Origin of the sequence: Thalassotalea nanhaiensis (genome assembly GCF_031583575.1) — a bacterium.
Classification (GTDB): domain Bacteria; phylum Pseudomonadota; class Gammaproteobacteria; order Enterobacterales; family Alteromonadaceae; genus Thalassotalea_A; species Thalassotalea_A nanhaiensis.
On record NZ_CP134146.1, the window covers coordinates 1,326,444 to 1,557,129 of the forward strand.

Below are 230,686 nucleotides of genomic sequence, written 5' to 3' on the forward strand. Positions count from 1 at the left end.
ACCTTCGGTACTCCGAATACGCACCTTCGGCACTCCGAATACGTACCTTCGGTACTACGAATACGCTACGCTTCGATAGCTACTTCGTAATTCGGAATGAAATGTATTCGAAGGCGCAAAGCGCCGTATTCGAAATGAAATGTATTCGTTACGAGTATTTAAGGATGTAAGTTGAATATATCCCAACTGTTTTCATGCTTTTCAAAACATACTCTGTCGTGCAAGCGGTTAGCTCTGCCTTGCCAAAATTCGATATAGTGTGGCACTACGCGGTAGCCTCCCCAAAAATCCGGTAAAGGCACGTCTTTGCCAGCAAATTTTTCCGTATAGTATTTGTCTCGATCGATTAACTCTGTCGGCGTACTAAGTTTTGTACTTTGTTTTGATGCCCAAGCGCCAATTTGACTGCCACGATCTCTGCTGTGGAAATATTGTTCCGATTGTTCTACCGAGACTCTTTCTACAACGCCCTCAATGCGTATTTGGCGCTGTAAAACTCCCCAATGGAATAAGAGGGCTACTTTAGTATTATCGGTCAGTTCTTGGCTTTTACGGCTGCCATAGTTGGTATAAAACACAAACCCCTGCTCATCTACAGATTTTAGCAACACCATTCTAGACGACGGCTGACCATGTTCATCACAACTACTTACCGACATAGATTCAGGTAATAAAATACCTGATTTATTGGCATCTTCAATCCAACGATCAAATAGTTCAAATGGAGACTTGTTTTCTGGTATTTGAGGTAACGGTAAGGCAACACCTTGGCCGAACGTAAATAAGCATCGAAGTTTTTCAATAAGTGTCATGAGAGTTTGTTAGCCATTAATAATGAGCTAAATTGTATCAGCTTAACGAATCAGGAGAAATAGCTATAAAGCTTTGTAAGTCATATTAAAATCTTAGAACGTATACTATATTGATCTAAATCAGGGAGTGGTTCACATAGTTTCTAATATCGACGACTTTACTCATTCAGATATCGTTTATGGTTTACAGGGAGCAAAGTTAAAGCCCGACTTGATGTATTAGATTGAACAAAGCAGCTAATCGCATAAACATCGTCATCTATTGTTACAATTAAACACTCTTTGAAAGGCGATATTTTATGCAATCATGAACCTTGTGGCCATTATTGTCTTTTTTGCTTTAGTTAACTTATTTTTAATATAAACATGAAGTTAAGTATGGTTTTGGATGGCGATTTTAGTTTAAATTACAAATAAATAAAAATTAGATAAATAATTAATGAAAATTATTGTCTGTTGGATATACAGCTTTATTCAAATTCGCTATGGTTCGAGCAATTTTAGACTATGCTAATTAGCATTGTTTTCCAAAAAGCTCTGTATACGCTTACTGTCTTCTAAAACAAATTAAAAAACTTGAAGGTTAAATAATGAAATTTTTAAAACCAACTCTCCTTAGTCTCTCTGTATCTATTGCACTTGGGCTTTCTGGGTGTGCAACAAATGCTGATTCAACAACCAGCGCAACCGCTCAGAACGAGCAAGTTCAAAGCAGTCCGTTAACCTATGTTCGTACTGTTGAAGGCATTGAAGAATACACATTGGAAAATGGCTTGAAAGTTTTACTTTATCCTGATGCTTCACAGCCTAAAACATTAGTTAATGTTACTTACCGCGTTGGTTCTCTGCATGAAAATTATGGTGAAACCGGTATGGCCCATTTACTTGAACATATGCTGTTTAAAGGCTCAACAAATTATCAAAATATTGATAAAGAGTTTAAAAAGCGTGGCATGGGAAAAAATGCGTCGACCTGGTTAGACCGTACAAACTATTTCGAAACCTTTGATGCCAATGAAGACAGCCTCGAGTGGTCTATTGGTATGGAAGCTGATCGAATGGTCAATGCAACGTTTACTGAAGAGCAGCTAAAAAGTGAAATGACTGTTGTACGAAATGAAATGGAACGTGGTGAAACCAGTCCATTTAGAATGTTAATGGGCCGTATGTCTTCAATGGCATTTTTATGGCACAACTATGGAAAAAGTACCATTGGCGCCCGCTCTGATGTTGAAAACTTTCCATTTCCTCGATTACGTGAGTTTTACAAAAAGCATTACCGCCCAGATAATGCGGTATTAACCATTGCCGGTCGTTTTGATAAAGAAAAAACAATGGCACTTATCGAGCAAAAGTTTGGTTCGATTCAAAAGCCTGAGCAACCGATGCAAGCTTTGTATACGGTTGAGCCAACACAAGACGGTGAACGTTCAGTAAATATCCGTCGTGTAGGTGATTTACCGATTGTCGGTTTGTCTTATCATGCTCCAAGTGGTTTGCATCAAGATTCAGCAGCACTCACTTTGTTAACCGATATTTTAGGGGATAACACTCGAGGCCGATTACAAAAAGCGCTTGTAGAAACAGGTGTAGCGACAAGTGCAATGAACTTTATGTTCAATTTGAAAGATAGCTCTCAGTATCTGTTCTTTGTAGAAGGTAATAAAGATTCAGATATTAACGAATTAGAAACTAAGCTTTTAGCAATTACAGAAAGCTTAAAAGATAACCCAATTACTCAAGAAGAGCTTGATTTAGCGAAAGCAAAAAATGCTCGTCAAGCTGAGCAAACTATGCGTAATGTTACCGGCGTTGGAATGGCTTTATCTGAGTATATTGCTATGGGCGATTATCGTCATGTGTTTTATTCACGTGATCAAATTGCTGAAACCACACTTGAGCAAGTGCAAGCCGCCGCCGATGCTTATCTTATCCGAAGTAACCGCACAACAGGTCGTTTTATCCCAACAGAAAAACCTGTGCGTGCAGAAATACCTCAAGCACCAGATTTAACTGAATTATTGAAAGATTATAAAGGCAAGGAAGTGGTTGCTGCCGGTGAAGTGTTTGATAACACCGTACCTAATATTAAATCTCGTTTAGAAACGATTAAGTGGCAAGAGGGCACAGAAGTAAGTATTTACCCTAAAAAGCTACGTGGTGGGCAAGTTATCATTTCAATGCATTTCCCAAGTGGTACTGCTGATGCTCTTGCTGGAAACGCAACTGCCATCGGTTTTATAGGCGCAATGGTGCAAAAGGGTAACGAAAAATATTCAAAAGAAGACATTGCTAATAAACTTGATCAGTTAAAAAGCTCAATCTCAGTATCAACATCTGCAGGCTCAACAGACGTATCTATAAATACCGATGAAGAAAACTTGGATGAAACGATTAAATTCTTTGGTGAAATTATGGCCACGCCTACTTTCCCTGAAAAAGAACTTGAAGTAATGAAGCGAGGTTCAATTGCAAACATAGAGCAACAACGTAATGATCCAAGCTCAATTGCGGTTAACAGTTTCAAAAAATCATTGAATAATTACCCGAAAGGGCACCCATTGGCTTATTACACGCTGGATGAACGTATTGCCAATGTTAAAGCGGTTAGTAGCTCTGAGTTAGCGCCTTTATATAAAAGCTTTACTAATATTAACAATGGTCATGTCGCTGTTGTTGGTGATGTAAACGCTAAAGAAATTTCTCAGCAATTGCACGCTACATTAGTTAGCTTTTCTAATGATACTGAGTATGTTCGCATGGCGAAAACGATGAAACCTGAGCAGGGCTTAGTGGTCAGCACTGAAACGCCTGATAAAGCCAATGCATCACTTTATTTAATCAACCCAATTAATATGAAAGTTACTCACCCTGATTATTTAGCCTTAGCCATGGCAAGTAAAATATTTGGTGGTGATGCATTTACTTCACGTGTTGGTGCACGCATTCGCGTTAAAGAAGGGTATAGCTACAGTGTTGGCGCGGGTATTTCGGCAAATACGTTAGATGAGCAAGGGATGTTTTGGGGCATGGCTATTTCAGCACCAGAAAATATGGACAATGTTATTGCTGCATTTAAAGAAGAAATACAAAAGGTTGTTGATGATGGTTTTACTGCAGAAGAGCTAGAGCAAGCAGTGGAAGGTTATATTAGTGATAGAAATCGACAATGGGCAGCAAATAGTACAATTGCGAGTTTGTTGGTTAAAGCAACTAAAATTGACCAAGACCTATCATTTTATGATGAACAAATCGTTGCTCTTAAAAAGTTAACGTTAGAGCAAGTAAATGATGCATTTGTTAAATACATTGCGGCACAACAGTTAAATGTATTTAAAGCTGGTGATTTCGCCAAGGTGGCTGACCAGACATAAGGTTAACTTACTTAGTATCGAATCACGAATACGTTGCACTGCCAATCACCAAGTCGTTATCGTGGTGAAACGTATTCGAAACTATTAACTCTGCTTAACATTAATCTGAGCTAACGTTTGTTGTTCTAGTTTTAACGGTTGCTCTGTTATTTGAGGTAGACTGAATTTAGAACTGGATAACCATTGGGTAAATTCCACCGCAGGCAGTGGTCGGCTAATAAAATAGCCTTGAGCTTTCTCACAATGATGCTCTCTTAGCCAGTCTAACGTTTCCTGATCTTCAACACCTTCTGCGACTACAGATAAACCTAGTTGATGAGATAATTGAATTGTTGAGTTTACAATAAGTTTATCTTGAGGTTGTTGGATTAACTGTTGAATGAAACAGCGATCAATCTTTAATTCTTGTACCGGTAAGTTTTTCAATTGAGCTAAAGAAGAGTAACCGGTGCCGTAGTCATCAATAGATAAATAAATACCATTTTTACGTAATAATTTTATATTCTCTACCGCTTTAGAATTATGATCGACAAACGCATCTTCGGTAATTTCAAGGCATAGTGCATCCTGCAACTTTTTATCAGCGCATAGTTTTTCAATCAATTGATAACAAAAGTCATCATCGAGTAAATTCTCAGGCGAAATATTAATGGCAATTTTTATATCAAGGCCTTGCTTTTGCCAAGTGAAATATTGCTCTATGGCTTTATTCACTACCCAGTGGCTTAACGCCTGCATTTGACCTGTTTGATCCGCTATATGGATAAATGATTCAGGTGTTATTAAACCATTTACAGGGTGATTCCAGCGAACTAAAGCTTCAACTTCCTCGACAGTATTATTACTCAAATTTAATTTTGGTTGGTAGAAAAGCGTAAACTCGTCATGCTCAATAGCGCCTTTTAATCGGTTGACGAGTTGTAGCCGGTCTAGCGTATTTAGATCTATTTGGCGATCATACAATTGGTATAATAAGTTTTGTCGCTTGGCAATTTGCATTGCGGCATCTACTTCTTTCAATAATTGATTGGTTTGCGACCAACCGTCACTTGCGGTAACGCCAATGTTTACTTGCAGATGTATGGTGATATTTTGATAGATAAAGCTTGGCTCAATAACCCTGGTAATTGTCTGAATACAGTTTTTAATGTTTTCAACAGCTTCATCGTCAAAGCGTATTAGAAAACCGTTACCAGAGGTATGGAATAAAGGTTTTTTTAATTTCTGTAGTCGAATAGCGATTTCTTGGATAACTTCATCACCAACGTCATGACCTAAGGTGTCGTTTATTTCAGACAAACGTCGTACATTTACCTGGCACAATAAAAATGGTTTTGATAATCCATGCATATCCCGGTTAAATTGATTTCGATTCGGAAGGCCAGTAAGCGTATCTAAAAACGCTTGTTCGGTTATTTCATTTTCGCGAGATTTAATCGCATCAATCATCTTTCCAAATTGTTCTGCAAGCTGATTTAATTCGAGTGTGTTACCAACATGAGTATCTGGCTGGTAATTACCTTTAGCGATTGCTTTTGATATTTTAACTAATCGCCTCACTGGCTCAGTAACACTGCTGGCAATAAAATACGCTCCTAACAAAGACACTGCCAGTGTGATAAATATTAATATTAGGAAATTCCAGCCATCTTGTATTATTGCGGCAATAAGGTTTGAATGTAATTGAAAAATTGCCGCACTGAGCTGGAAATTTCCAACAGTACCTAACGGATAACTTTCAGCAACAACACTTTCTAAATAATGCGGTGATAAAGGCGATTCTGAATTTTTCACCGCAGCATGGTTTTCAATCGCACTGTTGAAAGAAATCCAATGAAAGTTTTGGGTGTTTTCTAAGGTAAAGCCAACATTGAACGATGTTACATTTGCAAGCTCATTCGCTAATTTACTGTTAAGCGAGTAGCCAAGTCCTATATGACCGATAACTTCCAGTTTATCGAGCACAGGCGTAAGGATAAGCTGATAAATTTCATCATTACTAGAATAGAACACACTATTAGGCTGGTCTGTTAACCATTCTGTATGCTCAAATGGCTGATTGATTTGGTTGCCGGTAAAAACCCTTTTTATGTCTTTGTTACTATCTCTGATCAACAACTGTCCTAAAATGATGCCGTCAATATCTATTGCCAAGGCAATATCGGCATCAATTCTTTTACGATGATTGTTAAGCGCAATAGAAAAGTTTGGATGTTGAACAAAGAACTCTTTTCTTAAGGCAATATCTGTTGCTGATATTTCAGTAAAAGCAGTTAAATAGTAATTTCGATTACTGATTTCGGCTTTTAATAGAGATTCCGCTTGGGACAAATGAGCTGCTAACTGCTGTTGTTCATTTCGTTTATTAGAATAAAACGAACTGATAAAAGAAACTGTTTGTACGGCAATAAGTAATAATATAAAAAAGAAAAATATTCTGCTTCTTAAGCTATTAAACTTATTAGTCATCATGAATGTTCCCGCTTATATTCGTCAATTTATATCAAGGCGATCTAGAACGAATATTTATTTATTGTTTTTATTGAAAATTTCATTGAATACCTACAATGACAAATATTGTCTATTAGAGCAATAATTATCTTTATAATGGCGTTAAATGCGAATGAAGCCTTGTGTATATCATGCTACGTTGCTGTTCACAGGGGAAATAACCCTTAGATTTTCAAGTTGACACTTTTCATTAATAGGCGTTTGTTGTAAAAATGTTAATCAGATGTAACTTGCTATATAATCAACCCGGCTAAAGGAATAATAAACGCCTATTGAAGGGCAAAAATATAAATAATACTTAAGCTGGACTTTGATATTGCACACTTCCGTTAAATTTTTAATCATAAACCTGACGATAATTTTAAGCTTTCTACCTTATTCGTATTTAGCTGCGCAAATTTCGGTATCTGCACACACTATAACTTGGGTTTCATTATTCATAATGCAGTTAATTAGTATTAGTGCTGTGGTTGCCAGTTATTTAAAAACCAGTTCACGCTCTTTTAAGCTTTTTTGGAAGTTTATTGCTTTGGCTTTGGTTGGGGCAATGTTTGCACAGGTTTTAATAACCAAAGAAAATCTTGTAACCACACACCTATTAAGTAATTTCTTTTCACTTTTCAGCTATTTTTTTATTATTTTAGCAATAGAAACAAACCCACACTTAAGTGATACCCCACTGAATAAATACATTAGCGGTAGAGTGCCTGCGGTATTTTTCATCGTGGTGTGTTTTAGTTACTTTGTGCTGTTACCAACAGAGTTCATCGGAGATGTTGAACAAAGTTATTTAGCGTCGATGTTTTTTCACATAGTAATCACGTTATTGATATTTACTCGGCTGGTTGTTTGCGCCATTAAAAGTAGGCATAAGTTCTGGTTATCTACATACAGCTTGCTATCAATGAGTGCTTTGGCTATTTTACTGGCAAAAATTAACCTTTACACTACCAGTAGCAATATGATGGTGCCCGCCTTAGGTTACTTTGAAACTGTGCTTAATTTTATTCCTTATTTGGGGGTGATTTTAGCGGCCAATGTTACTCTAAATAACACCACACCAGCTATAACAATTAAAAAGCACACTAACCCCGAGCTGTACATTTTATTGTTAGTTTTGTGTTTAGCACTCATGCACGTTTTGGGTCAGGAATTGCAACTCCCGTATAGCACAACGTCGTATTTACAATCCGTAGTAATCGCTTTTTGGTTAATAACCGCGTCAGTGTTAATTATGGTTATCACGCTGCAAAAACGTCGCTATATGAATAAGCTTAAGCAACAAATTCATCAGCTAGACATAGATAAAGCCAGTTACTTAAAAATAAATAAACAATTAAATAACTCACTTACCAACAGCGAAGATAAAGCGATAGTAAGTGTTTCAAATAACGCTATTTTAACCACAACAATGACAGGAGAAATACTTTCCGCGAACCCCGCGGCAGTACAAATGCTGCAATGTTTAGAAGATGAATTAGAAGGGGAATTGGTTAGCCATTTATTTTGTGAAGATGATCAAATGCATTATTTCTTTGATTTCCAAAGTAACGTCTATGCGCTGCAACGTAAGGATGATGGTATATCTGTTGAATGTAGAGTGATCAGAGCGGATGGCACAAAGTTTCCTGTGCAAGCAGAATTGCAGTGGGCCGAGCGAGAAGAGCAACCTTTGATTGTTCTTACATTTATTAATCTGACTGCGCGGAAATTGGCTGAAGCGAAAGCGCTGGAATTAAAAGATAAATTTATCGCCAATATATCCCATGAATTTCGAACACCGTTAACCATTATCAATGGTGTTCTGGATCGCTATCTGAAACAAAACGAATCAGGGGAAGAATTCAAAGAATTAACCACAGCGAAACGTAATGGTTTGCGCTTGGTACGCATGGTAGAACAATTACTTGAACTGTCACGGCTAGCAGATAATCCGAAATTATCGATTTCGACGTATCGACTGAGCACCATTATGGCAATGCCAAACGATTCTTTTTCTCGTTTAGCAAAACAAAATCAGCTGTCTTTTAGTTTCGATATCCCTGATAACCTTTGGCTTGAGTGCGATGCGCAAGCATTTGAAAAAATATTGTTTAACTTGCTGGCCAATGCCATTAAATATACGCCCCCGGGGGGCAGTGTTAAGGTTAGCGCTTACTGTGAAGATGACACCATTATTTTGGATGTTATTGATAACGGCATTGGCATCACCACAGCTTCGCAAAGTAAAATATTTGAACGTTTTCAACGGGCAGATGACTTAAAAAATCAATCGATATTTGGTGTAGGTATTGGCTTGTCGTTAGTCAATGAATTGGTAAAAGCTCATCAGTGGCGAATAAATTTAGTCAGTGAATATAATCACGGTAGTAAGTTTTCGTTATCTATTCCATTGGCATCGGCAAAAGATGTTGAATTGGAAACCCCGTTGAGTGTTTCTGAAAATGAGGTCAGCTCGTTATTAATCGAACAAGATAATCCGCTAAACCAGAACTCTTCTCATTCACAACAAGTGGTATTAGTAATTGAAGATAATGTTGATATGCAAAGCCATATCAAGCAAGTCATTGAACAACAGCACCATTGTATGTTGGCGATAAGCGGTGAGTTGGGGTTGTCGTTAGCACAGGAGTACATCCCAGATCTTATAGTTTGCGATATTATGCTTACCGGTATTGATGGCTTTGAAGTACTAAAACAGCTTAAAGACAATGAATTAACGGCTCATATACCAGTGATATTACTTACCGCGCGTTCTGATTTGGACTGTCGATTGCAAGGCTTAAATCTACGAGCTGATGAATATTTGAGTAAGCCGTTTAATCAGCAAGAGCTACTAACGCGCATTGACAACTTAATTGAAAACCGAAAGCAACTGCAACAAACATATATGCACAAGTTCGAACAAAAGCAAATTGCTAAGCGTAAGGAAAACAGTGTTCATAATGTGTCTTTGTTGACTGAAGAGGACAAGGAAAACCTCTCTGTCGATGATGTGTTTTTACAAAAACTAGAAGCAACAGTCGCAAAAATGTACATGGAAATTGATTTGGGGATAGATCAACTTGCCAATGAATTGGCGATGAGTGAACGACAATTGCAACGCAAAATTAAAGTGCTGTTAGGTACTACTCCGAACAATTTCATCAAAGAGTTTAGGTTGGCTAAAGCACAAGAACTGTTAAAAAATGGCACTCAAATAGGTATTGTTGCCCTCGATGTTGGCTTTTCATCACAAACGTATTTTGGCCGATGCTTTAAAGAGTCATTTAACTGCACGCCAAAGCAATACCAACAGTCAAATAGCTCTAATGGCAATAAATGTGGATAAACATAGCAGGTTTGTTAAACGAAGAGGGTTAACCTTGTTTACAAACAACATGTTGTTTAACAACGGCAAAGTTACTGTCTTTAACTACTTCTAAATAATCAAAAGGTTGAACTTTCGGCTTGCACAACCCTAGCCAGTTTATTGAATCATTGGTATTTACAATATTCAGTCCCATTTCTGTCATAACGCTAACTTGATCCCATGATAAATCTAGAGGTTGTTCGCGGTTAAATGGATAAAAAGAATAAGCCTGAGAAATCACTTGTTTCCCATCAAAAATACTGTCGTACCTATTGGCAAGTCGTGCGGCCAATTCTCCTGCATTGTTGTCTTTTTCATAACCAATTATCGCAAAAGTATCATCAGACCACCTGATCACTAAATCATCAGGGTTACGGCTATACAACAATAAATCGGTTAAGTTAATGAGTTGACTGCTCTTCACCGATTCAATGTTTGCAATTCTAATCATCAATAGATATAACCGAGGTAAAATGCTGCGCTGCACTGGTAATATATTTTGATGAATTTGATTCATCAATTGACTCGTTTGTTCAATATAAATATCAAGGTAGCGGCGACTTTTCACACCGGTTAGCTTGTCAACAGTTGCGGCTTTCTCTAACTGATTGTTTGCTTGTTCGAGTTCACTATTTTTTTGAGCATAATCTTGAGTTTTTTCAATAACTTGTTTTTTAAGCGAGATTTTCTGTTGTTGCTCAATAACTAATTTTCTATTCAAAATACGGGTATAACTTAATACCGATAGGGCAATAAATACCACATAAAGTAAATAAGCCCACCAGGTATTCCATGGCGCTGAATTTACCGAAATTTCAATTGCGTAACCTGGATCACTCCATACATTGTCACTATTTCCTGCGACAATCTGCAAGGTGTAATTTCCTGATGGTAAGTTGGTATACGTTGCCCGCTTTAACTTTCCTGCATCTATCCATTCATCATCAAAGCCAAGTAGACGGTATTTGTAGCGGGTGGATTCAGGGTCGCTATAGTTTAAGCCCACATATTCAAATGAAATTAGTTGATCACTATAGTCAAATGTTAACGACTTGACGTTAGACAGCCCTTGTTTAAACTCCATCGCTTCATTTAATTTAAATATATTGGTAAGCCTAACTTCTGGTGCAGGCTGTTCCGTTAGGATATTTTTTGGATCGACACTGGTAAAGCCCTTAGCACTACCAAAATATAAAGTGTCATCAGAGCCGCTAAATACTGCGCCATGATTGTATTCTAAATCGACCAGGCCATGACGAGTATCAAAGTGCTTAAAGCTGTTATGTTTGAGGGAATAGCGGGATATACCCTTATTAGAGCTAAACCATAGATTCCCGGCTGAATCTTGTGAAAAGCCATATACGGTTTGATCTTTCATACCATTTTTAATATCAAAATATTGAAACGAGTAGTTTTCTGCGAGGATATTATCATTGCTTAACAAGTTTAAACCTGCCGCCTGAGTACCTACCCATAAATTATTAGCTTGGTCAAAAAGCATTACCCAGGCAATATCACTACTTAAACTGTTCTTGATATTTTCGTCATGAGTAATGTGAGTGAATGTTTTACTATCCGGATTGAACCTATTGATGCCTCCGTCGTAGGTTGCTAGCCAAATATCGCCTTGTTTATCTTCAGCGATTTGTAAAATATGATTTGTGCTTGGACTGTTTTGGCTAAGCGGTTTTTTCGACTCGAAGCGTTCAAAAGTACCATTGCGATTTAATTTGTTTAAGCCCTTATGATAGGTTGATACCCAAAGCCGTGCTTTGCTGTCTTTAAATATATCAGTGATGCTGTTGGCCGATATAGAACGATGGTTGCTGCTATCAAAACGATAGTTTTTTGATTTGCCATTAACTAAATTAATTTCAAATAACCCTGACGATCTGGAGCCTAGCCAAAGCGTGTCGTTATCTACCAGCAAACTGGTAAAACGTAGCTTTTGATTGGAGATATTAAATTTGAATGGGGCGATAGTATTGTCTTCTATGGTAAGCACATACAGCCCGTTGGCATAGGTACTAAAAATAATATGATCTTTGTCAAGTTGAGCAAAATCCATGATTAAGCTACGTGCTACTTTAGGGTGGTTTTGATCATTATATTGTCTGAAAGTAGTCATGTTAGGATCCCACCTGCTTACTCCAGAGAACGTGCCGATCCAGATCATATTTTTGTTGTCTTCAAATATGGTTAATACAAAGTCATTGGTTAAACTTTGTGGATTCGTTACCGAGTGGTTAATACGACTGAAGTTGTTTAATTCTTCATTAAAAATCGCAATCCCTTTATCGCTTGCCACCCAAATTCGGTCAGAAGAGTCTTGGTATATAGACTCTATCGAGTTGCTCATTAATGAGTTTGTATCAAATTCATCAAACTGATATTGCACCACGTTATTGTCTTTAGAAGAAAATTTGAATAAGCCACTTTCACTGGTGCCAACCCAAATGTTGGACATATTATCTTGATAGAGTACTTTAATTAATTTTTCGGCAGAGCCCTGTTTTTGTTTTTTACGGATGTTAACGGATTGAATGAAGTTGCCTTGTTGATCAAATACCGAAATGCCACCACCACCAGTGCCCACCCATACTTGTCCGTTAGCTGTTTGTAGAATAGTTTCAACACTGTTGTATGACAAGCTGTTAGGGTTTCCTAACTCTTGTACTATGTGCTTTATTTGCCAATTATTTCCGTCACGAAACAGGATGTTCACGCCATTTTCAGTGCCAATCCAGAGGTTGCCAAGCTTATCCTCAATCAACGCATTGACGTTATCATTAGTTAAACTCAACGGTGACGTTTTCGAGGTTATACGTTGGAAATCTTGTGAGTTTTCACGAAATAAGTTTAGCCCACCACCTCGGGTTGCCACCCAAATTTGCTTTGAGCTGTCGATGAGAATTCGACTAATAACGTCAGAGCTTAATGAGGTTGGATCATTGGCATCATGGTGAAAGCTTAAAAATTGATGACCGTCGTACCGATGAACACCTTCTTGCGAGCCAAACCAGATAAAGCTCTCTTTATCTTGAGCAATGGTTCGTACTGCTTGATAAGAAAGAGGATGGTCTGCAGTGAAATTTTTAAATGTGTTGATGTTTTGAGAAAACGTCGGTTTACTTAATAAGGAGAGAAACAGTATAAGGGTTAATACGACTTTCATTATATTGTTTTCCTCCATGGGCCTTAAAAATAAAATAGGCTACTAAAATATTTAGTAGCCAACGTTTACTTATACTTGGTGTATAAACGAGCTAATACACGCTACATTAAGAAAAACTTAACGAGCGTTATATTACTGTTGTTCAACCCAATTATTCACTTTAATTTCTTCATTGTTATTAAAGTCGACATTGGTTTTCCAAATTAACCTATCAACTTCTAAGTTGGTTTTCCAAATTAACCTGTCAACTTCAAGGTTAGTTTTCCAAATTAGTCTGTCGACATTAAATCCGGTTTTCCAAATTAATCGATCAATTTCAACATCGTTTGTTGTTTCACTGTCGGTTACTGAGCCTGTTATGTCCCAAATGTATTCATCACCTAATCCTTCAATATAAAAATTGCCGTCATCGTTGATATTTGCCGGGCCGGAAAAATGCTGTTCGCCAGCTAAATCTTGAGTGATGTTTAAGTCGGTATTGGCGCAGTCAACGGCTGAACTGTTTAGGGCATCAGACACATTTACAACACCAGCGCCTTGCTGAAAGACACTATAAGCTAGTGAACCGCTTTCTGTTCTTGCTGTATGTGCACTGGCAATTAATCGACACTTTACTTGGTCAGGCGTTAATGTTGGGTTATCGGTTAGCATTAAGGCAACAACCCCTGATATAACACCCGCAGCTTGTGATGTTCCAGACATTTCAAAATATCTGCCACCATCATGATATTCAGGATGTTCAACCACAATTTGAGAGTCATAAGACATTAAACCTGATAAGTGTCCACCAGGCGCTAATATCTCTGGCTTAACAAACCCTTCATAAGTTGGACCTGCAGCACTGAATGTTGCTAATTTATCATCATAGGCATCAGTAGTAGTGAAATTATCTGTCATTGCGCCTACCGTAATTATGTAAGGCACATTGCCCGGAACACCTATTGTCATTGGATCTGGACCAGTATTACCAGCGGATGCAACAACAACAATACCAGCTTGCCATGCTTTCATAACCGCTAGATTTAGTGGATCATCCCAATAGTTTGAGCGCACTGGGCCACTGAATGACATATTAAGCACTTTCAGGTTTATTTGATCTTTAACTTGTAACGCCCAATCGATGCCACGGATCACATCGGCGTAAGTGGCTTGGCCATTAGCGTCAAACGCTTTTATGCCAACAATGGCAGCATTAGGAGCAACACCGTATATTTTGCCATAAACGTCATAATCACTATTCGCTGCAATACTGGCAACGTGCGTACCATGGCCGCTTGCTTCATCATCGTAATTACTTACCGAATTGTTAATGGCATCATAGGTTCCCCATGCTTTATCGCGGCCATACAAATCGTTGCCTAAACCACTTAATTGATCTAAACCGGTATCTAAAAAGCCAATGGTAACACCGCCACCAAAGTTATTTGCATGATGAGCCGAAGTGGCATCAATATAGTCTGGGACCATGGCTTTAGGTTGCCATTTTCGTTTACCCCATGCACGGCCACCGGCAAGTTTAACGCTATAGTTTTCGCTAAACTTAATCCTAACTTTCTTGCGTAGACTATTTAACTCAAACTCCGTTAAATTAACGGCAAAAGCATTGATTATTGGTAATTCGTGGCTTGGTTTAGCATTGAGTTCTTCTAACGCTGTTTGAAGCAATTGATAATTATTACTACTGATAATATACGATTGCGTGCTATCTGTAGGCTTAACCACAAAAACAGAATTGACAAGCCAAGCAGATAACCCAATAACACTTAGCATTGTGAATGGTTTTATTATTCTATTTATTGATTTGAAAGACATTTTCTTCCCCTGTATTCAACATACTTAAATTTCATTTAAAACATAAGGGGTTACACAATTAGGTTTATATCGTTTTATTTAATAAAAGATAAACCTACACCATTTGATATGTTAAAAAATTGTTATGAATAATAATTTTTTATGCAACATATCGATAAAACACCCTTTATGTCAACATTAACTTTGCTAATGTTTATTCTTAATTTGAAAATCTTTGTAGGGTTAAAACAACAATATCCAGCCGATAAAATCGGCCGGATATTTATAACATACTGATTATTGGTTAAAAGCTTACAGTTGAATCAGCAGAACAGTTGCTTGTTCCTTGATCACATACTGAATAAGTATATGTACCGTATGTTCTAAAGCTATCTGTATAAGCGCCATCATTTGATGTTGTAGCCATTAGGCTACCGTTTTTATAGATATCTACGCTTGAAGTAGAAGCTCCAGACCAAGAAAGATCAACCTTGTTTTTACCTTTTGAACGGTAACCATTTGTTGATAAAGATATGTCACCTACTGGAGGCTCAACCGGGCCACAACCATTAGCTGTTAGATAATCACTAGCAGCTTTAGCCTTAACAATACCTGCACCGAAATACACATCGTTACCAGCTGCGCCGCCATCTTCGGCAGTAGCTTTTAACGCTTCGCGAATGTCTGTACCAGTACAGCCATTATGATTTGACCAAACCAATGCCGCGATACCTGATACCGCCGGTGTTGCCATAGAAGTACCACTCATAAAGCCATAGTCAGACGTACCAATAGAAATATCTGCTGACGAAGCTGCAACTAATGCTGCGCGGTCTTCAAATGCTGCTCCCACTGCTGGAATTGAAGTAGCGTTTGTTTCACCTAGAGTACCGTATAACATACCGGCTTCATTGTTGATGATAATAGCGCCAACACCACCTGAATTTTCACAATTTTGAACTTTGTCATGGAAACTAATGTTGCCTCGGTCGATCACACAGATATTACCATTAGCACCGCCATCGGTAGCTTCTGCAGTGCCCATGTAAAAAGTGTTGCCACTTGCAGACCCTGAGTTTTCCATTGCCGAAGAAGCAAAAAATGCGCCATCGGCAGTCATCGCAGCGCTAGTTGCCATATCTGCTGGGTAAGTAGATAAGGTATCTACACCACCTGCTGTTACTTCAACACAAACTGTTTCATCAGTTACCGTAGTCGCATTTTTACCGCGGCCGGTTGTTATTTCACAGCTAGGAAATTGCGAGAAATCAGCAATGTCATTGTTTGCGTCATTTGCACCTATCATCATTACTGATGGGTAACCTGCTGGGTATGAACGTACGCTGTTGCCATCGTTACCGGCTGCTGCTAGAACTAAACCGCCGTCTTCGGTGAATGCTTTAAATGCATTTTCTTCAGTGCTGTTTGCACCACCGCCACCTAAACTCATGCTGATAATGTTTGCACCAGCAGTAGAACATTTGTCGGCTGCATGTGCTAAATCTGATGAGTAACCCCAACCATCAGCATTAAATACTTTGATAATATGTAAATCAACACCCGGTGCCATACCAACAACACCTACGTTGTTGTCAGCCGCTGCAATAGTACCTGCTACGTGAGTACCGTGAGGACCACCGTTTTCGTCCCAGTTACCTGTACCAGAGTCATTATCACCAGTAATGTTATTCCAAATAAAGTCAGAGTTTGAACGATCTAATCCAGAATCAATAACACAAACTTTCATGCCCGCGTTTGCATTAAAGGTAACCTGGTCAGCTTGTGATTGGTAAACCGCATAAGGAGTAACTTGAACTTTTGATGTATCACCCGCATCGTCATTGTATACAGATAAAGGCATGCGGCGTTGATCTTCTTCAATGGCTTGAATATGAGGGTTATTCATTAAGCCTTTTACTTGTTCTAAATTTTTTCCTGAAAATGAAGCAGCAATAAAGCCATTACCATCAACGTTCAGTTGTGCGCCTAACTTTTTAGCAAGGGCTTTAACCACGCCTTTATTATTGTTGTCTACTTTAAGAATGTAACGATCGTCAGCGGCTTGTGCGCTAAATACTGACGTTACCGCTAAGGCAACAATTGAGGTGGTAAATTTTGATATTTTCATGCGTATAAATTCTCTCTGTTATTTTTTATTTAGTCATTTATTCCGTTGTTTGCTATTGGCCATAAACAACTTCCTTGCTTTTTGGCATGACTAAATACTAGCAGCTGCCCAATTAGCACCTAGCAAATTCACGACGTTTTTTCGAACTGTAACGACACGCATTGGTTATATTTTTTAAAAACAAAGAGTTATATGTTTTTAGTGTTAGTTGCTTGTCGTGTTTTTAATAGTGATTGTCTGCTTTTTGCTAGTTACTTATTCGGTAAAACCTCATGCTGAAGTTGTTGAAAATAACAACAGATAATTAGGTTCATTACTCTAATGAACCCAACGAGTTACTATTAAAAAGAGACCTATAATGAAAAACAATAAATTAATGTTAACTACGGTTGCCTTGTCAATAATGGCCACAACAGGCATTGCACAAGCGGCTAAATTGGAAAAAGTTAACCAGGTTGAAGGATCACAAGAAAATCTCACGTTTGCTCAATGGCAAACCAAACAACAACAAGAAAAGTTAGATAAAACTGATCGCTTAATTATCAAGTTTAAAGATAAACATCAGGGTAAAACGATACCACCAGGCTTAGCGAAAAAAGCAGGCCTTGCATTAAAACATGAGAAGATTTTAAAAAATGGTCATCATGTAGTTTCGTTTGGTCAACAAAAAAACATCAAAGATGTTAAAGAGTTGGTTAATAAAATGAGCAAGCATAAATCGGTAGAATTTATTGAGCCTGATCACAAACGTTTTTTGATGGCGCAAAACCAGCCTTGGGGAATTGCTAACACTCAGTCTGATCAGCTTAACGATAACGATGCTGCGAATATGACCGTATGTATTATTGATTCAGGGTACCAGCAAGATAACCCCGATTTGAGCGCAAATAATGCGACAGGTACCAATAACTCAGGTACGGGTAACTGGTATGAAAACGGTGGTTCGCATGGTACTCACGTAGCAGGAACTATTGCGGCAGTAAACAACAGCGAAGGTGTTGTGGGAGTAATGCCTAATACCAATGTAAACTTGCATATTGTTAAAGTATTTAATGAGTCCGGATGGGGCTATACCGGTGAGCTTGTAGATGCGGTTGATACGTGTGTTAACAATGGCGCTAAAGTGATTAATATGAGCTTAGGTGGGGCAGGGTCAAGCAACACGGAAAAAAATGCGTTACAAGCAGCAGCTGATGCAGGCGTGTTGTTAGTAGCAGCGTCTGGTAATGATGGTAATTCAACCATGTCTTACCCAGCGTCATACGATGCTGTTATGGCAGTTGGGGCCGTTGATCAAAATGGTCAACACGCAGAGTTTTCGCAGTTTACCAGCCAAGTTGAAATAGCTGCACCAGGTGAAGCTGTTTTATCAACCGTTGCGGGTGATGGTCGACTGGGCTACATCACAATAAATGGCAGCACTTATGGTAATGATGAAGTTGTTCCACAAAGCCGTTATGTGCAAAGTGGCTCTAATTATGTAATCACGAACGTAAACGGTAGTGCGAGCGGCGTGTTAGCAAGCTGTACGATTAATGGTAGTAGCTACAGTTGTAGTAACGTTGCTGGCAATATATGTTTGGCCGAACGAAATGATAATCAAGTAGGTAGTAACTACCCAGAAATAAACCCTGCCAAGGCCTGTGCAGATGCCGGTGCTGCTGGTGTTATTGTTTTCAGTAATAGCGCACGCCCAGGTTTACAAAATCCATTTTTAGTTGATGGTACCAGTGCGGTAAGTGTTCCAACTGTATCTATCAATAGAACGTTGGGCCAGCAACTTCTGAGTCAATTAGGAAGTAATGTTGATTTAACTGTTAATGATGGGCAAAACTATGCTTATTATAACGGTACCTCTATGGCTACTCCGCACGTCGCTGGTGTTGCAGCATTGGCTTGGAGTCATAACCCAAATTGTGCAGCAAGTGATGTTCGTAGCGCATTAAAGTCTACTGCAATAGATTTAGAAACTGTCGGTCGTGATGACAAAACTGGTTATGGTTTAGTGCAAGCCAAAGCGGCTTCAGATTTATTGGCAACAGACTGTGGAAGCACTACGCCTCCTCCAACAGGATCAAATGTGTTGGAAAATGGTGTTGCGAAAACAAACCTTTCTGCAAGCACATCAGCTGAGTTGAGTTTTACCATTGATGTACCAGCTGGCGCGACAGATCTAAGCTTTGATATGTCTGGCGGCACTGGCGATGCGGACTTATACGTAAAATTTGGCTCTGCTCCTACAAGTAGCAGTTATGATTGTCGACCGTATAAAAGTGGTAACAGCGAGAGTTGTCCAATTACAACGGCACAAGCTGGTACATATTATGTTAAAGTTGTTGCTTACTCTAGTTTCTCAGGAGTTAACTTAACGGCTAGCTTTACCGAAGACTCTGGTGGCAATGGCGGTGGTGCAACTGGTGGCTCAGCTTCTGTTACTGATATTAGCGTATCACGCAGAGCATGGAAGTATTACACCATAGATGTACCTGCAGGTATGGCAACACTAGATTTTACCATGAGCGGTGGCACTGGTGATGCAGACATGTACATTAAGCGTGGTTCACAACCAAGCTCCTCAAGTTATGACTGTCGCCCTTATGAAAGTGGTAACAATGAAACCTGTTCGTTTAACAATCCAATCGCAGACACTTGGCATATCGGTATTTATGGCTACAGAGCCGCAAGCGGTGTGGATTTAAATGTAACTTACAACCCGTAAAAGTTTGCTTTCCAACCAATAAAGCAAGGGGACCAGTTCACGCTGACTCCCCATTTTTTCTAAGCTTTTAAGCCACTTTTTAGTGGCTTTTTTGGTTGAAAAATAGTCTTGAGTTATTTTGACTAAAGCCCTTTGTGATACTGGGTATTGGTCGATTCTGACACCATATCATTGAGCGTAGTTTGGGCGTTTAATTGAGTCGATTGGTCGTCACTTTGGGCACTTAATAATTGTTCAAATTGCTTGATCAGTGCTGTTTTATCTGGTGATTGTTTGTCACCAGCACCGATGTTGGTTAGGTCAATCATAAAGCCATCATACAGCTGTGCTAAATCGTTAATAATTTCCATATTTAAAAACTGATCTTTATTATAAATGCTTGGATAACCTGCTTTTTGCTTATCAATGGCAAAAGAAACGCCTTTTAGGTTGGTGATGCTGGTAGATTTATCACAAGAAAGCATACAACCGTTATCAATCCGCGGTTTTTCACAACCCACACTTTGTTGAAAGAAACATTGTCGACTGGTCATTAATAAAATAGGGTGATAAACGCTGTAGAACAATTTAAAGTTTTCAGGACGAGCAATGGTTTTCATTTGCAGGTGGTTGATTTCATTTGAAATAAAAGCACCTTCACAATTAAATTCTTCTTTCATTGCTAATAAGGCATAAGAATTTGTGGTATTTAAAAAAGGTCCTGCGATCCACTTAATACCAAGTTCAAAGGCGCGATTTGCGATACCAGTATTGTTAGTAACAATTAATTCTGGTTTCACCTGCTCTAAAATATTTAGCGCTACGTCATAATCTTTGCCAATTAATACGGAAGGAAACCAGGGGATAAGACGAGGGTTTTCTTTAAAGAAATCAACGTATTTAGTGCAGCCGCGTTTATAGGCATCAGGTAATTTAAAGTAAATGTCAGCGTCTGTTACTGTGGCAAGGTCCAAGTCTGAGTCATCACAAATTAATATTGACAGCTTTGCGTTTGTTTCTGCGTTCGGAACATCTTGCCTAATAGGTTTAGGATGGCGCACTAGCTTAGGCAATTTGACTTCAGGGTGAACCGCTGTGTTGCTATTAAGTAAAGCAGCTAGCTTATTCTTTATAGCACTTAGGTCTTTAAAAGGAATACTTACACCTTCTGGAATGCCATCAAGATCCAAGTCAGTTAAGTTATTCTGTGAGTTATTAAAGGTTTTAAATCGCTTTTCTATGGCATTTTTATCAATACAGTTTTTATCAGTTGCAACTAACACATTATTTGATTGAATAACGATGGTTTGTTGTTCAGTAGTTGTTTGGCCTTTAACGTAGTCTGTTACTACAACCGTTAGGGTTAATGGACTGCCTATTTTACCGCTAAACGTTAAGGATAACGGACGCTTTTCTATACTTAAGTGTTTAATTTTATCAAACACGCTTGCGTTGATTTGCTCTTTTTCATTGTTAAGATTTTCTTCAACGTCATGAATTTGTACCACAGAAATTGCATTACTTTTATCTATTGCATGATACTTTGAGTTATCGCGAGGGTTTTCGATAAACATGGATTGATTCAAATCGCCACGTAAGAAAGCATTGGTTAAATCGCGGTTAAATACTTTATAAAGTCGTTCACCATCTTCTAATAATTCACCGGTTTGAATGAAGCCATCAATTTGTTTACGAAAGCTATCAATCACGGTGTGCACATAACTTGCGCCTTTAATACGGCCTTCAACTTTAAATGAGTGTACGCCGGCGTCGATCAGTGCAGGCAAATCGAAAAACGCTGAATTGTCTTTAATGTTTAATGGAAAATTATTACCTGAAGGGGTTGTTTCATATTCTTCACGACAGGCTTGACTACAACGGCCACGGTTACCTGAATTACCAACACTTGCAGATGTTGAATAACATAAGCCTGAAAAAGCGACACACAATGAACCATGAACAAACACTTCACTTAGTACATTTTGCTCACGACCAACAGTTGTAATCGCGGTAATTTCCCTTAAATTCAACTCCCTTGATAAGTTAACCCTTGAAACGCCTAATTTTTTAAGGAAAGGAATTTGGCCAATGTTATGAGTTGTCATTTGCGTTGACGCGTGAACATCTAGAGTAGGAAAATGCTTTTTAAGAATATAAAGTAGGCCGATATCTTGAACAATAACGCCATCAAGCGTGGTATTTACCAACTTGCTTAATAATTTAGTAAGCGATTTAAATTCGCGCTCTAAAATAACTATATTTAGGGTTAGGAATATTTGGCATTCAAACTGATGCGCCAATCGTATAATTCCTACAAGTTCATCAAAAGAAATATTAGCGGCACGATTTCGCGCATTAAATGTGTCTAAGCCACAGTAAACTGCATCGGCACCTGCAATTATCGCGGCTTTTATCGCATCTATATCACCGCCAGGGGCTAATAATTCAATTTTAGGACTCATTTTTACAACTTTAGCCAATAATTTGGCAGTTAAATATCAAAGGATGGATTTTACTCATATATCTAACTGATGAATACAGTTAAAGTAGGTTATTTACCGTTATAATTATTGATGGCACTGGAAAACACATATCAATGAATGAAAGTATTAATAAAAGTAGAGCAAAAACTGACGCGCTCCCCATTCTTTATTCGTTAAGAAACTGCCCTTATGCAATGCGCGCAAGAGTCGCTATTTTTAAAGCAAAGCATACAGTGTTGCTGCGTGATTTAGTGCTGAGCAATAAACCAGAAGAAATGCTGATTGCATCGCCCAAAGCCACAGTGCCAGTGGTCGTACTAGAAAATGGTACAGTAATCGAAGAAAGCTTGGACGTTATGTTGTGGGCTTTAAACAAAAGTGACCCTGATGATTTATTGCGTAACAAAGTAAATAGCGGTGTTGATAATTCGCTCTCTGAAATGCTTAATTTAATTAACGAATTTGATAATGACTTTAAGGACAGTTTAGAGCAATACAAATGTGCTAAGCGTTATAAAGAAACTAACGTTGTTGAATGTAGAGAAAGGTGCGAACTATACATTAAGATGTTAGAGCAACGCTTAACGTCACATGCTTTTTTGATGTCGGATAAAGAAAGTCTGCTCGATATTGCACTTATGCCGTTTATTCGCCAGTTTGCCAGAGTAGAGCGCCAGTGGTACTTACAGTCGCCTTATCCAAAATTACGACAATGGTTGAACAACTATTTGCAAAGCCCTATGTTTACAAAAGTGATGGCAAAATATCCGTTGTGGAAAGACACACATGAAGATGTGTTGTTTGGTGCTTTATAGCTAAGGTAAATAGTGACCGTACTCAAATAAGCTGACTTTTCAGCAATTCGCTTTTATGACTTCTTTGGGCGTAAAACTGAATTAAACAGCGATTAAACTTCCGTTGTTAGTTTAATAGCTGTCATCTCAGTTTTATTTTAAAACCATTAATAACCAAACCTTATGGCTGTCTTTGTATTCTATTGGATGAAAGCTGGAAGGAGCCTTTCTGCCGTCAGCTGCATGGCATTATTTTCCATCGCATGAGCGGTAAATACGACCGCTAAGTCAAGCTCTTCGAATGTTAAAATGTATTGTTCACCACCACCCCAAGCAAATTTTGCATCATAGCTTTTTTCTGCGACTTTAAAATCCGTTTGATACCAATAGTAGCCATATGAAAAACTGTCGGGTATCCACTCCTCGGTGGGTTTAGTTATCTTATTGGTAGCAGCGTTTAAATAAGCTGCTGAAATAATTTGTTCGCCCTGCCATTTTCCATTGTTTTTAACCAGTGTAGCCACCTTGAGCATATCGCGTGAAGTTAAACTAGAGCCTACCTCTGCTATAGGTATACCATTGACATCATCCTTCCAGCCGTAAACAGTGATGCCTATTTTAGCGAGTACTTCATTCTTGATAAAATCTTTAGCAGAGCCCGGAACAACGCTGTTAAGGACTTGCATCACAATTCGTGGATCTGCATCTTGATATTTAAACGTTTGAGATTCAGGAGAAATAGCTTCACTATGTTGCAAAAATTCTTGAGTGATATTAGAGCCTTTTATTTTAGTAATGTTATCCATGATTAGTTTTTGCCTTTCAGCACTGACGCGGATCCCTGAACTCATAGTCATTGCCTGATGAAGCGTAATATTTTCTGTACCTTCCGCTACTTTTTCAAGGTCAAGATCTTCAATGAAGTTGACAATGGGTTTATTTAAATCTGCCATTGTCAGGTGCCCTAATTGAATTGCTCGCCCAATCGCTAACGATAGATAAGCCTTGGTAACAGAGGCTTGGAAGTGAGGTAAATCAATACGGCCTCTGGCGTAGTAAGACTCAAAGATCAGTTTATTTTTATGAGAAATAAGCATGCTATCGTATAGGCCATCTTTATTGTCTGCGATCTCCTGCGCCATCTTAACAATTATGTTTTTATTGCCGCCATCGATGCCTAATTCACCGACAGAAATATCGTCTTTTCTTTTACCTGGGGCAGTATCTATAAAGGCTTTATCAAGATAAGCCATATCCCAGAATGAGACCTTGGCGTCTTCGGCTGTAGCCTGTGGCGCGGAGCTGTCAATTTCTTTGACATTTTCTTCGGTGTATGCAGCAACAAGGCTGCTAAAACAGCTTAAAAGCGCAACCGCGATTAAGCTTTTTAAATTGATATTCATAACTTTTCCTATAGTTTATTTCACTACCTGTACTTAATTTGATTCGAAATAGTGCACTTTTATATCGGCTCTATATTTTCGACTTTTGTTCTCGTTATATGGTTAATTATTTGGCTCTGAGGACATCAATAATCTGTGCATCCACCCAGTAGATATCTATATTTCCCTCGTCGTCCATGCCTCTATTAAAGAGAATGTATTTACCGTCGGGGGTAACACTTGCATAAAATTCTGCTTTGTCAGAATTCACGTTGTCCCCCATATTAATAGCAGGTCCCCATGAACCATCTTTTTGTCGATAACTAATATAAATATCAGTATCACCAAACCCACCAGCACGTTCACTATCCCAAATCAGGTAGCTTTCGTCCGGCGCGATAAAAGGGTGAGCTGTCCATTTGCCAGTGTTGACCACGGAACTCATTTTTTTGGGCGCTTGTCGTTTTCCGTCTTTAACGGTTGATATCCGAATTACGTCATTGCTTTTATAATCGTCAAAAACATAGGTTTGTTCGACGGAGGTCGACAAGCGCATGATGCCCCAGTCTTTACGGTCAAACATCGGTCCAAGGCTTTTTTGCTCTGACCAGCCATCGCCTATGCGATCCTTATAGCCTTTTGCCATGTGCATACGCTTGCCGTCAGGGGAAAATACGATTTCACCAGTTCGCGGGAATTCAATGTACTTCTTCCAGACATTGTTTTCTTGGCGAAAGCCAGTAACGGTGGCGCTTTTGCGGTTTGAGGTGAAGTAAAACTCCTTCATGCCGGGGGCAAACACCCCCTCAAGCTCCCATCCTTCTTTGGATATGATGCCTGGTGCAAACGGCTCTGCTACCATGCCCGGTGGCTTTTGCCCCATGTAAGGCCCTTCCATAACCGGATATTCATCTTGAGCATAACTCTGACTAATCATCGTTAAGGCAGATAAAAGAGAGAGGAAAATAGTTAAACGTTTCATAATTGATCCCTATTTAAAGCTAATTTTAATTTTTCTTTAATGGCTTACTGTTTAGGTCTAAGCGTTTCAATAATCTGTGCATCGACCCAATACATCCCGGCATTTTCCTCACTCACGTATCTGTTAAAGAAAAGATACTTTCCGTCTGGCGTTACAATGGGTCCACCTTCATTACCATTTGTGTTTATTGTTTCCCCCAAATTAATAGCAGCCCCCCATGAGCCATCTTTCTGCCGAAAAGAAATGTATAAATCACTGCCACCATATCCATTGTTTCCTTGGTCATCCCAGAGCAAATAAGATTCATCGGGTGCAATGAAGGGATGCGCGTTCCAGTCTCCAAAATCAATGTTCACTGCTTTTGGTTTTTCATGTTTACCGTCGATTAATCGAGAATAACGGATAGGGCCAGATTCAGTTGCCTCATCAAAATAGTAAGTGCCATTGGATGAAGACATCAGACGCATAATACGGAAGTCTTCAAAAACAGGCCCATGGCTTTTTACCTCGGACCATCCATTCTCAGTGCGCTCCATAAAACGCTTGCCCAAATGCATCGTCTTGCCGTCAGGCGTAAGAATAGGGCGACCAACTCTGGGCCCAACCAAAGATTCATGCCATTGATTATTTTCTAATGTAAAGGTTATTAATGACCACTTGCCATCTTTGTGTCTTCTCGTAAAATAAAATTCTTTCATATCAGGTGAGAAGAAGCCGCTACCGTCACGATGTTCTTTGGAATGGCCTTTCGGAGCAAAAGCTTTAGGGGTGGAGCCCGGTGGATTTTGCCCAACATAAGGGCCTTCAAGAACAGGTTGCTTATCGTGTGCATAGCTTTTACTACTCATCGTTAGGGTAGTAAGCAACACAACCATATAAATACTGATTAGTTTCATTTTTTATCCTTTCTCTTTTGTTAAGCTTGATAACCATTTCACGCTACGAACGCCAACCATAGGAAACGAGTCACTATGGCCAGAAGATTTAATTACTACCTGCTTTATTGATGATAATGCTTGATAGTCTTTTTTCTTTAACTGAGCAATAAAATCTTCGACATGCACCGCCAATTCTTGCTCCAATTCTCCATAGGTAATAAACAAATTGATCTTTTGTTCTTTACTTTTTAATGCGGCATTTTCAAGGGAAAAAAGTAATGGAATATCTCGCCATAGCGATGGGCTACCTAAGATGTAGTTTTTAAAGGTGTCGGGATGTGTCATTAAGGCGTAAGTACCAAATAAGCCACCTAAGGAAAAGCCAAAATAAGTTCTATTACTCGGATCAGTTCGATAGTTGCTTTCGATAAACGTAATGACATCATTGCGAATAAACGTTAGATGAGTACTGGCTTGTCCAAATTGATATTTAGCCTGACGTTCAGGGTTGCTTGACTTGCTTATAGAATAATCTCGAGCTCTACTGTCATGTACCCCTGAAGCTTTATTAAGGTCTTTTTGATGGGAAATTCCAACCAAAATAACCTCTTCCATCAAGAATTCAGTACCCGATAATAGTTCGATGTGCGTATCTGCATCGGTAAAATAAATAACAGGATAGATTTTATCTTTATTTTTTGTATATCCCTCGGGCAACTTTACATAAAGCTCGTATTGCCTGTCAGCTTGAGTATCTTTAATAGGAACGACTTGTATTCTTGGCAATGTTAAATCTCTTGCTTCGCTCGCTTCAATTGTTAGAAAAGGCAAAAAAAACATAACAACTAAAGCTAAAATTTTCTTCATATTCATAAATTTATCCATTTTTATATTGCTGCATTGAATTTAATATTTTGGCTAGAGCTGAATTTATATGAATCGAAACTAAAATACCTGACGTGCTACTGAATTTTCGCTGATTTCTCGCTGACTACCAGGTTTACCTTTATTATCAAATAGATATAAAGTATGTTAAATGCAATTTGGGTTTGTGCTAGGATAAACCTTCCCTTTAAAACTCTCTTTTGAGTAACAACTTTAATTCTGGTAAGCGTTTATATGGCAGTACAATATTGGGTCGGTGACTTCTTTGTCGATTTATCTAGGAATCAAGTCACTCAGAAAGAGAAATCGCAAACGATTGCGCCTAAAGCTTTAGCTGTTTTAACCTACTTGGCTGAAAATCAGGGCCGAGTGGTTAGTTACGATGAATTGTTTACTAAAGTATGGCCGGACACTGTAGTAACACCTAATACATTACAAAGAAGCATCGCACAATTAAGAAAGGTATTAGGTCAAGACACTAACGTTCAATCCTATATTAAGACACATGCTAAACAAGGATATAGCCTGGAGTGTTATGTTAAATGGCATGATGAAACACAAACTCAACCAGAAACAGTAGGAGAAGCTGTAAAAGACCTAGCAATAGCTGCCAGTTCACCTGAAAATGAAACCAGCAATACTACTGTTAATACCGAAACTGAGGCAGCAGATAAAGAACAACCCCCAAGGTCATTTTTTAAACTGATGATTGCTGTTGTTGGTATTGTTATTTTGACTTTTATCAGTTTCAACTACCTAGCACCAACGCAATCATTAAGCTTATCTTTTGGCGAGTTACGGTTATTAACAGCCACTGACAACAAAGAGTATGCGGGCATTTATTCGCCTGATGGTGAATACATTGTTTTCAACCGCTATTCACAAGAAGTATGCGTTAATAGTAATCTCTGGGCAAAAAACATCAAAACCCAGAAAGAATCCCAACTAACAAAAAACTGGGGTCGCTATGGTAGCCACAGTTTCTCTAAAGACGGAAAGAAGCTGGTATTTATAGAATCAACAGATTGCACGCAACCTATGGTCCAGAAGGAATGTTATGAATTAAAGACCTTAGATTTTGAAAAAGCCCTTGCAGCACCTCAATCTCCGACTTTACTAATGGAGTGCAAAAACTCAAGAATAACCAAGGCTACATGGCTCAATAATAATGATATTGCTTTTTTTCAGGAGCTTTCTAATCGTTGGAAGTTAACCCGCTATTCTATAGCGGACAACAAAAGTAAGGTTATATACGAACTGGAAGAAGGTAACTTAGTTGACTATGACTATTCCGTTAAAGACAATCTCATCGCGTTAATCACTACCCACAATGATGGTAAGCACTACATTGAAATACTAAAGCCTGATGGCCAGCTTTTATCCAGTCATCAGATTGAATATCCTCCAGAGATAGCAAACTTTAAAAATATCTATCCAAACTTTACGCCAACAAGTGAACTACTTATTTTTAGCACTGGGAGACAACTCTTTACTCTAACTCATGACGGTAAGATTACTAATATTAGTCTGCCACTTGATGAACCAATGGGGTCACCAATATTTCACCCCAATGGCAAACGTGCGCTGGTGATTAAAGGAAATTGGGATAGTGATATCGCGACGATACCACTATCACAGATAATTGAGTCACAGATAGCAATGTCACAATTAAGCCAGACTCAAGTAGACCAATCTCTATCCACAGTGGGTAACAATGACTCAGTTCCTGTTCCGACAATACTGGAACGTTCAACACTGGCAGAAGACAACGCCATTTACCAACCTAATGGTGAGTTAATCGCTTTTAAATCAGCTCGCTTTGGCGATTATCAAATTTGGTTAACTGATGGCAATGGCGCACAGCAACTCTCCAATTTTAGGATGGATTCTTCTATTAACGGGATGAGCTGGGCCGCTGATGGTCAGAGTATTTTAGCCAATGTTAATAATAGTCTCACTCAGACATCTTTAGATTCAAGCCAAACATCCTTTCCATTCGACCACCGAATAGAACAACTTTATCAATGGAATAGTGAAGATAATACCGCTTTATTGCTTGTACGCATCAAAGGCGTATTAAAGTTTGGTGAGTTCAATCTGAATAACTCAGAGTTTAGCGTCATTACAGACAAGAAAGTCAACTGGGCGCTAAAAAGTGAAGATGGTCGATTAATTTACACCGATCAGTTGGATCGATTTTGGCAGCCAGGTCCCGCCGAAGACCAACTGATTGAATCATTAGGCAGCCAAGGAAGCGATAAAGGATTCATAATAAAAAACAATGTGATTTATGGTATTAATGAGGAATTTCAATTGTGGTCTTATGATCTTAACGAAGATACATTTGAGCTCCTAGGGAATATACCTACTAACGTTGATTTCATAACCGACATTAATCAGAGTGACATTCTTTTTACACTACGTATTACCGCAAAAAAAGAAGTTGCTGAACTGACTTTAAGGCAATAAAAAACCCGTAAAACAGTCAGGTTACTGTATTTACGGGCTTTAAAGGTTCATAAAGAACCTTGGTGTGGTGGAGCGGGGGGGATTTGAACCCCCGTCCGAAAAACCTACATCCTCGGTACTACATGCTTAGTCGCTCATTTATTTAACCAGTCAGACGCCAAGCGACAGGCTTCATTCTGGTGAGTCTGATACTGTTTCGCGGTTCACCGTCAGACACAGTTCCCTCGCTAACCTATTTGGGGTGACCATCGATCCTCTAAACAACAGGTGAATTTACGAGGGGATGGCTAGCCTTAAGCGGCTAGTGCGAACGTTTCGTCGTTAGCAATTATAGTTTTGCGGCTTTTTACCAGGCCAACCGCCCCTGGGCATGCACCTTGGGTTTCGTGAATCCCGTCGAATCCTGAATCCGCCCCAAAGGTTCTATCTGTTAACGAAATAACATAATAGATGGTTATTGTATCGCGTATTTAGTGAATAAACAACGCGAGTGATAAACGTACAACTATTGTATTAACATTAGACTTTTAATTGCAATTACGGTTAAAAACCTTATATTATTTATTATTCGCTACACTCATTAGACCAGTTCTGTTAACTTAAGTTCTGTTTTAGTTTATTACTTTTATGAAAGGGTTATACATGGCACAGCCTAAACTGTTAGAAATTTATAATAAATGGCACAAATATTCGTTTGGTAATCGCTTGTTCTCTTGGTTCTTTGCTCGTTGGGCTCCGTATTTTCAAACAATTAAACCGTATGTTGCTGAGCTTCGCCCTGGATATTGTGAAGTGTTAATTAAAAAGCGCAAGATTGTAGAGAATCATATCGGAACAGTGCATGTTATTGCTATATGTAATGGCTTAGAAATGGCGATGGGTGCTGTTTCTGAAGCATCAATTCCATCTCACCTGCGTTGGATCCCAAAAGGTATGAGCCTTGACTACACGGCAAAAGCGGCAACAGATATCCGCTGTGTAGCTGATTTAGCCGACTTAGTTTGGGAGGAAGGGGACTTTTTAGTACCCGTTACTGCTTATGACACAAATAATGTTGTTGTTGTTACCGGTACGATTAAATTATGGGTGAGTAAAAAGCCGGTAAAATAATAATGCTTGATTACATTCATTCATCCCTGAATGAAAAAACGCCAGTTTAAACAAGTTAAACTGGCGTTTATATAGATTCTTTGCAATGCAAATACTATTGAGATTTTTGCTTCATTAGTCGACCTTGATCAACTTTCCATTCTCTATCTTTAATGTCAGCACGTTTGTCATGAGTTTTCTTACCCTTACCAAGACAGAACTCGAGTTTTACCCAGTTCTTTTTCCAATACATTGCGGTTGCAATTAATGAATAGCCTTGACGATCAACTGCGCCAATTAAGCGGTCGAGTTCTCTGCGGTTTAATAGCAGTTTACGATCACGGGTTGGATCACACACTACATGCGATGAAGCAGATAATAACGGGTGAATTTCAGCACCAAGAAGGTACGCTTCTCGGTTTTTAATAAATACGTAACAGTCGGAAATATTCACTTTTCCTTGGCGAATACTTTTTAATTCCCAGCCTTGCAAACTCATGCCAGCTTCAAATTTATCCTCAAGGGCGTATTCATGCCTCGCTTTTTTGTTTAAAGCGATAGTGTTACTTGGTTGTTTAGATTTTTTCTTTGCCATAATGGCGCCTATTATACGTAAGAATTCATACATTGATACTCATAGATTTAAATTTTTCAGAAAAATAGATGAAAAATAATTGCTTGATATGGTGAGCTTTTATTTTGCCTTTGTTATTATAAACAAATCAATAATATCGATATAAATATCGGTATTAACAGGGGAAGTAAATGCCAGCAATAAATCGACACGCATTGGTTATGTACAGTGCTGCAGATATGTATAAATTAATTAATGATGTGGTTTCATACCCTAAATTTTTACCCGGATGTAGCGATTCAAAACTTATCTCACAAACCGATGATAAAATGACTGCATCGTTGTTAGTATCAAAAGGGGGGGTAAAAAAATGGTTTACCACCGAGAATACTTTAGAGCTGAACAAAAAAATCAATATGAATTTAAAAGATGGTCCATTCAAAACGCTATCTGGATATTGGTTATTAACGCCGTTAAGTGATGAAGCGTGTAAAGTTGAGCTCGTATTAGATTATGAATTTTCAAATAAACTGATAGAGATGGCTTTTGGACGTATATTTGATAGTCTAACCAACAACATGGTGTCAGCTTTTACCAATAGAGCTAAAGAGGTTTATTAGAATGTCAGTTGAACAAATTGCGATAGAGCTTGTATATGGCCTGCCTAAACAGCAAACATTGTTATCGTTACAGATCGATGCACAATCTACGGTAGAGCAAGCTATTGCAGAGTCAGGTATTTGTCAAAAGTATGAAGAAATCGATTTAGCCATTAACAAAGTTGGTATCTGGAATAGAGCTGTAAAGCTAGGTCAAATAGTTGAAGATGGCGATAGAATAGAGATATATCGTCCACTTATTGCTGATCCAAAAGAAGTTCGTAAACGTCGAGCTGAAAAAGCTAAAGAAGAAGGGCGCGCTGATTTGGTTACTGGTGGTAGGGTTAACCCTCAACGCTCAAAAACAAAAGATTAAATTGTTAATTGAATAACGGAATTAAAAAAATAGGTTAACAAGCCTAGTAGTTTTACATTCTTGATCTATATTTTCATTTTCATCTTGAGCAAATACACTATCTACCAGTGCCATGAAGTACTGAATTTTATCTTGAGCTCGCATAGCCATAGCAAAAACACTGTTTGATGTTTTTACTGGGTGTGAACTATATGCAGAAAAATTATCTACTACCACTAATTGCGCTAATGGTTTATTCATTATTGCGTCGTAAGCATTAAAGTAGCTGCCGGTAACTGTCTTTATAGTTACATGCATATCTTTAGTGAAGTTTACTTTACTGTCTTCAACGGCTTGAGCAGACATTGGTAATCCAATACCTATTAATGCCGCTAATAAAAAACTCTTAATGTTAATATTCGTCTTCATTGTTCCCACCCCATTTGAGTCACATCTGAATTAGAAAGGTAAAATATTTTTGCTAAGTGTAACTTATGTTAACTAAATGTTAAAAGATAGTGCTATTAGACAAATTGCTGTATTTATACGATGAATGGCTATTAATCATTATTTCTTGCTTTTTTATTTAACATTGCTTCGCAACGTCATCCACTAAGTGTCTGAACCATATATGGCTAGGCTCATGATGCAGTAATGGTGACCAAATCATTTTTAATTCAATATCGGGTATAGCAAATGGTGCATCTAAAATAGCATAACCTGCATTTTCGTTATGGATCATTGCTGCCTTTTTGGGCAAGGTAGCAATAATTTGATCGTCATGTGCTAATTGCATAGCCACATGATAATTACGAGTAAATATTTTTATGTCTCGTTGTTTGCCAATACTTGCAAGTGCTTCATCTACCCAGCCAAGTTTTTGTACATCTTTCGGGTTCATGCCCAAGCCAACTCCAAATCCTGTTTTAGAAACCCAAACGTGTTTGCTAGCCAGGTAACTGTTTAAATCAAAGTTTTCTAAAATGGGGTTTGAGCTTCTTGTTAAGCATGAAAAACCATCACGCCAAAGTACTTTTTGATGGAATGATTGTGGTAATTGATCAAATAAATTAATCGCCATATCTATTTTTCCATCTTCAACGTCATGAAACGTTACATCGCTGGGAGTCATGATATCTATAGTAATGTTTGGCGCTATTTTATTAATATGTTCTAACAGCTTTGGAAGTAGGGTAGATGCAGCATAGTCACTGGCCATTAACCTAAAAACCCGTCTACTACTTAATGGCTCAAAATCTTCAACCGTTTGTAATGCTTCCTTGGTTTCTAATAAAATTTTACGAATTTTAGGTGCTAAAGAGTTCGCTCTTTCGGTTGCAACCATACCATCGGATGTTCTAACTAAAACCGGGTCGCTTAATAAATTTCTGAGGCGCTTTAAGCTGTTGCTCATTGCTGGTTGGGTAATACCAAGGTGATTAGCTGCTTTAGTGACGTTCTTTTCACGTAGAAGCATATCGAAAGCGACGAGTAGATTTAGATCTATTTTTGTAATATTCATGAAATTAATACACAGATAAAAAGTATAAATTACATGAATTACTGCGTGTTTGCTAGAGGTGAACGTATTACTTGCTTAAAAAAGTGAGCTGTATATGCGGTATTAAGCCCGAATTCACGGGCTTTATTAGAAACTTTTAAATACTGTAAACCAACGTAAGTGAGGTTTCTGTACGAGTATTGGAAATGTCATCTTCAACTTCTGTATTGTGATCTACCGAAAAGGCAAACTTTAATGCTAACGATTCAATTAGTTTAGTTGTGATGGAACTTTCAGAGCGGTATTTACTATTCTCCCCTGATTTTGGGGTATATTCAGCAGAAAGTACCTGCTTGAACTGCATAGTATCAAAAAAACTACGCTCATAGGTTGCAGCTGCACGTATTATGATTGCTTTTTCAGTTTCATTGTTATGATCATCCGTCTCGGCTATTTCATCAACTTTAAAACCAGGACCCACCTCAGCATCAAAAAAGGCTGTATCAGATTCATACCAACGACGACCCCAACCTGCGGCAGTTGAAGCTTGATAGTCAAAACCGTTAAAGCGGTCTGTTTTATATGAGCCATAACCAAACAGGTAATTTTTTCCACCTTCTTCTAAGGTGTAGTTACTTTGTAGTGAACTACCCCATTTTTGATCTGTTGTTTCATAGCGTTTCTCACCATCTTCATCTTCAGATTCTGATTTACGACCAAAAAATTCCATTTTCCAATTAGTTCGCATCTTACCAACTTCATGGTTCAAATCAGACTTTACAATACCAATGGCATAATCGTTATCACCAGTATTGAAAAATGCGCCAACTTCTACAGCACCGCTTATCGACGACGGAGTGATATCACATTCAGGAAACCCGATAAATTCTTCAGGAGGCACTTCATCGGTGAAATGATAACAGTCGGGTTTATCTTCTTCATATAATGAAGAAACAATAGCGTCTATCGCTTCTGCGTTACTAGATTGAACAGAAGATTCATCTTGAGCAATAGCTGAAAATGTAACGCCAGTGAATAATGAGAGGAGCAGAATATTTTTCATTTTATAAATAGATAAAGTTTTTTAACTCTATTCTTTCTTTAAGTTATTTTTATATTAAAAGTTTTAGCCAGAGCATTATAACGAAGTTGACAAATCAGACCAGTAATTTTCAATAGAAAAGGCAATAAAAAAAGGACCCTTAGGCCCTTTTTAATAAAACAGACAGTTAACTAGCTGATTTATTTGATTAACGCGTTTAACTCGCCGTTAATGTATCGGTTATACATGGTGTCTAAAGACACACATTTAATTTTGCTTGCATTACCAGCAGTATTAAATGCTTCATAACGAGCTTTAACAATATCGTACATAGCGTCAGTAGTTACTTGTAAGAATTTACGAGGGTCAAATTCAGATGGGTTATGCGCTAAAAAGCGTCGCACAGCACCTGTAGAAGCAAGACGTAAGTCAGTATCTATGTTTACTTTACGAACACCGTTTTTGATGCCTTCTTGAATTTGTTCAACCGGCACACCATAAGTTTCAGGGATGTTACCGCCATATTCGTTAATTACAGCTAACCATTCTTGTGGAACAGAAGAAGAGCCATGCATTACTAAGTGAGTATTAGGAATACGTGCGTGGATAGCTTTAATACGATCAATAGATAAAATGTCACTTGTTGGTGGACGAGTAAACTTGTATGCACCGTGTGAAGTACCACAAGCGATAGCTAATGCATCTACTTGTGTTTTTTGAACGAAATCAGCCGCTTCTTCTGGATCTGTTAGCATTTGCTCAGCAGTTAATACGCCTTCTGCACCAATGCCATCTTCTTCACCCGCCATGCCGGTTTCTAATGAACCTAAACAGCCAAGTTCACCTTCAACACTAACACCACAAGCGTGAGCCATTTCAACTGTTCTGCGAGTTACGTCTACGTTATATTCATAAGATGAAGGTGTTTTACCGTCTTCACCTAGTGAGCCATCCATCATTACTGATGAAAAACCAAGCTGAATTGAACGCTGACATACTGCCGGCGATGTACCGTGATCTTGGTGCATAACAACTGGGATTTCTGGAAACTCTTCAGTAGCAGCAAGAATAAGGTGACGTAAAAAAGGTGCACCTGCATATTTGCGAGCACCAGCTGACGCTTGTAAAATTACCGGGCTGTCAGTATCGCGAGCGGCAAGCATGATAGCACGTACTTGCTCAAGGTTGTTTACGTTAAACGCAGGAATACCATAGTCAAACTCTGCTGCATGGTCTAGCATTTGACGCATCGAAATTAAAGCCATTACCAACACTCCTTTTGTGTGTAATATAAGCGGTTAACACCACTTTTAGTATAGATTAAAGTTAAAAAAATATATTTTATTCTGTTTAATAGAGCGCGTTTATTGAGCTGCACGTTCTTCTAAAATGGCAACTGCAGGTAATTTCTTACCTTCTAAAAACTCTAAGAAAGCTCCACCACCTGTTGAGATGTAAGAAACTTTGTCAGCAATATCGTATTTATCTACTGCCGCTAATGTATCACCGCCACCAGCAATCGAGAATGCACTTGAGTTAGCAATGGCTTGAGCGATGGCTTTAGTACCTTCACCAAACTGGTCAAACTCAAACACACCTACAGGGCCATTCCAAACGATAGTTCCGGCATTTTCAATAATTGTTGCCAGAGCTTTGGCAGAGTCAGGGCCGATATCAAAAATCATTTCGTCATCAGCAACTTCTGCAACTGGTTTTAATGTCGCAGTTGCACTTTCGGCAAACTCTTTGGCTACAACAACGTCAGTTGGCACCGGAATATCACCATTATTTGCTTTAGCGTCGGCGGTTAAGCGATTTGCTTCATCAATTAAGTCAGCTTCATATAATGATTTACCTACTTGATGGCCATGTGCTGCAATAAATGTGTTGGCAATACCACCGCCAACAACAAGTTGATCAACTACAGTCGCTAGAGATTCTAGTACGGTAAGTTTAGTCGAAACTTTTGAACCACCAACAATTGCCACTAATGGGCGAGCAGGGTTATCAAGTGCTTTACCTAATGCTTCTAATTCACCAGCAAGCAAAGGACCTGCACACGCTATTGGTGCAAACTTGGCAACGCCATGAGTACTTGCTTGTGCACGATGTGCTGTACCAAATGCATCCATTACATAAACATCACAAAGGGCAGCAAGCTTTTCTGATAACTGTTCACAGTTTTTCTTTTCGCCTTTATTAAAACGAATGTTTTCAAAAATCACTAATTCACCAGCCGCGACTTCTACACCGTCTAGGTATTCACTAACTAGCTTAACTGGTTGAGCAAGTGCTTCTGCTAAATAGTCAGCAACCACTTGCATCGAAAACTCACTATTAAACTCACCTTCAGTTGGTCTTCCTAAATGTGACATTACCATTACTTTAGCGCCGGCTTGTAAAGCTAGTTTTAATGTAGGTAATGCAGCTCTTAGGCGAGCATCTGAAGTGATTTTACCGTCTTTTACCGGTACGTTTAAATCTTCGCGTATTAAAACTCGTTTATTCGCAAGTTCAAGATCGGTCATTTTAATGACTGACATAGTAAGTCTCCGTTGGATAATATTTAATCGTTAAATTTTTTAAAGTAATGTTCATCTGCTCTATCTGAAACATGTTACGGCGCCTGATGCATGCTTAGAGCGGTATCTAGCATACGATTGGCAAATCCCCATTCGTTGTCACACCAAACTAACAGTTTTACTAAGCGCTTATGACTTACCCGTGTTGAATTGCCATCAACAATTGAAGAATGTGGGTCATGATTAAAGTCACTGGACACTAAAGGCTCAGTAGTAAAGCCTAATATTCCTGCCAAGTTACCCTGTTGGCCATTTACAATCGCGTCGTTTACAGAGTTTATGTCTACATCAGTATCCAGTGTTACACTCAGGTCCATAGCAGTCACATTAATTGTTGGTACGCGTACGGCAATTGCTTCGAACCGACCTGAAAATTTAGGTAATATTCGCTCAATACCGACGGATAATTTAGTATCCACCGGGATAATCGACTGGCTTGCAGCTCGCGACAGCCTTAAATCATCATGATACGCATCAATTACTTGTTGATCATGCATAGAAGAATGAATGGTTGTAATAGTGCCACTTTCAACGCCGAATGCCTGATCGAGTACTTGAATGACAGGTACAATACAGTTTGTTGTACATGAACCATTAGAAACAATAACGTCTGATGATGTTAATTGTTCATCGTTAATACCATAAATAATGGTTTTATCTACGTCTGTTAATGCTGGCTGCGAGTAGAGAACTTGTTTAGCACCTTGCTTAATGTGTTTTAAAGCATGCTCTTTACTGTGATAAATACCCGTACAATCTAAAACAATATCTACGTCTAGTTGTTGCCAAGGTAAATCATCAATTTCTTTATGATGGAATAATGCAATTTCATCACCCGCAACATTTAACTGGTTGTTTTCATAACTAACAGAATAAGCAAAGCGGCCATGATTGGTGTCATATTTTAATAAATGGGCAATTCCCTCAGGTTTTGCTAATTCATTAATGGCAACAATTTGAAACTGATCGTTGCGACCGGTTTCATAAAGCGCTCGTAAAATACTTCGGCCAATGCGGCCAAAGCCATTTATTGCTATTTTTATTGTCATGATAGTTAATTAATATGTTAAAAAGGCCGATTATAATACCGGCCTTTTTATCGTTATCCTAATAACTCTTTTGCAGTGTTAATTACGTTTTCTACGGTAAAGCCAAATAATTCAAATAGCTCATTTGCAGGAGCTGATTCACCAAACGTTTTCATACCGATAATACGACCATCAAAACCAACATATTTATGCCAGTAATCTTCAATACCAGCTTCTATGGCAATACGAGCTCTAACGTCATTTGGAAGTACAGATTGACGATACGCTTCATCTTGTGCTTCAAACGCTTCAGTACAAGGAATAGATACCACACGAATGTTTTTACCTGATAACTCTTTGCTTGCCGCCATTGCTAATTCAACTTCAGAGCCAGTAGCAATTAAGATCAAATCTGGTGTGCCGGCACAGTCTTTTAGAATATAACCACCACGAGCGATATTAGCTAACTGCTCAGTTGAGCGTTCTTGTTGTTGTAAATTTTGACGGGTAAAGGTTAATGTTGTTGGACCATCAACACGTTCAATTGCCATCTTCCAAGCAACTGCTGACTCAACTGCATCACATGGACGCCAGTTGTACAGGTTTGGTGTCATACGTAAGCTGGCAATTTGTTCTACTGGCTGATGCGTAGGGCCATCTTCACCTAACCCGATAGAGTCATGTGTATAAACAAAAATACTGCGTTGTTTCATTAATGCGGCCATACGAACAGCGTTACGCGCGTATTCAACAAACATTAAGAATGTTGCGCCGTAAGGGATGAAGCTGCCGTGTAAGGCAATACCGTTCATAATCGCAGACATACCAAATTCACGTACGCCGTAGAATAAGTAGTTACCGCTTGCGTCATCTGCTTCAATGCCTTTTGAGCCTGACCATAACGTAAGGTTAGAGCCAGCTAGATCGGCAGAGCCACCAATAAATTCAGGTAAAATAGGACCATAGCTATTTAAGCAGTTTTGGCTAGCTTTACGGGTAGCAACGTTTGCAGGGTTATTTTGTAAGTCTTGAATATAGTTGTTGGTATATTCTTGCCAGTTTTCAGGTAATTGGCCAGAAGATCTACGTTCAAATTCAGCAGCCAGCTCAGGGTGTGCGGCTTTGTAGCCAGCAAATAACTCATGCCATGCAGCTTCTGCACTTGCACCCTTTTCTTGACCATTCCATGCATCATTAATGTCTTGTGGAATAACAAAAGGAGCGTGTTCCCAGTTCAAGAACTCACGAGTTGCTTTAATTTCGTCATCGCCTAATGGAGCGCCGTGACAATCATGGCTACCACTTTTATTTGGTGAGCCATAACCGATAATAGTTTTACAACAAATTAATGTTGGTTTGTTTGATTCAGCTTTCGCTTCAACAATTGCAGCAAGAATTTCTTCAGGATTGTGACCATCTACTGAAAGAACTTGCCAGCCGTATGCTTTAAATCGTGCTGGAGTATCATCTGAAAACCAACCTTCAACTTCACCGTCAATTGAAATGCCATTGTCATCCCAAAATGCAATAAGTTTGCCTAATCCTAAAGTACCCGCTAAAGAACATGCTTCATGAGAGATACCTTCCATTAAACAACCATCACCCATAAAGGTATAAGTGTGGTGGTCAACAATTTCAAAGTTATCTTGGTTAAATTGTGCCGCTAATGTTTTCTCTGCGATTGCAAAGCCTACAGCGTTAGTAATACCTTGGCCTAATGGGCCGGTAGTTGTTTCAACACCAGGTGTGTAACCATATTCTGGGTGACCTGGAGTTTTTGAATGTAATTGACGGAAGTCTTTTAAGTCATCAATTGATACATCATAGCCAGTTAAGTGCAGTAATGAATATATAAGCATAGAGCCATGGCCGTTAGACAAAATGAAACGGTCACGATCAACCCAGTTAGGATTGTTAGGATTGTGCTTAAGGTGATCACACCATAAAGCTTGGGCAATATCTGCCATACCCATTGGGGCACCAGGGTGTCCAGATTTTGCTTTTTGGACAGCATCCATACTTAAAACTCGAATTGCATTGGCCTGATCTTGACGCGATGGCATAAGTGCTCCACTTAAATAAATTTTAGGTTAAAAAAAACACGCGTATTTTCGCCTACACAGAGCTTTGGTGCAATCAAAAATAGGGCTTTTTTATGTAAAGTTTACGATTAATGCTAAAAAGCAATAAAAGTTGTTTTTAAAGGGGGCTTATGTTTTTGTGGAAATGCTATAAAAATCAGCCCTTTAATTGGTTTTTGATAAGGAAGGGGAATATTTGTTCCTCCTCTGAAAACTTTCAGTTTCACTTCTATTTTTACGTGATGGTTTTAATTAAACTCTTTTTGAATTTATGTGCAATAAAAGTTCATAATTAAAAAAATTAAAAAAAATAAAATTGAATAAATATTTTGTAAGCTATTGTTTTTATATTGTTTAATTGTTTTTGTTTATGTTTTTAGTTAAAGCTTGAGAAAATTGAGTCTATATTTATGTAAAAACACCTTGTTTGTATTGTTTAAAACATATACATTATTTTGTATCAATTATGTAACACGATTGATAAACAACAATAATAATAACTACAAATATTCAGGCTAAAGTCATGAACAAAACGTCTATGAGGGAGGTAAAACTTAGTACTGTATTTATTGCGGTGTTAGTTTTAGGCATATCAGCTGGTTTTTCCAGTTCGAATGCAGCTCAAGACATGGAAGTTAGTGAAATTATAAAAGAAGAAAAATAATAAGTAATTATTACAGCTTCATTAAAAGCCTCGCCATGCGAGGTTTTTTTTTGCATCAAGGACGATGGAATGCCAACTTGCCATGAATGGCAGTTAAGTTGGATCAACCCATGAGTGTGCATCGTTAATTATTGAAATGGCGTCCCTGAGACGATTCGAACGTCCGACCTAGCGCTTAGGAGGCGCTTGCTCTATCCAGCTGAGCTACAGAGACACTTTTTTTGTGTTTACAACTCTTCCAAAATACATCATCTATTAAATGTCTGTAAATAGGCAAGTGGCAATAATCGGCAATTTTGTATCAAAATCACAAATTTAAGCGGCAATGCTATGCCGCTCAAAACACTTTCTGTATAAAAAAAGAACAGTATGTTTTTTAGTAGCTTTTTATATTCTGAAATAACTCAATTTATATTTTAATAAATATGCTTTTTAGCCAGCTAAAAAGTACTAATCAATCACTTTTGTATAAAAACTATGCAGCTAATTTTGTATTTGTTTTTAATTAATACAATCATGGCTTTGTGGCATAATTTTTGTATGAATTTTGATATACGTTTGCTTACTATTTAGCTTTGTGCCATTGTCGGAGAGTAGTTAGCGAAGTTATGGCTATTAAACTCTATATTGAGACTAATAATAATTGTCATTTTATGACGAGCTTGGAACTTTTTAGTGGAAGATAAACAAAGTGACCACATGGCAGGAAGCCAGAATTTGTTGAATAAAAGTCAGCAGAGTGATTCTGTAGCCAAACAGGCTACCATAGAGTTGCAGGACTTCTTCGCCAATATTATCCCTGAGCCAATCGATACTACCGTTAAGCACGACATGGATACTGATGAAGTATTCTCCCAGTTACTTGCATCATCAATTAGTCAAAGTATTGATGAGTATAACGATAAGCTGCACAGCAACCCACAAATTAATTCCTCAAGTAAAGCCTTACAAGCCAGCTCTCTGATAGGGCGAAGCGTTCTTGTTGAAGATGGTCATTTTTATATTGAGTATGGTGAATTTGCCACCGGACGTTTACAAATTAAATCCAAAGCCCATCATATTTTTGTTTATGTTGAAAACGAACAAGGCGATATTGTTCGTATAATTCCATTAGGTGACGATTTAATTGGTGATGTAAGTTTTACCTGGAACGGAATAACTCGTACAGGCTCTGTTGCCCCTGAGGGGGAATATCGTTTTATTGTTTCTTGCATCAGCAAAGGTAAGGTTGTTGAGCTTAAAGCGATGACATATAACAAAATAATTCGTGTTACCTTTGACCATACCAGTGATGACGTATGGTTATACTTTGAAAATGATCAAACGATGAATCTTGCTAATGTTGTTGAGATTTTAAAAGAATAAAAAATAGTTACATTATTGTTAAATAGCATAAAAAAATTAATGCTGTTGCTGACTAGAAAATTACCCTATGATGGATAGGTTAGCTAAGTTAGCGCAGGTTTATAAAGCAAACTGAATTAAGCGATAATACTTAATTCAAAAGGGAATGCTTTTTTTAAAAGATTAGATGCTTAGTTAAGTTGGAGAGGTAGAATATGAGCTTGACTCGTGGAGATAATAACAACGAATCCACATCGTCGACAGTCTCAGAGCATGCGGAGAAGAAGTTACTCACGGAAGCATTTTCGGGAGAGCTTGATTTGTTGCGTTTGCAATCTAACCAGCTAAATCAATTATTTGATGTAATGCCTGCTGGAGTGGTTATTATCGATGGTGACGGTATCGTCGTTAAAGCGAACAATGTTGCCAGCAGCTTATTAGGTGTTGAACTTCTAAAACAAGCCTGGATTGATATAATAAAACTTGCGTTTAAACCTAGAGCAGATGATGGTCACGAAGTATCATTAAATGATGGCCGACGCGTGAAACTTGATATTTCATCATTTGGCTCGCAAGCTGGTCAGCTTATCTTAATTACCGATTTAACCGAAACTCGTTTATTACAAGATAAATTAAGCCAAATGCAGCGCTTGTCTGCGTTAGGTCGTATGGTTTCAACACTTGCTCATCAAATTCGTACGCCTTTATCGGCAGCAATGCTGTATTGCTCTAACTTAAGTTCAAAAGCACTGTCTAGTGACAAACGTCAAAATTTTCAAGATAAATTAACATCAAGGCTGCAAGACTTAGAGCAACAAGTAAATGATATGCTGCTGTTTGCTAAAAGTGGTGGTAAACAAGTGGTTGCGGTTATTACTATTAAATCACTGTTAGACGATGCTATTGCAGGCGTAGAAGCACAAATTGATGAAGTGCATGCCGATTTGATTTTAACCATTGAAGATGAAAGCCTGCAAATAATAGCTAATAAAAGTGCCCTTGAAGGGGCAATACAAAATTTAATTCACAACTCATTACAAGTTATTGAAAGTAACGCAATTATAAAAGTTCGTGCCTATCAAAAAGATAACTTTTTGCATATTCATGTGCAAGATAATGGCCGTGGTATTGATGAAACCGAAGCTGAAAAAATATTCGAACCGTTTTATACTTCTAAAGTTCAAGGGACAGGATTAGGGTTAGCAGTAGTAAAATCTGTTGCTAAAGCTCACCATGGTGATGCATCATTAGTGAGTAAAACTGGAGAAGGGGCAGATTTTTGTATTAAATTGCCTCTTTTCAATACTGAAAAAGATAAAACTGAATAGCTAATAATAAATAAAGGGGCAGTAATGACCAGTAAAGTGGTCCTAGTCGTCGAAGATGATCCTGGTTTACGCGAAGCCGTAGTCGATACCTTACACCTTTCAGAATTTGACTGTATTGAAGCAGATTCTGGCGAGGCAGCATTGGTGCTGTTGAAACAACACAAGGTTGATATTGTTGTTTCAGACGTACAGATGGGGGCCATGAGTGGTCTTGCCCTGTTAAAAAATATTAAAACTGGTTGGCCAAACTTACCTGTACTGATCATGACGGCTTACGCAACTATTGATGATGCAGTGCAAGCAATGAAAGATGGTGCTTGTAATTATATTGCTAAACCTTTTGCGCCAGAAGTATTGATCAATATGATCAGCCAATATATGCCCGTTGAGAAAGTGGTTAGCTCTCGTCCAATCGCTGTCGATAAACAAAGCATTCAGTTGCTTGGTTTGGCTGAAAAAGTCGCCAGTACAGACGCTTCTGTGATGATCCTTGGCCCCAGCGGTTCAGGTAAAGAAGTTCTCTCTAAGTTTATTCATAACAACTCTAATCGAGCTGATAATACCTTTGTTGCTATTAATTGCGCTGCTATTCCTGAAAACATGCTTGAAGCTACTCTGTTTGGCTATGAGAAGGGCGCTTTTACCGGAGCTGTTAATGCTTGCCCAGGTAAGTTTGAGCAAGCTCAAGGCGGTACTATCTTATTAGATGAAATTACTGAGATGGATTTAGGTCTGCAAGCAAAAATCTTGCGAGTTATTCAAGAGCGAGAAGTAGAGCGTTTAGGCTCAAGAAAGGTAATTAACTTAGATGTGCGCGTACTTGCAACAAGTAACCGAGATTTAAAACAGGCCGTAAGCGAAGGTGTATTTCGAGAAGATTTATTTTATCGCTTAAATGTTTTCCCATTAACTTGGCCACCATTGTGTAAAAGACCTGAAGATATCCTACCGTTAGCTCATCATATACTTCAGCAATTTAGTCAAAATGAACAGGTAAGCCTAACAGCTGCTGCCGAAATTAAAATAGTAAGCCATCAATGGCCTGGTAATGTTCGAGAATTAGAGAACGTAATTCAGCGAGCCCTTATCATGAAAACTGGTGCCGATATTGATAGCGATGACTTACTTATTGAAGATTTTGTTGAAGCAAAAAGTGAAGATGTTTACATCGCTAGCCAAGAAGAAGAAAATCTTGAAAGTGAATTAAAACAGCAAGAGTTTCAAATTATTTTAGATGCGCTTCGAGCTTGCGATGGTTCACGTAAAGAAGTTGCTGAACGTTTAGGAATAAGCGCCAGAACATTACGTTATAAATTAGCAAAAATGCGCGAAAGCGGTATAGAGCTTCCTGTTTAGCCGTTAAAACAAATTGTTACATTTGAACATTGCAATTAATGCGTGGCAGAAGCTAAAACTCAGTTTATAATACTGGCTACATATACTAATAAAATTAAAACGTAACGATTAATAATATGCACATACATATTATACGCCGTTATGAAGGGACTTTCGTTTTATGCATTTCAAACCTTGGTTTGCTAATATTTTCATAATTTTATCTCTACTGCTGTTACCGGCTTGTTCAACCACTAATGAACAAGGCGACAGTTATTCAGATCCCCGAGATCCACTTGAGTCTATTAACCGCCCATTATGGACGTTTAATTGGGATTATGCTGACAAGTATGTATTTAAACCTGTATCCACTGCTTATGTCGAGTGGGTACCATCACCAGTTCGTTCGGGGGTATATAATGTTGCCCTAAACTTGAATGAACCATTTACCGTTATTAATAACCTTCTGCAGTTGAAATTTCAACGCGCAGGTAAAGCCACAGGCCGATTTGTTTTAAACTCTACCGTGGGATTATTAGGCTGGTTTGATATTGCTAAACACGCTGGTTTATTACGCGAAGAAGAAGAGTTTGGTGAAGTGCTAGGTACATACGGCGTAGGCGATGGACCTTACTTAATGTTACCGGTGCTAGGCCCTAGTTCAGTTAGAGACGAAGTAGGTGATTTGGTTGATGGTTATTATTGGCCATTAGCAATAATTGATTTTTGGCCTAATGTGGCACGTAGATTGGTTATTGCGTTAGAAACTCGTGGGCAACTTGCCGAGCAAGAAGCGTTATTAAATGACTCTTTAGACCCGTATGAGTTCGTTAAAAATGCTTATTTTCAAAATATTAATTACCGTTTGCACGATGGTAACCCGCCTATAGTAGTCGATCAGGAAGAAGAAGATGACCTTGACGACATGCTGGAAGAGTTTGAATAGAGCGGTTAGGTTTATATTCTTTTAAATAAAAAAGCTCAAATCTGAATGTCAGATTTGAGCTTTTTTTATTTGATTATTAAGGCGTATTTATTAGATGTTTGAATCTACGCTAACGTCTAAATCTTTCAAAATTCCATCTTTCAAATTATAAACAAATCCATGTACGCTAATTTCTTGGCCAGTATTCCAAGCATTGATCAACGTTGTTGTTTTTGAAACGTTTCCTACTTGTTCAACCACGTTCAACTCGCATAAGCGATTAGTTAAAGCTTCGCCGGTTAATTGCTTCAATTCTTCTTTATGGAAACGGTAAACATCGCTAATGTGACGTAACCAGTTATCAATCAAGCCATGTTGATTATCATCTAACGACGCAGCAACACCGCCACAGCCGTAGTGACCACAAACGATAATATGCTTTATTTTTAATACTTCTACCGCAAATTGAATTACCGACAAACAGTTTAAGTCGGTATGGATCACTTGGTTGGCAATATTACGGTGCACAAAGACTTCACCAGGTAACATGCCTAATAAATCATTAGCTGGTACACGTGAGTCAGAGCAACCAATCCATAAATACTCTGGAGATTGTTGCTTTGATAACTTGTCGAAAAAGTCAGGCTGTTCTTTACGAATTTGTTCAGCCCAATCTTTATTATTTTTAAATAAATGTGTTAAAGATGCCATAATTTCTCTAAATTAATTATTATTGTTCGTATTGTCTGAAAAACCTTGGATCTTGTAAAGTAGTTTTATTTTATTACTTATTTCTAATTATTTAACTCGCTATGCTAAAATCGGTTTTATTTAATCGAGAATTATTCATGGCCAGAGCAGCACATGCCCTTCATATATTGGTGAAACATAAAGAACAAGCAGAAGATATATTGAAGCAGTTACAAAAAGGCGCAAAATTTCAAACCCTTGCTAAAAAGTTTTCAAGTTGTCCGTCTGGTAAAAAAGGTGGTGACTTAGGGGAGTTTAAGAAAGGCCAAATGGTGGCGCAATTTGATAAGTTTATATTTAGTGGTGAAATTTTAACACCAACAATCGTAAAAACTCGCTTTGGTTATCACATTATAAAAACGCTTTACCGCACTTAACGATGTGCGGCATCATCTAGCCAAAGTTAATCCTGACTTTCCTCTTCATCAAGTTGGCGGTTACGTTGTTTAATTTTGTCGAGTTGTTCACTGGTTAAGTTAAATTTTTTAGCGCTTTTATAAATAAAATAAATGCCGCTGATAATAAACATTAATACCGCAAAGATGATCAACCAAAATGTCATTCAAACATCGTCCTATTAAAATTAAGTGATAAAAAATATAAAGGAGTGCTAACGATTACAGCGCTCCTTTTTAATTTGCTTTGTTAAGTAGCTGCTTTCATATCTCGAACAAATGTTGCTAAATCTACCAACATTTGTTTTTCGTCAGTTAAATTGGTTTCAATAATTTTAACTACCGCACTACCACTAATTGCACCTTTTGCACCATTAGCTAACGCTTCTTTTACATGCTCTGGTGTTGAGATTCCAAAGCCTAATACCGGCGCTGGTGCATCATATTGAGTTAAGGTATCAATTAATTCTTTACCCGGCATATTAGCCACAACCTCAGTGCCGGTAACACCAGCGCGGCTTAATACATAAGTATAGCCTTCGCCTAGTGCTGAAACCTTTTGCAGCGTTGTAGAACTTGCATTTGGCGGCGCGATAAAAATAGGAGCCACATTATTGGCAAGTGCGGCATTTCTAAATTGCTCACTCTCTCTAATTGGCACGTCGGCAATTAATACTGAATCAACACCGGCAGCGCTCATGTCAGCGTAAAAGTTTTCTACGCCACGAGCAAACACCAAGTTGGCGTACAATAATAATCCAATCGGAATGTCTGCATTGTAGGCTCGCACCTTTTTAAGTATTTCAATACAGGTGTCGGTATTAATATTGGCATCTAATGCACGCTTTGCAGCAAATTGAATGGTTAAGCCGTCAGCACTTGGGTCTGAAAATGGAATACCTAATTCTAGTGCATCAGCGCCATTGTCGATAAGTGTTTTAATGATTTCAAACGATTGATCCGCATGTGGGTCGCCAATCATTACAAATGGGATAAAAGCGCCTTGTTGTTTTTTGGCTAAGGCATCAAAACTTTGCTGATAACGAGCACCTGTCTGTGTTGTTGTGTTACTTGCTTGGCTCATTATTTGCTCTCCCGGTAATTTTCACCATTTAAAATACTGTTTACATGGGTTAAATCTTTGTCACCACGACCAGATAAATTCACCAATATTACTGTTTCGGTTGTTGCTGCATCGGCAATTTTTAATGCATGGGCTAAGGCATGTGATGACTCAAGTGCCGGAATTATACCTTCGTTTCTAGATAACTGTTGGAATGCATCCAAGGCTTCATCGTCGTTAATTGGCACATAAGTCGCACGACCAATTTCTTTCAATAACGAATGCTGTGGGCCTACACCAGGATAATCTAAGCCAGCCGATACTGAATATGATTCTTCAATTTGGCCATATTCATCTTGCATTATGTACGTATAGGCGCCGTGTAACATTCCTTTAGAGCCGGCAACTAATGTTGCTCCATGCTGTGATGTTTCAATGCCTTTACCTCCGGCTTCAACACCAACTAATTGCACGTCCTCTTCATCAATAAAATCATGGAACATGCCAATTGCATTCGAGCCACCGCCAACACAAGCAACGACATAATCAGGCAAACTACCTTGCTCTTCTAATATTTGCGCCTTGGCTTCTATGCCGATCATTTTTTGAAATTCACGAACCATAGTCGGGAACGGATGAGGACCAGCAGCTGTTCCTAATAAATAATGGGCATTATCATAGTTTGCAGACCAGTCACGCAGTGCTTCATTTACTGCATCTTTTAACGTACCAGAGCCAGCGGTAACAGGTATAACTGTTGCGCCCATTAGTTCCATTCTAAATACATTAGGCTGTTGTCTGTCACAATCGACTTTACCCATGTAAACACGACATTTTAGCCCTAACAAAGAACATGCTATCGCCGTTGCTACACCATGTTGGCCTGCACCGGTTTCGGCAATAATTTCAGTTTTACCCATTTTTTTAGCAAGCAGGGCTTGGCCTAATACCTGGTTAGTTTTATGGGCACCGCCATGAAGTAAGTCTTCACGTTTTAAATAAATTTTTGCTAGTGGGTTTTTCACTATGTTGCTACACAGCGTTAATGGAGTAGGGCGACCGGCAAACGAGGTTAACAGTTTATTAAATTCGGCTTGAAATTCTTCATCCGTTTGCGAATGAACAAACGCGGCTTCTAATTGTTCTAATGCGGGTACTAATAATTCGCTGACATACATGCCACCAAATTCGCCAAAATACGGGCTTATGTTTTTTAATATTGGATCAGTCATGTTAGTAATCTCTGATAAGCGCAAAGGCTTGTTTAATTTTGTTATGGTCTTTGATACCCGGTGCGGATTCTACACCTGAGTTAATATCAAGACCTGATAAATCTAGTTCGTTACACACTCTTTGTGCACTGGCAATGTTGTTAAGTGTTAGGCCGCCGGCAAGCATGGTATTGCTAAAGTCTTGCGCGCTATCCTCTAACAATTGCCAGTCAAACACCTCTCCGCTGCCACCTTGTTTAGCATCGAGTAAATAACGATCTGCATTTTGATTAAATGGAGGTAACTCATTAACCACAGATATCGCTTTTACAATCTCGCAATTGGCGGGTAAATGTGGTTTTAATTGCTCTATGTAAGCTGCGTCTTCTTTGCCATGCAGCTGTACTGCAGCTAAGTGCAAGTGGTTGGCTGCAGTGCTGACATCTTCAACGCTTTGATCTTTAAATACGCCAACAAATTTTATGCTTGGCAGTGATGACTCCAGTAATTCATCTTGAATACGTCTTGCTTGTTCAAAGCTGACAAAGCGTGGTGATTGTTCTGTTAAAATTAATCCCGCATAAACGGCCCCTGCATTGGTTACGGCATTAATATCGGCAACGGAAGTTAAGCCGCACACCTTGTTATAACCAAAAATTAACTCTCGACAGGCCAAGTCAATATCATCTTGAGCCATCACTGAACTGCCGACTAAAAAGCCATTTACTGCAGGCGCTAGTTCACGAACTTGCTTATTAGTGTATATACCAGATTCAGAAATAATTAATCTGTCATCTGGGATCATTGGGGCAAGTTCAAAAGTACGGGTAAGATCAGTCGAAAGATCGCGTAAATTACGGTTGTTAATACCAATCAGCTTTGCCCCTAGGGCAATTGCACGCTCTGTTTCTTCAACATTCGACACTTCAGTTAAAATTGCCATGTTATAGCTATTGGCAACTTTACTCAGTTCAATATATTCTTCATCGCTTAATACACTTAACATTAATAAGATAGCATCTGCGCCATATAAACGGCCTAAATGGATTTGATATTCATCAATGAAAAAGTCTTTGTTTAATACTGGGCAATCAACGCTGTCACTGACCAGTTTTAAATAGTCATGCTTGCCTTGAAAGTATTTCATGTCGGTTAAAACTGAAATTGCAGCCGCATAGTTATTATAAATACCAGCAATTTCTTCAACATCAAATTCAGGTCGAATTAATCCCTTTGAAGGTGAAGCTTTCTTACATTCTAAGATAAAACCTGCGTTATCAGCGCTCAATGCTTGATACATGTCTTTAGTTGTTGGCACCAAGCCATCAATAAAGGTTGCAAGCGGGCGTTCCTGTTTTAACTTTGCTACTTCAGCTCGTTTATCAATAACAATTTTTTCTAATATGTTGCTCTTAGCTGTATTAGATTCAGGGATACTAGCCATTACTTACCTCTACCATCGCGTTTAATGTACTGGCTGCTTTCCCAGATTTTAATACTTGCTGAACTATATTGGCGGCGCTGCTTAAGTTACTTGCCTGGCCCGTTAAGTATAGCAATGCCGCGGTATTAATTGTAACTGCATCAATATGGGCTTGCTCACCTTTGCCGGCTAAAATAGCCATACTATATTCAGCGTTTTGTTGCGGTAAGCCACCTTTAATACTTTCTAAACTGTGGTTAGTTAAACCAAAGTCACTTGGCTCTACTACTTTTTCAGTAAGTGTAGCGCCGTTAATTTCAATAATTTGTGTTGGACCATGAATCGCAACTTCATCCAAGCCACTGCCATGTACTACCCAAGCTCGTTCTACACCGGTTAGCTGTAATGCTTTTGCCATTGGCATAAGCAGCTCTGGTGTATATACGCCAAGCAACATTACTCTTGGGGCTGCCGGGTTAACGAGAGGTCCTAATATATTAAATAAAGTGCGTACACCCATTGCTGCTCTAACAGGTCCTGCGTGTTTAAAGCCACTGTGATAATTAGGAGCAAATAAAAAACAGGCGCCGCTTTGTTCTATCGATTTTTTGGCTGTTTCGGGCGTCATCATTAAGTTGATGCCAAATGCTTCAAGCAAATCGGCTGAGCCAGATTTACTCGATACACTGCGGTTGCCGTGTTTCGCAACTTTTAATCCACATGCCGCTGCGACTATCGCCGCCGTTGTCGAGATATTAATGGTACTATGGCCATCACCACCCGTGCCAACGCAATCGACTAATGGGTAGGGCATTTTAGGAAATGGTTTTGCAGCAGCTCTAATTGCAACCGCTGCTCCGGCTATTTCGCTAGGTGTTTCACCTTTAATCTTTAATGCGGTTAATACACTGGCTAGTAGCGCCGGTTCAATGTCACCTTGCACCACTTTGCCGAAAAACTCTTCTGCCTGTTGTTGGCTTAAATTTTTACCGCTGATAAGTTGTTCTAACAAAAGACTCATTTTAACTGTCCTTCCCTAATAAATATTCAAAGCTTTGCTTGATCAAAATACTGCCTTTTGAGGTTAACAATGACTCAGGATGAAACTGAAAGCCCAAAACCTTATCCTCTCGGTTAGCAATTGCCATGGGCAGTTGCTGATAATGAGCAATCATCTGTAAATTGTTGGGCATAATTGTTGCGATTAATGAGTGGTACCTTGCTACCGGTAATGGCGAGGGCAAACCGGTAAAGGGGCCTTTGCCATCATGAGTGATGTTTGACGCTTTACCATGAACAATTTCACCTGCTCTATCGACTTTACCACCGTAATGTTCTACCAAAGCTTGGTGTCCAAGACAGATGCCAAATATCGGGTAAGTACCAATACAAAGTTTGATTAACTCCATTAAACAACCTGCATTTGCAGGATCGCCCGGACCAGGTGATAACACTAGAATGACCGGCTCTGTTTCTTGCTGTATTTTTTGATAAATAAATTCTGCCGATACAGTATTGCGATAAATAATTGGCTCAAAACCTAAGGTTTTAAACTCATCAACTAAATTGTAGGTAAACGAATCCAGGTTATCGAGCATATAAAGTTTAGTCGTCATTATTCTGCTCCCATCATGGTGTTTGTATTGGCTTTCGAATGAGCATTTGCAATTTGTACTGCCTTGATCACGGCTTGTGCTTTTTGTCTGGTTTCATCGGCTTCAGCTTGTGGTTCAGAGTCGTAAACGACGCCAGCACCGGCTTGTACATAGGCAATGTTATTTTTGACAAAAGCAGAACGAATAACGATACAAGAATCCATGTCGCCGCCACCGTTAATGTAACCAACCGCACCGCCATAACTACCGCGGCGTTCGCCTTCTACAGTTCGGATTAATTCGGTTGCTTTTACTTTGGGAGCGCCGGAGAGGGTCCCCATATTCATACAAGCTTGATAGGCATGCAGAGCATCTAATTTGTCAGATAAAGTGCCTATTACTCGTGAAACCAAGTGCATCACATGAGAGTAACGGTCAACCTTAAGTAATTCAGCAACATGGCGAGTACCACCTTTAGATACTCTGGCAATGTCATTGCGAGCAAGGTCAACCAACATCAAATGTTCGGCTTTTTCTTTTTCGTCATTTCTAAGTTCAAGCTCAATGCGGCCATCTAAATCTGCGGAGTATTGTCCATTGGGCGTAAATCCTCTTGGACGGGTACCTGCTATAGGGTAAATCTCCACCTGTCTATTTTGCGCGGTAAACTTTAATGCAGATTCTGGTGATGCACCAAACAAAGCAAAATCATCATCTTTCAAGAAGAACATATATGGGCTTGGGTTTGTTTGCTTTAGTGCTTGATAAGCATTTAATGAATCAGTACAGCTTAATGAGAATGTGCGAGAGGGCACTACCTGAAAAATATCACCGGCTCTAATGTGTTCTTTTAAATCTTCGACTTGATTGCAAAACTGTTGATCAGAAATATTCACATCGACAGCGCTTTGACTTGCTTGGGTAAGATCAATTGCCTGGCTAGTCATAGGCGTTTTACAAATTTGTTTTAATTGTTCTAAACGTTGTTCTATTTGCTTTTGACAAACCGTTTGCTCTGAGCCGCTAAACACATTGCCAAGTAATTCAGTGGTTTGCTGTTGATGATCAATAATGATTAATGTTTCAGCTAAATAATATACATAATCAGGACAAGTATTCTTACTCGGTTCAACGCTTGGTAGCTGTTCGCTGATACAAATTAAATCAAAAGCAAAAGCACCACCAACAAATACTGAAAATGGATGCTGTTGTTGGCAACCAATACCTTGCAACTCTCGAAGTACTTGCATGGGATTATCAACTAATAAACGTGACAGCTCATCTTGCTCAGTAACGCTGGTAGAAAAATCAATATCTAGAGAATCGATTGAGGCGTGGTTAATTGTCACGCTTTGTTGGTAACTCGCTTGGGTAAATTGCTGATGTAAAAAGGCAATAATAGCTTGGCCATTAATCGATATTGCGTTGATTGTGACGTTGTTTGCATTGCAAACAATCTTAACGGCGGAGTCAATCAGTAGTAAGCTTTTAAGCGCGCGCTTATCTGAAATTTCGGCTGACTCTAATAACAGGGTATTGCTTTTATCCGCGGTTAAGCTGCGATATAGCATTAGCGGATCAGCTTGGTATTCGGCGTCAACTATGGTGCTGTTGACTAAGCCTAATTTTTGAGTATTTTGATCTGTATTGTTCATGGTTTACCTTACTTTAAATTGTCTTCCCTAAAGGGATTATTTTTGTCATCCGGCGTATAGTGGAAGCAGCCACCAGATAAACCATGTTTTAACGTTATTAATTAACATTTTATGCCTATTCTCTTTTAAGTTTAAGTGATTCTTGGTAATAAGAAATATTCTAAACGAATAAAACGAAAAAACCCGCTTATAAAAGCGGGTTTTTAAAATTTTGCCTACAGCAAAGCTCACAACCCACTATGAAAGGTTATGCCACCACCAAATATTTAATCCGGCTAATTGCTTTGCTTGTTGGAATATCATTTTATAAGTACCAATTTAGTTGGTTTGCACGTAAAATAATTGTATAGCCATAGAAGAACCCAAAACGTCAATGAAGTCAATAGTTAGCGGTCAAATAACCGGCAATAGTTACAAATCGATACGAGTAGACTTCCATAGTCATACAAATTGCTCTGACGGCCGCCTCACACCCAGTGAATTATTGGACAGAGCCAGTAACCATCAAATTGAACAATTTGCCATCACCGATCACGACACCATTGCTGCATACCCTGTTGCTAAACAGCACATTGAAGATAAAAATCTGAACATTAGGCTGATTTGTGGCATCGAAATTTCAACCATGTGGCAAAACCATGAAATACATGTAGTCGGATTAAATGTTGATGAAAACAATCAAGCATTACTCAAACTCATTGCTGAACAGCAACAAGCTCGAGAAACCAGGGCATTGTCAATGGCTGAGAAGCTTGCCAAAGCCGGGTTTGATGATTGTTATAATGATGCGAAAGAGTTAGCCCAAGGCGGTACGATTACTCGAGCCCATTTTGCCCGAGTGCTATTTAATCGTGGTATTGTCAGTACCATGCAAAAAGCGTTTGATAAATATATTGGTAAAGGCAATCGCGCCTATGTAAAACCGTTATGGTGCAGTATTGAACAGGCAATAGATGTTATTAAACAAGCGGGTGGTCAAAGCGTTATCGCTCATCCGATGAAATATGATTTATCAACAAAATGGATAAGACGGTTAATTATTGATTTTGTTGAAGCAAAGGGAGATGCTATGGAAGTAGCGTCGCCGCAGATGAACAACCAGCAAAAACAATTATCAGTTGAGCTGTGCAAACAATATGGATTAAAAGCATCTGTAGGCTCTGATTTTCATTTTCCCAGTCGTTGGACTGAATTAGGAAGAAACTTATCTGTGCCTGATGACCTTGACGTTGTTTGGCAACATTGGAATTAACGAAAGCGTAAAAACTACTAAGCGTAGAAAGGGAATAATATGAGTCAGTTTTTTTACATGCATCCAGATAATCCACAGCCAAGATTATTAAAACAAGCTGTGGCAATTATTCAGCAAGGTGGCGTCATTGTATACCCAACTGACTCTGGCTATGCACTAGGCTGTCATATTGGTGATAAAAAGGCACTCGATAGAATATGTCAAATTAGAGATATTGACAGAGAGCATAATTTTACCCTTATTTGTCGCGATTTATCTGAACTTGCTACTTACTCTAGAATGGATAATTCAAACTTTAGGTTACTTAAGAACAATACTCCCGGCGCGTATACCTTTATTTTTAAAGGGACAAAAGAAGTACCAAAACGCTTATTAAACCCAAAAAAGAAAACCATTGGCATTCGTATTCCCGATAATAAAATCACCATGGACTTACTCGCCGAACTTGGGGAGCCGTTAATGTCTACCACGTTAATTTTACCGGGCAATGATACTGCAGAATTTGATCCTGAAATCATTCGTGATAACTTAGAAAAGCAGGTCGACTTAATATTGAACGGCGGTTATCTAGGTGAAAAGCCAACCACCGTGATAGATTTTACTGAAGATTATCCACAAATCATTAGAGTTGGTGAAGGCGATCCTGAGCCATTCTCTTAATAGAAAATACAAAAATGAATAAAACTACAACAGCAAATACAATCGGCGAAATGGTGCAGCAGGTATTGCCACTTGCTGTCGTCCATGGAGAAGCTGTTGTCGAAAAACCGCAAGATTTATTCATTCCCCCTGATGCGCTAGAAATTATTCTTGAGGCATTTGAAGGTCCATTAGATCTACTCTTATATTTAATACGCAAACAAAAATTCGATATTGTTGATTTACCTATTGCCGAAATCACTAGGCAATATATGGATTATGTTGAGTTGATGAAAGATATAAAACTTGAACTTGCCGCAGAATATTTGGTGATGGCAGCAATTTTAGCTGAAATTAAATCACGTTTATTATTACCTAAAACAGATGTTGAAGATGATGAGCACGATCCTCGTGCAGAACTGATCAGGCGTTTGCAAGAATATGAAGTCATTAAAAAAGCCGCAGAGCAGCTTGAACAATTGCCACGGATGGAACGCGACACGTTTGAAGTATCGGCAAAATTGCCTGATAATTTTAAACCTCGTTTAGTACAGGCTGATGTTGACCTGCAAGAATTAGTGATGGCATTACAAGGTGTAATGAAACGGGTTGCAGCATTTGAACATCACCATATTGAACGTGAACATTTATCTACGCGAGAGCGGATGAGCAAAATTTTAACTCAGTTGAGTTCACAGCAGTATACTGAATTTAGTCAGTTGTTTGATGTAAGCGAAGGCAAACAAGGTGTTGTGGTTACGTTTTTAGCGGTACTTGAATTGCTAAAAGAATCTTTGATTGAGTGTATACAAGCCCAAGTATATGGCCAAATTCAGGTTAAGTTGTGTTGCTAACAATTAATAACAATAAAAAGAACAAAGCATGCCAATAAATACAAAACAAGATCAAGACCTTAAGTTACTTATTGAAGCGATGATATTCGTCTCGCAAGTGCCTTTATCTGTGAAAACTATTCAAGAAACGTTAAGCGAACAGGTAAAGTTAACAAAAAAACGCGTACTAGCTATTTTACATGAGCTGCAAAACGATTATGATGCGCGCGGAATAAGTTTAATTGAAGTAGCTTCTGGTTTTCGCTTTCAAGCAAAAGATCAATATAGCGACTATATTGCTTTATTATTTAAAGAAAAAGCGCCACGTTATTCTCGTGCGTTGCTTGAAACATTGTCATTAATTGCTTATCGCCAACCGATAACCCGCGGTGAAATAGAAGATATTCGCGGAGTCGCGGTAAGTAGTTATATAATTAGAACATTGCAGGAGCGTGATTGGATCCACGTTGTTGGCCATAAAGAAGTACCGGGTAAACCGGCATTGTTTGGCACAACAAAAGAATTCCTCGATTACTTCTCATTAAAATCATTGGCAGAATTGCCTGATTTAATGGAAGTTACTGAGCTCAAAATCGCCGCTGATGGCGAAAGAGCGCCCGTTGTTGAACAAACAACTTAATATAATGAGTTATTGAATGTCTGAAAAATTGCAGAAAGTGCTAGCACGTGCAGGTCAAGGATCTCGTCGTGAGATGGAAACAGTGATCAGTGCTGGCCGTGTAAGTGTCGATGGTAAAGTTGCCTACCTTGGCGATCGCGTAGAAGGTAATGAACAAATTCGCATCGATGGTCATCAAGTAAAAATTGCTGCTGTTGAAGAGCAAGCTTGTCGAGTATTGGTATACAACAAGCCTGAAGGTGAAATGTGTACCCGTAAAGATCCTGAAGGTCGTCCTACGGTATTCGATCGTTTACCACGAATTGATGGTAGCCGTTGGGTAGCTGTTGGCCGATTAGATATTAATACTTCAGGTATGCTGATTTTCACCAATGATGGTGAGTTAGCCAATCGTTTAATGCACCCATCACACGAAGTTGAACGCGAATATGCGGTGCGTGTGTTTGGTGAAATAAATGAAGCTATGCTGCAAACATTGCGCCACGGTGTAAAGCTTGAAGATGGCATGGCAAAATTTGATAAAATCACTTACAAAGGTGGTGAAGGCAGAAACCATTGGTTCCACGTTGTACTTAGTGAAGGTAGAAACCGCGAAGTACGTCGTTTGTGGGAAAGCCAGGACGTTCAAGTTTCGCGTTTGATCCGGGTACGTTATGGTGACTTAGCCATGGAACGCCGTTTACCACTGGGCGGTTGGGTTGAGCTTGGCTTAAAAGACGTTAACTATTATCGTAAACTCGTAAAACTACCTGTTGAGACTCAATCGAAAGTAAAAGTAGATGAGAAAAAAATCGATAATAACAAGAGTCGTAAAATACGCAAAAATGTGAAAAAACATCAGCAACGCATGACTCAAGGTGCACAACAAACACGCCGTAAAAAACGTTAGTATTCAGCAAATACTGTGATTATCTAAAGGGAGCTAATAGCTCCCTTTTTTACATCAGGGACGATGGAATGCCAACTTCTAGTCTGTATTGTTGTCCTAATTCATTAGGACGTAATCCCCGAAGGGCTAATTTATGCGGGCGTTATTTTGATGGATTCGATAAGCACTTTGAATAAACAACAAATGTGAGGCGTGACGTTTGTTTTGCTTATTTAAAAACCAGTCTTGGCTGATAATTTCACGTGCGACTGCAGCTTCAAATATTCTTACCGGGTATTGTTGATAAAAATAATATGCCGCCTGTTGATGACATTCATTATTCGGTAACTCAGCACTACGGTTTTCTTCAAGCTCTTCTGCAACTTTACTTAACAGTTGTGGTTTAATTTCATCATTAAGCCAATCTATAAATTTATTGTATTGTTTTGCCTGATATAAGCGCCACATCATCCAAACTAAAATAGAAATGGCCAAAACTACGATAATGTCGGTCATAAATATGCTTTATAGCAACTCCAGTAAGTAATTGGTCTATTCATTAATGGACTTGGTATTATTATAAAAAGAAGGTGAAGACTACACTTTAAAGTGCGCGCCTTCAAGCATCAATAACTTTGCTTTAATGCCCATGCCCCCAGCATAACCGGTAAGCTTTTTATCACGGCCGATAACCCGGTGGCAGGGGACAATAATGGCTATTTTATTTGCGCCATTTGCTGTACCCACCGCACGAACCGCTTTAGGATTGTTGATATTACTTGCTAGTTGGCCATAATTTATGGTTTTTCCAAACGGTATCTTGGTTAATGCTTGCCATACGTTATTTTGAAATATGGTGCCATGTTGTGATAGCGGCAAATCAAAGCTTTGTCTTGAGCCTGAAAAATATTCAGTTAATTGTTGTTTCGCTTGGGCTAAATGAACTGGTGCGTGTTCATCAGCTAATTGATAATCCTTAGTTATTTCTACAGCTACCTTACCTTGCTGGAATGCAACTTCAATGATGCCTTCGTTATTGGCAATTATGGCAATATCACCACAATCAGTAGTGAGTATGTCGTAGTATTTTTTCATTCTTTCATCTTCTTTTAGTTATTAGTCGCGGATAGTGACTGCCATAAATAAATCGCGGCATAGGCACGCCAAGGTCGCCATGATTCTGCGACTGTTAGTATTTGTTTGGCGCTCAGTTGTTTATCATCATCAATAGCTGTGATGAGCTTTAGTTCATTGCGCAGTTCTGGTTTATTTGAAAGTGCTTTGATTATGCCAAGGTCAGCGGCTGGAAATGCATCGGGTAAGCTTAAGCCGCGCATCGCCATATAGTTTGCTGTCCAGGGACCAATGCCTTTAAGTTCACACAGTGTTTTTTCAAAACGTTCGCTGTCATGTGGGTTATCAAACAATGTCTTGTTAGCAATAAAAAACGCTATCCAAGTATGTAATGTTTGTTGCCTGGTATTTGTTATACCAATATCATCAAAACTCGCGGTTGCCAGCGTTTCTGCGGGAGGGAATAAAATCGATAAACCTTGCGGAAAAGTTGCATCTGAATTTTCATCAGTTATTGGCTTTGAGAATTTTTCAGCAATTCTGCCGGCCAATGTTGTTGCGGCTTTTACTGATATTTGTTGACCTAATATCGCTCTAATAGAAAATTCAAATATATCCCAACAGCCTGGTAGTCTTAACCCCGGGTACGCATCAATAATTGGTTTAAGGGTTGGATGTTTTGCCAGCTGTTTTCTTATTGTGTTGAGGTTACAGTCAAGATCAAACATCTTCCTTACGCGGGTAATTATTTCGGCTAATCTTGAAAAGTCATTTATCCAAATGTCGACAGATAAATAGTTGCCATCATCCGGTTTACTCACTGCAATCCAACCCACGCAGTTATCGATATTAATGGTACGACAGTATGTATCGCTTACCGCCTCTACACCTGGAATTTGACGCGCTTTGAAAAAGCTCAGCATAAGCGGCCAATTGAGTTCGCCGGTGTAGGCTAACTGTAGTTTTAAGTGATTTACTTTTTCTTGTTTACTGCTTTGTCTGATCTGGCTTGGTGTTAATTTATATTGCTGCTTAATATGATCGTTAAAGCTGCGCAAACTACCAAAACCACTGATTAATGCGACATCAGCAAATGCTATTGTTGAGCTGATTAATAAATTACGGGCATTAATTTGCCGTTTTTGATTGATGAACGTATTGGGCGATACGCCTAAATTATCGTTAAAAAGGCGTTGCAATTGGCGTTCACTTAAATCGAGCCTCGTAGCTAAGTCGGCTACTTGTATTTGTGGCTCTATGGTAATTAACGTTAACGCCTGATCGATTGTTTTCGGTAATGGCTGGTTTGGAGATAGCTCGGGTTTACAGCGTTTACAAGGTTGATAACCGTTAAATTCTGCTTGTGCCGCGCTTTGATAATAGCTTACATTTTTTTCATGGGCAGGACCTGCAGGACACGTAGGGCGACAATAAATACCGGTGGTGATAACTGCCGTATAAAACTTACCATCAAAACGAGAGTCTCGAGAGAGTCTTGCTTGCATGCAAACTTGCGGATCTAATTTCATTTAAATGCCAGGTTTTTTAAATTATGGCGTTATCATAAAACAAAAATGTCGAACCTTCTCGCGAAAATCCGACATTATTATAGAAAATATAATAGTTGTTACCGGGGGGAGATCACCAACTGCGAACCCAGGCTGTATCTATATGAACAAAGCCCGAGTTGGGGTAGTAACCAACACCACCAAGCTTTAGTGACTTTGCTGTGTCACGTACAAGTTTTAAGTCAATACCTGGAATAGCAAAATCTATCGCCATACCTTTCATATGAAAACTTTTCTTTGCTACTTTAGTACTTTGGCCCGCTAACATTGCGTTGGTTTTTGGTGAACGATAACCAGAAATAATGTGTATTTCGTTATCAGTGCCTAGGCGCTGTTGAATTTGGTGAAGGAAATTAAATAACCTTCTGTCCATTGGGGCTGTTTCATTTTGACGATGATCGCGTAAGTTTTGATCGAATGCTTTTAACACATCATTTTGATATACACCATTAGCAGAAAAAACGCCTTGAGTTCGTTCACCTGTGTGGCGATTATAAAAAGCTAAGCGCTTTATCGGTTGATCAATATTTAACGAAGCATGCGCTGTTTTACTAAACATAGGGGCAGTTGCTCCAATGGCAACGATGCCGGTTACCTTTCGAAAAAACTGTCTACGATTACGACACACTAAGCTCATACAACCTCTCAGATCAATTACGGTAATAAATTACATGCTTTAAATAATATGAGGTTAGGTTAATAGTTTGTTATAACTATTGCAATAGTATGAATTTTGTACGATAGGGCTCTGCAGGTCAATGAAACCGCTAAGTTGTTATTGGCAAAAGAAATTTTAATTACAATAAAGGGCTAAATAAATTTGTTTTAATTTGTACAAATGAGGCTTTCAGCCTATAAAGCACCGCTTTCTTGCAAAAGTTCATGTATTCTTATCGCTAACTCAGTATATCCCTGCTTATTAAAGTGTACAGAGTCAGACTTTAATGAAGGGCTTCTTAACAGGTCGGCAATAATTTCATCTTCAAACACTAAATTGTATTGTTCAGCAAGTTCATGATAAATATCAGAACTCGATGAAAAAATTGATTTTTCGGGAACACCTATAAGCACAACTTCTATTTCATTTGCTTGAGCAAGTTCAATCATTTGGGCTAGGTTTGCTTTGGTTGTTACCAAATTTTTATTTTGGATAATGTCATTACCACCTTCCAGTAAAACCATTATATCGACAGCGTGTTCGGTTAACAGTTTCGGCAATCGTTTTAAGCCCGCACTGGTTAACTCGCCCGAAACCCCCGCATTAATAACGTCTAAATTGGATAGTTGAGATAAAACAGCAGGGTAAGCATATTGCTCAGTAACCCCTTTACCTGCAGTTAGGCTATCCCCAAACGCTAATATTTTAGCATCGTAGTGTAGTCTTGATAATTTAGCCTCACCACAACTGATTAGTAATAGTAACAGAGTGCTGGATAGTAAAATTTTAGCGATAGAGTTGTTCATGTAGTTTGTATTCCAGTTTGCTCTAATTGGTATTCAGTCCAAATAATGCTTTACATAATGTTAACATCAAGTGATTATATATTTAAGACAATGATTGTCTATCACTAAGAATAAAAGCTTCAGAACCAATGATAAAAATAAAAAATATACATTGGGGAAGAAAACGTGTCATTACAAATTATAAAGGAAAATTCGAGCGCTAATTTTCGAAAAAACCTAATCGCTCAGACTGTTGCCGCCGCACTAGCTGTAACCTCGTTCGCCAGTTTTTCGGCAGAAGAAACCTCTGTTGAAAAAGAAGATCTTGACGACATTATTGTCGTCACCGCGCAAAAACGTACTCAAAACGTCATGAAAGTGCCGGTAACAGTAGATAGCATCTCCGCCGAAACCATCAAACAAAGTGGCTCAATTATGTTGAGCGATATTGATAAGTTTATTCCAGGTTTTGAGTTCGGTGATGGTGATGTTACTCAGGCCGGCGTAACCATGCGTGGTATTTCCAGTCCTAACATTAGCGTTGGTGGTGACCCGTCTACTGCAACATTCTTCGACGGTGTATATATGCCTCGTGCCGCACAAAACGTATTGTTTTCTGATATGCAACGCGTTGAAGTGTTAAAAGGTCCACAAGGTACGCTTTTTGGTAAAAATGCCGCCATGGGTGTTGTTAGTATGATCCCTAATGCACCACATGCTGATTTTGAAGGCTTTATTAAAGGCACCGCTGGCACTGACAACTTACAACGTATTGAAGGTATGATTAACTTCGCTATTACCGATAATGTGTATGTTCGTATGAATGCATTAACCAATACTCAGGATGGGTTTGCAGATAACGTTGCCGATTCTCCACTTAATACCGGTGAAAAAGTTTGGGATGACAGTGAAAAAGATCATCAAGCCGCACGTATTGCCGTTAAATGGGACGTGAGTAGCAGAACCAATGTTCAACTTTCTTATGATTGGGATAAATTGGATCAAGGACCTCCAGGGGCAATTGGTTTAAGTGAATACGCTGAAAATCCAAGAGACCCGTTTGCAGATACATTTGCCAATGATGTGGTAAATGGTGGTGAAAGCCGAGATATGACCGCAACAACATTGAAAATTGAACACGAGTTTAATGATCAATGGTCAATGAAATTAATCTCAAGTTTTCGAGAATGGGAAACGAATAACCGTATTGATGAAGACGGTACTCAGGACATCTCGCGTTATTTAGATACTGATAACCATGAAGACTCAGATATTTTCTATAATGAGTTACAAATCAACTATAACACTGACTCATTTAACTATGTGGGCGGTGTAACTTACTCAAAAGAAAACGTTCATCAGACTACGTTTATTAATACCACAACCGATACCGTTACCCGTTTACTTTCTGATCAGTTTAATGCCGAGATTGAATCTGGTGTAAGAGATGAAATTTCTGGTTTGATTGGTATACCAGCAGACCAAATTCCTGATTCATTTGTTGACCAGGCAATGCAGGGCTTAGGTTTGCCATTAGAGCATACATGGAATGCAGATCAATGGGTTAGTGCTTTAGAAGTAATGGGCGAAGCTGATAATGTAATGGCTTATTTAGCCAGTTTAGGTATGGTCCCTCCGGGAACACCATTAACAGCTGATTTTGTTCGTGCTACAGGTGATGTTACTTACGATGTAGTTTCTGCCGGTATGGGAATTGCTGAAATATTTGGTCCTAGTTATAGCGGTATGATGTGGTCAGAGAACTTTATCAATAATGGTGAATTTACCAGTTACGGTATCTATTCTGATTTTGATTTTCAATTAACTGATCAATGGAATGTATTTTTTGGTCTGCGTTACTCTGAAGATGATAAAGACTTTTCATGGGAAGTAAGCGAAACCCAATTTGCTGAAGTTCGTCCAGGTGTAAGCAATGTATTATTCCCTGCACGTGATGAGTTATGGCAATCAAAATCTTGGAGTAAAACTACTGGCCGTGTAGGTACCGGTTATCAGATAAATGATGATCATATGGTATTTGCCTCGGTTGCAACTGGTTATAAAGCTGGTGGTTTTGATTCTTTAGCATCGCCTCATAGCGAAAGCGATGGCTCAATTATTATTGACCCAGAAACTGGTGAAGTAGTTGATGTTTCATTTGACCCTGAAGAATCAGTGAATATTGAACTTGGTTATAAAGGCGTGTTGTCAGATAGCTTGAGAACAACATTCTCGTTATTCCATAATATTCTTGATGATCAACAAACAAGTCGTAGTTCAAAACAACCTGACCAAGCGCAAGCATTACCAACTATTGTTAACCAAGATGTAGAAATTGATGGTTTTGAACTTGGTATGGATTGGCAAGTAACTGAAACATTTACTACAGGCTTTGTTACAGAAGTACGTTCAACTGATACAGAAACTGAAGAGTTTTATAACGATTCAGGTACATTGATCCCTGCAGGTAGCAGCAGTAGTGATACCAATACATCATATACCCTTAAAGCTGACTGGATCCCTGATCTTGGCTTTGGAACAACGATTATTCATGTCGATTATGTATTTAGAGAAAATGATCGTGGTGCAATTATTGGTGAAGATGATTGGGTTAATGATATTCCACACTACTTTGATGATACTGAGCTATTAAATGCCCGTATTTCTTGGATAAGCGATGGCGAAAGTATTGAAATTGGCCTATGGGGTAAAAACTTAATGGACAATCGTTACAGTGGTGGACCAGGTGGTCGTACTAAAGATATTTTAGGTACAGGCTATACAAGTGTAAATAGAGGTATGGAAGCTGGTATTGATGTTAAATACTCGTTCTAATTCGTAGCTTTAATAGTGTATTAATAAACCACCGATAGGTGGTTTATTTTTTTGAGCATTAGAAAAGACAAAGCCCTAATATTTTTCAATATCAGGGCTTGCTTAAATATGACCATCCTTGGTACTCACTATTTTAAAAGTCTTCAGAACTATAAATTCTGCTCCACCCAAAAGAAAATTTAAGTGGTAAGACCTTAATAATCTTTCAAATTAACAATCGGTTGTCAACCTATTAAACGATTATTTCAAATGGCTGTTTGAAAAATAGACTAAAAAAGTCGGCGGTTAACCTTTTGTTAACAAGTGCTGTTTAATAATTACTAGCGTGTCGATGATGGCGGTGATAATCTTAGCGACAATATAATAAATTCTAAAACTTGATGATAAATCTCTCTTTCTCTGGCCTAACTTTCTTTTTTGCTTTGTTTGCTTTTACGCAAATTATTATGGCATTTATGCTTTTGTTGCCTAAGGCAAAAGATAATGAACAAGTAAAATTGTATTGCGCTCTAATGCTATCCGCAGGCTTTTATTTACTGCCAAGTATTTTTAATGCCATTACACCCGTAAGCGTTATTTGGTGGTTAACATTTTTTGCCAGTAATTTGCTGCCAGGTGTTTTCTTTTTGGTTGGTTTAAGTGTGTTTAGCGATCATCATAATATTAAAACCAAACATTATGGCTTTGCTGTTACACCTGCGGTAATTCTTTTTATCGCCAAAATAATAGAAATGTCAGGTATTAGCCCGGCTGACTTGAGCATCACCGTAATGAAAAATACAGCTTTGATGGTTGATATGGCCTTAGTAGGATTTGCTTTATTATTCGCGATAAAATGCTGGCGAAATGACTTGGTAAAAGAGCGTCGTATTATTCGCGGTGCAGTAATTAGCTTAACCGCTAGCTACATTATTTTAGTCATTATATTAGGGCAAGTACTACAAATAAACTGGCCATGGTTAAATACCGTTGAAATGTTAATGTTGGCTGTATTAATCAGTGGTCTCAATTTTTATTTATTTACGCCAAGGTTAGCCAGTTTGTTTGAACCTCCTAAGCCTAACGCAATCGTTGAACCACCCGTTGAGTATAAAAAAGAACTGGCAAAACTTAATAGTGCCATGGCAGAAGAATGTTTATATCGACAAGAGGGCATTACAATTTCTAAACTGGCAAGCCATGTTGCCATTCAAGAATATAAGTTAAGAACAATCATTAACGGCGCATTGGGTTATCGAAATTTTAATGACTTTCTAAATCATTATCGAATCGCTGAGGTTAGTGAAAAATTGATCAGTGATACGCATAAATCGACACCAATTTTAACGTTGGCATTAGAAAGTGGCTTTCGTTCACTCAGTTCGTTTAATAAAGCATTTAAAATGACTCATAACGCTACACCTAGCGAATTTCGTAAGATTAACCATCCTAATCAATAAATTAATCAGCTTTTTTTAATAATCCGTCAGCTTTTTATAGAAATAAGTAAGCATCTTTGATGCAATTTATTATAAGGTAAGTTAACTGAGATTAAGTTCTTACCTAATTTATTAAAAGAGCGCTGCCAATGAAAAATTCTTCACAATCCTTAAGTAAATTTTTGTTCATTTTTATCGCGTTTATTTTCTCTTCTTACTCTGTTGCAAATGGAGATATAAAAAAAGGTGAGCAACTATACCAAGCTTGTATAAGTTGTCATGGTGATAAAGCCCAAGGAAACGACGAGTTAAATGCACCTACACTAGCCGGTCAATATCAGTGGTATTTGTCGGCACAATTACAAAATTTTAAAAATGGTAAACGCGGTGCTAAACAATCTGATCAGGCAGGACAACAAATGGTTGCCATGGCTAACCTGCTAACTGATGAAACAGCAATTGCAGATGTAAGTAGTTTTTTAGCATCTTTGGACAAAGTAAAAACGGCAGAAACGTTACCAGCAGATTTACGTAATGGCGATAATAAATACAATGCAGTTTGTGGTGCTTGTCATGGTAAAGATGCACAAGGTAATGAAAATCTAAAAGCCCCTAATTTAAGTATTTTGTCATCAAAATATTTAACCACTCAAATTAAAAACTACCGTACATCCAGTCGGGGCTATCACAACGATGACAAATATGGTCGTCAAATGAAAATGATGGCAGGTACAGTTCAAAATGATGCTGACCTTGCCGATATTGTTGCATTCATAAATACACTGCCAATTAAATAAATAATGATCATTTTTAATCCAACCCGTCTTGCTTTGCTGTTCAGCTTTGTTGTTTTTACATTGTCTTTTAATGTAAATGCCGAACCTGATTTAACGCATAATTCAGACTCTGCATTTAAGCTGAAACAAACCTGCCCAGCAAGCTTTGAATTGATGGAAAATGGTACTTGTGAATTAAGGAACATGTATCAATTTTACAATTCTGTGCAAGGCCGAGGCTTAGGTGGCACACAAACATCATTGCCTAAACATCGCGATGGCTTTACTCCTGCTCAGATTGATTTAGGTCGATACTTATTTTTTGATCCGGCACTCTCTAAAGATAACAGTATATCCTGTGCCAGTTGTCATCAGCCGGATAAAGGCTTTAGTGATGATTTAGATAGAAGCATAGGAATTACCGGTGAAAAGGTTGGCCGTAGTGCGCCAACATTGTGGAATGTCGCATTTTTAGATAAGTTTTTCTGGGATGCCCGTGCCGATACATTAGAAGAGCAAGCTGTTGGGCCTTTGTTCGATGCCAAAGAAATGGGAAACTCACCAGAGCACCTGTTAAAAACATTGAATGCAATTCCTCAATATTTAGCAATGTTTAACGTTGCTTTTCCTAATAGCGACGAGATAACGATCACTAACATCACCAAATCATTAGCGGCATTTCAAAGTACGCTAATTTCATTAAACTCGCGTTATGACAGGTATGCCCATGGTTATCATGAAGCGCTTAATGAAAATGAGATCAAGGGTTTAAATATTTTTCGCTCATTTGTAGCACGCTGCGCAGAATGCCATCAACCACCATTATTTACCAACAATCAAGTTGCCGTCATAGGTACACCAGAGGCAGAAGGTTTGCCATTTGATATTGGCGCAGAAAAAACTTTTAATAATAAAAAGAACCGTGGCGGCTTTAAAGTTCCAACGCTGCGCAATATTGCCAAAACAGCGCCGTACATGCACTCGGGAGCAATGAAAGATTTGCGGGAAGCTACAGAGTTTTATAATAAAGGCCGTGGTCACGCTATACCTGAAGGTGAAGATTTGCTGATCCATTGGCATATCTGGGAGCCTGACTTACAAGATAAAGAGCTTGATTTAATCGTCGAATTCTTACAAACCTTAACCGATGAAAGTTTAACGCCACAATTACCAAAAAGATTACCTTCTGGGTTACCGGTCATTGATGCTGATTATGCAATGCAGCAGGCAAAACATAACATACAACAAAAACAACAAAAACAACAAAGTATACACACAGAGAGTGGAGATGAAGATGAGTAAAGGCAAAATTTTAGGTGCCGTGTTAATCGCTGGCGCGTTTGCTGCGGGGAGTTATTGGGGCGGATTAAATAGCGCTGCAGTTATAACATCAAGTAGTGGCGGTGCAAGTTTTAGTGGCGGTTATGATGCATCTAAGGATGCTGAACTAGGCGCTGACACTGTAGTCATTGAAGAAATGAAAGGCGAAGTAAGAGTTGTTAATGATGGCGAATCTATCATGGCAGCAGTTAAGGCAGCTAATCCTGGTGATACCATTCAGGTAATGCCTGGTACTTATCATGAAACGGTATATGTTGATAAAGAAAATATTTCTATTGTTGGTGTGATAAAAGAAGGTGCTCGCGCAACAATGGATGGTAAAGGCGTACTTAATGATGCTGTACTTTACTCTGGAAATAATTTCTTGATTGAGAATATGAAAATTACTGGATACAAAGGTAATGGGATTATGGGGCAAGCGGGTAATAACTTTATTATTCGTAATAACTTAATTGTGGATACCGGCGTGTATGGTATTTTTCCGCAATTGGGTAAAAATGGTATTGTTGATCACAACATCATTTCTGGTATCGAAGATGCAGCAATTTATGTTGGTATGAGCGATAACATTCAAGTGTCATATAACGACGTATTTGAAAGTGTTGCCGGTATTGAAATTGAAAACTCTCGCCACGCCATTGTTGAAAGTAATTATGTGCACAATAACACTGGCGGTATTTTAGCCTTTGTAACGCCAGGTTTACCTATCAAAACAACCTATGATGTGATTATTCGTAATAACTTTGTGGTTGATAATAATCATAAAAACTTTGCCATCCCAGGCTCTACAGTAGGGATGATCCCGGCAGGCTCTGGTATTGTAATTTGGGCAGGGGATGATGTAATTGTTGAAGGTAATATTATTACTAACAACAAAACTGCAGGTATTCTTATTGCCGGTCATAATGATTTTGGTAAAGGATCAAACGATCCTGAGTCTGAGCCTAACTCAGATCGCACCATGATTTTAGACAACTTTATGATGAACAATGGTCACGATACTATTGATGAAGTAAAAGCATTATTACTTACTGAACTGAAAACCGGTAATGCCGACATTATTAATGCTGGTTCAGGAGTTGATAGTTGTATCATTAACCGACATCGTTATGTAACAGCAGGTATAAATGGTTGGAAAGAGTGTGATTTCACCAACACCAAAGATATCAAGACCTATCTTTTGGATAAACCTGTACCACCGCGTGTAATTGATAAATCAGAGTCAGGTAAAATTGCTTACTTAGGTGTTTGTACCGGTTGTCATACCTATACCGATCGAATGATTGGCCCTCCGGTAAATATTATCCAAGCATTGTATATGGATAACCCAGAAGGTATTGCGGAATATATCGCCAAACCAACTAAAAAACGTGAGGACTATCCTGAAATGCCACCACAAGATTACTTGGATGAAGAAACACGATTAGCGGTAGCTAAATATATGCTTTCTCGAAAGAACTAGATAACAAAACACTTAAAATAAGGCCGGTTGTTTGCTGAAACAATCGGCCTTATTATTTTAGAAACGAGAAACGAGAAACGAGAAACGAGAAACGAGACATATACCTGGAGTGACTCTGGTTGTTCCGAATTTATTCAGACGTTATTCACGATAAAACTAGTTAACGCACTTCGCCATAAACATAAGTATCATGCCAAACGTCTTTAATACGATACTCCTGTCGCATCAATCCTTCCCGTTGAAGTCCTATGGCTTCCATAACTTTCCAACTACCTGTATTGCCGGTATTGCAAAAAGCACATACTCTACGCATACCAATTTTATTGAATAAAAACTCTTTTACCGCCATTGCACCTTCACTGGCGTAACCTTTATTTTGATTTTCAGGGGATATTAAAAAACCAATTTCCGCATTCAAACTATGTTCATGAATAAACCTAAAAGAAAAGCAGCCAATTTGCTGTTTGCTTTTCTTATCAACTGCAATCAGCATTGTCCATTCCATATCTTTAGCTTGCCAAGGTGCTAACAGAGAGTTGAAAAATTGTTCTGCTTCCTCATCACTCAGTATTTCTTTCACGTGATACATAAGCTCTGGATCTTGTTCAAGGGGAATTATAAATTGTCTATCATCTTCCTGTGCAGGCCTAAGCTCCAGCCTTTCGGTGAACAAGGTTTCAACAGCATAAGTTGATTTTAATGTCGGTTTGTTATCCATGTTTGTTTGTATCTAAATTTAATATGTTAATAACTTATTACAAAATAGCTGTGATTTTAAGTTAAAGTTTAGACATACTTGCAGTTTACTAAGCCAACAATTTCATTTTAAGGATTGAAGATGTCTAAAACAGTAGTGATTACCGGCGCAAATCGCGGCATAGGTTTTGCTTTTGCAAACCTTTATAAATCTCGTGGTGAACATGTTATTGCGCTGTGTCGCAAAAGTTCTACTCAACTTGATGCTTTAGGTGTCAGGGTTGTTGAAGGTGTTGATGTAGCTACCAATCAAGGTCTTGATGTTATGGTGCAAGCATTAACTAACTTGAGCATTGATATCTTGATTAATAATGCAGGAATTTTACGTGATGAAACTTTGTCTGACTTTAACACTCAAACAATAACAGAGCAGTTTTTAGTCAATGCCATTGCACCAATTCACGTATGTCAAAAGTTGCAGGATAATTTGCACGCAGGCAGTAAAATTGGCTTAATCACCTCTAGGATGGGCTCAATAGCCGATAATACATCCGGTGGGCGCTATGGTTATAGAATGAGTAAAGCTGCATTAAATATTGCAGCTGTGTCATTGGCTAAAGACTTAACTGAAAAATCTATCGCCGTTGGAATTTACCATCCAGGATACGTACAAACAGATATGGTAAATCATGGAGGTGATATTTCTGCAGATGAAGCAGCACAGCGTTTAGTCGGCTTAATTGATAACCTGTCTATGGACAATTCTGGTGTGTTCTTCCATTCAAATGGCGAAGCATTACCATGGTAATTACAAAGGTAAGAAATATAAAAATGGCAAATAAACGTTTACACAACTATTTAATACAAGTTTTAATTCTAACCAGCATAGCGTTTGGCCCTAGCGCTTTTGCCAGAGATTTTTATGAATTTTCTCATTTTCAATTGAATGCACCATTTAATATAAGCCAAGAGCCCATTCGAGCTAACTTATTACCTAATACTGGCAAAGAAATCATTTTAATCGGTGAAAAGGATAAAACGCCACAGTTGGCAATATTTGCTTTTGTTGAACAGGATAAGCAATATAAACTTGTATTAAATGTCGAGTTATCAAAGTCTTATTTCGCTTTTGATGTTAGCGATGAAAACTCTACGGGTGAACAATCTCTTTATTTTCTTGCCACTGACAAAGTGGTTCATTTTAAGCCAGAGCTTAAGCAACCCTTTGTTGATTCAGTAAGTGTCAGTTCAATGTACGTTAACCAAGACGCTGATTATTTAAAACAGGCTAACTTTGTTACTGATTTAAATGATGATGGTTTAAGTGATGTTATTTTGTCAGGCTTTAGCAGCTTAAATATTTACTTAAACCTTGGTAATGACGAATTCCTTAAGCAAAGTTTACCTATTAATCCCACCGTTGAAATTTTTGATGGCAGCGTAAGTTATACTGAAAAACCTTACTATCTAATTGATACCAACTTCGATCAACATAAAGACATTGTTATCGGTGGAGATGGCGAGTTGTTAGCATTTACTCAAAATAACCTCGGTCACTTTTCAACTGAGTCAACATCAATCTCGGTTAATAAAGAAATCACCTCAACTAATTGGTGGGATTCTCGTGGTGCAGATGGAAAAAATTTAGATCAAAGCGACTTTTCACACCGAACCGTTGATACCCTTAAAGATATTAATAATGATGATATTCCCGATCTTATTGTTCGTTTTACCCAAAGCTCTGGGGTGTTAGATAAAAGTAATGACTATGAAGTGTACTTAGGTAAAAACAACGACGGTGCATTAATTTATGGTGACAAGGCAGATACGGCAATTCAGTCAGAAGGCACATTAGCACAGTTGGATTTTGTTGATTTGAACAGCGATGACCGACATGAAGTAATGGCCTCATCGTTTGATATTTCGGTATCACAAATTATTGGTGCGCTACTTACTGGTAGCGTAGATCAAGACGTTCTTATATTTGCGTTAGATTCAAAACAACGATATCAGCAACGTATTAGTGAACAAGTTGAAATGAAGTTTAGTTTAACGTCAGGTAAAAGCGGCGCTCCTGTTATCAAATTAGCTGATCTTGATGGCGATGGGGCGAAGGAGCTTATTTTATCTGATGGAGAAAATCAGTTAAAGATATTTCCAGGACTGAAAAAAGGCAATATATTACATAAACAGTCGCAAATGCTGGATATTCGCTTACCACAAAATGGTGTGCTGTTAACCAGTGATGATTTAAACCAGGATGGTAAAGCAGAGTTGATTGTGCGTTACGATAGCGAAGATGGCGCAGAAAGACGAAACCGTTTGCTGATCTTACAAGCTAAATAAAGGTACTGTGTGTCAAAAAGTTCGTCGTCAGTGATTAATCCTAATTATCAAAGAATATGGCAAACGGTTCTTTGTATCCCTAAGGGAAACGTTGCAAGTTACGGTCAAATTGCTGATTTGGCTGGTCTGCCAGGGAAAGCTCGGCTCGTGGGCCGTGCTCTAGGTTTTGCACCTAAAGAGCTAAATGTGCCGTGGCAGCGAGTAATTAACTCTCAAGGTAAAATTTCATTTCCAATTGGCAGCGAATACTTTGATAAACAAAAACAGTTACTGCAATCTGAGGAGGTTGTGGTGCTAAATGGTCGAATAAAGCTGAAAGAGTTTCAATGGCAGCCCGACTTAACTGAGCTGCTGTTTACCCTGCAATATTGATATCCTTCGACTATTCATACATAGAGCAGTAGCCTGGTTGTTGTTCTACCTGTTGAAGCCAATGTTGAATGTGTGGATAAGGTGACAAATCAATTCCTCCTTCATCGGCTACATGGGTATACGCATAGAGCGATATGTCGGCAATAGAATAGTTATTATTCACGAAAAACAAATTTTTAGATAAGTGCTCTTCCATAATATCCAATGCTTTATAACCCGCTATTTGTTTTTGCTTATACTCGCTGCGCCGTTCTTCAGGTAAGCCTAAATACTTTTCAATAAAGCGGGCCACAGCAATGTTAGGTTCGTGAGAGTATTGCTCAAAGAACTGCCATTGCAGCACTTTAGCTCGATTTAATGGCTCACTTGGGAGTAAGGCTGTATTGTCAGCTATGTAATTTAAAATAGCATTAGATTCGGTTAATACCTCTCCCGATGACAATTCAATAATTGGGATTTTTCCGTTAGGGTTTTTTGATAAAAAATCGCTTGTTTGTGTCTCTTTTTTAAGAATATCTAATTCAACCCAAGTGTAATCTAGACCTAAGTTGGTACAAACTAACTTTAACTTGTAGCAGTTCCCTGATTTGCTATCCCCATAAATTTTCATTATTCGCCCTTTAATGTACTCGCTATATCTCTAATTTACGTTTAAAGCGACTAAAAAACAATTATTCCTAACGGATGAAATGTTTATTAAATGAGCAAATGATTTGCTTGTTATTACTTGTTTACTAAAGAATTTGTACTAATGTTTAATCACCGCATTACTAAAGTTAATTTAGTAATCACACATAAGGTTGTAACTAGGAAGTAGGGAATGTTCTTGTGTGTAATGTAAAATGGAATAAATAAAATGTACAAAAAAATAGTTATAAGTGTAATAACAGCATCATTTCTAATGGCAAGTAACGTTAGTGTCGCAGAAGATGGCAAACGATATGATAAAAGTGTCACATGGAAAAATGTCGTAAGAGTAAACTATAAGCCTGGTAAGCGTGACGAAGCGTTAAAAATTATTAGCGATTACTATCGTCCTGCTACTGAAAAAGCAAAAACACCTGGGCCTGAAGTTGTAATGGAACTACAAACTGGTGATTATGATCTACTTGTAGTGTGGCATATGGAAGGTGGTGTAAATGATTTAACGTGGGAAAAAGGTCCTCATGGTAAAGCATGGCGAAGCGCGTTAAATGACATCGCTGGTGGTGAAGATAAAGCCCAAGCAATAATTGAAAAGTACATCAGTTACGTTGATAATGCTGATAATGATATTGCCCTAGTAAGGTAGTAGGCCAATAGCCGCTGATGCGCATACCGGCAATCCGTGTATTGCTCTAATCTACAACATCCATGTTGGAAATGCGCTCGCGGCATTCATTACATCTATAAATTCCAGCTTGAATAATGCTATTTACAAAATGCCTTATTACCAATTATTTTGAACGCTGGTGTGCCATTAACTAACGTGTCTCTAGCAAATATTGTTTCGCATTGTGGGCAAATACATGGCACCAACGTAAAGTCCTCAACGATGCGTTCTTTGAAACATTTAAGCAATGCACCTTTCCCACCTTTTTTATATTTGAATAGCTTAAATTTACAGTTGTTGCAGTAAATGTTCACGCTTTTACTGGGTAGTTTTTTATTAGGTTTTGCCATTTAATTCCCACTGAAATCCAGCACTTTGAATACTAAAGGGTATATAATAAGCGCTCTTAAAGGTGATTGGTACTAGTGTGTTGGATAGAGTAAAGCAAAAAGCAGGGATATTTGTTAAAGGGAATGTAGATGGTGACGCTGTTATTATGCTGCATAGCTCATTAAGCAGTAGTTTGCAGTGGCGAACACTTGAAACTAAATTAAGTGAAGACTACTTAACCATTAACATTGATTTACTAGGTTATGGCAGTGCACCAAAAGTGGAACAGCCTGAAGGCTATACGTTAGCAACAGAGTATAGTCGCATCATGAACGCAATAGAAAGTGTTATAGGTAACAAGCCTTTTCATTTGGTTGGCCATTCATTTGGCGGAGCTAATACTTTAAAAATAGCAGTACAAAACCCCGAAAGAATTTTAAGCCTAAGTATGTATGAGCCAGTAGCATTTCACCTACTCGAAGAAGGAACGCAAGCTAGAAAAGAAGTGCTTGAGTTTGCCCATATTGTTGCAACTTCATCTGATGAACAAGCCGCACGACACTTTACTGAAACTTGGAATCGAAAAGGTTTTTTTGACAACTTACCAACTAAAGTACAACAACTGATGGTTCGTGATATTGACAAGGTTAATTTAGACTTTATTGGTTTAATCTCTGAAAAATACACACTTGATGATTGTGCTAAAATTTTAGCCCCTGTGCTGTTAATGCATGGCTCACATAGCCAAGAAATCAGCGGAGAAGTGATCAAACGCTTATTAAAGGTTGTACCCAATGTGACTGAGTGTGAAATACAGGCTGGTCATATGGCGCCAATAAGTCATGCTGAAGAAGTTGCCGATATTATCATTAATACTATACGTGTTTAAATGGGTATTACTTATGACTTATAGCAAGCTATAAGCCGATCCTTACCCACTTTTGCCATTGTAAGTTCTCTTTTTTATACAAGCGCTTTAAGCTTCTATACAGCGCTTGAAACTCAACAGTGTCGACGATTAAAAACAAAATCCAGGCGACAGGAGAAATGATAAGTAAATTTCTATGGAAGTGTTTTTTAGAATCAAAGAAAATTTGCAATGTAATTATTGTTGTCATTAACGTTATCAAAAACACTAAAGGAAAATAATCATTACAAACAATGGTGTACGTGAAAAAGACAGCAAGCACGAAGACTTCAATAAGAAGAATAAACTCAGCATAAACAGCAATTGGTAATAGTAACCAGGTTAAATATTTACTGTGTTGTTTACTGCGACTAAAGAATAGATTTTGAAATTTAAACAAGGTTTGAAAGCGACCAAATTTCCAACGCAACCGTTGATCACACAAACAGCGCCAATTCGATGGACCTTCGGTATAGGTAACAGCATCCGCAGCATACCTAGTTTTGTAACCAGCCTCTAAAATACGAGTCGACATTTCAATATCTTCGGTGACAATATCAGTACAAAAATCACCGACTTCCAGTAATACATTTCGGCGATAGGCTGCAGCGGCCCCGCCAATGATAAACACAGAGTTAAAGACAGAGTCGGCACGTCTTAAGAAAAAACCACAAAGATATTCAAGTTGTTGAATTATTTCTATCGTTTTAGACTTGTTACCAACAATTACGTTACCCGCAACAGCAGCAACCTGTTCACAATCGAAACGTTTAACGGTATTGCTGATCGCTTTTTTATCCATTAAACAATCACCATCAATCGTCATGATGATGTCGTTAGTCGCCAATTTTAACGCCTTGTTAAGCGCTTTCGCTTTCCCACCATTTTCTAGTCTAAGATATTTAATTGTCGCTAGACAGTTGTCAGTTTCATCTTCAATAAATTCACTAACAAGTTTATGGGTATTATCGGTAGAGCCGTCATTTACAATGATGATTTCTAATTGCTCATAGTGAGTATTTATCACAGATTGCAATGTTTTAATAATGCCAACTTGTTCGTTATATGCAGGGATAATGACGGATACAGAAAGGGCAGAGGCGTTGTTAAGTTTGTTCTTTTTATGCTGAGCTTTTTCTCTAAAGCTATAAAAAGGCAATGCAATTAACTGAATGATGTATTTGCTTAATACTGGCAATAACAATATAAATACAAAAACTCTGGCTAGTGCTAAATCTTTATTATCTTGAGTAATATTTGTTGCCGCTAAATAAAATACCGCGATAGTAATAATATAAAGAATACTCAGCAGCAGCAGATTTTTCTTGCTCGGTGTATGACAATTTTTCATAAATTCTCTGTAAAACATGACCAGGACTGCAATCGTAAAAAAAATGTTAAATTGCTGTTACGTGCAAAAGTATGCCAGTTATTCACCGTATGTAAACATTTAATTTTATTGATGCTGATGCCTAGAGGCCGCAGTATTACTGAATTTGTGATACATTTGTGCAATTACGATTTGCAGTTGATTGATTAAAAAATTGGATAGTCGATAATCTGTTGAATTGCTTATGTCTATGTAAATTAGACATAAATTTATTTATAAACACAAAAAAGCCCAGCGTAAGCTGGGCAAAATGGTATAGGGAGATGTAGTGCCAATATTTACATTATTTGTAAATTTGGACTTTTTTGCGCGAGCAAGTCAGACCTTATTCAGAGTTACCTTCTAGAAGGCTTTTTCCATTAATAGCAATTTTACGTGGTTTTAATGCTTCAGGAATTTCTCTTTCTAAATCTATATGTAATAAACCGTTTTCCATGTGTGCTGAAATGACTTTAACGTGATCAGCAATTTGGAACTTTCTTTCAAAGTTACGCTCGGCAATACCTTGATAAAGGAATTTTCTAGTTGTATCTTCTTCACTAGAAACTTTGGTTCCGGTTACAACTAATGTATTGGCTTTCGATTCAATATCGAGTTCGCTTTCAACAAAGCCTGCCACTGCCATAGTGATTCGATATTTATCTTCGGCAATAGATTCTATGTTGTAAGGAGGATAAGCAGGTTGTTTTTCTGCTTTAGTGGCTTTGTCCATCATTGACGCTAAGTGCTCTGCACCAATAAGTGAACGGTAAAGTGGGCTGAAATCTTTAGTAATTGTACGCATAGTCATATCCTATTATTTAGCAATATGTTGATTATTAAATCTCTGCGATCTATATAAAATAGTGATTTAATAAATATAAAGTGCCTTTCATTAAGAACAGGCGGTTAATGTTACCAATTGAATATTTATCAACTTGGCTGTTGTAGACCCTTTACGGCGACTACAATAAATAGATGCGGACGGATGTTTTATTTTCAAGAGAAAATATAAATAAATTTAAAATAAATTTTCATTTTGAAGTTAAGTTTATGAAAAATAAGGAAATAAAAATGAGTGGAAATATCGATAAAGTTATCAACTTTTGGTTTGGCAATATAACTGATCAACTTTCCCCCGTTGAAAAACACAAACTTTGGTATCAATCAACGCCTGAAGATGATGAAAATATTCGTAGCCAGTTTGAGCATTTATATGAACAAGCATTTCATGGTTTGTTAGCAAACTGGCTTGAGTCGGCGAAAGGCACAATGGCATTAATTATTTTGCTCGACCAAATGCCCAGAAATATGTACCGAGGTACAGATAGGGCGTTTTTAAGCGATCATTTAGCTTTAGATTACTGCTTAAAAGGATTATCAAAAGGTTATGACCGACAGTTACAGTTGGTTGAGAGAGCGTTCTTTTATCATCCGCTAGAACATGCTGAAAACTTAAAAATGCAGCAGGTTTGTGTAATTGAGTTTCAACGTTTACAGCAGGTATATCAAGGAGATGCACAGCAAGAGTTTATTCGTGGCTCATTAAACTATGCTAAACAACATCTTGAAATTATCGAAAAGTTTGGACGTTTCCCGTATCGGAATAAAGTATTAGGACGAGAGTCTACAGCAGAAGAATTGGAGTTTTTGAAGCAGGGCATTAATTTTGGTCAAGCAGGTAATTAGATAAAACAACTAACTACCTGCTGGATAACAGCTTATTTAGTTAATAAGCTGTTTGCTTCCTTTACGGCATTTAGCGCAGCATCATAATCTGGGTGGGTAGAAATATCTGCAACTAACTCTTTGTAAGAGATTTTCCCGGTATTATCGATTACAAAAATAGCTCTGCTCAGTAGCCCCATATCTTTGATCATTAGGCCATATTTAGCGCCAAAATCACGCCAAACAGAGTCTGAAAGTACCTTTAAACTTTCTACACCTTCAGTTGAACAAAAGCGTTTTTGCGCGAACGGTAAGTCATTACTAATTGTTAATATAGCAACGTCTTCAGGTAGGTTTGCTACTTCTTCATTAAATCGCTTTGTTTGCAATGAACACACACCAGTATCCAAGCTTGGTACAACTGAAATTAATACCGTTTTATTAGCAAAGTCAGTTAAAGTTATCGGGGCGAAACGATCATTAACCACTTTGAAATCAGGCGCTTGTTCACCAACATATACTTGCTTACCGATTAATGTGATCGGTTTGCCGCCGGCAACCACTAAACCAACGGTTTCGTTTACAACCGGCTCTGCAGCCATCACTGAACAGGAAAGCGCAGTAGCTAAACATAGGGTCATTATTTTTTTCATAGTCATTCTTTTATGTAATCTAAGTAATTATTTAAATTTTAACGTTTATTAGTCACAGGTAGAAGTTAAAATTTAACTTCTTTGCCATTAACCCAAGTATTAAGTACCTTGGTTTTCCAAATATCTTTAGCGTCAATGCTGAAAATATCTTGATCGATTAAAATAAAATCAGCTTTTTTATTCGCTTCTATTGACCCTATTAACGTTTCTTGATGTCCCGAATAAGCGGCATCTATGGTGAAAGATTTAAATGCTTCACTAACCGTCATTCCTTCGTTGCCATACCAACCATCAGCCGGTTGATTGTTTCTGTCTTGACGAGTCACCGAGGCGTGTAACCCGAAAAATGGGTTAGGGTATTCCACGGGAAAGTCAGAGCCGGCAGCAATAACTGCTTTTGCTTTAATTAATGAGCGCCACGCATAAGCGCCCTTAATACGTTCGCTGCCTATTCTATCTTCTGCCATATTTTTATCGCTGGTAGCATGGGTTGCTTGCATTGAGGCGATAATACCTATGTCGGCAAACCTTGGGATATCTGATAATTGCAAAATTTGCGCATGTTCAACACGATGGCGTAAATGTTTAGTATTGGTTTCTTTGATCAATTGCTCATAATTATCAATCACCAGTTTGTTGGCGTTATCACCTATGGCGTGTGTATTTACTTGAAAACCAGCTTGCATTGACTGCTTCATTAGTTTGGTAAGTTCAGTTTCGCTGTGCAATAACAGGCCGCGGTGATGAGGCATATCTGAATAATCTTTAATTAATGCCGCTCCGCGACTTCCCAGTGCACCATCAGCTGAAATTTTAACTGAATTTATCGTTAACTTTTGATCGTTACTGGCAAAAGGGCCATTAGCAAAGTGTTGGTCAATATTTTTATCGTCTGCATAAATCATCGCGTTAATTCGGATGACCATCTCATCGTTTTTGCTTAATTGTTTGAATGCACTAATGTTATCTGAATCAATACCGGCATCATGTACACTGGTTAAGCCAACTGCTGCTAATGAATTCATCGCAAGTTTTAAAGCTGCCTGAGTTTGCTCTTGGGTAAGAGCCGGGATTTTAGCGAAAATCAGGTTCATCGCATTGTCGACTAATACGCCTGTAGGGTTACCATTACTATCACGAATGATCTGCCCACCATCGACTTCTTTAGTGTCTTTAGTAATGCCTGCGATTTCTAAAGCTTTACTATTAACCCAAACGGCATGACCATCAACTCTATTGAGCGCGACGGGTACATCTTTAAAGTGAGCATCTAAACTGGCAGCCGTAGGAAAGGTATTATTTGACCATTGAACCTGATTCCAACCACGGCCTTTTACCCAGCCCTTTTGAGGTGAGCTGTTTACAAAATCTGCAACTTGTTGTGCTGCATCTTGCTCAGATGATGTGTCATACAATTCAGCACTTTGTAAGCTAATGCCATAACTTAGTACATGACCGTGAGCATCGATTAAACCGGGTAGGAGGGTTTTGCCTTTACCGTCTATACGTTCAATGTCTGTTGAAGTAGGCAGTGTATCGTTAGCGAAAAATACTTTATCAATTTTATCATCAGTAAACTGCACGGCGCTGAACTGCTGTAATTGTTTACCATTATGGCTATAGCCTTGTACATTTTCGATAATGGTTGTTGCAGCAAAAGTGCTTGTCGATAATACGCAAGTGAATAATGCGCTGGTAATAATTGAGTTGTTAAGTGTATTTTTCATAGGAGTTCTTTTTTATTTATTGTATCAATATCTTATCAGTAATAAATACAACAGCAAGACTTTATAGCAAGCCCTTTAAATAATGGTTACCAAGACTAAAAAGCCTTAACAACGTTAATGTTGTTAAGGCTTTTTTAATATGAAAACTTGCTAATTGGGATTAACTACCAAATGAAGCGTCTGCGCTGGTATCTACTTGTATAGTTGCTGGTTGTGTTTCAATAAATGCGATTGGTTCAACGCCTTCAGGCAATGTTAATGAATCATCAGTTTGTAAAATCTCTGGCTGATCACTAGTATCACAAGTAATAGCAACCGTATAATCACCGACAGGAATAAATCCAATTTCATAGCTGTATACACCCGTTCCATCATCTGTAACCGTTGCACTTGCTAGCGGTGAAAATTCAGAATCATTTAAACTATTATCTTCGAGGCTTTCTATTGCTAGTTGCCCTGGGTATAAATAAACCGCTGCGAGTTGCATATCTGGGCCCGGTGATGAAATTTCGCATTCATTTAAAATAAAAGCGTCAGATACGGTTCCTGATAATGTACCCACTTTATTATTGTCGACCAACCTTACGCCACGAGGCTTAAGGAAGTACTCTTCTTTACCTACTGGGTTAGTCATTGATTTTCTTAAATCAAATTCTAAAGTAAATTCAACGCTGCCACCTTGAGCAACAGTAAAACCGTCAAACTTTAATTCATTAGAAGGTACTTCAATTGCAACTGTTTCTGTTGAGTCTTTATAAACACCATATGAACCATCGGTCATTATTAAACGCATTTGGCTGTATTCGCCAGCAGCTATTTCAATGTTTTCAACAAAAGGTATAGCTTCAGCACCAGTAAACTCAAATAAGTTTATACCCGCTGTATTTTTAGCTTCGCCACAAACGTTATTTTCAGACATTGCTTCTGGATGCTCACCAATAGTTATCATTGTTGATTCACCATTGCCTTTAAGCTCAACAGCATTAAAGCATAAGTATACTGCAGATAATTCATCAACAGGCGCATCACTTATACCTAATGAAAATGCAGCCGATTCATTGTCTGAACCAGAGCCACCACAACCGGTTAATAGTAGTGCAGGTATGATTACTGAGAGTAAGTTTTTTTTGTTTAACATAGTCAAATCCTAGTAGTTATTATAATTTTAATTGTTCTAGGAAAAGTCTGATGAAGCAAATACGAGTGTACTTACGTACTCAATAACATATTAATTATTGAGTTCATTGATAGACTTTTTCTTTAGAAAAAATGAAACTGAATTTAGGCTCAGCCTCACGATTGCCACTGGGCAATTTATCAATTACAAGTGTATATTAAATGATATTGTTAATGAAAACCATAGTAAATGTTAATATGGTGGAGATGATAGGAGGTGTAGAAGTCAATTCAGCAAGGGACATTGTTAAATTATCTTTTTGTTCATAATTAAAAGGATTATGACAAAAAGAAAGGGCAGTTAACTGCCCTTTATATTTGATTAAGCTGTTCTAGTCGCTGTTGCAGGCGAAATTAATGCTGCCTTTCTTGCCGGGTACAACACTGCAATTTGGCCGACGATGTAAAGAGCAATTACGCCGAATAAAACTAAATTCATATTAATTGGTGATAGCGCAAACGTATTCACCAGCCATATGTTTAAACCAATGGCTCCAGCAACACCTAAGATAACACCAAAGCTGGAAATCATAAGGTTTTCAATCATAAAGAAGCTCATGATCTGCCATTGAGTAGCCCCTAAAGCTCTGCGAGTACCTATTTGTTTGGTTCTGCGGTTAATGCTAAACATTGCAAGGCCGACAATACCAAAGCCGGTGATCAGCGTTAATACGATAATAACTGAAGACAGTATTTTGTTTACCGCATTATGACCTCGATAGCTACGCTCTCGGGTCTCATCCATAGTTGTAACGCGGCGAATAATACGACCTTTATTACTTTCACTTAACGCCTTTTCAATTATTGGCATTAATTCATCGCGTCGGCCAGGTTCTGTTCTGATCATGAAGCGGCTACCGCTAGACTCCATTTTATACGGTACTAGCATACTACGCTCAACGCCATCCCAACCATTCCAAGGTGCTTGTAATGATTTTACTATGCCAGTAATTTGCATAGGTTCATCATTATTAATGTAGGCCGTTTTACCAATGGCTGACTGCCAGTCATCAGGGAATAATGCTTCGGCCATCGCTTGACTGATTATAGTTTTTGCCGGCCAGGTACTTTTACCACTTGGTCGCCATTCAATGTCGGTAGGTGAAAAGTTTTCACCTGCAATCAACTCTAAACCAAGAGTATTGATTGCATGATCATCAACCATGTAAACGGCCACCCCTGTACTGCTGGTATCAACACCAGGCTCAGTTTTTAACCCCATAGACCAACCGCCACCACTGATAGGTATGGCATTTATTTGAATGGCATCAACCACGCCATCGGTTTGTCTCAATAAGGCTAAATCGTCTTCAAGGTTTACTTGTTGGTTATATTCTTGAGCAAATATAGTGTTGTTTAAATGAAACAGGTTAGCTTCATCTAAACCACTTGGACGTTGCATTTGAGTACTACGTTCTTGCATCATAAAAATGGCATTAACCATAATGGTTAGAGTTAGCGCTATTTGTAAGCTTATTAACAATGCACCAACTTTATTTCGCAACAGAGCGCGAAAAATTAATCCTAATTCTTGCATGATACTATCCTCTATTGGCTTTTTAATTGTTGTGACGGTTGTACATTACAAGCGCGCCAGGTTGGGTATAGGCCAGCCAGAATGCTGGTGATAATTGCTAACACAATAGCGCTAACTATCATGGTGGTATCTAAACCGGTTAAGCCTTTAAGCATGTCACCATATAAAGATTCAATTCCCTGTAACCCTAGCCACGCAAAGCCTAGCCCAAGAATTCCTCCGGCAATACCAATGCAACCAGACTCTATAATATATTGGGCAAACAGCGTTCGACGGCTTGCACCGAGTGCTTGGCGAAGACCAATTTCTGGCGCTTTTCCTAAAAACTTAGCGAGCAGTAAACCTACGGTATTTAATAAGCACACGACTAAAAACATAAATGACATCGTCATCATCATAACGGCATCATCAGAAACGATTTGCTGCTGTTCTAACCACTCCATTACGTTGTTTAAGCGATTATTTAACGGCCGTTCAAAGCGCCCTAGTGCTTTTTGCTCTTCAACATAGGCACTTAAAAAGCTCATATATTCTTCTCTAGCTTGCTCATTAGGTAGTTCTACCCAAAACTGCAACCACACACATTCAGAATTCAGAAATGCCTGAAAGCCGTCTCCTGGAGATTTCCAACAGTTTGTATTACCACTACGGTTCACCTTTTCTTCTGCAATAAGTGAGAAGGGTACAAATATTTCTTCTGAGTCATTAAATGCACCCGTCGAAATGTCATAAAATCTTGGGGTAGGGTTCCAATAATCAATAACTCCAACCACTTTAAAGTAATTACCACCAATTTTTATCGATTTACCAACTGAGTCTTCACCGCCGAAGACGCGTTGGTTAATGTCATTACTTAAGACAACAACTTGTTCTTTATTATCATCAGCACTTTGATCCCAGCCACTGCCATAAATAAATGGTAAGTCGAACATGGTAAAAAAATCGGCTGAGTTGGCTCGTGCTGACACCATAAAAGGTAACGCGCCATCACCTTCAGGTTCGATAACCGAATTAGCTTGGGCCTGTACATTTTGACGAAATGCTTTTTTAGCACTCATTAAGTACGTGGCATCTCTATAAGTGAGTTGAGTTGGAGGACTGCCATCATCATTTGCTGGCTCATTCACATCCCAACTGTCTAGTTGTACATTATAAAGAACCTTACTTTTGTGTGGGATGGGGTTGGCAGACATTAAATAGTTTACGGTTACTGTAGTCATTGATGCGCCGATACCCAGTCCAATCGCGGTGACCATAACCAGGCTTAAGCCCCAATGTTTTATAATGCTTATCCAAGCAAGGCGAAGATAGTAACTGAACATGATTATCTCCTATGCAATTGCTTGCGACGTAGTTTGAACGACGTCAAGCTCGCTAACTCGGCCATCTTTAATTTGGATTTTACGAGTTGCACGATTAGCCAGTTCAGCATCATGAGTCACCATGATGATGGTTGTTCCTTGCTTGTTAATTTCTTCTAACAGGCTCATTACACTTTGTGCCATTTGCGTATCTAGGTTACCCGTTGGTTCATCGGCCAATAAAAATCTTGGGTGTGTTGCTAGCGCTCGCGCAATAGCCACTCGTTGCTGCTGTCCACCAGATAATTGACTTGGTAAATGCTTCATTCTTGACCCTAACCCCACCATATCTAGGTAGTGGGTAATGCGCTTATTACGCTCTTTTTTATTTAAACCACGGTAGCGTAATGGCACATCAACATTGTCATATAAGTTTAAATCTGGAATTAAATTAAAACTTTGAAAAATAAATCCTATTTTTTCATTTCGAGTTTTTGAACGGCCACTGTCGTTCAGATTACTTATATCTTTATCATCAAGCATAAACGAACCGCTGGTGAAACTTTCTAGTAAACCGGCAATGTTTAAAAACGTTGTTTTACCTGAGCCAGAAGGACCGGTAACACTGACGAAATCGCCTTCGTTTACGGTTAAATTAAAGTCTCTTAAGGCGTGAGTTTGTACTTCATCGGTTTGAAATACCTTACTAATATTGCTCATGTTTAACATAGTGATCCCTTTTGCTGAATTTATTCATTGTTGTTTAATTTTAAATTTATTTAATTATTGAGTGAGCATTACTTGCTCAGCATTTTGAAAAATGTCGGTACCTGATATGACAATTTGTTGACCTGGTGATAGGCCTTTAATAATTTCGACACTGCTTAAACTGCGAGCCCCAGTATTAATTGACGTTTTTGTGGCGATGCCATCATTAACTACATAAGCAAATTTACCGTTAGAGCTATCTAAAAATTGCCCACGGCGAACTTGTAATACATCGGGTCTAGATTCGAGTAAAATGCGAGTATTTAATCGTTGGTTTTGACGTAATCCAGGTGGTGTGTTTTGTTCGAAGCGTACTCGTCCAGTCACCTGATTGTTCAGTATTTCGGGGGAAATTGTCACTAGACGAGCACTAAAGCCTTGTTGGTCAAAGTTAATTTCCACATCCATACCTATTGCTAAATCGTCGGCATAGCTCTCTGGAATATCAACTTCCACTTCAAATTTGCTTAAATCTACCACCATCAAAATGGCTTGGTTTTTAGCTAGGTAGGTTTTATTTTCTACGTTTAAATTACCGACAATACCATTTACCGGTGACACGACCGTTAGGGCACTCACTTGTCGCTGTAAGTCTTTTACTAATAATTTTTGGCGTTTTATTTGTAAATCTAAAGATTGTAAATCAAAGTCTAATGATTCTTTATCTAGACTGGCATCGGCAACGGCATGATCAAACTGCAACTTGGCATTAGCTAAATCATCTTGAGCTTTTTCAAAATCAATTTGGCTAATGGCATTTTTTTCATAAGCCTGGTCAGCTCGGCGTTTTTCACGACTGGCTGTCGTTAACGCTACTTGTGCGAGATCTACCGCTTTTTTGTCGATTAGCTCTTGTTTTTTAGCTTGAATAATTTGACGTTTATAGCCAGTTTGTAAATTTTCTAAACTGGATTTTTCTTGGTCAAATCGACTGGTTAACTCTGGGCTGTCAATTACCGCTAAGGTGGTACCTGCTTTGACTTCGCTACCTGCTTCAATGGTAAAGGTAATGGTACCTTCTGCAGGGCTATAAACGGTTGGGCTAACTGCTGCGACTACTCGGCCTTGTACCGAAATGTCACGAATAAAGTCACTACGATTAATAGTGGCAATACGCACGCGTTTTAATGGAATAGACAACTCAGCTTGGCTCCAACGACTTGCGGCTGGCGCGAATTGCCAAAATGTAATGCCAAGCATGGCGACAATCGCCACACTCCAAATAATGAGTTTTTGTTTTGGTTTGTTTTCTACAACCGTCACATCTTGTGAACTGGTGTCTGCAATTTTCATAAATTCCCCCGAATTCTGAACCTTAAAAATAGGTTTCAGATATATTAGTCGAGGTAAGTAAGAAAAAGGTTTAAATAAAGTAACAAAAAGTTAACAAGAGAGGTGGGGATATTCGCATTTATAGGTTAAGCGCTAAATTTAACTCGCACTAAGTATATGAAAAATAGAAGCATTGCTAATTTATCAAAGTAACGACCCCAAATACTAAACGGTGTCGTACCACGTACTAATTCAACCTGGGTTTGTAGTACTGATTCGGTAAATTGTGGAATGTCGGCAGTGATTAATCCTTGATGATCAATAACAGCCGTTAAGCCATTATTTGTTGCTCTTAGCATGGGTTTGCCAAACTCTAATGCACGCATTCTTGCTATTTCTAAATGTTGATCAGGTCCATGTGATGCACCAAACCAAGCATCGTTACTTACGGTTAAGATCATATCGGTATGTGAGCGAATGTTTGCTGCCAACTGTTGTGGAAAGGCAATTTCAAAACATATTAACGGTGCTAAATTAATGCCATTAGCAATAAGATTCGGCTGCACATAATCGCCCCGAGAAAACGATGACATTGGTAAATTAAAAAATGGTGCTATGGGCCTTAATAAATCTGCAAAGGGCACAAATTCGCCAATTGGCAACAAATGATGTTTATTGTAATGATTACTATTGCCGTAATAGTACGTGCCACTTAGGTTGTCTTGTTGTTTCTTTCCAAGAACGACTAAACGGTTAAAAAATTTACGACTGTCAGGATCATAATTGATCAAACCGGTGATCACACTCGAATTCTGCTCACCTGCTTGAATGTTTATTTCGGTTAAATAATCTTGAGCCAGTGGTTCAATTCTGGGAATTGCCGCTTCTGGCCAGATAACTAAATCGTTATGTTTGTATAAAGATTTAGAGCTATCGATATAACCATTAATAATGTTTTCTTCGGCTTCCTTATCCCAACGTAATTCTTGCTTTATGTTACCTTGTACTAAGGCAACATTAGTTGTTTCTCCTGTCTTTTCAACAAAGCTAAACAATGAGAACAACGGTATTAGAATAATGCTTACGACAATAATGGCACTATTTATTCGTTGCTGTCGTTGGTTAATAATTTGAGCTATTGCGACAGCCAATATCATGATAATAAATGATATTCCAACTTCACCAATTACCGGAGCGAAGGTGGATAATGGGCTATCTATTTGACTATAACCTAGTGAAAGCCAAGGAAATCCGGTGAGCATAATGCTGCGTAAGTATTCACTAAACAGCCATACAAATGGTAAGTAATATAAATTAACTTGTTTATCGCGACTTAGCTTTGCAGATAACCAAGCGGCGAGAGCGGGGTATAGGGCAAGGTAGGCACAAAGCAGTAACATTAATAATAATGAAGCGATTAATGGCATGCCGCCAAATTGCTCTATGGATACATGAACCCAGCTAATGCCTGCAGCAAAATAGCCGAAACCAAAACTTAAGCCGTGTTTAAATGCTTGAGAGGGGGACTTTCCGTTTAATTGGATAAGCCATAAGGTAACGGCAACAAATGTAATTGGCCAAATAGAAAACGGTGCAAAAGCAAAAACTAAAATAGCACCAGATAAAAAGCTGAACAACAGAGCTAACTTAGGATGTTCAATACTGAGAATATTAAAAGTTCGTCCGCTTAACTCTGTCATAGATATCTTTATTTTATTATTATTTTAGCCGAGTAAATTAACGCTCATCGGCAAGCTTGCCAAGGATTTCATGACCATCAGGTATGGTAACTTGCATTTGTTGGATCCGGCGCTTGTCTGCATTAACTATTTTAAATTCAAAACCATTAATCGTAGTGTTTTCACCACGCTTTGGCATGTGGCCAAATTTATGAATAACAATTCCACCGATAGTATCAGCTTCTTCTTCATCAAATGCAGAGGTGAAATACTCATTAAAGTCATCAAGATCGGTTAACGCTTTAACTTGATAAACATTACCGCTAAGGTGGCGAATTTCACGTTCAAGCATATCATCATGTTCATCTTCAATTTCACCAACGATAAGCTCAAGTATATCTTCAATGGTTACTAAGCCAGATACTCCGCCGTATTCATCAACCACTACTGCCATATGGTAACGCTCTTGGCGAAATTCTTTTAATAAAGGTTCAACACGCTTACTTTCTGGAATAATAATAGCCGGACGTAGAAGATCTTTTACGCAGAGTTGCTTAGCTGTATCACTAAATGCATGCGCTAATAGATCTTTTGCCAGCAATACGCCTTCAATATGATCGATATCATCATTTACAACAGGGAATCTTGAGTGAGCTGATTCAAGAACAATTGGGATAAATTCTTCCACTGTTTGTTCTATATCGATGGTAACCATATGTGAGCGAGGGATCATGATATCGCGTACACGCATATCACTAACTTCTAAGACACCTTCAAGCATTTGCTTGGTAGATGGTTTAATTAGGTCGCGGTCTTGTGCATCATTTAACACTTCAACCAATTCTTCTTTATTTTGCGGCTCTCCGGTAAACACTTGTACTATTTTTTCCATTAGTGTTTTTGGAGAACCGTTTCCAGAGTGGGGATTGTCTTCGCTCATAGAGCTTTTTGTATACCTTTATTAATTAATATTAAGAAGCAATGTAAGGATCGCTATAGCCTAATTGGGCCATTAATCCTATTTCAATTGTTTCCATTTCTGTCGCTTCATCTTGTGTTATATGATCATAACCTAACAAATGCAAGCATCCGTGAATGATCATATGAGCCCAATGAGCAAAAAGTTCTTTATTTTGATCTTTTGCTTCAAATTCAACGACATCTGCACACACAATTAAATCACCTAATAAATCCAATTCAATACCATCAGGTACTTCAAAGGGAAAAGATAATACATTTGTTGGCTTATCTTTATCGCGGTATTGGTGATTTAGTTGTTGTGACTCTGCGCTCTCAACTAAGCGAATTGTTAATTCAAAATTCTTGTTGTACGGCTTTAATGCAGTATCTGCCCAAAGTTGCAGTTGCTCAAGTGTAGGCAGCTGCTCATTATCACAAGCAACTTGCATATCTACAGTAATAATAGGAGCAATAGATGTGTTATTAGTCATTAACGAGCCGGAGCCTGGTTAGAGCTGTCATGTTTTTCATACGCTTCAATAATTCGACCAACGACAGGGTGGCGAACCACATCTTTCGCTTGAAAGTAATTAAAACTAACACCTTTAATGTCATCTAATACTTCTATGGCATGACGTAAACCAGATCGTTGACCACGCGGTAAATCTACCTGGGTAATGTCTCCGGTGATCACCGCTTTAGAGTTAAACCCTATACGAGTTAAAAACATTTTCATTTGTTCAACGGTAGTATTTTGGCTTTCATCTAAGATCACATACGCATCATTTAACGTGCGACCACGCATATAGGCAAGTGGCGCTACTTCGATAACATTTCGCTCGATTAACTTTTCAACTTTTTCAAAACCTAACATTTCAAATAAAGCGTCATAAAGTGGGCGTAAGTATGGATCAACTTTTTGTGACAGATCGCCAGGTAAGAAACCTAATTTCTCGCCAGCTTCAACAGCAGGACGAGTTAATAAAATGCGGCGAACTTCTTGACGTTCAAGAGCGTCTACCGCACAAGCTACGGCTAAATAAGTTTTACCTGTTCCCGCAACACCAACACCAAAACTAATATCGTTGGTTAAAATGTTTTGTACATACAAACTTTGATTTTCGTTGCGAGGCTTTATAATGCCGCGTTTGGTTTTTATAGTAACCATCTGGTCAAATTCAGCGGCGTTATCTGTTGGCTGTTCCAGAACATTTAATTCAGTCAGGGCTAAATGCAAGTTTTCGTGACTTATAGTACCCGCTTTACCTTTAACTGGAGCCGTTTCAACGTACAAGGATTTTAATAACTCGATAACCGCCTTACAGATAATATTCTTACCATGTACTTTAAATACATTGCCTCGATAACTAAGCTCTACACCTAAACGGCGTTCAATACGACGTAAGTTATCATCTAATGGTCCACATAAGTTAGCTATGCGATTATTATCAAGTGGCTCAAGGCTCACTTCATGGCTAATATTGTCTGTAGTCAATTGGCTCTCTATTTACTCTGGTTATGAAATTGCTATTAATTAAGGCGTAAACGTAGCGACACCTAAGTCATCAGTCTGTTCAGTCGCTTTTTGATGATGTTGATTCGCTAAAATATCTGCTGGAGAATGAGCGATACGTAGCCCCATTTCTTCCTCTGTGCGAATTAACTTACCACGTAACGAATTACTGTATACATCGGTCACTTCGATATCAACGAATTTACCGATAACGGTATGTGGTGCTTCAAAATTTACGATACGGTTGTTTTCAGTACGACCACGAAGTTCCATTGGGTTCTTCTTCGACGGACCTTCAACTAAAATACGTTGTTCAGTGCCAAGCATTTTACGAGCAATAGATAATGCCTGGTTATTGATACGCTCTTGCAGGATGTATAAGCGCTGCTTTTTCGTGTCTTCACTAACGTCGTCAATTGCATCTGCAGCAGGCGTACCTGGACGAGCACTGTAAATAAAACTAAAGCTTAAATCAAAATCTACCGCTTGAATTAGGTTCATTGTTGCTTCGAAATCTGCATCTGTTTCACCTGGGTAACCAATGATGAAATCAGAAGACATACAAATATCTGGACGAGCTTTTTTCAGAGCACGAACTTTTGATTTGTATTCAATTGCTGTGTGGCCACGTTTCATCATGTTTAAGATTCTGTCTGAACCACTTTGTACTGGTAAATGTAAATGACTTACCAGTTCAGGAATTTCTTTATACACTTCGATTAAATCATCGGTAAATTCAACAGGATGGGATGTGGTATAACGAATTCGGTCAATACCATCAATAGTAGCTACCAATGTTAATAATTCAGAGAAACGGCAAATACTACCATCGTGCATGTCACCACGGTATGCATTTACGTTTTGACCTAAAAGGTTAACTTCACGCACGCCTTGTTCGGCAAGTTGGGCGATTTCATAAAGAACATCATCTAGTGGACGACTTACTTCTTCGCCACGCGTGTAAGGTACAACACAGAAAGTACAGTACTTTGAACAACCTTCCATGATAGATACAAATGCTGTAGGGCCTTCAGCTTTTGGCTCTGGTAAACGATCAAACTTTTCAATTTCAGGGAAACTAACATCTACGACAGATGTGTGATCGCCATTTACTTGATTAATCATCTCTGGCAAACGGTGTAATGTTTGCGGACCAAATACAATATCTACAAACGGAGCGCGTTGACGAATAGCATCACCCTCTTGCGAGGCAACACAACCACCAACACCAATCACTAGATCAGGTTTGTCGTTTTTGAAATTTTTCCAACGACCTAATTGATGAAAAACTTTCTCTTGGGCTTTCTCACGAATAGAGCAGGTGTTTAATAACAGCACGTCTGCTTCTTCCGGCTCATGGACTTCAACGAAGCCGTGCGTAGAATCTAATAAATCTGCCATTTTCTGCGAGTCATACTCGTTCATTTGACAGCCCCAAGTTTTAATATAAAGCTTTTTACTCATTACTAGTTTGCCCAATAAATAATGTTTGTTTAACGTGATTGGCAATAACCATTAAAAGTTATTAACCAAAAGGGGACGTATTTTACTCTTTCTTCACATTCGGCGCTAGCATGCAGTGGGTATTAATTTGTAATTAATTGCTTTTAATCAAAGGTTGTAGGGCTATTTAACGCAAAAACCGACAATAATTGTCGGTTTTAGTGGTTTTTGATTGAGGACAGAATATTATTCTGCGGTTTCAACCTTCAGCTTAGTTGATTTTTGGCTTGCTACCAGTTCATTGCTTAAATGTAAGCGAGCACCAATATAGTCAATATTGTTTTTTGCTTGGTTGCGAATTTCAAGAGCTTGTTGATAGTTCAAATGTTGCAACGTATTGATTGTTTGCTTTGCAATAACATCATCATTTTCTACATAAAGTACCTCATAAACGGGCATAGTTTCTGTATTTGCAGAAGCGTAAACAGAGTTTGCTAAACACGTTGCTGGTGCTGAGATAATAGTTAATGCTAATAAAGTAGTTGTTAAAGTTTTCATAATGTTTTTCCTGAATGTTTGTAATACTGTAATTAAAAATAGTTGCTGTTTTTTTGTGCATAACCATAAGATACACGATGTTAAAAAAACGTTGCAAAGTCGTTGTAAGCAAGTGTTTCAAAATGGGCTAATTGAGTATTTTTGTTACATTCAAAATGGAAATTGCATCCTGTCGTTGAAAATATGTCATTCATCGAACGGAACAGGTTTTATGTTATTTCCCTTTTAAAATCAGTTGTTTGCGCTCTGTTTTGATGTTGTCTTAGTAATTTGGGTTTGTTATTGGTGTTGTAAGTAATCATTTAATCTTCTTGGTATTAATCGTTAGCTTAGTTAAAATCATTAATAAGTTGACGTCTTAAAAAATTTGGACTGTAAGTGTTAAAAGTAGATTGTTTAGTAATTGGTGGCGGTATGGTTGGTGCAGCAACGGCATTGTCGTTAGCTGACTTAGGGCTGAAAGTAGCGTTAGTAGAAGCGCATGCACCGCAGGAGTATTCACCAGAGCAAGACTTTGATTTACGAGTATCTGCTATATCTTTGGCGTCAGAACAACTTTTACAACAGTTAAATGCATGGCAACAAGTGCAAAACTGGCGCAGCTGCGTATATCAACGTTTAGGCGTTTGGGAAGATGATATTGCTTATGCTGAATTTAACGCTGAAGAAATTCAGCAGCCTCATTTAGGGCACATAATCGAAAATAGACTCATTCAACTAGCGCTTTGGCAACAGCTTGAACAAAAAACTAATGTCACTTTGTTGTGTCCGGAGCAGCTTGATACATTCAGCCAAAGCAGTAACAAGGTCATTGCGCAATTAACTCATAGCCAGGTGGAAGCCAATTTTATTATTGGTGCTGATGGAGCAAATTCGAAGGTAAGGCAAATTGCAGGCATAGGTATTACTGGTTGGGACTATCAGCAAAGTGCAATGTTGATCAATGTTAAAACTGATCAGGAGCAGCAAAACATTACCTGGCAAAAATTTGTACCTGGTGGGCCTTTAGCCTTTTTACCAATGCCGAACAACAATGCGTCATTAGTGTGGTATCAAGATAAAGCAGAGATTAAACGTTTATCTGCGTTGACTAATGAACAGCTGCAAACTGAAGTGCTAGAGAACTTTCCTAAACGTTTAGGCAATGTTGAAGTCATCGCGAAGGGAGCGTTTCCATTAACCAGGCGTCATGCCAATGATTACGTGAAAGGACGCGTAGTATTATTAGGGGATGCAGCTCATACCATTAACCCTTTAGCCGGGCAGGGCGTAAATCTTGGTTTTAAAGATGTTGCAGCACTACAAAATGTTATTGCCAAAGCGATAGGCTCTGGTGAGAACTATCATGATATATCGGTATTAAAACGTTATGAGCGCAGTAGACGTACTGACAATTTATTAATGATGACAGGAATGGACGCCATTTATACAACGTTCGCAAACCCATCTACACCAATCAAGCTGCTACGGAATATAGGTATATTCGCTGCTCATAGAGCGCCTGTTTTGAAAAAGAAAGCTTTGGCTTATGCTTGTGGTGTTAGTTAAATTACAGACATTACCGAACCTACAGCATCCATGTTGGTTCAGATTTTTTCATCCCTGAACGAAAAAAACTCCAAAAACAACTTATTATTTTAAGTTACTTTTGGAGTTTTTTTGTTTTCAAATGGTGCGGACGGAGAGACTTGAACTCTCACATCGCAAGATACTGGAACCTAAATCCAGCGCGTCTACCAATTCCGCCACGTCCGCAATCCGAGTCGAATTATAGAGATCGCTTACTAAAGCGCAAGCATTTTTTTTAAAATAACAATAAAACTTAACAAGCTGTATTAAAATTACTCAAAATTAATTGTTATTGCTAAGTGTAGTCATGACCAATTACTTTTAATTGGAATTCTAAATTAACTAAAGGCTTTTTACTGAACTTGTTTAAAGTGCTATTGAATGTGTCAAAAGTGTTATAGGCTGAAGTAGATAAATACCGTCATTCCCGCGAACGACTCCACTGATGGAGAAGGTAGAGCGAAGCAGGATGCCCGATCCGAGGCGGAAATCCATGGTTTCGGCTGTTTTGTTCCACAAACGGAAGTAGAGAAAATACTCCGTCATCCTCGAGGAGCTCAAGCGACATCGGGGACCTCATTAAGCGTATCGTGGCTATAAAAGTTTCTACTTCCTGAACTTGTTTCAGGATCTATTGAACGTCTCAAAAGTGCCATTCCGAGACGGTCACCGAATCACTTTTTCGTTGAGTCTTCTGTTAGCTTGGAATCAATATATTCCTGTACTTCAGGCTTTTTAATTAGAGGCTCAAAGCCAGTTAGCATGCTATCAATTTTATCTTTCTCAATATGCTTACTTTCTTTAGATGAGTAGTGCTTTAGGCCAGCAACAAATCTATCATTAGCTATCTTCATTATATCGCTAACAAGGTCTGTGTTTTGATAAATTGAAGTCACATCAAAACATGCTTCCATTGAAGTTCTCTTGATACCAGAGTCACTTACAAAGTTTTTTGCTTCAGTTGACCATTTAGTCCAGTCCACTTCCAAATCAGGAAATTTTGCAGCTAATTCACCATGTAGATGATTGTCAAAAATATTATTTAATATTAACGTAGCTGAACTAATCTTAACTTCATTAAAAGTATATGTAAGGCAGCTTTCGACTGGTGCATTTGCGGATGCTGAAAATGAGATTGCAGCAATAATACCTATATATTTCACCAATTATCCTTAAAAAATAATACAAGCTTGACTGGCTGTTGTTCGCTCTTAACAGACCTTAACCTTTTCAATGAGTTAAGGTCAAATTAGTAGTTAAAAAAAATTATCTCATTTGACGTAGAGTGTGTTTTCAATCCACTTATGAACCATTTGTTTTCAATTTTTACTAGTAGCACTTTAACTGATGTTATGTTGTTAGGAACCTTATTAAATGATGTTTTTAATATCAGTTCTCCAATATTCTCATTACATGTTTCAACGTAGCCAGTTGGAGTTTGGAGCAAAGCAAAAGGGTACGCTTGTTCATATTGGTAATTTTCATAAAACTCATCAAATGACCACAATATAGAATCTACTTGTGTCAACTTCTCTTCCTCAACGAGTCGAGTTTGCTCGGCCTTCAAGTAATCAAACCTTGCTTTAGCTTTTACTTTATCAATGTCGAAATAAGGAAGAATTGATTTTACGTAATGCTGTTCAGGTTCTTCTTGGTTTTTGTCTATTTTACTGCGATAAAAATCAATCAGTTTGCAGTTGTTAAACGCGTGAGCATTGATAGAGTATGATGTTAGAACGCCAAGCATCATTATTGTTAAACGCATTCTACAAAGTCCATATTAGTTTATTAAATCCGTCTCTTAATCGCTCTTTATAATCTTTTAGTCCTGAATTAAACCATACTTATTTAGTTCAGGTCATGTGCCTGCTTCATACGAATAACTCGCTCAGAACAACTTGTATGTTTACTCTTTTAGCTTCGATGTTGCAGGTACTACCAAGCTCTATAACGAATACTCAGGGCTCGCTTCAAACAGCTCATTATATTGATTTCGAAGAGCCTTGGTTCTCCTGACTTTACTATGAGGAGATAGCACATGACTACGAAACAAAAACCAATATTACACATTGGTATTGATTGGGCAACCAAGAAACACGATGTGTGTATTCAGCTACCCGATGGAAGTCGTTCATTCGTTGTTGTTGATAGTTCACCAGAATCTGTCGATGAATGGATTTTAAAGCTACATAAGCAATACAAAGGTAATATTCATGCGGCCGTAGAGCTATGTCGAGGACCGATTGTTTATGCATTACAGAAGTATGATTTCATCACCATATTTCCAATCAATCCTGCCATGCTTGCCAAGTACCGTTCAGCATTTTCGCCAAGTGGTGCTAAAGATGATCCCACGGATGCTGAAATTGCATTGGGTTTAATGATCAATTATCCAAAACTGATCACGCCGTTGAAATTGGAAAGTGAGGATATGCGTAAACTCGCATTCTTAGTCGAACAACGTCGTCGGTTTGTTGAAGATAGGCGGCGGTTTGCTAATCGATTAAATAACACGTTAAAACAGTATTACCCTCAACCACTTAGCTGGTTCAGTCATCGTGATACAAAATTATTTGCTGACTTCATATTACGATGGCCAAGTCTTCAAAAATTACGTCGAGCTCACGAATCAACTGTCCGACAGTTCTTCTTGGAGCACGGTGGTAACGCAGTAACATTGCTAGAAAAACGCATAGCCTCAATCAAAGAGTCAACTCAACTGACAGACGATAAAGCCGTCATTGATACTCATGAACTGCTTAGTTCGACGCTAGTTAAACAGCTTCATACCGTCATTAAATCTATTAAAGAATATGATGTTGAGATAGCACTTATTTTCAAAGAGATGCCCGATGCTGATTTGTTTAAATCGTTACCAGGAACAGGCATATGTTTAGCGCCCAGATTACTGGTCGCTATGGGAGAAAATCGATCTCGTTTTGACACAGCATCAGAGATTCAAATGTACGCAGGTATAGCCCCTGTAACAGAACGAAGTGGCAAAAAATGTTGGGTTCACTGGCGTTGGCAATGTTCAAAATTTCTCAGACAATCATTCATTGAATGGGCGGATAGATCTATATATCAGTCATTCTGGGCGAAACTGTATTACGACCAACAAAGAGCCAAAGGAGGCTCTCATCAAGCCGCTGTTCGGAGTTTAGCTTTCAAATGGGTACGTATATTATTTCGCTGTTGGAAGTCGAAAACGCCTTACTCAGAGAGTAGATATTTGCAGGCTTTGAAAGATAGAAACTCACCATTGATTGCGAATATTTAGTTGACTGAAGGACTCAGGGCGTGAAAGAGACCTTAACCTTTTCAATAAGTTGAGGTCAAATTTAAACAAATGCTAACTATTAATAATATTTAAACTTCTACCATTTCTACTAAATACTTAAATTTTTCAAGTGAAGTTGAACCATTATTGCTGGGATATTTCTCTCTTGAGCCTTCGATAGCTTTAATAACACGATTAATATACTTTTTATGATTTTTAAGTTCTTTGTTAATTATTCCAGATTGTATGGATAAAATTATCAAATTAATCTCACTATCAATTGTAAGGTCAATAGTCTCAATCAAAAGAAGTTGAGATTCATCATTAACGTTGAGTGAATCTCTTATAACACTTAGAAAATCCATCTCTTCCAGAGATTTTTCAAAAGTGAATTTAGGTTTAAGCAATAAATCTAGTTGACCGCTGTTTAATAAAGTATTTAATTTATCTTCGGTTACGCACTCTTCTTTGGTTAAAGCTGAGAAACTCAAAAGTATAGCTAGAAAAGTAAATATTTTAATCATTTGTTATTTATTCTTAATCATTAAATTAGTCTGCTGTTCGCTCTAAGCGGTCGGTCACGAACACTAAAAACTTGTGTTTAAACAATAACATCATGTATTGTTCATTAATATAATTTATTGACGTTTGCTTATGTGAATGTTGACCGAATATGAGATGGTCACTTACTTAACATCAAGCAAGGACGTTTAATATTAAAAATAAATTCAAGGAGGAATTTTTGAAAAAACTTATAGCCATAATTACACCTGTTTTCTTATTTTCATGCGGAGGTGATGAAGATAAAATATCTTGCACTACCTCAGTAGAGCCAGCTATCGAAATTGAAGTTTATGATAGTGCATCCCAGTTACCTATAACCTGTGGAGCAAAAGCGACTATACAGGATGGTACATTTACCCAAGAAGTAGAGAACACTCCAGATACAGACTGTGATGATTCAAATATGCTTACGGCTGCGGATGAACGTGCAGGAAACTACGACATTAGTATTTCTAAAGAAGGTTATTACGAATGGAATACCTACAACGTAGCCGTATCTGAAAATGAATGCCACGTAAACACGGTAACAATTCAAGCATATCTAGAAAAAATATCACCTGAAGATGAAATAGTGGCCTGTACTACTCATATAGAATCTGGACTTTGGTTTGAATTATTTGATAAAGAAACAGGAGAGCGACTCCATTGTGATGCAACAATCACAATTGAAGATGGTGATTACATAGAAGAACTTGTTGACTGTGAGGGCGGTTCTAGTGGAGCAGGAGAGGGTGACCTTTTAATCGGTGTAGGCGCGGCACCTGAAAGAGCTGGGGTTTACAATATCACTATTGAAAAAGAAGGCTATCAAAATTGGTATCGTTCAAATATTGAAGTGTCTGAAGGTATTTGTCATGTCAACCAAGTTCAAATACAAGCGTACTTAGAAAAATAGGGTTGAAGATTTAAGTAATGAATAGTGTAGATAAATAGATAAATGGTGCGGACGGAGAGACTTGAACTCTCACATCGCAAGATACTGGAACGCTCATATACCTAGCCAGCGCGTCTAGGCCCAATATTAGTGCCACGTTCGCCTTGCTCGGTATAAATTACAGACTTTACCGAACCTACACCATTCATGGTGGTTCGGATTTCCTCCATCCCTGAACGCAAAAAAACTCCAAAAACAACTTATAATTTCAAGTTACTTTTGGAGTTTTTTTGTTTTCAAATGGTGCGGACGGAGAGACTTGAACTCTCACATCGCAAGATACTGGAACCTAAATCCAGCGCGTCTACCAATTCCGCCACGTCCGCATTTTGATATCGAGTTAGATAACTTGATATAAGGTAGTAAATGGTGGCTACACCGGGACTCGAACCTGGGACCCCATCATTATGAGTGATGTGCTCTAACCAACTGAGCTATGTAGCCAAACAATTTTTACTTTCCATTAAAGCAAAAAAAAAGCTGATAACAGCTTATTTTTAGGTTTAACAATTTAAAAGAAAGTGGCTGGGATACAAGGATTTGAACCTTGGAATGACGGGATCAAAACCCGCTGCCTTACCGCTTGGCTATATCCCAACTAAATTTCTTTTATTTACATTATCAGAGCCAATTAAAAAATTGGCTGGGATACAAGGATTTGAACCTTGGAATGACGGGATCAAAACCCGCTGCCTTACCGCTTGGCTATATCCCAACAATGTAAATTTCGCGATTGCGAGTTTTAACACTCACACTGCCAAAGGTATTAGGTGAACCTAAATCCTATGGATTTACTATACCGCTCAATAGTAAATGGTGCGATTGGGAGCTTTAACACTCACATTGCCAAAGGTATTAGGAGAACCTAAATCCCATGGATTTACTATACCGCTAAATAGTAAATGGTGCGGACGGAGAGACTTGAACTCTCACATCGCAAGATACTGGAACCTAAATCCAGCGCGTCTACCAATTCCGCCACGTCCGCAAATGTTATGGTGGCTACACCGGGACTCGAACCTGGGACCCCATCATTATGAGTGATGTGCTCTAACCAACTGAGCTATGTAGCCATAACATTACTTTCTTGAGTTGCCTCAAGCAAGTGCGGCGTATTATGCAAATCTGCCTTGGTGTCGTCAACTCTTTTTTCAAAATAAATGCTACTTTTTTCATGATTGTTCAAAGAGTCGTCATTTTGAGTTATTAATCGACATCAATTCACGATCTTTTCGTAACTAAACTGTATTTTTAACTTATTGCTGGGCTCGTTTGTTCAAATGGTTTTTTGTTGCTCATTAAGTAAAAAGCCGCGGGCACAAAATAAAAAGACAATAGGGTAGTTAATACAGTACCGCCAGCGATAGCTATGGCAAATGGTGGCCAGAACCCACCTCCGGCAAGAATTAACGGTAAAAATCCTCCTACGGTGGTGATAGTTGTAGAGCTAATGTGTCTTGTACAACTCAAAACTCCGTTAATAATGGCGTTTTCATCTCCACTTATTGCCGCTGGATCTGCTTTTAGTTCGGCTAGAATTACAATGGCAGAGTTAATAGCCAAGCCCATCAAGCCTAATAAACCGATTATCACCGTAAAACCAAAGGGATGGTTAAATACATACACGCTAAATAAGCCAAGGCCGGTCGACATAAATGCTGAAATAAAGATAATACTTGATACTCTAAATGAGTTAAACGACAGCACAACAACTGTGATAAGCAAAATTAATATAATTCCAACGCTACTTAACAGTTTACCTACAGCGCTGTCTCTAGCGTCTGATTCACCGCCAATTTCTAAACTATAGCCGCTGGGCATAACAAAGTTTTGTTCAGTAATTTTTTGCTGAATTTCAGCCAAAGCTACAGACGGTAACACCCCAGACCGTACATACCCCTCAATTACATTTACTCGCATACCGTCTCGGTGTGGAATCGCTCCTCTAGATGGGTTTATTTTCGCTTGGCTAATAGCCGAAAGTGGAAAGTAAGTGCCGTCTCTAGAGTTTACAATGGGAAAGTTATTTAAGACATTAATGTCTTCTCGTTCACTATCACTTATTTTTACGCGAACATTAATCGATTCTGTAGCTTCAATGATACTGCCTTGCACAACGCCGTCTAAGCCTGCTTCAAGTTGTTTGGCGATATCTACAAGGCTTAAATTTAAGCCATTTAATGTATCTTCATCAGCCTGTAACCACACCTTTGGTGTACCAGGAAGTAGTGTTGCGCGTGAATGCATAATATCGTCAGTTTGTGAAAATATCAGGCGAAGCTGCGAACCTAACTCTTGCAGAGTATCTAGGTTTGGTCCAAAAATTCGTATTTCAATTGGCGCGTTAAACGGAGGGCCTTGCTCAAGTTTTCGAACTAATACTTGCGCCTGAGGAAACGCTTCATCAAGTATTACCTGCAGCTCAGGGATCAACCTGTTTGCTGCTTTAAAGTCGGTAGCGGTAATCATTGCTTGCGCATAGTTTTGCATACCATCTTTTGAGCTGATCAAATTATAATAAAATGATGGCGCACTCTTACCAATAAACCAATGCAACTTCTCTATTTCATGATGTTTCTCAAGCTCAGTTGACACTTGCTCGGTAATTCGTTTAGTTGCTTCAATACTCGCTTGAGAAGGCAAAAACAGTTCAATTTGAAACATATCTCTGTCTGAAGCAGGAAAAAACTGCTCATCAAGGTGTTTCGCCATTACAAAGCCCATTATTGGCAAGATAAACACTAAAGAAATAGTAAGTCTTGGTTTCGCCAACGTAAAATTCAGCGTCTTTTTAAATAAGTTTTCTAAAGACGGTAACGCTAAGCCATTTTGCAACCATCCAGACTTGTTGTTCACCTTTATAAATCTGCCAGCAAGACCAGCAACAATGGTATGCGATATTATATAAGAGCCTATTAAAGCGAAAATGACACTTAACGCAATACCACCAACAAATTCACCAGCATCTCCGGGCATTAATACTATCGGCATAAACGCTAATATAGTGGTTAATGTGGAGCCAAGAAGAGGTAGCCAAAGGTGACGAACAGAATCTAAAACGGCTTTTAATCCATTAATTCCCTGCTGTTTCTTTTGTTGAATGGTATCGGTCATTACTATGGCGTTATCTACCATGATGCCAAGAGCGACTACTAAACCTGTTACTGACATTTGATGAATTGGCAGACCGTAGTAATTCATAACCGATAACGTAAATAATACTGTCAGGGGCAATGACGCAACAACAATGAGTGCAGAGCGAAACCCTAGAGAAATAAATAATACGACAGCGATAATGGCAAAACCAATGACAATATTCTCGACTAAATCAGCTAATCGGGTGGTGGTATAGCTGTTCTGATCAAATAACACTTCTAACTTAATACTTTGCGGCAGCATACTTTCAAATTCTGCAACTTTTTTAGCCACTTGAGTTGACCATAAATCAACACGAACACCTTTAACCATACGTGTTCCAACCACAAGGGCTGGCTTGCCATTTACTATTGCAAGGTCATTGGCAGGTTTTTGAATTTGGCGCTTAACAACTGCTACATCACCCACTAATAATGGGCTGTTTTGATCTGAAATGATTGGAATACTGCGTATGCGGTCTAACGAATCCAGCGCACCACTGATCTCGATTTGCATTTGGTTATAATTATTAACTAATTTACCGGCAGGAATTTTTACATCGGCATTAGATATTGCTTGGCTGACCTGGGCAAGTGAAATACCAGCCATAGCAATAAAGTCTTGGTTTAATTCGACTAAAATTTCTTCTGGATTTTGACCATGAATTTCTACAATGTCTGTATTGTCTACTAGCCTTAGTTGTGATTTCAACTCTGTGGCATAACGCCCAAGAATTAACATGTCAGGTGCTTCATCGACCGCCCAATTTAATGATACTAATTGGGTATAAGCAAAACTGCGCTCATCTTCTAATGATGATGGTAAAGCCTCTTTTGGCAAGTGTGGGGCTACATCACTTAATATATCTCTGATACGAGAAAACACCGGCTCAGAGTCTTTTACTTCACCCTTAAGCTTGACTTGAATCACTGATATTTCAGGTCGAGAGGTAGACGCAAGGTACTCAATTTCAGAGAGCTTACGCAATTTCTGTTCTATTTTCTCGGTGACTAATGCTTCAACTCGTTCAGCACTGGCACCAGGAAATTTGGTGATTACACTGGCGGCACGGTTAACCATGTCAGGATCTTCAGAGCGAGGTAATATATGCAACGAAGCCAAACCCGAAACAATAATGATCAAAATCATTAAAGTCATTAAGCGGCCATTTTTTACAAATAATTCAATCATTGTCTATAGCCTTATTAAATTCTAACTAACTGACCAGGTACCAAACGATGTAACCCTGACGTTAGTAACCGTTGTCCATCTGTTAAACTGCCGCGAATAAACGCTTTGTCTTGTTCACTGTGAATGATCTCAACACTATTACTGATCAGTTTAAATAAAGACTCATTCGAGCTGTCATCGGTAATTTTCTCAAGAGTATAAACATTCCAAGTACCACGAATACCGTCGGTTAATGCCGTGGTAGGAACCCAAAAACCCTGCTGTTGATAGTGTTGTTCAAATTCAAAGTATCCCATTTGATTATTGAATACAGATAAGTCATTGGGTAAGGAAAATCGCAATTGCACAGTGCGGCTATATTGGTTAATTTCTGAATTTACGGCTAAAGATGTTACTTGAAGCCGTGTTTGATTAATCGATAATGAAAAGTTATTTTGTGCTTTAATATCTGCAATCAAATTCTGCGGCACACCAACTTTCAGTTCGTTATTACCTTGCTCTTGTAGTGTAAAAACAACCACTTGTGGGTTTATAACTTCGCCAACATTGATATTACGTTTGTTGATAGTGCCGGTAAATGGTGCATATATTTCAGTGTGATTGATTTGGTAACGGTTAATTGCCTGGCTTGCTTGTAACTGTTTTTTGTTTGCTTCTAATACTTTTTTCTGAGCTTGCAACTCATCTTGGTTTTGTTGTGAGGCATAACCATTATCAATTAATTCATTAACGCGGTTTAGGTTTGCTTGGGCAAGCTCTAGCTCGGCTTTTAACTGACTTTCTTGTGCAACTAATTGTTGTTGCTCTATCCCTAATAATTCGGTATCTAAACTTGCTAATAGCTGGCCTTTAGTTACCGTATCACCTTCATCAACGAAAATATTAGCGACTCGCCCTGACACTTCAAAGTTTAAATTAGCACTTTGCTTACTCACAAGGGTGCCAGAAAATCGTCTTAACACTTTGTAACTCTGTTCAAGTTTTAATGGTTCGCTTGCTGCTTTATGATAATAAGGTGTCTGAGTTGCAACTTGTGGCACACTTTCACCACAAGCCAATAGACTAAGTAAAAGTGTTGCTGCGATAGCACCTTTTAAAAATTGTGAAGTGAGAGTAGGAATTGAATTAAACATATTGCCTTCTAATTAATTAATATACTAAACTAGACTAATGGGTCTAGTTTAGTTAAATTAAACTAGACTGTCCAGTGTGATTAGTTACATTTTAGATATATGTAATTACATTTGATGTAAAACTCGTTAGATTAATCAGTATAAGTAAACATTAACATTTACTTTTAAATAGTAAATTCGAAGGAAAAGCAGTGAAAAAGCCCAAAACACGCAGTAAAAGTGAAGAGAAACGCCAACTAATTTTAGCTGCGGCAACAAACAGTTTTTGTGATAAAGGGTTTTCATTAACCAGTATGGACAGCATTGCAAATTCTGCCGGGGTATCAAAACAAACGGTCTATAGCCATTTTGGTAATAAAGATGAATTGTTTGCAGCTTCTATATTAAATAAATGTGAAAAGTTTCGTACATCGGCTTTACCTGAGTCAAGTCTTTGCGATCCTAAACTAGCATTAAAAACCTTTGCTATGGGCTTTATACAATTATTACTTTCAGAAGAAGGCATGGCCATACATAGAGTGTGTATCGCTGAATCTCAAACTAATCCACAAGTGTCGCAATTATTTTATGCTGCAGGACCTGAACCTGTTGTCGCTGAAATCTCAAGGTTACTAGAATCATATGCGAGCAAAGGACTGATCATTGTTGAAAATTATCATTTTGCCGCTTTACAGTTTTTATCGCTAATGAAAGGGGAGGCGGTTATGCGCCGTGAGTATAATACTGAAAAACAAATCGGTATTGAGGAAATCTCTAATTATATAGATAACAGCGTAGATTTATTTTTACGGGGCTGCCAATACAAAGCTATGGTTTAAGTTTAAACCTTTGTTACCGCCGCAGATGAATCTCGAACTAATAATTTTGGTGTAAATTGTTCGCAGATTTCTTCTGACTTTTGTTCTCGTATCTCATTAATAAGTAACGCGGTAGCATTTTGCGCTATGGTTTGGTTTGGTTGGTCGGCGGTGGTGATCTTTGGCCAAGTTTGACGAGAGAACGGACTGTTCTCGAAACCAACAATAGACAACTCTTCAGGTATCGCAACATTTGCTAAACGAGAAGCAAATAATGCCCCGGCTGCTATCTCATCATTACACGAAAATATCGCCGTTGGTTTGACCGGTTTTTCTAAAAGGGTTTGAGCCCCTTCAACACCAGATTCGAATGAATATTCACCGTCTACAATTAACTCTTCTCGACAACTAATGTTATTCTTGGCCAGCGCTGCTTTAAAGCCTTCAATACGTTCAAACGTTGATTTATGCTCTTTACCACCACTGATAAAACCAATGTCTTTGTGGCCCAGTTCGATTAAGTGTTCAGTGATTTCAAATGCAGCATCAAAATCATTTACCATAATGCATGGTGATAACGTGTCTGGAACTGTGTGTCCTGAAAAGATTCTTACAAATTTAACACCTAAATCAGCCAAACGATCAACAACACTGGGCATTTCAGAGAAAGGCGGAGTTAATACTACACCGGCTATTCGAGAGTGACGGATCATTGAAGTTATCTCATCAAGAATATCTACCGATTTTGAATTACATGGATGAATTAACAATTCAAAGCTCTGTTTTCTGCATTCAGACAAAATACCATTTTGCATATCGATAACATAATAGGCATTTGGGTTATCGTAAATATAAGCAATGTTATAAGATTTAGTACCTGCCAAGCTACGCGCAGCAAGGTTTGGCTGATAGTTAAGTTGTTTTACTGCAGCCATTACTTTGTCACGAGTGGCTTGTCTTACCGATGCTTCATTATTCATAACCCTAGATACGGTTTTGATTGAAACACCTGACAATTTTGCTACATCGTTGATGGTTACTTTCATGGCCAAGCCTTTAATTATTCTTATTAATACATTAAGCAAGCGCTTACATTGTGCAATTATTACAAACGCACTATATATTATTTTGTTGATATTGTTATAAAAAAAATACAAAAACTGGTATTTAATTTACTGTTTTAAATAAAAGGCTGGTTTCTAACCCTTATGAACGGTTTAACAAACAATTCACAAATAAATTGACAGCGCTGTCATTTAACCTTAGTTTATAAATGAAATTATACAAGTTCAATTGTAAAAAGGTTTAAAAATGACTTCAAGAACTGAATTATCTAGTTGGAAATCACTCACATCGCTTGCCCAAACTATGAAGAATATTCATATGAATGATTTGTTTGCTGCAGATGCTGAGCGCTTTGATAAATTCTCAATTAAATTACCCGACATACTTTTTGATTATTCAAAAAACATTATTGATGATGCTGTTATTGAAGAGCTATTAAACTTATGCAAACAGGTCGACCTGGAATCTTGGCGTGACAAAATGTTCAATGCCGAGCGAATCAATTTAACTGAAAATCGAGCGGTTTTACATACGGCATTGCGTAATCGCGGTAAAAAATCTATTGAACTAGATGGTGAAAATGTTACCAACCAGGTTGAATGTGAGCTTGCTCATATGGAAGAGTTTGTTAATCAGGTAAGGCAAGGGCAGTGGAAGGGCTATTCAGGTAAACGCATTACCGACATCGTAAATATTGGTGTAGGCGGCTCAAATCTTGGTCCGCAAATGGTCACAGAAGCTCTAAAACATTACAGCGATCAAAGTGTTAACGTGCATTATGTATCTAATGTGGATGGTGCTCAAATTACCGAAGTACTTGCACCGTTAAATCCTGAAAAAGTACTATTTATTGTATCGAGTAAAACGTTTACTACCACAGAAACAATGACTAATGCCAATACGGCTACACAATGGTTATTGAAATCAGCAAATGATAGATCAGCCATACAGAAGCATTTTATTGCGGTCTCTGCAAATATCAAAAATGCCACTGAGTTTGGAATTCACCCTGATAATATTTTTTCAATGTGGGACTGGGTAGGCGGTCGATTTTCATTATGGTCAGCTATTGGGTTGCCAATTGCACTCGATTTAGGTTTTGATAAGTTTATCGAACTTCTTGAAGGTGCCTATGACATTGATGAACATTTTCAGCAAGCTCCGTTAAAAGAAAACGTACCTGTGCTTATGGCGTTACTGAGTTTATGGAATTGCACATTCTTAGGATTTAAATCTCAAGCGATACTACCTTACGATCAAACATTGCATATGCTCAGTGCTTATTTGCAGCAAGCTGAAATGGAAAGTAATGGTAAGTCGGTATCCTGGGAAGGTGAGAAAATTTCCTATCCAACAGTTCCCTCAATCTGGGGCGAGTTAGGCATAAATGGCCAGCATGCGTTTTATCAGTACTTACATCAAAGTAATAATATTGTGCCTGGTGATTTTATCGGCTCCGTTGAAAGTGTTACGCCTGTCGCTGGGCATCATGAAACATTAATGAGTAACTTTTTTGCTCAAACCCAAGCGTTAATGACTGGAGTAAACGAAGAGCAGGTTAGGGCAGATTTGAAGGCTAAAGGACGTGTACAAGAAGTTATTGATAAACTTGCGCCGCATAAAGTTCATGAAGGTAATCGACCAACAAATACGTTACTACTTTCACAGATTAGCCCTAAAACATTAGGTCAGTTGATTGCTATGTATGAACATAAAATATTTGTACAAGGCATTTTATTACAAATTTGTTCGTTTGATCAGTGGGGGGTTGAATTAGGTAAGGGCTTAGCGGCAAATATTGAAACTGAATTATTATCAGACGATGTATCACAAAGCCATGACAGCTCTACGGCAAACTTAATCAAATTTTATAAGTCAGTGAAACAGCAAGCATAATATTAAGAACCATTACTGGGACATGTGACCATCATACTACCACTTCCTGAACTTGTGTCAGGATCTCTTGTTAGATAAAGTGACTCCGTTGAATAGAGTCACTTATTTCTTTTAAGTGCTTGTTTATTACTCTTCAGCTGCAACCCAGCCGTAAACTTTACCCGCTATAATCGCACCTACAATAGGAGCAACCCAAAATAGCCATAATTGCGCTGTTGCCCAATCGCCAACAAACATTGCTACACCTGTACTACGTGCGGGGTTTACTGAGGTATTACTTACGGGAATGGTAATTAAGTGAATTAATGTTAAACATAAACCAATTGCTATCGGAGCAAATCCTGCTGGCGCACGTTTATCTGTTGCGCCCAAAATTACCATTAAAAACATAAAGGTCATTACCACTTCGGCAATCAGTACTGCCATCATCGAGTAGCCACCAGGTGAATGTGCACCATAGCCGTTAGAAGCAAAACCACCGCCTAAATCAAACCCTGGGGCACCTGAGGCAATTGAATATAGTACTGCTGCACCAGCAAGACCACCAACCACTTGAGCGATGATGTAAGGTACAAGTTCATTCGCCGGAAAGCGTCCACCAGACCATAAACCAAATGAAACGGCAGGGTTAAGATGACAGCCTGATACATGCCCAATTGCATAGGCCATGGTCATAACTGTTAAACCAAATGCCAGCGATACACCAACAAACCCGATACCCAAATCAGGTATGCCGGCAGCTAATACCGCACTGCCACAACCACCTAAGACTAACCAAAAAGTGCCAAAAAACTCAGCAGCTAATTTATTTGTTAAAGTCATAATTTTTTTCCTATTATTTATTTAATTATATTTATTCAGCTATTACCTAACACACGCCACTTATCCATCATTCTATTCGTAGATCATTTTCGTTTAGTTCTTATTAATTCTCTAGATCAATGAAATCATTAAATAATTTTAGCTTACATAAAATTTAGCTCTAAATTGAGAAAACTTCCTGTAAATGCATGAAATAATTAAAATGACAGCGTTGTTTTTGCTGTTTTAAAGATAAAAAACAACAGTGTAAGTTGATTTTTTGTATAAAAAACGAAAAAAAGTAAGAATAAATCGAGCTTTGTTAAGTTATTGATAATAAAGGTTAAAGATTGTTTTGTGTTATCTTTGTGTTAATGGTTTGTATGTTTTATTTACAATTTAATGTAATTTTTTGTAGCCAAACGGTTAATTTCTGTGTATGTTTTATTACAAGCTTTTGACAGCGCTGTCATTTAAGTCAAACAAAAACTTAAAAATAGGTTGTATGTGATTTTTAAATTTTTTAGCTGGTTGCGCGGTTACGGTGAAAACTAAAATAAATCTAAAGGGTAGGAAAATGTCGTCATTCAAATTCCAAAAACATGTACTAGCTAGTAGCATTGCAATGGTACTTTCAGGTGCATCTGCATCGGCTATAGCAGCAGAAGAAGCAGAAGTAACCGCTGATAATATCGAAGTAATTGAAGTTACCGGTATTCGCGGCAGCAACAAGAAAAACTTAAATGCAAAACGATTCTCTAACGCAAGTGTGGATGCCATCAGTGCTGAAGACATTGGTAAATTCCCTGATAAAAACGTTGCAGAATCATTACAGCGTATACCTGGTGTAACTATTCAACGTCAATTCGGTGAAGGTGCAGCAGTTTCAATTCGTGGTGCAGGTCAAGATTTAACACTTACCACATTGAATGGCCAAAACGTTGCGTCTACTGGTTGGTTCGTACTTGAGCCAGCAAAACGTAGCTTCAACTACGAATTACTACCATCAGAATTGGTTGGTGATTTAGAGGTTTATAAGTCTTCACAAGCAGATATCGCTGAAGGTGGTATTGGTGGTACGGTTATCGTTAATACTCGTAAGCCACTAGATTTAGATGCAAATACTATTTATGCATCGGTTGAAGGTTCTTACCAATCAGATTCTGAAGAAACAGATCCACAGGCTTCAGCTATGTACAGCTGGAAAAACGAATCAGAAACAATGGGTTTCTTATTGTCAGGTGTAATGCAAGAGCGTTCATTACAACGCCAAGGTAACGAAGCATTCTGGGAATGGGGTGCAGGTCCTGTTGCGTTTGAACAAGAGCGTAAACGTTCTGCTATTACCGGTACTTTCCAATACTCTCCAACAGATAACATGGATTTCGTGTTAAATGTAATGGATATGCAAATGGAAGCGGATAACACTAACTATGCATTATGGCTAACTCAAGCTGATAGCTCTTGGGGTGGTGTTGATCCTTCTGAAACGACTTGGTTAGGCCAAGAAACTGATGCAGATGGCAATATTACAAATCAAGGTACGCAAGTTGCGGGTCCTTTAAATGTAGCTTTCTATCAAATGCGTCCGCGTGAAGCGACGATGGATTCAGACGTTGTAGATTTAACATTTAACTACACTGCGGATGATTACAAAATTAAAGTGCAAGTTGGTTCAACTGAATCTACTGGTGGTACTGATTTTGAGATGGTTCTTGATGATGGTTTAGTACCTTCAATTGCTGGTGGTACATATGACTTCACTGGTGGTGGTCAAACATGGAACTTACCAGCTGGTTTCGATATGGAAACCTACGATCCAGGCACACTTGCAATGGGTACCGGTCCAAACTTTAACCGTACACCAAAAACAGATGAAGAATCTTACCTGCAAGGTGATGTTACCTTTAACGTTGATTTAGGTGTAATAACTGAAATTAAAACTGGTTTAAAGTTTGCGCAACATGAAACTACATCTCGTCGCTATGAATACATTCAAGAAGAAGGCTTTAATAACGTAATCGCCACTTCTGGTATTCAAGACGGTAATTTAGATGTTGGCTCTGGTGACTATTCAATCAAGAAGTTTGATGCTGATGCATTAAAATCTTGGGCTAAAGATAGCATCATTGGTGAAACTGAAGATTTAGGCTCGTATAGTCATATTGAAGAAGACAATTATGCTGCTTATGTAATGGCAACGTTCGACGGTGAAGGTTTCCGCGGTAACTTTGGTGTTCGTTATGCAGGTACTGATGCTGAGTCTATTTACTATGTAAATGGCGAAAAAACCAGTACTGACGCTGACTATGCAGAATTTTTGCCTAGCTTTAACTTAGCAATGGACATTACAGATGAAGTTATCGTTCGTGTTGCTGCATCTCGTGCAATGGCTCGTCCACAGTACGTTGATATGTATGTTAACCCTAATGTTGTAGGTGCTAACGATGACTTACCAGATAACCAATACTGGGTTGTAGGAAACGTTGGTCTTAAGCCTTTCGTTGCCGATATGTTTGATATTGGTGTTGAATGGTACTTTAATGATTCATCATTATTATCAGCAACGTTATTCATGAAAGATGTGAAGAACTTTGTAACGTTCTCAGAGCGTAAAGTTGCAGCTGACGAAATTGATTTTGACTTGCCACCTGAAGAAGCTGCAAATGGCTGGACAGTACAAGAGAAATCTAACGGTCAAGATGCACAAATCGAAGGTCTAGAGCTTCAATACCAACAAGACTTTGGTAATGGATTTGGTACATTGATTAACTACACATACACTGACACATCTACTGATGAAAGCACGTATGTTGATGGTAACCCATTCTTAAGCGATAGCTCAAAAGATCAATATAACCTTACTGGTTACTATGAAAATGACTCATTATCGGTTCGTTTATCATACAACTGGCGTAGCGAGTATATGATCCGTGAAACAGGTTCATACGGAAACCGTTTACATGATGACTTTGGCTCTTTAGATTTAAGTGCAACGTATCATGTAACTGAAAACGTTGATGTTCGTATTGATGCGACCAATATAACTGAAGAAGAAGCTAAGCAGTACGGTAATAACAATTACCCAACTTCATACAGTGGTTTCACTCAGGGGTTCCCATTATATGAATATGAAATGGCTCGACGTATCAACGCTGGTGTAAGCGTTAAGTTCTAATTACTATTGGAACAAAGAAGTAAAAGGGGAAGGTAGTCTTCCCCTTTTGTTAACTTAAAGTTGAATTAACGTCCAATTAGCAGTGTTAAGTGATTTTATTAAAAAAATTGAAAATATCACTTGTATTGGTTTTACCGCTCGGTTTAGTCTAAGACCCTATTAAAAAAAGACCCGCATTTCGGAGTAGTATTATGAGTCAAAATATTCAACCATTAAATAAAACCGCACACGCAAAAACAAAAATAAAACCTCAAGCAAACTATACACATGCAAAAGGGCAACATCTTGCTCCAGTAGTTGTACATGAATTTGCTAGAGCATCTTCAGAGTTTCCTGTTGTATTTGTTAAAAATACAGAAACAGGCACATTTCAGCCAGTAGCTTTATTTGGCATTAAGCCAGGTGAAAACCTTTACACTGAAACTGAAACTTGGGAAGGCACTTATGCCCCTGCAGCAGTAACTAACTTTCCTTTATCTTTAGTACCAGAAAGCAAAGATTCAGATAAGTTTATGGTGGTTATTGCGACTGATAACGCAGTGGTAAATGAAGACGAAGGAAATGCTTTATTTGAAGAAGATGGTGAAGAAAGTGAATATTTAACGCGTCGTAAAGAAGCGTTAGGACAATATTTTGAACACTCTCACATTACTCAAGCATTTACCAAAGAATTAGCCGATAAAGATTTATTAATTCAGCAAAATTTAGAAATTTCTGCTAACGGCGAGAAAATCCAGATCAACGGTCTGTATTTAGTTGATGAAAAGAAACTTAATGAACTTTCAGATGAAGACTATATTGCACTTCGTAAACGTGGTGTTCTTGCACCAATTTATGCGCATTTAAATTCAATGCATCAATTGCATCGTTTAGTTAAAAAGAAAGTTGCATTAAGCTAATTAACTTAGCAGGATAACCTGCTATTTAAGAAGGCTTTATGAACGAAAAGAATGTCAAATCTATCACTATTGTTGGTGGTGGTTCATCCGGTTGGATGAGTGCGTTATATCTAAATAAACTGTATAACCACAATCAAAAAAATATTGATATAACCGTTATTGAAAGTAAAGATATCGGCATTCTTGGTGTAGGAGAGGCGACAGTTCACTCTATTCGCTTCTTCTTCGCTGCAATGGGGCTTGATGAACAAGAACTATTGCATGAAACAAATGCCACATTAAAAACAGGCATTATGTTTAGAAATTGGATGCAGCCTAAAAATGGCAGCACCCATGAATATTTCCATCCTTTTGAACACCAGGCGCTTGGCAACATCCTCGATATTTCCACTGCCTGGATTCTAAGTTCTCGTCACTTATTTGAACGCTACGATCAAGGGGTGAGTTTATCTTCCCATCTGATGGCTAAAAACCTTAGCCCGAAAATGCCTTCATCAAAACCTTATCAAGGCATAGTACCTTACGGTTATCATATCGATGCCACATTAATGGCTCGATTTTTACGTAAAAAAGCTGAAGCTGCCGGTGTTATTCACGTTGAGGCTATGGTGAATAACGTTAACGTTAAAGATGGCAATATTGATAGTATCGATACCGACCAAGGCCAATTTAGTGCTGATATGTTTATCGATTGCACTGGTTTTAAAGGCTTGTTAATCGAAGCGCTAAAAGCAGATAATTGGCAGTCGTTCGAGCAAGAATTACCCTGTAATAAAGCGGTGGCCATGCAAGTGGCTTACAAAGATGAACAGGTGCCGCGCAGCTACACTACAGCAACAGCATTAACCAACGGCTGGGCTTGGGAAATTGATTTGTCATCTCGTCGTGGTACAGGTTATGTATATGACGGAAATCGTTTAACCAAAGAACAAGCAGAAACTGAATTAAAACAACATGTAGGTAAAGATGCAGAGGTACTAAAAACCTTGCACCTTAATATGAAAATAGGCTGTCGCAAAGAGTTCTGGGTAGGAAATTGTATTGCCATTGGTTTATCGGGTGGTTTTATTGAACCGCTGGAATCGACAGGGTTACACTTAATCAACGTCAGTGTGAAGCTTTTGGCGACACACATTTCTTCAAATCAAATTTCACAAGTGTCGCGCGACTCCTATAACCGTTTAATGAATGGCATTTATGATGACTTAAAACGTTTCATCGTTCTGCACTATTGTTTAACTGATCGTGATGATAGCGAGTTTTGGCAACAGGCTCAAAAAAGTGTTGATTATTGTCCTGAGCTGAAACAACAAATCGAATTGTGGCGCCATAAAACCTGCGAGTTTATGGATTTAGCCGGCGGCTATGCAACCACTTTTACCGATGAAAACTATCGCTTTATTCTTTATGGTATGGATCATTTTCCTACACTTCATATGCCTTATGATGAAGACAGTTGCCAACAAATTTTTAACCGTTTTACTTTTATGGCTAACAAAGCTCAAGCGGTAACCTTATCCCATCAAGAATGGATAAAGCAGCGTAGTATGAAGGATTTATCTACAGATAACGTATCAATTAGTATTGGCTCTTAAGCACTTTTATCAATAATACGAGGAATAGAGCCAATGAATAACTCTGAAAATAAACAGTCGAAGGCTATTCGTTCAATTGTAATTGTTGGTGGTGGTACAGCAGGCTGGCTTGCGGCGAATCATTTAGCGAAACAATTAAAACCAACTGAAACCAATGGCATTAAAATTACTTTGGTTGAGTCACCTAATATTCCTACTATTGGCGTTGGCGAAGGTACTGTGCCAATGATGCGCACTTCCCTCCAATACTTAGGAATAAGTGAAACCGATTTCATTAAAGACTGTGAAGTTACGTTCAAACAAGGGATCAAGTTTGTTGATTGGCTACATTCCCCTGAACAAGCCAGCGTAAATGGTTGCAATAATCATTACCATCATATCTTCGATTACCCGTTAATTAATGAATTTGAAGGCTTAACTGCTTATTGGTTGAAAAATTTAGCTGGCAAGGATACGTCCTTTGTAGATGCCGTGGCGTTTCAAGGCAGGGTTTGTGATGCCGGCTTAGCTCCTAAAGATATTACTATGCCTGAGTTTCAAGGGCGTACAAATTATGCTTATCACTTAGATGCAGCAAAATTTTCAAAATTACTTTGTAAGCATGCAACTCAGTCTATGGGAGTAAACCATATTTTGGCTGACGTCGCTCGGGTAGAGCTAGCGGATTCTGGAGATATAAAATCAATTCATACCGATGTACAAGGTGAAATTACTGCTGATTTCTTTGTCGATTGCACAGGATTTAACGCGTTATTATTAGGTAAAACATTAGGCGTTAAATTTATTGATAAAAGCGACGTGTTATTTGCTGATTCAGCATTGGCCATTCAGTTGCCATACGAACATCCAGAGCAAGATATTCCCAGTTTTACTATATCTACGGCTAAACAAGCCGGTTGGATTTGGGATATTGGTTTAACCAAGCGCCGAGGTACTGGTTATGTCTACTCAAGCAAGCACAGTAGTGATGATGACGCAGAGCAAGTATTGCGCAATTACCTTGGTAAAGGCGCTGATAACTTAGATGCTCGAAAAATAGATATGAACATTGGTTATCGTGAAACATTTTGGCATAAAAACTGTGCCGCTATTGGCCTGTCACAAGGCTTTGTTGAACCTTTAGAAGCTACTGGGTTATTAGTGTTTGATGCAACTGCAAAAATGCTGGCTAGTCAGTTTCCTGCAAACCGCGAGCATATGGATGTTGTAGCTAAAAACTTTAACGAAAGAGTAAACAGTAGTTGGGAAAAAGTGATTGAGTTTATTAAACTTCATTACTTTTTATCAAAACGTGATGATAGCCAGTTTTGGTTAGATAATCGCGACCCAAGCACTTGTCCAACAGCTTTATTAGAGCGCCTAGAACTATGGAAGTATCAACTACCCAGCGCCTATGATTTTGCCAGTGGTTTTGAAATTTTCAATTTAGAAAATTATTTATATGTGCTTTACGGCATGCAATTTAATACCGATTTAAGTGCCATGGCATATCGATATACAGAGTCGGATAAAGCAGTCGATTTTTTTAAACAAATAAATCAGCATAGCTTGTCTTTAACCGAACAGTTACCTAATCACCGAGAGTTAATTAATAAAATTCATCGGTTTGGTCTGCAAAAGCGTTAAGCATTCATTTTAACGAGTTAACACAAAGTAGGGAATACAAACACAATGAACAAGATCGTTGCATTATCAGTTGCTGCAAGCTTAGCTTTAATGGCTTGCACGGATGTAAATGAAACCTCAAGCAATACACTTAATCAGTCTCAGCTTGATCAATTATCCAACAGCTTAAATGTTGAATATCAGTTGATAACTAATGTTGCTGACGAAAATTGTGATCCGAACCGTCACGACGGTGCTTGTTTTCAATTACAGCTAAACTTAACCTCGCCTGAGAACGTTAACTCCAGTGATTGGGAAATTTACTTCTCTCAAATAAATCCGGTGCAAAGTGTTGATAGTAATTTGTTTACTATTGAGCATGTGAATGGTGATTTACATAAAATTGTGCCAACAGATAACTTTACCGGCTTTGAAGCAGGACAAACTTACGCGTTAAATTATCGAGTAGATTTTTGGTCATTGTCAGAAACTGATGCGTTGCCAAATTATATTTTAAGTGCAGATTCATTAGAGCCTAGGGTAATTAAAAGCACTCAAACAACCATAGATGCAGAAACGGGACTTGAAATTTATCCGTTTGTTAAGAGCTATATGAGCGTTGAAAAACACTTTAAACGCACCCCAACAGATCAAACACAATGGGCTACGGCCGATGTTTTGTTTGAACGCAACGCTCAAATGCAAGTCGCTAATAATGAGCTGCAAAGTAGTTTAATTCCATCACCTACAAAAATGGACGTTACTGATAATGGTCAATTTGTAGATTTATCTAATGGTTTAAACCTAACGTTAAATGGTGTCGAAAAAGCTAATTTTACCGCCGCACTCAAGCGATTAGCGTTTCTTGGCGTACAAGAAAGTAAACAAGGTGTTGCTGTTAATTTAACGTTAGACGAGTCGCTTAAAGGTGATACTGGCAGCTATCAATTAACAGTGAATGAGCAGGGGATAAATATCCAGGCAAATGATAATTCTGGTTTATTCTATGGTTTGCAATCAATTGCAGCGCTTGTGTCATTAGATAAATTAACCGTTCCTCATTTAACTATTGAAGATGAGCCACACTATCAGTTTCGCAGCATGATGGTTGATGTAGCCCGTAACTTTCATTCCAAGCAGTTTATTTTTGATTTGCTTGATCAAATGGCCGCGTATAAATTAAATAAATTTCATCTACACCTTGGTGATGATGAAGCTTGGCGCCTAGAAATCAATGATTTGCCAGAGCTTACCGATATCAGCTCTAAGCGTTGTTTAGATTTAACGGAGCAGCGCTGTTTATTACCGCAACTAGGGGCAGGGGTTGATCCTACTAGTTCGGTAAATGGTTATTACAGTAAGCAAGATTATAAAGACATTTTACAATATGCGTCTGAGCGTTTCATTCAAGTAATCCCATCATTAGATATGCCAGGGCATTCTCGCTCTTCTATCGTCGCCATGAAAGCACGATACAAAAAATTAATGGCGCAAGGTGATGAGCAGGGCGCTAAACAATTTTTACTGCATGATGAAAACGATACTACCGTCTATTCTTCGGTTCAATACTATAACGACAATACCATTAATGCGTGTATGGAGTCGTCATATGACTTTGTCGCTAAAGTTATGGATGAAGTTAAGGCAATGCATAGCGACGCTGGTCATCCTTTAACTCGTTACCACATTGGCGCAGATGAAACTGCAGGTGCCTGGGTTGAATCACCTATTTGTAAAGAGTTTATTGCCAATAATGATTTAGGTATTACTAAAGCAGAGGAGCTTGGTGCCTACTTTGTAGAACGAGTTGCAAAAATACTGAGCGAGCGAAACATAGAAACTGCTGGCTGGAATGATGGAATGATGCATACCAATGTTAATAATATGCCTGACGTAGTACAAGCGAATGCTTGGGGGATTATTTACTGGCAGGGGCATCAAGCTGCGCATCAATTAGCAAATCAAAATTGGGAGCTTGTGGTTTCAACCCCTGATGTAACCTATTTTGATTTTCCATACGAGCCGGACCCGAAAGAGCATGGCTATTACTGGGCGTCACGACATTCAAATACTGAGAAATTATTTCAATTTATGCCGGATAATCTACCTGCACATGCTGAATTTTGGCTAGATAGAGAAGATAAGCCTTATAGTACAGATGATACGGTGATATTGGATGAACAAGGCAATACAACGTCTGGACCGCTTAAGTCAGGTAGAACGTTTGCCGGGATACAAGGTCAGCTATGGAGTGAAAATACTCGCAATGATGATTTAGCCGAATATAAAATTTTCCCTCGTTTGTTTGCTTTAGCTGAGCGTGCTTGGCATAAACCAGAGTGGGTTGTACCGTACTCTTATAGTGGCAAAGTTTATAGCCAAGAGACGAATAACTTTACTGACAAGATGCGTAAAAACCGTGATCAACAATGGGCAAATTTTGCCAATATAATCGCAAATAAAGAACTGGCTAAATTAGATAAAGCAGAAGTGTTTTATCGAATTCCAACCGTCGGCGCCAAAATAGTTGATGCCAAATTGATGGTTAATATAGCTTACCCTGGACTGACGATTGAATATAAGTTGACTGATAATCAATGGCAAACATGGACCAAACCAGTAAGCATCAGCGGTGATGTAGAAGTTAGAGCACGGTCAAATGACTCTAAAAGAGCAGGTAGAAGCCTGTTTCTATCTCAATAAAGTATATAATTAACAATCGCTTGCATAAGAACGATAAGTTAATATTAAAAAAATGTAAAAACATAATGACAGCGCTGTCATTTGTATGTAATATAAATTTAACAACGCAGAATGTGCTGAACAAATAGAATTTTGAACAGCATGTTTTGACCACAGGCACATTTGCTAAGAGGCGTTAATGAAAAGTAATAAACAACAGCTATTTTTAGGCATTGATGGAGGCGGCAGCAAATGTAAAGCTGTGATCCTGAATACTTCAATGCAAGTGCTGGGTGAGGGAACCTCAGGTGCTGCTAATCCTTTTCATAATTTAGAACGAGCACAACAGTCAATTAGTCATGCAGCAGACTTAGCGTTAGCTGATGCTAACTTGGATGTTTCCTTAAAAAGTGAACTCATCGCAGGCATAGGTCTAGCTGGTGTTAACCTACCAAAGTATTTTTCTCTAATGGAACAATGGCAACACCCGTTTAAAACCATGCATTTAGCAACCGATCTACATATTGCCTGTTTAGGCGCTCATGGTGGTGAAGATGGTGCCATTATGATCACAGGTACGGGCTCGTGTGGCTACGCCACAGTTAAAGGCGAGTCACTGGTGATAGGTGGACATGGTTTTCCGCATGGTGACGTGTGCAGTGGTGCCTGGTTAGGGTTTAAAGCAGTAGAAAAAGTGCTGCTTAGCTTTGACGGTTTGATCAATGAAACGCTACTAACTGAAAAGTTATTTACCGCTCTGAATTGCACGGACTCTAATACTTTAATAGAAACGATAGCCGGTGAAGGCGCTACATTCTATGCAAAGTTAGCGATTAGTGTGTTCGACTCTGCTGATGAAGGCGATGAAATAGCAAAAGCTATTATTAACGAAGGTTGTCAATATTTTGAAGCCGTATTTTATAAGTTAATGGCGATGAAACCCACTAGACTATCTCTTATTGGCGGTTTAAAACCTCGTTTGATGGAATGGTTAAGTTCTGCAGTTGTTGAACAAATTAGTGAACCAGAAAATCCTCCTGAAATTGGCGCGGTACTTTTTGCTATGAATGAGCAAAATACTAACGCGTAAATTTGAAAGTGAACAAGTAAGTTAAACAAATAATTGAGTAATGTTATGACCACATTAATGGAACAAGAAGCTAAGCAAACCCCACTGGTTATTGCTGAGCAGATAAAATTAAATGCAGCTGTTGCTGAAAAAATTGGTAATAAGTTAAGCAATTTTGATCCAAAGATGGTGATGATCATTGGTCGGGGTTCTTCAGATCATGCCGGTGTGTTTGGTAAATATTTGATTGAAATCGAAGTTGGTATTCCTACCTTTGCGGCAGCACCATCGGTTGCGTCTGTTTATGGCAAAACATTAAAGCTTGATAATGCCTTTGTTATTGTTATTTCTCAATCGGGCCGTAGCCCTGATATCTTATCGCAAGCACAAATGGCAAAAGATGCCGGTGCTTATGTTGTCGCGTTAGTTAATGATGAAACATCTCCGTTGGCTGAACTTGTAGACGACGTATTACCTTTGCGTGCTGGTCCTGAGAATTCTGTTGCTGCCACGAAAAGCTACCTGGCTACCTTGTCTGGTCTGTTACAATTAACGGCTTATTGGAGCAAAAACAACGACCTTATCTCGGCGTTAGATTCATTGCCAGAAGCACTTTCAAAAGCAATTGATGCACCTGCACAATTAACGATTGATGGTTTAGCAGATACTCGTAATTTAGTCGTATTGGGTCGAGGTTTAGGTTACGCAGTTTCAAAAGAAATCGCACTGAAATTAAAAGAAGTCTGTTCCATTCACGCTGAAGCATTTTCTAGTGCTGAGTTTTTGCATGGTCCCGTAACGTTAGTGGCACAAAAGTTAACCATAGTAGATTGTCATGTAAATGATGAGTCTGATAAATCTCACAAAGAACAGATCAGCGAAGTTAAATCTCGTGGTGCGGACTTAATTCATTTACAACAAATTGTTAATGATGTTCACCCTAGGTTGGCGCCTTTACTTGTACTGCAACGTTTTTATTTAGATGTTGAACAGGTTGCGTTGGCAAAGGGTTTCAATCCAGATGAACCACAAGGATTAAAGAAAGTAACCAGGACTCTTTAATATGCTGAATTCAATTAACATTGCCAAATTCTTTGATGGACAAACGTTACGTGAAAATGTATCTGTTAGCTTTGCCGATGGAAAAATTGTTGGCGTAGAAAACGCCAAGGCAGGTGTTGAGTCAGGCATTATGGCTCCAGGCTATATTGACGTACAAGTTAACGGTGGTGGCGGGGCATTATTTAATAGTGCTCCTACGGTTGAAACCATTAATACCATCGGTTTGGCACATGCAAAGTTTGGCACTACTGGCTTTTTACCAACCTTAATTACCGATAAAGTTGATGTTATGCAACTTGCTGCAGATGCCGTCAGTGAAGCTTTAAAACAACAAACCCCTGGTGTTTTAGGTGTACATTTTGAAGGGCCGCATTTATCTATCCCTAAAAAAGGTGTGCATAGCCCAGAGTTTATCCGCGGCATTACAGCAGATGAAATGGCGGTATTTACTCGTCAGGATCTTGGTAAAGTTGTGGTTACACTAGCGCCTGAAAACGTATCAACTGATGATATTAAAACATTAGTCGCTGCAGGTGTTCATGTATGTTTAGGTCACTCTAACTCAGACTACGATACTGTTGTTAAAGCGTTAGCCGCTGGGGCAACAGGTTTTACGCATTTGTTTAATGCTATGTCTGCATTTGAGTCTCGGGCACCAGGTATGGTTGGTGCGGCATTGTTAGATGAAAATAGCTGGTGTGGCATAATAATTGATGGTCATCACGTACATTTTGATACGGCTAGGCTAGCGATTAAAGCTAAAACTAGCGGAAAAATGATTCTCGTTACAGATGCTATGCCACCAGTTGGCACTGATGATGATAGTTTTCCATTTTTTGATTCAAAAATTATCAGAACTGGCGATAGGTTAAACGCACTAACGGGTGAACTGGCTGGGTCGTGCTTAGATATGGCTGGAGCAGTAAAAAATACCGTTGAGCACTTGCAAGTAGAGTTAACTGAAGCGCTGCGAATGGCATCAACTTATCCAGCTGCTTTTTTGGCGTTAGAGAATCAAAAAGGGCGCTTGCAACCTGGCGCCTGTGCAGATTTTATTATACTTAACGATGATTTAAACGTGCAGCAAACTTGGATTGCCGGACAGAAAATTATTTAATCAACAATTTAGAACAATAATAAAAATAAACACAATATCAGCTTAATATAGGCGAAATTATGACAACAACAACAGCAAACACACAGAGCAATTCTCAAAGTAGTTTTGTGCCAATGATGATAATTGGCATATTGTTTTTTATCTTTGGTTTTGTCACTTGGCTAAATGGATCATTAATTCCGTTTTTAAAAATAATTTGTGAATTAAACGAGTTTCAAGCGTTATTCGTGACCTTCGCATTTTACATTGCTTACACGGTAATGGCCTATCCAATGTCGACCATATTAAGTAAAACCGGTTATCGAAACGGTATGGCTGTAGGCCTTGCTATTATGGTTGTTGGTGCCCTGTTATTCATACCAGCAGCAACCACAGCAAACTACGTATTCTTTTTAGTAGCGTTATTTACACTGGGTACAGGCTTAACCATTTTACAGACCGCTTCTAACCCTTATTTAGTGCATGTTGGACCAAAAGAAACTGCCGCAGTTCGTATTTCTGTTATGGGGATCATCAACAAAAGTGCAGGTGTTTTAGTACCAATTTTATTTACCGCATTAGTACTATCAGGCATGGGGGATTTTTCTGAAGATGCTCTTGCCAGTTTAGATGCCGCAACACGCGCAGCAAGAATTGAAGAATTATCTTCACAATTAGTCATGCCTTATATTTACATGGCCATCGTTTTATGTGCCTTGATTGCGTTAGTTAAGTTTTCTAATTTGCCAGAACTGCATATTGAAGAAGAAGAGACTGATGTTGAAAATACCACGGGCATATTACATTTTCCGCAAGCAATTCTAGGTGCTGTTGCATTATTTGCTTATGTTGGTGTAGAAGTTATTGCTGCCGATACTATTGGCTTATATGGTTCTGGCATTGGCGTAGAGCATTTTGCATCACTTACCTCGTATACCATGGTAGGTATGGTAATAGGTTATATCATCGGTATTGTTGCAATACCAAAATACGCAAATCAAAAAACGGCGTTAATAGTGTGTTCAGTTGCCGGAGCATTATGTATTTTAGGGGTAGTAACTGGCTCTACCACAAGTACTAGTATTGCTGATGCATTATGGGGCTGGTCAGGTATTCCTGTTATTCCAAACTCAGTAACATTTGTTGCATTAATGGGCTTGTCACATGCCATGGTTTGGCCACTTATTTGGCCATTGGCATTAGATGGTTTAGGTAAATACACCGCTCAGGGGTCTGCTTTACTTATTATGGGTATCGCTGGTGGTGCACTATTACCATTAGTCTTTGGCAAAATTGCTGAGCTTAATGGTGATACACAAGTCGCCTATTGGGTAGGATTACCTTGCTACTTATTTATTTTATTCTATGCTTTAAAAGGCCATAAGATGCGTAGTTGGTCATAGCTTAGTGCGCAAACGCAAAGTTCTCTCTCCCTAGAGAATAAAAGCCCTGACTTTTCGGAGTCAGGGCTTTTTACTTCATGGATGATGGAATGCAAAATCGCCAAGGATGGCTATAGATTTGTAATTTAAGAGACGAGAGACTAGGTACGAGAAACTAAGAGCATGACATAACTCCGGTTAGTAGGTACTTATTTCCTGAACTTGTTTCAGGAGCTGACCTTTATCTAGATCCTGAAACGAGTTCAGGAAGGAATATTTATGTGGCTTTTAAATGAACAGCGAATATCCATCTAAAAAAATTGTTGTCCACTTTCAAATACACAATACCTGTTGTTATAAACACAAACTTAATCTATCAAAGGCTTTTCTTTTCTAGGATCTCGTTTCTAGCTTATTATTTCTGTTTTCAGCTTTTCTTCTGAATACTAACTTTTTGTCCCTCTTGTAAACGCTCGGCGCCGCGAATAGCAACGTTATCTCCAGCTTCTAAGTCACCTTTAATAGCAACCCAATCACCTTGACCATCACCAACAGTAACGGTCGTTTTATGGGCAGTATTTTGTTGATCAATTTTCATCACATAGGTTTCATTTCTACGTAATATAAGGGCATCACGATGAATCGCCAACGTTTGAATTTCAGCCTGTACAGGAATTTCTACTTTAACCAGCTCGCCGGCAGTCCAATGTTGAACACTGTCATTATCTAAAGAAATACGTAATTCAAACGTCTGTGAGCGAGGGTCTGCAGACGGGATCACCGCGTCAATTTTTGCTTGAGTTTGGTAGCTGTCACTAAATACAGTTAATGGTTTGTCTCTTTTAATAAAGGCCATATAACGAATTGGAACAAATAAGCGAACTTTCAAGTTTTCAGTATCGATAAACCTTAATAACACTTGCGAGCGGTTAACGTCTGTCCCTTCACGCTCTAAACGTTCAGTGATCACGCCGGTAAACGGGGCGGTGATATGTGCTCGCTGCAATTGATCGTTAATTTGTTTTAGTTTTAACTGTGCAATTTCTAGATCAGCCTCGGCTAATTCGTATTTTGAACGTGTTTGATCAAGTTGAAATTCTGCCGTATTGTTTTGCGCTTTTAATGTTTGTAATCGAGCTAACTCACGTTTTAAGTAGGCTAAATTAATATTTTCACGTTTTATTTGAGCTTGCTTTTCCAGTTGCAATAATTCAAGCGGAAGGGTATCCATTTTTACTAATGTGTCGCCTTTATTTACGTAACTTCCAGGTTCAATTATCCACTGTAACTGCCCATTTACACCGGCTGTAATCGCTACATTCGAACGACTGTACACAGTACCTAATAAGTTGGCACTTGGTGATAAGTTTGTTTGCTTAACGACTTCCACTTTAACCGGACTTGCAGGGCGTTCAGCCTGTGCATATGCCAAGTTACTGATGCATAACAAACTACTAAGAAGTACTGCTGATTTCATTGTAAATATCTTCATAATTATTACTCATTCACTGCTGTTGATTGTGCATTATTTAACTTGTCTATATGCAAATCTTTAGCACTTATATTGTCAAAACTACCTTTGTTTGATTCCTCGCCTAAGCGTAATAAACTAGGAAGAAGTATTAAGGTAAAAATCGCACTTATTGCCATGCCGCCGACAATAACTGTTGCTAAGCCTCTATATATTTCAGCACCAACGCCCGGCATTACCATTAACGGTAACATGCCAAAAATACTGGTTAGCGTACTCATATATACAGGTCTCGCTCTTATTCGTACTGCTTGTGCTACCGCAACTCTACGATTTGCACCTTCATACTCTGCTACTCGGGTTTGATCAACGAGCAAAATTGCGTTATTAACAACCAAACCTAATAAAATAATAAAACCTATCATGGTCAACAAATCTAATGATTGAAATGTCACTAGATTTAATAAAGATAATGACGCAACGCCACCGGCCACAGCCATAGGCATAACTAACAGCACTAACATACTGTCTTTTGCCGACTTAAATAGTGCGGTCATCAGTAAAAATAAAATGACCAGGGCTAATACAAAGTTCGTGATCATATCGGTGATCGCTTGTTTCATTTTATTAGCGTTACCGCTGAGCTTTATCGTGGCATTAGCAGGTAATACTTTATTCATTATCGGGATCACTTTTTCATTCAACGTACTTATTGCTTCTTCAAGCGACATATCTTCTGGTGGAGACACTCTTAAGCTGATTGTGCGTTTACCATCAACTCTACGTAATTGAGTAGGACCTACGGTACGTTTAATTTGAGTAAGCTCTCCAAGTGTTTGCACACCAGCCAAAGGCGTATAAATTGGCAACGAGGCTAATTCATCAGGGTTTGACCATTGTGAGCCACGTAAAATGATATTCATTCTATCGTTACCATCAAAGTACTCACTTACAAATAATCCATCGGTAAAGGCTCTTACAGCATTAGCCACATCATTTCTATTTAATCCCGCTTGCGCAATACGGCGATCATTAGGAATAAGTTGCAGTTCAGGCTCAGCCATAGATAAACCAGGAATAGGCTGCGCATTCACCCCCGGCATGTTTTGACTGATTGCGCCTATGCCTTCTTGAGCAGTTAACATTAGCTCTTCCAGGTTTGGCCCTTGAATGTCTAAATTAATCGAACGACCGTTACCACCGCCGCTAACATTTATCATAGATCCTCTAAACAAATAGACCTGGGTATCTGGTAAATCAGCAAGGATGTCGCTTCGAACAATATTCATCAGCTCTTCTACTTTGCTTGGGTCGTCAGCATAGATAAAGCCACCACTGAAGCTTGCCCCGTAGGAGTAAAAATTATAGCTTTTAATTTTAGGTAACTGCTCACCCGTTAAATGTGGTTGAATACGTTTCTTAACCAGTTGTGCCATTTCTTGGTCGATAAAGTTTAAGTTACCGCCCGGCGGTAAACTGATATTAAAGAAGAATCCATCAATTGGTGTTCTTGGCATAAAGTCAGTTTTAGGGATAAGTATGACACTTAGTGCTATTGAGCCACCTAATAAGAGTCCTATCCAAGTAAACCGCTTCATTGAAGAGTTTGTTAAACGCATCACCAGATTGGTGATTTTTTGCCAATAGTGCTCAAATGGATCGGCTTTGGGTAAGTCTTTTAACCAAAACTTACTGGCAATAGGTAATACGGTAATGGCAGCGACCAATGAAGCAACAACCGCGATTGATAACGTTAACGCTAAATCAGAAAACAGCTGTCCTTCAATGCCTTGCATAAACAGAATAGGCAGGAAAATTGCGACACTGGTTGCGGTAGACGCAAATAATGCACCGGTAACCTGAAATGCACCAAGAATAACGGCTTTGTGATTTTTAACGCCATTTGCTCTTAGCCGAACAATATTTTCTTGAACAATAATTGCAGCATCAAGGACTAAACCAACCGCAAACGCTAAACCGGCAAGAGATATTACGTTTAAACTGCGATCAAAAATACTTAAGCCTAAAAATGCTACCATTAATGAAATTGGAATCGTGCTGGCGATAATTAGCGTTGGCTTTAAGCCTCGCAAAAACAACCACAAAATTCCTAACGCCAACAATACGCCTAAACCAAGGTTACTTTTTACCAAGGTAAGGGCATTTCTAATATGTACCGATGAGTCAAAACTTAAATCAATCTTTACACCATGCTGTGCCAATACACCTGAATTAAGTTCATTAATGGCAAGGTTTATATCATCGAGTAATTTAACCGTATTTGCATCATTATTGCGGGTAACGGTGATGTAATAAGCAGGGTTACCATTTCGTAGAGTTAAACCAAAGCGGTCAACCAATGTTTCTTCTATGCTGGCGATATCTTTTAAAAATATTGGACGTTGACTTTGATAACCGATGATCATGTCATTAAGACTACTAACGTCAAATTGGCCAATGAAACGAACGGTATATTGACGTCTTCCTACATCTGCAAAACCGCCGGATATATCGGCTGAGCGCGCAATTGTTGAACTAATTTTACCTAGTTCAATGCCCATAGCCGCCGCTTTATAAGGGTCAAAACTAATGCGTAACTCTTTTGGTCTTTTTGAATTTAAATTAACTTGTCCAATGCCAGGAATACGAGCGAGTCTAGGCTCGACAACATCTTCAATCAGTTTTTGATAATTACCCATGTTTTTATCTGGGTTATTATCGAGTATTTTTACCAATAAAGATGCCGCATTTGGGCCGCCTCGTCCGCCGCCAGCAGCGACTACTGGCTCTATGGCATCAAGTGGCAAAGGTGGCGCTTGGTTCAGCTTATTAATTACATCAAGCATGGCTTGTTGCATATTAGTACCCACATCAAATGTTAGGGTAATATTACCAAAGCCACTATTGATGCTGGTGGTAACATCAGTGACACCACGGGTATTTTTTACCACATTTTCTTGTGGCTCGATGATCATCGATTCCATTTCTTGCGGAGAGGCGCTGCGCCACCCGGTAGAAATTGTTATTTGCGGTTGTTCAATATCAGGCGTTAATTGGATTGGCAGTTTAGCAATACTTATTGCTCCGAATACGAAAATAAGCGCCACAATCACTAAAATAGCTGCGGGGTTATTTAGGGAGCTACGGGTTAAATTCATTACAAAATTCCAATCTAGTTATTGCTGCTGCACATTATAAAGAGCTTACAAAATATTAACATTTGCAAAGTGTTTCTAATTATTTCAAGCAGTGTAATGGATTAATTGGCTAAATTGCTTGTTTTGAGACCAATAACGCAGTGGTTACGTTAAGTTACAAATTCCGGGTTATATTTTACAAAAATTTTGCAACTTTTTGATGAATATCAATGTCTTTAGGTCATAATGTAAAAAATGTCTATACTCAGTGTAAGTACTTGTAATTTGTCTTATACCACTATATCTATATCTTCGGAATTTTTATGAAACCAACGAACATGATCAAAACACCTCTAATAATAATAATGTTGCTAAGTTTGCTTGCTTGCGGCCAACAAAAACGTGAAAAACCACAGGTTGAAGTAGTGGTGAAAACTGCTGAGCAATACCCTTATCAAACCTCTAATACTTTTGTCGGTCGGTTAACGGCTTCAAGTGATGTTGAGATCCAAGCGCGAGTGAAGGCACGGATCACCAAGGTTAATTTTAAAGAGGGCAGTAATGTTGAACTGGGTGATGTGTTAATTGAATTAAATGACAAAGAGTTACAAGCGGAATATAAGCAAGTGAAAGCCGAGGTTGCAAAAACCTTGTCGGCGCTTAAAATTGCTAAAAAGAACTTTAACCGCGGGCAGGAATTAAAACCCGATGGTTATATTTCTGACTCTGAACTTGATGCCCTTGAAGATAAGGTAGCAGAAAGTAATGCTGCAGTAGAAGCCGCATACGCAAAGCTTGATAGTGCGCAGGTTAACTTATCTTATACCCGTATTCTTGCGCCTATATCTGGAAAAATAGATCGAAGTAAATTCAGTGTAGGGGATTTAGTAAGCCCTGAAGTCGGCTCTTTAACCACAATTGTTTCGATAAACACCATGGAAGTACCATTCCAAATCAGTGAGTCAGCTTATTGGAAAATGGTTCGTAAATTACAAAAAGCTCATCTTAGTAAAGATGAAATGGCAGCGTTAAAACCAACAATATTAATTGCTTTTGATAAAACAGACATTTATGAACATCAAGGTGAAATTGACTTTGTATCCAACAGGGTTAATCCTGAAACTGGTTCTATGGAAGTAAGAGCAACAATACCTAATCCTCAAGGGGTATTAAAACCAGGTCAATATGTGACTGTAATTGTACAATCGAAAGCAAGTGTTGACACATTAATGATCCCGCAAACAGCAGTTCAGTCTGACCAGCAAGGTGATTATGTAATGACTATTGTTGAGGGCAATAAAGTAATGCGCAACAATGTAAATTTGGGTAAACGAGTTGATTTATTAGTTATTGTTGAGGATGGTTTACAAGTTGGGGATGTGGTTGTTACGCGCGGAGTACAAAAAATACGTCAAGGCCAAGTAGTCAAAACAAAGTCTGCAGACCAAACCAGTCAAAGTCCAAGTAACTCATAGGCGATAAATAATGATAAGTAAAACGTTTATTACTCGGCCTAAACTGGCCTTAGTTATTGCTATAGTACTGACCTTAACAGGTATCATCTCAGGTATTAATTTACCTGTATCGGAATACCCCAGTGTTGCTCCGCCACAAGTTGTGGTGAGTGCAAACTATGCCGGTGCTTCATCATCTGTAGTTAAAGAAAGCGTAGCCCAGCCTATAGAAGAGGCAGTAAACGGTGTTGAAGGCATGATTTATATGTCATCCAAAAGTGCCAATGATGGTACCTATAAACTCACCGTGACTTTTGCTGTTGGTACAGATCCTGATCAGGCTTTAGTTCGGGTACAAAACTTAGTATCTATGGCTGAGCCTAAATTACCGACCGAAATTCGAACTGCTGGCATGACCATCAAGAAACAGTCACCAGATATGTTGTTTTTAGTGAATCTATTCACCAATAACGATGAATTTGATCGCGTGTTCATATCAAATTATGCCAAAATTAATTTGTTAAATGCGTTAAAGCGTGTCGATGGTATTTCAGAAGCGACTATTATGGGCGAAGCAGCTTATTCGATGCGCATTTGGCTTGACCCTGAGTTGATGGCTGGTCTAAAGGTTACTCCTAGTGATGTTAAAGCCGCACTGCAAGAGCAAAATATTCAAGTAGCAGCAGGTAAAGTTGGTGCACCTCCGTTTGATAGTAACATTCAAACTCAATATTCATTACAGGCAAAAGGCAAGTTAACCACAGTTGAAGAGTTTGAAGATATTGTTTTGCGAGCAGAGCAAAATGGCTCATTAGTATTATTAAAAGATGTTGCCGATATAGAGTTGGGCCAAGCAGACTATGCCGTTAGTACGCAAGTAGACGGTAAGGATGCTACCACAATAGCGTTGTACCTTTTACCTGGTGCTAATGCTTTAGAAACAGGAGAAAAAGTCAAAGCATTGGTTGCCGATATGTCTCATGGTTTTCCTACCGGTCTTGAGTATTCAATTGGCTACGACACGACTCGATATGTGAGTACATCTATTTCAAAAGTGGTGATTTCATTATTACAAGCAATCGGCTTGGTAATCGCTATAACCTTTGTCTTTTTAGGAAGTTGGCGTGCAGCATTGGTGCCGTCAATCGCCATACCTGTATCTCTAGTTGCTTCATTTTCCGTATTATTATTAGCGGGAATGTCGATAAACACTGTCACCTTATTTGGTTTGATTTTAGCCATTGGTGTGGTTGTTGATGATGCAATTTTGGTGGTTGAAAATACTGAGCGACATTTAAGCGAAGACCCATCGATGACACCAGAGACAGCCGTTACTAAAACTATGGAAGAAGTGTCAGGGCCTATTATCGCGACAACGTTAGTGTTGTTAGCGGTATTTATTCCTGTGGCAATGCTGCCTGGTTTAACCGGAATTATGTATCGTCAGTTCGCCGTGACTATTTGTGTAGCGGTATTGTTCAGCTCATTAAATGCGTTAACGTTGTCACCGGCTTTATGTAAATTACTGCTAAAAGCAAATGAGAAAGAAGCTACGTGGTTTAAAAAATTTAATGTCGGCTTTAACTTTATAAAAGATAAATATGGTGCAGCCGTTGCGGTGCTGATCCGTAAAGCTTTTGCTATGGCGGTTGCTTTAATCGCTCTCTTTGTAGTGCTGGGTTATGGTTTTGTTAAAACACCAACCGGATTTGTCCCTCCAGAAGATAAAGGTATATTTATCGTCAGTGTGCAACTACCTGATGCGAGTTCAATTGGTCGTACAGAAGACGTTCTTGCCAAACTGACTACCCAACTGCAACAGGATGAACGAATAGAAAGTATCACCTCTGTTTCTGGTTATAGTATTTTAAACGGTGCTGCACAGAGTAATGCAGGGTCAATGTTTATGGTGTTAAAGCATTGGGATGAACGGGTTGCTCGTCAAGATATTGTTTTTGCAATAACACAAAAAGTTAACTATCTAGCCTTTTTACACATACCTGAGGCACAAGTGTTTGCTATTGCTCCCCCTGCTGTACCAGGTATGGGAGCTGTTGGGGGGTTAGAGTTTATATTACAAGATAAGCTTGGTGCATCTGCATCTGAACTTGCCAGCGTACTAAACCAGTTTGTTGTAGAAGCGAATGAACATCCTGCACTTACCGGTGTTTACAGTACTTATCGAGCCAATGTTCCGCAATACCTTATTGATGTGGACCGTACCAAAGCGAAAACGCTAGGTATAAGCGTGGATAGCATTTTCAGTACCCTACAAGCGCAATTAGGCTCTGTTTATATCAATGATTTCAATAAATTTGGGCAAACGTATAAAGTTATCATGCAGGCAAAGCCTGAATACAGGGGAACGATTTCAGATCTACAGTCGATATACTTGCGTAATAAAGGCGGCGAGATGATCCCATTGTCGACCGTTGCGTCGGTAAAAGACATTCACGGTCCGGATTTAAGTGAACGCTATAACCTGTTTAATTCAGTAAGCGTGCGAGCTTCAGCAAGTCCTGGGTATAGCTCAGGTGATGGTATTGCAGCTTTAGAGGAGGTTGCGGCAAACGTGCTCCCTCAAAGCTTTCAATATGAATGGACCGGCATGACTTATCAAGAGATTGAAGCAGGTAATATGGCGATTTACGCCTATGCTCTGGCATTAGTGTTCATCTATTTGTTTTTAGTTGGACAATATGAAAGCTGGTCAATACCAGTTTCAATCATTATGGTTGTTCCAGTAGCTATTGCTGGCGCCTTAGGTGCCATAAATGCTGTTGGATTACCGCTGAATTTATTTGCCCAGGTCGGTCTTATATTGCTTATCGGCATGGCTGCAAAAAATGCAATTTTAATTGTTGAATTTGCCAAAAACCTTAGAGAAGATGAGAATAAATCGATATTAGAAGCTGCGAGCACATCGGCACAATTACGTTTTCGTGCGGTATGTATGACCGGGGTTTCATTCATCGCCGGTATTATTCCGTTAGTAATGGCAACAGGGGCAGGGATGTTTAGTCAAAAATCTCTAGGTATTACTGTTTTTGGTGGTATGTCTGTTGCGTTGGTAATTGGTACGCTTATTATTCCTGTGTGTTATGTGATGATTCAGAGCACTAGGGAAAAGCTCAAAGGGTGATTTAAATACTTTTAAAACAAAGGCTGCAATCGTGCAGCCTTTTTATTTTTGAGGGATAAATTAGAAACGAGAGACGAGAAACTAAAATCGAAGAGCGTCGTGTTGATGGCGATTTATTCGAGCTATTTCATTTTAATAGCCACATTATACGTCAGGAGGTCCCGGATATCGCTGCGCGATTCCGGGATGACGGTGTAAATTTTCTAACCTCGTGATCACTCATAATACTTAGAAACAATTAACCGCGTCATCCCCCACGAGTGGAACGAGATGAGGGACCTCCTAAATTCACATCGTGCCTCAATAGGGTAGCTCTTCGTTTTGGGTTATAACGTGCCTACAAAACAATATTTTACCATTTAGAACAACATTATACTGCAGAAGGTCCCGTATCTCGCTTTGGCTCGCACAGGATGACGGTGTATTTTTTCTAACTATTGTGGAGGGGATGAATAGCACAGGGATATGGTGGCTGCTCTTCGTTTCTCGTTTCTAGAAGCTCGAAGCCAGCTTTTAAGTATACTCTTCGAGCTGCACTACCATCGCGTCACCATCAACTATGCTAATGATACCTTCTACCCATACGTATTTATTGAGTTTTTTCGAGCGGTAACGCAAGATGATCTTAGCTTCACGATTACCTAATATTTCAGACGAAATAAACGAAACGTCAGTACCTATTCTAGATCGGCTCTTATGGCTTTGAGTTAAATAATTTATGTACTCAGGTTTGGTGTAGTTAAGAACAAAGCCGTAACCGCTAGAGCCTTGTGTAATAGTGACTGATAGATTTGGAGATAGCACAGCTTGCAGAAGGTTTTTCGCTTCTGTTTTGTGAAAATCGATAAATTGTTGTGCAATACGGTTTATTGACTCTTCAGACAGCACTTCTTCAGCCACAGCTGTAGCGCTAAAATTAAGCCAAACCATAAGCAACAAAATTAATTTCTTCATACCCTGCTTATCGCATCCGTTAGCACGAAGTGATCAATTTCTACTAATATTTAACTTTCATTAAAGTTAAATAGTTTAATCACTTCCCAAGTCACAATATGGCGTGTGCTTTTTTTATACAAAACTACTTTATTTATACAGTAATTCGTATTAGGGATGTATATTTTTGTTATCTACGTTTGGTTACTTTATTAAAGATAACTTATTTTGAGCGTTTTGGCGTGTGAAATTTTACATTTTATGCTTTTTTATATGCAAAAGTTACAAAACTTTAACGTCTGGATTCTTTTTTAAGCAAATTAGTGATATTAATAAATTCAGCCAGTTAACAAATAAATACAACTGGCTTCTATACGATCGAATAAATTGTACTAATCTATGAAGTACTTAAAATGACAATAATTTATGAAGGTAAACTCAATGCAAATCGGAATACCTAAAGAAACACTAAATGGTGAAAACCGTGTTTCGGCATCTCCAGCATCTATTCAGGCACTAATAAAGCTTGGGTTTGAAGTTGCAGTTGAAAAGAGCGCTGGTGATAAAGCCAGTTTTAACGATACCGTTTATCAAGACGCAGGTGCAACAATTGTTACCAAAGAGCAAGCTTGGCAAGCAGATATTGTAATGAAGGTTAATAAGCCTGAATCAGCTGAAGTTGAGCTGTTAAAAGATGGTGCTAAATTAGTAAGCTTTATTGCCCCAGCTCAAACGCCTGAGTTATTAGAACAATTAAGTGCTAAAAATGTAGACACTCTAGCCATGGAAATGGTGCCGAGAATGACGCGTTCACAATCTATGGATGCGTTAAGTTCAATGGCAAACATTGCCGGTTACCGTGCTGTTATTGAAGCAACGAATCATTTTGGGCGTTTTTTAACGGGCCAAATCACTGCAGCAGGTAAAATTCCACCAGCGAAAGTTATGATTATTGGCGCTGGTGTGGCCGGTCTTGCCGCCATAGGTACCGCTGGTAGTTTAGGTGCAATTGTTCGTGCTTTTGATACGCGTCCTGAAGTGAAAGAGCAGATCGAAAGTATGGGCGCCGAGTTCCTTGAGCTCGATTACGAAGAAGAAGATACCGGTAGTGGTGACGGTTACGCTAAAGAGATGAGTCAGGCATTTATTGATGCTGAAATGGCGTTATTTTTAGAGCAGGCCAAAGATGTCGATATCATCATCACTACTGCGATGATCCCTGGCCGTCCAGCGCCGAAATTGATCACCGAAGAAATGGTTAATGCGATGAAACCTGGTTCTATCGTTGTCGATTTAGCCGCACCAGGTGGTGGTAACTGTGAATTAACAGTGCCAGGTGAAATAAACGAAGTAAATCAAGTTAAGATTATTGGTTACACTGATTTCGTTTCTCGCTTACCTAACCAGTCAAGTCAGTTGTATGCCAATAACTTAGTAAACTTAATGAAGTTATTGTGTAAAGAAAAAGACGGTAACATTAATATTGATTTTGATGATGTTGTTTTACGTAATATGGCCGTGGTTAAAGATGGTGAAGTTACTTTCCCACCTCCGCCTATTCAAGTTTCAGCAGCACCTGCAGCGCCTAAAGTAGAAGCGCCAGTTGAAGTGGTTGAGGAAGGACCTAAATCAAACACTGTTAAGTACGCTTGTATGGCAGCTGCCGCAATAGGGTTTACTTGGGTAGCAAGTGTTGCCCCTGCTGATTTCTTATCGCACTTTACAGTATTCATATTGGCCTGTGTTGTTGGCTATCATTTAGTTTGGAACGTTACTCACGCATTACATACACCATTAATGAGTGTTACTAATGCAATTTCTGGCATTATTGTTGTGGGAGCTTTATTACAAGTCGGTAGTGATTCACTTGCCGTACAAATACTTGCGGGGATTGCAATCCTCATTGCCTCCATTAATATCGCCGGTGGCTTTTTTGTCACCAAACGTATGCTTAAAATGTTTCGGAAATAGGAGTAGTTAATATGTCTGAAGGAATTATTACAGCTGCGTATATTATTGCGGCCTTGTTATTTATTATGAGTCTTGCTGGTTTAAGCAAGCAAGAAACGGCAGAGGCGGGTAACTGGTACGGCATCATTGGTATGTCTATTGCGTTAATTGCTACGGTTGTTAACCCAGCAGTTACTGGCGTGCCATTAATTGTTGCCTGTATGGTTATTGGTGGTCTTATTGGTTTACGTTTAGCTAAAAAAGTTGAAATGACCGAAATGCCAGAACTTGTTGCTGTGCTACATAGTTTCGTTGGTTTAGCCGCGGTATTTGTTGGTTACAACAGCTTTTTAGATCACAGTATGTTAATTGTTGGTGCAGCACTAACAATACATAATGTTGAAGTGTTTTTAGGCGTGTTTATTGGCGCAGTTACCTTTACAGGTTCTATCGTCGCTTTCGCCAAGTTAAAAGGTATTATCAATACATCTGCGTTAATGTTGCCACAACGTCATAAATTAAACTTAATTGCGGGTATCGTTTGTGTATACCTGATGGTTGACTTTGTGCAGGCTGGCGGTGCTTTAACGCCATTATTGATAATGACAGCTATTGCTTTCTTATTCGGTTGGCATTTAGTGGCTTCAATTGGCGGTGCGGATATGCCAGTTGTTGTTTCTATGCTTAACTCTTATTCTGGTTGGGCCGCTGCAGCAGCAGGTTTCATGCTAGGAAATGATTTACTAATTATCACTGGTGCTTTAGTTGGTTCTTCTGGTGCCATTCTTTCATACATTATGTGTAAAGCGATGAACCGTTCGTTTATCAGTGTTATTGCTGGTGGCTTCGGTACTGATGTACAGGTTGCTAAAGATGTAGATTATGGTGAGCATCAAGAGATTACAGCTGAAGCGACTGCTGATTTATTAACAGAAGCAAAGTCTGTGATTATCACTCCTGGTTACGGTATGGCTGTTGCGCAAGCTCAATACCCTGTGTATGAAATTACTCGTGCGCTGCAAGACCGTGGCATAGAAGTACGCTTCGCTATTCACCCTGTAGCTGGTCGTTTACCAGGTCATATGAACGTGTTATTAGCAGAAGCAAAAGTACCTTATGACATCGTGTTAGGCATGGAAGAAATTAATGATGACTTCCCTGAAACTGATGTGGTACTTGTTATTGGTGCTAACGATACGGTTAACCCTGCCGCCGCAGAAGATCCAACAAGTCCTATAGCTGGTATGCCTGTTTGTGAAGTATGGAATGCAAAACAAGTTATTGTATTTAAACGTTCAATGAACACTGGTTATGCAGGGGTACAAAACCCATTATTCTTTAAAGATAATACGGCAATGCTATTTGGTGATGCTAAAGACTCTGTAGAGAAAATTTTTAAAGCACTTTAAGTTTTAAAGCTGCAATTAAAGATATCTAAGCCCGCAAATATGCGGGCTTTATTTTTTGGACACTTTAATGTCGAATATGTAGCTTCGCTACTTCGGATACGCTAGCGCTTCGAATACGTTTCACTGCGATAGCCACTTCTACCTAACTCACTGGCTCTTAAAGGATAATGACTTTTTGGGAGTTTGTAAGATATAATAGATTTCATATTAATTTTAATCTATCCCAGATTCAGGAGCTCACAATGAAAGTAAGCAAAAATACTATCGTTCAATTTCACTATGTACTTAAAACCGAGGAAGGTAATGTAATTGAAGACTCGACTGGTGGTGATCCGGTAGCCATTTTATGTGGCCACAAAAATATGATCGTTGGTGTTGAAAACGCCTTGGAAGGTAAAGAAAAAGGCGATAAATTCGATGTTACGGTTAGCCCTGAAGACGGTTACGGTGAGTACATTGAAGAAGCGATTCAACGCGTACCAGCTAAACATTTGCAAGGCGCAGAAAAATGGGCTCCAGGTATGGTAGCCGTTGTTCATACTGAACAAGGCCAACGCCAGGTAACTGTCGTTAAAGTTGGCAAGTTTATGGTGACGGTTGATACTAACCATCCATTAGCGGGTCATACGTTAAACTTTAATATCGAAGTTATTGATGTGCGCGAAGCCGAAGAAAGTGAAATATCACACGGCCATGCCCATGGTGTTGGCGGACATCAGCACTAACCCGGTTTTGCATGTATTAATCCGTATAATGGGAATCATTATACGGATTGCTATTAGAATGAGTAAAGTAAGCCAAACTGTAGCGTGAACGGATTGTATTGCAAATTATCGAGTCGTTGATCTGCAGAGTTTTGCTCTAAATCAGTTAGCTCTATATTGGTGTATTTTAACTCAGTTAACAGTGCCAATTGCTGGGTCAGTTCATAATCAAAACCAAACATCAACTGTAAAACCAAATCTCCATCGCTTTCCAGAGCTACCTTATTGCTAGTACCGTCGACATCAACTTCTGCATTTGTTGTTACTCCTGCACCTAGCCCTAAATACGGACGCCACGCACCTTTACGTTGAACATGCCAATAACTATTTATCGTTAGGTAACTAACCTTGAATTCACCGCTCACTTTATCATTTGCTTCGATGCCAACACTGCTAAACGTCATATCTGCATCGTTTTCATGTTGGTTGATACTCAATTCCATCGATATATTATCGGTAAAAAAATATCCTAAACCAATACCTAGCGTTAGCCCTGGATCGAATTCGATGTCGATTTTTTCAGTACTACCTACAACAGAATTTAGCTCTGCATCAGTATCATCGAAAGCAGACGCACCAATACTTGGTTTTATATACCAAGCTCCTTGGTTTGCTAACACATTGAAGCTAATAACTATTAGCAAAACCAAGATAAATACCTTAATTGTTATGCTACTTAATTGTTTCATTGCAACACCTAAAAGAAAAAATAGAATTTTTATCTGTATATGTTAATAATAGGCTATTAAGTAACTCTCTGTGCTATTCGAATACAAAAATTAAAATAAAAAATTAAGGCTTCCAATGATTAAAAAATCTAAACTCGCGCTGTTAATCCTGTCAGCATTGCCATTATCAATACAAGCTGCTGATATTAAAGTTATTCATGCGGGAGAGTTATTAACCGTACCTGGTAAAACAGTACTGAAAAATCAAACCATTATTATAACTGACAATAAAATTACAGACATTCAAGAAGGCTTCACTCGCGCCAAGTCCATAGATAAAGACGCTACTCTGATTGATTTAAAAGACAGTTTTGTTATGCCAGGTTTAATGGATATGCATGTACACATGCAATTTGAGTATGGTGACAACCAAGCGAGCAACAAATTAAAAATGTCTGCTGAAGATACGGCGATGCAAAGTGTCAGCTTTGCCAAGAAAACCTTAATGTCGGGTTTTACTACCGTGCGTGATTTAGGTGGCGATCCGCAATCGTTATATGCACTTCGCGATGGTATTAATAAAGGTTGGATTGATGGGCCCAGAGTTATCGCCTCGGGTAGAGTATCGGTAACTGGAGGTCATTTAGATGTAGATGGTATGCGTCATGACTTAATTGAAAAATACTCGCCAAGCACGCTTTGTGATGGTGGTGCAGAATGTCGTAAAGCAACTCGTAACGCGATTAAATATGGCGCCGACATGATCAAAATAGCATCAACCGGCGGCGTGTTGTCTGATACTAATACCGGAACAGGGCAACAGATGGCTGATGATGAGCTTAAAGAAGTCGTCGCAACAGCTCACGCTTTAGGGCGCAAAGTTGCTAGTCATGCGCATGCAGCAGATGGAATAAATGCTGCGTTACGCGCCGGCGTTGATAGTATTGAGCATGGTAGTTATGCAGATGAAGACTCTATTACGTTATTTAAATACTCTGGCGCGTATTTAGTTCCTACGTTATTAGCCGGTGATACGGTTGTTAATATGGCTAAAACCAGTACTTTTATGTCTGAAGCGGTAAAATCAAAAGCTATTAGGGTCGGTGGCGACATGCTGAAAAACTTTAGTCGAGCTTATGAGGCAGGGGTTAAAATTGCGTTTGGTACTGATTCAGGTGTTTCCCGTCATGGCACGAATGCAAGAGAAGCGGTATTAATGTTTAATGCCGGCATGAAACCGATGGATATCTTAAAGTCAGCCACAGTTAATGCTGCTGATTTAATTGACAAAAGTGACACGTTAGGAACTTTGGAAACGGGTAAATTTGCAGATATCATTGCCATGGACGAAAATCCTTTAAAAGATATCAGCCAACTTGAACAAGTTGAGTTTGTAATGAAAAACGGTAAAGTTTATAAAAATTTATAATTAAACATCCAACTAAATATGGCCTGAAATGACTGAGTTTACTGCAACATTTGCAACCCAAATATCACAGGTAAATAAACAGCATTGGCAGGCCATTTTTCATGATAATTACCCCTTTTATCAATACCCATTTTTACATGCCCTGGAACAAAGCGGGGCTGTATCTTCATCCTCTGGTTGGCAACCACAGCATTTATTAATTCATAAAGGCAATACATTGATTGCCGCTATGCCATGCTATTTAAAAAAGCACTCCTATGGCGAATATATGTTTGACTGGAGTTGGGCTAACGCGTATCAAGCTCACGGCATTGCCTATTACCCTAAACTGCTCAGTGCTATTCCATTTACGCCAGCAACTGGTAAACGGATTGGAATTCACCCTGAATTTGAGAAATTTAGTCAGTCATTATTTGCCTTAATTGTAAAAGTACTTACCCAAACTCTGGAACAAGTCGAAGCCTCTAATTTTCAATGTCTGTTCTTAGATAAAGCAACCAGTGATAGTCTTGCTAAATTAGGGTTAATACAGCGCACTGACGTGCAATATCATTGGTTAAATAAAGGCTACTCTTCATTTTCAGACTTTCTATCGTGGATGACTGCCCGTAAACGAAAAATGATCAAGAAAGAGCGGCAAAACCTGGTTCAGCATAAGTTAAGCTTTGTTTGGTGTAATGGCAAAGACATTACAAAACAGGACTGGAGTAGTTTTTACAGCTGTTATCAACAAACCTATCTAAAACGTTCAGGCCATCAAGGTTACTTAAACCTTACATTTTTTTCTTCGTTGTCTGAGCAATGTGCTGACAGCACTTTGTTACTGAAAGTTATCAATGATAAGCAAGAGGTTGTTGCAAGCTCGTTGTTTTTTAAATCTGAGACTCATCTATATGGACGGTATTGGGGATGTATGAAAGAGCATGAGTTTTTGCATTTTGAAGCCTGCTATTACCAAGGCATAGAATATTGCATTAAGCATAACCTGCAATGTTTTGATGCAGGAGCACAGGGAGAGCATAAGCTTGCCAGAGGCTTTGAGCCAGTTAAACTCTATGGTAACTACTTAATACCTCAACCAAATTTTAAACAGGCTATCGCTGACTTTATCGAAAAAGAGCAGCGCTATCATAATGACTATATGCAATCAGCTAATTCTTACCTGCCCTTTAAAACAGATCGTTAGTTATTACTTTTCGAAGTTTTCATTTTTAACATACCGGTAGTCATACTTACGCCAAATAAAATTAACGCTGCGCCCATTAACATTGACAGTGTCACAATTTCTTGTAAAAACAACACGCCCCATATTACGCCAAACACCGGAATTAAATACGCTACAGTGATGGCTTTTTCAGGGCCAAGTGATGCAATTAAACGAAAATATAGTATGTAGGCAAGTGCGGTACATACAGCGCCTAGTGCAAGCGTCGAATACATTGCCAAGCTGCTCACCGGCATGGTCGGCCAAGTAGCGGGCAAAAATGGAATATATACAATAGCGGCAAAAAATTGACTGCCGGTTGCGATGGCAATTGTGCTGACACCGGTTAATTTTTTCTTGGTGTAACACGCAGCATAACCATAATTAAGAGCAGCAATAAGGCCGGCAATAATTGCGATAGCGGTATCATCAAAACTTAAATTACCTTTACCAACAAATAACACCACCACGCCACTAAAACCGACAATTAAGCCTGCAGTTTTAATAAACGTTAAACGCTCTTTTAACCAAACAAACGCGACCAAGCCGGCAAAAATTGGTGCTGTTGCATTTAAAATAGACGTTAACCCGGCGCTTAAGGTTAAGGTTGCAAAGGCGAGAAGTACAAATGGAATGGCTGTATTCGTTACTCCAACAACAAAGATACCAAACCAATTATTTACAACATCTCGTACACCTTTGTACATTAATAAAAATGGTAAAAGCGTTATAAACCCAATAGCTGCGCGTGCTGCAATTAAGGCAACCGGTCCTATTTCTGGTGCGGCTATTCGCATAAGCATAAACGAAGCTCCCCAGATAGCGGCTAAGGAAATTAGGGTTATAAATTGGGACAGGTTCATTCATTAAAAGCGTTGAGATTTAACATGTGGTTAATATACCCCTATTAAAAGTAAAAGCTAATAGTTAATTTGTTAATAAAGGTTGAATTTACTTACTTGGGCCTCATATAAATCGAAATCTGAATATAAAAATCCATAAATTTAACATGACATTAAGTATTTCTTTATTCCAAAATCAACTCAAGCGCATTGACTCAAGTAAAATGTTTCAAGGTTTAGTGATATCGGTAATCATTATCTCAGCGTTACTTATTGGTGCGAAAACTCATGATTTGCCTACCCAGGTGATCACTGTTTTAGCTCTACTGGATATGGGCATCACTATATTTTTTGCTGTAGAAATAGTGATCCGATACTTAGCAAGTGACAGTAAAAAGCAATTCTTTAAAAACGGCTGGAACATCTTTGATAGTTTAATTGTTATTGGTAGCTTGATACCTGCCGGTGGCTCTGGTGTGCTACTAGCCCGACTTTTAAGAGTGTTTAGGGTATTACGCTTAGTGTCTATGGTGCCTGAGTTAAGATTGCTCATTAATGCGCTGTTAAAGGCGATCCCACGTATGGGTTACATCGCCTTATTAATGTTTGTTATCTTTTATATTTATGCGGCAATTGGCAGTATTTTATTTAGCGATATTAATGAATTTTTATGGGGTGATGTATCTATTTCATTATTAACTTTGTTCCGTGTCGCTACATTTGAAGATTGGACCGATGTAATGTACGAAACGATGACGGTTTACTCGATGAGCTGGATTTATTACATCACCTTTATATTTTTTACTGCCTTTATATTCTTGAATATGATGGTTGGTACCGTGTTAGAAGTTATGGCCGATGAACATGAAATTGAAAGAGCTAAATCTCATGGTGAATCTGCAGATGGCGGTGAACCAGCAAGTAGGGCGCAAATCGAGCAACTGCAAGCCCAAGTACTTGAATTAAAAGCATTGATTACAGAAAAAAACAAAACATAAATATCATTTAAGTCAAAGTCACATTATCATATAGGATTGGTCTAAATTAATTTTGTGATGGTTGCACTATACTTACCATCACTTGAATTAGATAGTAACTATAAATATAGGAATACATTTTGATAAATGAGATTGTTGGTTGGTTAAATGGGTTGCTGTGGGGCTATGCCTTAGTACCTTTATTACTTTTTGCCGGAATATGGTTTACCGTCCGCTTAAAAGCAATTCAGTTCCGCCACTTTAGTCATATGTTTTCGGTGATGAAAAATTCCCGTAAAGGTGATGGCCACGGAATTACGTCTTTTCAGGCGCTTTGTACATCACTAGCCGCCCGAGTTGGCACTGGTAACCTAATGGGGGTAGCTGTTGCTATTTCTATTGGCGGTCCTGGCGCTATGTTTTGGATGTGGGTGATTGCTATTATAGGTATGGCAACTGCTTTTGCTGAAAGCACCTTAGGTCAACTGTACAAAGAAGAAAACCGAGATGGTAATTATCGTGGTGGTCCCGCATTTTATATGCTTAAAGGGTTAAAAAGCCCAGTCTTAGCGCTTATTTTCTCAATTTGTTTATTTATTGGTTATGGTCTTATCTTTTCTGCGCCACAAGCAAACTCTATAGCAGAAGCATTTAATTTTTCTTATAGCATCGAACCGTGGATGACTGGCACATTCTTAACCATATTTGCCGGTATCATAGTATTAGGTGGAATGAAAAAAATCGCTCGTTTTTCTGAGTTGGTTGTGCCATTCATGGGGGTTGCATATCTTCTTGTAGCTCTTTGGGTTATCGGTGCCAACATTAGTGAAATTCCATCAATATTAGCAAACATCGTCAGTTCTGCATTAGGTCTTAGAGAAGCTGGTGGAGGTATGATAGGTGTAGCATTAATGCAAGGTATTAAACGCGGCTTATATTCTAATGAAGCAGGTATGGGTAGTGTGCCTCACGCAGCTGCAGCGGCAACACCATATCCCCCACATCCAGCATCGCAAGGCTACGTTCAAATGCTTGGTGTATTTTTTGATACTATCGTGTTGTGTACCTGTACTGCAATGATCATCTTATTGAGTGGAATTGAGCTTGGTCAAACGTTTGGTATTCAATTAACCCAACAGGCACTTGTTAATGAAGTCGGAACTTGGGGCAGTGATTTTATCGCCTTGGCAATATTCTTCTTTGGCTTTACATCGATGGTGGCAAATTATGCCTATGCTGAAAACGCACTGCCTTTTATAAAGATGAACAATAAAATAGGCCGTTTAGTGTTTTTAGCGGCATTTCTAGGAATGATTTTTTATGGTTCGATTGCTACGCTGGGCGAGGTAATTGGCATGGCTGATTTAGCGATGGCATTAATGACGGTGGTGAACGTTGTTGCCCTTATTTTGTTAACCAAAACTTTGGTTACTCTTGCTAAAGATTATAACAGCCATATTGATAAAGGTGATATTCCACGATTTATTGCAACTGATAAGCAAGAACAAGAGATGAACTTAACTCCAGGTATTTGGAGTGAAGAAAACACTCAAATTAAGTAACACCTAAATATTTTACTTTGTTTATAAGCCTCGCTATGCGGGGCTTATTGCAATTGGTTTAATGATTATAAAGATGATAATGGTGTGTTTTTTTGCTATGCTTGCGCCATTATTACCCTATACCAATTGGTATACCCTACCTAATTAAACAGGACACTTCATGAGCTTTGATACTATTGGCTTACCAGATGATTTATTAAATGCGGTAAAAGCATGCGGCTACAAAAGCATGACGCCAATTCAACAGCGAGCAATTCCTGCAGTTCGTGCCGGACAAGATGTCTTAGCGAGTGCACAAACTGGCACAGGTAAAACTGCGGCATTCGCGTTGCCAATTATTGAACAGCTTTTGAAGCACAAAGCATCAACAGTGCCTGTAGTTCGAGCATTAATTTTAACGCCAACGCGCGAGTTGGCTAAGCAAGTTGCCGAGAATATTCGCGAGTACACTCAATTTACTGATTTAAAAACTGCAGTAGTATTTGGCGGTGTCGACTCAGCTGGGCAGATCAAAAACTTAAAAGCTGGCGCTGATATATTGGTGGCTACGCCAGGTCGTTTGCAAGAGCTCCTAGATGCACGCAATGTTAGTCTTACGCAAGTGAAGTTCGCCGTGTTAGACGAAGCTGACCGTATGCTGGATATGGGCTTTGTAAAAGATATTGAATCAATCTTACAGACCATTAAGCATCAACACCAAACGTTGCTATTTTCAGCAACATTTTCAAATAAAGTAAAACTACTTACCAAGCAGTTTTTAACGAACCCTAGAGTATTAGAAACGGCAAAGCAAAATGCTACCGCCGCAAAAATTCGTCATTACGTTTACCCTGTTGTAGAAGAACGTAAGAGTGAAATGTTGGCCGAGCTAATAGGCGTAAATAACTGGCAGCAGGTTATGGTTTTTGCGGGCACAAAAGAAAGTGCCAATCAAATTGCTAAAGAGCTTAAACTTGACGGCATAAAAGCGGCTCTTTGTCATGGCGATAGATCGCAAGGCTCTCGTAACAAAGCTTTGGAAGACTTTGCCGAAGGTAAAGTTAGAGTACTTGTAGCAACTGATGTTGCCGCACGTGGCATTGATATTGAAGATTTACAGTATGTAGTTAACTATCACTTACCATTTTTACCAGAAGATTATATACACCGCATTGGCCGTACGGGTAGAGCAGGTAAGTCGGGCACTGCAATTTCATTTGTTTCACCAAAAGATAATAAGTTTTTAGGTAATATTGAAGAAGTTCTTGGTCATAAAATTGAGCAGGTTAAACTTCCAGGTTATGATTTTGACCCTTTAGACTATGCGTCTAAAGCAGAGAAAAAAGCGGCAGCAAGTAATACCGGTAGTAAAAACCGCTATCAGGCGCAGCAAGATAAGAATCGAAGTGTCGCTAAAAAGCGTACCGATATAGGTAGACCTAAGGCTAAGGTGAAGCGTAAGAGCCGTTACTCATCAAAGTAAGGGCTATTTAATTCTAGTTTCTCAGGAACTTCTGTTTTAGAGGTATTACCTGAGAAACTAACGTTTAGAAAGAAAAAATGGATAATAATAATTCTAATAAAGCTGTTCCACATTCTAAAAGAATAGCTAATACCGACACTGATCAGTATTATCAAAGTGAGCAAAGCTTGCAACAACACGTTGATCATAGCCTTGCTCACCAAGAAATTGAAACCCCATTTCATTTTCGACACTGCTGTTGGTTTTGCCAAGAGCCAAGTCAGTTACGCCTGTTATTTCCAAGCACACAGCAGCGCTTAATCGATTGTCCGCACCAACCAATTTCTGTACCTATATGTAGAGAATGTAAATCTTTGGCTAATACGTCTCAGGCAGTTGATATATACCGATGTAGAGAGCAAATTAAAAAAGCCTTAGCCAAGCGCTATCAAAAACATTTGGCTATAGGTAAAAATTGGACCAAGCAAGAACTTGAAAATGCTGGCTTTGAGGGGGGCAATTTTGAAGGCTTTGCCAAAAGTGGCTGGGCCATGTTTGAAATTGCAAGAGACAGGGTTAACTTTTCAGGTTGGCCTGTGTGGTGTAATGGCGAGCAAATAGAAGATACAACACTAGGCAAACAATTCGTCTTTGATGGTGTTACATATTCTGATCTTAATCAGGCTGTAGATTTTTATGTGAAGACCTTTAATTTGCATAAAGACTTCTTACTTGAATGTATTAACATTGTCGGTGTTGAGCGTTTTGGTTATGCCATCCGATATGCTCGCCTGTATATAGGCTATACAGCAGAAGCCCGTCGAGAAATACTAAAAGACCTTTCTGCACAAGAAAGGTCTAATTAAAGATCTACACTTTTCCAAAATTTAATTATTTCCGATTATAATTATTGGATCATATGGTCCGGTTGCACAGGCTGCAATATTAACTGAATAGTAGAAACTAGGCGGCGAAACCGCAGCGCCTTTTTTATCCACTTTACAGCGAATTTTATTGCCATTCGGCGATGCTAATTTACAACTTGGATCGAATGGTGTGCCACTGTCAAATTCGATGGTAAAATTTTGTTTTGGGCTGCCTTCAGCAAACGTCCACTCAATATGCTTGTCTTTTTTAGTACACACACAATCTTTTTTCCCTTGGCATGGGCTGGTTACACCTGGAAATTCCGTTGCACAGCTGGATTTATTGCTCGGAGTCAAACTGTCGACACAATTATCTGCTTTTAGCTTGATTTCAATGGTATTGGCGTTAGCGAAACTTGAAATAAACATAAAGCTTGCTAATGCACAGGTGATTAATGTGGAGACGTTTATTCTTGTTAGTGTTGATTTACTCATTGTTATTTCCTTTTGAGAAATACCATGATTACAACTAGGAACTTGGTATTAATTTTAGTGTTGATTAATTATTAAACAACTTGCTAAGTTGTTCTTTATAGACTAAAAATTGCGGATCTGCCAATAACAGCTCTTTTGGATAACCAAGACTTATACTTTTTTCTATCATATTTTCAGCTTCTTGAAACTGATCACAATTTAAAAACATTAGCGATAAGCTATAAAAAACAACAGGGTCGGTAGGGGATTTATTGAGCACCGTCTGCATGTAAGAGTCAGCAACTGAACATTGTTCTAACTCTGAGTAATAGCGTGCTATTTGAGATTGTAATGACTCATCGTTGGGGTTAATTACTTCTTTGTTCAATGCTAATTCTAACGCTTTTTCGTAAGCTGCTTTTGCTTTATTACTTTGAGTAGCTGAATATTTATATGAATCAGCTAAGTTTGCCCATATTGTATTGTCGTTTGGCGTTAGTTTTGTCCCTTGCAGATAAATTTCAACCGCGTCATCAAATTGCTGTAAGTAAAATAAACTGGTGGCTAAGTTTGAGTAGATCAGAGCAGATGGCTCTATAGCTAATGCTTTCGACCAGGCAATTCTGGCGTTTTCCCAATCCATCAATAAATAATATGCACCACCTAAGGCATTATAAGAGTTAGATACATTGTCATTTAGTAAATTAACCTTGTTAAACTGTGAAATAGCGCGCTCATACTGCCCTGTATAATGAAGAAAAACACCAAATTGGTAATAGTTTTTCCAGTAAGCAGGTTCAAACTCAATCGCTTTCAAATAAAGCTCTTCAGCCTGCTTTTTATCTTCAGTGTTAAAATAAACTTCAGCCAAAGTGGTGATAACTTCTGAGGATTTGTTATCAATCGCTAGGGCTTGCTCTAAGTACTTAATGGCTGCTTGTTGTTTGCCTCGGATCATATTCAATTTACCCAAAGATAAATATGACTCGACACTTTCTGATTTGTAACTGGCTGTCAGGTCACAAACCTCTACACCTTTTATATAATGAACTGGATCTTTTCCTAAAGCGTAAAGATCTAAATATGTTAAACAAAGTGCCGCCGAAGCTTTAATGAATTCTGGGTCTAACTTTAATGCTAAGTTGAAAAGACCTTCTGCAGCAATTAAAGAGTTAATGCTCTTAGTTTTTCTATTTTCGTTTTTACCCTGCAAGTAGGCATCGTAAGCTTCAAAGTTGTTCGTTGGCATAGAGTTTTGGTTATTACTCAATTGCTTCTCATCACCAGGAATTAACAGATGTAGAGCGCTAACAACTTTTCTTGAAAGCTCTGAATACAGGTTTAATATTTGTGATAACTCGCCTTTTGTCTCAATACTCCAAACCTGGAAACCACTGACTGAATCTATCAGGGTAGCATTAACCAATATAATATCTTGTTTTTGCATAGCTTTACCCTCAAGAATATACCTTACTCCTAAACGGGTCTTAATATCCTCTATACTGGCATCTTGTTTTAAACTGTTAGTTGCTCGCATCGAGGCAACTTTAAAGCTTGGTTTTTGTGCTAAATAGTTTATTACCTCTTCTTGCAACCCTGTTACTGCATAATCAGGTATTTGATTAGCATCTACAGTAAAGTTTTGCTTACTAAAACTCAGTACTGCTACTGCATTATCCACAACAGGTTGAATTGGTATTGTATTTGCAATTTTTGCTTGGTTCTCTGATTCAACCTCTATATAAGTAATTAAATGATTAGATAAGAAATAAATAACGAGTAAAACAATGCTAACAAAAAATGAATCAACGAAAAGTTGCTGATAGAAAAACTTGGTTTTGTTGGCTTTATTTACTAAATGTTGACGTTTATATTTTAATTCTTTTAACCATTGGTAACTGATCACTACAGGAAAACCAATAATCAGCACTAATGTAGCGAATTTTACTCCCCAGTCAGGCACGTTAAAAATTGGTAATACAAGGGCAAATACCTGCAATAACACCCATGAAATGACAACATAAGCAGCACTGGCTTTAAATAATCGACTGCTTTTAAAAATTGAAAGGGATAAGCTCCATCGAGTATTTGTAGCTGGGTGGTTTTCATCGTTATTAAAGTTAAATATCCCCGAGCTTGGCTTCGCTAACGTAGGAATCATCATTCGATAACCTTTTCTTGGAATGGTCTGAATAAACCTAGGGCATTCTTTATGATCGTCTAACGCGTGTCTAATTTCGCTGATAATATGGGTAATATTGGTTTTTGATGCACTTGTATCACCCCAGCCAAATTCTAATATTTGCTCTCTTGAAACGGTTTCACATTTATTTGCGGCTAAAAATAGCAATATTTCCATTGCTTTTGGGGCTAAGTGATAGCGCTCGGAGTCTCGTATTATTAAACCAAGATCAGGTTCAACAATAACATCACCTAAGCTAAAACCATCATGCAATTCTTTAGGCACCATAAATTGATCGACAATTGTAGAACTTTTTGTCGAGGGTTTGGTTTTGTTGTTTTTATCGTTGTTGGGCACGGTTTAATATAGTGCAGGCATTCCTTACTTCTCGAATAAGCCTCTAATCCTAAACTGAATTTATATGAATATATATTATGGTTGTAGAAGTAAAAATTTGCTAATTACAAAGATAAGTTAATACATTTATCAGCGAAATAATGCTAAGGTAAATTGTTAATGTAATGTTTTATTCTACCGCTATACAGCAGTATTTATGTTGTTCTTCTTAGTAAACATTTAAAAAGGATATTTGTGGGTCACTTCTTTGAAATTATCGCTATTTTAGTTGCTGCAGTGTTTACTGTATGGCTGTTTCGTCGATTAAATTTACCTGCTATTTTAGCGTATTTAGTTGCAGGAACTATTGTTGGTGAACACGGTTTATCATTAGCAGGGCACAGTTTGGATTATGAACATTTCGCTGAACTTGGGATAGTCTTTTTATTGTTCACCTTAGGTTTAGAGTTTTCACTACCTAAATTAATGGCGATGCGCCATCTGGTAATGGGGGTTGGCTCTAAACAAGTAGGCATTAGCTTACTGATATTTTTAATTATCGGTTTGTTCTTAGGTTTTGACATTGAAACTGCGTTAGTTGTTGGTGGCGTTTTAGCCCTTTCCTCAACAGCAATTGTTATTCGGCAATTAAATGAAAGTGGTTCAATAAAGCGAAAATCGGGACAAATTTCAGTTGCCGTTTTGTTATTTCAAGATATTGCGGTAGTTCCACTTCTCATTATTATTCCATTTTTGTCAGACAGTGGTGATAGCTCAATGCTACTGGCATTACTGTTTGCTTTACTAAAAGGTGTATTTGTTGTTGGTTTATTACTCTCAGCGGGTAAGTGGATTTTACCGACAATTTTTAACCAAGTCGCGTTAGTTCGAACCGATGAATTATTTGTATTAACAACCTTATTTGTCACTCTTTTTGCCGCAGGATTAACGCAATTTTTTGGTTTGTCGATGGCGCTAGGTGCATTCTTAGCAGGCATGATGTTGGGCGAGTCACAATATAAATATCAACTTGAAGCTGATATTAGGCCGTTTAGAGACATACTTCTGGGTTTATTCTTTGTAACTGTCGGAATGAAATTGGATCCTGTTTTGTTATTTACTCAACCAGGAAAAATTGTCGTTTTAGTGGTCAGCTTTATGTTGATCAAAACTCTAATTGTCAGATACCTTGCCGTTAAAGCTGGCGAGTCAAAAAAAGATGCTTGGGCTTCAGCCTTTATGCTTGCGCAAATGGGCGAATTTGGTTTTGTACTTATATCGTTAGCTGCTACGGTTGGCGTATTATCACCAAAGCTTACCTCAATGCTGTTAGGGGTTGGCATAATCTCTATGGCAATTACCCCATACATGATAAAAAATGCCCGTAAATGGTCTGTGGCTATAGCGTATGACGGCAAGCAAGATGATATTGATGAACAACTTAATGTCAGCAGTAAAAAGATGGCTAATCATGTCGTTATTTGTGGTTTTGGACGAGTAGGGCAAACGGTTAGCCGCTTTTTAAAACAAGAGAAAATTGATTTTGTTGCCATCGATATTGATCCTATTAGGGTAAATGAGGCGCGCGAAGCTGGTGAGAATGTGCTGTTTGGATCAGCAAGACAAACTGAAATTCTAGCAGCAGCAAATTTAAGCCAGGCAAAATTAGTGGTTATTTCATATGGCGCGGCAGAGCAATCTTTAGACGTAGTGCAAAAGGTTCGTTCAATTTCTAAAAATGTACAAATCCTGGTAAGAACACGTAATGATGATGCGTTGGTAACGTTGAAAGAAGCTGGCGCTAATGAAGTTGTTCCAGAGTCACTAGAGGGCAGCTTAATGCTAGTTTCACAGGTATTGAACTTGTCTGGTGTGCCATTTTCACGAATTGTTCGCCGAGTGCAAGCAGAACGAAAAAATCATTATCACCGACTGCATGGTTTCTACCCTGGTGTAGATACCAACATGAGCGCAGAAGCGATTGAACGTTTAGAGTTTGTTCACCCAACATTATTACCGGATGACGCTTGGGCAAATGGCAAAAAAGTTATTGAGCTTGATTTAGAACCCAGACGAGTTGAGATTTTAGCGGTACGCCGTGGTCATGATGAGTTTACTGATATTGACAATGATTTTGTGCTTCAAGCGCAAGATACCGTCATTTTACAAGGTAAACCCCGCAGAGTAGAGCGAGTAGAAAGATACTTACAAGAAGGGCCTTAATAGAGAGGGTGCCGGGTTAAAAAACTATTAGTTAGATGTTTAAAAACTCTCTGATTTGAGCTTCTTGCTCCATCGCATCATTAAAACCAACTTGAATAAGGCGCTTACAGTAGTTTTGTTCAAACATGATATATGAGGTAAGTGAAGAATCTGAGTCTTTACCGCTACCCATAAGGCGCAATATAAACCTAAGAGCCCATTTTAACTCATCATAATGCTCATGGGCCAATACATGAAAGTTCTGGCTAGGGTTAATTAAAAAACTATCAACTTGTTTTAAACTTGATTGAAAGCCGCGCTTCGCTTCAGGTATTAAGTTAACTGTTTTATTTATTCTATTCATCCGCTCTAGGTCACTGTTTAACGCTTCTGAAAACACAGTATCCATTAAATGGCCGGCGATTTCGGCATTACTCGGTGGTTGATGAAAGTCGACCGCATGATGAATATTTTCTTGTGGCTGCTCTACGCCAATAATAAATATTTTTTCAGCGCCTAAATGTATAGGAGTACTCAAAGGTGATAGTTGGCTGACAGAGCCGTCACCAAAATGTTCTTTTTTAATCTTTATCGATGGAAATATTAACGGGATAGATGACGATGCCAATAAATGATCAGTATGTAAGGTGGTTTGCACACCTCTACGCTTAGAACGTTGCCATGGAGTAATAGATTTGTCAGCTTGATAAAAACTAATCGAATCGCCGCTAGTGTAACTTGACGCAGTAATTGCAATTGATGATAAATAGCCATTATTTATATTGCCATCAATTCGTTTAAAATCGACTACTTGATTTAATAATGCCCGTAACGGTTCATTGTTAAGTAAACTTACCGCCTTTTTCGGCGCATAACCTGCTCGATAAGAGCTCATTAGTCCATATAGAATATGACCAAATACCTTTCTAGCTTTTGAGTGATAAATGCTGCTGGTATGCAAATTATTCCAAACATATTCCAAACGGCGTATACCTAAGTGATAACAGGATGCATAACACGCTATGGTAGTCGCGTTAATAGCACCTGCAGACGTACCTGAAATAATTGGAAAGGGGATGCCGTGATTGCGCGGCATGAATTTTGAAATGGCTTTTAAAACACCAACTTGATATGCAGCACTTGCGCCGCCACCGGTAAGTAATAGAGCTGTTTTACATCCTTTGTAACTTTTTTTCGGGCTCATTAATAATACAACCAGCTAACTCTTTAATTTAATAATGATTTAAATAATTATCTTTGTAAAGTGATTAAGCGGGAAATACTGAGGTGCAATAGCAAAAGGGGTCAGTGACATTTAACTTTGCTAGTTAAATATCACTGACCCCTTTGGGAGTTTTGTAAATTTACGCTTGGCTGTTTAAGTACTCTTCATACGTGCCGGCAAAATCAACGTATCCATCATTTGTTAATTCGATAATACGAGTAGCCAATGATGAAACAAACTCACGGTCATGAGAAACGAATACTAACGTACCTTCGTACTTTTCAAGCGCCATGTTCAACGCTTCAATAGATTCCATATCCATGTGGTTGGTTGGTTCATCCATAACTAAAATGTTTGGCTTTTGCATCATCATTTTACCAAACAACATGCGACCTTGTTCACCACCAGAAAGCACTTTAACTGATTTGTATATATCATCAGCAGAAAACAATAAGCGACCTAAGTAACCACGAATTACCTGCTCATCATCGCCTTCACTGCGCCATTGACTCATCCAATCGAATAACGTCATGTCGTTTTCAAAATCTGCGGCATGGTCTTGCGCGTAATAAGCTATTTGCGCATTTTCAGACCATTTAGCTGAGCCAGTTTCTGGCATGTATTCAACTTCGCCCATTAAAGTACGTAAAAACGTGGTTTTACCAATACCGTTTTCACCGATAATAGCAATTTTTTCACCTACTACAGCCATTAGATTAATGTCTTTTAGTACGTGATTGTCGCTAAAGCTCTTGTTTAAGTTTTCAATAACTAATGAGTTACGGAATAATTTCTTTTCTTGGTCAAAGCGAATAAATGGCGTTACACGACTAGATACTTTAACTTCATCTAGTTTAATTTTATCTAGTTGTTTAGCACGCGATGTGGCTTGCTTTGCTTTTGATGCGTTTGCTGAGAAGCGACGTACAAAGTCCTGTAATTCAGAAATTTGTGCTTTCTTCTTTTCATTGCCGGCCATTAACGTAGCGCGGGCTTGAGTTGCAGCAAGCATGTATTGGTCATAGTTACCTGGGTAAACACGTAGTTCACCAAAATCTAAATCAGCCATATGGGTACATACACTGTTTAAGAAATGTCTATCATGCGAGATGATGATCATGGTTGATTCACGTTCGTTCAGGATGTCTTCCAACCATTGGATTGTGTGGATGTCCAAGTTGTTGGTAGGCTCATCTAAAAGCAAAATATCTGGATCAGAGAAAAGTGCTTGTGCTAAAAGTACACGAAGTTTCCAACCCGGAGCTACATCGCTCATTGGGCCAAAGTGTTGGCTTACCGGGATGCCTAGGCCTAGTAATAATTCACCAGCACGACTTTCTGCGGTGTAGCCGTCCATTTCAGCAAATTCAACTTCTAAGTCGGCAACTTTCATGCCTTCTTCTTCACTCATTTCAGCTAAAGAATAAATACGATCACGCTCTTCTTTTACGGCCCATAATTCAGTGTGGCCCATGATAACTGTGTCGACTACAGAATATTCTTCATAAGCAAATTGGTCTTGACGTAATTTACCAACACGCTCGTTAACGTCTATTGAAACAGTACCGCTAGATTGTTCTAGATCTCCACCTAGAATTTTCATAAAGGTTGATTTACCACAACCATTAGCACCAATTAAACCAAAGCGGTTACCACCACCAAATTTAACTGAAATGTTTTCAAATAAAGGTTTTGCACCAAATTGCATGGTGATGTTAGCTGTCGAGATCAAGGCATATTTCCTATGGTGTAAATTTTGTGCGCATTATACGCGAGAACACACGAAAGCGGTAATTTATTTTGTTGGTGGTTTGTTAACTTTTACGCGTAATAACATAAGACTATTCAGGGATTACTCCGATGTATCAAAAAGGGGCTATTACCAAGTAATAACCCCTTTTATTGTATAATTATTTGCCGTGTTTGATCAGCGTGTTGCCTTCTTTTTTGGCTTTTTAAACTGATCGTTACTAAAGCGAGTTAGCCCTTTTTGCGCCGGCTTTTTACCGTAAGAGTTACCTTGTTTACGTCTTTGGCCGGGCGAGGTTTTATTACCAGAAGCGTTGTTTTTACCTTTTTGATAACCCATATTTTTTTCACTACGAGTTTCATTCGGGACTAAACAATCTGGACCGCTGCCAATTAACTTACGCGCTAAACCCATTTTAGTTAATGCTTCTCGAATAATTGGCCAGTTTGCCGGGTCGTGATAACGCAATATTGCTTTGTGTAATCGACGTTGGATAGTTCCTTTTGGTACGGGTACAGAAGTACCTTCTTTTCTGATTTTATTCTGAGAATCCACTTCGGTATGATAAATGGTTGTTGCATTTGCCAAAGGTGATGGATAAAAGTTTTGAACTTGATCCAGCTTAAAATTGTTTTCTTTAAGCCATAAGGCCAAGTTCACCATATCTTTATCGGTGGTACCTGGGTGGGCGGATATAAAATATGGAATTAAAAACTGTTTTTTACCTGCTACTTTTGAGTAGTGATCAAACATCTCTTTAAATTTGTGATACGAGCCCATACCCGGTTTCATCATTTTTGCTAATGGACCGTCTTCTGTATGCTCTGGTGCTATTTTTAAATAGCCGCCAACATGATGACTAGCCAATTCTTTTACGTATTCTGGATCACGAATCGCTAAGTCATAACGAACACCAGAGGCGATAAGGATCTTTTTAATGCCTTTAACTTTACGAGCTTTGCGATAAAGTTCGATAGTAGGGGTATGATCAGTATCCATATGGCCGCAAATGTCTGGCCATACACATGAAGGACGTCTACATGTTGCTTCGGCCTTCGGGCTTTTACAGCGTAGCTGATACATGTTGGCAGTAGGACCACCCAAATCAGAAATAACTCCAGTGAAACCTGGAACTTTATCTCTAATGTCTTCAATTTCATTGATAATTGACTGTTGCGAGCGAGATTGAATGATACGGCCTTCATGTTCGGTAATTGAACAGAAGGAGCAACCACCAAAACAACCACGCATAATGTTTATCGATGTTTTGATCATGTCATAGGCTGGAATTTTAGCATCACCATAGCTTGGATGCGGAACTCGTGCATAAGGCAATGCAAATACACCATCCATTTCTTCTTCTGATAGTGGCAGAGCAGGTGGATTTAACCAAACTATTCTATCACCATGACTTTGTACCAAGGCACGCGCACTGGCAGGGTTTACTTCTTGGTGAAATATACGAGACGCGTGTGCGTAAAGCATTTTGTTTACACTTACTTGCTCATAGCTTGGTAATTTAACGTAGGTTTTTTCCCAAGGTTTATATTTTTTATTCCAAGTTTTGTTTTGGTAATCGCTAATTTGAATTGGCACAGCGTCTTTAGTGATATCAACTTTACTGTCATTGCTGTTATTTTTTGCATTGACAACAGTAACGCCTGACTCTGTTACTTCGTCGGCTTTGTCACAGTTACTTGGCGTCATATCTTGATATGGGCTGGCAATAGGATCTATTTTTCCAGGTCGGTCAATGCTGCGAGAGTCTACACCACGCCAACCCGGTAATGCTGTTTTACTTAAAAACGCAGTACCACGTACATCGGTAATGTTTTGTACATCTTCTCCGCGCGCAATACGATGTGCTACTTCAACTAATGGACGTTCGGCGTTGCCGTATATCAAGATGTCAGCTTTGGCATCAAACAATACACTGCGGCGAACTTTATCTGACCAGTAATCATAATGAGAAATTCGGCGTAAACTTGCTTCAATGCCGCCAATAATAACGGGCACGCCTTTAAAGGCTTCTTTACATCGTTGAGTATAAACGGTTACAGCTCTGTCAGGACGCTTACCACCTTCATTGTTAGGTGTATATGCATCATCATGACGCATACGACGCTCGGCGGTATAACGGTTGATCATCGAGTCCATGTTACCGGCAGTAACACCAAAAAATAAATTTGGTTTACCCAGACTCATAAAATCATCTTTTGAATGCCAATTTGGCTGGGAGATCATACCAACGCGAAAGCCTTGTGCTTCCAACATACGACCTATAATTGCCATACCAAAAGACGGGTGGTCAACATAGGCGTCACCAGTGACCAAAATTATGTCACAGCTGTCCCAACCTAATTCATCCATTTCTTTTCTAGACATAGGAAAGAATGGTGCAGCGCCGTAGCACTCCGCCCAGTATTTAGGGTATTCGAACAGTTCTGTTTTTGGTAATGGGATCATGAAATAGCGTGACCTTTAGTAGCGTTTACATTGGTTTTATTTTCAACCAGAAAATAAGTTGGCGGATTATAGCAGAATTAACGCGTGATGTGCGGTTAATAATTGTACAGGTGTTACAAAAGATTACATAAAATGTAACTTTTCGTCACCATTAACGATTGATCTGTAGACTAATTATTTGCTTTAATGGCAGCACTTAAAAATTTATATGTATTTTAAACTATGAAATATCCATTAATAGTAGCCTCTGTAAGTGTGTTTTTAACAGCTTGTGCTGCAAATGATAACGCACCACAAAACAGCAATAATGTTGCTAACAATGTAGATCTGACTGCCCCAGTAAAAGGTGAAGCGGTTAAATCTCCTGACTCAAACCATATTATTACTCTTGAAAAAGTAATGTCAGATCCTGATTGGATTGCACGCTCGCCATCGTCTTGGTACTGGGGCGATGATAACCAAACGGTTTTTTACAAACAAAAACGTTTAGGTAATCCTGTTAAAGATTTATTTAAGAAATCAATCAATGCAGAAGGCAATGGCGATAAAGTCGCTTATAGCAATATGCATGTTGTTGCCGATGATGGTGCAGTTCTTAGCGTTGATGGTAAGCACGAGCTATATACCTTTAAAGGCAATGTATTCTTAAAAGACCTTGCCAACCAAACTGTTAGCCAACTGACGTACACTTCAGCCGTTGAAAGCCAGGCTATGTTTTTAAGCGATGGCCGTATCAGTTACCGTGTTGGTAATGTATTTTATGCGCACGATGTTAAAAACAACCAGGTTCGTGAGCTTGCGAATTTGCAAATGACTAACACTCCTGGCGGTAAAAAAGCTGAGCAAACTTATATTGCCAAAGAACAAGAAAAACTCATCAGCTATGTAGCGTTACAAAAACGCAACGCTGGTTTAAAAGCAGATGAAAAAAATAAGCTGCGCAGTGAAAATGACACTATTGCTACATCAGTATTTTATTTTGGCGAAGGTAAAAAAGTAGTTCAGGCGAAATTATCACCAAATGCACAAATGATGGTTGTAAGTGTTGCTAAATCTGAGTCGTGGAGTAATGCAGGCGATATCATGCCTAATTACATCACTAGCGAAGCAACCATTGACCCACAAAAAGTTCGTCGTCGTGTATCAGATAATCGTCAATATAAAGAAGACGTGTATTTACTAGATTTAGTTAACGATGCACAATACTTATTAGGTTATGAGTCTTTACCTGGATATGATGAAGATGTATTAGCTTCGGTTAAAGCTGAAAACTTTAAACGTGAAGGCAAAGAATATAAATCTGAAAAATCACCACGTAACATTCATTTAATGTACAACAGCATCCAATGGCACAAAGATTCAAATCAAGTAGCCATTATGATGGAAGCTTGGGATAACAAAGATCGTTGGCTTGCGACTATTGACTTTGACAATAAGAAGTTTGTTAACCAACATCGCTTACACGATGATGCGTGGATCAACTGGGATTTTAACGACTACGGTTGGTTCGATGAAAGTGAAACGCTTTACTATTTATCAGAAGAGTCAGGTTACGGTCATTTGTACGTAAAACCAGTAGATGGCAAAGCGAAAGCACTTACCTCTGGTAATTATGAAGTTCGTCAATTAACCAAAACTGCTGATGAAGACAGCTTTTATTTTCAAGCAAATAAATCTCATCCTGGTATTTATGAAATTTATAACGTAACAGTTGATAATGCGACTGTTACTGCGGTTACTGATTTAGGTGGTAACAACAGTTTTTCATTATCTCCTGATGAAACTAAATTATTAATTGAACACTCAACAACTACGATGCCTCCAGAGCTTTATGTACAAGACATAAAAGCTGATGCAGAAGCAATACGTATAACACATACGGTAACGGATGAATTCTTGGCAATGCCTTGGACAGCACCTACTGTTGTAGAAGTACCATCATCAAATACTGAACAAGGTATTTTCTCTCGAGTTTACCAACCAGCACCGACCGAAGGCGCAAGTGCTGCGGTTCAAGGTAAAGCTGTAATGTTTGTGCATGGCGCCGGTTATTTACAAAACTCACACTTAGGCTGGTCTGGGTATTTCCGTGAATTTATGTTCCATTCAATGCTTGTGCAAAAAGGCTACACTGTAATCGATATGGATTACCGTGCATCGAAAGGTTACGGTCGTGATTGGCGTACTGCTATTTATCGTCACATGGGTAAGCCAGAAGTTGAAGACATGCTTGATGGTGTTAATTGGTTAGTTGAAAATGCCAATGTTGATAAAGAACGTGTGGGTGTTTATGGCGGCTCTTATGGTGGCTTCTTAACGCTAATGAGCATGTTTACAGAGCCAGAAGTGTTCCAAGCAGGTTCGGCACTACGTTTAGTATCTGATTGGACTTCATATAACCACGGTTATACATCGAACATTTTGAATACGCCAGAAGATGATAAAATTGCTTATGAGCGCAGCTCACCAATTTATTTTGCTGAAGGGTTACAAAAGCCATTATTAATTAATGCGCCTATGGTTGATGACAACGTGTTCTTCCAAGATTCTGTGCGTTTAGTACAACGTTTAATTGAGCTTGAAAAGCAAGACTTTGAAACGGCAATCTACCCGGTAGAGCCACACGGTTTTGTGCAACCAAGCAGTTGGTTAGATGAATATCGTAGAATATTTAAGTTGTTTGAAAACAATTTATAAACAGTAAGTATTAATTAAAGGCGCCAATATGGCGCCTTTTTTTTTGCTCAAGGAAGAGCTATATGCAGAAATGCCATGGATGGCGTACTTTCTGTTTACTTCAGGGACAATTATTTAAGCGTCCATGCAATAATTGCATATACAGCATCCATGCTGAAAATGCATGGAATGCAAATCGCCATGGGCCGTTCCTACGCATCCATGCGTTCACGGCATATACAACTTCCATGTTGAAAACGGCAATAGATTTGTAACTTCAAGGAAGAGTTATATGCAGAAATGCCATGGACCACTTTCAAGTGCCCATGTTTAAAGCGACTTTAAGTTTGCAACCTAATGATTTTATATCCCTTACCAACCCAACGTTACACTCCCGTTACGAAACTGAGGTATGTAACAGAATGTTATCGCTTAAGATGGTAATAATTTTGTTGAATTGTACATTATTTAATTCAATCTACATGTCGTTTAAGCTAAGGGCTACAGTCAATGAGTAATAACAAACTATTTTATATGCCACTAATTGCAGTGTTGCTATTGTTTTCATTCGCATTCCCATTCTTTACTTCATCGTTGCATGAAATTACCAGTGACGTAATTAAAAACAGTCTTACAGCGCAACTTGAGTCATTAGAAGCCAATAATTATGATGAGTTACTAAACAATGAGCCACAAATGTTGCAAAACTATGTGTTAAGTCAATCGTTTAATAAAAATGATCAACGATTAACCATTATTGACATCAATGGTGTGGTAAAAGCAGACTCTAGCCATAAAACCGTAGAACAAATGCATAGTCATGCTCATGAACCAGAATTTTTACAAGCGATAAAGCATGGACAAGGTTCAGCAATGCATTTTAGTGAAGCGCTACAAATTGAAATGCTCTATGTTGCCAAAAAAGCAGTATTAGCCAATGGCACATACGTTATCAGGCTAGCAACACCGCTTGCGAGTATCAAAACGGTTGAACAACGAGTTCTCTTGTTACTTGGTATACTAATTCTGGCAACAATAATACTCGTAGCAATAGTTAGTTTTAATTTAAATAAGCGAACGCGTATTCATCTGATGGAACGCCAAAAAAGTTACGAAAAAATATTGTTGGGTAAAAACCGTGAATTTGAATTACTAAACCAATTAGCAAATTATTTAGCTGCCTGTAAATCATTTGACGAAGCTGAAAAAATCATTACTAATTTGGTACCAAAAATTATCGGTGAGGTGAGCGGTTCATTATCCATTATTAAAGACTCGAGAAACCTCGTTGAGCCTAAAATTCATTGGTTAAAAGATAGTAATACACAAGTACCATTCGCCCCGTCAGAATGCTGGTCGTTACGTAAAGGACATTATCATTTAACCACAGAGAGTGACATTACCATACGTTGTGAACATACCGCCGAAGAACAAGAACAAATGCTCTGTATTCCTTTATCTGCTCATGGTAATACCATTGGAGTAGTTCATTTTGATATTCAGGGAAAATTATCAGACGATAAAATGATATTAGTAAAGTCGGTGGTTGAACATTTAGGCTTAGCAATGGCGAATTTGAAGTTGCAATATCAGTTGCGTTCGCAAGCATTAAAGGACCCGTTAACAGGCTTGTTCAATCGTCGCTTCCTTGATGAGCACCTTGAACTTGAGATAAGTCGGGCCAACCGTCATGGCAAGTCATTATCATTACTTATGGTAGATTTTGATCACTTTAAACGGTTTAACGATAATTTTGGCCATGACGCAGGCGACTATGTCTTGAAAGAAATTGCCACTTTGCTCGATAAAAATACCCGTAAAGAAAATAGCGTTTGCCGCGTAGGTGGTGAAGAAATTGCTATTTTATTGCCTGAAACAAGTAAAGAAGATGCGGCATTACTTGCTGATAAATTGTGCTCGTTAGTTCGAAAACTGCACCTTAAACATCGTGGCCAGTCATTAGGGAAGTTATCTATCTCTATAGGTGTTAGCAGCTTTCCTGATGATGCTGACACTGCTTTTGATTTATACAAGCATGCGGATTCTTGTTTATACAAAGCAAAAGCCGATGGCCGTGATCGATACTCAGTTGATGTTCAGGAATATAGTGATAATAAAAACAAGTGCGAGAGCAATCCTGTTGAATTGAGTAGCATTGCGAATGGTAATTAATTTACTATTCAGATTCTGCAATTAGCCTGATCTGAATAGTAACAACAGTTCTACACATTTTGCTGACAATCTCTTATAATGGCCGTCACTTTTAAATGTATATTTTTTACTGGGTTCTAGAGAGATGTTAGAAACAACCTTAGCTGTCGATTTTGATTATACTTTTCCGGCCAAACCAGCGCCATTAACTGATGCTGATAAAGCTGATTATAAAGCGAAAATTAAACAGCTATTAATCGACAAAAATGCGGTACTTGTTGCCCATTATTATACCGACCCAGAAATTCAAGCATTGGCTGAAGAAACTGGTGGCTGTGTTGCTGACTCTCTAGAAATGGCTCGTTTTGGTAAGGAACACCCTGCGACAACATTAATTGTTGCTGGAGTTAAGTTTATGGGCGAAACGGCTAAAGTGTTAACACCACATAAAACTGTGCTAATGCCAACCTTAGAAGCAACATGCTCGTTAGATTTAGGTTGCCCAATAGAAGAGTTCAATAAGTATTGTGACCAACACCCTGAACGCACGGTGGTTGTTTATGCCAATACTTCTACAGCAGTTAAAGCCAGAGCCGATTGGATAGTAACATCAAGTTGTGCACTGGAAATCGTAGAGCATTTAGATGATCAAGGTAAGAAAATACTTTGGGGGCCAGATAAGCACTTAGGCGCCTATATCAAAAAACAAACTGATGCAGACATGATCATGTGGGATGGTGCTTGTATTGTGCATGATGAATTTAAAACTAAAGCATTAAGTGACATGAAAGCGTTACATCCAGATGCCGCTGTATTAGTTCATCCTGAGTCACCTTTAGACGTAGTAGCCCTTGCTGACTCGGTTGGCTCAACCAGCCAACTTATAAAAGCAGCGCAAGAAATGCCAAACAAAAAGTTTATTGTTGCCACCGACCGCGGTATTTTCTACAAGATGCAACAGCTTTGTCCAGACAAAGAATTTTTTGAAGCTCCTACTGCTGGCGAAGGCGCCACCTGCAGAAGCTGTGCCCATTGTCCTTGGATGGCCATGAACGGCTTGAAAGCAATTCATGACTCATTAATAGATGGCGAAGGTCGAGAAATTTTTGTTGATAATGACCTACGTGAAGGTGCATTAAAGTCACTTGGCCGTATGCTAGATTTCTCTGCAAGTTTAAAACTTGCTCAAGCTAACAATACTTAAAAATCATATTGCGGATAAAAAGTACAAATAGTAAAACAAACAACTATTTGTACTTGCGTATGTGCTGATAATTCCATAACATACGCGCTCATCGAGATAAGCCATTATCTCGTCATTCCTGCGAAGGCCGGAATCCATAATCAGATTTTTAGTAACAGGACTTTTTCTGTTACTTCCCAAAATTAGGTGACGTGTCCGAGTGGCTGCCAAGGTGAATTAACACGCCAAGGTGTGCTTTCAGACAAGAAGCCAATAGAAAATATAGGTGACGTGTCCGAGTGGCTGCCAAGGTGAATTAACACGCCAAGGCGTGCTTTCAGACAAGAAGCCAATAGAAAAATATAGGTAACGTGTCCGAGTGGCTGCCAAGGTGAATTAACACGCCAAGGCGTGCTTTCAGACAAGAAGCCAATAGAAAAATATAGGTAACGTGTCCGAGTGGCTGCCAAGGTGAATTAACACGCCAAGGCGTGCTTTCAGGCAAGTAACCAATAGAAAAACATAGGTGACGTGTCCGAGTGGCTGAAGGAGCACGCCTGGAAAGTGTGTAAAGGGCAACCTTTCGAGAGTTCGAATCTCTCCGTCACCGCCATTTTTCACATCCATGTGATGTCGGCATATATGATATCCATGTCATAAAGCGTCATTTTATCTCTGGCACTTCCAAAAAAGAATGCATCGGTTAATTTAGATTTAAGCGATGATTTCCAAACCAGCAATACTTTACTTTTAATAAGTAACTACACCTTAATCAGATTTCACTTCGAAGTTGGCATAAATTAATTGTTTATTTAATCTCTTCGAAACTACCTTCTCGTGATTTATTTCGCTCCCTTGTTACACTGGCGAAACGTTAAGTGTAAAAAAGTGTTATCTCAATGTGATAAATTCTACGCAATTGTACAAAATAAACTCAATTGCACTTTTATGAAACCAATAACTTCACACTATCACAGCTGTATAGCTCTATGCTTTTTTCTTTGTAGCCTAGTTCAGGAGCTGTCTGCGAAAGAAAATTTTAATGAAGAGCCTATGATTGGTAGTACTTTAAATCAACGCTCTATTGTAGGTAGCCATAAAGCTATTGATATAATTGCAAATGAAGATTTATTGGCCACAGGTAAAATGTCTTTGCCTGAAGCTCTTAATGAATTGGTACCTGCATTCAATTACAACTACAGTACCCTTGGTCTAGAGCAAGATTTAATCCGTCCGTCGACTCTTCGAGGCATGGGCACCGATCAAATGCTCCTTCTTGTAAACGGTAAGCCTTTTCATACACAAAGTGTGATTACGACTTCGCCGACCAGTTTCAACCCAGGCTTTTCTGGTTATGATTTAACTGCTATACCACTACAGTCAATTGATTATGTTGAAGTGATCAGGGATGGAGCCTCTGCCCAGTTTGGTTCTGGTGCTATCGCAGGCGTAATTAATGTAGTGCTTAAATCTTATGAGCCATCTAATGCTTACGCTGTTGCTGCAGTAACGGATAAAGGTGATGGTGAAGCAAGTTTAATTAGTGCCAACTTACTCTTAGTAAATTCGAATACTCACGAAATCCAACTATTTCTAGAATTACAAAATAACAATGGCTTTAATCGAAGCGCCAAGATTGGTACTGAAGATGGATTGAGCTCTTTAAAACAACTCAACCAAACAGGACAAGTTCCTTTTGATATGAGTAAATTGTGGTTTAACCATAACAGTAGGTTCGACAATGGCAGTAACTTTTATAGCTTTGGCGGATACTCTGAAACCAATGGTTCTGCATTCGCGGTGTACCACAGTGAAAATAATGAAAAAAACTGGCAAGAATTATATCCAAATGGCTTTCAACCTAAACTTGATTTAAAAGTATCTGACTCACATTTAACCTTGGGCTATCTATTTAACTGGTCTGAATACGAGACAGATTTAAGTTTGAGTTTGTCAAGTAATAAGACCGACCGTAATGCCAGCAATACATTAAATAATTCTTATGGTCCAACTAGCCCTACGTCCGGTGATATCGGCAATTTAGAGCTTAAGAAATTAACCTTAAGTGGCAACATCCAAGGAAGTTTACCTTCAACAGTCTCAACTTATAGCACAAACTTCAACTTAGGCATGACCTTAACAAGAGAGTGGTTTGGCCAAACTTCAGGGACTGAAGTGAGCTATGAACTAAAGTCTTATTGTCGAGAAGATTATAAAAATGACGGAGAGGAGCCTGACGTTGGATTTGGTCTATGTTCTATGTTAACACCTGGCTTCGTTTCCTTTCCGGGCTTTTCCGAAGATAATTCAGTTAGCAAAAAAACCGAAAGTGGTGAACTTTTTGTATTATTTAATCAACCTATTTCAGAACAGCTGGAAATTGATTTAGGATTTCGATATACAAATTATTTTAATTTTGATCATGCCTGGGTTTATGACTTATCCACTCTTTATCGAATTGATCAAAACATTTCACTCAGGGGAGCTGTTAGCACAGGGTTTCGCATGCCAAGTATGCAACAACGCTATTTCAGCGAAACCAACAGCTACACGAGTGATGGTTTTACTCTATCTCAGCATGAAATGATCAGTTCTGACTCTGAACTGCATACTGCGTTAGGATTAGATTTAAAGGCTGAAAAGTCTGAGCAAGTGTCAATGGGGGTTATTTACACTGGGGAATTATGGTCGAGTACGTTCGATTTTTTTTATAACCAAGTGAAAGATCGCATCACTCTGTCTAATCCCATTACCTACAATTACTATTTGTCTGAGCCCTTCGATGATACACGAAATTCGGTAAGGGTATTTACCAACTCTGTATACAGCAAGACCTATGGCATTGATTGGATTAACTATTGGTTGTTCAATACTGACAATTACGGACAAGTTAAAATCGATTTATCTTACCACTACCATAAAAATAAAGTAATGGACATTAGCTCAGCGAATACTGCAATACCTGATGAATTATTATTTTCAGACTTAAACACTATTGATTTAGAAAGCAGCCAACCACAACAAAATGCAGTTGTGAGTATTGGAATGATATTTGCGGAAAGTCAGTTGACTTTAAGGAGCAACTATATAGGCAGTTACGACGTTATCTACCCGAATAGTGAAACATACCACTGGGGAGAGAAAATATTAACCTCAGCCAGTTATTCTATAGAAGTAACTGACGATATTGTGCTTTCAATGGGAATAAACAATTTGTTTAATTCGAGTAAAGACAAGTTAAGCAATGATGCTATTTATAATCAACAGTATGGTTTTCAATATGGATTGCAATCAGCTACATCACATGCTGGACGTAATTACTTTCTAACATTCGATTACTCTTTATAGGAACCATTATGAGAATTTTAAAATTTATGATGGTTGTAATTATAGCGGTGATTACAACTCCAATATACGCCTCGGAATTAGCTGTTATTACTAATAAGAATAACCCTAATCAGTACTCAGCAGACATGATTAAGAAAATATTTTTGGGAAAAATCTTAAAAGGACCTGATGGAGAGTACATTATTCCGATTAACGTGACTAAAAAAGAACGCACATTATTCAATAAAAAAATATTGAATTTAACTAACAATCAGCTGAAGTCCTACTGGGCGAAAGTATATTTTACCCGAGGTATTATCATGCCACAAAATATTAATAGTTTTGAGATAGCTAAGAACTTAGTTGCCAAAAACCCAAATATTATTTCCTATTTGCCATATGAGATGGTTGATGACTCTGTAAAAGTTGTATTAACAGTCAAAATCAACTAAACGAAATTAACTATTTATATAATGACTACCATGAAACATTTAAAATCTAAAATTATCGTTCGAATTTTGCTAATTACGTTTGTTTTAACGTCTTTTATTATCGAAATAGAAAAACATAATTTAGTAGGAACCGGAAATGATATTATCAAACGGTTATCAATTTTTGACGCTCTTGCCAATATTACTTTTGAACATTCATTAAATCGATATGGCTTTGTTGGTGGAGTTGATTCCGATTCAGATAATTATGAAGAAATACATAAATTATTAGAGCACTCAAGCTATAGTAATTGTCAGATTCTAGTGAACTACGGTGATACAGATAGCGTTGAATATTCAACGTTACCTGTAGCTCTCTATCAATCAATGCCACTTAGTGGCAAGTTAGTAATTCGCCAGCTATGTGATGCAATTGTTGACATATCAGTTCTGCAAAAACAGGCTTACTTGCCTTTTGACGATCTCTCTTTATATGTAGAGATACATGATCCTGAATTATTGTTTGAAGAAAGCATTACTGAAGACTCAAAAGTGAGTTGGATAATCGCCACTCATAATTTAACCTCAACTCAGTTTAACAATGAAATTTACCAAGTCATTGAACATAAACAGTTTCTCCCGCTTGTGGCGGATGTAAAGTCTAAAGTATTAGTCCATAACAAACTGTTATTTGCACAGGAGTCTGTATTCTTTGGCCCATTAACTGAAGTTTTTGATTTAAAGTTTCCAAAAAACCACTTATATAATGGCTTTATAAACGATTTGAAATTGGGATTTTCACAACCAAGTTTGATATTTACGGTTTTCGCTTGGTTGTTGCCACTGCTTTTTCTTTTCGCAGCACTCATTTATTTTATTGTTAATAAAGTTGTTTATGTATTTAAAGAGAAGTCTGATTTTTTTAAAGTCTTGAATAGCTCTGGTTATGCACATTTGGCAATTTCAGATAAAACCATCGTTCCAGAGAAGTCGCACCATCATGGGCTTGAACACATTGATTTTAACGACATGACAATGCACTTTTATGATCAACAACTTAAACCTGTTGAGTCAATGCTAGATGCCCATTACCTAAACTTTCAATCGTGTCGCGATGTTTTTAAATTCAATATTGTTTCTAGTTCTTTTACCCGTGAGCAACAAAAGCAAGGGAATTTATTTATAGTAGAGAATAACTCGACACAACAAGAATTAGAAAAATATAAATCCATCTACAAAATTGACCCATTAACACAACTGCCAAATAGAACAGAGTTAAATGAAGTTATCGATAATGCCACTCAGGGATATTTAGTCATAATTGTAGATTTAGATCACTTTAAAACAGTTAACGATCAATTCGGTCATCACTTTGGAGATCTAATTTTAAAACATGTTGCAGAACACTTCCGAAATTCTGTCCGCCTAGAAAGGAACGATCGAATTATTAGACTTGGTGGGGAGGAATTTTTAGTCCTTGTACAAGTGAAAGAGAGCGATTACGAAAAAACTGCAAAAAGTGTTGCCGATAGGTTACTGAGCTTTAACCAAGAAGGAATTTCATTAAGCGGTGGGGCTGTTTATTGGGATCCTCAAGTCGATTCATTCGACTCTGCCTATAAAAGTAGTGACAAATACCTTTTCGAAGCTAAAGAAAATGGCCGAAAACAAATAAAGATTAAACTCACTGACTCGACTGTAAGTGTTATCAAGTCAGGGGGATAAATTATAATTTTTCATTTTGAATAACCAAATAGGGTTATAAATAAAATGTTTATTCGGTGTTTTCGTTAAAAAGCTATAGCTATTAAATAATTGAGCTAAAATTAAATTGAAAAACTTAGGGGTTATATATGAAATTAAATATTAGTTTGAAGGAATTAAAAAATTTATACGATGGAGAAGAAGAAGCCCTATCTGACCTGGCGCACATGTTTTGTCCTCACGCAATTCAAGTAATGGCTGAGCTAGAGGGGTATCATAAACACTTAGATTATTATTTATACTCTAAAGTGTTGCACCAACTAAAAGGGTGCATTGCTTATTTACATTTACCGGAACTAGTCAACAAAATTAAAAGAATGGAATTTGAACTCGACAGTGGTGGACTTAGCACATTTGGGGCTCGTCACACAGAGCTGCAAAGTACAATGTCTATTTTGATAGATAAAATTCAGCTAGAAATTTTAACGCCATCCAAGGTATTTAAATGAAAATATTTATCATCGAGGTAGATGATTTTCAGCGAAAAATCTTACATGACATGATTGCAAGTAATTGTGATGGTGAGGTTAGTGCATTTTCAAATGTAGACGATTGCATTTTTGAATTGGCTATGCTCAAAAAAGAGCAAGTAGTTATTTTTTCAGACATTAATCTACCAAATCAATCCGGAATAACGTTAATTAGAGAAATACAAAGGTTTGATAATATCCTAGGCATTATTGTCATAAGTGCATTAGATGAAACTGTCCTCGATTCCATTTCTATGCTTATTAAACAGATTGGAGCTACTTATAGTAAGGTGTTACAAAAGCCTGTAAAAGCAGAAGAGTTAAAGCGGTTACTAAGTAAATTAAAAGGATTTGCTAGTAATCCAGTAAACTCGACCAAAGGTGTGATGCTAACACAAGAAGAATTAGTATTAGCAAATATTAACAATGCTTATATTCCCTATTTTCAGCCACAAATTTACATAAAAACAGGTGAAATTAGAGGGTTTGAAATTCTGGGTCGATTAGTTAAGGATGGAGAAGTTATCTTTCCCAACCGATTTATTGAACAGTTACTTAGATATGACATGATCAGTGACTACACGATAAGTATATTAGAGAATTCAATAAAATTGTTAAAGTCCAATGGCTTAGAACAATATCACCTATCTTTAAATGTAGAGTATAGAAGTTTAATGGAAGTTGATTTTTCGGAAAGAATCTTAAATGCGTTACAAAAGTGTGGCTACCCTGCGCAAAAGTTAACTATTGAAATCACAGAGTCTGCTTCTTCTCTATCACCAAACGTATTAGCTAATATTACAGAGCTAAAGCTACATTCAATTTCGATTGCAATTGATGACTTTGGTTTTGGTGGAAGCGGTATTAATGAGCTTTTAAATATTCCTTATTCTGAGCTTAAACTAGATAGATCTCACATCGCTATGATAAAAACCAATAAGAAAGCCAGAGCTATCGTTGAATCTATGGCTAATATGACGAGTAATTTAAATTTAGCCTGTGTAGCAGAAGGCATTGAAAACATTGAACAACTTGAGTCCATAAAAAAAATGGATATAGCGATTGCACAAGGTTTTTTATATTCTAAAGCGATACCTGCGGGTGAAATAAAACAAAAATTAGCAAGTATAAACAGCATGTTTAATTAACCAATCCGACCGTCTAATTGCAATAGAGAACGATAGATTGCCCCCTGTATTACGCTGTTAATATTTTTATGGACACAATGATATAGTCATCAAACTGTAAAACTTAAAAAGTTAGACTTCTAATAAATCGTTTTGAAGTTGATAACCTTTTCCACGAATTGTCTTTATAAACTCAACTGGTAGTTTCGCATTTACTAGTTTTTCTCTGAGCCTTGAAATTACAATGTCGACACTTCTACTAACTCCATCATAAGGAAAACCTTTGAGGTAGGTAAAAATTTCATCGCGAGTGATTAACTTGTTTTTTCTACTTAGCATGAAATAGAGCAACTCAAATTCGTCATTAGTTAAATTAATTTCTTGTTCAAAGTAAAAACATTTTAAACTACGTTTATCACAGGTTAAATTTCCTGTTTTGATTATCGAAGCATCATTAAATTCAGTAGAACTCTTTCTAAAAAACCTAACTATTCGCGAATATAGCACATCAAAGCTAGTCCCTTTACGAATAAAATCATCAGCACCAGCATCAAAACTTGATATTTCTGAATCGATATCAGTATTCGCAGTGAGCATCACAATTGCACCATTAAACGTATTTCTGATGAGTTGACAAACGTCTATACCATTAACCTTAGGTAAATTAATATCTAATAATATGCAATCAACCGTGTATTTTATCAGGCTTCTTTCTACTAACTCTCCAGAGTAAGTTGAGTAAACAAGCCAACCTTTAGACTCAAAGCTTTTCTTCAAAATGGTTGATACAATAAAGTCATCTTCTACTAATAAAACAGTCTTGCGCATTTAAAATCCTAAAAAAGTCTGCAGGAATAGTTTTAATTTATTCCCGTTGTTCATAGTGATGTGCAGCAACTTTTAGTTGAAGCTACGCATACTATTAAGAAAAAAGTTTAACTTTTTTAATTTTTATTGTCATTCATCACCCCGAACATAAATTTACAGGAAATAAACATAAATTTAATAACCCGAAAGGGTGAATTTTCAAAATATAATGGTTCAAGAAATTCCCTAGAGTGTAATATTTTCACTAATCGTACTTTTTGTTAAGTTTATGACCAATGTAAGGTATAACTAACATTGCATTCAATTGGGCACAATAAGTGGCTGTGTTCGCACTCTATTATTTTAGCTAGCAGTTGTTGCCGGCTCTTGATCATTATGCCCTAAGGTTAACTTGTGAAATTTGAAACACTATCTGAAAGGCATCTGGACTTATTATTTCAGTTTGAACTAGATAATAGAGGATGGTTTGAATCGTTAATTTCTTCAAGAGGCGATGACTTTTATACCTTACCTAGTATTCAGAGCCATATCGCTAAGTGTATTTCAGATGCAAAGTTAAATAATAGTTGGTCTGGCGTCCTTATAGATAAAGGAAAATTAATAGCTCGAGCTAACCTTAAAGATCTCTGCCTTCAAAGTAAAAGTTGTTCAGTAGGTTACCGGGTTGCAAAAACTAGTATTGGCAAAGGTTACGCCAGTTACTGCCTAGGTGAGTTAATTAAAAAGGCAATAGACTTATATTCTATCGAGTTTCTCAATGCACAGGTTTTGGATAATAACCCTGCTTCAAAAGCTGTATTACAAAAGTTCGGTTTCAAACCTATTTCACATCAACCTAATTTTGTAGAATTAAATACCGTTAAACTAGGATGTACTACTTTTAGGTATGTAGTTGCTTAATGTATTCCAACTTTTAAATGAGAGTCTAAGGAGAATAAAATGAAAGGTGTTTGTAATTGTGGAGCAGTAAGCTTTTCATTATTGGGGGAAATACCTCATCTTTATCAGTGTCATTGTACTCTTTGTCAGAAGCAGGGAGGATCGACGTCAAACACTGCCACTATGATTGCTAAAAAAGACTTTGTGTGGCTTTCAGGCGAGGAGTTAATTACTAAATGGCAAAAGGGGTCAGGCTTTAGTTCTCATTTTTGTAAATGTTGTGGATCACCAGTACCAAACCCTTTGCGAGACTCCGATTTTTACTGGATCCCAATGGGCCTATTGGAAAATGTAAACGCTAAAGTTGTTATGCATATTTATTGCGACTCTAAAGCGCCATGGGATGTTGTGCCTGACTCATGCAAACAAGATGAAACCATGCCTGAACAATTATCAACATTTATAGACATTCTTAAACAGAAGTAAATTGTCTAATAAGTTGTTAAGCATTGAATACTATCGTTGTATTTAACTGGGGTTATAAGCAGAAATAAACCACGCACTTGATGGTGCCCAAATGCTGCCGTCTTGTCGCTCAAACTTTCCTATAACATCACCTAAAGCAAGTTCAACTTCCCCTTTAAGTCGTTGGCCTTCATCCCCAGCAAGCCTAATAATTTCACCAGCAGGGCCAATTTCCAAGGCAAACTGTATGGCTTCTTGTAAATTGCGGCCTATGCATATTTCTGAATCAAAGCGCTCAAACTGTACACGTTCAAAGCCAACCGCTTGCAGCATATCACTGACCATATCTGGTCCAGCCATAGAAAATGGGCCAGGGCCGCAATGTACGGCATTGGTTTCTTCATGAGAAACTACGGGCACAATATTTCTAACACAAAGCTCTGCGTCGTGTAACCAAGGGTTATCTTCTCTTTTTCGCCACACTACTTGGGTAAACTTCCCTCCAGGTTTAAGCGCAGAGCGTATATTTTTCATCGCTAAACTTGGCATATTAAAAAACATGGTACCAAAGCGGGCAAAGGCTTCATCATAGGGGCCGCCTAAATCGTCAGCTTCCACGTCAGCAACAAAAAAACGGGTGTTGTTAAGCTTTTCTTGCTCTGCAGCACTATTGCATTCATTAATAAAATTGCTTGCACAATCTACACCGTAAGATAACCCATTATCTCCAATTAACTTGGCAATACGAATGGTACAGTCGCCAAAACCACAGCCAACGTCCAACATATTGGCCGCTTTAGGCGGTGGATGTCGTATGAATACTTGTTCACTAATTGCCGCATACCCTTCAACAAAGAGAAACTTAAAGCGGCTGAATTTCTCAAATAAAACGGTATTCCATGCTTCTATCACCACATCGTTGGCCATTAATATCACCTTTTATTAAGTGCTAAGAATTATTATTTGATTAAGTGTAGACCATTACAGTTGTTTCAATGGCAAGTTAATGAATGGTTTTTTGTCGGCAAAATAATAAAAGGAGTCGGATTATCAGCTACTTGTGACTTTACTAAAATAACTCTTTTAAGATGATAACAATGGCAATAATCAGGGTAAAAAATGCGAATATTTTTTGTAGAGATGTACCATCGAGCTTTCCGGCAATTTTTGTAGAAAGACTCATGCCAATAAAAGTGGCAATTAACATATACCCCAGCAAAGGCAATTGTAATTCAATGCCAGATTGCAAATCGCCAATGAAACCTAACAGCGACTTTAAGGCAATAATAAATAGTGATGCACCAACGGCATTTAACATTGGCATGCCTAGAAATAATACTAGGGCAGGGATGATTAAAAAGCCTCCTCCAGCACCAAGAATACCGGTCACCACGCCAACAACTGCTCCTTCAAGCATTATCAACGGCCAGTTTCGGGACTTAGGTTTATCTGGGTTTTGATCTATGGCAGCAGGTTTAGGCTCTTTTTTGTATGCTTTTTTTAGCATTAAGGTTGCGGACGCTAGCATCAAAAATGCAAACAACACCATAATGGCCATGTTTTTAGAAATCGCAAAAGGTGAGGTTAAAATTTGTTCTGGGATTGCCGGCATTAAAAATGCCCGAGATAAATATACGGCAATAATAGACGGAATAGCGAATGCCAGAGATGAGCTGATATCTATCAAGCCTTGCCTGAAGTATCGCACTGCGCCAAATGCTGCGGTAGCACCAACAATAAGCAAAGAATACCCTGTTGCAGTATCTGGTGCCACGCCCATTAGATAGACTAAAATTGGTACGGTCAATATAGAGCCACCACCGCCAATGACACCTAACACCAACCCCATAAGGATGGCTGCGAAATACCCCAGAATGATCATATAAAAATCGTACACGTATAAATAATTAGAGTCATATATGATACTTGTAAGCGAGCACGGTTAACATGTTAAATAAGAACTTAGACCATGCATATTTCATTAAAATTGAGCCTGTTGATTGTTGAAATGAAATTTTCATGCTCACTTTATCGAGTCGCTGCTTACAGTACTTAACGTTTTGAACTCACTCATCTTACTGAATAAAGACATAAATATTTACAAGTAAACTTGCTTTAATGCCAAGCCACTACTTGCCAAGTTAAATTGAATTGTTAACATGTTGTTAGAAATTTACCAGCAGGACTTATCACTTTGAAATGGCTTAGTATCAGTATCATAATCTTGTTACTCGCAGGGTGTTCAACAAGTAATAAAGTTGAACGAGTAGAGCAGCCTAATTCAATAATTAAATACAAAAAAGATACTGTCGAGCCAACTCGCTTTGCAAATTTATATCCGGGTAAAAAAACATACCCTGAAACATGTACTGAGCATTGTTACCAACCATCCGCTCTCGTTAAATGTGAGACTCCCGCTGAGAACTGTCAATATATTGGCGAACAAGTAGCGATGAATTTAAATACTGGTTTTACTTTTCGCTGGCTTGGGCATGCGAGTTTTTATATTGAAAGCCCTGATGGTAATACATTACTGATTGATCCGGTTAGCGGCCAATTCGACTGGCCGGTGAACTGGGCATTTCGATTAAGTGAGGGTTTCAACCGTAAACAAGGTTTTTGGCCAAGTGAAAACGAAATGACTAATATCGATGCAGTACTGTATTCACACATTCATTATGATCATTTCAATAAAGATGATATTGCCAGTATTGGCCCTGTAGCAAAGTATTACGTGCCTTTAGGCTTTGCCGAACATTTTCCTAACGATGGTTATAGCATTAACGAAATGACGTGGTTTTCAAGCAAGGTGTTAGGCAATTTAACCATCAACTTTGTCCCTGCTCACCATTTTAGTAGTCGAGTTTGGGTACCGTACATATATGAAGATAATGATACAACCCTATGGGGAGGATGGGTGCTAGAGCATCAGGGACGGCGTATCTTTTTTGCCGGCGATACTGGTTATTCTCAACACTTTAAAGACATACAACAACGTTACGGGGATATGGATGTGTGTTTAATGCCAATAGCTTCTTATTTTAATGAAGAAAATGGCGACTGGTATCGTTATGTACATACAACGCCTGAAGATGCGTTAATTGCAGCGCAACAGCTGAATTGTAAAGTGATGATCCCATGGGGATACGGTAATTCAAGTTGGAAAATGGGCGATCACAGTTCCCATTCAGCTCTGTTAAGACTGTTGAATATGCATAAAAAGTTGGGCTCGAACATATCTTTATACATTCTTAATGAAGGTGAAACTGTAGCCTTCTAAAAAGTATTTCAAGCCCAAACTATGTTGATAAGCACGTAAACAAATATTACGCCATTTTAAAGTTTCCGTGAAAGCCTAATGGTAAGTGATTGTTTAACCATGCCCTGGCAATAGGGCCCTCAGCTAGGTTATTGGCATTAAATATATTAAGACAAGTGCGTTTGCTTGGTACATGTAATGCTGTACCAATAAGATAGCCGCTGCCTTCTTTACGTTTCGGACACACGGTTATGTGCTCTTCAACTAAATACTCTTTACCAAAAATGTATTTATCTTCTTTACCTGTATTTGTATTAAAACTACTGACGGTATCACTCCATAGGCTATTGTTTGTAGATGACAGGTGATATAAATAATTATTTTTTAGACCAGTTATATGATCGCACACCCGCGGAAACTCACTATTAGTATCCAAAATGGTATGGTTGGTACTGCCGTTTGGCAGTAACGTATAAAGTGCCGTTTTAGCGTCAATATTGGCATTATTCATTTCGCCTTGCATGACATTAGATAAATTATGCAGTACATCAACATTAGGATACAAACTCGCATCAAAGTGAATGGTGCCATTGCTTTCTTCCCAAGCATTACCATAGTGAAAGGCAAATCCAGAGGGTAGTTCGTATTGTTTGGTTACCGCTAATTGAGTTTTGCTGACTACCAAGACGCGCATAGGTAGATTATTGTCAAATCCTACTCTGGAAAAGTAACCCTGTTGGCTGTCACTTTCTGCTCTGCGTGTAATTAATGATGGCAAAATTAGTAGTAGATGTTTATCAGTGATCAAAAAGTCGTGTAACATACCGCCGCGATACTTTGCATTCACTATTTTTACGTTTTTAACTTGCCCTGTTGCCGACAAATGATAAAGCACGATATGACCATTTGGGTGTAAACCAAAGTTCCATATATCACCATTCGCTTCAATTTTTGGGTGAGCAGAAAAGGGCAGTCCTTTTAAACTATTACCATATTTACCTTCCTCTCCAAGCGTCACTTGCTGTTGATAGTCCAAGGTTTTACTATTTATGCTAGTTGCCGAACCGGCTTCCCATAATGCCCAAAGGTCATCGCCAACCGGGATCACATTGGTATTTGCGGTATTAATCATATTGGCATTTGAAACCGGTAAAGGCTTGTTAATTTTAGTTTCAGGGCCAGAGTATAAAAAGCGCTCAGCTTGTTGTTCTTGTTGAAACTTTGGCGTGTTGATAAACTTTCCGTGATGACTTACTTTGCCATTTTCGATATGAAAGCTTTGTAGCATGCCATCACCTTCAAACAGATGTTGATAGCGTTGGTCTCCGCGCTCGTGCTTTCCTGGGCCATTGCGGAAAAATATGCCGTTCAGATCCGCGGGGATTTTACCTTCAATATTTAATGTTTGCGGCTTAAAATTACTTTCTACATTACTAAAGCCGAGTAAATCTGGGTTATTTGCTAAAGCACGGTTAAACAAGTCTTTATAATTAACCACAGAGCTGTTATTTATCGCATTGGTGTTAACTTTTGAACTGGCTAATGCCTGAATAGATGGATTTAAAAGCATTGAGCCCAGGCCGACAGCCCCCATGCTTTTTAATAATTGTCTACGTTGCATTTTTCTATCTCCGCTTTTTAACCTATTAATAAATCACAGTACTTTCATTAATTACTTTGCTGTCATCTTCGCTGACAATGAATTTGATTTCACTGTAACTCACTGGACCAAAATTTGGTTTTGCATTATTTGAAAAGCCGTACCCTTCAACAGGCATACCAAATAAGTTGGTCTCTAATTTGCCATTACTGTTTTGATCGTGGAAATAGCGCAATGCATATTCACCTTTGCTAAGGTTATTAAAGTGAATGCTGGCTTTACCACTTTGGGCTTTTGTGATGGTGGCCGACTCGGGGATGCTTTTTGTATAATTTTCTTCGCCTTTAAACAGTTGTACATACACTTTGCTTGAGTCGTCATTTACTCCCAAAATATTAAATTCAATTTCAGCCGCTGTTGCTGCGCTGCTTACAAGTAAAGAAATCATTGCTGTTAAAAATAAGTTTGAGTTTTTCATTTTAATTCCTATTAATGTGTTGTTAACTAATTCATAACAAGTGCTTAATTAATTATTAGCAATTGCGTCGTGTTGAAAAGACGATAGAATGGAATAATTAAAATAAATAGTTATGTTTCGCGAATTAACTTAAACAATTCGCAAATTGCCCGTTTTTGGAAGATGTACCGTTGACGAATCGTGAAATAAACCATAAAAATCAATCGATAAGAGCATTGATTACAAAAAAACAAATACTTAACGACTTAGTGATTACATTAGTTGTTGGCATTTTGTTAGGCTTTTTAGCGCCGTTTGGAATGTACGAGGTTCCATTAATGTTTTCGATTTCTTATTGGATTATGATGTGTACCAGTGGCTATTTTATTTATATGCCCTGTACACAATTAAGTGAGCGCTACCTTACTGAAATAATACCTAAAAACTGGGTTCGATTTGGTTTTAGCATGATTGTTGCCAGTATTCTGATGAGCTTTTTTGTACCCTTTTCTGTCTGGCTGTTTTTTAATATTCCGATAAATTATTCACAGCAATTTTGGCAGGTTTTTCCAAAAGTCATACTTATCGGTGGGATCTTATCTTTTATTGGTTTCGTTAAAGACTATATTAGAAGACAAAACTCCAAGCTAAATGAATCTGAACAACAATTACAAAATCACGCGGTTCAAGAAAATCTAAAATTCGAAAAGTTTATGGCACAACTGCCGTTAGAAAAGCGGGGCAAATTATACTGTTTGGAGATGTCAGATCACTATTTGAAAGTGTATACAGATAAAGGTCATCACTTACTGTTGATGCGTTTTAAAGATGCTTTAGATTTATTGAGTGATTATCAAGGTATGCAAACACATCGCTCTTGGTGGGTAGCGTTAGATGCGATTGTAAAAGTGAACAAAGAAGGCCGTAAAATTTCACTTGAGATGATTAATCAATTGCAAGTTCCTGTGTCTAGAACATACGCAGAGGCAATTAAAACAGCCGATATTCATTAACATTAGCTATGTTTACAAACAGACTTGGAACTAAAGTGGCTGCTCTAGTTGATTAGCTTCTTTGATCCGCTCTAGCCGTGCTTCTTCTTCAGCGAAAGCTGCTTTAATTTCTTCAAGCACGCTATCAACATTTGCATTATCTGTTGCCTCAGCAAAATAGCCGGTTAATTCACTTTCTGGCGTCAGTTCACTTTTTTCATACAATGCCCACATTTCTTCCGCGTACTTGCTGCCCAGTAGTTCAGGTGCAAACTGACCATAATAGTTGGTCATGTTTTCTACGTCACGGATCAGCATGGCTTTAGCGTTATTGTTGGCGGCGGCATCTACTGCCTGTGGTAAATCAATAATTACCGGGCCATAGGCATCGACTAATACGTTAAATTCAGATAAATCACCATGGACTACACCCGCGCAAAGCATCCGTAATACGTAAATCATTACGTCTTCATGATCTTCTCTAGCTTGCTCTGCTGTCATGCTTACATCATTTAATCGTGGCGCTACATCACCGTCATCATCAGTGATTAACTCCATTAATAATACCCCATCGTAACAACCGTAAGGTTGTGGTACACGAACACCTGCATCGGCTAATAAGTATAAAGCATCAACTTCAGCATTTTGCCAAGCTTCTTCTTGTTGGGCGCGACCAAATTTAGAGCCTTTTTCCATAGCTCTAGCGCGACGGCTGTTTCTGCTTTTACGACCTTCTTGATATTGTGCTGCTTTTTTAAAGCTGCGTTTGTTGGCTTCTTTGTACACTTTTGCACAAACAATTTCGTCGCCGCAACGCACCATATAAACAGTGGCTTCTTTGCCGCTCATTAATTGACAAATTACTTCATCAACTAAACCGTCATCAACAAGGGGTTGTATTCGTTTAGGTATTTTCATAACGCCGTTATACCTTAGTTAGAGGGGAATTAGAATACTTTCGGTGAGTTTCCCAATAAAAAAGCTCTGAAGGTTACTCCAGAGCTTTAAATTAGACGTAAATTAAATGTATTGTGTTAAATTACTGTTCAGAAATAACTACTACGACACGTCTGTTTAAGCGACGACCTTCTTCAGTTTTATTGTCAGCAATAGGTTTTAATTCACCAAAGCCAATCGTTGAGTAGGTTTTATCACTATTAGGCGTTTTTTCTTCTAGAAGGGCAGCAACAGCTTTTGCTCTTTCTTCTGATAAAACTTGGTTTTTATCTTGCTTGCCTTGCCAGTCGGTATGTCCTTCAACAACAACATTAATATTTTCATGTTGATCAATAATTTTTGCTACACGATCAATTTCAGCTAAATATTGCTCTTTTACAATAGATTTCCAACTATCAAATTGAATGTTAAGGGTAATTGATGCCATTAACTCACAACCTTTAGTGTTAACTTTTGTATTTGCTTTTGTATCCGGGCATTTATCTGCTTCATTAATAACCCCGTCGCCATCTAAGTCAGGGTTTATAATAGCTTTTTCTTCAACTTTTTTAACTACTGGTACAGGAGCTGGCTTATGAATAGGAGCTTTTTTTACGGGTTTCTTTTTAGCTACCTTTTTAGAGCTAGAGCCAAAATATTTAGCAATACTTAAACCAATAACCTGAGCATCTTCGTCATAGGCTGTTAAATCAAGACGAGCAAACCACTTTTCGCTAAAGTGCCATTGTGCTCCAATACCAAATGTTAGTTGAGTACCGTGATCTTGTTCAACGTGTTCACCAGTGTCGGTATCTAAAAACGAAACCCCAGCTTTGGCATAAACATTCCAAGTTGATTGTCGCTCATTAAGTAAATATCCTAGATTGGCGCCAAACGCTGAATAGTCAACAACAAGGGTTTCGGTAATACTTGGATTCAAGTTGTCTAATTCTGCGCTGCCCATATCTTCATAACTTATTTCTGTAAATAAGTGGTCAGATAAAGATAATCCAGCAAAAATCTTAACTGCAGTATCAGTATCTTCTGAAACTCTCCAACTTGTGTTTTTATGCTTAGGATCTAATGTGGAGTAACCCAAACCAGCACCAATGTACCAACAATCTAACTTGGCAAATGATTGACCAAGTTTACACTCATCATTGGCTTGAGCATTTGAAACTACCAGTAAAGGCATTGCCAATAATATTAAAACTCTATTTCTGTTCATGCGCAGCACGAAAGTAAGTATTAACATTAAAGTAATGAATACACCCGTTGAACCGGCACCTTTTACGCCTGTTTCAACCTTACCAGCTGCTTGTAAGCGATCATTGATACCGTCGTTATTAAAGTCACCATTTTCATCTGCGTCAAGAATTCCATCGTTATCTGAGTCGGTATCTAGATAATCAGGGGTACCGTCACCGTCTGTATCGTTAGTGCCTTCTTCTTCATCTATAATTCCGTCAGAGTCACTATCAAGATCTACTTCTATTATTACAATGTCAGTATCTAAGTAATCAGGAATACCATCTTCATCGGTATCAACAGTGCCTTCGTCAGTATCTGGAATGCCGTCATTATCAGAGTCTTGGTCTTGATAATCAGGAATACCATCTTCATCGGTATCAACAGTGCCTTCTTCAGTATCTGGAATGCCGTCATTATCAGAGTCTTGGTCTTGATAATCAGGAATACCATCTTCATCGGTATCAACAGTGCCTTCGTCAGTATCTGGAATACCGTCATTATCAGAGTCTTGGTCTTGATAATCAGGAATACCGTCTTCATCGGTATCAACAGTGCCTTCGTCGGTATCTGGAATACCGTCGTTGTCAGAATCTTCATCTAGATAATCAGGAATGTTATCTTGGTCAGTGTCTACATTACCTTCATCACTATCAGGAATACCGTCGTTGTCAGAATCTTCATCTAAGTAATCAGGAATGCCATCTTGGTCAGTGTCTACATTACCTTCATCACTATCAGGGATCCCATCGTTGTCAGAATCTTCATCTAAGTAATCAGGAATGCCATCTTGGTCACTATCTCCCGCACCTTCTTCATGATCAGGAATACCGTCATTATCCTGATCATTCTCGATATAACTAGTACCGTGTTCGTTAGGTAAATTATCGTGTGCATCATCAATACCATCAGCATCATTATCGACTGTACTATCGATAACACCGTCGTTATTGTCATCTAAAGAACTGGACGTAGATGTATCAATATCGTTGACGTCGTCATTATCGCTATCAGTATCTCTGAAATCTGCGATTCCGTCTTCATCAGTATCAATAGGCTCTTCAACAAGTAAAATTTCACCGTCTACTAAAGCGTTGTTATCTTCATCTGCAATGCCTGCTTCTGTGATATCAAATAAACTGTCATTGTCGCTGTCTAAGTCATGCAGATCTGGTACCCCGTCTTGATCAGTGTCAACAACGGTTGCGTTATCGTCAATGCCATCATTATTAGCGTCGCTGCCATTAGTTGCATCTATATCAAAGCTGTCATCAACTCCATCACCGTCGTAATCTTTACCACTTATACCGGCTTCTGCCGTGTCGCTAATACCATCGTTATCACTATCTAAGTCTAAATAGTCAGCAGTACCATCGTCATCTCGATCACTTTTCGGATTTAAAGTATCATCAATACCATCATTATCAGCATCAATACCTGCGGTATACGTTACATCGAACTTATCATCAATGCCGTCATTATCATCATCAACTCCACCAGTTTGATCAACATCTACATTATTAGGTATACCGTCGTTGTCGGTATCAACGGTTCGCAGGTGAGCTTCAACCACATCTGGAATGCCATCATTGTCACTATCTGTATCGATTCTATCGGCTAAACCATCATCATCAGTGTCTAGGCTAATAACATCATCGTCTATACCGTCGCTATTGGCATCATTACCGAATGTTTGGTCAACATCGAACGCATCATCTATACCGTCATTATCGCTGTCTAAGCCGGTGGCGGTTGACTCTGCCGAATCTGTTATACCATCGTTGTCGCTATCAACATCTAAGTAATCTGGAATGGAATCGTTGTCACTATCACCTGTACCTTCAACAATGTCAGGAATGCCGTCATTGTCTTCATCAATACTGATGTCTAAATAATCTGGCGTTCCATCTTGGTCGGTATCTTTCGTGCCTTCTTCGCTATCTGGAATGCCGTCATTATCGGAATCTTCATCAAGATAATCTGGAATTGTATCACCATCAGAATCACCGTTACCTTCGATGGCATCATCAATACCATCACCGTCCGTATCCGTATCTGAAAGGTTTGGTATACCATCTCCGTCGAGATCTTCTAATACGTTAATTGTTATAGTAACTACAGCAGAGTCTTCATAGCCATCGTTTACTTTAAAAGTGAACGTGTCTTGGCCAACAAAGTCTGTAGTTGGAGTATACAATAAGGTTGGTACAGCGCCTGAAATGTTACCTTCGATAGGGTTTGTTTCTATAATGAATGTTAAATCATTAAGATCAAGATCTGAGCCTGACAAGGTAATTGTCTTTGCAATATTCTCAACAACATCCACCGTTTGTTCAATTGCTAATGGTGCCTGATTGGTGTCAGTCACGGTAATGCTAAACGGCGCCAAAGACACTGGCGTGCCACCATCACTGACTGAGATCACAATATTGCTATACGTACCGGCATCAGTAAAGCCTGGTGTACCCGTTAATGAGCCATCTGCAGCATTGAATGTTGCCCAGTCTGGTTTATTGCTAATGGTAAAGGTTAGTGCGTCACCATCAGCATCGTTAAACGTTGGGCTGAAGCTGTAGTTATTATTTTCAGCGACTGTTGTTGCTGGAGTGCCCGAAATAGTCGGTGCTTGATTTGTCTCTGTGACGGTAATGCTAAACGGCGCCAAAGACACTGGCGTGCCACCATCACTGACTGAGATCACAATGTTGCTGTAGGTGCCGGCATCAGTAAAACCAGGTGTGCCCGTTAATGAGCCATCGGCAGCATTAAATGTCGCCCAGTCTGGTTTATTGCTAATGCTAAAGGTTAGGGCGTCACCATCATCATCGTTAAACGCTGGGCTGAAACCATAGCTGCTATTTTCAGCGACGGTTGTTGTCGGTGCGCCAGAGATGGTCGGTGCTTGATTTGTCTCTGTGACGGTAATGCTAAACGGCATTAAAGAAACAGGCGTACCACCATCACTGACTGAGATCACAATATTGTTATACGTACCGGCATCAGTAAAACCTGGTGTACCTGTAAGTGAGCCATCGGCAGCATTAAATGTCGCCCAGTCTGGTTTATTACTAATGCTAAAGGTTAGTGCGTCACCGTCATTATCGTTAAACGTTGGGCTGAAACTATAGTTATTATTTTCAGCGACGGTTGTTGCCGGTGTACCTGAAATAGTCGGCGCTTGATTGGTCTCTGTGACGGTAATGCTAAACGGCGCTAAAGACACTGGCGTGCCACCATCACTGACCGAGATCACAATATTGCTGTAGGTACCGGCATCAGTAAAACCAGGTGTGCCCGTTAATGAGCCATCGGCAGCATTAAATGTCGCCCAGTCTGGTTTATTACTAATGCTAAAGGTTAGTGCGTCACCATCATTATCGTTAAACGTTGGGCTGAAACTATAGTTATTATTTTCAGCGACGGTTGTTGCCGGTGTACCTGAAATAGTCGGCGCTTGATTGGTCTCTGTGACGGTAATGCTAAACGGCGTCAAAGGAACTGGCGTGCCACCATCACTGACTGATATCACAATATTGCTGTAGGTACCAGCATCAGTAAAACCTGGTGTACCCGTTAATGAGCCATCGGCAGCATTAAACGTCGCCCAGTCTGGTTTATTACTAATGGTAAAGGTTAAAGCGTCACCATCAGCATCGTTAAACGTTGGGCTGAAGCTGTAGTTATTATTTTCAGCGACGGTTGTTGCCGGTGTACCCGAAATAGTCGGCGCTTGATTGGTCTCTGTGACGGTAATGCTAAACGGCGCCAAAGACACTGGCGTGCCACCGTCACTGACAGAGATCACAATATTGCTGTAGGTACCGGCGTCAGTAAAACCAGGTGTACCTGTAAGTGAACCATCGGCAGCATTAAATGTTGCCCAGTCTGGTTTATTGCTAATGGTAAAGGTTAAAGCGTCACCATCAGCATCGTTAAACGTTGGGCTGAAGCTGTAGTTATTATTTTCAGCGACGGTTGTTGCCGGTGTACCCGAAATAGTCGGCGCTTGATTGGTCTCTGTGACGGTAATGCTAAACGGCGCTAAAGACACTGGCGTGCCACCGTCACTGACTGAGATCACAATATTGCTATACGTACCGGCATCAGTAAAACCTGGTGTACCTGTAAGTGAACCATCGGCAGCGTTAAATGTTGCCCAGTCTGGTTTATTGCTAATGCTAAAGGTTAGAGCGTCACCATCAGCATCGTTAAACGTTGGGCTGAAGCTATAGTTATTATTTTCAGCAACTGTTGTTGCCGGAGTGCCAGAAATAGTTGGTGGTAGGTTGCCACCACCTTCATTGACATCCTGTACATTCACCGTAATTGTTTGAGTGTCTGCAAGAGCTCCATCACTCGCCGAAACTTCTACTACATAGGCGTTGCTGCCGGCATCAGACAAAGGCGTTTCAAAATCTGGTGCATTAATAAACACTAGTGCGCCATTGTTATCTATTGAGAAAAAAGCGCTGTCAGCTCCTCCCGAGATTGAGTAAGTGATGGTATCGTTTTCAGGATCCGTCGCTAAAATGTCGGTAACAGGAGTTGTATTTTCACTGACATTTAACGAGGAAGTATCTGCACCACCATTATTACTGATAACCGGTGCTAAATTAGAAAAACTTACTGGTGGACTTAGCATGCCTAGATTTGCGTATGTTTCATCCCAGTCGGCATTCTTATCGTCAATACCACCCACATCTCCATTGATAGAGCTGTTTTGAGTTAAAGAGACAAGGATATATTGCATGACGGTATTTTCATCAATATTTAGGCCGGCAATATTTGCCATTTGTGTTTGTACGTCGGCAAAAGGAAATTCAAATGAAATAAAGTGATCCAATTTACCATTCGGGCCGATATCTGCAGTAGCGCTGTTACCGTCAATATTTTGCACGGAGTCAAAATTGTAATTTAATGCGGTGTATGCAATCTCAAAGCTTGAATTCTTTTCCATGCTTGTGGTGTTTGGGGAAATATTTGCATCAGCTCCAGGGTCAACAAACTCAATTGCGCGGCCATTATTTTTACCATTGGCATTTACAAATAAATCTATTTTTCCATCCAGGTTTGCATCTATGCCAATAACATAAACGGCAGAATCTTTACCATCACCGAGACGAATTCGGTAAGCTATCAAATCATCAGCATTCGTAACCGTGCCTTGATCATCATATAAAGTGTAAAGCACGCTGTGATCGACATCTCCAACTAACTCTACACCTTCAGCACCTGCTTGAGTGTCACCATTGGGGTCAAAATTTGAGCCTTTCATAATGGCTTTCCAAGCAGAAGATGCCCCATCTAAATCTATGGTGATATCCTGAGCCTGTGAAGTGCTAGTAATAAATAGTAACGAGAAAGAGGTTAGATAAACCTTTTTGAAAAAACTTAATAATTTGAAGTTCATTTTTGTCCCTAAAAACTTTTAACTTATAGTGAAATATCTACTTGTTTTTCTAAACTAACTATATTGATTTAAGCTAGTTTTTTGAATATCAGTGTATTAATTCAGGTAGGATATTTGATTAATTATTATTCAATTGATGAATGTAACTGCTTTGTTTAAAAATGTAAACAGGATTGAGAAGGGCGGGCCCCAATTTACCTATATTGAATGTAAAATAACCCCGAGCGCTTGAGGTTAACAGTGGATTAACAAGGTGTTGGCGTTTTTCAGTTTAGAAGATATCAAAGGCGAAGCAGCCTCATTATTTTTCTAGTCTATACTTTTATTGAACTTCGTTATTAAAGGAACTCTAAGATGTTTATTACGACAAAAAGAATAATAAATATAATGTTTATAACTACGTTAGCTGCTTGTTCAGGTAACGAAGGTCCGCCACCAATTCCTGATTGTGATTACAGTACACATTCAAAATTAAACGATAGTATTAATCAATTTATTTGGGCCGATCCTGGCCATACAACGTTTACTTCTCAGTGGCAGCATGTGGCGGTTGAGCAAATCACCAAAAAATATGGATATTTACAACGTAAAAGTTTGCCTGATGCACAAAACGCTGAAAAAAGTTTTATCCAGTTTCAACAACAAGTTGAACGTTTACTTGTCACTAATAAAGATATACAAGTAGGGATTGATACTAATCAGTGTGTTGTAGGTAAAAATGGTGAGTCCAGTGATAAGCTAGAAGTACAAAACGAAAGCATTGAGTACGTATTAGCGGCTTTACCCAAGATTTTAAAGTCTATTCAAACTAAGAAAAATTCAATTATTGAGACGTTAGAGAAACGATAATACCAGAATGGTACCAAGTTGATTAAATATCTGCTCATTTTTAATGGTTAAAACGAATAACTACTGCTTTATAAAATTTGAAGGTAGAACAACTACCTATAAAACTTTATTCATTGTATTTATCCGTTTTCCCTCATGAAAAAGAAGAACACATACATAATCAAATTGGTATTATAAAAATATTTGGCTTATTACGGAAAAACTCATTAAAATTCACCCATTAAACATTATGAGTAAAAGACATCTACTATGACGACAGAACTATTTTTTATTTACGACTCTCATTGCCCTTGGAGTTATGCAAGTACGGCTTTAGTGAATTGCATTAACAAAGCTTACCCTGATATGCACATACACTTATGGCATACCGCGTATTACGAAGGTAATGACAGCCCAGGTAAAAACGCTGCCGATACCGTGTCGCGTCAAAGTGCCGCTAATTTTGGTATGGATTATATTCGCGATGCTGATAATGCTAAAGACAGCTATATGGCTGCCAACGTTATGGCATGGGTGCAAAACAAGCAACCTGAAAAAGCGCTGGAAGTATTAAATGCATTGCAGCACCAGCACTTTGTAGAAAATAACCCATTAACAGATAAAGACGATTTTGACTCTGTTATTGGTCAATTTAAATTTTCACCACCAGCAAAAGTGTTTAAATTGGATCTAAGTAAAGATGCAGAATACGTATTGGGTGATATAGCTGAAATACAAGAAGTGATTCAAACAACTGCTTTCCCTGCATTAATGTTGGCGGTAGACGATCGATTGGTAATGTTAAATCATAATTTGTATTTAACAAAACCTGAAAAAATTGTTGAAGCTGTTGAACTAGAGTTGAAGTAATGAAACGGGTAGTTCTGTTTACTAAAACCAGTTGCCCACATTGCGATACGGCGAAAAAGTACCTTGATCAACATGGCATAAAGTATCGCCTGTGTAATGTTAGTACAGCTGCTGGTCGCAAAGAGTACAGTTTAACCGGGTTTAGAGGTGTACCTGTGTTGAAAGTTGGCGATCAATTTTTAAACGGCTTTACGATAAAAGGTTTCCAAAACCTTTACGGTAAATAATCTACTACTTTAATTAAAACGGGTCTGTTGGTGTACAACAGACCCGTTTTTTTTGAGGAAAGGAAAACTTAATCGTTAAGCACCTTTAATGTTTACCACATAACGTCCCACCACGGTGCCTTTAATGAATTTGGTTAAGCAATCAGGTACTTGTTCTAATGAAATTTCTGTTGTTAGCTCTGCCAGGTTCTTCAGTTTCATGTCGGTAGCTACACGTTGCCAAATGTGCTGTTTATCTTTTAAAGGTATATTGACCGAATCAACACCTAATAATGACACTCCTCTGGTGATAAATGGAAAAACATTGGTGGAGAAAAACGGTGATGACACTAAACCACAGGCAGAAACACCGCCACCGGGTTTAATTTGTTTCAATAAATTAGCCAGATACTCACCGCCTAAAGTATCAATTGCATGAGACCATAAGCCTTTGCCCATAGGGCGTTCGCCTATTTCATTGATGACATCGCGATGAAGGACTTCTGTCGCCCCAAGCTCTAATAAATGCTGACTTTGCTCGGGCTTGCCCGAAAATGCGATAACGGAATAACCAAGCTTTTTTAATAAGGCAATGCTTATACTACCAACACCGCCAGTTGCACCTGTGACTGCAACGGGACCATCAGCAGGTGTAGCGCCCATACGCTCAATTTTTTCAACGCATAGCGCCGCGGTTAGTCCACCGGTACCATATATCATTGACTCTTTAAGTGACAAGGTAGTGGGGCACTTAACAGCCCAACTCGCTGGGATTGAAATTCGCTCAGCTAAGCCTCCAGACGTATTCATGCCCAAGTCATAGCCAAATACTAGCACTTCATCTCCTGGGCTGAACGTACCTGATTTATCTTCGATAACAATACCCGCAGCATCAATACCAGGAGTATGAGGATAGGCTTTGGTAACACCTTTATTACCTGAAGCAGACAATGCATCTTTAAAATTTAATGATGAATAATGCACATCAATTAATAAATCATTTTCAGGTAAATCGCTAATAGGGCGCGAAGTTATCGATTGGGTGAATTGTTTATCGGCGCCTTCTTCAACCAATAATGCTTTAAAAGTATTTTTGCTATTCATAATGACTCTTTATTAATCAACCTAGTATTACTTTAGCAAATAGAAAATTACTCAGCTAGGTTACTTTAGTCTATAGATTGCTACCTGAACGGGTAGCAGCAATTTTAATTTCAAAAAACATATAACATTCAACGAATTTGATTGTGATACTTTTGTGATTATATCGTGAATCTTCTGACATCTTCCTTTCGCATACTAATACCTCAGCAGCTAAAAATAACATTAATAAATTAACTATGAGAGGGATCATTATGAATATAAGTAAATCAAGTACTATGCTGTCAGCAGCGTTTTTACTAGGCATTATACCGACATTACAGGCCGCGGAGCTTGAGGTCACAGTAACCAATTTAACCCAAGGGATTTATTTTACCCCTATCATCATAAGCGCTCATACAACTGATACTCACATTTTTGAATCTGGTGAAATGGCCAGTACAGAGTTACAAGCTCTGGCTGAAGGAGGCGATATTTCAGGCGTTGCAGGTATGTTATCGGGCAGCTCTGCCGATATGGTTGAAAATCCTGCCGCAGGATTACTTGCTCCGGGTATGTCAACAATAGCAATGTTGAGTAATAGTGCGGGTAATGACTACTTATCATTAGCGGCTATGCTGCTACCAACAAATGATGGTTTTGTCGGATTAGACAGTTGGGAAATTCCAATTGAGGCAGGTACCTACACATTCACTCTTAATGCCTATGACGCAGGTACTGAAGCGAATGATGAAATTGTTAATGGCGGCGGTGCCCTTGGTGCTCCAGGTATACCTGCTGCACCTGGAGTTGGCTCTGGTACAGGAGGAACAGGTGTAACCACGACTGAAGCTAATAGTGTTGTTCATATTCATCGAGGCAATTTAGGCGATGATGATATGAATGGCGGTAAAAGTGATTTAAACAATACCGTGCATCGCTGGTTAAATCCTGTTGCGCAAGTCACTGTCACTGTTAAGTAGGAGAGTTGATCATGTTTTCTAAAATAAATAGCGCTAAATTTGCAAACTTTCCGTTGGTGGCTGCAAGTTCATTATTATTGCTAACTGGCTGTGATGGTGACAGTTATGGCGGCAGTGATAGCCCAACGGTGACACTTGTCGATCCTGTTACCGTAACCTATGAAGTATCCGTTGTTAATTTAACCCACGCTCAACCTATGTCACCAATAGCGGTTGTTTTGCACAATGATGGCCAGCTTTGGCAAATTGGTGAAATGGCATCAACTGAATTAGAAGTGCTTGCTGAGAGTGGAGATAACTCAGGTGTTCTGGCTTTAGAAATGGTTTTGGCCAGTAGTTCGACCGAAGGTATTTTAATGCCTGGCATGACAGAAACCCTTACTGTATCCAGTGTGGAAATAGTGCCAAGCCAATTATCTTTGGCGACAATGCTGGTTAACACTAATGATGCATTTACCGGAATTAACAGCATGTCGTTAACTAATTTGGCTGTTGGCGAAAGTATTTCAATACAAACAAGTTCTTATGATTCAGGCACTGAAAAGAATTCTGAATTAAAGAATACAATTCCTGGGCCTGCTGGTGGTGGGGAAGGTTTTAATAGTGAACGTGATGATGTTGATTTCGTTGCCATGCACCCTGGTGTTGTGAGTATGGATGATGGTTTGATGTTATCAGCATTAGATAGTTCGCATCGCTTTGATAATCCCACTTTACGTGTAACTGTCACTCGTACAGAGTAGCTTTGGTTTTTCTCACCTAAAGGCTGCTCTTTAGGTGGGAAATATGACCGATAAAGTATTAGTTGTAGAAGATGATCAGGATATTGCAGAGCTTATTTCGGTGCAATTAGATGAATTATCATTAAATGTTGATCTTTGTCATTGTGGTAAGCAAGGACTGAACAAAGCCTTAACGAAAAATTACGCTTTAGTCATTCTCGATGTAATGTTACCAGAAATATCAGGACTTGATATCTGTCGACAACTGCGTTCTCAAAAACCGGAACAAGCCATTATGATATTAACCTCAAGAAGTTCAGAAACTGATCAAGTATTAGGATTAGAGCTTGGGGCAGATGACTATATGACAAAACCATTTAGCGTCAGAGAGCTTCAAGCCAGAGTAAGGTGTCAATTAAGAAAAGTGCATTTACTGTCAAATTTGCACTGTCAAAATATTGAGGGGAGTGAGGAAAGTAACTCTCCTATCTCTATTGGTGACTTAGTTATAAATAAAGTCACACACCGAACAAGCTTATCAGGGAATAGCGTAGATCTAACGTCAACAGAATTTGATTTGTTACTTTATCTTGCTTCACATCCAGACCGAGTGTTTTCTCGAACTCAATTACTGAGTTCTGTTTGGGGCTATCATCACAGTGGATATGAGCATACCGTTAATTCCCACATTAACCGGTTGCGCAGCAAACTTGAAAAAGATGCGAGCCAGCCAGAAATTGTTCAAACAGTTTGGGGGGTTGGGTATAAGTTTAATCGCCAAGGCGTAAATGCATGAAACTATCTTTGTATCAGCGATTGTCTTTAGCGTTAAGTTTGGTATTTATTGCCATTGCCAGTGTCTTCTATTTTTGGTCAGAGCAAGTGAGTGAAGAGCTTCGTTATCAATCTCAGCAGCGTTTGCATTTATCGCTTGCCGCAAATCTCGCTCGCGATAATCCTTTATTACAAACCGGCGTTTATGATCAATATGCGCTTGAAAACTTATTTCATACCTTAATGGTCTTAGGTCCAGCGTTTGAGTTTTATTTTGTTGACCCGAGTGGAAAAATTTTGACCTATTCAGCTGACCAATCATTGATTAAACGTCAACAAGTAAGCCTAGTGCCTATATTAAGCCTGATCAAAAACCAAGCACCGCTGCCTATTTATGGTGATGACCCTCGGCATATAAATAGAAAAAAGATATTTTCTGCAGCGCCAGTATTTAATGGAGATCAATTACAAGGGTACTTGTATGTTATTGTCGCCGGCGAACAATACGATACAATTTTTAATACTAGCCAGCTTAATAGGCAGTTTAAAATGTATATGGTGTTAACGATTACAGCCATTGCATTTTTATTTATTTTAATGCTTGGGTTATTTAGGTATGTCACAAATCCTGTTCGACAATTACAACGTGATATGCAAACGTTTATTGAAACCAACTTTAATAAAGAAAAAGTAAATTTAAATCGTTGGAAGAATCATAGCAATAATGAAATTCAACAAGTAGGTTGTATGTTTGTGCAACTGGTTGAACAGATCAATTTGCAAATTAAACAACTAACCAACACCGACGATGAACGTAAAGAATTATTGGCTCATATTTCTCATGATTTACGAACCCCCTTAGCGTCTATGCAAGGCTATATCGAAACTCTTCATTTAAATTCTGCGAGTTTAACCGCTTCACAAAAAACAGAGTTTATGCAAACCGTGCTAAGAAACTGTAAGCATTTAAACCTTTTAATTGACCAAATTTTCGAATTAGCACATTTAGAAGGTGGCCAGGTTTCAGTTGATCAAGAGGCATTCAATTTAGTCGAATTAATTTATGATGTAGTAGCAAAGTTTAGTTTAGAAGCTGAAAATCAGTCTGTAATGTTATCCATATTACCCTGGACAACCAATGTTCAGGTTTATTGTGATATTGGCAAACTAGATAGGGTATTAACGAATCTTATTGAGAATGCACTTAGACATACTTCTGCCGGCGGTGAAATTAAGCTGGAACTAGTCGATTTGGATAAGCATCAATGTCAATTGTCGGTAACAGATAATGGTACGGGCATTAAAAAAGAAGAAATAGCTTATATCTTTGAGCCACGCTACCGCGCCAGTAATGCAGTAAATAATTCACATAAACATAATGGTTTAGGCTTGGCGATTACTAAGCGTTTGCTACAGTTACTTAATGTTGAAATAAAAGTTGAAAGCAATCTAGGCAAAGGGTCTCGATTTAGCTTTGCAATACGAAAAGCTTAAGTAAGCAATGTAACGGGTTAAAGTCTTAATTGTTACTCCTTTGAAGGTGTAGGTTTTTAACCTGCGTCGAGTCATTAACTGGGCTACTATTAATCACTGAACCGCATCATTCTTATTTTTACAAATGCAGCGCTATTGGAATAAACATTAATGGTAAGTACAAACAGCAGGGAACAAACTAAACCTTTCCATCATCAAGTCTCAAACTTTGCAACAGTGTTAAAAACTATGCGCCTGCCATTTTTAAGCTTAACGCTATTTTGTGTTTTGTTAGGGTTATCTACAGCAATTTACTCTAATGTATTGATTAGTTGGATAGACTTTAGTGTTTGTTTAGGCGGAGCTTTAGCGGCTCATATCGCTGTTAATACGTTAAATGAATATCAAGATTTTCAATCGGGTTTAGATTTTAAAACCAGTAAAACGCCATTCAGTGGTGGTAGTGGCGGTTTAATTGATAATCCTAAGGCTGCTCCCGTTGTTTTAAAAATAGTACAATTATCAATAACAATAACAGTACTTTGTGGCGGATATTTCATTTACCAGTTAGGTCCTGCGATTGTGCCGTTTGGTGTAGTAGGATTGCTAATTATCATTACCTATACCCGTTATATAAATACCTCCCCTTTATTGTGTTTATTTGCCCCTGGAGTTGGTTTTGGCGCATTGATGGTGATAGGTACAGATTTTGTATTAAGTGGTACGTTTTCGATGAGCGCTGTGGCCTCAGGCATAGTATGCTTTTTTCTGGTAAATAATCTTTTATTATTTAACCAAATACCAGATGCAAAAGCCGATAAAAGCGTTGGGCGAAAGCACTTGGTCATTGCGTATGGCATTAAACATACATTAGTTGTATACACTGTGTTTTTAATATGTAGCGCCGCAGTGATTGTATTAGCGGGTTTTTATAACGTATTACCTAAATTCAGCTACTTTTCCTTAATACCTATGTTAGCAGGGGTAGAGTCTGTTAGAACACTGAGTAAATCTTTTAAGCAAGAGCAAATAATACCTATGCCAATTATGCAAAGAGCCCTGGGGCTTAATGTTATTGCTGCCAACTTTACCCCTTTATTTTTGGCCGTTTGTATACTGATTGCGGCATAAAACTAAATATATTAGAGCGCTATAATTTAAAGTTTTGTGGCACCATATAAAGTAAGCAATCTGTTTTTGCAATGTCGTTATTTTTAGTTGCCATAAAAATATCTAAATCAACTTTGGTGACCAGTTGGTTGTCGCGTAAAGTAAAAAAAGTATCTATTACATTTTTACCATTGGTATCGATTATTTGTAAGTTTTTTAAGCCGTTATCATCAAGCCACCCCAGCATTTGATTCGCTCTTAGCACACCAAAATTGTGCTGCTCTATATTATTGCAAAGCGTTACACCATCACGTCCTTCATCAATACAGCTGTAAGAAAGTTCAATGTCAGGCTTTAATCGTAGACGCAATGGTTTTAAATAAATATCTACGTTTAATTTATGATGACAACAGCTAATATCGTCGAGAGTTGCCAGTTTTTCAATCCCCATAAAAGCAACTTCATGAGATTGTGCATCTTCACTACTACCGCATTCAATTGTTATCGACTCACAGCCAAAATCTTGCTCCATTAATGCACCTAAGCGAATGTCAGACAAAACCAATGACTGGCAAAATAATGATGTTAACGATAAGGCCATTTCATTTTTAGCTGTACTTACTGAAAACGCAGGGCTAAATCCTGAAGTGTTATGCAAATCTACCAGCACCTCAGGATTTACCTCAGAAATAGCTTTTTCAATTATTTTAGCGCGTTTGAAATATCCGTAGTCTATGTCTTTGCCAAAGCATCTATTGAGATCCATGCCTCCGGGTAATACTCTGTGGGTTAACCTTGGGCTCTTACTAGCGGCTTCCGGAGAGCAAAAGATAAACCTTAAATTTGTTGTAGGTCGAGAAGTCGAACCGAGTGCACTTAGCCATCTATGGCTAGCAATTAATCCTGAAGATTCGTTGCCATGAATTAGTGTTGTGATCACCCTGGTTCGAGTTTGATCTTTTCCAGAAATGTCAATAACCGTTGGTCCGCTTATTGACATAAGGAATTGGTTATAATCAGATTTTAAGTGTTCCTGATCAGGGTCTTGTAAGTAGTTTATTTCATTAAAATCTATGCTCATAATAGCTTCCAGCTTGATACGGGGTGTCCCGTTTTAACGTTCTCAATATATGCTTTTACGACAGCTTTGCAGGCACTGTCTTTATCAAGGTTTTTTTCATAGTATTTTTGTGTATGTTTTTGCCAAATTGCACCGGTAATTTTGTGCTGTAAACGCTGCTTAATAACACCAATAAATTGAGTGATTTCATCGTCATCAATATTCAGGTCTTGTAATCCTTTGATGGCTACCGGTATTAGTGCTTCAATAACATCGGTAATTGCAGTTTCTTCAGCATGGTACTTATTTTTTAACGGCCATAATATTTTTGCATTCAGGCCATGTTTTGCTGCGCGGTAGAAATTGTATTCTGCGTATCGAAATGGGATCACTGCGGTCATTTCATCGATATTGTTGGCAAGACCGTTCGCTAAACCAATGGCAAAAGCTGCATTAGCTAACATATCTATATGTGTAGGACCTGCAGGTATGGCTCTAAACTCTATTCGCATGTGACCATTATTATGATGATCATAAACAGGGCGGTGCCATGGCCAAAGTGTGCCCATATGTAAAGATAATTCATCCAAACGAGGTAAGCTGCCATTCGTTTTCGTACTTATCATAGTGGGTAGGACAGGCGGGTATAAAGACACTGCTTCGGCAAAAAGCTGCCAAACATTATTTCTAAGCCAACCAAAACCAAAATTAACTCTGGCAGGCTCTTGCCAAGGATTTTTTTGCTGGCGTATATCAATTGATTGTTTGAAAAGAGCTATACGGGTTTCATCCCATAATCGGTTCCCTAAAAACAAGGGAGAGTTGGCCGCTATTGCGGTAACCAATGGTAGTGACAACTGTGCAGCATTAAATACTTGGTTAAACTTTTCAAACGGGGTCATCATATGTACTTGAAAAGAAGTGTTTGCTCCTTCTGCACAGATGTCACTTACGGTAATTGATACTGGCTCTTCACCACTAATGTTGATGCTAAAGTCATCACCACGTCGTTGATAAAGCTGCTGTGACAAACAATGGTACCGGCCTAAGTCAGTCATGTATTCACTGTTTAAATGTTGCTGTTTTAACGTAGGCAAAATACCTATGGGCACTACAGAGATATTATACTGTTTAGCAACCTCGTTGAGTTTCTCGGTTTTTAGCAGCATTTCTTTTTGCAATGCACTAAAAGGCTTACCTGATTGTTGAACCGGAGATAAATTTAACTCAAGGTTATATTGATTTAGTTCATGTTGAAATTGCTCATCTTGCAGTTGATCAAGCAACAGTTGATTACTTAAGCTTACTTGGGCATGTTCATCGACAAGGTATAATTCTAATTCTGCACCTAACTTTAGCGGTTCTTGACCAAAGCTTGGTTTAGCCAGAACGTCTTTGAGTTGCTCAAGCTGATGGTACAAACATTGTTGAAAATCATCATAATCAGTTTGGCAATATTCAATGTTTTCTATATCTCGACCCATGAAGTGCACACTTTGTATGAATGTACGGTATTACATAGGATGCACTGTTGTATGAGGTAATTTGTTGATTAAGGTCAAAGGTGTTACATATTTGTTAATTTATTTAACTGAACATGTTAACGAAGTGGCTATGAACGAATTTGCAAATGTAAAAATTAAACTTTATAAGCGGGGAGATCGAAATTGAATGGCTTAACACCATGCATAGTTAAATACCCGGTATAGCTGCTTTCACCATCGCCACTAAACTCAAACTCGAACACACTTTTAATATATAGTCCTTGTCTTTTAGAGCTGCCGACACCTGTTTTTGAACGGGCTATCGCGATAAATTGTAAGCTGTTTTGTTCGCAATGTTGCTCTGCTAAGGCTCGTGCCCGCTCTGCTACTTTACGTAAAAATACAAAGTACCAGATGATCAGAAATGCAAACAGTAAAACGTATATCTCAGCCATGATTAATCCTGCTCTTGTCGTTAGTATTAGTTATTATTTTTAGTTACTTTTCACTTGCGCAAAAATTTGTCCAATTGCATTTGCCAATTTATTACTGCGTTGTGGACTTCGAATGCATTGTAGCAGGGATGGTCTTACTGTTGGTAGTGCTATTAAATCTTGGAATACGGCCATAAATACATCTTGCTCAACAATGTTAACCAGTTTTTCTAGAAATAATGTCAATGTATCAATATCAACCAGGGCTAACCATGCTCTGCCAGATATAGTTAATAATAAATTTAAATCTGTTACCTGTTTGGCGCTAATGATTTCAATAATTAACGCTTTCACTATTGGGTTCTCTGCACTGGCAGAGATAGCTCTAAGCAAATTAGCTAAATGCTCAAAGCTTATCGTTTCGTTTTTCAATTCATTTTTTGCCATATCAATAATTTGAGTAATTAAGGCAATAGGTAACACTTGATTTTCTAATGCTGAACAAAGCGGAGTGAATACCGTCGATGGAATATGAGGTAGTGCATGTGCTAAAGCTTGGCTGTTTTCTTCTGTATCTACTCGTGCGCCAAAGTCGCACAAACCCTGAACACCAACTCCTTGCCATGTTTCCCAACCAAGTTTACCGGTAAAATACAGTTGGCAATGCTCGTAATATTCAGACGATTTTTGTTTTAAATCTCGTTTAACCACGGCATTTAAGGTCGCTAGCTTATATTGTGTTGGTGTGAAGTTATAAGGGTTAGCTTGTAATAACTCTTCTTGCTTTTTAGTTGGATCTTGCGTGAGATCGCTTCCTAGCGCTTCAAGAATAATTGCTAAATAATGATTGCGAGCAGCTTGATTTAATAAGCCACGTTCATCTAATGGAAATTTTACAAACCAAATGTACGGTGTTGCCGGGTTTTGTTGCCAAAACACAATAGCAAAACAAGCATGGCCCTGAATAGGATAAGGGTAAGGTTGCATTGCTTGTTCAACTTTTTCAAAGTCTTGTTTGGCAATTTTAGTAACTTTACGGCCCATATCGTACAAACGATAAGACGAACCTGATAATTTAAGTAATTCTGAAATGGTTGATATTTGGTTCATAGTGTTTGGATTTTATGCCAGAAAATTCAGTTTATTGAGATAAACAATGATTATTGGCGATATTATAAATATAATTACTCCTTAACTCCATGTTAATTACTTTAAACATTAAAATGACTTCAAAACCCACACAGTTAGGCATTCACTTAAAAGATTTAGCGGCGCAATTAAAGCAAGTTGGTCTTTGGCAACTTGAAAGGCCATCAACGCAAGCATTAAGTAGTAGCCAGCCATTTTGCTTGGATACATTAGCATTTGAACAATGGCTGCAATTTGTATTTATCGAAAAGCTGCAGGCGATGATTGTTGCAGATTTGCCTTTGCCTTCGAAAATTTCTGTGGCGCCCATGGGCGAAGAGGCTTTTAAATCATTAGGAAAAAACGCTGCGGATATTATCAGTACGCTTGCCGATATCGACGAACTGCTAAGCGGTAATAAGGAACAGTCTAGCAATGACAGATAAAACTAGCTTAGATACAGCTTCTTTGGATGAGCAATTGGCAGATGACGCCACTGATACACCACCAAGGCTAACTATTTTATATCAAGATGAATATTTAGTAGCGATTAACAAGCCAAGCGGCTTATTTGTACATCGCTCCTTTATGGACCGAGATGAAAAATATTTTGCCCTGCAATTAGTCAGAGATATGGTTGGACAGTATGTTTACCCGTTACATCGTTTAGACCGACCAACTTCAGGTGTGTTGCTCTTTGGTTTGTCAGAAGACATAGCGCGTAAAATGGGGCAAGCATTTACCGATAAGACTATTAAGAAAACCTATTACGCAATAACTCGCGGGTTTTTAGAAGGAGAAGGGCAGGTTGACTACCCGTTAAAAGAAAAGCTCGATAAGTTAGGTGATAAATTTGTCTCTCAAGATAAACCCGCTCAAGAAGCGGTAACTGATTACAAAAGTATTTCTACCGCATCTTTGCCTATCGCTTTAGGTAAGTTTCCCAGTGTTCGATATTCTCTGGTGCAACTAAAGCCTCATACAGGTAGACGCCATCAAATAAGACGGCACCTTGCTCATCTGCGTCACCCTATTATTGGCGATATTAATTATGGTGATAATAAACAAAACCCATTTTTTGGTGAACACTTTGGTTTTAAAAGACTGATGTTGCACGCACAAAAATTGCAATTTAGTCATCCTATTACTCAGCAGGATGTTTGCATTACTGCTGAATTCGATCAAGATTGGCTTAGTGTCTTTGCTGAATTAGGCTGGAAGCTATAAATATTGGGGATATCTAGCGATATTGATAATAAAATCAACTCTTATCCGCATGATTTGAGTAGTTTAGGTTTCCTAATGTCAATTTATGTAATCTAATACCTGTAAATCAACCGAAACTCATTATGTTTGTTTACAAAATTGCAACTTTATGGAAAATAACCACTTTAATACTTGCTAACACTATTTAAACAGGTATACTCCATTTCGCAAGCTTGAAATGCAATACGTTTTATCTCGATTTATAAGTTCAACAAGTTCCAACATCTCGACATAATAAGTAATACATGAAAAAAGCTCTATTTCTCCATGTCGGAGTTGTAACACAATTAATTTATAAATTTAGGAAGATATTATGTCTGATGTACGTACTGGTTCAGTAAAATGGTTTAATGATGAGAAAGGTTTCGGATTTATCGAGCAATCTGAAGGTCCAGATGTTTTCGTTCATTTCCGTGCTATCCAAGGTACAGGTCGTCGCACTTTAACTGACGGTCAACAAGTTGAATTTGAAGTAGTTCAAGGTCAAAAAGGCCCACAAGCTGAGAACGTAAAACCTTTATAAGTTTTACTCTAGCTTAAGCTACTCAAGAAAGTCGATTTAATCGGCTTTTTTTATGCCTGAAATTTGAGTGTAGGTACTAAGTGCAGCACTTTAACTGACGCTAATACAAGAGCAGCAAATTGAATTTGAAGTAGTTCAAGGTCAAAAAGGCCCACAAGCTGAGAACGTAAAACCTTTATAAGTTTTACTCTAGCTTAAGCTACTCAAGAAAGTCGATTTAATCGGCTTTTTTTATGCCTGAAATTTGAGTGTAGGTACTAAGTGCTGCACTTTAACTGACGCTAATACAAGAGCAGCGAGTTGAATTTGAAGTAGTTCAAGGTCAAAAAGGCCCACAAGCTGAGAACGTAAAACCTTTATAAGTTTTACTCTAGCTTAAGCTACTCAAGAAAGTCGATTTAATCGGCTTTTTTTATGACTGAAATTTGAGTGTAGGTACTAAGTGCAGCACTTTAACTGACGCTAATACAAGAGCAGCAAGCGACGAACGTCGTCCTGAACTTGTTTCAGGATCTATTGAACGTCTCAAAAGTGCCATAGAGAGATAGTCAGTTATTTGGAATAACAAAAAATACTTCTTATATTTAGAAGTTAACTATATTGGCTAATGTGTATTAGTTCAGACTAGATCTGACATTTCTATTTGAAAAAGAGAGAGTTACCAACTTTGATTAAAGGTGTCGAAATCTTTAAATCAAAATATAGAGGTAACTCTCATGCTTCATACTAGCAACCCAATCATTAAACACAAAGCAGGTTTACTTAATTTAGCCGATGAATTAGGAAATATATCTAAAGCTTGCAAAGTAATGGGCGTATCAAGAGATACGTTTTATCGTTACCAAGAGCTTGTTGATGAAGGCGGTATTGATGCCCTAATTAATAAGACCCGCCGATCACCAAATATCAAAAATCGTGTCGATGAAGTAACGGAACAAGCCGTCATTGATTATGCCATTGAGCAGCCCGCGCACGGCCAGCATCGCACCAGTAATGAATTACGCAAAGCTGGCGTATTTGTATCAGGCAGTGGTGTTCGTTCAATCTGGCTTCGACATAACCTAGAAAACTTCAAGAAGCGCTTAAAAGCACTAGAGGAAAAGGTAGCCAGTGACGGCATTATCCTCAGTGACTCTCAAGTGGCAGCACTTGAAAAGAAAAAACATGATGATGAAGCTTGTGGTGAGATAGAAACAGCACATCCAGGCTATCTTGGTTCACAAGATACGTTCTATGTTGGCAACATGAAAGGTGTTGGCCGTATCTACCAACAAACCTTCATTGATACCTACAGCAAGGTGGCATTTGCAAAGCTGTACACCACCAAAACGCCAATTACAGCGGCCGATATACTTAATGATAATGTTCTGCCTTACTTCAAGCAAAATGAGCTTCCTATGCTGCGTATTTTGACTGACCGAGGTACAGAATATTGTGGTCGTGTCGATCACCATGATTATCAATTGTACCTGGCTGTTAATGATATCGATCATACCAAAACTAAGGCAATGTCACCGCAAACTAACGGCATCTGTGAGCGGTTTCATAAAACCATTCTTAATGAGTTTTATCAGATCACTTTCAGGAAAAAACTGTATTCCAACTTAGAAGAATTGCAGCTAGATCTGGACGAATGGATGAATTACTACAACAATGAAAGGACTCATCAAGGAAAAATGTGCTGTGGACGGACACCGCGAGAAACATTACTTGATGGAAAAACGATTTGGGCAGAAAAGGATCTAGCTCAAATTTAAACTGACAGATACCTTATGAAAAGTTGGTAACTGTCAGATCAAGTCTGAGCCACTACAGCTAATGGCTCTCAAAGCTTTTATGTTTTTATGATTCAGCTTTTCATATTGAGGGTGCTTGAGAAACTTTGGACCAATCCAACCATCTTCATGCGTAAAAGCCATACTCCATGCCAAATTTGTTGGATAAATATGGAAATCTAAAAGCTTATTGTTATTTTCTGGTTTGTTTTTAGTAATGTAAACTACTTGTTCGTCATGACCGAAACAATCTTCCATCACAACATATTTAGGTGAATCATGGTTTTTATAAAGCTCTAAAGCTTCTTCTCTGTCATGTTCACACTTCAACAAATCCCACATGTAAGTTTTGCCACGTAAAATACCTTTAAAAGATGTTTTCTCAGGATGAAATATTGAAAGCCACTCATGAGCTATTCTCAAGGCTTTTTCACCTTTAATTATCTCATAGTTTTCAATATCTAATTCTTCAATGAGGTTTCTATGTTTCATTTATGGGGTACTTTATTCGCTTTAATATATAGGGGGAATCAGTCTGCTGTTCGCTCTTAGGAGACCTTAACCTTTTCAGTATGTTAAGGTCAAATTTGTGCCATAGATATGCGGTAATAGAAAGTCCATTTCCCTTCGTATCCTATTTTCTCGACACTCACGTAATGTTCCATTCCTTTTATAGACCATTGTTTATTAAAAATGAAAGGCTTAGTTAATTCAGAAGGTATATTTTTAGGTAATTGGCTCCCATCAAATGAAGGAGAACCAAACTTTTTAGTTAGCTTTTTAACTGCACGTTCATATTGGCTAACTGCAATATTCTTTTCAATATACCTCTGAAACATAGAAATTTCATTTACAATATTGTCATCGTTACAAAAGTAGAAATAAATAGAATACTCGCCAAAAGCCTCAAGTTCATACATATTTTCATCAAGAAAATTATGACTAGTCAGAGAAACAATTTCTTTTTGTTGAGTGCAGCTATTCCCTAGTGACATAAGGTTGCTAGATAAAGCTTGGACGCTTTGGGAAATTAACAAAGATAAAAATAAAAATATGTACTTCATGAAATGAATTTATTTCTCTTATTCTGTCTGCTGTTCGCTCACAGCCGCCTGTAATTTTTTCAATAATTTACGTTATATATCTGAACGTTGCAAACATACGATGAGCAATTAGCCTTCTATACTAAATAGCCTTAGCATAGATAAACAAGTCAGTTGTAGGCTCTCCTGACTCAACTGGAAACTGCTTTCTTTTAAATTTTATAATTTCAAAGCCATTTGATTCTAGCTCTGACTTTAAGAAATCGAATTGATGGTAATTAATATAAACTTGATCTCCAGCACTTGAGGTTTGAAAGCCTGATTTAGATTCCTCATCTTCCATAGTGCTTAAATACAGAACGCCCTCAACATTCAAAAGCTTTCTCATATCCTTAATTAGCTTTGACACATCAGATTTTGAAAGGTACGGAGTACAAAACCCACACATAATCGCATCATATGTATCTTTAATAGAGCAAATTGCACGGCTATCCATCACTTCAAATCTAGAGTTAGGGTTATTTTGGCAAGCTAGCGAAACCATGTTTGGCGCTAAATCTATTCCATGTACTTTAAAGTCGCTTCGTTTGTTTAAAAGATATTTAGTTATATTACCTGGCCCACAGCCTATCTCAAAAACACGAGGAGTAGACTTGGTTACCAAGTCACAAAAGGTATCATAGGTATCAAAATAGAAATCAAAGTCCATGTACTTAGCTTCATATTTATCCGCTAATTTATTAAATGTCCTGACTGTGATTTCATATTTATCCATTATGATTTCCTTTGATTTAATGGTGGGTTATCGCATAAAAGTGGATGTTAAGATCAGCTAGCCAAATTTATCCTACTGATATTAAAGATGCTGTCAATAAACTAGAAGTTGAACTAAGTATTAGGGGTTATGGTTCATAATTCTAGGTATTAAATAGAGCATATAAATCCCTTTATTTTTAAAGGGTACTTTCCAATAAGCCATTAATAAATCATTTCTTTAAATTATCCAATAGAACCTAACTGAAATAGTTGTACATTTATTCCAACTAACTGCAGTTTTTTAACTTGGATAGAAAAACTGCTTATAAGTGATAATGTGAATAGTTAGTCATTTTAATCAGTTTTTGATTTGTTTGCGGGGGGCTTTAGTTTTTCTTTAACTAAGTTGATTTTGTTCTAAAAAACAGCATTTATTGATTTTATGTACTATTTGAATAACGTTGCAGTCCCTTTATTTTGAAGGCATGAGGTGACTTGTTTGTTATAACTTTTTAATCTAGAAAAATTATTCTTATTTCCTACACTCAAGAGCTAACAATTTATTTGTTAACAAATTTTTAACGTTGTGTGGTTAGCTACTTTAATCGTTAACTTTATTTTACTAAGAATTAATAATCTTAGAAAATTTCAGCACGTTAGAACAAAAATAAAACTAAAAAACATGTTTGGGAGTTTGAATGTTTAATTCAACAAAAGTATCTCTAGCGTTAGTGCTGGCGGGGTTATCTTGTGTAACTAACGCAGCTACTCATGCTGAGAGTCATAATTCTGGTGCGTTTGATTTAGCTGTTGCCAATGAGCATAAGTTAATTGAAATGCTAAGAAAGTCCGGGAAAATATCTAAAGACGCTACGATAAATGATGCCGAAGCAGCATTGAGTGGTTTTTTAAAAGCACGCCAAGAGCAAGAACGCGCGAAAGCGGGTGTTCAAGATTTCGACATTGCAAAAATGTTCAAGTCGAGTGGTGCAAATAAATTATCGCATTCATTAACCAATGGGCAGGGTAATAAATTAGGTCAAGCAAAGAAAAATGCACCTGCACCTTTAATGTTAGAAAGTTATGACGGTGATGTTCGTACCGCAAAAGTATTAGCTTTATTAATTGAATTTCCAGATTTTCCGCATAATTCAATAATTCCTGAAAGTACCGGAATGTATTTTGAAGATTACACTGCAGATCATTATGCTGACATTTTATTTGGCTCCGATGGCTGGGTTGCTCCAAATGGTCATGTAGCCAACTCTATGAAAATGTATTATGAAGCTCAATCTGGCGGCAGCTACTCTGTTGAGGGCGAAGTTGCTGGTTGGTATATGGCTGAAAAAAATGCAGCTTTCTATGGTAACAATGAAGATGGGGATGCGCGCTCGCTAGTTCGAGAAGCATTGATGCATGCTGCCGCTGATCCAAGTGTAAATCTAGCCGATTACGACATTGAAGATCGCTACGATCTTGATGGAGATGGTAACTTTTGGGAGCCTGATGGATTAGTTGATCATGTCATGATCTTTCACTCAAGTGTTGGTGAGGAAGCTGGTGGTGGCCAATTAGGTGAGGATGCTATATGGGCTCATCGTTGGAATTTAGGTGGAGTGTTTACCCTAAGTGGCACTGAAGCTGCAGCGCCATACTGGGGTGGTATGATGGCGGCGTATGACTATACTATTCAGCCAGCAGACAGTGCTGTTGGTGTTGTAAGTCATGAGTACGCACATGATTTAGGCTTACCAGATGAATATGATACTCAATATACCGGTAGAGGTGAGCCAGTATCTTCATGGTCAATTATGTCTAGCGGAAGCTGGGCTGGACGAATTGGTGGCACAGAGCCAACTGGCTTTAGTGCATGGGCTAAAGAGGCTTTACAGCAATCTATGGGCGGAAACTGGCTACACGGTGCAACTGTAGAGTTTGATCAAATAGACAGTCAAGGTCTGACTGGTTTACTTGATGAAGCTGTGAGTAAAGGTGCAAATAATGATGCGATAAGAATTAATTTACCGCAAAAAGAAACCGTTATTACGCAGCCAACTAGTGGTGAATATGCTTACTTCGGTGAGTCAGGAGATTCCTTATTCAATCGTATGGCGTTTACCGCTGATTTAACGTCGGCAACATCTGCTAATTTGACCTTTAAGGCCTGGTACGATATTGAAACTGATTGGGACTATGCTTATGTCTATGTTGTAAGTAGTGCTGGTGTCAGTTTTATGGCCGGTAATATTACAACGGATACAAACCCTAATGGGCAAAATAGAGGCAATGCAATAACGGGCAACTCTAATGGTTGGGTAGATGCAGAGTTTGATTTATCCGCCTTTGCAGGTGAATCAGTGAGTGTTTATGTATTGTATGAAACTGATGCTTATGTTTCTAACCCTGGTATTTACATTGATGATATCAAAGTAACGACCAATAATGGTGACTTGTTCAGCGCGAATGCCGATACAACTCCTGTAGATGAGCCAATGTATTTAATGGGCTTTAACCCTAATAATGGTGTTAATTATTCAGATCATTATTACTTAGTTGAGTGGAGAACACACAATGGTATTGATGCTGGTTTAGCTCACATAAACGTTGCTGGCCAACTAATGAAATTTGAACCAGGTTTATTGATTTGGTATGTAGATAATGCTTTTGATAATAACTGGGTTGGTAATCACCCTGGTGATGGTTTCTTAGGTGTTGTTGATGCCGATAGACACAGCAATAAGTGGAACGATCAATCTATTGCATCTACTCGTTATCAAATACATGATGCAACTTTCTCGTTAACAAAAGATTCAAAGTTAACTATTGACTTGAAAGATAGTTATGGAATTTCATTAATTGATAACTTTACTCAACGAAACCCTGAATTTGATGACAGTACATCGTTTATTTCTGCAGATATTCCGGATGCAGGTAGAAATGTGCCGAACTATGGTTTGAAGATTAGAGTTATGTCGCAAAGTAAAGATGGTTCAGTTGGTAAAGTTTTAATTTACCGTTAATAATCTGATTTTGTATCTATAAAAAAGCGCACTTGTTGCGCTTTTTTTTTGCATATGGATATGCTTATCCTCCCGAACCACGGATGGGGAAAAGGGAGGGTTTACTTCAGGGATGAAGGAATGCAAATCGCCATGGATGGCAATAGATTTGTAAGCTCAGGGATGAAGGAATGCAAATCGCCATGGGCCGCTTCTACGCATCCTTGCGTTCACGGCATATACAACTTCCATGTTGAAAACGGCATCAAGTTTGTAACTTCAGGGATGAAGGAATGCAAATCGCAAAGGATAGAGTAAGAAGGGGGAATATGTGCTTAATCTAGGCTTAAAAATACAAGTGTTACTGAACAATACCGAACCCTTTGTAACCTCAACAGAAATTACCTATACTATTTTTACAACAAGAATAGGATATGGCCATGACCTACCAAACGTCACTACATAAATTTTTAGCTAACAGTAAAACCTATCAAAACGAAGCTTTTTTGCACCAGCCAATTGATGGTGTATGGCATACATTAACTTTTGCTGACGTTGAGCAGCAAGCAAGAACAATTGCTTCAGGATTGCTGAGCCAAGGGTTTGAACGAGGTGATCGCATTGGCATTTTTTCAAAAAACTGTGCTGAATGGTTTATTGTTGATTTAGCCATAATGATGGCTGGAATGGTCAGTGTGCCAATATATTCGACTGCGGGCGCTAAAACGATACGATATGTAATTGAACATAGTGCAATGAAGGCAATGTTCATTGGTAAACTCGACTCATTTGACGCTATTGAACAGAGCTTGACGGATGAATTACTCACCATATCTTTCCCTTATCCTACTACTGCTTGTAAAAGCAGTTGGCAAAACTGGTTAACTACTTATAAACCGCTGGAAGAGACACATTCACCATTGCCTGATGAGTGCATGTCAATTGTTTATACCTCTGGCACAACAGGTAACCCTAAAGGGGTTGTGATAAGTTATTTAAATATTGGCTCAGCGGCCAGTAGTACCTGTAAACTTGTTAATGCTTCTCGTAATGATAGGTTTATGTCTTATTTACCTCTTGCTCATATTACCGAACGCAGTATTGTTGAATGCGCTGCTTATGAATCTGCCATACAAGTATATTTTGTTGAGTCGTTAGATACTTTTATTGATGACTTACAACACGCTTCACCAACATTTTTCTTATCAGTGCCTAGGCTGTGGGCAAAATTTCAAGCGCAAATTTTTATTAAAATGCCGGCCAAAAAACTCAAATTGCTACTTAGCTTGCCAATTATTGGTAAGCTTGTTGCGAAAAAAATTCGGTTGAAATTGGGCTTGTCTGCTACTCGTGTGTTTGCCAGTGGCTCAGCGCCTATCGCCAAGTCATTATTGGTTTGGTACCAAAAAATAGGGATTAATATCAGCGAAGGTTGGGGGATGACCGAAACGTCAGGTTTGTCTTGTGGTAACTTTCCTTTTACTTCCAGCCGACTTGGCACAATAGGTGTTCCGGTTGATTGCGTAAAAATGAAACTGTCAGAGCAACAAGAGATTTTGATCAGCGGTGATGCAGTTTTTAAAGAATATTATCTAAACCCTGAAGCAACTGAAAAAGAATTTACCGATAATTGGTTTCACACGGGTGATAAAGGTGAAATCACTAATGACGGTGCTTATAAAATCGTTGGTCGTATTAAAGAGCAGTTTAAAACCTCAAAAGGTAAATATGTAGTACCGGTACCAATAGAAGGGATGTTGTGTCGTAATAGCGTCATCGAACAAGTGTGTGTTATGGGGCTTGGGCTTAAACAGCCAATTGCTTTAGTTGTTTTAGGTGAAGGAATAGACCGACACGATAATAGTATTCAACAAGGGCTTTTGGCTACATTAGAAGAAGTAAATAACGAGCTGGAGAGCCATCAGCGGCTAGACTTTATTTACGTTTGTGCACACCCTTGGGATATTGAAAATGAGTTATTAACGCCAACGTTAAAGTTGAAGCGTAGTAGTATAGAGCAGTTTTATTCGGATAAATTACCGAGAACTAATGAAACTAAAGTAGTTGTTGAGCTATAAAAATACTACTAATAAATTTGGCATAAAAAAACCTGATAGTAGACTAACTATCAGGTTTGTTTTTTCAAAAGTATTATAAGCTTCTATACGTTAAATCTGAAGTGAACAACGTCACCATCTTTAACTTTGTATTCTTTACCTTCTAAACGCCATTTACCGGCTTCTTTAGCGCCTGATTCACCGTTATTGGTAATGTAATCGTCATAACCAATTACTTCTGCTCGGATAAAGCCTTTTTCAAAATCGGTGTGAATAACACCGGCAGCTTGTGGCGCAGTAGCATCCACTTTAACTGTCCAGGCACGAACTTCTTTAACACCAGCAGTAAAATAGGTTTGCAGGTGCAATAGGCTGTAACCTGAGTTAATTACGCGGTTTAATCCTGGCTCAGTTAAGCCTAAATCTTCCATAAACTCAACGCGCTCGTCTTCGTCCATTTCAGACAATTCGCTTTCAATTTCAGCACAAACGGCAACCACTACAGCACCTTCTTTTTCTGCAATGTCACGAACTTGATCTAAATATGGGTTATCTTCAAAGCCATCATCATTTACGTTAGCAATATACATGGTTGGTTTTGACGTTAAAAAATTAAAATAAGCAACGGCTGCACTTTCTTCTTTAGTTAACTCTAAAGAGCGGATCATTTCACCTTCTTCAACGTGCTTAAGTATTTTTTCTAATACTGACACTTCAAATTTTGCGTCTTTATCACCACCTTTAGCACGCTTGCTTTGACGGTGAATAGCACGCTCAGCGGTATCCATATCAGCAAGTGCTAATTCAGTATTAATAACATCGATATCGTCTTGTGGGTTTACATCACCAGCAACGTGAACAATGTTTTCATTGTCGAAACAACGAACAACGTGTCCAATAGCGTCAGTTTCACGGATGTTTGCCAAAAACTTGTTGCCTAAACCTTCACCTTTAGATGCACCAGCTACAAGACCTGCAATATCAACAAACTCCATAGTTGTTGGTAGTACACGTTCAGGTTTAACAATATCGGCTAACTTGTCTAAGCGAGGATCTGGCACAGGTACTACACCGGTGTTTGGCTCAATTGTACAAAACGGAAAGTTAGCGGCTTCAATACCGGCTTTCGTTAATGCGTTAAATAAAGTAGATTTACCAACGTTTGGTAAACCAACAATGCCACATTTAAATCCCATGATAATTTCCTGTGCGTTTAGCTTGCTTTAAAAGTATGTAATCTATTTTGAGCTTTTTTGAGACCGTCTTTTTCCCAGATCTCAAAACAACGAGCACCTTCGTCGATGCTTTGCTCTAACAATGTTTGTTCATTTGCCGGGGCTTTACCCAACACATAACCGGTTACCCGGTCTCTATGCCCAGGATGACCAATGCCAATCCTAAGCCTGTAAAAATCTTTGTTATTTGCCATGCAAGAGATAATATCTCTTAAGCCATTATGGCCGCCATGACCACCGCCTTGTTTTATTTTACAAACACCTGGGTCTAAGTCTAGCTCGTCGTGAGCAACTAAGATGTTTTCTACCGGTATACGGAAAAAGTTCGCTAAAGGAGCAACTGCTTTGCCACTGCGATTCATAAAGGTAGTAGGGATCAGTAAATGGACAATTTCAGAGCCAATAAGGCCTTTGCCATATAAACCGTTGTATTTTTTATCGGGCGATAAGGATATGTTGTATTGTCTTGCTAGTTCTTCTACGAACCAGACACCAGCATTATGCCGGGTTTTGGTATATTCGGGGCCTGGATTACCCAGGCCCACAACCAACTGAATATTAGTCGTCAAGGAAAGTCCTCAGCGATTATTCTTCAGGTGCTACTTCTGCATCACCTTCAGCAGCTTCTTCTTCATCATCTGAAGTTTTAGCAGCTTTTGGAACGCTAGCTGATACAACAGCTGAATCGTGATCTTCACCTTTAGCTAACTCAACTGAAGTTACGCCTTTAGGAAGAGCGATATCAGATAAGTGTAATGGGTGACCAACTTCTAAGTTTGCAACATCTACTTCGATGAACTCAGGTAAGTTCTTCGGTAAACATGCAACTTCGATTTCATTCAAGTTATGAACAACGATGTTACCAGCTTTAGTTACTTCTTCTTCGTTAATGAAGTGAATTGGAACTGAAGTGTGTAACTCAGTTTTAGCATCAACACGTAAGAAGTCTAAGTGCATTACTTGTTCTTTGTACGGGTGACGTTGCATATCTTTGATTACAACTTTAACTTTCTTTTTGCCGATGTTTAACGTAAGAATGTGAGAGTAAAACCCTTCTTCTTGTTGTGCACGCCAAAGTTTGTTGTGAGCTAAAGTAATAGATACTGGTTCTTGACCCGTACCGTAAACGATTGCTGGAACTTTATTCGCGTGACGTAGGCGGCGGCTCGCACCTTTCCCCAAATCTGTGCGAACTTCCGCATCTAATGTATATAAATCCATAATGATTTCTCTATATTAATAGTAAAATTGTAATTATTCTTTGCGACCAAGAATAATTGTTAATGCCCAATTTGGGCTTCCTTTGCATTAGCGTTACACAAGAATTAACTTGCACTGAGCTAAAAAAGGCGGCGAATGATAACATTTTTAAGGCTGTTAACAAACAAAAAGTGCGCTAAAAAGCGCACTTTATTGAAATTTTTTGTAAAGTAAGAGTTATATTAACTTTTACTTTAGCAATTATGCTTCAAACATTGCCGAAATAGACTCTTCGTTGCTCACGCGACGAATGGCTTCAGACAACATACCTGATAGGCTTAATTGACTAACATTTGGTAATGCTTTCATTTCAGGAGTTAATGGAATTGAATCGGTTACGATCATTTCATCAATTACTGAGTTTTTAATGTTTTCAACGGCACCGCCAGATAAAACCGGGTGAGTAGCATAAGCAAACACTCGACGAGCACCGTGCTCTTTAAGAGCTGCAGCTGCTTTACATAATGTACCGCCGGTATCAATCATGTCATCAACAATAATACAGTCACGACCTTCAACATCACCAATAATATGCATTACTTGTGAAACGTTAGCTTTCGGGCGACGTTTATCAATGATAGCTAAATCAGTGTCATCTAATAGTTTTGCTACTGCGCGAGCACGCACAACACCACCAATATCAGGAGATACTACAACCGGGTTTTCCAGTTTTTTCTCTAACATATCTTCAAGTAAAATTGGCGTACCGAACACGTTGTCTACTGGTACGTCGAAGAAACCTTGGATTTGTTCGGCGTGTAAATCAACGGTAAGAACACGGTCTACACCAACACTTGATAAGAAGTCAGCAACAACCTTTGCTGTAATTGGCACACGAGCACTTCGTACACGACGATCTTGGCGAGCGTAACCAAAGTATGGCATAACGGCAGTAATACGACCGGCCGAAGCACGACGTAAAGCATCAACCATTACGATAAGTTCCATAAGGTTGTTATTAGTAGGGGCACAAGTAGATTGGATTATAAAAACATCCGCACCACGAACGTTTTCAGTAATTTCAACGCTGATTTCACCATCACTAAAACTGCCAACTTTTGCATCACCTAAAGTAATATATAGGCGGTCTGCAATTTTTTTAGCCAGTTCAGGGGTGGCGTTACCCGCAAAAATTTTCATGTCAGGCACTGTCAGTTCCTCAGAAACTTCGACATCATTAAACATAATACACTAAACCTTAATAACTATTGTTATTACAATAAATCCAATGCGTGTGGGCTAACTTAATGTTAGCAGAAGCTAAATCATACTAAGTACTTTTTAGCAGGAGTTATTTAAGTTTAACTCCAAATCATCACGTTATAATTTTAGCTCGGCTAAAATAGGTGAATGATTCAAACCTTTAGCAACAAATGATTTAACACCATTTGGTAGCTTTGATTGTACTTGCACCGCTGATTCTTTATCGTTAAACGATGAAAAAATACAGGCGCCGGTGCCAGTTAATCTTGATGGCGCGTATTCTAACAACCAAGACATCAACTTGGCAACCTCAGGGTAGCGTTTTATAACCAACTTTTCGCAATCGTTATGACAACTATCCATATCAACATTATTAATGTCAATTTTTGCTGTATTTCTCGGTAATTCTTCAGCACCAAATATCTCAGCTGTCGATATTGAACAGTTAGGGATAGTTACTAAAAACCAAGGCATATCAACATCTATAGGGGTAAGGTGTTCACCTATACCTTCAGCAAAGGCTGTGAATCCACGTACAAACACAGGTACATCAGCACCTAGACTTATTCCTAACTCGGCAAGTTGATCCGTTGTAAAATTAAGTTTCCAAAGTTTATTCAATGCAAGCAAAGTCGTTGCAGCATTAGAAGAGCCACCACCTAATCCTCCGCCCATAGGTAATTGTTTTTGCAGCTTAATTTCAACGCCAAATGAACAGTTCGCCTTGTTTTGTAAAAGTTTAGCGGCTTTAACAATTAAATTGCTGCTATTACTTACACCGGCGATAGGGGTTAATAAATTTATTGTGCCACTGTTATTAACTTTAAATTCTAGTGTGTCACCAAAATCAAGAAATTGGAAAACAGTTTGTAGTTCATGATAACCATTATCGCGCTGGCCGGTTATATGTAGAAATCGATTGATTTTTGCGACTGAAGAAAACCGTTGAAAAGAGTCGTTCACTAATTAAGTTCCCAAGTATGTATAGCCATCTTTATAACTAATTGTTGATGTTTGATTGTTAATTGATTTGCCAGTCGTAAATTATTAACTAACTGATAGTTTTTATAGTGTAACTGCCAATATGTATTATTTACCCAAGCATTTAACGTTTCAGGTAAATTTGTTGTTTTTGAATAGGTTATTTGATCTTCGTGTTGTGCTTTTAACCCTTTTATCCAATAGACCAACGCATTTACTGGTAAACGCACTCCTGCAACCTGGTTTAATAAGTCTTCTAAATTATCATCCTGGTATGTTTTGCCATTGGCTTTTAATATATGGATGTTGTCTTCTGAACTTAACGACAATACATTTACACCTAAAAAGGTGGTGAGCTTTAAATTGGTAGTGTGTTGGGTTTGCCGCCAGTATAAATTAGCGCTTTGCTTGCTATCGCCTTCAATAAAGGCAATTTTACCTTTAATTGTCCAATTATTAAGTTGGCTTAATTGTTCGGCACGCTGACTTTTGTTTTGAAACAATTCTTGATCTGTTGCAACTTTTGTTGTGCTACAAGCTGTTAACATTGTCACTAAGATAAAAATAAAAGCATTCAATGTTGTATTCGAATTTTTTTTGCTGTGTTTTAACATTATTTTGATAAAAACCTTTATTTTTTTGTTGTTATCTTGTGACGCATCTTTCAATCAGCGTGGTTATTTCGTAAAATTAGCGTCACCATGATAAAATCTTTTAGCTTAATTAGCTAATGTTAGTTATTTCATCGGTTGTATATCTGAGTTTAAAAAGAAACTTAAGATTGTTTTTTATATTTACAGGTTATTTATATTTTAATATGTCCATTTTTGCTGTAGGAATTAATCACAAAACCGCGCCAGTATCTGTGCGTGAGAAGGTGGCATTCACTCCTGATAACCTTAACCATGCCTTACAACAAATGATAGATGAACTTGCTTGTAAAGAGGCTGCCATTCTATCTACTTGTAATCGTACCGAGTTGTATTTTGTTCAAGATAAGCCGATTAAAGAGGTGCAGCAGCGGATAACTGCTTGGTTAGAAAATTACCATAACGTACCTGCAAGTATGATTTCACCAACACTATATTGGCATCATGACCAACAAGCTGTGAATCATATGATGCGTGTTGCCTGTGGTTTAGACTCGCTGATATTAGGTGAGCCTCAAGTGCTTGGTCAAATGAAGCAAGCTTATAGCCAAGCTAAAGCCGCAGGGTCTATGCAAATGATCATGGAAAGATTGTTTCAACGAACGTTTGGTGTTGCCAAGCAAGTTCGTACAGACACAGAAATAGGGGCAAGTGCAGTATCGGTCGCTTTTGCCGCAGTAAACCTTGCCAAGCACATCTTCGCTAAATTAGAAAAAAGCAAGGTGCTTCTTATTGGTGCCGGTGAAACTATCGAGTTAGTTGCTAAACACTTATACGATAATAAAGTGGGTAAAATAACGGTTGCTAATCGTACTGTCGCCCGTGCTGAAAAAATGGCGAAAGAAATTGGCGCCGAAGTAATTACCTTGGCCCAAATACCAGAACACATAAGCGATGCAGATATTGTAATAAGTTCAACTGGTTCAACGTTACCAATTATAGGTAAAGGTATGGTTGAAACCGCATTACAACAACGTCGTCATCGACCAATATTTATGGTTGATATTGCAGTACCACGAGATATTGAAGAACAAGTTGGCGAACTTGAAGACGTATTTTTATATACGGTAGATGATTTACAGGGTATTGTTGCTCAAAATATGGAAAACCGTCGAAAAGCGGCTGACCAGGCTGAACAAATTGTTGGCAGCCAAACCGACGACTTTATGGCATGGCTGCGTGGTTTAAACACCCAGGGTGCGGTGATTGCTTATCGTAACCAATGCTTAAGTAAACGCGATGAGTTATTATTAAGAGCCAAGCAACAACTAGAAAATAATAAAGATCCTGATGCGGTTATCGCCGAGTTGGCAACCAAATTAACTAATAATCTAATGCATGCTCCAACTCGCGCATTGCAGTCAGCTGCACAGGGCGGCGAACTAGATAAAATTATATATCTTCATGATGTTTTTGATTTAGATAAAAAAGATAACTAAATTAAATAAATAGAGTTTGAAGATAACCTTACAAATTAACCTTTTGGTGAAAATAATTAAATGAATGAATCCGTATATCAAAAGCTTGAAATAATAGTAGAGCGTTTTGAAGAAGTACAAGCGCTACTGTCTGATCCTGACGTAATTGGCAATCAAGACAAGTTTAGAGCGTTGTCACAAGAGTTTTCTCAATTAGAAGAAGTGACAAAAGTTTTTGGTAATTATAAGCAAGCCGAAGATAACTTTGCCATGGCACAAGACATGATGAAGGATGAAGATCCGGACATGCGTGAGATGGCCCAAGAAGAATACAAAGATGCGAAAGCTGAAATTGAAAAGTTGACTGGCGATTTGCAAATTTTATTGATCCCACGTGACCCTAACGATGACAATAACTGTTTTGTTGAAATTAGAGCCGGTGCAGGTGGTGATGAAGCGGCTATTTTTGCCGGTGATTTATATCGTATGTACACTCGTTATGCCGAGAAAAAGGGCTGGCGCACTGAAATTCTAAACATGAATGAAAGTGAGCAGGGCGGTTATAAAGAAGTTATTGTTAAACTTGCCGGTGACAGTGTATATGGCCAAATGAAATTTGAAAGTGGCGGTCATCGTGTTCAACGCGTACCTGAGACAGAATCGCAAGGTCGAGTTCATACGTCAGCATGTACTGTTGTTGTTATGCCTGAAATTCCTGAGTCACAAGCGATTGAAATTAATAAAGCTGATTTAAAAGTTGATACCTTCCGCGCCTCGGGTGCTGGTGGTCAGCACGTTAACAAAACTGATTCCGCTATTCGTATTACTCATATTCCAACTGGCGTGGTTGTAGAGTGTCAGGATCAACGTTCACAACATAAAAACCGTGCGCAAGCTATGTCGGTTTTACAAGCTCGTTTACAACAAGCTGAAGATGAGAAACGTCGCAGCGAAGAGGAGTCATCACGTCGTAACTTAGTTGCCAGTGGTGATCGTTCTGAGCGTATTCGCACATATAACTATCCACAAGGTCGTATGACAGACCACCGCATTAACTTGACGTTATACCGTTTAGGTGAAGTGATTGAGGGGAATTTACAACTTGTACTTGACCCTATTTTGCAAGAAAACCAAGCGGACCAACTTGCGGCCCTTGCTGAACAAAATTAGAGTTTACTTTGCTAACAACTAATGTAACCCCAGCGAACGCTGGGTTAACTACCATTAAGCAGCTTTTCGATTATTCGAAACGCTGCTTTTTAACATTTGAAAATGACTATGATGCAAAAGTAGATAGTCAGGCTTTATTGTCAGCCGTACTTGATAAGCCAACTAGTTATTTAATTACTTGGCCAGAAAAAGAACTAACTGAAGCACAAATATCTTTATTTGAGAGTTTTGTAACACGGCGGTTAGAAGGTGAGCCTGTTGCGTTTATTACCGGTAAACGTGAGTTTTGGTCGCTAGATTTCTTAGTTGCTCCATGTACGCTAATTCCAAGGCCGGATACCGAAATACTAGTAGAAGCAGTGCTTGATAATAATCCAGTAGAGAAACTAGCGTTATTAGACTTGGGGACAGGTACCGGTGCAATAGCGTTAGCTTTGGCGTCCGAGCACAAACAGTGGCAAATAGATGCCGTCGAATATAATCAAGATGCAGTGCTACTTGCTCAAACTAACGCAAAACAACTTAACCTGGATCACGTTACTATTTATCAAAGTGACTGGTTTAATGCGATAAATAAAGATAAGCGTTTTAACGTGATAGTTTCTAACCCTCCTTATATAGCAGACGATGATAAGCACCTGAATGAGGGAGATATACGCTTTGAACCCAAGTCTGCATTAGTTGCTAAAGAACAAGGGTATTCTGATATAAGACACATTATAAATGTAGGCAGAGATTATCTAAACGACAACGGCCAAATGTACTTAGAGCATGGGTTTGAACAAAGTGAAAAAGTACAACAGTTGTTTGCTGAATATGGTTATCTGCAAATCGAAACATTCAATGACTTTGGTGGTAACCCTAGGATCACAAAAGCGATTAAAGCTTAAAGGAGTCAGTGATATTTCCCAAACTGTCGGAAAAAATCGCTGACCCCCTTTAAAAATTACTGAGCGTTAAGGCGTTGACCATTTACTGCTTTACTATCATCACTCATTAAATATAAGTATAAAGGCATGATATCTTCAGGCTCGCTAATTAAGCTTTTATCTTCTGCAGGGAATGCCGTAGCACGCATATTTGTTTTTGTTGCACCTGGGTTAATTGCATTTACTCGTAGACTTGAGCCTTCATATTCATCAGCAATCACTTGCATCATACCCTCAGTAGCAAATTTTGAAATGCTATAAGGTCCCCAAAATGCACGACCCTGGTTACCCACACCTGATGTTGTGAAAATTAATGATGAAGAACTTGATTGGGTCATTGCTGGAATTAATGCTTGTGCCAATTGCATTTGTGCATTCAGATTTACCTGCATTACGTCATCCCAAATTTGTGCGCTAATCTGAGTGAATGGTGTTAATTCGCCTAATATAGACGCGTTCAGTAGTGCACCGTCGATATGCTGCAACTGACCAATAATCGTAGATACCATATCTTTATAATGTTGAGCCGTTGCGCCTTTCATATCTAATGGAATAATTGCTGGCTCAGGGTACCCTAGGTTTAGAATTTCATCATAAACCTTCTCAAGCTTCTCAACTGTTTTTCCAAGTAAAACAACGGTTGCGCCAAATTTAGCATAGTTAATGGCAGCGGCGCGGCCAATGCCGGATCCGGCACCTGTTACTAAAATAGTTTTATTTTGCAGGCAGTTAGGTTGAGCTTGGTAATCGAACATAGTGAGTCATTATAAAAAATTTACATTGACGCTATTCTACCTGTAGTGAAAGCAGCTTTCGAGAATATTTTAAAATTTAATTTACAGTTTTTTTGTTTTTAATTTGTTGGAAGTTGTAAAAAAGTGTAGCAAACTGCCAAATGTTGCGGTAAGTTATATTTATAAAAAATAACTGGTCGTACTAGTTAACAATAACTTAACTGTTCGCTAACAAAATAATAACAGCAAGCGATGAAATTACATTCCTTTGGGGAGCAAAAATGAAAAAACTATTAATTGGCCTTGCAATTGCGAGTGCTCTTGGCTTGTCTGGTTGTGACGATGAAACAATTTCAGACATCGAAAAAGAAAATAATGAAGCAACCGCGACAGGACCTGATTCTGGTTTTACAAAAATATCTAGAGTACGTTTCGATCCCTCTTCAGGGGATGTAGCTCCTCCTAATGACTTACTGTTTATTGGCACCAATGATGGCACTTTAGATCTTCCTCTTAATGGTGGTGACCCTGCTGACTTTACTGACCCATTTGTTGCAGCCAATGCACTTGATGGCTGGTCAACTAACCAGCCATTCGTATTGAATTTTGAATTTGCTGATGGTGTATCAATAGAACCAGCTTCATTATTTGATATTGGCGCCGTTGCTATTTATGAAGTTGTTTTAGGGGCTAGTATTGTTGATGCTGACTGTGCTGCAGTGCCAGCGTTGGTTGGCTGTAAGCCAGTTAAAGAATTGGTGTTAACAGAAGATTACTTCGTACAAGTAATGGGCGGTTCCCTTGCTATTATTCCACTTAAGCCTTTAAAACCTAAAACAAGTTATATTGTCGCACTGACCAATAAATTAAAAGATACCAATGGCAATTCAATAGATGGTTCACCTACTTATAATCTGATCAAGCAAGATGTCACTGAATTTCCTCATTCGGATCCTGACCTTCTAGGTTTACAGCAATTAACGAATAGTTATGAAAATATTGCCGAAGGTTTTGGGCTGGTTAAAGACGAAATTATTTATACAATGACCATGACAACACAGTCTACGGTTGATTCATCACAAGTAACTAAGCAACTATTAGCAGCATCATTAAATCCGGCAACGGCTTTATTCCCTACGCCAGCAGTAACAGTAGAAGCAACACCTTATAGTGCAGCTGATATTTTAATTGCAGGCGGGTTAATTGCCGCTGATGACCTTGACCTTGTGCCTTTATATAAAAGTGCGAATCTTTATTCTGGTTCTATAACAGTTCCATATTACTCACAAGTACCAACCAGTGCTGACATTAGTGAAAACACATTTTGGAATGCAATGTGTGATTCTGGTGCTATGCTTGCCGGAGCACCTGCTGAGTATTTAGCCTCATTAACGCCAGGTATGTACGATGCTGCTTGTCAAAGTTTTGGTTTACGTGACTTTAGAGATGAACAAGGTAACCCTACTTTAGATCTAGAGCGTAATCTAACGAAATATAATCCAATTCCTAAAGTAAATGCTATGCAAGAACTTGATGTTCAAATGACAGAGCCAAATGTTGTTATTGCAAATGTTGTTCGTGAGGCTTTAGGTATTGCAGGCGAATTAGTTAAGCCTGAAGGCGGTTGGCCAATCGTTATTTTACAACATGGCATAACCTCTAAAAAAGAAGATATGTTGGCGATAACTGGCTTACTATCAATTAATGGTTTTGCAACGGTTGCAATCGATCATCCATTACATAACTCTCGTGGTTTTGATACTGATAATGATAGTGTTAATGAAGTAGATGCTGCTAGCAATCCATTTTATTACATTAACATCGCGAACTTGCTAAATGCTCGCGACAATTTCCGCCAGAGTGCTTCTGATACGTTAGCTCTGCGTATGGGCATTAACTTTCTATCCGGTGACCTAAACGCTGGAGTTGATGTAAACCCAACAGATGTTTATTATGTAGGCCACTCTCTAGGCGCCATGACTGGTGTAAATTTCCTTGCTCTGACAAATACAAGTTTAGATGAACAAGTGGATGGTTTATTTAATGTTAAAGCTGCATCATTAGCTTCACCTGCTGGTGGCGTTCCTAACTTTGGTATGGAATCAGCTTCATTTGGTCCGTTGATTAAGTTTAATTTAGCGGCAAGTCTTTCACCTGACTTTGCTCAATTTGCTGCAGCTCAAAGTGAAAACCCTAGCGCTGAAGAAATGGCAATGATTTGGCAGTCATTCGTAGATAATGTAGGCGTACCAGCTGAATTAAGCGGGGCTTTTGACTTATGGACTTTTGCTGCACAATCAATTTCTGATTCAGCAGATATGATTAATTATTCAGAGATGTTAAAAGGCAATGGCACACCATTGCATGTGATAGAAATGGTTGGTAATGGTCAAGAGTTTAAATCTGATCAAGTAATCCCTGTAACGGTTAGCTCAGCACCACTAGCAGGTTCGTCAGCGATGATTAACCTATTAGGTGTTCCAGTTGTTAAACCTGTATTTTCTGAGGAAATGCCTGCTTATTACCATGAAGGCTCTGGTGCAGTTAAGTTTATAGCTGGTGATCACAGTTCATTACTTGACCCTACAAGCAGCGTTTCGGCTACCTTCGAAATTCAAGCGCAAGTAGCAACATTTTTTGTAACTCAAGGAAATGCTATCGCTGTTACCGACGGTAGTGTTGTTTTGAAATAATTTTTCACAAATATTATTTCTTAAAGGAGGCTTTTGCCTCCTTTTTTGTTTCAACAAATTAATAATCATGTAGAATCAGTTTATACCAATTTTTATCATTCAAGTGTTAGGAGAACTTACTTGGAATTTCTTTACGAATACGGCTTATTTTTTGCCAAAGTCATTACGTTTGTTATCGCAGTTATTGCTATCATTGCCGCAATCGCCGGTGCAGCCCATAAACAAAAACACAAAAAGGGTGAGCTGGACATTACCGATTTGTCAGAGCAATTTGACGATGTAGAACATCATATGACCGAACATTTGCTGAGCAAGGAAGAGTTTAAGCAACATGAAAAAGAATTAAAGAAACAACAAAAGCTGCAAGAAAAAGCAGATAAAAACAGCGAAAAAGAGACTAAGCATCGCTTATTCGTTGTGGACTTTAAAGGCAGCATAGATGCTCGTGAAGTAAACAGTCTGCGAGAAGAAATAAGCGCTATTTTAGCTGTAGCAAATAAAGACGATGAAGTGTTTGTTCGTCTTGAAAGTGGTGGCGGTATGGTACATGGCTACGGCCTGGCTTCTTCGCAACTTGACCGAGTTCGCCAACAAGGTATTCCATTGACTGCTTCCGTTGATAAGGTCGCTGCAAGTGGTGGTTACATGATGGCTTGCGTTGCCGACAAAATTATTTCCGCGCCGTTTGCTATTCTTGGCTCCATTGGTGTAATCGCGCAAATACCAAACTTCAATAAACTGCTGAAAAAGAGCAATATTGAATTTGAACAATTAACCGCAGGGGAATACAAACGTACTTTAACTATGTTTGGTGAAAATACCGATAAAGGCCGCGAAAAGTTTGTTGAAGAACTTGAAGAAACGCATTTATTGTTTAAAGAATTTGTGAGTGAGCACCGTCCGTCATTAGATATTGCTAAAGTGGCTACTGGCGAGCACTGGTTTGGCCTTAAAGCTAAAGAACTTGGCTTGGTTGATGATATTCAAACCAGTGATGATTATTTATTACAAGCGTCAAAAGAACGCAAAGTAATTGCTATTAAATACGAAGTGAAAAAAGGTCTCGCTGAAAAATTTGGTAAAGCAGCATCAGTTTCTGTTGAAAATGTTGTAAATAAATTATGGCAAAATAATCGAATTTTCCCAAGCTAACTAAACAGAGTAATAGAATTACAGGTTTAATATGAAACAACAATTTTGGCACGACTGTTGGGATAACACCCATATCGGTTTTCACCAAGATGAATTGCAACCGTTACTGGTTGAATATTTTCCTGATTTACTTGAACCGCAAGACAGTAGAATCTTTGTTCCGTTATGCGGTAAAACCTCAGACTTATTATTCTTTGCTGATCGCTTTAAAGTGATTGGCAATGAATTAAGTGCTGTCGCCTGTCGAGATTTCTTTTTAGAAAACCAACTTACCCCGCAAGTCAAAGAAAGCTTAAGTTTCAATATTTACCAGCAGGGTAATATAGAACTTTATCAGGGCGACTTTTTTGCCCTCAATAGCAAACAGTTTCAACCGTTTGATTGGATTTACGACCGTGCTGCATTAATTGCATTTCCAGAGGAAATGAGAGTTGCCTATGTGCAACATATTAACCGCTTTATCAGTGCACAGACCCGAGTGTTTTTATTAACTCTGGAGTTTCCTAAAGATGAAATTCAAGGCCCACCTTTTTCTGTTGATGAAGACGAAGTCATGCGGTTATTCAACGGTTGTAAGATAACCAAGGTAACTGAAAGGGATTTAACCGGACAAAAGTTTGCTCGAAGAAAACTAGCCGTTAGCTCGTTAACTGAGAAACTTTATATTATCTCAAAGTAATTATTTTTGAAAAAATTAAAGTATTTAATCTTGGTAATTCGAAATGAAATGTATTTGTGATTTGTTCCATAAAAAAAGGCGCTTTGAAAGCGCCTTTTTTATATGTTTAATACAAGTATTAATCGAGCTTTTGATCTTTTAAATGATGGAAGTCAATACGGTCACGACTAGTGTCATCTTTAGAGTTAAAGACTTCTTCATCGAACTGGCCTTCTGACTTACCAACAACAACTGTAACCATTGAGTCACCAGTTATATTTACCGCAGTGCGCACCATATCTAATAAACGGTCAACACCGATGATCAAACCGATACCTTCTACTGGTAGGCCAACCTGAGCCAATACCATAGCAAGCATAATCAAACCAACCCCAGGAACACCAGCAGTACCAACTGATGCAAGAGTCGCGGTTACGATAACCATTAGGAAATCACTTACGCTTAAGTCAATGTTAAATACTTGCGCGATAAATACTGTGGCCACACCTTGCATGATTGCGGTGCCATCCATATTAATAGTTGCGCCAAGTGGCACTGTAAATGAAGCAATAGAGTTATCTACACCTAATTTTTTAGTTGCGGTATTCATTGTTGAAGGGATCGTTGCGTTACTACTTGCCGTGCTAAAAGCGAATAGGGCAGTTGTGCGCATTTTCTTCAAAAAGATAATTGGGTTTAAGCCGGTAAACGCTTTTAGTAATACCGGATAAGTGATTAATGCATGAATCAACAATACAAATAACACTAATAAGAAATAAGCCAGTAAGTTTATAATTGTGCTCATCTCTATTTCAGCAAATAGAGTGGTCATTAAACAGAACACGCCGTAAGGTGCAAGGTTCATTAGAATGACAACCAAACGCATGATCACTTCATTGAAGTCTTCAAAAAGTTTTGCAACTCGTTCGCCAGCAGGGCCTGCAAGTGCCACGGCTAAACCAAACAATAGAGCAAATACGATAATTTGTAACATGTTACCTTGTACAAATGCATCGAATGGGTTGCTTGGAAACATATCAATAATAACTTGTGCTAACGATGGTGCTTCTTTTGCGCCATAAGTTACATCGGCTGTCATGTTTACACCTTCACCAGGTGCAACAATTAATGCCGCTATAATAGCGATTGAAATCGCAATCGCTGTGGTAACAAGGTATAAACCTACTGCTCTACCGCCAATTCGACCAAGTTTGGATGTATCGTTTAGAGAGCAAGTACCACAAATAAGTGATACAAAAACTAAAGGCACTACTAACATTTGTAAGCTTGATACAAATATCTTTCCACCTATTTCAAATATGCCGTCGACAAAAAATCCACGTACTGAAAAGTCAAAAAGATAAAGTGGGATCAGAAGATCGCCATCTTTAGGTAACATTGCTTGAAATATACCGCCCAGAATAATACCGGCAATCATGCCTATCACTATTCGGCGAGTTAAACTATTCGCACTTTCTTTATTCATATTGCCTACTTAATTTAGTCATGGTTATTTTACTATTATTAATTCTACAAGCTTTTCGCTAATAGTGTTAATGGTATGTTGATGAATTTATTAAAATTATAGCCTACTTTCATTGTTATCTATTTTATTAAAGCTCGGCAATAAATTTTTTGTAGTAAAGGGTAACTATTTTGTCACCAATCAGTTAAGATGAAAAATAACGAAAAATAAAAATAAATCAGGGAGAGAGCTTTTTATGAAGCAGCTTCGAAATTTTTTCTACTTATTATCATTAATTTTAATAGTAGGTTGTGATGGTGATTCTTTTAGCGGTAAAGATGATGACACTACACCACCAGATACAGTCGTTGAAACTACAATAGAGTTATCTATTGATAATCAAAGTATTGATATCGATAACCCAGCGACTATTTCAGCTACTGTAAAAACAGATGGCTCTCCCGTTTCAGGTGTTGTCGTCGCCTTCTCATCTGATCTTGGATTGTTTGATGTCCCTTCAAGCTCAGCTCTTACAAATTCTGATGGTGTTGCCATAATTGGTTTAACCGCAGGTCCTACCGCAGGAGCAGGAACGGTTACCGGTACTGTTTCAGTTGACGGCTCTGATTATTCTGGAACTGTGGGTTTTGAAACAAGTGGTGAGCAAGACACTATGATCACCTTAAGTTTGAAGTTAGTTGCTCCGGGCACAACTGATGAACTTGATGTGATAAACGCCACAACACCAGGTCAAATTATTGCAACAGTCAATGGCATAGACTCACCTGTGATTGTCACATTTACTACTGATATTGGTGAGTTACCAATTCCAACAGCAATTACCAACGATGAACATAATGCCATAGCAAATATCTATGCTGGTAATGAGCTTGGAGCCGGCACTGTAAAAGCTACTCTCAGCTCTGGTGAAACGGGTGAGGTTCTTATCGTTGTTGGCGCTACTGATATATTAATGGGGATCACAGAAGATTCTTCATTTACTGAAGGAAAAGCCGGGTTAACCCTTTCCGAAATAACCGCAGGTGCAACTTCTGTTGTTTATGTTGAAATTGTTGATGCTGATGGTCTTCCTTACACTCAGCCGGTAGATGTAGAGTTTTCATCTGTATGTAGTAATGCGGGCTTTGCAGCATTAAGTAGTCCAGTGACTTCGTCTAATGGAATTGCAAGCAGCACTTATTTAGCTCAAGGGTGTAGTGGTGATGATCCAATTACGGTTTCAGCCAACGCTGGTGGCATTAATTTAAATGCCAGTACTACTTTATCTGTTCTACCTGCATCGTCTGGAAGTATTCAATTTGTTAGTGCGACTCCTGAAAATATTTCTTTAAAAGGGGTGGGCGGACAAGAAAGTTCAACTGTTGTGTTCAAGGTACTCGATACTAATGGTAATCCGGTACCTAATATAGATGTTGCATTTGCATTAAATACAGAGGTTGGCGGCATCACGATGACTCCTGAAGTTGCGACAACTGATGCGTTTGGTCTTGCTCAAACGGTAGTTAATTCTGGGACAGTTGCAACGACTGTTAGGGTTACTGCTGGGGTATTAATTGATGGGCAACCGGAAATATATTCACAATCTAGTTTACTTGTTATATCGACAGGTATTCCAGACCAAGATAGCTTTAGTTTATCTGCCGACATTTTAAACCCAGAAGGTTGGGATGTAGATGGCAATACGGTTAATGTAACCGCCCGCTTGGCTGATGCATTCAACAACCCTGTACCAGATGGTACTGCGATAGCGTTTACCACTGAAGGTGGTTCGATCGAACCTTATTGTCAAACAATAGGTGGTGCTTGTTCTGTGCAATGGACTAGTCAACAACCTAGACCTGAAGGCATTCTCTTAGGTGACAACGATCCGACCATAGTTAACGAACTTGGCCAAAAATATGGTGGTCGAGCGACTATATTAGCTATTGCAATCGGTGAAGAGTCTTTCCCAGATCTTAATGGTAATGGTCGATTTGATACGTCAGAGTTTGCCGCTTTTGGTGGTAATGATGTAAGTGGGCGTCCTTATGATTTGGAAGAAGCATTTGTTGATCATAACGAAGATAGAATATATAACCCACAAGATGATACCGGTGAAGTCGGTGGTGAAAACGAAGTGTTTGCCGACTTTAACAATAATGGTATACATGATGCCCCGGACGGTGTTTATAACGGCAGTTTATGTGCTGAAGATAATACTAACTGTTCAGCAACAAAGTCAGTCAATGTACGCGGCGAATTAGTATTGGTAATGTCTGGTAGTAGTGCAAATTTTGTTCGACAAAGTACATTTGATGCTTCAGAAGATGATTTGTTAAATATAGATGATGACGATGTTGTGAATATTACCGGTGAAAATACCGGTGGCGCTAGTGTGATCATAGCTGATTTACACAACCAACCTATGCCTGCTGGTACCGTAATTGAGTTTACTGCTACAGCTGGTTCAATTGTAGGTCCGGATACATTTACTTGGCCTAACGATAACCATAATGGTGGTTTATCATTTGGAGTAAGTATTGAAGGTGAAGATGAGCCAAAATCGGGTACGTTAATTATATCAGTAACAACTCCTGCTGGAGTTAATACAACATACTCAGGTATTTCAATTGTAATAGGTGCGGCTACGCCACCAGCGCCTTAAATCTAAATATTTATAAAAGCCTCGCAAGAGGCTTTTTTTATGGGTAAAAATAATAAACACTAAAAATTGTTCATTATTTAATCGAAAAGTGAAAATAGTTAATAAAATTGAATATTTTTCTTTATGTTTTAATTTAAATTTTATTATGATGGCGCCTTTAATATTGGTAATTTTAATTAATCATCTTCATTTGTTTCAGCAAAATTAAAAAAATAATTGCTTGTCAGTGGTAAAATTTACATATATACCTAATAGCAATTAACAAATTTTTTTGAGTTATGAACTAAATTTAACTCAACACAACATTATTTCGGATTGAATAATCAAGGCCTGAATACAGGAAAGTAAACGTTTATGGCAAAATCTCTGGTAATTGTCGAGTCACCTGCAAAGGCTAAGACGATTAACAAATATCTCGGCAAAGACTTCATTGTTAAATCAAGTGTTGGTCATGTGCGAGATTTACCGACAAGTGGTACCGGTAAAAAAGCAGCAACTAAATCTCCAGCTGAAGTTCGGGCGATGACGCCTGCAGCAAAAGCTAAATATAAAGCGAAACGTGAAAAGGTCGCTTTGTATAACCGCATGGGCATTAATCCTGAAAAAAATTGGGAAGCTACATATGCGGTCTTGCCAGGCAAAGAAAAAGTCGTTGATGAATTAAAGAAATTAGCAGATAAGGCTGAGATGGTCTATCTCGCAACCGATTTGGATCGCGAGGGAGAGGCGATTGCTTGGCATTTGAAAGAAATAATTGGCGGTGAAGATGAACGTTTTCGTCGTGTAGTATTCAATGAAATAACACAAAGTGCGATTCAGGAGGCCTTTAACCAGCCTAGTGAGTTAAATATGAATGGCGTGAACGCCCAACAGGCGCGTCGCTTTTTAGACCGCGTAGTGGGCTTTATGGTGAGCCCTTTACTTTGGAAAAAGGTAGCCCGTGGTTTATCTGCCGGTCGAGTACAGTCTGTTGCTGTTAAGCTTGTAGTTGAACGCGAGCGTGAAATTAAAGCGTTTGTTCCTGAAGAGTTTTGGGAAATTGAAGCTGATACCGTTACTAATTCTGATGTTGACTTAAAGCTGGACGTTGCCCGTCAAAATGGTAAAGCGTTTAAGCCTACCAATGAAACACAAGCAATGTCTGCCGTGGCAACGTTACAAGCTGCTGAGTTTAAAGTCAGTAAGCGTGAAGATAAGCCGTCTAAAAGTACGCCTTCTGCGCCATTTATCACCTCAACGCTGCAACAATCTGCAAGTACTCGTTTAGGTTTTGGTGTTAAACGGACTATGGGATTAGCTCAACGTTTATATGAAGCCGGGCATATTACCTATATGCGTACAGACTCAACCAACTTGAGTAAAGAAGCAGTTGCTAATTGTCGCGATTACATTAGTAAAAACTTTGGTGATAATTATTTACCAGAGCAGGCCAAAGTGTACGGCGCAAAAGCGAATGCACAAGAGGCTCATGAAGCCATCCGTCCTTCGGATGTGACAAAAGAAGCTGCGTTTCTTGACGGCATGGAACAAGATGCTCGTAAGTTATATGACTTGATTTGGCGTCAGTTTGTTGCGTGTCAAATGACCGCGGCACGTTACGACCTAACAACTTTAACGGTTACAGCCGCTGAGTTTGATTTAAGAGCGAAAGGCCGTGTGATGCGCTTTGATGGTTGGACTAAAGTTCATTCAAGAAGTGCCGGTAAGTCTGGTAGCGAAAATGATACTCATTTGCCTGATATTGCCGTAGGTGAATTGGTAAGCTTGAAGCACCTAGAGCCAAGCCAACATTTTACTAAACCAATCGCTCGCTTTGGCGAGGCATCGTTGGTTAAAGAACTGGAAAAACGTAGTATAGGCCGACCTTCTACCTACGCATCAATTATTTCAACC

The 230,686-nt window shown here is 38.5% G+C and carries 181 protein-coding genes, 10 tRNA genes and 1 other RNA gene (1 of these 192 running past the window's edge); 93 read left to right on the forward strand and 99 right to left on the reverse strand.

Annotation, left to right across the window (positions count from 1 at the left end):
• Nucleotides 1-158 precede the first annotated feature (158 nt).
• On the reverse strand, nucleotides 159-812 hold the full coding sequence (gene pdxH / locus RI845_RS05950) for a pyridoxamine 5'-phosphate oxidase (RefSeq protein WP_348388830.1): 654 nt from the start codon (nucleotides 810-812) through the stop codon (nucleotides 159-161).
• A 590-nt stretch (nucleotides 813-1,402) separates the two neighbouring features.
• Between pdxH and RI845_RS05955 the strand changes: the two genes are divergently transcribed.
• Nucleotides 1,403-4,186: a M16 family metallopeptidase gene (locus RI845_RS05955; protein ID WP_348388831.1), complete on the forward strand. Its 2,784-nt coding sequence runs from the start codon at nucleotides 1,403-1,405 to the stop codon at nucleotides 4,184-4,186.
• An 84-nt stretch (nucleotides 4,187-4,270) separates the two neighbouring features.
• Here RI845_RS05955 and RI845_RS05960 read toward each other — a convergent pair whose 3' ends face one another.
• Nucleotides 4,271-6,658, reverse strand: coding sequence for a bifunctional diguanylate cyclase/phosphodiesterase (locus tag RI845_RS05960; protein WP_348388832.1), 2,388 nt, complete (start codon nucleotides 6,656-6,658; stop codon nucleotides 4,271-4,273).
• Between the two features lie 481 nt (nucleotides 6,659-7,139).
• On the opposite strand from RI845_RS05960, the gene RI845_RS05965 reads away from it, so the two are divergent.
• Nucleotides 7,140-10,028, forward strand: a complete 2,889-nt coding sequence (locus RI845_RS05965) for an ATP-binding protein (RefSeq protein WP_348388833.1) — start codon at nucleotides 7,140-7,142, stop codon at nucleotides 10,026-10,028.
• A 28-nt stretch (nucleotides 10,029-10,056) separates the two neighbouring features.
• Here RI845_RS05965 and RI845_RS05970 read toward each other — a convergent pair whose 3' ends face one another.
• The 3 genes from RI845_RS05970 to RI845_RS05980 form a co-directional block, all read right to left on the reverse strand.
• Nucleotides 10,057-13,224, reverse strand: coding sequence for a ligand-binding sensor domain-containing protein (locus tag RI845_RS05970; protein ID WP_348388834.1), 3,168 nt, complete (start codon nucleotides 13,222-13,224; stop codon nucleotides 10,057-10,059).
• A 132-nt stretch (nucleotides 13,225-13,356) separates the two neighbouring features.
• A complete protein-coding gene (locus RI845_RS05975) occupies nucleotides 13,357-15,036 on the reverse strand; it encodes a S8 family peptidase (RefSeq protein WP_348388835.1) in 1,680 nt (559 codons plus the stop codon).
• Between the two features lie 283 nt (nucleotides 15,037-15,319).
• Complete coding sequence (locus tag RI845_RS05980; RefSeq protein ID WP_348388836.1) at nucleotides 15,320-17,143, reverse strand: S8 family serine peptidase; 1,824 nt, start codon at nucleotides 17,141-17,143, stop codon at nucleotides 15,320-15,322.
• A gap of 358 nt (nucleotides 17,144-17,501) precedes the next feature.
• On the opposite strand from RI845_RS05980, the gene RI845_RS05985 reads away from it, so the two are divergent.
• On the forward strand, nucleotides 17,502-19,862 hold the full coding sequence (locus tag RI845_RS05985; protein ID WP_348388837.1) for a S8 family serine peptidase: 2,361 nt from the start codon (nucleotides 17,502-17,504) through the stop codon (nucleotides 19,860-19,862).
• Between the two features lie 122 nt (nucleotides 19,863-19,984).
• Here the strand turns inward: RI845_RS05985 and RI845_RS05990 are convergent, their stop codons facing one another.
• Nucleotides 19,985-22,303 carry a peptidase U32 family protein gene (locus RI845_RS05990; RefSeq protein WP_348388838.1) on the reverse strand — a complete coding sequence of 773 codons (2,319 nt, stop codon included), beginning with the start codon at nucleotides 22,301-22,303 and terminating at the stop codon, nucleotides 19,985-19,987.
• Between the two features lie 134 nt (nucleotides 22,304-22,437).
• On the opposite strand from RI845_RS05990, the gene RI845_RS05995 reads away from it, so the two are divergent.
• Nucleotides 22,438-23,139: a glutathione S-transferase gene (locus RI845_RS05995; RefSeq protein WP_348388839.1), complete on the forward strand. Its 702-nt coding sequence runs from the start codon at nucleotides 22,438-22,440 to the stop codon at nucleotides 23,137-23,139.
• A 179-nt stretch (nucleotides 23,140-23,318) separates the two neighbouring features.
• Here RI845_RS05995 and RI845_RS06000 read toward each other — a convergent pair whose 3' ends face one another.
• From RI845_RS06000 to RI845_RS06015, 4 genes are all read right to left on the reverse strand, one after another.
• The gene (locus tag RI845_RS06000; RefSeq protein ID WP_348388840.1) at nucleotides 23,319-24,521 is read right to left on the reverse strand and encodes a serine hydrolase domain-containing protein; all 1,203 of its coding nucleotides are present in this window, start codon (nucleotides 24,519-24,521) and stop codon (nucleotides 23,319-23,321) included.
• A 106-nt stretch (nucleotides 24,522-24,627) separates the two neighbouring features.
• Nucleotides 24,628-25,482 (reverse strand): TolB family protein, encoded by an 855-nt coding sequence (locus RI845_RS06005; RefSeq protein WP_348388841.1) that lies wholly within the window; start codon nucleotides 25,480-25,482, stop codon nucleotides 24,628-24,630.
• A 44-nt stretch (nucleotides 25,483-25,526) separates the two neighbouring features.
• Nucleotides 25,527-26,378 (reverse strand): hypothetical protein, encoded by an 852-nt coding sequence (locus RI845_RS06010; RefSeq protein WP_348388842.1) that lies wholly within the window; start codon nucleotides 26,376-26,378, stop codon nucleotides 25,527-25,529.
• 3 nt (nucleotides 26,379-26,381) lie between these two features.
• Nucleotides 26,382-27,233, reverse strand: coding sequence for an alpha/beta hydrolase (locus RI845_RS06015; protein WP_348388843.1), 852 nt, complete (start codon nucleotides 27,231-27,233; stop codon nucleotides 26,382-26,384).
• 246 nt (nucleotides 27,234-27,479) lie between these two features.
• On the opposite strand from RI845_RS06015, the gene RI845_RS06020 reads away from it, so the two are divergent.
• Nucleotides 27,480-29,714, forward strand: a complete 2,235-nt coding sequence (locus RI845_RS06020) for a winged helix-turn-helix domain-containing protein (RefSeq protein WP_348388844.1) — start codon at nucleotides 27,480-27,482, stop codon at nucleotides 29,712-29,714.
• A 65-nt stretch (nucleotides 29,715-29,779) separates the two neighbouring features.
• On the opposite strand, the gene ssrA is transcribed toward RI845_RS06020, so the two are convergent.
• Nucleotides 29,780-30,130, reverse strand: a transfer-messenger RNA (tmRNA) gene (gene ssrA / locus RI845_RS06025).
• A gap of 226 nt (nucleotides 30,131-30,356) precedes the next feature.
• Here ssrA and RI845_RS06030 point away from each other — a divergent pair.
• Entirely contained in the window at nucleotides 30,357-30,824 is a 468-nt protein-coding gene (locus RI845_RS06030; protein ID WP_348388845.1) for a hotdog fold domain-containing protein, read from the forward strand.
• A gap of 94 nt (nucleotides 30,825-30,918) precedes the next feature.
• Here RI845_RS06030 and smpB read toward each other — a convergent pair whose 3' ends face one another.
• Nucleotides 30,919-31,398 carry an SsrA-binding protein SmpB gene (gene smpB / locus RI845_RS06035; RefSeq protein WP_348388846.1) on the reverse strand — a complete coding sequence of 160 codons (480 nt, stop codon included), beginning with the start codon at nucleotides 31,396-31,398 and terminating at the stop codon, nucleotides 30,919-30,921.
• 170 nt (nucleotides 31,399-31,568) lie between these two features.
• Between smpB and RI845_RS06040 the strand changes: the two genes are divergently transcribed.
• Nucleotides 31,569-31,997, forward strand: a complete 429-nt coding sequence (locus RI845_RS06040; RefSeq protein WP_348388847.1) for a type II toxin-antitoxin system RatA family toxin — start codon at nucleotides 31,569-31,571, stop codon at nucleotides 31,995-31,997.
• 1 nt (nucleotide 31,998) lies between these two features.
• Nucleotides 31,999-32,352, forward strand: coding sequence for an RnfH family protein (locus RI845_RS06045; RefSeq protein WP_348388848.1), 354 nt, complete (start codon nucleotides 31,999-32,001; stop codon nucleotides 32,350-32,352).
• A gap of 21 nt (nucleotides 32,353-32,373) precedes the next feature.
• On the opposite strand, the gene RI845_RS06050 is transcribed toward RI845_RS06045, so the two are convergent.
• The 7 genes from RI845_RS06050 to tkt all read right to left on the reverse strand — a co-directional run bounded on the left by RI845_RS06050 (nucleotide 32,374) and on the right by tkt (nucleotide 40,547).
• Entirely contained in the window at nucleotides 32,374-32,760 is a 387-nt protein-coding gene (locus RI845_RS06050) for a hypothetical protein (protein ID WP_348388849.1), read from the reverse strand.
• A gap of 157 nt (nucleotides 32,761-32,917) precedes the next feature.
• Nucleotides 32,918-33,853 (reverse strand): LysR family transcriptional regulator, encoded by a 936-nt coding sequence (locus tag RI845_RS06055; RefSeq protein WP_348388850.1) that lies wholly within the window; start codon nucleotides 33,851-33,853, stop codon nucleotides 32,918-32,920.
• A gap of 136 nt (nucleotides 33,854-33,989) precedes the next feature.
• A complete protein-coding gene (locus RI845_RS06060; protein WP_348388851.1) occupies nucleotides 33,990-34,895 on the reverse strand; it encodes a DUF481 domain-containing protein in 906 nt (301 codons plus the stop codon).
• A 179-nt stretch (nucleotides 34,896-35,074) separates the two neighbouring features.
• Nucleotides 35,075-36,139 carry a class II fructose-bisphosphate aldolase gene (gene fba / locus RI845_RS06065; RefSeq protein WP_348388852.1) on the reverse strand — a complete coding sequence of 355 codons (1,065 nt, stop codon included), beginning with the start codon at nucleotides 36,137-36,139 and terminating at the stop codon, nucleotides 35,075-35,077.
• Between the two features lie 99 nt (nucleotides 36,140-36,238).
• Complete coding sequence (locus RI845_RS06070; protein WP_348388853.1) at nucleotides 36,239-37,417, reverse strand: phosphoglycerate kinase; 1,179 nt, start codon at nucleotides 37,415-37,417, stop codon at nucleotides 36,239-36,241.
• A 74-nt stretch (nucleotides 37,418-37,491) separates the two neighbouring features.
• Nucleotides 37,492-38,505 (reverse strand): erythrose-4-phosphate dehydrogenase, encoded by a 1,014-nt coding sequence (gene epd / locus RI845_RS06075; protein WP_348388854.1) that lies wholly within the window; start codon nucleotides 38,503-38,505, stop codon nucleotides 37,492-37,494.
• 53 nt (nucleotides 38,506-38,558) lie between these two features.
• Nucleotides 38,559-40,547, reverse strand: a complete 1,989-nt coding sequence (gene tkt, locus RI845_RS06080; RefSeq protein WP_348388855.1) for a transketolase — start codon at nucleotides 40,545-40,547, stop codon at nucleotides 38,559-38,561.
• Nucleotides 40,548-41,088: 541 nt separating this feature from the next.
• Here tkt and RI845_RS06085 point away from each other — a divergent pair.
• The gene (locus RI845_RS06085; protein ID WP_348388856.1) at nucleotides 41,089-41,229 is read left to right on the forward strand and encodes a hypothetical protein; all 141 of its coding nucleotides are present in this window, start codon (nucleotides 41,089-41,091) and stop codon (nucleotides 41,227-41,229) included.
• A gap of 137 nt (nucleotides 41,230-41,366) precedes the next feature.
• On the opposite strand, the gene RI845_RS06090 is transcribed toward RI845_RS06085, so the two are convergent.
• Nucleotides 41,367-41,443, reverse strand: a tRNA-Arg gene (locus tag RI845_RS06090).
• A gap of 461 nt (nucleotides 41,444-41,904) precedes the next feature.
• Between RI845_RS06090 and RI845_RS06095 the strand changes: the two genes are divergently transcribed.
• The 4 genes from RI845_RS06095 (at nucleotide 41,905) to RI845_RS06110 (ending at nucleotide 46,182) form a co-directional block, all read left to right on the forward strand.
• Nucleotides 41,905-42,594 (forward strand): flagellar hook assembly protein FlgD, encoded by a 690-nt coding sequence (locus RI845_RS06095; RefSeq protein ID WP_348388857.1) that lies wholly within the window; start codon nucleotides 41,905-41,907, stop codon nucleotides 42,592-42,594.
• Nucleotides 42,595-42,788: 194 nt separating this feature from the next.
• A complete protein-coding gene (locus RI845_RS06100) occupies nucleotides 42,789-43,901 on the forward strand; it encodes a sensor histidine kinase (protein WP_348388858.1) in 1,113 nt (370 codons plus the stop codon).
• A gap of 24 nt (nucleotides 43,902-43,925) precedes the next feature.
• Nucleotides 43,926-45,257, forward strand: coding sequence for a sigma-54-dependent transcriptional regulator (locus RI845_RS06105; protein WP_348388859.1), 1,332 nt, complete (start codon nucleotides 43,926-43,928; stop codon nucleotides 45,255-45,257).
• A 160-nt stretch (nucleotides 45,258-45,417) separates the two neighbouring features.
• Nucleotides 45,418-46,182 carry an MlaA family lipoprotein gene (locus RI845_RS06110; RefSeq protein WP_348388860.1) on the forward strand — a complete coding sequence of 255 codons (765 nt, stop codon included), beginning with the start codon at nucleotides 45,418-45,420 and terminating at the stop codon, nucleotides 46,180-46,182.
• Between the two features lie 90 nt (nucleotides 46,183-46,272).
• Here RI845_RS06110 and can read toward each other — a convergent pair whose 3' ends face one another.
• The gene (can, locus tag RI845_RS06115) at nucleotides 46,273-46,872 is read right to left on the reverse strand and encodes a carbonate dehydratase (protein ID WP_348388861.1); all 600 of its coding nucleotides are present in this window, start codon (nucleotides 46,870-46,872) and stop codon (nucleotides 46,273-46,275) included.
• Between the two features lie 137 nt (nucleotides 46,873-47,009).
• Between can and RI845_RS06120 the strand changes: the two genes are divergently transcribed.
• The gene (locus RI845_RS06120; protein ID WP_348388862.1) at nucleotides 47,010-47,288 is read left to right on the forward strand and encodes a peptidylprolyl isomerase; all 279 of its coding nucleotides are present in this window, start codon (nucleotides 47,010-47,012) and stop codon (nucleotides 47,286-47,288) included.
• A 26-nt stretch (nucleotides 47,289-47,314) separates the two neighbouring features.
• On the opposite strand, the gene RI845_RS06125 is transcribed toward RI845_RS06120, so the two are convergent.
• From RI845_RS06125 to RI845_RS06155, 7 genes are all read right to left on the reverse strand, one after another.
• Nucleotides 47,315-47,473 (reverse strand): DUF2897 family protein, encoded by a 159-nt coding sequence (locus RI845_RS06125; protein WP_348388863.1) that lies wholly within the window; start codon nucleotides 47,471-47,473, stop codon nucleotides 47,315-47,317.
• An 83-nt stretch (nucleotides 47,474-47,556) separates the two neighbouring features.
• A complete protein-coding gene (gene trpA / locus RI845_RS06130) occupies nucleotides 47,557-48,390 on the reverse strand; it encodes a tryptophan synthase subunit alpha (RefSeq protein WP_348388864.1) in 834 nt (277 codons plus the stop codon).
• The gene (gene trpB / locus RI845_RS06135; protein WP_348388865.1) at nucleotides 48,390-49,601 is read right to left on the reverse strand and encodes a tryptophan synthase subunit beta; all 1,212 of its coding nucleotides are present in this window, start codon (nucleotides 49,599-49,601) and stop codon (nucleotides 48,390-48,392) included. Before trpB ends, trpA begins: the two co-directional genes overlap by 1 nt.
• Before the next feature lies 1 nt (nucleotide 49,602).
• Entirely contained in the window at nucleotides 49,603-51,024 is a 1,422-nt protein-coding gene (trpCF, locus tag RI845_RS06140) for a bifunctional indole-3-glycerol-phosphate synthase TrpC/phosphoribosylanthranilate isomerase TrpF (RefSeq protein ID WP_348388866.1), read from the reverse strand.
• Complete coding sequence (gene trpD, locus RI845_RS06145; protein ID WP_348388867.1) at nucleotides 51,017-52,024, reverse strand: anthranilate phosphoribosyltransferase; 1,008 nt, start codon at nucleotides 52,022-52,024, stop codon at nucleotides 51,017-51,019. The genes trpCF and trpD overlap by 8 nt, the downstream gene beginning before the upstream one ends.
• 1 nt (nucleotide 52,025) lies before the next feature.
• Nucleotides 52,026-52,619 carry an aminodeoxychorismate/anthranilate synthase component II gene (locus tag RI845_RS06150; RefSeq protein WP_348388868.1) on the reverse strand — a complete coding sequence of 198 codons (594 nt, stop codon included), beginning with the start codon at nucleotides 52,617-52,619 and terminating at the stop codon, nucleotides 52,026-52,028.
• Nucleotides 52,619-54,253 carry an anthranilate synthase component 1 gene (locus tag RI845_RS06155; RefSeq protein ID WP_348388869.1) on the reverse strand — a complete coding sequence of 545 codons (1,635 nt, stop codon included), beginning with the start codon at nucleotides 54,251-54,253 and terminating at the stop codon, nucleotides 52,619-52,621. The genes RI845_RS06150 and RI845_RS06155 overlap by 1 nt, the downstream gene beginning before the upstream one ends.
• 373 nt (nucleotides 54,254-54,626) lie before the next feature.
• Between RI845_RS06155 and rnm the strand changes: the two genes are divergently transcribed.
• From rnm to rluB, 5 genes are read left to right on the forward strand one after another with little or no spacing between them, the layout of a single operon-like run.
• Nucleotides 54,627-55,505: an RNase RNM gene (rnm, locus tag RI845_RS06160; protein ID WP_348388870.1), complete on the forward strand. Its 879-nt coding sequence runs from the start codon at nucleotides 54,627-54,629 to the stop codon at nucleotides 55,503-55,505.
• A gap of 39 nt (nucleotides 55,506-55,544) precedes the next feature.
• Nucleotides 55,545-56,165 (forward strand): L-threonylcarbamoyladenylate synthase, encoded by a 621-nt coding sequence (locus RI845_RS06165; RefSeq protein WP_348388871.1) that lies wholly within the window; start codon nucleotides 55,545-55,547, stop codon nucleotides 56,163-56,165.
• A 14-nt stretch (nucleotides 56,166-56,179) separates the two neighbouring features.
• On the forward strand, nucleotides 56,180-56,998 hold the full coding sequence (locus RI845_RS06170) for a segregation and condensation protein A (protein ID WP_348388872.1): 819 nt from the start codon (nucleotides 56,180-56,182) through the stop codon (nucleotides 56,996-56,998).
• 28 nt (nucleotides 56,999-57,026) lie between these two features.
• Nucleotides 57,027-57,617 carry an SMC-Scp complex subunit ScpB gene (gene scpB / locus RI845_RS06175; RefSeq protein WP_348388873.1) on the forward strand — a complete coding sequence of 197 codons (591 nt, stop codon included), beginning with the start codon at nucleotides 57,027-57,029 and terminating at the stop codon, nucleotides 57,615-57,617.
• Nucleotides 57,618-57,633: 16 nt separating this feature from the next.
• Entirely contained in the window at nucleotides 57,634-58,506 is an 873-nt protein-coding gene (rluB, locus tag RI845_RS06180; protein WP_348388874.1) for a 23S rRNA pseudouridine(2605) synthase RluB, read from the forward strand.
• A gap of 126 nt (nucleotides 58,507-58,632) precedes the next feature.
• On the opposite strand, the gene RI845_RS06185 is transcribed toward rluB, so the two are convergent.
• From RI845_RS06185 to RI845_RS06205, 5 genes are all read right to left on the reverse strand, one after another.
• Nucleotides 58,633-59,001, reverse strand: coding sequence for a hypothetical protein (locus RI845_RS06185; RefSeq protein WP_348388875.1), 369 nt, complete (start codon nucleotides 58,999-59,001; stop codon nucleotides 58,633-58,635).
• Nucleotides 59,002-59,082: 81 nt separating this feature from the next.
• Nucleotides 59,083-59,580, reverse strand: a complete 498-nt coding sequence (locus tag RI845_RS06190; protein WP_348388876.1) for a methylated-DNA--[protein]-cysteine S-methyltransferase — start codon at nucleotides 59,578-59,580, stop codon at nucleotides 59,083-59,085.
• Nucleotides 59,581-59,594: 14 nt separating this feature from the next.
• The gene (locus RI845_RS06195; protein ID WP_348388877.1) at nucleotides 59,595-61,088 is read right to left on the reverse strand and encodes a DNA-3-methyladenine glycosylase 2 family protein; all 1,494 of its coding nucleotides are present in this window, start codon (nucleotides 61,086-61,088) and stop codon (nucleotides 59,595-59,597) included.
• 112 nt (nucleotides 61,089-61,200) lie between these two features.
• Entirely contained in the window at nucleotides 61,201-61,764 is a 564-nt protein-coding gene (locus tag RI845_RS06200; protein ID WP_348388878.1) for a DUF882 domain-containing protein, read from the reverse strand.
• Nucleotides 61,765-61,979: 215 nt separating this feature from the next.
• The gene (locus RI845_RS06205; RefSeq protein WP_348388879.1) at nucleotides 61,980-62,591 is read right to left on the reverse strand and encodes a GDSL-type esterase/lipase family protein; all 612 of its coding nucleotides are present in this window, start codon (nucleotides 62,589-62,591) and stop codon (nucleotides 61,980-61,982) included.
• A 165-nt stretch (nucleotides 62,592-62,756) separates the two neighbouring features.
• Here RI845_RS06205 and RI845_RS06210 point away from each other — a divergent pair, with 165 nt between their 5' ends.
• The 5 genes from RI845_RS06210 (at nucleotide 62,757) to RI845_RS06230 (ending at nucleotide 70,402) form a co-directional block, all read left to right on the forward strand.
• Nucleotides 62,757-65,405, forward strand: coding sequence for a TonB-dependent receptor (locus RI845_RS06210; protein WP_348388880.1), 2,649 nt, complete (start codon nucleotides 62,757-62,759; stop codon nucleotides 65,403-65,405).
• Between the two features lie 446 nt (nucleotides 65,406-65,851).
• Entirely contained in the window at nucleotides 65,852-66,844 is a 993-nt protein-coding gene (locus RI845_RS06215; protein ID WP_348388881.1) for an AraC family transcriptional regulator, read from the forward strand.
• Between the two features lie 128 nt (nucleotides 66,845-66,972).
• A complete protein-coding gene (locus RI845_RS06220; RefSeq protein WP_348388882.1) occupies nucleotides 66,973-67,620 on the forward strand; it encodes a c-type cytochrome in 648 nt (215 codons plus the stop codon).
• Between the two features lie 3 nt (nucleotides 67,621-67,623).
• A complete protein-coding gene (locus RI845_RS06225; protein ID WP_348388883.1) occupies nucleotides 67,624-68,901 on the forward strand; it encodes a cytochrome-c peroxidase in 1,278 nt (425 codons plus the stop codon).
• Nucleotides 68,894-70,402, forward strand: a complete 1,509-nt coding sequence (locus tag RI845_RS06230) for a parallel beta-helix domain-containing protein (RefSeq protein WP_348388884.1) — start codon at nucleotides 68,894-68,896, stop codon at nucleotides 70,400-70,402. The genes RI845_RS06225 and RI845_RS06230 overlap by 8 nt, the downstream gene beginning before the upstream one ends.
• Nucleotides 70,403-70,562: 160 nt before the next feature.
• On the opposite strand, the gene RI845_RS06235 is transcribed toward RI845_RS06230, so the two are convergent.
• Nucleotides 70,563-71,120 carry a GNAT family N-acetyltransferase gene (locus tag RI845_RS06235; RefSeq protein WP_348388885.1) on the reverse strand — a complete coding sequence of 186 codons (558 nt, stop codon included), beginning with the start codon at nucleotides 71,118-71,120 and terminating at the stop codon, nucleotides 70,563-70,565.
• A gap of 120 nt (nucleotides 71,121-71,240) precedes the next feature.
• Here RI845_RS06235 and RI845_RS06240 point away from each other — a divergent pair, with 120 nt between their 5' ends.
• From RI845_RS06240 to RI845_RS06250, 3 genes are read left to right on the forward strand one after another with little or no spacing between them, the layout of a single operon-like run.
• On the forward strand, nucleotides 71,241-71,906 hold the full coding sequence (locus RI845_RS06240; RefSeq protein WP_348388886.1) for an SDR family oxidoreductase: 666 nt from the start codon (nucleotides 71,241-71,243) through the stop codon (nucleotides 71,904-71,906).
• Nucleotides 71,907-71,929: 23 nt separating this feature from the next.
• Nucleotides 71,930-73,444, forward strand: a complete 1,515-nt coding sequence (locus RI845_RS06245; RefSeq protein WP_348388887.1) for a hypothetical protein — start codon at nucleotides 71,930-71,932, stop codon at nucleotides 73,442-73,444.
• 9 nt (nucleotides 73,445-73,453) lie between these two features.
• A complete protein-coding gene (locus RI845_RS06250) occupies nucleotides 73,454-73,816 on the forward strand; it encodes an MGMT family protein (protein ID WP_348388888.1) in 363 nt (120 codons plus the stop codon).
• A gap of 10 nt (nucleotides 73,817-73,826) precedes the next feature.
• Here the strand turns inward: RI845_RS06250 and RI845_RS06255 are convergent, their stop codons facing one another.
• On the reverse strand, nucleotides 73,827-74,426 hold the full coding sequence (locus RI845_RS06255; protein ID WP_348388889.1) for a glutathione S-transferase family protein: 600 nt from the start codon (nucleotides 74,424-74,426) through the stop codon (nucleotides 73,827-73,829).
• A gap of 246 nt (nucleotides 74,427-74,672) precedes the next feature.
• Between RI845_RS06255 and RI845_RS06260 the strand changes: the two genes are divergently transcribed.
• Nucleotides 74,673-75,107, forward strand: coding sequence for a hypothetical protein (locus tag RI845_RS06260; RefSeq protein WP_348388890.1), 435 nt, complete (start codon nucleotides 74,673-74,675; stop codon nucleotides 75,105-75,107).
• Between the two features lie 119 nt (nucleotides 75,108-75,226).
• Here the strand turns inward: RI845_RS06260 and RI845_RS06265 are convergent, their stop codons facing one another.
• Nucleotides 75,227-75,478 (reverse strand): hypothetical protein, encoded by a 252-nt coding sequence (locus RI845_RS06265; RefSeq protein ID WP_348388891.1) that lies wholly within the window; start codon nucleotides 75,476-75,478, stop codon nucleotides 75,227-75,229.
• A 77-nt stretch (nucleotides 75,479-75,555) separates the two neighbouring features.
• On the opposite strand from RI845_RS06265, the gene RI845_RS06270 reads away from it, so the two are divergent.
• Nucleotides 75,556-76,347 carry an alpha/beta fold hydrolase gene (locus RI845_RS06270; protein WP_348388892.1) on the forward strand — a complete coding sequence of 264 codons (792 nt, stop codon included), beginning with the start codon at nucleotides 75,556-75,558 and terminating at the stop codon, nucleotides 76,345-76,347.
• A gap of 28 nt (nucleotides 76,348-76,375) precedes the next feature.
• On the opposite strand, the gene RI845_RS06275 is transcribed toward RI845_RS06270, so the two are convergent.
• The gene (locus RI845_RS06275; protein ID WP_348388893.1) at nucleotides 76,376-77,716 is read right to left on the reverse strand and encodes a glycosyltransferase; all 1,341 of its coding nucleotides are present in this window, start codon (nucleotides 77,714-77,716) and stop codon (nucleotides 76,376-76,378) included.
• Between the two features lie 364 nt (nucleotides 77,717-78,080).
• On the reverse strand, nucleotides 78,081-78,539 hold the full coding sequence (locus RI845_RS06280; RefSeq protein WP_348388894.1) for an Hsp20 family protein: 459 nt from the start codon (nucleotides 78,537-78,539) through the stop codon (nucleotides 78,081-78,083).
• Between the two features lie 269 nt (nucleotides 78,540-78,808).
• Here RI845_RS06280 and RI845_RS06285 point away from each other — a divergent pair, with 269 nt between their 5' ends.
• Nucleotides 78,809-79,423 (forward strand): DUF924 family protein, encoded by a 615-nt coding sequence (locus tag RI845_RS06285; protein ID WP_348388895.1) that lies wholly within the window; start codon nucleotides 78,809-78,811, stop codon nucleotides 79,421-79,423.
• 32 nt (nucleotides 79,424-79,455) lie between these two features.
• On the opposite strand, the gene tpx is transcribed toward RI845_RS06285, so the two are convergent.
• The 13 genes from tpx to RI845_RS06350 all read right to left on the reverse strand — a co-directional run bounded on the left by tpx (nucleotide 79,456) and on the right by RI845_RS06350 (nucleotide 93,989).
• On the reverse strand, nucleotides 79,456-80,055 hold the full coding sequence (tpx, locus tag RI845_RS06290; RefSeq protein ID WP_405054106.1) for a thiol peroxidase: 600 nt from the start codon (nucleotides 80,053-80,055) through the stop codon (nucleotides 79,456-79,458).
• A 65-nt stretch (nucleotides 80,056-80,120) separates the two neighbouring features.
• Complete coding sequence (locus RI845_RS06295) at nucleotides 80,121-81,782, reverse strand: amidohydrolase (protein ID WP_348388896.1); 1,662 nt, start codon at nucleotides 81,780-81,782, stop codon at nucleotides 80,121-80,123.
• 160 nt (nucleotides 81,783-81,942) lie between these two features.
• Nucleotides 81,943-82,920: a DUF4382 domain-containing protein gene (locus RI845_RS06300; protein ID WP_348388897.1), complete on the reverse strand. Its 978-nt coding sequence runs from the start codon at nucleotides 82,918-82,920 to the stop codon at nucleotides 81,943-81,945.
• Between the two features lie 360 nt (nucleotides 82,921-83,280).
• Nucleotides 83,281-84,495 (reverse strand): ABC transporter permease, encoded by a 1,215-nt coding sequence (locus tag RI845_RS06305; protein ID WP_348388898.1) that lies wholly within the window; start codon nucleotides 84,493-84,495, stop codon nucleotides 83,281-83,283.
• A gap of 11 nt (nucleotides 84,496-84,506) precedes the next feature.
• A complete protein-coding gene (locus RI845_RS06310; RefSeq protein ID WP_348388899.1) occupies nucleotides 84,507-85,817 on the reverse strand; it encodes an ABC transporter permease in 1,311 nt (436 codons plus the stop codon).
• Nucleotides 85,818-85,826: 9 nt separating this feature from the next.
• Nucleotides 85,827-86,525 carry an ABC transporter ATP-binding protein gene (locus RI845_RS06315; protein ID WP_348388900.1) on the reverse strand — a complete coding sequence of 233 codons (699 nt, stop codon included), beginning with the start codon at nucleotides 86,523-86,525 and terminating at the stop codon, nucleotides 85,827-85,829.
• A gap of 54 nt (nucleotides 86,526-86,579) precedes the next feature.
• A complete protein-coding gene (locus RI845_RS06320) occupies nucleotides 86,580-87,857 on the reverse strand; it encodes an efflux RND transporter periplasmic adaptor subunit (protein ID WP_348388901.1) in 1,278 nt (425 codons plus the stop codon).
• A 125-nt stretch (nucleotides 87,858-87,982) separates the two neighbouring features.
• A complete protein-coding gene (lnt, locus tag RI845_RS06325; RefSeq protein ID WP_348388902.1) occupies nucleotides 87,983-89,536 on the reverse strand; it encodes an apolipoprotein N-acyltransferase in 1,554 nt (517 codons plus the stop codon).
• Nucleotides 89,537-89,573: 37 nt separating this feature from the next.
• Nucleotides 89,574-90,455, reverse strand: coding sequence for an HlyC/CorC family transporter (locus RI845_RS06330; protein ID WP_348388903.1), 882 nt, complete (start codon nucleotides 90,453-90,455; stop codon nucleotides 89,574-89,576).
• A 31-nt stretch (nucleotides 90,456-90,486) separates the two neighbouring features.
• Nucleotides 90,487-90,966: an rRNA maturation RNase YbeY gene (ybeY, locus tag RI845_RS06335; RefSeq protein WP_348388904.1), complete on the reverse strand. Its 480-nt coding sequence runs from the start codon at nucleotides 90,964-90,966 to the stop codon at nucleotides 90,487-90,489.
• Entirely contained in the window at nucleotides 90,966-91,970 is a 1,005-nt protein-coding gene (locus RI845_RS06340; RefSeq protein ID WP_348388905.1) for a PhoH family protein, read from the reverse strand. Before RI845_RS06340 ends, ybeY begins: the two co-directional genes overlap by 1 nt.
• Before the next feature lie 39 nt (nucleotides 91,971-92,009).
• Complete coding sequence (gene miaB, locus RI845_RS06345; RefSeq protein ID WP_348388906.1) at nucleotides 92,010-93,452, reverse strand: tRNA (N6-isopentenyl adenosine(37)-C2)-methylthiotransferase MiaB; 1,443 nt, start codon at nucleotides 93,450-93,452, stop codon at nucleotides 92,010-92,012.
• 225 nt (nucleotides 93,453-93,677) lie between these two features.
• A complete protein-coding gene (locus RI845_RS06350; protein WP_348388907.1) occupies nucleotides 93,678-93,989 on the reverse strand; it encodes a hypothetical protein in 312 nt (103 codons plus the stop codon).
• Nucleotides 93,990-94,367: 378 nt separating this feature from the next.
• Here RI845_RS06350 and RI845_RS06355 point away from each other — a divergent pair, with 378 nt between their 5' ends.
• Nucleotides 94,368-95,537: an FAD-dependent oxidoreductase gene (locus RI845_RS06355; protein WP_348388908.1), complete on the forward strand. Its 1,170-nt coding sequence runs from the start codon at nucleotides 94,368-94,370 to the stop codon at nucleotides 95,535-95,537.
• Nucleotides 95,538-95,659: 122 nt separating this feature from the next.
• On the opposite strand, the gene RI845_RS06360 is transcribed toward RI845_RS06355, so the two are convergent.
• The 3 genes from RI845_RS06360 to RI845_RS06370 form a co-directional block, all read right to left on the reverse strand.
• Nucleotides 95,660-95,744: transfer RNA gene (locus RI845_RS06360), tRNA-Leu, on the reverse strand.
• A gap of 488 nt (nucleotides 95,745-96,232) precedes the next feature.
• Nucleotides 96,233-96,721, reverse strand: coding sequence for a hypothetical protein (locus RI845_RS06365; protein WP_348388909.1), 489 nt, complete (start codon nucleotides 96,719-96,721; stop codon nucleotides 96,233-96,235).
• A gap of 86 nt (nucleotides 96,722-96,807) precedes the next feature.
• On the reverse strand, nucleotides 96,808-97,323 hold the full coding sequence (locus RI845_RS06370) for a hypothetical protein (protein WP_348388910.1): 516 nt from the start codon (nucleotides 97,321-97,323) through the stop codon (nucleotides 96,808-96,810).
• Nucleotides 97,324-97,596: 273 nt separating this feature from the next.
• Here RI845_RS06370 and RI845_RS06375 point away from each other — a divergent pair, with 273 nt between their 5' ends.
• Nucleotides 97,597-98,838: an IS110 family RNA-guided transposase gene (locus RI845_RS06375; protein ID WP_348386421.1), complete on the forward strand. Its 1,242-nt coding sequence runs from the start codon at nucleotides 97,597-97,599 to the stop codon at nucleotides 98,836-98,838.
• Nucleotides 98,839-98,927: 89 nt separating this feature from the next.
• Here RI845_RS06375 and RI845_RS06380 read toward each other — a convergent pair whose 3' ends face one another.
• Complete coding sequence (locus RI845_RS06380; protein ID WP_348388911.1) at nucleotides 98,928-99,362, reverse strand: hypothetical protein; 435 nt, start codon at nucleotides 99,360-99,362, stop codon at nucleotides 98,928-98,930.
• A gap of 218 nt (nucleotides 99,363-99,580) precedes the next feature.
• Here RI845_RS06380 and RI845_RS06385 point away from each other — a divergent pair, with 218 nt between their 5' ends.
• Nucleotides 99,581-100,297, forward strand: a complete 717-nt coding sequence (locus RI845_RS06385; protein ID WP_348388912.1) for a hypothetical protein — start codon at nucleotides 99,581-99,583, stop codon at nucleotides 100,295-100,297.
• A gap of 43 nt (nucleotides 100,298-100,340) precedes the next feature.
• Here RI845_RS06385 and RI845_RS06390 read toward each other — a convergent pair.
• The 9 genes from RI845_RS06390 to RI845_RS06430 all read right to left on the reverse strand — a co-directional run bounded on the left by RI845_RS06390 (nucleotide 100,341) and on the right by RI845_RS06430 (nucleotide 105,795).
• Nucleotides 100,341-100,439: transfer RNA gene (locus tag RI845_RS06390), tRNA-OTHER, on the reverse strand.
• Between the two features lie 138 nt (nucleotides 100,440-100,577).
• Nucleotides 100,578-100,662: transfer RNA gene (locus RI845_RS06395), tRNA-Leu, on the reverse strand.
• Nucleotides 100,663-100,703: 41 nt separating this feature from the next.
• A tRNA-Met gene (locus RI845_RS06400) sits at nucleotides 100,704-100,780 on the reverse strand.
• Between the two features lie 78 nt (nucleotides 100,781-100,858).
• A tRNA-Gln gene (locus tag RI845_RS06405) sits at nucleotides 100,859-100,933 on the reverse strand.
• Nucleotides 100,934-100,976: 43 nt separating this feature from the next.
• A tRNA-Gln gene (locus tag RI845_RS06410) sits at nucleotides 100,977-101,051 on the reverse strand.
• Nucleotides 101,052-101,239: 188 nt separating this feature from the next.
• Nucleotides 101,240-101,324, reverse strand: a tRNA-Leu gene (locus RI845_RS06415).
• 8 nt (nucleotides 101,325-101,332) lie between these two features.
• A tRNA-Met gene (locus tag RI845_RS06420) sits at nucleotides 101,333-101,409 on the reverse strand.
• Nucleotides 101,410-101,587: 178 nt separating this feature from the next.
• Nucleotides 101,588-104,662 (reverse strand): efflux RND transporter permease subunit, encoded by a 3,075-nt coding sequence (locus RI845_RS06425; RefSeq protein ID WP_348388913.1) that lies wholly within the window; start codon nucleotides 104,660-104,662, stop codon nucleotides 101,588-101,590.
• Nucleotides 104,663-104,676: 14 nt separating this feature from the next.
• A complete protein-coding gene (locus tag RI845_RS06430) occupies nucleotides 104,677-105,795 on the reverse strand; it encodes an efflux RND transporter periplasmic adaptor subunit (RefSeq protein ID WP_348388914.1) in 1,119 nt (372 codons plus the stop codon).
• Nucleotides 105,796-105,986: 191 nt separating this feature from the next.
• Between RI845_RS06430 and RI845_RS06435 the strand changes: the two genes are divergently transcribed.
• On the forward strand, nucleotides 105,987-106,613 hold the full coding sequence (locus RI845_RS06435; protein ID WP_348388915.1) for a TetR/AcrR family transcriptional regulator: 627 nt from the start codon (nucleotides 105,987-105,989) through the stop codon (nucleotides 106,611-106,613).
• A 2-nt stretch (nucleotides 106,614-106,615) separates the two neighbouring features.
• Here the strand turns inward: RI845_RS06435 and RI845_RS06440 are convergent, their stop codons facing one another.
• The gene (locus RI845_RS06440; RefSeq protein ID WP_348388916.1) at nucleotides 106,616-107,638 is read right to left on the reverse strand and encodes a LacI family DNA-binding transcriptional regulator; all 1,023 of its coding nucleotides are present in this window, start codon (nucleotides 107,636-107,638) and stop codon (nucleotides 106,616-106,618) included.
• Between the two features lie 265 nt (nucleotides 107,639-107,903).
• On the opposite strand from RI845_RS06440, the gene pgi reads away from it, so the two are divergent.
• Complete coding sequence (gene pgi / locus RI845_RS06445; RefSeq protein ID WP_348388917.1) at nucleotides 107,904-109,553, forward strand: glucose-6-phosphate isomerase; 1,650 nt, start codon at nucleotides 107,904-107,906, stop codon at nucleotides 109,551-109,553.
• Between the two features lie 126 nt (nucleotides 109,554-109,679).
• On the opposite strand, the gene aqpZ is transcribed toward pgi, so the two are convergent.
• Nucleotides 109,680-110,375: an aquaporin Z gene (gene aqpZ, locus RI845_RS06450; protein ID WP_348388918.1), complete on the reverse strand. Its 696-nt coding sequence runs from the start codon at nucleotides 110,373-110,375 to the stop codon at nucleotides 109,680-109,682.
• Between the two features lie 556 nt (nucleotides 110,376-110,931).
• Between aqpZ and RI845_RS06455 the strand changes: the two genes are divergently transcribed.
• The 9 genes from RI845_RS06455 to RI845_RS06495 all read left to right on the forward strand — a co-directional run bounded on the left by RI845_RS06455 (nucleotide 110,932) and on the right by RI845_RS06495 (nucleotide 124,943).
• The gene (locus RI845_RS06455) at nucleotides 110,932-113,532 is read left to right on the forward strand and encodes a TonB-dependent receptor (RefSeq protein ID WP_348388919.1); all 2,601 of its coding nucleotides are present in this window, start codon (nucleotides 110,932-110,934) and stop codon (nucleotides 113,530-113,532) included.
• A gap of 188 nt (nucleotides 113,533-113,720) precedes the next feature.
• Entirely contained in the window at nucleotides 113,721-114,431 is a 711-nt protein-coding gene (locus RI845_RS06460; RefSeq protein WP_348389511.1) for a SapC family protein, read from the forward strand.
• A gap of 38 nt (nucleotides 114,432-114,469) precedes the next feature.
• Complete coding sequence (locus RI845_RS06465) at nucleotides 114,470-116,026, forward strand: tryptophan halogenase family protein (protein WP_348388920.1); 1,557 nt, start codon at nucleotides 114,470-114,472, stop codon at nucleotides 116,024-116,026.
• A gap of 33 nt (nucleotides 116,027-116,059) precedes the next feature.
• Nucleotides 116,060-117,652 carry a tryptophan halogenase family protein gene (locus RI845_RS06470; protein ID WP_348388921.1) on the forward strand — a complete coding sequence of 531 codons (1,593 nt, stop codon included), beginning with the start codon at nucleotides 116,060-116,062 and terminating at the stop codon, nucleotides 117,650-117,652.
• Between the two features lie 45 nt (nucleotides 117,653-117,697).
• A complete protein-coding gene (locus RI845_RS06475) occupies nucleotides 117,698-120,334 on the forward strand; it encodes a family 20 glycosylhydrolase (protein WP_348388922.1) in 2,637 nt (878 codons plus the stop codon).
• A 178-nt stretch (nucleotides 120,335-120,512) separates the two neighbouring features.
• Nucleotides 120,513-121,403: an N-acetylglucosamine kinase gene (gene nagK, locus RI845_RS06480; protein ID WP_348388923.1), complete on the forward strand. Its 891-nt coding sequence runs from the start codon at nucleotides 120,513-120,515 to the stop codon at nucleotides 121,401-121,403.
• 45 nt (nucleotides 121,404-121,448) lie between these two features.
• Nucleotides 121,449-122,444: a glucosamine-6-phosphate deaminase NagB-II gene (gene nagB-II / locus RI845_RS06485; RefSeq protein ID WP_348388924.1), complete on the forward strand. Its 996-nt coding sequence runs from the start codon at nucleotides 121,449-121,451 to the stop codon at nucleotides 122,442-122,444.
• A 1-nt stretch (nucleotide 122,445) separates the two neighbouring features.
• On the forward strand, nucleotides 122,446-123,561 hold the full coding sequence (gene nagA / locus RI845_RS06490) for an N-acetylglucosamine-6-phosphate deacetylase (protein ID WP_348388925.1): 1,116 nt from the start codon (nucleotides 122,446-122,448) through the stop codon (nucleotides 123,559-123,561).
• Nucleotides 123,562-123,620: 59 nt separating this feature from the next.
• Nucleotides 123,621-124,943 carry a sugar MFS transporter gene (locus tag RI845_RS06495; RefSeq protein WP_348388926.1) on the forward strand — a complete coding sequence of 441 codons (1,323 nt, stop codon included), beginning with the start codon at nucleotides 123,621-123,623 and terminating at the stop codon, nucleotides 124,941-124,943.
• Nucleotides 124,944-125,349: 406 nt separating this feature from the next.
• Here the strand turns inward: RI845_RS06495 and RI845_RS06500 are convergent, their stop codons facing one another.
• Both RI845_RS06500 and RI845_RS06505 read right to left on the reverse strand, forming a co-directional pair.
• Nucleotides 125,350-126,399 (reverse strand): efflux RND transporter periplasmic adaptor subunit, encoded by a 1,050-nt coding sequence (locus RI845_RS06500; protein ID WP_348388927.1) that lies wholly within the window; start codon nucleotides 126,397-126,399, stop codon nucleotides 125,350-125,352.
• A 20-nt stretch (nucleotides 126,400-126,419) separates the two neighbouring features.
• A complete protein-coding gene (locus RI845_RS06505; RefSeq protein ID WP_348388928.1) occupies nucleotides 126,420-129,551 on the reverse strand; it encodes an efflux RND transporter permease subunit in 3,132 nt (1,043 codons plus the stop codon).
• 302 nt (nucleotides 129,552-129,853) lie between these two features.
• Here RI845_RS06505 and RI845_RS06510 point away from each other — a divergent pair, with 302 nt between their 5' ends.
• Entirely contained in the window at nucleotides 129,854-131,005 is a 1,152-nt protein-coding gene (locus RI845_RS06510; RefSeq protein ID WP_348388929.1) for an efflux RND transporter periplasmic adaptor subunit, read from the forward strand.
• A gap of 10 nt (nucleotides 131,006-131,015) precedes the next feature.
• The gene (locus tag RI845_RS06515) at nucleotides 131,016-134,126 is read left to right on the forward strand and encodes an efflux RND transporter permease subunit (RefSeq protein WP_348388930.1); all 3,111 of its coding nucleotides are present in this window, start codon (nucleotides 131,016-131,018) and stop codon (nucleotides 134,124-134,126) included.
• A gap of 513 nt (nucleotides 134,127-134,639) precedes the next feature.
• Here RI845_RS06515 and RI845_RS06520 read toward each other — a convergent pair.
• Nucleotides 134,640-135,080 (reverse strand): hypothetical protein, encoded by a 441-nt coding sequence (locus RI845_RS06520; protein WP_348388931.1) that lies wholly within the window; start codon nucleotides 135,078-135,080, stop codon nucleotides 134,640-134,642.
• Nucleotides 135,081-135,500: 420 nt separating this feature from the next.
• Here RI845_RS06520 and RI845_RS06525 point away from each other — a divergent pair, with 420 nt between their 5' ends.
• The 3 genes from RI845_RS06525 to RI845_RS06535 all read left to right on the forward strand — a co-directional run bounded on the left by RI845_RS06525 (nucleotide 135,501) and on the right by RI845_RS06535 (nucleotide 139,143).
• A complete protein-coding gene (locus RI845_RS06525) occupies nucleotides 135,501-137,030 on the forward strand; it encodes a Re/Si-specific NAD(P)(+) transhydrogenase subunit alpha (protein ID WP_348388932.1) in 1,530 nt (509 codons plus the stop codon).
• A gap of 11 nt (nucleotides 137,031-137,041) precedes the next feature.
• On the forward strand, nucleotides 137,042-138,418 hold the full coding sequence (gene pntB, locus RI845_RS06530) for a Re/Si-specific NAD(P)(+) transhydrogenase subunit beta (RefSeq protein WP_348388933.1): 1,377 nt from the start codon (nucleotides 137,042-137,044) through the stop codon (nucleotides 138,416-138,418).
• A gap of 242 nt (nucleotides 138,419-138,660) precedes the next feature.
• Nucleotides 138,661-139,143, forward strand: coding sequence for an FKBP-type peptidyl-prolyl cis-trans isomerase (locus tag RI845_RS06535; protein ID WP_348388934.1), 483 nt, complete (start codon nucleotides 138,661-138,663; stop codon nucleotides 139,141-139,143).
• Nucleotides 139,144-139,196: 53 nt separating this feature from the next.
• On the opposite strand, the gene RI845_RS06540 is transcribed toward RI845_RS06535, so the two are convergent.
• Nucleotides 139,197-139,871 (reverse strand): porin family protein, encoded by a 675-nt coding sequence (locus RI845_RS06540; protein WP_348388935.1) that lies wholly within the window; start codon nucleotides 139,869-139,871, stop codon nucleotides 139,197-139,199.
• Between the two features lie 115 nt (nucleotides 139,872-139,986).
• Here RI845_RS06540 and RI845_RS06545 point away from each other — a divergent pair, with 115 nt between their 5' ends.
• Nucleotides 139,987-141,279: a metal-dependent hydrolase family protein gene (locus RI845_RS06545; protein WP_348388936.1), complete on the forward strand. Its 1,293-nt coding sequence runs from the start codon at nucleotides 139,987-139,989 to the stop codon at nucleotides 141,277-141,279.
• Between the two features lie 28 nt (nucleotides 141,280-141,307).
• Nucleotides 141,308-142,465, forward strand: a complete 1,158-nt coding sequence (locus RI845_RS06550) for a GNAT family N-acetyltransferase (protein ID WP_348388937.1) — start codon at nucleotides 141,308-141,310, stop codon at nucleotides 142,463-142,465.
• Here RI845_RS06550 and RI845_RS06555 read toward each other — a convergent pair.
• Nucleotides 142,462-143,346, reverse strand: coding sequence for a DMT family transporter (locus RI845_RS06555; protein WP_348388938.1), 885 nt, complete (start codon nucleotides 143,344-143,346; stop codon nucleotides 142,462-142,464). The genes RI845_RS06550 and RI845_RS06555 overlap by 4 nt on opposite strands.
• Nucleotides 143,347-143,492: 146 nt before the next feature.
• On the opposite strand from RI845_RS06555, the gene RI845_RS06560 reads away from it, so the two are divergent.
• The 4 genes from RI845_RS06560 to RI845_RS06575 all read left to right on the forward strand — a co-directional run bounded on the left by RI845_RS06560 (nucleotide 143,493) and on the right by RI845_RS06575 (nucleotide 148,171).
• On the forward strand, nucleotides 143,493-144,323 hold the full coding sequence (locus RI845_RS06560) for an ion transporter (protein ID WP_348388939.1): 831 nt from the start codon (nucleotides 143,493-143,495) through the stop codon (nucleotides 144,321-144,323).
• Between the two features lie 119 nt (nucleotides 144,324-144,442).
• On the forward strand, nucleotides 144,443-145,864 hold the full coding sequence (locus RI845_RS06565) for an alanine/glycine:cation symporter family protein (protein WP_348388940.1): 1,422 nt from the start codon (nucleotides 144,443-144,445) through the stop codon (nucleotides 145,862-145,864).
• A gap of 160 nt (nucleotides 145,865-146,024) precedes the next feature.
• On the forward strand, nucleotides 146,025-147,326 hold the full coding sequence (locus RI845_RS06570; protein WP_348388941.1) for a DEAD/DEAH box helicase: 1,302 nt from the start codon (nucleotides 146,025-146,027) through the stop codon (nucleotides 147,324-147,326).
• A 77-nt stretch (nucleotides 147,327-147,403) separates the two neighbouring features.
• Nucleotides 147,404-148,171, forward strand: a complete 768-nt coding sequence (locus tag RI845_RS06575) for a hypothetical protein (RefSeq protein WP_348388942.1) — start codon at nucleotides 147,404-147,406, stop codon at nucleotides 148,169-148,171.
• 21 nt (nucleotides 148,172-148,192) lie between these two features.
• On the opposite strand, the gene RI845_RS06580 is transcribed toward RI845_RS06575, so the two are convergent.
• The gene (locus RI845_RS06580) at nucleotides 148,193-148,666 is read right to left on the reverse strand and encodes a hypothetical protein (protein WP_348388943.1); all 474 of its coding nucleotides are present in this window, start codon (nucleotides 148,664-148,666) and stop codon (nucleotides 148,193-148,195) included.
• A 64-nt stretch (nucleotides 148,667-148,730) separates the two neighbouring features.
• Nucleotides 148,731-151,184, reverse strand: coding sequence for a winged helix-turn-helix domain-containing protein (locus RI845_RS06585; protein ID WP_348388944.1), 2,454 nt, complete (start codon nucleotides 151,182-151,184; stop codon nucleotides 148,731-148,733).
• Between the two features lie 234 nt (nucleotides 151,185-151,418).
• Here RI845_RS06585 and RI845_RS06590 point away from each other — a divergent pair, with 234 nt between their 5' ends.
• A complete protein-coding gene (locus RI845_RS06590) occupies nucleotides 151,419-153,386 on the forward strand; it encodes a cation:proton antiporter domain-containing protein (protein WP_348388945.1) in 1,968 nt (655 codons plus the stop codon).
• Between the two features lie 31 nt (nucleotides 153,387-153,417).
• On the opposite strand, the gene RI845_RS06595 is transcribed toward RI845_RS06590, so the two are convergent.
• The 3 genes from RI845_RS06595 to RI845_RS06605 form a co-directional block, all read right to left on the reverse strand.
• Nucleotides 153,418-154,569, reverse strand: a complete 1,152-nt coding sequence (locus RI845_RS06595; RefSeq protein WP_348388946.1) for a patatin-like phospholipase family protein — start codon at nucleotides 154,567-154,569, stop codon at nucleotides 153,418-153,420.
• A gap of 160 nt (nucleotides 154,570-154,729) precedes the next feature.
• Nucleotides 154,730-156,322, reverse strand: a complete 1,593-nt coding sequence (locus RI845_RS06600; protein ID WP_348388947.1) for an ABC-F family ATPase — start codon at nucleotides 156,320-156,322, stop codon at nucleotides 154,730-154,732.
• A gap of 195 nt (nucleotides 156,323-156,517) precedes the next feature.
• Nucleotides 156,518-158,806: a YgiQ family radical SAM protein gene (locus RI845_RS06605; protein WP_348388948.1), complete on the reverse strand. Its 2,289-nt coding sequence runs from the start codon at nucleotides 158,804-158,806 to the stop codon at nucleotides 156,518-156,520.
• Nucleotides 158,807-159,028: 222 nt separating this feature from the next.
• Between RI845_RS06605 and RI845_RS06610 the strand changes: the two genes are divergently transcribed.
• The 9 genes from RI845_RS06610 to RI845_RS06650 all read left to right on the forward strand — a co-directional run bounded on the left by RI845_RS06610 (nucleotide 159,029) and on the right by RI845_RS06650 (nucleotide 171,956).
• Nucleotides 159,029-161,503, forward strand: coding sequence for a S9 family peptidase (locus RI845_RS06610; protein WP_348388949.1), 2,475 nt, complete (start codon nucleotides 159,029-159,031; stop codon nucleotides 161,501-161,503).
• Between the two features lie 489 nt (nucleotides 161,504-161,992).
• Nucleotides 161,993-163,654: a GGDEF domain-containing protein gene (locus tag RI845_RS06615; protein WP_348388950.1), complete on the forward strand. Its 1,662-nt coding sequence runs from the start codon at nucleotides 161,993-161,995 to the stop codon at nucleotides 163,652-163,654.
• Nucleotides 163,655-163,778: 124 nt separating this feature from the next.
• The gene (gene nadA, locus RI845_RS06620; protein WP_348388951.1) at nucleotides 163,779-164,837 is read left to right on the forward strand and encodes a quinolinate synthase NadA; all 1,059 of its coding nucleotides are present in this window, start codon (nucleotides 163,779-163,781) and stop codon (nucleotides 164,835-164,837) included.
• A 504-nt stretch (nucleotides 164,838-165,341) separates the two neighbouring features.
• Nucleotides 165,342-165,429 (forward strand) — tRNA-Ser (locus RI845_RS06625).
• A 440-nt stretch (nucleotides 165,430-165,869) separates the two neighbouring features.
• Nucleotides 165,870-168,164, forward strand: a complete 2,295-nt coding sequence (locus RI845_RS06630; protein ID WP_348388952.1) for a TonB-dependent receptor plug domain-containing protein — start codon at nucleotides 165,870-165,872, stop codon at nucleotides 168,162-168,164.
• A gap of 8 nt (nucleotides 168,165-168,172) precedes the next feature.
• Nucleotides 168,173-168,595 (forward strand): type 2 periplasmic-binding domain-containing protein, encoded by a 423-nt coding sequence (locus tag RI845_RS06635; protein WP_348388953.1) that lies wholly within the window; start codon nucleotides 168,173-168,175, stop codon nucleotides 168,593-168,595.
• A gap of 30 nt (nucleotides 168,596-168,625) precedes the next feature.
• Nucleotides 168,626-170,299, forward strand: a complete 1,674-nt coding sequence (locus tag RI845_RS06640; protein WP_348388954.1) for a GGDEF domain-containing protein — start codon at nucleotides 168,626-168,628, stop codon at nucleotides 170,297-170,299.
• A 128-nt stretch (nucleotides 170,300-170,427) separates the two neighbouring features.
• Nucleotides 170,428-170,787, forward strand: a complete 360-nt coding sequence (locus RI845_RS06645; protein ID WP_348388955.1) for a hypothetical protein — start codon at nucleotides 170,428-170,430, stop codon at nucleotides 170,785-170,787.
• On the forward strand, nucleotides 170,784-171,956 hold the full coding sequence (locus RI845_RS06650; RefSeq protein ID WP_348388956.1) for an EAL domain-containing response regulator: 1,173 nt from the start codon (nucleotides 170,784-170,786) through the stop codon (nucleotides 171,954-171,956). Before RI845_RS06645 ends, RI845_RS06650 begins: the two co-directional genes overlap by 4 nt.
• A gap of 111 nt (nucleotides 171,957-172,067) precedes the next feature.
• On the opposite strand, the gene RI845_RS06655 is transcribed toward RI845_RS06650, so the two are convergent.
• The gene (locus RI845_RS06655) at nucleotides 172,068-172,763 is read right to left on the reverse strand and encodes a response regulator transcription factor (RefSeq protein WP_348388957.1); all 696 of its coding nucleotides are present in this window, start codon (nucleotides 172,761-172,763) and stop codon (nucleotides 172,068-172,070) included.
• A 393-nt stretch (nucleotides 172,764-173,156) separates the two neighbouring features.
• Between RI845_RS06655 and RI845_RS06660 the strand changes: the two genes are divergently transcribed.
• Both RI845_RS06660 and RI845_RS06665 read left to right on the forward strand, forming a co-directional pair.
• Nucleotides 173,157-173,663, forward strand: coding sequence for a GNAT family N-acetyltransferase (locus RI845_RS06660; protein ID WP_348388958.1), 507 nt, complete (start codon nucleotides 173,157-173,159; stop codon nucleotides 173,661-173,663).
• Between the two features lie 39 nt (nucleotides 173,664-173,702).
• Complete coding sequence (locus RI845_RS06665) at nucleotides 173,703-174,128, forward strand: GFA family protein (protein ID WP_348388959.1); 426 nt, start codon at nucleotides 173,703-173,705, stop codon at nucleotides 174,126-174,128.
• A gap of 42 nt (nucleotides 174,129-174,170) precedes the next feature.
• Here the strand turns inward: RI845_RS06665 and RI845_RS06670 are convergent, their stop codons facing one another.
• Nucleotides 174,171-175,034 carry a class I SAM-dependent methyltransferase gene (locus RI845_RS06670; protein WP_348388960.1) on the reverse strand — a complete coding sequence of 288 codons (864 nt, stop codon included), beginning with the start codon at nucleotides 175,032-175,034 and terminating at the stop codon, nucleotides 174,171-174,173.
• A 142-nt stretch (nucleotides 175,035-175,176) separates the two neighbouring features.
• Nucleotides 175,177-175,989: a sulfite exporter TauE/SafE family protein gene (locus RI845_RS06675; RefSeq protein ID WP_348388961.1), complete on the reverse strand. Its 813-nt coding sequence runs from the start codon at nucleotides 175,987-175,989 to the stop codon at nucleotides 175,177-175,179.
• Nucleotides 175,990-176,295: 306 nt separating this feature from the next.
• On the opposite strand from RI845_RS06675, the gene RI845_RS06680 reads away from it, so the two are divergent.
• Nucleotides 176,296-177,387, forward strand: coding sequence for an MBL fold metallo-hydrolase (locus tag RI845_RS06680; protein WP_405054121.1), 1,092 nt, complete (start codon nucleotides 176,296-176,298; stop codon nucleotides 177,385-177,387).
• Between the two features lie 46 nt (nucleotides 177,388-177,433).
• Here the strand turns inward: RI845_RS06680 and RI845_RS06685 are convergent, their stop codons facing one another.
• Together RI845_RS06685 and RI845_RS06690 are read right to left on the reverse strand one after the other, a co-directional pair.
• Nucleotides 177,434-178,987 (reverse strand): carotenoid oxygenase family protein, encoded by a 1,554-nt coding sequence (locus tag RI845_RS06685; protein WP_348388963.1) that lies wholly within the window; start codon nucleotides 178,985-178,987, stop codon nucleotides 177,434-177,436.
• A gap of 25 nt (nucleotides 178,988-179,012) precedes the next feature.
• Complete coding sequence (locus tag RI845_RS06690) at nucleotides 179,013-179,444, reverse strand: DUF2141 domain-containing protein (protein WP_348388964.1); 432 nt, start codon at nucleotides 179,442-179,444, stop codon at nucleotides 179,013-179,015.
• A 155-nt stretch (nucleotides 179,445-179,599) separates the two neighbouring features.
• On the opposite strand from RI845_RS06690, the gene RI845_RS06695 reads away from it, so the two are divergent.
• On the forward strand, nucleotides 179,600-180,436 hold the full coding sequence (locus RI845_RS06695) for a LytTR family DNA-binding domain-containing protein (RefSeq protein WP_348388965.1): 837 nt from the start codon (nucleotides 179,600-179,602) through the stop codon (nucleotides 180,434-180,436).
• A gap of 30 nt (nucleotides 180,437-180,466) precedes the next feature.
• Here the strand turns inward: RI845_RS06695 and RI845_RS06700 are convergent, their stop codons facing one another.
• Both RI845_RS06700 and RI845_RS06705 read right to left on the reverse strand, forming a co-directional pair.
• Nucleotides 180,467-181,333 carry a PA4780 family RIO1-like protein kinase gene (locus RI845_RS06700; RefSeq protein WP_348388966.1) on the reverse strand — a complete coding sequence of 289 codons (867 nt, stop codon included), beginning with the start codon at nucleotides 181,331-181,333 and terminating at the stop codon, nucleotides 180,467-180,469.
• A gap of 121 nt (nucleotides 181,334-181,454) precedes the next feature.
• Nucleotides 181,455-188,009 carry a putative Ig domain-containing protein gene (locus RI845_RS06705; protein ID WP_348388967.1) on the reverse strand — a complete coding sequence of 2,185 codons (6,555 nt, stop codon included), beginning with the start codon at nucleotides 188,007-188,009 and terminating at the stop codon, nucleotides 181,455-181,457.
• 387 nt (nucleotides 188,010-188,396) lie between these two features.
• Between RI845_RS06705 and RI845_RS06710 the strand changes: the two genes are divergently transcribed.
• From RI845_RS06710 to RI845_RS06720, 3 genes are all read left to right on the forward strand, one after another.
• Complete coding sequence (locus tag RI845_RS06710; RefSeq protein WP_348388968.1) at nucleotides 188,397-188,858, forward strand: hypothetical protein; 462 nt, start codon at nucleotides 188,397-188,399, stop codon at nucleotides 188,856-188,858.
• Between the two features lie 249 nt (nucleotides 188,859-189,107).
• Nucleotides 189,108-189,707, forward strand: a complete 600-nt coding sequence (locus RI845_RS06715; RefSeq protein ID WP_348388969.1) for a protein-disulfide isomerase — start codon at nucleotides 189,108-189,110, stop codon at nucleotides 189,705-189,707.
• The gene (locus tag RI845_RS06720) at nucleotides 189,707-189,934 is read left to right on the forward strand and encodes a glutaredoxin family protein (protein WP_348388970.1); all 228 of its coding nucleotides are present in this window, start codon (nucleotides 189,707-189,709) and stop codon (nucleotides 189,932-189,934) included. Before RI845_RS06715 ends, RI845_RS06720 begins: the two co-directional genes overlap by 1 nt.
• Nucleotides 189,935-190,009: 75 nt before the next feature.
• Here RI845_RS06720 and RI845_RS06725 read toward each other — a convergent pair whose 3' ends face one another.
• Complete coding sequence (locus RI845_RS06725; RefSeq protein WP_348388971.1) at nucleotides 190,010-191,017, reverse strand: YhdH/YhfP family quinone oxidoreductase; 1,008 nt, start codon at nucleotides 191,015-191,017, stop codon at nucleotides 190,010-190,012.
• 251 nt (nucleotides 191,018-191,268) lie between these two features.
• Here RI845_RS06725 and RI845_RS06730 point away from each other — a divergent pair, with 251 nt between their 5' ends.
• From RI845_RS06730 to RI845_RS06750, 5 genes are all read left to right on the forward strand, one after another.
• Nucleotides 191,269-191,976 (forward strand): spondin domain-containing protein, encoded by a 708-nt coding sequence (locus RI845_RS06730; RefSeq protein WP_405054107.1) that lies wholly within the window; start codon nucleotides 191,269-191,271, stop codon nucleotides 191,974-191,976.
• Between the two features lie 11 nt (nucleotides 191,977-191,987).
• A complete protein-coding gene (locus RI845_RS06735; protein WP_348388972.1) occupies nucleotides 191,988-192,719 on the forward strand; it encodes a spondin domain-containing protein in 732 nt (243 codons plus the stop codon).
• A 43-nt stretch (nucleotides 192,720-192,762) separates the two neighbouring features.
• Nucleotides 192,763-193,494, forward strand: coding sequence for a response regulator transcription factor (locus RI845_RS06740; RefSeq protein ID WP_348388973.1), 732 nt, complete (start codon nucleotides 192,763-192,765; stop codon nucleotides 193,492-193,494).
• Nucleotides 193,491-194,966: a sensor histidine kinase gene (locus RI845_RS06745; RefSeq protein WP_348388974.1), complete on the forward strand. Its 1,476-nt coding sequence runs from the start codon at nucleotides 193,491-193,493 to the stop codon at nucleotides 194,964-194,966. The genes RI845_RS06740 and RI845_RS06745 overlap by 4 nt, the downstream gene beginning before the upstream one ends.
• Nucleotides 194,967-195,116: 150 nt before the next feature.
• Entirely contained in the window at nucleotides 195,117-196,076 is a 960-nt protein-coding gene (locus RI845_RS06750) for a prenyltransferase (RefSeq protein ID WP_348388975.1), read from the forward strand.
• A 19-nt stretch (nucleotides 196,077-196,095) separates the two neighbouring features.
• On the opposite strand, the gene RI845_RS06755 is transcribed toward RI845_RS06750, so the two are convergent.
• The 4 genes from RI845_RS06755 to RI845_RS06770 form a co-directional block, all read right to left on the reverse strand.
• Nucleotides 196,096-197,136, reverse strand: a complete 1,041-nt coding sequence (locus RI845_RS06755; protein WP_348388976.1) for a M14 family metallopeptidase — start codon at nucleotides 197,134-197,136, stop codon at nucleotides 196,096-196,098.
• Nucleotides 197,133-198,599 (reverse strand): hypothetical protein, encoded by a 1,467-nt coding sequence (locus tag RI845_RS06760; RefSeq protein WP_348388977.1) that lies wholly within the window; start codon nucleotides 198,597-198,599, stop codon nucleotides 197,133-197,135. Before RI845_RS06760 ends, RI845_RS06755 begins: the two co-directional genes overlap by 4 nt.
• A gap of 155 nt (nucleotides 198,600-198,754) precedes the next feature.
• Nucleotides 198,755-199,054 (reverse strand): DUF3301 domain-containing protein, encoded by a 300-nt coding sequence (locus RI845_RS06765; protein WP_348388978.1) that lies wholly within the window; start codon nucleotides 199,052-199,054, stop codon nucleotides 198,755-198,757.
• Nucleotides 199,055-199,093: 39 nt separating this feature from the next.
• Entirely contained in the window at nucleotides 199,094-200,143 is a 1,050-nt protein-coding gene (locus RI845_RS06770; RefSeq protein ID WP_348388979.1) for a DUF3549 family protein, read from the reverse strand.
• 113 nt (nucleotides 200,144-200,256) lie between these two features.
• Here RI845_RS06770 and RI845_RS06775 point away from each other — a divergent pair, with 113 nt between their 5' ends.
• The 6 genes from RI845_RS06775 (at nucleotide 200,257) to RI845_RS06790 (ending at nucleotide 203,707) form a co-directional block, all read left to right on the forward strand.
• The gene (locus RI845_RS06775; RefSeq protein WP_348388980.1) at nucleotides 200,257-200,607 is read left to right on the forward strand and encodes a YqcC family protein; all 351 of its coding nucleotides are present in this window, start codon (nucleotides 200,257-200,259) and stop codon (nucleotides 200,605-200,607) included.
• The gene (truC, locus tag RI845_RS06780) at nucleotides 200,597-201,388 is read left to right on the forward strand and encodes a tRNA pseudouridine(65) synthase TruC (protein ID WP_348388981.1); all 792 of its coding nucleotides are present in this window, start codon (nucleotides 200,597-200,599) and stop codon (nucleotides 201,386-201,388) included. The genes RI845_RS06775 and truC overlap by 11 nt, the downstream gene beginning before the upstream one ends.
• Nucleotides 201,389-201,740: 352 nt before the next feature.
• Nucleotides 201,741-201,950 carry a cold-shock protein gene (locus tag RI845_RS06785; RefSeq protein ID WP_348388982.1) on the forward strand — a complete coding sequence of 70 codons (210 nt, stop codon included), beginning with the start codon at nucleotides 201,741-201,743 and terminating at the stop codon, nucleotides 201,948-201,950.
• Nucleotides 201,951-202,053: 103 nt separating this feature from the next.
• Nucleotides 202,054-202,131, forward strand: coding sequence for a cold-shock protein (locus tag RI845_RS18800; RefSeq protein WP_405054122.1), 78 nt, complete (start codon nucleotides 202,054-202,056; stop codon nucleotides 202,129-202,131).
• A 103-nt stretch (nucleotides 202,132-202,234) separates the two neighbouring features.
• Nucleotides 202,235-202,312 carry a cold-shock protein gene (locus tag RI845_RS18805; protein WP_405054123.1) on the forward strand — a complete coding sequence of 26 codons (78 nt, stop codon included), beginning with the start codon at nucleotides 202,235-202,237 and terminating at the stop codon, nucleotides 202,310-202,312.
• A gap of 354 nt (nucleotides 202,313-202,666) precedes the next feature.
• Nucleotides 202,667-203,707: an IS481 family transposase gene (locus RI845_RS06790; RefSeq protein ID WP_348388983.1), complete on the forward strand. Its 1,041-nt coding sequence runs from the start codon at nucleotides 202,667-202,669 to the stop codon at nucleotides 203,705-203,707.
• Between the two features lie 33 nt (nucleotides 203,708-203,740).
• Here RI845_RS06790 and RI845_RS06795 read toward each other — a convergent pair whose 3' ends face one another.
• From RI845_RS06795 to RI845_RS06805, 3 genes are all read right to left on the reverse strand, one after another.
• Entirely contained in the window at nucleotides 203,741-204,217 is a 477-nt protein-coding gene (locus RI845_RS06795) for a hypothetical protein (RefSeq protein WP_348388984.1), read from the reverse strand.
• A gap of 89 nt (nucleotides 204,218-204,306) precedes the next feature.
• On the reverse strand, nucleotides 204,307-204,789 hold the full coding sequence (locus RI845_RS06800) for a hypothetical protein (RefSeq protein WP_348388985.1): 483 nt from the start codon (nucleotides 204,787-204,789) through the stop codon (nucleotides 204,307-204,309).
• A gap of 121 nt (nucleotides 204,790-204,910) precedes the next feature.
• Nucleotides 204,911-205,543 carry a class I SAM-dependent methyltransferase gene (locus RI845_RS06805; RefSeq protein ID WP_348388986.1) on the reverse strand — a complete coding sequence of 211 codons (633 nt, stop codon included), beginning with the start codon at nucleotides 205,541-205,543 and terminating at the stop codon, nucleotides 204,911-204,913.
• A gap of 679 nt (nucleotides 205,544-206,222) precedes the next feature.
• Between RI845_RS06805 and RI845_RS06810 the strand changes: the two genes are divergently transcribed.
• Nucleotides 206,223-208,544: an immune inhibitor A domain-containing protein gene (locus tag RI845_RS06810; protein ID WP_348388987.1), complete on the forward strand. Its 2,322-nt coding sequence runs from the start codon at nucleotides 206,223-206,225 to the stop codon at nucleotides 208,542-208,544.
• A 419-nt stretch (nucleotides 208,545-208,963) separates the two neighbouring features.
• Nucleotides 208,964-210,601, forward strand: coding sequence for an AMP-binding protein (locus RI845_RS06815; protein WP_348388988.1), 1,638 nt, complete (start codon nucleotides 208,964-208,966; stop codon nucleotides 210,599-210,601).
• An 83-nt stretch (nucleotides 210,602-210,684) separates the two neighbouring features.
• Here RI845_RS06815 and ychF read toward each other — a convergent pair whose 3' ends face one another.
• From ychF to lolB, 6 genes are all read right to left on the reverse strand, one after another.
• A complete protein-coding gene (gene ychF, locus RI845_RS06820) occupies nucleotides 210,685-211,776 on the reverse strand; it encodes a redox-regulated ATPase YchF (protein WP_348388989.1) in 1,092 nt (363 codons plus the stop codon).
• A gap of 17 nt (nucleotides 211,777-211,793) precedes the next feature.
• The gene (gene pth / locus RI845_RS06825) at nucleotides 211,794-212,384 is read right to left on the reverse strand and encodes an aminoacyl-tRNA hydrolase (RefSeq protein WP_348388990.1); all 591 of its coding nucleotides are present in this window, start codon (nucleotides 212,382-212,384) and stop codon (nucleotides 211,794-211,796) included.
• 16 nt (nucleotides 212,385-212,400) lie between these two features.
• Nucleotides 212,401-213,036: a 50S ribosomal protein L25/general stress protein Ctc gene (locus RI845_RS06830; protein ID WP_348388991.1), complete on the reverse strand. Its 636-nt coding sequence runs from the start codon at nucleotides 213,034-213,036 to the stop codon at nucleotides 212,401-212,403.
• Between the two features lie 240 nt (nucleotides 213,037-213,276).
• The gene (locus tag RI845_RS06835) at nucleotides 213,277-214,224 is read right to left on the reverse strand and encodes a ribose-phosphate pyrophosphokinase (RefSeq protein WP_348389513.1); all 948 of its coding nucleotides are present in this window, start codon (nucleotides 214,222-214,224) and stop codon (nucleotides 213,277-213,279) included.
• Between the two features lie 171 nt (nucleotides 214,225-214,395).
• A complete protein-coding gene (gene ispE / locus RI845_RS06840; RefSeq protein ID WP_348388992.1) occupies nucleotides 214,396-215,241 on the reverse strand; it encodes a 4-(cytidine 5'-diphospho)-2-C-methyl-D-erythritol kinase in 846 nt (281 codons plus the stop codon).
• Entirely contained in the window at nucleotides 215,241-215,807 is a 567-nt protein-coding gene (lolB, locus tag RI845_RS06845) for a lipoprotein insertase outer membrane protein LolB (RefSeq protein WP_348388993.1), read from the reverse strand. The genes ispE and lolB overlap by 1 nt, the downstream gene beginning before the upstream one ends.
• 269 nt (nucleotides 215,808-216,076) lie before the next feature.
• On the opposite strand from lolB, the gene hemA reads away from it, so the two are divergent.
• The 3 genes from hemA to prmC are packed head-to-tail and all read left to right on the forward strand — an operon-like array spanning nucleotide 216,077 to nucleotide 219,387.
• A complete protein-coding gene (gene hemA / locus RI845_RS06850; RefSeq protein WP_348388994.1) occupies nucleotides 216,077-217,348 on the forward strand; it encodes a glutamyl-tRNA reductase in 1,272 nt (423 codons plus the stop codon).
• Between the two features lie 60 nt (nucleotides 217,349-217,408).
• Entirely contained in the window at nucleotides 217,409-218,497 is a 1,089-nt protein-coding gene (gene prfA, locus RI845_RS06855; protein WP_348388995.1) for a peptide chain release factor 1, read from the forward strand.
• 8 nt (nucleotides 218,498-218,505) lie between these two features.
• Nucleotides 218,506-219,387 carry a peptide chain release factor N(5)-glutamine methyltransferase gene (gene prmC / locus RI845_RS06860; RefSeq protein ID WP_348388996.1) on the forward strand — a complete coding sequence of 294 codons (882 nt, stop codon included), beginning with the start codon at nucleotides 218,506-218,508 and terminating at the stop codon, nucleotides 219,385-219,387.
• Between the two features lie 56 nt (nucleotides 219,388-219,443).
• Here the strand turns inward: prmC and RI845_RS06865 are convergent, their stop codons facing one another.
• Nucleotides 219,444-220,181, reverse strand: coding sequence for a YciK family oxidoreductase (locus RI845_RS06865; protein ID WP_348388997.1), 738 nt, complete (start codon nucleotides 220,179-220,181; stop codon nucleotides 219,444-219,446).
• Between the two features lie 260 nt (nucleotides 220,182-220,441).
• Between RI845_RS06865 and RI845_RS06870 the strand changes: the two genes are divergently transcribed.
• The 3 genes from RI845_RS06870 (at nucleotide 220,442) to RI845_RS06880 (ending at nucleotide 224,684) form a co-directional block, all read left to right on the forward strand.
• Entirely contained in the window at nucleotides 220,442-222,853 is a 2,412-nt protein-coding gene (locus tag RI845_RS06870; protein WP_348388998.1) for a VolA/Pla-1 family phospholipase, read from the forward strand.
• A gap of 120 nt (nucleotides 222,854-222,973) precedes the next feature.
• On the forward strand, nucleotides 222,974-224,005 hold the full coding sequence (sohB, locus tag RI845_RS06875) for a protease SohB (RefSeq protein ID WP_348388999.1): 1,032 nt from the start codon (nucleotides 222,974-222,976) through the stop codon (nucleotides 224,003-224,005).
• A gap of 31 nt (nucleotides 224,006-224,036) precedes the next feature.
• The gene (locus RI845_RS06880) at nucleotides 224,037-224,684 is read left to right on the forward strand and encodes a thiopurine S-methyltransferase (protein ID WP_348389000.1); all 648 of its coding nucleotides are present in this window, start codon (nucleotides 224,037-224,039) and stop codon (nucleotides 224,682-224,684) included.
• 118 nt (nucleotides 224,685-224,802) lie between these two features.
• Here the strand turns inward: RI845_RS06880 and RI845_RS06885 are convergent, their stop codons facing one another.
• On the reverse strand, nucleotides 224,803-226,149 hold the full coding sequence (locus RI845_RS06885) for a dicarboxylate/amino acid:cation symporter (protein ID WP_348389001.1): 1,347 nt from the start codon (nucleotides 226,147-226,149) through the stop codon (nucleotides 224,803-224,805).
• 235 nt (nucleotides 226,150-226,384) lie between these two features.
• Between RI845_RS06885 and RI845_RS06890 the strand changes: the two genes are divergently transcribed.
• Both RI845_RS06890 and topA read left to right on the forward strand, forming a co-directional pair.
• A complete protein-coding gene (locus RI845_RS06890) occupies nucleotides 226,385-228,793 on the forward strand; it encodes a hypothetical protein (protein ID WP_348389002.1) in 2,409 nt (802 codons plus the stop codon).
• A 354-nt stretch (nucleotides 228,794-229,147) separates the two neighbouring features.
• Nucleotides 229,148-230,686 carry the 5' portion of a type I DNA topoisomerase gene (gene topA / locus RI845_RS06895; protein WP_348389003.1) on the forward strand. Its footprint extends 1,158 nt past the window's final position, so the window shows 1,539 of its 2,697 coding nt (coding positions 1-1,539); its start codon is at nucleotides 229,148-229,150; the stop codon falls past the right edge of the window.

Bases quoted from the DNA above. Each gene is read 5' to 3' on its own strand.
- RI845_RS06475 (WP_348388922.1), top strand. From the start codon at position 117,698: ATGAACAAGATCGTTGCATTATCAGTTGCTGCAAGCTTAGCTTTAATG.
- RI845_RS05990 (WP_348388838.1), bottom strand. From the start codon at position 22,303: ATGAGTCCTAAAATTGAATTATTAGCCCCTGGCGGTGATATAGATGCG.
- tkt (WP_348388855.1), bottom strand. From the start codon at position 40,547: ATGCCATCGCGTCAAGATCAGGCCAATGCAATTCGAGTTTTAAGTATG.
- RI845_RS06265 (WP_348388891.1), bottom strand. From the start codon at position 75,478: ATGGCAAAACCTAATAAAAAACTACCCAGTAAAAGCGTGAACATTTAC.
- RI845_RS06320 (WP_348388901.1), bottom strand. From the start codon at position 87,857: ATGAAAATTGCAGACACCAGTTCACAAGATGTGACGGTTGTAGAAAAC.
- RI845_RS06060 (WP_348388851.1), bottom strand. From the start codon at position 34,895: ATGAAAAATATTCTGCTCCTCTCATTATTCACTGGCGTTACATTTTCA.
- smpB (WP_348388846.1), bottom strand. From the start codon at position 31,398: ATGGCAAAGAAAAAATCTAAACAACCAAGTAACACTATCGCTTTAAAC.
- lnt (WP_348388902.1), bottom strand. From the start codon at position 89,536: ATGACAGAGTTAAGCGGACGAACTTTTAATATTCTCAGTATTGAACAT.
- RI845_RS06770 (WP_348388979.1), bottom strand. From the start codon at position 200,143: ATGAACCAAATATCAACCATTTCAGAATTACTTAAATTATCAGGTTCG.
- RI845_RS06540 (WP_348388935.1), bottom strand. From the start codon at position 139,871: ATGAAACAATTAAGTAGCATAACAATTAAGGTATTTATCTTGGTTTTG.
- RI845_RS06740 (WP_348388973.1), top strand. From the start codon at position 192,763: ATGACCGATAAAGTATTAGTTGTAGAAGATGATCAGGATATTGCAGAG.
- RI845_RS06165 (WP_348388871.1), top strand. From the start codon at position 55,545: ATGAGTCAGTTTTTTTACATGCATCCAGATAATCCACAGCCAAGATTA.
- RI845_RS06775 (WP_348388980.1), top strand. From the start codon at position 200,257: ATGACTTCAAAACCCACACAGTTAGGCATTCACTTAAAAGATTTAGCG.
- RI845_RS06425 (WP_348388913.1), bottom strand. From the start codon at position 104,662: ATGATTGAATTATTTGTAAAAAATGGCCGCTTAATGACTTTAATGATT.
- can (WP_348388861.1), bottom strand. From the start codon at position 46,872: ATGGCATCTTTAACACATTTATTTAAAAATAATAAAGATTGGGCTGAA.
- RI845_RS06235 (WP_348388885.1), bottom strand. From the start codon at position 71,120: ATGGATAACAAACCGACATTAAAATCAACTTATGCTGTTGAAACCTTG.
- RI845_RS06305 (WP_348388898.1), bottom strand. From the start codon at position 84,495: ATGCAAGAATTAGGATTAATTTTTCGCGCTCTGTTGCGAAATAAAGTT.
- RI845_RS06350 (WP_348388907.1), bottom strand. From the start codon at position 93,989: ATGAAAACTTTAACAACTACTTTATTAGCATTAACTATTATCTCAGCA.
- miaB (WP_348388906.1), bottom strand. From the start codon at position 93,452: ATGAGTAAAAAGCTTTATATTAAAACTTGGGGCTGTCAAATGAACGAG.
- RI845_RS06085 (WP_348388856.1), top strand. From the start codon at position 41,089: ATGAACAAAACGTCTATGAGGGAGGTAAAACTTAGTACTGTATTTATT.
- RI845_RS06630 (WP_348388952.1), top strand. From the start codon at position 165,870: ATGATTGGTAGTACTTTAAATCAACGCTCTATTGTAGGTAGCCATAAA.
- RI845_RS06310 (WP_348388899.1), bottom strand. From the start codon at position 85,817: ATGTTCAGTTACTATCTTCGCCTTGCTTGGATAAGCATTATAAAACAT.
- RI845_RS06870 (WP_348388998.1), top strand. From the start codon at position 220,442: ATGAAAAAACTATTAATTGGCCTTGCAATTGCGAGTGCTCTTGGCTTG.
- pntB (WP_348388933.1), top strand. From the start codon at position 137,042: ATGTCTGAAGGAATTATTACAGCTGCGTATATTATTGCGGCCTTGTTA.
- RI845_RS05955 (WP_348388831.1), top strand. From the start codon at position 1,403: ATGAAATTTTTAAAACCAACTCTCCTTAGTCTCTCTGTATCTATTGCA.
- RI845_RS06535 (WP_348388934.1), top strand. From the start codon at position 138,661: ATGAAAGTAAGCAAAAATACTATCGTTCAATTTCACTATGTACTTAAA.
- nagA (WP_348388925.1), top strand. From the start codon at position 122,446: ATGCTGAATTCAATTAACATTGCCAAATTCTTTGATGGACAAACGTTA.
- RI845_RS06110 (WP_348388860.1), top strand. From the start codon at position 45,418: ATGCATTTCAAACCTTGGTTTGCTAATATTTTCATAATTTTATCTCTA.
- prfA (WP_348388995.1), top strand. From the start codon at position 217,409: ATGAATGAATCCGTATATCAAAAGCTTGAAATAATAGTAGAGCGTTTT.
- RI845_RS06240 (WP_348388886.1), top strand. From the start codon at position 71,241: ATGTCTAAAACAGTAGTGATTACCGGCGCAAATCGCGGCATAGGTTTT.
- scpB (WP_348388873.1), top strand. From the start codon at position 57,027: ATGCCAATAAATACAAAACAAGATCAAGACCTTAAGTTACTTATTGAA.
- nagB-II (WP_348388924.1), top strand. From the start codon at position 121,449: ATGACCACATTAATGGAACAAGAAGCTAAGCAAACCCCACTGGTTATT.
- lolB (WP_348388993.1), bottom strand. From the start codon at position 215,807: ATGTTAACAGCTTGTAGCACAACAAAAGTTGCAACAGATCAAGAATTG.
- RI845_RS06050 (WP_348388849.1), bottom strand. From the start codon at position 32,760: ATGAAGACGAATATTAACATTAAGAGTTTTTTATTAGCGGCATTAATA.
- rluB (WP_348388874.1), top strand. From the start codon at position 57,634: ATGTCTGAAAAATTGCAGAAAGTGCTAGCACGTGCAGGTCAAGGATCT.
- RI845_RS06650 (WP_348388956.1), top strand. From the start codon at position 170,784: ATGAAAATATTTATCATCGAGGTAGATGATTTTCAGCGAAAAATCTTA.
- RI845_RS06570 (WP_348388941.1), top strand. From the start codon at position 146,025: ATGAGCTTTGATACTATTGGCTTACCAGATGATTTATTAAATGCGGTA.
- RI845_RS06195 (WP_348388877.1), bottom strand. From the start codon at position 61,088: ATGAAATTAGATCCGCAAGTTTGCATGCAAGCAAGACTCTCTCGAGAC.
- RI845_RS05995 (WP_348388839.1), top strand. From the start codon at position 22,438: ATGAATGAAAGTATTAATAAAAGTAGAGCAAAAACTGACGCGCTCCCC.
- RI845_RS06275 (WP_348388893.1), bottom strand. From the start codon at position 77,716: ATGAAAAATTGTCATACACCGAGCAAGAAAAATCTGCTGCTGCTGAGT.
- RI845_RS06760 (WP_348388977.1), bottom strand. From the start codon at position 198,599: ATGGGTCGAGATATAGAAAACATTGAATATTGCCAAACTGATTATGAT.
- RI845_RS06100 (WP_348388858.1), top strand. From the start codon at position 42,789: ATGAGCTTGACTCGTGGAGATAATAACAACGAATCCACATCGTCGACA.
- trpA (WP_348388864.1), bottom strand. From the start codon at position 48,390: ATGAGCCAAGCAAGTAACACAACAACACAGACAGGTGCTCGTTATCAG.
- RI845_RS06280 (WP_348388894.1), bottom strand. From the start codon at position 78,539: ATGCGTACAATTACTAAAGATTTCAGCCCACTTTACCGTTCACTTATT.
- RI845_RS05985 (WP_348388837.1), top strand. From the start codon at position 17,502: ATGAAAAACAATAAATTAATGTTAACTACGGTTGCCTTGTCAATAATG.
- tpx (WP_405054106.1), bottom strand. From the start codon at position 80,055: ATGAAAAAAATAATGACCCTATGTTTAGCTACTGCGCTTTCCTGTTCA.
- RI845_RS06665 (WP_348388959.1), top strand. From the start codon at position 173,703: ATGAAAGGTGTTTGTAATTGTGGAGCAGTAAGCTTTTCATTATTGGGG.
- RI845_RS06200 (WP_348388878.1), bottom strand. From the start codon at position 61,764: ATGAGCTTAGTGTGTCGTAATCGTAGACAGTTTTTTCGAAAGGTAACC.
- RI845_RS06440 (WP_348388916.1), bottom strand. From the start codon at position 107,638: ATGAAAGTAACCATCAACGATGTAGCAAAATTGTCAGGTGTTTCAATC.
- RI845_RS06465 (WP_348388920.1), top strand. From the start codon at position 114,470: ATGAACGAAAAGAATGTCAAATCTATCACTATTGTTGGTGGTGGTTCA.
- RI845_RS06315 (WP_348388900.1), bottom strand. From the start codon at position 86,525: ATGTTAAACATGAGCAATATTAGTAAGGTATTTCAAACCGATGAAGTA.
- RI845_RS06755 (WP_348388976.1), bottom strand. From the start codon at position 197,136: ATGAGCATAGATTTTAATGAAATAAACTACTTACAAGACCCTGATCAG.
- RI845_RS06010 (WP_348388842.1), bottom strand. From the start codon at position 26,378: ATGAAACTAATCAGTATTTATATGGTTGTGTTGCTTACTACCCTAACG.
- RI845_RS06885 (WP_348389001.1), bottom strand. From the start codon at position 226,149: ATGAATAAAGAAAGTGCGAATAGTTTAACTCGCCGAATAGTGATAGGC.
- RI845_RS05965 (WP_348388833.1), top strand. From the start codon at position 7,140: ATGCAGTTAATTAGTATTAGTGCTGTGGTTGCCAGTTATTTAAAAACC.
- rnm (WP_348388870.1), top strand. From the start codon at position 54,627: ATGAAGTCAATAGTTAGCGGTCAAATAACCGGCAATAGTTACAAATCG.
- RI845_RS06675 (WP_348388961.1), bottom strand. From the start codon at position 175,989: ATGATCATTCTGGGGTATTTCGCAGCCATCCTTATGGGGTTGGTGTTA.
- RI845_RS06635 (WP_348388953.1), top strand. From the start codon at position 168,173: ATGAGAATTTTAAAATTTATGATGGTTGTAATTATAGCGGTGATTACA.
- RI845_RS06750 (WP_348388975.1), top strand. From the start codon at position 195,117: ATGGTAAGTACAAACAGCAGGGAACAAACTAAACCTTTCCATCATCAA.
- RI845_RS06690 (WP_348388964.1), bottom strand. From the start codon at position 179,444: ATGAAAAACTCAAACTTATTTTTAACAGCAATGATTTCTTTACTTGTA.
- RI845_RS06785 (WP_348388982.1), top strand. From the start codon at position 201,741: ATGTCTGATGTACGTACTGGTTCAGTAAAATGGTTTAATGATGAGAAA.
- RI845_RS06685 (WP_348388963.1), bottom strand. From the start codon at position 178,987: ATGCAACGTAGACAATTATTAAAAAGCATGGGGGCTGTCGGCCTGGGC.
- pgi (WP_348388917.1), top strand. From the start codon at position 107,904: ATGACTTCAAGAACTGAATTATCTAGTTGGAAATCACTCACATCGCTT.
- RI845_RS05980 (WP_348388836.1), bottom strand. From the start codon at position 17,143: ATGAAAATATCAAAATTTACCACCTCAATTGTTGCCTTAGCGGTAACG.
- RI845_RS06705 (WP_348388967.1), bottom strand. From the start codon at position 188,009: ATGAACTTCAAATTATTAAGTTTTTTCAAAAAGGTTTATCTAACCTCT.
- RI845_RS06230 (WP_348388884.1), top strand. From the start codon at position 68,894: ATGAGTAAAGGCAAAATTTTAGGTGCCGTGTTAATCGCTGGCGCGTTT.
- RI845_RS06220 (WP_348388882.1), top strand. From the start codon at position 66,973: ATGAAAAATTCTTCACAATCCTTAAGTAAATTTTTGTTCATTTTTATC.
- RI845_RS06550 (WP_348388937.1), top strand. From the start codon at position 141,308: ATGACTGAGTTTACTGCAACATTTGCAACCCAAATATCACAGGTAAAT.
- RI845_RS06765 (WP_348388978.1), bottom strand. From the start codon at position 199,054: ATGGCTGAGATATACGTTTTACTGTTTGCATTTCTGATCATCTGGTAC.
- RI845_RS06505 (WP_348388928.1), bottom strand. From the start codon at position 129,551: ATGAATTTAACCCGTAGCTCCCTAAATAACCCCGCAGCTATTTTAGTG.
- RI845_RS05970 (WP_348388834.1), bottom strand. From the start codon at position 13,224: ATGAAAGTCGTATTAACCCTTATACTGTTTCTCTCCTTATTAAGTAAA.
- RI845_RS06045 (WP_348388848.1), top strand. From the start codon at position 31,999: ATGTCAGTTGAACAAATTGCGATAGAGCTTGTATATGGCCTGCCTAAA.
- ychF (WP_348388989.1), bottom strand. From the start codon at position 211,776: ATGGGATTTAAATGTGGCATTGTTGGTTTACCAAACGTTGGTAAATCT.
- truC (WP_348388981.1), top strand. From the start codon at position 200,597: ATGACAGATAAAACTAGCTTAGATACAGCTTCTTTGGATGAGCAATTG.
- RI845_RS06610 (WP_348388949.1), top strand. From the start codon at position 159,029: ATGAAATATCCATTAATAGTAGCCTCTGTAAGTGTGTTTTTAACAGCT.
- RI845_RS06215 (WP_348388881.1), top strand. From the start codon at position 65,852: ATGGCATTTATGCTTTTGTTGCCTAAGGCAAAAGATAATGAACAAGTA.
- RI845_RS06500 (WP_348388927.1), bottom strand. From the start codon at position 126,399: ATGAAATCAGCAGTACTTCTTAGTAGTTTGTTATGCATCAGTAACTTG.
- RI845_RS06470 (WP_348388921.1), top strand. From the start codon at position 116,060: ATGAATAACTCTGAAAATAAACAGTCGAAGGCTATTCGTTCAATTGTA.
- RI845_RS06575 (WP_348388942.1), top strand. From the start codon at position 147,404: ATGGATAATAATAATTCTAATAAAGCTGTTCCACATTCTAAAAGAATA.
- RI845_RS06715 (WP_348388969.1), top strand. From the start codon at position 189,108: ATGACGACAGAACTATTTTTTATTTACGACTCTCATTGCCCTTGGAGT.
- RI845_RS06790 (WP_348388983.1), top strand. From the start codon at position 202,667: ATGCTTCATACTAGCAACCCAATCATTAAACACAAAGCAGGTTTACTT.
- RI845_RS06710 (WP_348388968.1), top strand. From the start codon at position 188,397: ATGTTTATAACTACGTTAGCTGCTTGTTCAGGTAACGAAGGTCCGCCA.
- aqpZ (WP_348388918.1), bottom strand. From the start codon at position 110,375: ATGACTTTAACAAATAAATTAGCTGCTGAGTTTTTTGGCACTTTTTGG.
- RI845_RS05975 (WP_348388835.1), bottom strand. From the start codon at position 15,036: ATGTCTTTCAAATCAATAAATAGAATAATAAAACCATTCACAATGCTA.
- RI845_RS06155 (WP_348388869.1), bottom strand. From the start codon at position 54,253: ATGAACAATACAGATCAAAATACTCAAAAATTAGGCTTAGTCAACAGC.
- RI845_RS06745 (WP_348388974.1), top strand. From the start codon at position 193,491: ATGAAACTATCTTTGTATCAGCGATTGTCTTTAGCGTTAAGTTTGGTA.
- RI845_RS06150 (WP_348388868.1), bottom strand. From the start codon at position 52,619: ATGACGACTAAACTTTATATGCTCGATAACCTGGATTCGTTTACCTAC.
- trpB (WP_348388865.1), bottom strand. From the start codon at position 49,601: ATGACTGATCCAATATTAAAAAACATAAGCCCGTATTTTGGCGAATTT.
- RI845_RS06800 (WP_348388985.1), bottom strand. From the start codon at position 204,789: ATGAAGTACATATTTTTATTTTTATCTTTGTTAATTTCCCAAAGCGTC.
- RI845_RS06595 (WP_348388946.1), bottom strand. From the start codon at position 154,569: ATGAGCCCGAAAAAAAGTTACAAAGGATGTAAAACAGCTCTATTACTT.
- RI845_RS06580 (WP_348388943.1), bottom strand. From the start codon at position 148,666: ATGAGTAAATCAACACTAACAAGAATAAACGTCTCCACATTAATCACC.
- nagK (WP_348388923.1), top strand. From the start codon at position 120,513: ATGAAAAGTAATAAACAACAGCTATTTTTAGGCATTGATGGAGGCGGC.
- RI845_RS06815 (WP_348388988.1), top strand. From the start codon at position 208,964: ATGACCTACCAAACGTCACTACATAAATTTTTAGCTAACAGTAAAACC.
- RI845_RS06015 (WP_348388843.1), bottom strand. From the start codon at position 27,233: ATGAATATGAAGAAAATTTTAGCTTTAGTTGTTATGTTTTTTTTGCCT.
- RI845_RS06380 (WP_348388911.1), bottom strand. From the start codon at position 99,362: ATGATTAAAATATTTACTTTTCTAGCTATACTTTTGAGTTTCTCAGCT.
- RI845_RS06170 (WP_348388872.1), top strand. From the start codon at position 56,180: ATGAATAAAACTACAACAGCAAATACAATCGGCGAAATGGTGCAGCAG.
- RI845_RS06725 (WP_348388971.1), bottom strand. From the start codon at position 191,017: ATGAATAGCAAAAATACTTTTAAAGCATTATTGGTTGAAGAAGGCGCC.
- RI845_RS06245 (WP_348388887.1), top strand. From the start codon at position 71,930: ATGGCAAATAAACGTTTACACAACTATTTAATACAAGTTTTAATTCTA.
- RI845_RS06700 (WP_348388966.1), bottom strand. From the start codon at position 181,333: ATGAAAATACCTAAACGAATACAACCCCTTGTTGATGACGGTTTAGTT.
- RI845_RS06830 (WP_348388991.1), bottom strand. From the start codon at position 213,036: ATGGATTTATATACATTAGATGCGGAAGTTCGCACAGATTTGGGGAAA.
- RI845_RS06040 (WP_348388847.1), top strand. From the start codon at position 31,569: ATGCCAGCAATAAATCGACACGCATTGGTTATGTACAGTGCTGCAGAT.
- RI845_RS06545 (WP_348388936.1), top strand. From the start codon at position 139,987: ATGATTAAAAAATCTAAACTCGCGCTGTTAATCCTGTCAGCATTGCCA.
- RI845_RS06670 (WP_348388960.1), bottom strand. From the start codon at position 175,034: ATGGCCAACGATGTGGTGATAGAAGCATGGAATACCGTTTTATTTGAG.
- RI845_RS06375 (WP_348386421.1), top strand. From the start codon at position 97,597: ATGACTACGAAACAAAAACCAATATTACACATTGGTATTGATTGGGCA.
- RI845_RS06720 (WP_348388970.1), top strand. From the start codon at position 189,707: ATGAAACGGGTAGTTCTGTTTACTAAAACCAGTTGCCCACATTGCGAT.
- RI845_RS06430 (WP_348388914.1), bottom strand. From the start codon at position 105,795: ATGTTTAATTCAATTCCTACTCTCACTTCACAATTTTTAAAAGGTGCT.
- RI845_RS06185 (WP_348388875.1), bottom strand. From the start codon at position 59,001: ATGACCGACATTATCGTAGTTTTGGCCATTTCTATTTTAGTTTGGATG.
- RI845_RS06520 (WP_348388931.1), bottom strand. From the start codon at position 135,080: ATGAAGAAATTAATTTTGTTGCTTATGGTTTGGCTTAATTTTAGCGCT.
- RI845_RS06555 (WP_348388938.1), bottom strand. From the start codon at position 143,346: ATGAACCTGTCCCAATTTATAACCCTAATTTCCTTAGCCGCTATCTGG.
- RI845_RS06105 (WP_348388859.1), top strand. From the start codon at position 43,926: ATGACCAGTAAAGTGGTCCTAGTCGTCGAAGATGATCCTGGTTTACGC.
- RI845_RS06735 (WP_348388972.1), top strand. From the start codon at position 191,988: ATGTTTTCTAAAATAAATAGCGCTAAATTTGCAAACTTTCCGTTGGTG.
- RI845_RS05960 (WP_348388832.1), bottom strand. From the start codon at position 6,658: ATGATGACTAATAAGTTTAATAGCTTAAGAAGCAGAATATTTTTCTTT.
- RI845_RS06005 (WP_348388841.1), bottom strand. From the start codon at position 25,482: ATGAAACGTTTAACTATTTTCCTCTCTCTTTTATCTGCCTTAACGATG.
- RI845_RS06890 (WP_348389002.1), top strand. From the start codon at position 226,385: ATGAAGCAGCTTCGAAATTTTTTCTACTTATTATCATTAATTTTAATA.
- RI845_RS06495 (WP_348388926.1), top strand. From the start codon at position 123,621: ATGACAACAACAACAGCAAACACACAGAGCAATTCTCAAAGTAGTTTT.
- RI845_RS06515 (WP_348388930.1), top strand. From the start codon at position 131,016: ATGATAAGTAAAACGTTTATTACTCGGCCTAAACTGGCCTTAGTTATT.
- RI845_RS06190 (WP_348388876.1), bottom strand. From the start codon at position 59,580: ATGAAAAAATACTACGACATACTCACTACTGATTGTGGTGATATTGCC.
- hemA (WP_348388994.1), top strand. From the start codon at position 216,077: ATGTCCATTTTTGCTGTAGGAATTAATCACAAAACCGCGCCAGTATCT.
- RI845_RS06055 (WP_348388850.1), bottom strand. From the start codon at position 33,853: ATGAATATTACAAAAATAGATCTAAATCTACTCGTCGCTTTCGATATG.
- RI845_RS06525 (WP_348388932.1), top strand. From the start codon at position 135,501: ATGCAAATCGGAATACCTAAAGAAACACTAAATGGTGAAAACCGTGTT.
- epd (WP_348388854.1), bottom strand. From the start codon at position 38,505: ATGACAATAAAAATAGCAATAAATGGCTTTGGCCGCATTGGCCGAAGT.
- RI845_RS06880 (WP_348389000.1), top strand. From the start codon at position 224,037: ATGAAACAACAATTTTGGCACGACTGTTGGGATAACACCCATATCGGT.
- nadA (WP_348388951.1), top strand. From the start codon at position 163,779: ATGTTAGAAACAACCTTAGCTGTCGATTTTGATTATACTTTTCCGGCC.
- RI845_RS06510 (WP_348388929.1), top strand. From the start codon at position 129,854: ATGAAACCAACGAACATGATCAAAACACCTCTAATAATAATAATGTTG.
- RI845_RS06560 (WP_348388939.1), top strand. From the start codon at position 143,493: ATGACATTAAGTATTTCTTTATTCCAAAATCAACTCAAGCGCATTGAC.
- RI845_RS06655 (WP_348388957.1), bottom strand. From the start codon at position 172,763: ATGCGCAAGACTGTTTTATTAGTAGAAGATGACTTTATTGTATCAACC.
- RI845_RS06300 (WP_348388897.1), bottom strand. From the start codon at position 82,920: ATGTTAAACAAAAAAAACTTACTCTCAGTAATCATACCTGCACTACTA.
- RI845_RS06295 (WP_348388896.1), bottom strand. From the start codon at position 81,782: ATGAAAAATACACTTAACAACTCAATTATTACCAGCGCATTATTCACT.
- ybeY (WP_348388904.1), bottom strand. From the start codon at position 90,966: ATGACTAATAACACATCTATTGCTCCTATTATTACTGTAGATATGCAA.
- RI845_RS06030 (WP_348388845.1), top strand. From the start codon at position 30,357: ATGGCACAGCCTAAACTGTTAGAAATTTATAATAAATGGCACAAATAT.
- RI845_RS06730 (WP_405054107.1), top strand. From the start codon at position 191,269: ATGAATATAAGTAAATCAAGTACTATGCTGTCAGCAGCGTTTTTACTA.
- RI845_RS06645 (WP_348388955.1), top strand. From the start codon at position 170,428: ATGAAATTAAATATTAGTTTGAAGGAATTAAAAAATTTATACGATGGA.
- pdxH (WP_348388830.1), bottom strand. From the start codon at position 812: ATGACACTTATTGAAAAACTTCGATGCTTATTTACGTTCGGCCAAGGT.
- RI845_RS06605 (WP_348388948.1), bottom strand. From the start codon at position 158,806: ATGATCCCATTACCAAAAACAGAACTGTTCGAATACCCTAAATACTGG.
- RI845_RS06125 (WP_348388863.1), bottom strand. From the start codon at position 47,473: ATGACATTTTGGTTGATCATCTTTGCGGTATTAATGTTTATTATCAGC.
- RI845_RS06205 (WP_348388879.1), bottom strand. From the start codon at position 62,591: ATGAACAACTCTATCGCTAAAATTTTACTATCCAGCACTCTGTTACTA.
- RI845_RS06330 (WP_348388903.1), bottom strand. From the start codon at position 90,455: ATGAGCGAAGACAATCCCCACTCTGGAAACGGTTCTCCAAAAACACTA.
- fba (WP_348388852.1), bottom strand. From the start codon at position 36,139: ATGGCTTTAATTTCGATGCGTCAAATGCTAGACCATGCAGCAGAGTTT.
- RI845_RS06370 (WP_348388910.1), bottom strand. From the start codon at position 97,323: ATGCGTTTAACAATAATGATGCTTGGCGTTCTAACATCATACTCTATC.
- RI845_RS06255 (WP_348388889.1), bottom strand. From the start codon at position 74,426: ATGAAAATTTATGGGGATAGCAAATCAGGGAACTGCTACAAGTTAAAG.
- RI845_RS06000 (WP_348388840.1), bottom strand. From the start codon at position 24,521: ATGAATATCAATTTAAAAAGCTTAATCGCGGTTGCGCTTTTAAGCTGT.
- RI845_RS06020 (WP_348388844.1), top strand. From the start codon at position 27,480: ATGGCAGTACAATATTGGGTCGGTGACTTCTTTGTCGATTTATCTAGG.
- RI845_RS06640 (WP_348388954.1), top strand. From the start codon at position 168,626: ATGAAACATTTAAAATCTAAAATTATCGTTCGAATTTTGCTAATTACG.
- RI845_RS06805 (WP_348388986.1), bottom strand. From the start codon at position 205,543: ATGGATAAATATGAAATCACAGTCAGGACATTTAATAAATTAGCGGAT.
- RI845_RS06070 (WP_348388853.1), bottom strand. From the start codon at position 37,417: ATGTCAGTCATTAAAATGACCGATCTTGAACTTGCGAATAAACGAGTT.
- RI845_RS06455 (WP_348388919.1), top strand. From the start codon at position 110,932: ATGTCGTCATTCAAATTCCAAAAACATGTACTAGCTAGTAGCATTGCA.
- RI845_RS06260 (WP_348388890.1), top strand. From the start codon at position 74,673: ATGTACAAAAAAATAGTTATAAGTGTAATAACAGCATCATTTCTAATG.
- trpCF (WP_348388866.1), bottom strand. From the start codon at position 51,024: ATGGCTAGTATCCCTGAATCTAATACAGCTAAGAGCAACATATTAGAA.
- RI845_RS06225 (WP_348388883.1), top strand. From the start codon at position 67,624: ATGATCATTTTTAATCCAACCCGTCTTGCTTTGCTGTTCAGCTTTGTT.
- RI845_RS06615 (WP_348388950.1), top strand. From the start codon at position 161,993: ATGAGTAATAACAAACTATTTTATATGCCACTAATTGCAGTGTTGCTA.
- trpD (WP_348388867.1), bottom strand. From the start codon at position 52,024: ATGAGTCTTTTGTTAGAACAACTTATCAGCGGTAAAAATTTAAGCCAA.
- RI845_RS06120 (WP_348388862.1), top strand. From the start codon at position 47,010: ATGGCCAGAGCAGCACATGCCCTTCATATATTGGTGAAACATAAAGAA.
- RI845_RS06795 (WP_348388984.1), bottom strand. From the start codon at position 204,217: ATGAAACATAGAAACCTCATTGAAGAATTAGATATTGAAAACTATGAG.
- RI845_RS06865 (WP_348388997.1), bottom strand. From the start codon at position 220,181: ATGTTCGATTACCAAGCTCAACCTAACTGCCTGCAAAATAAAACTATT.
- RI845_RS06285 (WP_348388895.1), top strand. From the start codon at position 78,809: ATGAGTGGAAATATCGATAAAGTTATCAACTTTTGGTTTGGCAATATA.
- RI845_RS06810 (WP_348388987.1), top strand. From the start codon at position 206,223: ATGTTTAATTCAACAAAAGTATCTCTAGCGTTAGTGCTGGCGGGGTTA.